This is a genomic window from Shewanella eurypsychrophilus (genome assembly GCF_007004545.3).
In the GTDB taxonomy this organism is placed as follows: domain Bacteria; phylum Pseudomonadota; class Gammaproteobacteria; order Enterobacterales; family Shewanellaceae; genus Shewanella; species Shewanella eurypsychrophilus.
On record NZ_CP045503.2, the window covers coordinates 3975805 to 4206490 of the forward strand.

The following is a 230686-nucleotide window of genomic DNA, read 5'->3' on the forward strand; positions in this document are numbered from 1 at the left end:
TTAGTGTTTAATGCAAGAACTAATGTTCATTTTGTTGATCTGCACAACATTTATTATATAAATATCTCTGTAGTTTACTGGGCTTATCAGTTGTACCCGACGCTAAGAATAAATTCCTTATAAGGATATACAATGGCAAACAACTTATCATTCAAAGTAAAAATACTCTCTACGCTATTACTTATATTAATTGCTACTGTTTCAACCTCATTTTTCAGTATTAACTACTATCTCAGTCGTTATATTTTAGAAAATGAACAAAAAAACATTATTGCTCAGACTCGTTTAGTCAAAACCCAAATAACAGATGAGTTAAACAGTAAACTACAATTAGCAGAGACCCTAAACCTAAAGGGTGCCTCTCTGAGTGAAATCACTAAAACTGCTGGGTTCTCATCTATAATCAGCATAGTCAATGGCTTAGTCACCAGTGATAAAGGGCCAATTAATGACTCAACACAAGCAGGAAAACTCATAGAGCAACTTACTCAAGTCACAACGACGAGCGTAAGTGATATCTTTTACCAGAATAAAACACCACTTTTAAGCCTGGTGATTCCAAGTGGAAATGGCAACGGAAGTATATTCTACGTTGAGCTAACAAAAATCCAAAACAGCCTGTCTCAAGCCAGTCTTGATGGACAGTATATTCAACTTATCGATTCTCAGAACCAGATTTTATATTCTAATAAAACCGATGGGGAATTAACGCCCTATGTCGATAAATTAAATATTGGCAATAAGACCTGGATCCTCACCTCCTATCTCGATAATGATCGCATAGCCGATAACACTAGTAGCCTAAGTCTGGATATCACTTTAGCCTTACTGATTGTTTCCATTATTACCGTGTCCGTTAGCTGCTTTATTATTAACGGCACATTCAAACATCTCAGCTCACTGCGTAATATTATTGTTGGCCTCTCCAGAGGCGATGCTGACTTGACGCTCCGACTCGACGTATACAGTCAGGACGATCTAGGCAAGATTGCCGGAGGGATCAATAGTTTCATCGAGAACTTACAAAGAATGCTGCTGGATGTGTCTCAGTCCAATCGAGGGATACAACACGAAATTGATGAACTAACAGATAAAACTAACTCCAATAAAGCCCTATTAAACGCTCATACTCTAGAAACTGAGAAAGTCGTCACTGCCATTAATCAGATGAGTGCAACAGCAGAGTCAGTCGCACAGAGCGGCGCAAGGGCAGCAGAATTTACTCAATCGACCAGCGAGGAAGCAGAGCGTTCAAAAATTGTTGTTCAGCAGGCGGCTGATAGTTTATCGGAGCTGGCTCAGCAGGTCGACGACATGGCTCTCTCAATTGGCAATATGAACCAGGACTTTGAAAAAATAGATGCTGTACTACGAGTGATTGGTGAAATTGCCGAGCAAACAAACTTGCTGGCACTCAATGCAGCAATTGAAGCCGCTAGAGCCGGTGAGCAGGGGCGAGGTTTTGCCGTGGTTGCCGATGAAGTTAGGGCATTAGCCGCACGCACTCAACAAAGTACCTCTGAAGTTGACAGAATGCTGAGCAATTTACGCTCAGCAACCACATTGGTGGTCTCCTCTATGGACTCCACCAAGAAGAGTTGTAGCAACACAGTGGACACCACCTCACGAGTAATGGGATCCCTTGAGAATATGACCTCATCCATAACTAAGATCAATGACTTAACCACTGAAATTGCATTTTCAGCAAAAGAGCAGAGTGTCGTAACAGAAGATGTGAATATCAATATGATTGAAATTCACGAGATGATCAGTCAGCTGAGCAATAATGCCGTAGACACAGTCGAAAGCACACAACGTCTCATCCAGGCCAATGTACAGCTAAACGATGTCGTCGGAGGCTTCAAACTCAGCTAGAGACAAAATATGTGATTAATGAAAAGGGCTGATCACTGTCTTGTAGAACAGCCTGTGTAGATGCGACTGACTAGCTGCCATAAAAGGGATTTTTTGGCTGAGATCCCATGGCCGATTTTGTTCAATACAAAATTTGGCATTCCCACCACTGATCCATAGATATATGGGAAATGTCTTTAAAGCGTCTGGAACGCCTAATACCAATCAGTATAAAGATGTGATCGCTCAGCGAGAGTTTAGCGCTTCAGAGGCAAGGTCATAAATTGCTCCTGCATTAATGACATTCAGAACATCCATGTTCTTTGCAACGAGTGAAGAGCATAGTTATTCTACGTACTAGCTCGTTAACACAGCATCAGATGCGCTAAAACTCGCCTTTCAGGAGTGTTTTTGGCCGCCTACTTCTTCGTTGAATAGCTTCACAAGGGAATAACCATTCCATCACCTATTCAGCTTGAATTAGTTTGCCAAAAATAACTCTGAGTAGATCACTTTCTTATACTGATTGGTATAAGACCATAGCGATCAGATGTGCTTGCGGCGGTTCACTGACCCTTCTCAAGCACATGCCTCGCCAGCCAGACGGTCAATAACCATCAAAGTACGACCTTCAAACAGACACCTAAATATCAACAAAGCCCAATAACCCCCAATGAAACCAAACAAAAATGTAATAAGCCTTCATCCCAAGGGGCAATAAACTTGGTGACATCATATTCTCAGGTGATAAAATGTCGGCCAATTAATTTTCTAAACTGGATATCGGTAATGCGCGTTAGCAAGTACCTGCTTTCAACACAAAAAGAGACCCCTGCAGATGCAGAGGTGATCAGTCATCAATTAATGTTACGTGCCGGCATGGTACGTCGAAACGCTTCAGGCCTATATAGCTGGTTGCCGACAGGTCTTCGCGTATTGCGCAAGGTAGAAGCTATCGTTCGTGAAGAGATGAACAAGGCCGGTTCTGTTGAAATCTTGATGCCTATGGTGCAGCCTGCCGATCTTTGGCAAGAGACTGGCCGCTTTGAAAAGTTTGGTCCAGAACTGCTTCGCTTCCAAGATCGTCATAACCGTGATTTCGTGCTTGGCCCGACTCACGAAGAAGTGATCACCGATATTGTTCGTAAAGAAGTTAATTCTTACAAGCAACTACCGCTGAACTTGTTCCAAATCCAAACTAAGTTCCGTGATGAAGTGCGTCCACGTTTCGGCGTGATGCGCTCACGTGAATTCTTGATGAAAGATGCTTACTCTTTCCATCTGGATCAAGAGACCATGGATGAGACTTATGAGTCAATGTTCCAGGCGTATAGCAACATTCTAAACCGCCTAGGTCTAGCGTTCCGCCCAGTGATGGCAGATACGGGTTCTATCGGTGGCAGCATGTCACACGAGTTCCATGTACTGGCTAACAGCGGTGAAGACTTAATTGCTTACTCAACTGAAAGCGATTACGCAGCCAACGTCGAAAAATGTGAAGCGCCACTGCCGACAGAGACTCGTCAAGCTGCAACCAGCGAGATGACTCTTGTCGATACGCCTAACGCTAAGACGATTGCAGAGCTCGTTGAGCAGCATGATATCGCTATCGAAAAGACAGTGAAGACACTGATCGTTAAAGGTGATTCAGAGGAAGCGCCGCTTGTGGCACTCGTGATCCGTGGTGATCATGACCTGAACGAAGTCAAAGCCGAGAAAATCCCTGCAGTATTGACGCCGTTTGAATTTGCCGATGAAGCTGATATTCGTAAAGCTATCGGTGCAGGTCCTGGCTCTATTGGTCCTGTTGGTCTTAACATTCCGGTATATATCGATCACGGCGTAAGCGTCATGAGCGATTTCGGTGCCGGTGCAAACCAAGACAACAAGCACTACTTTGGCATCAACTGGGAGCGTGACCTTCCAGAAGCTGAAGCATTCGATCTACGTAATATTATCGAAGGTGAACCTAGCCCATGTGGCCAAGGTACTATCGCACTGCTTCGCGGTATTGAAGTTGGCCATATCTTCCAGCTTGGCGACAACTACTCTAAAGCGATGAACGCTAACGTCCTCGACAAGAATGGTAAGGCGAAAACCTTATTGATGGGTTGTTATGGCGTGGGTGTGAGCCGCATGGTTGCTGCTGCAATTGAGCAGAACCACGATGACCGCGGTATTATCTGGCCAGAAGCGATTGCCCCATTCAAGGTCGGTATCCTACCGATGAATATGCATAAATCTCATCGTGTTCAAGATAAAGCCGAGCAGCTTTATAAAGACCTGAATGATGCCGGTTTCGAAGTACTGTTTGATGACCGTAAAGAGCGTGCTGGTGTGATGTTCGCCGATATGGAGCTTATTGGTCTGCCTCACGTTGTCGTGATTGGCGATCGCAATATCGATGGTGGTGTATTTGAATACAAGAACCGCCGCACCGGTGAGAAGCAAGAAGTACCATTCGATCAGATCGTTGAATTTTTAAAATCAGCAAAATAACTGATTGAGTTACAACTAAGCGATAACGCTTAAAAGTAACAATATAAGCGCATACACTATTTGTAGTGTGTGCGTTTTTTTATGCCTGACTTTCACCATACTTCAGAGAATTTATTTCAGACTCCCTTGATTTTCTTCTATATATGAGGCTTTAATTAAACAAGCATCTTCAGAGGGGAGAAAAAATTGCCAGAAAAGACAGCATTGGTACTCGGTGGTGGTGGCGCTCGAGCCGCCTATCAAATAGGCGTACTCAAGGCCATTGTGCAGTTCTATCCACGTAATCATGGCATTCCATTTAAAATCATCTGTGGTACCTCAGCGGGGGCGATTAACGGGACCTCTATTGCTACCCATGCATCTTGTTTTCATTTGGGAGTGCGTAAACTCGAATGGGTGTGGCGAAACTTTCATACCGAGAAGGTCTACAAGTCCTCCAGCCGTGGAATTTTAGGGCATTTGGGCAGAATGTTATTAATGAGCCTGCAAGACGACAGGGTTAACTCCAATGCGGGCAGTCTGTTTAATAGTGAGCCGTTAAGAGTGCTGCTTAATCAATTAATTAACTTCGCTAGAATTGACAGAAATATTGACAGCGGCGCGCTTAATGCCCTGAGCATAGATACCTCATGCTACAACACTTCAAGATCGGTGACATTTTTTCAGGGCAGTCATGATATTTCAGACTGGCACAGAGATAGACGCAGCGGACAACGCACCCAGCTCAATACTGAGCACTTACTAGCAAGCTCTGCTATCCCATTAATATTCCCGTCGATTAAGCTCAATCAGGGCTATTACGGCGATGGCTCAGTCCATCAACTTGCGCCCTTAAGTAGTCCGATTCATTTAGGCGCCAAAAAGATCATGGTGATTAATCTGGAAAGCCCTCATAAGCAACAGCCCCAAGAGTTAGAACATCACCCAAAGACCGCAACCATTACTGGCCACCTGCTCGACACTATCTTCTCAGATACGCTCAACAGTGATTTAGAAAGACTAGAGCGGATCAATGGCACCCTTAAACTCATTCCAGAGGAAAAACGAAAATCTTTGCCCTTAACCAATATTGAAACTTTAGTCATTAAGCCCAGTGAAGACCTGAGTCAAATGGCCTCTCACTTTTATCATAATATGCCTTTTGCCGTCAAAGCCATGCTTAGGCCTATTGGCATTAAACAAGACACGGATTCGAGTATTGTCTCCTACCTGCTTTTTGAGCAAGCCTATTGCAGTGCACTGATCGACTTAGGCTATCAAGATGCCATGTGTCAGATTGATGAGATAAGAGCATTTTTCGAGATTTGATGATCCACAGATGTGCCAGTTTACTGTATCGGGCTAACTCTTCTTTCGATGACTCTTGCAACATGGCTTCCCCATATTCGGTACACTTTAGGACCTGGATGAAAACCGTCGCTTGCCATATCTGATGCTGCTGGTTTGAGCGGAATTTCCACCAACTCACATTCATCATGATGCTCGATGAGTCGATTAAGCTTGTGGTTAAAGGCTTTCGCTCTGAGGCCCAGAAACCACCTCAGTGGCTGTGGGAAGGCAGGAAAAAGATGCATCGGTGGAACCGCTGTCATCAATATATGTTGAGTCGAACACTGCTTTTTAAGTAACGTAATTAATCGAGCTTGCTGCTCAATCCAACGATTCTCTCTTAATGGACTCAATAGGTCATTCACCCCAAGAGACACCAACACCACATCGACATCTGCCATGCTCTGGCCTAGCAGAGTATCGATAAGATCTAAGGTGGTGTTGCCTGATTTAGCCACCAATGACCAGCTTACACTGTATGTTTGGGCGAGTTCACGCGATAAGCAACCGCTTAACGCATCATCTTGCGTCATCACCCCGACTCCAGCAGCAGCTGAGTCACCAATCACTAGCACAGTCAATGGCCTACCTTCACCTAATCGGCCACTACGACCGCCTGAAGGTTCAGCTAAAATCGGCGTCACTTTACGCACATGGCGCCCCTGCAACAATAATAAAGGGCCAATAAAAATCAGTATGAAGTAATAAAACATGCTTTATCCCTGCAATAGATAGATTTCAGCCTTCTCAATCCTTCTTGGCTTGCCTAAAATAATCAAGGTATCACCGGATCGGATAATCCAATCGAATTCGGGATTTTCAACTTCAGCACCACAACGTCTCACGGCGCGTAACTCAATTCTCAGCTTTTCCCAAGGAATATCAGCCAATGTTAGGCCAACTGCATTAGCGCCTTTTGGTAAGGCGACCGCATGTAAATGTTCTAAGGTAAAGTCTGTTTCAGCCCCAGAGAAGAAACCGTGCAGATACTTGTAATGGTTACGACGTTCATATTCTAGCCTCTTCAAGATGCGCGTTAATGGCACGCCACATTGATAAAGAACCTGTGATACTAACATCAGGCTGCCTTCCAATGTTTCTGGGATCACCTGGCTTGCCCCGGCCTCTTCTAACTCTTGCATACCGGTATCATCACGAGTACGGACTAATATTTTCGCATCAGGAGCGAGCTGGCGACACAGAGGCAAGACTTCTTCGAGAATACGACTACTGCTAAACGTCAGTACGATTAACTTCGCCTCCCTGATTTTGGCCTGCTTGAGTATGCTGCGTTTACACACATCTCCGAAGTAAACTGGCTCTCCGGCTTTACGTGCTTCAGAAACCCTGGTTGGGTCTAAATCCAACACTAAGAAAGGGACCGCTTCTGTCTTCATAAATCGGGCGATAGTCTGGCCTACTCGACCATAGCCCAATATCAAGACTAAATCGTTTTGATGCTCAATGTTAGGCTCAATCGTTAAGGTTTTCTCAGCCTTAGAGCTGACGCCCTGAAGCCTGCGAGCGATGTCTACACTATGGCGAACTAACCAAGGGGCAATAGCCATAGATAACACGGCCACCATGACCAGCTTAGTACTCAACTCTATGTCCAGTAACTGGTAGTTTACTGCTAATGCCAAGACCACAAAACTAAATTCACCCACCTGGGCTAAGCTCAGAGCTGTCGACACTGAGATCCTGAATGATTCTTTAGCTAATCTTAATAAGGCAAACACTACTAAGGCTTTACCGACGATGACAGCAATGAGAATAAGAAGAATTTGCCACCAAAATTGCAGCACTAATGAGAAGTTAATCAACATACCGATAGAGATAAAAAACAGCCCCATAAGAAGATCTCTAAAAGGCCTGATGTCGGCTTCCAACTGTCGCTTATATTGGCTCTCGCCCAGTAGCATACCCGCCATAAAAGCGCCTAATGCCATCGATAAGCCCAGCCATTGAGTTAACGCGCCCGTTAACAAGGCAACCACTAAGGTTGAGAGCATGAATAACTCATTGGAACGTGAACGAGCGACTTCATCAAAAAGCCGTGGTAAGCCCCATTTACCGAATGCCATTAAGGCCACAAACGCAAGCACGCCTTCGACTAAGGCATAACCAATGCTTTGTATCGACAAGGTTTCACCGCCACTAGCAAGTAGTGGAAGCAAGATTAACAGAGGAACAACCGCCAGATCTTGAAATAGCAATACACTGACAGAAAGCTCACCATGACGGCGCCTCAGCCAGCCTTGTTCATTGAGTAGCTTGAGCACAATAGCGGTAGATGAAAGCGCAATAGCCGAGCCGACAACCAGTGACTCGACAATAGTTAGCGAACATAAGTAAGCAATACAAGACGCCAATAAGGTCGTCACCACCACTTGTGCGCTACCTAAACCAAATACTGTACGTCTCATTGCCCACAACCTTGGCAAAGAAAATTCCAGACCTAAGCTGAACATCAATAAGACAACACCCAGTTCTGCAACTGATTGCATCTGGTGCTGGCTAAACCAGTTAAAGCCCGAAGGACCGCTGATCACCCCAGTCACCAAGTATGCCAATATCGCAGGTAAACCCGCTCGCTTCAATATAGCAATAGAGATAATAGCGATGACAAGCATCGAAAGCACTTGGATAAGAAAGCTGTGTTCCATTCTAAATATCAACTCCGAGTCAAAAAACTGGCATAGGTTTTACATCACTGACACTAGAAAGATTAACTGAATGACAAATAAAGACAAATTTAATTAACAAAAATTTAGGCACACTTATTGCTTGGTACTATATAAGCGCAGAGAGTTAATCTCAGAAACACCGCATTCGATGGAGTACTTGTTATGGATTTTGGCCTGGCTACAGATTTTTATTCTGATGAACCAAGATACCAACCAGATTTACTGGGTTCTGGTACTCAGGAGCTTGATCTTGTGCAGATCATTCAGCAGCTACATGAAAGTTTAGACCCTAGGACAGTCTTTGCCTGTTTTGGCAAAATAATGGGACAACATTTGCCGATTGCAGGGATCAAACTCAGGTATAACAAATACCAGTTTTCGTGGGGAAGAAATCAAGGCTTAGTGATCAAACAAGAGTTAGTATATGAAGAGAAAATAGCGCGACTGGAGTACAGCTTAACGTCTCCACTCATGCCATCACAAGCCAAACAGTTACAACAGCTACAGACATTAGTCATTTTGCCGCTCTTTAATGCGACACAATTTCAAGACATGTCACAACAAGCTATGTATGACTCATTAACCCGCTTAGGTAATCGTCATTACTATATTGAAAGTTTAAAGAAAGCAATTGCGACTTCAAGCCGACATAACAACGCACTGTCAATTGTGATCTTAGATCTCGATAATTTTAAAACACTCAATGATGTATATGGCCATCAGTTTGGTGACAACATTCTGTCTGAGTTTGGCTCAGTACTCACCAAAGCGATAAGAGATACTGATCAGGCATTTCGTGTCGGAGGTGATGAATTTGTCGTTTTAGTAAGAGGCGATTTATCGGCGGCCGAGATCTTATGCCAACGTATACTGAGTACTATGTCGACGTTGCCTTTGTTCAACAAGTACCAAGTTCAAACGAGTTTAGGTATTTCACAATGGAAACATGATGAAGCAGCCACCTCTTTGTATGAGAGAGCGGACAAGGCACTTTATCGTGCTAAAGCGGCGGGACGACGTTGTTTCAGATCGGATAAAAGTTAATTAACGGCCTATTGCCCATATGGCCGATTAATTACTTTTTGTGTTGGCTAAATAGCAATCCTAGCTCATCACTAACACATAAATATCCAGTTTCGACCCAATAACCAAGCGCACAGATCAAACGCTCGTTATAAAAAACTAATGGGACCTTGTCTCGCTCCCAAGTCGGGATCATGTATTCCTGCCAAAGTTTTTTCAACTCCCTCCCCTTGGAACGGCCATTAGGTTGACAACGAATACTGCCTTTAACGCCAAAACGAACGCTAACCTGTTCACCTTTATTAGGTAAACGAAGCCGTTCACCTGCAGTTTTACTCTGTAGCCGCAGACAATACGTTGAGGATATTTCGATGCTAAAGCTAGCGGGACTGAGCAGAGTATTATTCTCGACTGCAAACACCTTGTGCAGGATGTTCTTACGTTTATCGGCTGCAATCGATGACAGAAACACTCGGCCTTGATAACGCCGGATCAATAAGTCTCCAAATCTTAGCTCGACTCTCGCATCGGCTTTGGCTAGTAATAACTGAGATAAGGCCTGGGTTAATTGTGCTTGTGACGGTGGTGCAAACCCCCGCTTTTCTACAAAGCCTCTAAAGAGTAAAGCTTGCCAATTGCTATCTTGCTTAGCTAAAAGCGCCAAATCTAATGAACACACCTCAGAGTCGGTCAAAGGGAGATAATCAGGTAAGCGCTTACTCACCTCAGCATCGATTACGGCTTGCTGTTGTGCACACAAAGACGCACTGCGACTGGCGGTGATCGCGATTGAGCTCCAGCGCGCTTTAAGTCTAGGAATAATGTCTAAACGTAAGAAGTTACGATCGTATCGTGTATCACAATTACTTTCATCTGTGATATGCACTAAGCCAAGTCTTGAGGCTTTCGATTCAATCTGCTCACGGCTAATCGATAATAATGGCCTGAGGAGCTGTTTATCTTGTTCGAAAAGTTGAATGCCACCCATGGCCGATAAACCTTTAGGGCCAAGCCCTCGCTTTAATGCTAGCAGCACAGTTTCTAATTGATCATCCAAATGATGTGCCGTCAACAAAACATCACCGGCCTCCATTTGAGACTGTATTGCAGCATAACGTGCGTGCCTTGCTTCGGCTTCAATGCTCTTACGCGGGCCAGTATTCACCTTTACATGCTTAATACACAAGGGTAATTGGTACTTTGATGCCTGTATTGTGCAATGCTCGACCCACTGATCGGCACTGTCGCTTAAGCCATGGTGAACATGCAGTAACAGGTATCGAAATTGAGTATGCTCTTTAGCGAATTGTGCCAAACCCTGAGCTAAGACTTCTGAATCAACGCCGCCACTGTAAGCGAGGACTAACTTTGCCCCAGGTTCTACGTCAGCTTGGAGCACAAGGTCGCTAAGCAGTGAGCTGGTACTGAAATCAGCCACAGCCGACTGAGTCGAGACACTGAGTTTACTCACCATATTAAAATAAGATCCTAACCTTGCCAGCGCCGGTCAATGTTTCAAGCGCAAGCATCAACTCATCAGTGGGGTTGACTCTCCAGTTATCACCCAGTTTAAACTGAGCCTTGGCCTTAGGTTGAGCATAATTAACAATAATAGGCACTGCGCCTTTATTCCACGGCTCAACCACTTGTTTGAAGCTATCTAACCAAGTTTCATCGACCAAGTCACTGTCGATATCCACCTCAACGGCACTGGCGAAGTGATTACGAGCCTCGCCCATATCGATAATGCTTCTGGCAGTCATGCGGTTGCCACCGGAGAAATCATCGAAACTGACTTCGCCTTCGATAATCAAGATACGATCTTTCTCTAGCAGGTGGTTAAATTTTTCGAACGCCTCGGTGAATAGCATCACCTCCAAGCGCGCACTCTTATCGTCCAGGGTCACCAGCCCCATTTTAGATCCACGTTTAGTCATCATGACACGTGTCGCGATGACCAGTCCTGCCGCTTTCATGGTCTTGCCACGTTCTGTCGGGTGGACATCTTTTAGGCGCCCCGAAGTATAATGCTTCAGCTCTTTTAGATACTGATTTATCGGGTGACCTGTCAGATAAAGGCCTAATGTTTCACGCTCACCTTCGAGCCAAATTTTATCTGGCCAAGGTGTACATTGAACAAATTGCTGTTTGGTATCAGCTTGATCGTCATTTAATAGGCCGAACATGTCATGCTGGCCAATAGCCTCAGCCTTGGCATTTTGATCCGCCGCACGCACCGCTTCCGGTAATGTCGCCATCATAGATGCACGATGGGGCCCTAAGCTGTCCAATGCCCCAGCATAAATCAGCTTTTCCATGATGCGTTTATTCAATTTTTTCAAGTCGACACGCGCACAAAAATCAAACAAATCTTTAAAGGGGCCATCTTTTCGTGCTTGCAGAATTGAATCTACAGGTCCGTCACCGACACCTTTAATGGCGCCGATACCGTAAACAATTTGGCCTTCTTCATCGACATTAAATTTAAGTAAGCCTTTATTCACATCCGGCGGAAGCAGAGGCTGTTGCATGCGTTCACATTCATCAACGAGGATAACGATTTTATCGGTATTATCCATATCGGCAGACATTACTGCCGCCATAAACTCTGCCGGAAAATGCGTTTTTAACCACAGAGTCTGATATGACACGAGTGCGTAAGCGGCTGAATGCGATTTGTTAAAACCGTAGCCCGCAAATTTTTCCACCAGATCGAATATTTTCATCGACAGTTCGCCGTCGATACCGTTATTGATCGAACCTTCTTTGAACGTGCCGCGCTGTTTTGCCATCTCCTCGGGCTTTTTCTTACCCATAGCACGGCGCAGCATATCTGCCCCACCAAGAGAGTAACCCGCTAGAACCTGAGCAATCTGCATCACCTGCTCTTGATAGAGGATAATGCCGTAGGTGGGTTCTAATACCCACTGTAAAGAGTCATGTTGATATTCAGCGTCGGGATAAGACACAGCCTCTCGGCCATGCTTTCGTTCGATAAAGTTATCTACCATGCCGGACTGAAGTGGACCCGGACGGAACAGGGCCACCAGTGCAATCATATCTTCAAAACTATCTGGCTGAAGGCGTTTAATCAAATCCTTCATACCGCGTGATTCGAGCTGAAACACGGCAGTCGTTTCATAACGTTGAAGCAGTCTAAAACTCTTAGCGTCATCTAAAGGAATCGATTCAATACGTATCGGATCTTTACCCAGCTTCTTCTGCTTGGGGTTGATCATCTGCAGTGCCCAATCGATGATGGTTAGGGTTCTCAAGCCCAAGAAATCGAACTTGACTAGGCCCGCTGTCTCAACATCATTTTTATCGAACTGGGTTACCGGGTTTTTCCCTTCGGAGTCACAGTAAATAGGAGCAAAATCGGTAATTGTGGTCGGCGATATCACCACGCCACCCGCATGCTTACCCGCGTTACGAGTAACACCTTCCAAAATCCGACACATGTCGATGAGATCTTTTACCTCCTCATTGCCATCGTAAGACTCCTGCAGTGCTGGTTCAACCTCGAACGCTTTCGCCAGTGTCATCCCCGGCTCGGCGGGCACCATCTTAGAAATACGGTCGACGAAGCCGTAAGGGTGACCTAATACTCGGCCTACATCTCGAATAACTGCTTTCGCCGCCATAGTACCAAAGGTGATGATCTGCGAAACCGCATCGCGGCCATAAAGCTCGGCAACATGATCAATCACTTCATCACGCCTATCCATACAGAAATCAATATCGAAATCCGGCATAGAGACACGTTCTGGATTCAGGAATCGCTCGAACAGTAATTCGTATTCGAGTGGATCGAGATCGGTGATCTTTAGTGCATAAGCGACTAAAGAGCCAGCACCGGAACCACGGCCAGGCCCGATAGGGATGTCTTGATCTTTACCCCATTGAATAAACTCCATCACGATAAGAAAGTAACCAGGGAATCCCATCTGGTTAATCACTTTCAGTTCGATATCGAGACGATTGTCATACTCAGGACGTTTTTCAGCTCTCACAGCAGGATCGGGAAACAGAAACTCCAAGCGATCTTCGAGCCCCTTCTCAGAGACATCGACTAAGAAGTCTTCAATAGATTGTTCGCCTGTCGGAAAATCTGGTAAGAAGTACTCACCAAGCCTGACGGTGACATTACAGCGTTTGGCGATCTCGACGGTATTTTCGATAGCTTCTGGAATATCTTCAAATAACTCACGCATCTCATCGCTGCTTTTGAAGTATTGCTGGTTGCTATACTTTTTCGGTCTGCGAGGATCGGCTAAAGTAAAACCATCTGAAATCGCGACTCGGATCTCGTGGGCATCAAAAAATTCAGGACTATTAAAAACAACCTGATTGGTTGCAACAACAGGTAAGCCTTTTTGCTCAGCGAGCTCAACGGCTAAGTGTAGATAGGTTTCTTCATCTGGGCGGTTTGTACGCAGCAGTTCTAGATAATAGCGATCAGGGAAATGAGTTTGATAAAACTCAACTAATGAATCGACTTGGGGCTGATTGCCTTTCAACAATGCCCGTCCTATATCCCCGTGTCTACCACCTGAGAGTAGCATTAACCCTTTGTTATACTTAGCGAGCCATTCATGGTCTATAACTGCTCTATCGTTGATATGACCTCTAAGATAAGCGTCACTGATCAGAAGCGTTAAGTTCAAATAACCATCGTTATCCATGGCCAAAACGGTCACGGAACACAAATCTTTATCGAATCCTGGTACTTTTACCCAAAAGTCGGCGCCAATAATCGGTTTGACCCCGGCACCATGGCACGCGCCATAAAACTTCACCAGGCCACATAAGTTAGTCTGATCCGTTAATGCAACAGCCGGCATACCAAGCTCTGACACCTTAGATAATATCGGCTTAATTTTTGCCAAACCGTCAGACATGGAATAATCACTATGAACGCGCAGATGCACAAAACTTGGATCGGACATATTTTCGGATACTTAATGTAATAAAAAGGAAAATGAACGCTGATAAAAGATTAACAGAGTCAAACACGCCAAGCCAGAACATAGAATGAGAGGGACTGACGCGTTCTAGGATAATAACAACTAGGTCATGAGTCCTGAGCTAATCGTTCCTTTACAGGTCTGAAGCTCTTTCTATGCTCAGGCAAGACACCATAAACTTTCAGTGCTTCAAAATGCGCTTTAGTCGGGTAACCTTTGTGTTTAGCAAAGCCATATTGAGGATGTTCCATATCGAGCAGATCCATCTCTCGATCGCGGATGACCTTGGCAATAATAGATGCAGCGCTTATTGCCGCTATCAAACCATCGCCTTTAATAATGGCGTGGCTAGCAGCAATAATGTCATTGGCCTTACCATGATGGAATTTTGGGGTTCGATTCCCATCGACTAAAACACTGCTCGGCTTGAGCTCTAATCCGGCAACCGCTCGCTGCATGGCAAGCATAGTGGCATGAAGAATATTTAATTCATCGATCTCATCAGGTGTTGCGTGCCCAATACTGACTGCTAACGCTTTTTCATATATCTCAGTGAATAGCGCTTCACGTTTTTTTTCTGATAATTTCTTGGAGTCATTCAGACCTAAGATGGGATTATTAGGATCGAGGATCACTGCGGCGGTTACCACATTGCCAACTAAAGGACCACGGCCGACTTCGTCGACACCTGCATATAAGTCTACCGTTAAAGCTTCTATCTGCTCAGCTGTAATGCCTTTAAAGATAGCCATAATAAATACCTACGAAATAAATGAAAGATGTCTAAATTAACTTAAGCACGGCATCAGCTGCACGCACACTGGCATTACATTTCAGCTGCTTATGTAGGCATGTAAACTGCTCTTTAACCGGAGTGAAATCTTTATCCATCTGACACGCAATTGCAGCAGCAATTTTATCTTCGGTACAATCATCTTGTATAAACTCGGGGACTAATTCCTGATTTGATAGCAAATTTGGTAGCGAGTAATACGCTATCTTCATCATGCACTTGGCTATTTTATAAGTAATAGGGCTGACTCGATATGCAACCACCATAGGCCGCTTAACTAACATGGCTTCTAATGTTGCCGTACCTGAAGCGAGTAAGATGTAATCCGATGCAGCCATCACTTCCCGAGATTGACCTTCAATTAACGTGATATCCAGCGCTGGCGCATGCTCTTTAAGCGTCATTTCAAACTGTTCACGGCGCTTAGCATTAACTAGCGGGGTAACAAATTTAATATCTGGGTACTTTTGTTTAATTAAACATGCTGCTTTTACAAAAGGCTCCGCTAGCAGCTTTAACTCCCCAGCTCTCGAGCCAGGAAGGATTGCTAGGTACTCAGCCTCAGGCTCTAAGCCTAAGACACGCCTAGCTGCTAACTTGTCGCTCTCTAGAGGAATATCATCAGCCAACGTATGGCCGACAAAAGTACAAGGCACTTGATGCTTATCATAAAACGCTTTTTCAAAAGGCAATAAAGATAAAACCATATCAGTGGCTTTTGCGATTTTGAAAATACGTTTTGGTCGCCACGCCCAAACTGATGGACTGACGTAATGGACAGTTTTGATGCCGCGTTTTTTGAGTTTTAACTCTAAGCCAATATTAAAATCCGGAGCATCGATACCGATGAAGCAGTCAGGTTGAATCGCGCATATTTCATTGATTAGAATTTTACGCACTTTTAATAGGCGTGGCAGCCTTGAAAGCACTTCAACGATCCCCATTACAGCCAGCTCTTCGTATGAGAAGAGCGATTCAAAACCTAAGGACTCCATGCGGGGGCCACCGATACCAATAAAGCGGGCATCTGGATAATGGGCTTGTAATGCCTGAATGAGACCTGCACCTAAAATATCGCCAGAGATCTCCCCGGCAACCATTGCAAATATCTTTTGTTTTGTATCACTCATAGATAGCGAGTCTTTGTCTTAATAGGGGAGAAAAACAGAGCCTGTATGAAAACAGGCTCTAGTAGGAATAAATCTAACGGATAATGCCACGATTCGATTGCGAAACAAAATCAGCCATTAGCTTCACCTGTTCATCATCAGTTTCTTCCGATAACGCAGCAATCGCTTCATCGGCTGTCAGACCTTTACGATAAATAGTCTTATAGGCTCTACGAACAGCAAGCTGGCTTTCTTTAGAGAAACCACGACGCTTCATACCTTCGCTGTTAAGGCCACGCGGAATAGCAGGTTGACCTGAAGCCATTACAAATGGCGGAACATCCTGCAGGATCAATGAATATCCAGCAGTGAAAGCATGAGCACCAATATGAACAAATTGGTGAACACCCGTGAGGCCACCTAATATCGCAAAATCACCGACATGGACATGACCAGCAATTGAGGCACTGTTGGACATAATCACGTTATTGCCAATGACACAATCGTGAGCAATATGCACATAGGCCATAAACAGGTTATTAGATCCGATAACCGTTTCGCCCTTATCTTGTGTCGTACCACGATGGATTGTGACCGACTCACGGATGACATTATTATCACCCATGATCAAACGCGTAGGTTCACCCGCATACTTTTTATCTTGGCAATCTTCACCGACTGAGGCGAATTGAAAGATCTTATTACCTTTGCCAATGACACTCGGTCCTTTGACAACGACATGAGAACTTAACCAACAATCGTCACCGATCTCGACACCTGGACCCACATAGCTCCAAGGACCGATGGTGACATTGTTACCAATCTTGGCATCAGGGTGTACAAACGCTAATTTATCTATCACTTTTTAATCTCTCTACGAGCACACATGATTTGCGCCGAGCATACTAGCTCACCATCAACTCGGACTTCACCGGTGAACACCCCTATCCCGCGGCGCTCTTTAACTAACTTAACTACAAAGTGTAGTTGATCACCAGGCTCGACCACACGCTTAAAACGCGCTTTATCTATGCCAGCGAAGTAATAGAGAGACTCCTCTGTTGCAGCTTCCATAGATTTATAAGCCAACAGCCCAGTTGCTTGGGCCATAGCTTCTAGAATTAACACACCAGGCATCACAGGTTGAACCGGGAAATGTCCCTGAAAAAAAGGTTCATTGATAGTGACGTTTTTGATCGCATGTAACGTTTCACCCGGCGTATAATCTAAAACCCGGTCAATCAATAAAAAAGGGTATCTATGGGGCAAAGAGTTCATGATCTCTTTGATATCCATAGTATTCAGTTCATTTGACACTAATTTGTCCTTAGGCTGCCATAAGGCAGTTACTTATCTGTATTATTCAATTTTTCAAGCTTTTTAACACGCTGAAATAATTCATCAAGGTGTCTGAATCTTGCTGTATTTCTACGCCATTGCTTGTTATTCATTGCTATGGTTGTAGAAGTATAGACCCCAGGTTCTCGTATAATACTGGTCACGTTTGTGGCACCAGAGATATGAGTTCCATCAACGATACTTAAGTGACCAGCAACAGCGCTATGTCCGCCGATAATACAGTGCTTACCTATCTTAGTACTGCCTGCAATGGCCGAGTTCGCCGCTATTGCAGTATTCTCACCAATAATATCATTGTGAGCAATTTGAACCTGGTTATCGAGAATGACCCCATCGTGGATCTCTGTGTGCTCAATCGCACCACGATCGACAGTTGTGCTCGCGCCAATTTCTACCCGGTCTCCGATACGTACGCCACCGGTTTGAGGAATTTTAATCCACTTGCCACGCTCGTTTGCATAACCAAAACCATCTGAACCTAACACCGCACTCGAATGGATAATACAATCCTGACCAAGATGAACATTATGGTAAACAGTGACATTTGCCCAAAGGCGTGTGCCTGATCCGATAATACAGTCTTGTCCCACAACGCTTCCGGCACCAATTTGAACCTGTTCACCTAAAATGACATTTTCACCGATGACCGCATTGGGTCCAATGGCCACGCCTTCACCTAACTTTGCAGTAGGATGAATGACCGCTGTAGAATCTATACCTAATGCCGCTTTGGGTGTAGTGTCAAATAATTGAGAGGTACGAGCGAAACCAACGTATGGGTCATTTAAAATGAGTGCATTACCCTTGTACTCTGCTGCGTCTTTCGCCGAGATCAACACCGCACTCGCTTGGGTTGAATCCAATTGAGCGCGGTATTTTGAATTGGCTAAGAACGAGAGCTGGCCGTCTCCTGCATTTTCTAAGGTTGCGACACTAGCAATAACTAGTGTCTCATCACCTTGGATTTCAGCATTTAACTGTTGCGCCAACTCTTTTAAGGTGTAGCTTTTCATCAATGATTAGCCTTTATCATTAACCTTTACTAAGTGCATCGACAACTTTGCTGCTGATATCTGCTGTTGGCTTAACATAGATAACAGCACCACGTTGAAGTACCATGTCATAGCTTTCTTTTTCAGCAATAGTGTTAATCGCCTGCTGAACTTTAACTAATAATTTGTTCTGCTCTTCACCTTGACGGCGACGCATATCTTCGTCTAACGCTTTACCTTTAAGTTGTAGCTCAGACTTCATCGATTCCATCTTGCGAACCATATCCGTTTTCTGAGAGGCGCTCATCAGTGCACCGTCACGCTGTTGAGTCTCTAGCATAGTGCGTAGTTCTTCTTGCATTTTCTGCACGCTAGCCACACGGTCACCAAATTCAGTCTTAAGCGTCTTGCTTACTTGCTCACGTTGTGGCAACTGCTCGAAAACGGCTTGCATATCAACAACTGCTATCTTCTCTGCCTGTGCCACAATCGGTGCACTAAGAAGAACCAAAACCATCATCGCGCGATTAAACATCTTTTTCACAATATACTCCTTTGTTCAGCAAAACTTGCCGATTATTCTGTTATTAAACGGTGTTAATTTAGAAAGTTTTACCAATATTAAACGAGAAGATCTCAGTTTCATCATCCTCGTACTCCTTAACAGGCCAAGCTAAACTAAACACCATAGGTCCCATCGGTGATAGCCATTGCACACTCATGCCTGCAGAGGCACGAATTCGACTTGGATCTGCGTAATCTTCTAGCTTATCAAACTCATGTGCTGGAAGGTATCGATATGAATCATAATCAAATTCGGTATCCCACACGTTACCGGCATCAAAGAAGAAGCTGGTACGTACCGAGTTGGTGTATGCTTCGTCCAAGAATGGTGTCGGTACAATCATCTCAATACTTGCAGTCGCTATCGCGTTACCACCAATTGAGCGACCGTCATTGACCTGGATCTTATTCGGATCCCCTGGCAGCGTACAGCCATCACCCGATGGATCTGGTGAACATGGCTCACTACCACGATATAGATAGAATGAACGAGGTCCAACAGAGTTCGACTTAAAGCCACGCAATGAGCTACTACCGCCTGAGTAATAGTTCTCCCAGAAAGGTAAGATTTGGTCGTTATCATTAAACTGACCATAACCATTACCATAACCTACCCTTGCCTTAGCCAACATGACCCAATTATGACTTCTGGTAAGAGGCTGGTAAAAGCTTGTAGTAAAATCGGCTTTAAAATACTGCAGATCTGAGCCTGGAATCGTCATCTTAGTACTTAAACGCTGCGATGAACCATCCGATGGGAAAGTACCTCGGTTTAATGTACTACGAGACCAGCCTAGATTAGCTTCAAAGTTATGGAAGGCCAGATCGGCATTCGGATCGTCGGCATCACGATAGATATTATAGAATCTAAGCGCCTGCTCATAGGCTGATATCTCAGAGATCGAGTTGTAACGATAACCTATGCCACCGTTGATACGGTTATACTCGTTGATTGGGAAACCTGAGTTTATTGCGATACCGTATGAACTGTTTTTATAAGCTTCTAAGTTAGCTTCTTGAGCATCAAACTCATTCCAGTAGATACTTCCACCTAAACTCACGCCATCTTTGGTGAAATAAGGATCAGTGAAGGATAGATTCACGTTCTTAGAATATTTGTTGGTATTAAGGTTAATACCCGCTTGGTTACCAGTGCCTAAGAAGTTACTCTGCTGAACACCAAACTGCAGACTCATACCCGATTCAGTACCGTAACCGACACCGGCATTAAAGGAACCTGAAGGTTGCTCCTTTACCGTAAAGGCAACATCGACTAAATCATCGGTACCCGGTACCTGGACGGTTTCGGTATCTACGGTCTCAAAATAGCCAAGACGGTTAAGGTTACCCTTTGAAAGCTCAACTTGCGCTGAGTTTAACCAAGCCCCTTCCATCTGACGTAATTGACGACGCATGACCTCATCTTTAGTGACTTGGTTACCAGAGAAGTTGATACTACGTACATAGACACGTTTGCCCGGCTTGATATTAACGTTAAGACTCACTTCTTTGGTCTCATCATCAATTTCAGGGTACGTTTTCACTTCAGGATAAGCGTAACCAAATCGGCCCAGATATTTGCCATACATCTCTTCAGCAAAAGTCACATCTGCGCCGTTATACATATCGCCCACTTTAATAGGGAGAATAGCTTTCATCACTTTCTCACGTCCCATAAGGTCACCAGTTAGGTTAACTTCTTTAACCTTGTACTGTTCGCCTTCGTCGACATTGATAGTGATATACAGGCCTTTACGATCCGGCGTCATAGCGACTTGAGTCGAAGTCACATCGAAACGAATATAACCACGGTTATGATAAAAGGTCTTTACCGTCTCAAGATCCGCTTGTAATTTTTGCTTCTGATAGCGACGTTCACCAAACAGATCCCACCAAGCAACATAATCTTTGAGTTCTAGCATGCCGATTAACTCAGCATCTGTGAAGACTTCGTTGCCTACAACATTTATCTGCTTAATCTCAGCGGCTAGACCTTCAGTAAACGTAAATTGCAATTCCACTCGATTACGAGGCAAATCAACAACTTGAGCTTCTACTTTGGCGCCATATTTACCCACACCATAGTAAAAGTCCTGCAAACTTTTTTCGATACCGGATAGCATGGTTCTGTCTAACGACTCACCCACTTTAACCCCGGAACCATCTAAGCTCTCTTGCAGCTGCTCATCTTTGATGTCTTTGTTACCGTCGAAAGTAACAGAACTGATAGTAGGACGCTCTTTGACGGTAACGACTAACACGTCACCATCGCGACTCACTTCGATATGCTCAAAGTTCGTCGAGGCATACAAGCTTTTAATGGCTTGTTGAAGCTTAAGTTCATCGACAGTATCACCAACCTTGACAGGAATTGTCAGTAAGGCTGCACCAAGAGCTACACGCTGTAGTCCTTGAACTTGAATATCTGTGACTTCAAAAGGCTGGAATGTTTCTGCCCAACCGTTCCCTGATAAAGACGCACCGACTAATACCATCGAGGCAAAAAGTTTATTAAATCTCATAGAGCACTTCTAATTATGTGTGTGTCCTTGCTCAGAGTCGGGAGAAATCGTTGAAAAGCGCTACACTCATCAACATCAGCAGCATGGCTGCCCCAAATCTGAATCCAATTTCCTGTACCTTCTCCGGTACAGGCCTTCCTGTGATCACTTCTATGAAGTAATACATCAGGTGTCCTCCATCAAGCACTGGTAAAGGCAATAAATTAATAATGCCTAAGTTAACACTGATTAACGCAAGAAAACCTAAAAAGTAAACCAAACCATAATTGGCACTGCTACCCGCACCTTGTGCAATGGATATTGGTCCACTTAAATTCTTAACAGACAAGTCACCTGTGATTAACTTGCCAATCATCTTAAAGCTGACAGAGATAAGTTGCCATGTTTTATCGACTGCAACGCCAAAAGAATCTAAAACGCCATATTCTAGCTGAAGTTTCATACTCTCAGGCCAATCAGCCTGGGTGGGTGCAACACCAATCACACCTTCAATTTGTCCCTGAGCACCTTTACGCTCACTAGGCGTCACTTTTAGCTGTAACTGTTCGCCAGCACGCCTAATAGTGATAACAACGGCTTTATTCGCCGATGCTTTTATCTTGGCAACAAAATCATCCCACGCCACATATGGCTCACCATCAACGGCGACTAAGGTATCTCCAACTTGCATTCCAGCTGCCGCAGCTGCGCCTTCTGGACTGACTAATCCTAAAACAGGAGTAATTGCAGGTCTATAAATATCTAAACCTAGAGATGAAATAGGCGATTCTTTATCTGGGTCAAATACCCAGTTTCTCGTATCTAAACTGTACTTTGTTCCCAGCGAGCTATCTAATGGCTGTCCGCTATGTTCCAAAGGGCTTAAGGTGATAGCAATTTTAGGCTCACCGATCTGACTCACCAACGCATAAGTCACCTCTTCCCAATTCTTGACAGGTGTACCTTCGACAGACGTTATTAACATAGGTTCATTAATTTGAATCTGCGCCGCAGGAGAGTCGAGACGAGTCGCATCGATGACAGGCTTAATTGATGGCACACCGATGAGGTACATGACGTAGAGTGCAACGATAGCAAACAAGAAGTTGGCCAATGGTCCAGCAGCAACAATGGCTATTCTCTGCCACACGCTCTTACGATTAAATGCTTGGTCTTTGAGCTCATCGGGGACATCATCGACACGCTCATCGAGCATTTTGACGTACCCACCAAGCGGGATCATCGCTAAAACGTACTCAGTTCCATCTTTACCCACTTTTCGCCAAATAGCCTTGCCAAAACCGATAGAGAAACGCTCAACTTTCACACCACAACGTCTAGCCACCCAAAAGTGACCATATTCATGTGCAGCAATTAAAATGCCTAAGGCGATTACAAAGGAACCTAAGTTCCATAGAAAGTCGATCATTCCAATCCTTTTAGTTGTTAAATTTTTGTGACCAAGTCTAAAGCATAGCGACGTGTTTGGGTATCTAGCGCTATGATGTCATCTATCGTTTCTAATGAAGACATAGAGACTTGGCTTAAACACTGTTCATTGATTTTGGCTATATCAGTAAACTTTAACTTGTTTTCTAAAAATGCTGCAACTGATATTTCATTAGCAGCATTGAGTATCGTCGTTGCTTCTTGACCTTGTTTACAGGCTTCTATCGCTAAAGATAGGCATGGGAAACGTTTATAATCAGGTTGCAGAAAGCTTAGTTTTCCGACTGTAAAAAAGTCCAAAGGTTCAACACCGGATGTAATTCTCTTTGGATAAGACATGCAATGAGCAATCGGTGTACGCATGTCAGGATTTCCTAACTGAGCTAAAACTGAACCGTCTCGGTACTGAACCATGGAGTGGACAACGCTCTGAGGGTGAATAACAACCTTTAGTTGTTCCGGTTTAGTATTAAATAACCAGCGAGCTTCGATGTACTCAAGCCCTTTGTTCATCATGCTTGCTGAGTCTACAGATATCTTACGTCCCATCGACCAGTTCGGATGCTTACAAGCTTGCTCTGGCGTCATGGCACTTAAAGACTCAAGAGGGGAAGTCAGAAAAGGTCCACCTGATCCCGTTAGCAGGATATGTGATATCCCTGCAGCATCAAGATCACAGACACCAATACTTTGTTGGATAGGCTCAGGCATGGCCTGAAATATTGCATTATGCTCACTATCGACGGGTAATACTTGTGCACCGGACTCTCTCATTGCATCGATAAACAAGCGACCGGACATCACCAGAGACTCTTTATTAGCAAGTAAGACTCGCTTTCCAGCCTTGACAGCGGCTAGCGTAGGCAACAAGCCTGCTGCGCCAACAATGGCTGCCATTACGGTATCAACACAGGATTTCGTCACTAGGTCATATAATTCGTCTTCGCCGGTGGTCACCTCAAGCTGCAAGTGTGCAGGTAAACGAGACTTTAGCTCGCTTGCTGCAACGCCATCGACCATATGTGCGATTTTAGGCTTGTGCTCAAGACACAGAGCTAGCATCTTATCGACATTGGTATTTGCCACTAAAGCATAAACTGAATAAGCTTCAGGGTTGCTAGTAATAACACTTAATGTGCTCGCACCAATCGATCCGGTTGCGCCAAGTATGACCATCTGTTGCATCAAATTACATCCAAAATGCGATATAGATAAGTGTAAATACAGGTAAAGCAGCTGTTAGGCTGTCTATTCTATCGAGTATGCCACCGTGTCCCGGCAAGATAGTACCTGAATCTTTAATTTCGGCCACTCGTTTGAACATACTCTCGGATAGATCTCCAACAGCAGAGACGATGGCGACAAAGAGTGTCACACAGATAACTAAACCTAGCTCTTGTTCAGGTGAAAAAGTCATCACACCAAAGACAATAATCATGCTTGTGAGCAAGCCGCCGACTAATCCTTCAATCGTTTTAGCTGGGCTCACATTCGGCATTAACTTAGTTCGCCCAAGGGCTTTACCAGCAAAGTAAGCACCACTATCTGTCGCCCATACCACCAGCATAACCAAAAAGACCAATGTGCCGCCATAGTAAGGTTCGACACTGGAACTCAAGCCTTTCAGCGCTATCAAAGCAGCAAAGCACGGAATAAGAGTGAGTTGGCCAAACATAGACTTGAACATATGACTATTTTGCCAAAGAGTAGCGCTTTTCGGAAATGAAATAACTAATAGAAATGAAATTGCCCACCACAGCGCACCAATTAAGATGATAGACAGAATGACGGGGTGAAGATGGCCTTTAAACCAAAGCTCATCACTCGGCACAAATAGATTCAGTGCGATGAGCAAAACACCTATGGTGATAGTGAAGCTCCACTGCGTCATTTGACAACGCTTATCGATTATTTGTCCCCACTCCTTGGCTGCGATCAGGAATACCGGAACAAGTGCCCAGGCAAAATATCCTGTAGGAAGCAAAAACACAGCTCCCAAAACCAAGGGGATTAACCAAATTGCTGTTATTATTCGTTGTTTTAGCAAAAAAATATCCCTCTAAATTTATTACTCAGACTGCATTGATTCTATCTGGCAGCCTGTCAGACCAAATCGTCTCTGACGAGACGCGAACGTGGCCACTGCATGCTTGAACGCATGCTCATCAAAATCAGGCCATAATGTATCGGTAAAAACAAGCTCAGCATAAGCAGCTTGCCATAAAACGAAGTTACTAATTCTGTAATCTCCGCCTGTACGTATCATTAAATCAACTTCGGCTTGATTTTGCATGCTTAAATGCGCACTTAATGCCTTTTCAGTGAACTGACTGCTGGTCATTTCACCAGTTTCAACTTTTTTGGCTAATGCTTGTGCTGCTTGCATGATGTCCCAACGACCACCATAGTTCGCTGCAACATTTAAAATCATCCCGGTATTGTCTGCTGTTTTGGTTTGAGCGGCAGCGATCTGTTTCTGTAAACGAGCCGAGAATCGACTGATATCGCCAATAATGTTGAGCTTAACGCCGTTTTTATGTAGTAACTTGATTTCACGTTGCAGCACAGTGAAAAACAGTTCCATCAGCAAGGTGACCTCTTTATCAGGTCTGCGCCAGTTTTCACTCGAAAAAGCGAACAAAGTAAGCGACTCTATCCCCATCTCTCTGGCAGTGCTCACTGCACGTCGAACCGTTTTAACTCCCGCCTTATGCCCCATGACTCGAGGTTTCCCTTGAGCCTGTGCCCAACGCCCATTGCCATCCATAATAATAGCTACGTGCTTTGGTGTAGACTGTTTAACAAGCTCAGCGATCTCTTCAGAGGAGAATTCAGAGCTAGACTGGGAATCGATCGACATCTAATACAACCCTTAAAATAACAAACGCCGTGTAGTATACCGCTACACGGCGTCTGAACTCTAGTTTCTTCGCTCTAGATTAGACTTCCATCAACTCTGCTTCTTTTGCAGACAAGATCTCGTCAATATGCTTAATTTGAGCATCGGTAATTTTTTGAATTTCATCTTCAGTGCGGTGTACATCATCGGTTGTACACTCTTTGTCTTTCTCTAAATCTTTAACATCTGAATTTGCATCACGACGTACGTTACGTACCGCAATACGGCCATTCTCAGCTTCAGCACGTACAACCTTGATAAGGTCTTTACGACGTTGCTCTGTCAGAGCTGGAAGTGGAATGCGAATAACGGCACCTGCAGACATAGGGTTCAAACCTAGATCTGAACTCATAATTGCTTTTTCAATCGCTTGAATCATAGAGCTATCAAAAACAGAAATTGCCAATGTACGAGCATCTTCGATTGTCACGTTACCCACTTGCTTAAGGGGTGTCATTGAACCGTAGTAAGAAACCTTAATTGAGTCTAAAAGACTTGGATGTGCGCGGCCTGTACGAACTTTAGCCATTTGTGTTTTAGTGGCTTCTACACATTTAGCCATACGTGTTTGAGCATCTGATTTAATTTCGTTTATCACGTTAAATATCCTTTAAATGAGTCACTAAATTCTTATTCATAGGTACATCCAGTCAAAGTTATAGTTTGACTAGAAGCTACAACATCGTTATTGGACTGATTGCGCAGATTTAATCATAGTGCCTTCTTTCTCACCCATAATGACTCTACGAAGGGCGCCGGGCTTATTCATGTTAAATACTAATATTGGCATATTGTGATCTCTGGCCATGGTAAATGCAGCAAGATCCATCACTTTTAATTCTTTTTCAAGAATTTCATCGTAACCCATTTCATCATATTTTACTGCATCAGGGTTCTTAACTGGGTCATCAGAATAAACACCGTCAACTTTAGTCCCTTTAATAACGACTTCAGCTTCAATCTCAATTCCACGTAAGCACGCAGCAGAGTCAGTCGTACAGAAAGGATTACCTGTTCCTGCAGCAAAAATAACAACACGTCCCGACTTTAGCAAGCTAATCGCTTCAGCCCAATTGTAGTCATCACACACACCTTTAAGTGGGATAGCTGACATCAATCTTGCATTCACATATGCGCGGTGCAAAGCATCACGCATGGCTAAGCCATTCATCACTGTTGCAAGCATTCCCATATGATCGCCAACAACGCGGTTCATGCCAGCTTGTGCTAGACCTTCTCCACGAAATAAGTTACCACCACCAATAACTACACCTACCTGAAGACCAAGCTCAACCAGTTCTTTTATCTCCTGAGCCATACGATCTAATACTTTAGGATCGATACCAAAGCCTTCATCGCCCATTAGGGCTTCACCGCTAAGCTTAAGAAGAATACGTCGAAATGCAGGTTTAGGATTCGTGCTCATTTTTTATAGTCCTGATTTTTTGCCGATAGGTAAAATAATACAATAAGACCGCAGCAAGTGCCGCGGTCTTAGGAGTGCTTACAAAAGGAGATTAAGCCTTAGTAGCAGCGATTTGTGCAGCTACTTCAGCAGCAAAATCTTCTTCTTTCTTCGCGATACCTTCGCCAACTTCTAAACGAACGAAATTTGAAACTGTAGCGTTTTTCTCTTTAAGAATTGCACCAACAGTTTTCTTAGGTTCCATGATATAAGCTTGACCAGTAAGAGAGATCTCACCAGTGAACTTCTTCATACGACCGAAAACCATTTTCTCAGCAATCTCTGCAGGCTTGCCTTCGTTCATCGCGATTTCGATCTGAAGTGCTTTCTCTTTTTCAACAAGATCAGCAGGAACATCTTCAGGGTTAACGAACTCTGGCTTAGAAGCAGCAACGTGCATTGCAATGTGCTTTAGTGTTTCTTCGTCAGCTTCACCGGCAACAACAACACCGATTCGCTCACCGTGACGGTAAGAAGAAAGATTTGCACCATCGATGTACTCAACGCGACGAACGTTGATGTTTTCACCGATTTTAGTGACTAAAGCAACACGAGTCTCTTCGAACTGAGCTTTCAGATCTTCGATAGTCACTTTTGAAGCTGAAGCAACTTCTAGTACTGAGTTAGCAAATGCTAGGAAGTTAGCGTCTTTTGCTACGAAGTCAGTTTGACAGTTAACTTCTAATAGAGCAGCGAAACCTTCGCCATTCTTAATAAGAATTGTGCCTTCAGCAGCGATGTTACCTGCTTTCTTAGCAGCCTTTGCAGCACCACTCTTACGCATGCTATCAATCGCAAGCTCGATGTCACCATCAGTTTCAGTCAATGCTTTCTTACAATCCATCATGCCAGCGCCAGTGCGGTCACGAAGTTCTTTAACTTGGGCAGCAGTAATTGCCATTGTTAAATCCTCTACAGATAAGTCTAAAATTCAATTGATATAAAACAGGGGCAGTTACCACCTAAGGTGAAAAGCGCCCCTGTTTTCCTATCATGTCGCTTAGTTAATTTTGGAGATGCCTTAGCATCAAGCCAAATTACTCAGCTTCTACGAAACCGTCTTGCTCAGCTTGTACTGCAAGATCTTGACCACGGCCAGCTTTAGCGGCAGCAGCAACAGACTCAGTGTACAAACGGATAGAACGCATAGCATCATCATTACCTGGAATGATGTAGTTGATACCGTCTGGTGAAGAGTTAGTATCAACAACAGCTACAACTGGAATGCCTAAGTTGTTAGCTTCTTTAACAGCGATATGCTCATGGTCAGCACCGATAACGAAGATAACGTCAGGTAGGCCGCCCATGTTCTTGATACCACCAAGAGACTTTTCTAGCTTTTCAAGCTCACGAGTACGCATAAGCGCTTCTTTCTTAGTAAGCTTGTCGAAAGTACCGTCAATTGACTGGCTTTCAAGGTCTTTAAGACGCTTGATTGATTGACGAACTGTTTTCCAGTTAGTCAACATGCCGCCTAACCAGCGGTGATCAACATAGTACTGGTCACAAGAAATAGCAGATTCCTTGATAGCTTCGCTTGCAGCACGCTTAGTACCAACAAAAAGAACTTTACCTTTCTTTGATGCAACGTTGCTGATGAAAGCAAGTGCTTCATTGAACATAGGCACAGTATGCTCTAGGTTGATGATGTGAACACCATTACGAGCGCCGAAGATGAAAGGCTTCATCTTTGGGTTCCAGTAACGAGTCTGGTGACCGAAGTGAACACCGGCTTTAAGCATGTCGCGCATTGAAACTGTAGTCATTTTATTACCTTAATAATTAGGGGTTAGACCTCCACGTATCCCATATCTCCGACCTAAACAGGCACCCCGGAGAATGTGACGACACGTGTGTGATTTAGTATTTTAAAAATTGCCATGTATAATGGCCGTCATCTAAACTCGGAATCCATTTTATTTTACAAAACGCTCTATCATCTCGATAATAAAGTGTACCTTCGTAAAATCTAAGGACTCCATAGAGTCAAACATAACGGCGCGCTTTATACCATATTGCAGCCTAGAACACAAATTTTGCAGTGATTTACTGTTGTAAGATTTATGTTGAATTCCTCATAAAATGAGACACGAGAGATAGCCTAAATGAGTATAGTGATAAAGACAGCTGAAGAGATTGAAAAGATGCGCGCCGCAGGCAAGCTAGCAGCTGAAGTGTTAGCAATGGTAGCTCCACACGTTAAATCAGGGGTTACGACTAATCAACTGAATGATATCTGCGCTAAGTTTACCGAAGAGCAAGGCGCTACCTCAGCTCCTCTCGATTATCACGGTTTTCCTAAGTCCATTTGTACATCAATTAATGAAGTCATCTGCCACGGGATCCCAAGTGACCGTGCACTAAAGGACGGCGACGTTATCAATATCGATATTACCGTGATTAAAGATGGATTCCATGGTGATACCTCAAAAATGTTTCTTGTCGGCGATGTTAGCGCCAAAGATATGCGCCTTTGCCGTATCGCTCAAGAAAGCTTATATGCCAGCATCCGCAAAGTGCGACCAGGCATGAAACTCGGCGAGATTGGCACTATTGTTGAAAAATTTATCAAGACCAAGAAAACCGGCCTTGAAAAGTACAGCATTGTTAAAGATTACTGTGGCCACGGTATCGGCGCTGGTTTTCATGAAGAGCCTCAAGTCATGCATTACAAAAACAGTGACAAAACCGTCTTGCGTCCAGGTATGTGCTTTACCATCGAGCCAATGATCAATGCGGGCCGACACACCTGTATTTTAGATCAACAAGATAACTGGACAGTCACGACTTCAGATGGTAAAAAATCGGCACAGTGGGAGCATACTTTACTTGTCACTCAAACTGGCGTTGAAGTACTTACTCTTCGTGCTGAAGAAGACTTCCCAAGAAAGATCAATCACTAAACGAGTCGTATTCATCTAATTCCCTTGTTTAGTCACTGAGTTCTGCGGGATAAGACATAAACCAATTTACACCAGTAAATTGGTTTAATTTTGTTAAAGGAACACCATGCCCACAGAATCTGCCCAACTCGCTAAAGCTTCACTGCTCGCTCAAAATCACGATCTACTAGCACGATTTCGTCAAGAAAGTTCAATTAAACATCTGGTTTCCCAACGCTGTCAATTTGTAGATAAACTCCTTATTCAGCAATGGAAAAATCATAATTTGGACAATTTTTCTATCGCGTTAATTGCGGTAGGTGGCTACGGCAGAGGCGAGTTGCACCCACAATCCGATGTCGACCTATTATTTCTAAGTGGTTCGGAGCTGTGCCAATCTGCTGAGAAAGCATTAAGTGAATATATTGCTTTTCTTTGGGATGCGGGGTTAGAAGTCGGACACAGTGTTCGTAGTATTGATGAAACCATCAGTCAGGGCAAAAATGATGTCACCATTGCGACAAATTTGCTTGAGTCACGTTTATTATGCGGTCCGAGTGAGCTCTACCAATCTCTGTACCATTCAATAAGAAAAGATGACTTTTGGCCACCAAACAAATTTTATCTTGCTAAACGAGACGAGCAGCTTGCTCGCCACGCAAAAGCCAACGCCTTTGATCTCGAGCCCAATATCAAGACCTGCCCAGGTGGTTTAAGGGACATACACACTGTCGCTTGGGTCGCTATGCGCTATTTTGATGCTTCAAAGGCTGAAGATCTTGTTCAGCATGGCTTTCTTGAACCCGATGAACTCGAGGAGCTATTAGAGTGTCAGTCATTCCTTTGGGAGTTGAGGTTTGTTTTACATCTAATTTCGGGCCGAGATGAAAACCGCTTACTCTTCGACGTTCAACGTCAAGTCGCCGATATTATGGGATATGAAGATTCGACTCAACTGGGCGTTGAGCAGATGATGAAGCGTTATTATCGTACTGTCAGACGCGTAATGGAGCTCAATCAAATGCTGTTACAGCATTTTAAGCGAGCAACCTTGGGTCACACTAAGGCCTTAGCCATTGCTCCTATCAGTTCAGATTACCAACTACGCGGTACATATATTGAATGCTTAGCGGCAAACATGTTCGATAAGCCGGTAGAGATCATGAATCTCTTCTTTCTCGTCGCTAAAAATTCCAATATTAAAGGTATTTATGCGCCCACGTTAAGGAGTTTACGAAAAGCAAGGCGTTCACTCACTCAACCATTGATGGCAGAAGAAAACTGCCGAATTGTATTCCAGCAAATACTCCGTCACCCAAGAGGGATCGCCGCCCTCTCACTAATGCATAGGCATGGTGTATTATCGGCTTATTTACCCGCATGGAGAGATATTGAAGGACAGATGCAGTTCGATCTTTTTCATGCTTATACTGTCGATGAGCATACCCATAGGTTACTGCTCAATATTGAACGTTTCTCACAACCAGAGCAAAAAGATGAATTTCCACTTGGCTCTGTGCTGATCAATCAACTGCCTAAAAAAGGGCTATTAGTGTTAGCAGCCATCTTCCATGATATCGCTAAAGGGCGAGGTGGCGATCATAGTAAATTAGGTGCCATTGACGCACTTGAATTTTGTAAAAGTCATGGGCTCAATAATCATGATGGCCGGCTCGTCAGTTGGCTAGTAGAGAACCATTTGGTCATGTCTGTCACAGCACAGCGGCGTGACATATCAGATCCCGATGTCGTCGCAGAATTTGCAGATAAGGTTCGTGATGCCGTTCACCTTAGTTATCTCTATTGCCTGACGGTTGCAGATATATGTGCCACCAATGAAAAAACATGGAACAGCTGGAAAGGCTCCCTACTTCGCGACCTTTATTTCTCAACCCAGCGTGTACTCGCTAGAGGAAAAGAAAAACCTATCGATATCCGTGCTCGGGTTCGTGAGCACCAAGCTAAAGCTAAAAAAGAACTCCTGCGCCGAGGAGTAAAAGAAAAAAACTTAGATGCTTTGTGGCAAAGATTCAAAGCCGATTATTTTTTAAAACATCAGCCTAATCAAATTGCCTGGCACTCAGAGGCCATTCTCAAACATAAGCAAAATGAACCATTAGTCCTTATTTCTAAGCATACTATTCGGGGGGGAACTGAGTTATTTGTTTACGGCCCGGATAAACCCAAGTTATTCGCCACTGTTATGGCCGTACTCGACAATAAAAATATTAACGTTCATGATGCAAGTGTGATGACTTCAAAAGATAATTATGCGCTAGATTCTTTTGTTATATTAGAGCAAGATGGTAGTCCTGTTTCTCAAATAGCCAGAATTCAGGGACTTAAAAAAGCGTTAACTAAGTCCTTGAGCAAAGACACCCCTAAGCTACCAAAATTTAGAAAGATACCTCGTCAGATGAAGCCTTTCAAAGTGGCTACTCACGTGAGCTTTATTCCATCACGTCGACATGGCACGAGTCTGATGGAGCTCATCACTTTAGATAGCCCAGGTTTATTGGCAAAAATCGGTGACACACTTTATCGATGTAATATTAAACTTAAGGCGGCCAAAATCACGACAATAGGTGAGAGAGCTGAGGACTTCTTTATGTTGCAAAATGCCGATGGGGAACAGTTAACCGATGAGCAGCAACGTATGCTAAGTGAAAACCTCATTCAAGCACTTAAACAAGCAATGTAATTTCAGCCTCACATCAGAGAGAACTGTTAAGATAGCAATTGGCATTATGCGACAGGTAGTCATATTCCTGTTCAATCTCAGTTATGCCATCTTAACAGTAAATATTTATTCAAGTTTATCGTATAATTACACCCTTATTGAGATGGGTAGAACAAACAACAGTCAAATATAATTGGGAGAAGTAAATGGAGGCTTTACGCCAACGCATAGAGGCGGCTTTTGAAGCTCGCGCAGAGATCAGCCCTAGCACAGTAGATGCAAGTGTTCGTGCAGATGTTGAAAGAGTGATAGGCATGCTCGATAAAGGCGAAGCGAGAGTTGCAGAGAAGATTGATGGTCAATGGCATGTCCATCAGTGGCTGAAGAAAGCTGTACTACTTTCATTTCGTATTTTCGACAATGGTGTTATCGATGGTGGTGAAACCAAATATTTCGATAAAGTCCCCATGAAATTTGCCGATTATGACGAAGCGCGCTTCAAAGAAGAAGCGATCAGAGTTGTTCCACCTGCAACGGTTCGTAAGGGTTCCTTCATTGGCAAGAACACTGTACTCATGCCTTCGTACGTAAACCTTGGTGCTTATGTTGATGAAGGAACTATGGTCGACACATGGGCAACCGTAGGTTCTTGTGCTCAAATTGGTAAAAACGTTCACTTGTCAGGTGGTGTAGGTATTGGTGGTGTATTAGAACCATTACAAGCAGGCCCAACGATTATCGAAGATAACTGTTTTATTGGCGCACGCTCAGAAGTCGTAGAAGGTGTCATCGTCGAAGAAGGCAGCGTGATCTCTATGGGCGTTTACCTAGGGCAAAGCACGCGTATTTATGACCGTGAAACCGGTGAAATCCATTATGGCCGCGTTCCAGCAGGTTCAGTGGTGGTATCAGGGACTCTACCGTCTAAATGTGGCACCTATAACCTATACGCTGCAATCATAGTAAAAAAAGTTGATGCAAAGACACGCGGTAAAGTCGGTATCAATGAATTGCTAAGAATCGTCGATTAAACCGTCAATTCGATAAGGTTAAAACAAGATGAAGCTCTCACCAATTGTGGGAGCTTTTTTATGCCAACACCTCTTAAAAACACAAATTGTTACTCAGAGAAACACTCTGATCCCACCACTACATCTTGATACATTTAACTACGAAAACCACCCTGCAAACCTAGCAGAAACAGTCTTAAATCTAATCAACCCTGAATAAAAAGATGCTAGGAGCAGCCCATGAAAAAATTTCTAATCATCGCAGCCATTGCACTCAGTCCCATGGCTTTCTCTGTCTCAGCAGCGATGTCGGTTCATATGGAAAACACGCTAGTCGCCGTGTGTAAAGCCGGAGCCAGCAACAGCCTGTATAAGTTCAGAGATACGATGAAAAGCTACCGTATCAATAAACAAAGAGTCTTCCCTCGTTTAGTCTGTAATGGCGAAAGTTTTCATCAATTTGCACTAAGCCATAACGCAGATAAGACAGCAAAACGTATTGCTCCCTATATGAGAGGTACTGTGACCATTAAAGATATCGCAATGACCTACGGCTCAGATCAAATATTGGCCGTTAACTATTAAACATAGCTACTATATCCTTTCTGTCAAAAAGAGCCTTTAATAGGCTCTTTTTTAATTTATACGATAAAAGCAAAATGTAACTAATACCAATTCCATTAAACATATCATCAATTCAGAGCTTTCTCAGGGCTTTAAATTCAAGGCGCATTGTTGACGAAATGGTTATTCCCTTTTGAGGCAATGCAACACAGAAGTAGAAGCCCTGAGAAGCTCACGAAGTGCGGGTTTAAAAACACTTTAAGCTGCGAAAGTGGCTTTCGATATAGAATAACTATTAGCTTCAATCCCCTTATCTTGCCTACAGCGTTTTTAACTCCCGCTGAATGGTCACTTATTTAATGGAAATGGTATAATACCTATACTCACAAAACCCTATATCAAACCGCTCCTAATCATTTGTCATTATAGTGAATTGATATTTTCAATCACTATTTAATCCATATTTTTATAACTATAAAGAATAGCTAATAACAGAATAAGCAGATGAGGAATAATTTGTTACTTCAGGAAACCTCCTGAAGTCACTTATAAATTTAGATACACTTAGCTACAAATATCATACAGATTTCCGTCGGTTTTCCCGCTTTAATGTAGTCATGTCAATAATCATCATATTTTAAAACAGCTAATCAACCCCGTAACGCTAGGAGCGACACATGAAAAAAGTAATGACACTGACGGCATTGATATTAACCTCGTTCACATTCAATGCTTCTGCAGCAATGGAACCAAAACTAGAAAAGAAGCTTATTGAGATATGCAAAACAGGTATGAGTGATAATGTGTATAAGTTCAATAAAACGGTAAGAGATTATAAAATCAATAAGCATAGAATATTTCCAAATTTAGTCTGTAATGGAAAAAGTTTTCACAACTTTGCTATTCATCATGGCTCATACCGTGTTGCAAAACGTATTGAGCCATTTATCCAAGGCAAAACTTCTATTACAGATTTAGCAATGACCAGCTCAACGTCTCAAGACTTGTCTGTCCATTTTTAATTATTTAATACATTTTTTAGAGGTGAATAAAAAGGCGCATCAGCGCCTTTTTATAATTTCATTTTTGACGGATTGATAAAGCTATATTTAAAAAATTACAGTCTTATTACCGTATACAATAACGTCTTCGTTTAACACCAACTGTAATGCCTTGCTTAGTACACTCTTTTCAACATCTCGACCATTTTTTGCTAAATCTTCAGCACTGTAACTATGGTCAACATGAATGACGTCTTGCTTAATGATGGGTCCTTCATCTAAACAGTTGTTCACAAAATGTGCCGTTGCGCCAATAATTTTAACCCCTCTTTCCCAAGCCTGTCGATAGGGAGAAGCGCCTATGAATGCTGGCAGGAATGAGTGATGGATATTAATAATGCGGTTTGGGTAATAAGCCACAAACTCAGGGGTCAAAATTCGCATAAATTTAGCAAGTACAAGGTAATCAGGAGCATAAGTCTCAATAACCTCATTCATTTTTTGTTCATGTTCAAGACGCGTGAGATCTTGATGAGAGATGAAATGAAATGGGATATCGAACTTGTCAGCAAGTGGTTTAAGATTATCGTAATTACCTACAATTGCAGCGATCTCAACATCTAGACCACCATAGTAGGCTTTCATCAATATATCGCCGAGACAATGCGCCTCTTTAGTGACCATGATGACCACTTTTTTTGTCCCTAAACTGACAAGTTTTACGTGACTCGTTTTAGGTAATACCTCATTTAAATCCGTTATTATACTAGCATCATTAAACTCTCCCTCAAGTTCAGTCCGCATAAAGAAGCGTCCTTGTTGATTATCAACAAACTCACTATTTTTAATAATATTCAGCTGATGATTAAAACAAACGCCCGTGATCTTACTAATAAGTCCCTGTGCATCCGCACAATCCGTTATCAACACTTTTCTTTCCATTGCTCACCCCTTAATTCATAAAACTAAAATCTAAAATCTGTCGCTGCATATCAGGAGCGAGTGTCGATATAACGTTGGAGTAATCGGCGCAAACTTTCAGCTTTAGTGCCATAAACAACCTGCACTCCATTACCGACAATCACTACGCCTTTGGCACCGAGTTGTTCTAATCTAACTTTATCGACTAAAGTAGGTTTCTTTACGCTAACCCTTAACCGCGTTAAACATGCATTCAAATCCGCAATATTATCTGCGCCACCTAAAGCATTTATAATCGTTCTAAGGCTTGCTTTAACTTGCTCCTCCCCTTCTATTCTGCCAGGCGTCTTCAGATTAAAGAGTAAAATAGAACCCCGAAAAACTAAATAATAAATAAGAGCAGTGATTGGCCCTAGGATAAGAAACCATTCCGTATTGCTTGATTGATTAAATAATAAAGAAAAATCGACCAATCCATGTGAAAAAACGACACTGTGATGAATATCTAACGAAATACATATTGCATAAGCAAGTCCAGTCATGATCGCATGCAAGAGAAATAACAGTGGTGCCACAAACATAAAAGCAAACTCAATGGGTTCAGTCACGCCCGTTAACCAACTTGCTGAAGCAGCTGATATCATAATACCGGCGACCCGGTTTCTTTGATTTTTGTCCGCACAGCGCCAAATCGCAATCGCAGCAGCTGGGAGTCCCCACATTTTTATTAAATATCCCCCCGCTAAATTACCGGCTAACGGATCACCAGCAAGGTACCTGGCAACTTCACCTCGAATCACCTCACCATCTTTCACAAACTGGCCCATTTCCAAATAAAATGGTGCATTCCATATATGATGTAAACCTAAGGGGATTAATAATCTCTCTACCATTCCATACAGTGCAAATGCTGCAGCTGGTTTCTGATATACCACCCAGTTTGAGAAGTTTTCTATTTGCAAAGATAAAGTTGGCCATATATGAATGAGCAAATAGGAAAGTGTAATGCACAAGGGGATCATCAGTAATGGCGCACTTCTGCGTCCTTCAAAAAATGAAAATACGGCAGGAAGCCGAACATTCTCGCTTTGTTTAACAGCAAGACAAGTCACACTTCCAACTAACATACCACCAGCGATGCCAGTATCTATCGTATTGAGTCCCCACAACATTCGCGTCGAGAGCCCATAAACATCGGCTAAGGCAGCCATACTTGAAAGGTAAACACCAAAACCAAAAACAGCCGTAAATGCCGCGATCCCTTGGTCTTTACAAAAACCAATAGAGACAGCAACGGCAAATAACATTGGCATCATAGAAAAAATTAAATTTCCGACGGCCAGCATCACTAGAGAAATAGTTTCGGGAATAAAAGGTAACGGGTTAGATGCAAGGCCTATCATCACCCCCGCTGCGGGTAAAATAGCAATAGGAATGAGTAAGGCTTGACTTAATCTTTGTGCAAATTTAAACCAATGCTTGCTTATATATTTTAAGCAACGATTTCCATGTCGTTCAATGCGTTCCAACTTAACATCCATTTTTTCGCTTCAACCTCAGGTTCCATTGTTTCACAAGCATCAATTTTTAACAGCTCACCCACTCGTGTGGCACCAAGCTCGGTTAATAACTCATCAAATTGAACCCCTGCACCACAAAAAGTCTCATAACTAGAATCGCCAAGTGCAATGACACCATATTTTAATTGCGGCAAGTAAGGCGCTGTAGACTTCATGGTTTCAAACCAAGGCTGTATATCTTCTGGTACATCGCCTTGGCCTGTGGTGGAGCAAATGACTAGCAATAACTCACCTTGTGGAGGTACAAAGCCATCAAGTTGATCATGCATCAAAAGTGATACTTCTCTCCCTTGATCCTTAAGCAAAGAGCTCAAGGTTTCAGCGACGAATTGAGCATTTCCATAGACAGTTCCAAATACCAGATTCACTTTTTTCATGTTTCAGATCGCCCTGTGACTAATTTAGTTTTATACTTCAAACATACTTTATTGATCGCCTCATGCCAACTTATTCGACTGAAACGTCAAGGGCCTAAAAATGCGACACTCCAGTAGACAGAAACATTTAAAGCATGTCCACCGTTCGGCTCATATCAGACGTATGCGTTATTTTAGAACCGTACAAAGCGTAAAAGGTTACGCTTCTGGTCAGGAACTCGCTTCAGACACGAGTTCACCAATGACTAAAGCGACTCCTCAATCTTTGGATAAAGTCGCAGAGCTAAGCTGATTCATTAGTGATTAAGAGTGACTCTTGAGCAGCTAACGCTTCATCTCCCCAGCCAAACTGTTCAAATAAAGTAAGCCATTGCTCTTCTAGTTCGGTCTCGATATGCATTCGCACCCCCGTGCGAGGATGTTCAAAAGAGATTTTTTTTGCAATTAACCACAAGCGATTAACCGCAAAGTGCTCCCTAAAAAATTTATTTTGCTTGCCATCACCATGGGTTGTATCACCCACTATAGGATGCCTTAGATGAGCCATATGTCGTCTAAGCTGATGCTTCCTGCCAGTATGAGGGCTTAACCTGACAAGCGCATAACGACTTGTCGCATATCTTCCCGAAGAGAATGGGATCTCTGTGTTGAGTAACGGCTGATAGTGGGTGACTGCATCCTGAGCTGCTTTGTTGGGATCAACATCTTTATCACCTAAGTCATCCAACTCCTGCTTAAGGGCGTAATCTAATGTATCAGCCTCATGCATATTGCCTCTAACGATTGCTAAATACTGTTTTTCAACTGTTTTGGCAGCAAACTGCTCACATAAGACATTGGCCATTTCGCTACTTTTAGCAAATAACAACACCCCTGATGTTGGCCTGTCTAAGCGGTGAACTGGAAAAACATGACAACCGACTTTATCTCGGGTCAATTGCATCGCAAAAAAACGCTCGCGACGTGCTAGATAAGAACGATGAACAAGAAGGCCAGCGGGCTTATGAATGACGACAATATCATCATCTTCAAATAAGATATCAATCTCAGGGGCAATCTCTTCTTCGCATTCCTCAGCAACAAGCAAATTGTCATGCTGTGAAAGACCAGTCTCTGTTTCAGAGTTAATCTCTTTACCTTGTTCTGTTAGGTTTACTTGTTTATCTTGGTTCACTGAGAAATTTATCCAAATCATCGAGAATAATAATTAATGTATGCCGTTCAACTAGTGCATTCCACACATGATGAGCCATTGGGGCAACCGAAATATTACTTGGTAAAGCTTGCTTATTAGCAATCAAGATCTTCATTTTAGGAATGAAAATAAACTGTAACCAGTTTTCGAACGACATAGACTCGCAACAGAAAGGTGTCGTATCAAGCATTGCTTCTTTTGAAGGGCAATCTTTAGACCATAGCGAGTGACGTGTTAACTCATCCTCTAAATTTTGCAGCTTGCGACTCGTCTCTTTATACAACACAATTCCGTCCAACGTTAACTCTGATATAGCCTTAAATAACAAATTATGATGAAAAGCATTAAGGCATCATATTTAGCACACAATAATACCATCTCCCCCCACTTCTCCCTATAATAGTCACCATTACATTACGGATCTCAGTGTTATGGCAGCGAAATGACAGAAATAACCACCCTCAGCCAGTTTTTAGCAACAGCAAATACCCAGTTCCAAGTTTATGACATGGGCAGAAGAGTACAAAACATCGATGTCATGGCGTTTCATCAATTCGAGAATTTAGCAGCGCCTTACCCTTATCCCATCCAAGGTCATGCTCAATTTGCAGTCGTCTTTTGGGATAAGAGCCAACAGCACTATATTTGGTTTCTCAAATTGCCTTTGGATGAACGCGGCTTATTATCACCGGCACCCAGAACTCAATTCATAAAAATGATTATTGAAGCCCTAGGTCGAGATCCGACAAAGGAGCTAACGGAAGAAGAGCAACAGAGGCTCGCAAATCATCCCTTTGCCTTTAAACCAACCTCAGAAAAACTGGCATTATTTAATGCATTAGTCAGAAAGCAACTCGATAGGAGTGCATCACCCCAATATGAATTTGCTTATCAGTATATTTCAGGACAAATAGATGCCGACAAATGGCAACAAGTTGGCTTACAGGGCATAGCAGATATTTGCGTTAGAGCAAACGAGCTTGATCACTCAAAACAGCTAATCAATAATTTTGAATCCAGCTCATTGGAAGTCCAGATAGCTGTATGTCAGTGTTTAGAGCACCTAACGATTGAACCAAAGCTAGCTGATAAGGTATTTGAACATCTATTAAAAGTCGACAGTTCACATAAGCTCTTCTTTTTGCGTGCCTTAGCATCAAACAAAGTGCTATCTCAACAAGCTATATCGCACTTAAAAGAGCATCAGCTTTTAGATGCTGAAGCATTAATCACAATCGCAGCCAGAAACTGGATAGCATTGACAGATGATCTTACTCGCACTGTTTTCCTAGAAGCTTTATCCTTACAGGAACAACACTTTTTTAATCAAATTTTTGCTGATATTGTGGCGATACCGGTTTTAAGAGCTCAAATACTCGCTGAACTTCGTAACCCTAATCGAAGCCCACAACTGGCAACCGCTATTGGTGGTTTATTCAAGGTAATAAAATCATGATGACAGACTTTATATTTTTTGTAGCCCTCATTGTCATTGCCGCGTTTTTTTGGCAATTACGACAAATGGCAGAAATTAGCCGTATCTTTTCACAGAAAGAATGTCAGAAGCAAAAAGTACAATTACTTGCTATTGCTATGGAATCAGCAAGACCAAGTATAGGCGGTAACAGTGGACTCACCTGGAAAGCCAAGTACATTCTTGAATTTAGCACGGATGGCATAAATCAATATAAAGCAGAACTCTGGATGCATGGCAAAAAAATTCAAAAAATTAAATGGCCTATTTTCCCGGAGCCAGAATGGATGGACGCCCCTGAATCACGAGGTTCCGTCGGGGGAAGTTGCGGCTCTCGAGGCAGTTGTAATACAGGTAAATGTAAATAGCTGTAAATAGACAAAACCTATAGATAAGAAAAAGCGCGGCTTCTAGAAGCCGCGCTTTTTGTCTCTTTTTGTTAAGCAATCCTGCTATTTATTGTGCTCCCTGCACCATCCATGCGTTTAATGTGCTCCTTGCATCATCCATGTAACGTCCTGTCAGTTCCTTGTATCAACCTAAATAAAATAAGTCGTTACTTTCCTTAACTCTCAGCAAATCCATTTACCGAGCTAACTCATCCATAAGTGTGTCCATAAGTTCATCCTTGTGTATCCTTTCAGTTCCCTTTACTCGATAATCCATTAACCGAGCTGACTCATTCCATGAGCGTGTCCCTGAGTACATCCTTGTGTATCCTTTCAGTTCCCTTTACTCGATAATCCATTAACCGAGCTAACTCATTCCATGAGCGTGTCCCTGATTTCATCCTTGTGTATCCTTTCAGTTCCCTTTACTCGATAATCCATTAACCGAGCTAACTCATTCCATGAGCGGGTCCTATATCATCCCTGTAGTATCCATTCTGTACAATCCTTGTATACAGTCTTCCAGACTATAAACTTTCCATCCTGGATAATCTTGCTTCCATTACTAATAAGTCACCCTCAATCCTAGAGAGTCTCATCCTTGATTGAATCCATTCAGTGCTGTTCCTTCAGTCACTATCGATCTTCCTGATCTCGGTATCCATTCCCTTCATGCATTTCCTTGTACGAGTTAAATTCTAGAGGAAAAGAAAGATATTTTTGTCTAAATACTAAACATTAACATTGGTGGTAAATATTCGTCACAAACAAGGAGTCAGTAAGACGTTGTATTTTATTATAAAAACCAATCAAGTGAGGTTATACCATCACTAAATAATCCCCATATCTTACAACGATGTGAGAGATCTCTTACACGCTCACAAGCAATAACAGATATAGACAGCTATCCGTAGTTAGTTTGGTTTCAAAACTAAACCTGACAAATCCTTCCTAGCCCGTTATATATGCCCGTAGGAAAGCCGAAACCAATAAATTAAGTGATCATACATTCAGTGGAATGGGTATTATTGCCTGAAAAACCGAGCCACTCTTTGGGCTAACATGACCCAATCAGCAAAAAAGCTGTAGATGGGATATTGAAAAGTAGCGGGTCGATTATTTTCAAAGAAAAAATGACCAACCCAAGCGAAGCCATAACCAACAATGGGCATTAAAATTAACAAGGGATAGTACTCAAAATAAATACTCAAAATCAGAAGAGTTAGTACAAAAATACTGCCAACATAATGTAAGTTACGGCAGGTTGTATTGCTATGTTGGCTTAAGTAGAAAGGATAAAACTCCTTAAAACTTTGATAACGCTCTGACTCTAAATCACTCATATTACTTCCTACACTTTAATGGCTTATTCACTGTCTCTGCCCCGGTAAAATAATAGTTCACCTTGAACTTTACCGATAAACAGGTTCTCTATAACGGCAAAACCATGTTGACTAAAAAGTTGAGCATGTTGATGTTCACTGGCAAAAACACCCACTCCATCCAGTTCTGGTTGCTCATCACACCAGCTCATAACTGCTTGGACTAGTTGTCCACCTAATCCTTTATTCTGTTCCACTGGCGATATTGCAATAAACTGTAATATGCCACAATGAGAGCTAGGCAGATGCTCTAACAAACATGTTTCCTTTTTGATTAAAGCTTGTGTGGATTGCCAACCAGTACTGATCAACATTTTTAAGCGCCAGTGCCAATAACGAGATTCGCCTAGAGGAAGTTGCTGAGTCACAATGCAAGCAACGCCAACCATACGTTGCTCTTCAAATAAACCGATTAAGGTTTGCTCTTGCTGCCATAGCTCGTTTAACTCTTCTCTTATTGCCCCCCTAAGCTTTTGTTCATACATTGCAAGATTGCCAAAATGCAATGATTCAATAAAAAATGGATCGTCGTGATAGGCGTTATAGAGAATGGAAGCGGCAACGCGAAGATCTTCTGCTGTTAGGTACACTGCTCGGTAATCTTCTAGAGTTTGATTATCTATTATCATTGTCGTCCCTTGATCCAGATCAATTGACAACCAATGTAGCAAGCTCTATAAAGCGTGTAAATATTAATCACCATTCATACTTTATGCATCAAATTCATAAAGATTGATCCATACTAGTAAATAGATTCGACGGTTACTCATCACAGCGACAGGAAATCAATATAATGGATACGACTCCTCAAGATCTTAGCCACTTATTCGAACAATTAGGATTAGATAATAGCGATGAAAATATTGAAAGGTTTATCACCAGCCACACGATTCCAGCAAATATATTGCTATGTCAGGCAGAGTTCTGGAATGAGTCGCAAAAAAGTTTTTTAAAAGAATCAATTGAAGAGGACGCCCAGTGGTCAGAACTGATTGACCATTTAGACGCCCAACTTAGATAGTGTTTAGCAAAAATTAAATATTTTTGTAAGCCATGCTTCCCCAGCCGACAAGTGCGTTATTACTGATGACCACTGGAGTACATTCATCTTTGGTGGTCTTACCATCGCCATTTGTACGCTGCGTTCGATAAAAAAGTACATGAACTTGTTTATCTTTCTCCATATAGGCCTCGTTAAAATCTGCAGTACCCATTAAGATTGCCACTTGATCTCTGCTCATGCCTAGGCTTAATTTTGATAAATTTGCACGGTTAACATTTTGCTTTGCTTCCCAGCCATCTTGACCATTCCAATCAGATTCTCCATCTCCAATATTGAGTACGCAACCAGATAAGCTTAAACTTGCGAGACTAATAAATGCTAAACCCATTAATTTTGTTTTCACTATGACTTCCTGTTTCTTTATTATGTTAAGCAACAAAGAAAGCAAAGAACAGGCCAACTACACATATAACAATTAGAACAAACACTTAACAATATTCACGTGTAAGCTAGTGAGCATATTTACTAAATAGATGAGATAATTAACCAACTATGAGTCCATTAGAACAAGTCTTGGCAGCGGCTAAACATTTAACAGAGTCAGGCAAAACACCCAGCCTTGCTTTGCTCAAAACAAAACTTGGCACCAGTATTTCTATGCCAATATTGATTCAAGGCTTACAACAGTTTAAATCTATGCCGAAATGCGATATCAAAGATATTCCTGAGCTTAAATTGACTGCTACGCTAACCAGTGACACGCCTTCAGAAATTCAACAACTAAAACAAGATATGCGCCAACTAAAGGCTGAGTACCAAGCCCTGCTGTCTCGTATGGATGAAATAGAAAAGAGTCATCCGGGAGCAAAGAAATAATGCATGTCGTCGAATTAAGATTCGAATGTTTTGACAACACCACAATTACCGCAGCAGAAAAAACCATTAATGGTTTACTCGAAGCATATAGAGCCAATGGGCAAATACTCGGACGTGAATTTGCAGTGGCTTTCAACGATGGCGAGTTCAAAGTTAGATTACTGATGCCAGAAAAGAGTAGCCTAGCGAAACGTTTTAATAGTCCATGGGTTCAACGTGCACTGTGTGAACTTACAGAGGCAAAGTTACTCGCCCCCAGAGAAAAATACATTGGCCAAGACATCAACTCTGAAGTCAGTAGTTCTGAAACGCCAAGCTGGCAGCTGGTCTATACCAGCTATGTGCACATGTGCTCACCAGTAAGAAATGGTGATACTTTACAGCCTATCCCTCTCTACCAACTTCCAGCAACATTTAATGGCGATCATAAACGTATTATTCGCTGGCAAACTGAATGGCAGGCATGCGACGAACTGCAGATGGCTGCGGCAACAAAAGCTGAATTTGCAGCATTAGAGGAACTAACCTCTCCTTCAAGTGATCTGTTTCGACGAGGCTGGGATATCAGAGGTCGTATTGAATACTTAACAAAAATTCCAACTTACTATTACCTCTACCGAGTAGGTGGGGATAATTTAGCATCTGAAAAGTCCCGAGCTTGCCCACGCTGTGGAAATAAAGAATGGCTCCTTGAAGAGCCATTGCTTGATATGTTCCATTTCCGTTGCGACAACTGCAGAATAGTGTCAAACATCTCATGGGATCATCTTTAGAATGAAGGTGCGAGTTCCTAGGACCTCGCGCATAATATCTTTTACTTGCCGCGCAGGTTGCGCCACATTAGCTTAATTCGATTCAACATTCCCGGATGGTCCAACTCAGGCATAGATTCTTCGATATGAAGTTCTGGAGGTGCCACTCGCGGGATCAGCTGGCTGATAAAATCATCTAAGCTGTCAGATAGCTTCTCTGATGGCTCTTCGCCTGGGATCTCAATCCAAACACTGCCATCACTGTTATCGACCGTGAGCATCTTATCGCCATCTCCTAAGACACCAATAAACCAAGTCGGTGATTGCTTCAGCTTTTTCTTCATCATCAGATGACCGATAATATTTTGCTGCAGATAATCAAAGTCAGTGAGGTTCCACGCCTGAAGTAACTCTCCTTCGCCCCAATGACTCTCAAACAACAGAGGCGCCGAAAAATTTGCGCCATAAAAGCCATGAATATCTGCTTGAAGTTCAAGCTCAAGCGCCGACTCAACGTTTTCAAAAGATCCTAAATCTTGACGTTTAACTGGCTTCCAATAAACGATAAGGTCATCATTATCTTCCGACTCAAGTTCTGCTGTAAAGTCGCCTTCGATACAGTCAGAGTTTTCACCTTTTGGGTAGTATCGAGGCGATTCCCCTAACTTATCTAAGTAAGCTTGGTGATAGGTATTCAAAAAATTATCTAATGCAGGCAGAGAAGACACTTAGCAGAGATCCAAAATTTAAGTATAATGTGTGTCTATTTTGACACGGAATATCTATCGATGACACAAGTTCATGATCCCTATACAGGTGCAGAGGCACTCGATGGCTTAACGCTTGGCAAAGCGACAGGCTATCAAGCCGAATATGATGCGTCTTTGCTACAAGGGGTTCCACGTAAACTCAATCGTGATGCCATTGAATTAACTGATGCCTTACCTTTTCACGGGACAGATATCTGGACTGGCTATGAGCTATCTTGGCTCAATGCTAAAGGCAAGCCTGTCGTAGCTATTGCAGAGTTTTATTTGAGTTTCGACAGTAAGAACTTGATTGAATCAAAGTCATTTAAGCTTTATTTGAACACGTTCAATCAAACAAAATTCGAGAATATAGAGCTGGTTCAGACGACGTTAGCAAAAGATCTCTCATCATGTGCTGAAGGTGAAGTTATAGTTAAGGTCCTGGAGCCTAAGCATTTTACCTCTCAACGTATCGTCGAGCTGCCTGGTACCTGTATTGATGATTTAGATATCGAAGTGGATGATTACAACTTTAATCCACAGTATCTAGAAAACAGTACGGATGAAAAAGCGACTGTGGCCGAAACACTTAACTCCAACTTGTTAAAGTCCAATTGTTTAATCACCTCTCAGCCTGATTGGGGCAGTGTGATGATCCGTTATCAAGGGCCTAAAATCGATAGAGAAAAGCTACTCAGGTATCTCATCTCATTCCGCCAGCATAATGAGTTTCATGAGCAGTGTATCGAGCGTATCTTTGTCGACCTGAAACGTTTCTGTCATTGTGCAAAACTCACGGTATATGCCCGCTACACACGACGTGGTGGCTTAGATATTAACCCTTACCGGAGTGATTTCGAAAACCCACCCGAGAGTCACCGCTTAGCCAGACAGTAAGCACTCGTTAACTGTCTGCTCCAGAGTGAGTGAACAATAGAAAAGAGGAAAGGATAATTGCCTAACCTCTTTTTTGTTGTCCGTTATTCACCAAACACCTTAATTCTAGATAAAAAAAACTCCCATCAACAACTTGCCAATGAGAGAAGAGAGAGCGATGCAGCTCTTTGACTGCTCTATATTTCTTGATTAACTAGCCCGCTCTTTAGGCTTAAAATCCCTGCTTTATATTGTTTACTCGAAGTTAAAAGCGCTAGGAATGGGACTATTGCCTACTTTTACTTACCACTTAAAACTTACCGCTTATAGCTAAAACCTCGTAGCTCGGCAACACTACCACCTGAACGAAAGGCCAAACTCATAGAAGTTTTCTCTATCGGCAAAATAGGTATAGGTAAAATAGGGAGAGAATTTCCAAATCTGTGTCGTCAATGTAATATCGTGATAGTTAAAATTACCCTTACTACAATTGATATCTAAAAAGCACTGTTCATCTATACCTAGCTCTGGCACTGTCACCCAGCTATTGCCACCGCGCGTATCATAAACATGGTTATAGCTATAACTGACATTCAGACGCTCATGCGCACTCCAGGATACACCCAGCATAATATCTAGGGTATCTGAGGGAGTAAAACCTAACTCCCCTTGGTAATCATCACCCAGATCAAATCCAAATCTGAATTCATCGGTATACCAGTTATAGTTAGTATCGGCCATCAGGATGACCGTCTCAGTCACTGGGATCCCGGCAAAAATACCGGCACTGTAGCCAATAGAATTAGCTTTAGCCGTCACTTCGGTAAACATAAATGCGTTATAAAAGCTTTTACCAACGCCCGCTTCCCAAAATTTATTATTGTCATACTCACCAAATACACGCCACGTTTCGCCGATATCGAAGCTGGCATTCAAGGTATAAATGGCTTCACCGTCATGCATCTTTACATCGAGTCCAACAGACTTATAAAAAGACTCACTTTCTCTACCATCAGAGTCCTTTTGTTCAGTCCCCTGCTCTATCACTATGCCCTTAGGTGGGAAGATCAGTTCAATATCGTTGGCGATGGAGCTGGCATGGGCTGTAGCTGTATAGCCAGAGAACATCCCTATTACACATATTACAGAAGGAATAATTTGAGTTAGTCGCATGCAGGCTTGCTCTCATAAAATATAAAAAGCGTCCGCCTCAAAGTAAGACGGACAAAGTCATTTAACGGTTGTAACGCCAGAACTTGCCACTCGTTAGCGCTTAGGAAGCTGACTTTTCAACTTCGCTGCATTTACCCTTGATTTGATAGTGTCTCGCTGTGCTTGTGAAAGACTAGTTTTAGGTGTTTTACCTGTATTACCCCAGCCAGCATCAATCTCTGATCTCTCCCAATCTATACGAAGTTGGCCAAGATCATCTTGGTAGATGACATAGGTGTTATCCCAAGACATAGCACCATCACGTACCGTATAGGTGCCATCACCATTGGGTTCTATGATTGCTATAGTTTTACCATCTTCTTTACGGTAGATTTTGGCTTGACCGTGCTCCTCATCGATGACGAGCATAAAAGGATTCACATCAGGCTTTGGCTTACTGTCGTTTGTCCAGCCTCCATCGTCATCAAACTCTGGCGAGTTATCGGCAGGCTTATCACCAACATCAGGGCGATCTTTACCCGCTCCCCAGTCTGGAGTATCACCGAAATCAGGTAAACCGTAACCAGGATCGGTTTCAGGTAGATCGTTATCTGGACCCGTTTCGATCGGGTTATGTGGCGTGGCAGGGATCTCAATCGGTAATTCCAGACCTGGATTGCCGAAATCTGGATCTGTGTTGTCCTTAACTGAAGAGGTTGATGAACACCCTGAGATAAAAATAGCAGCGACAATACCTGTTAAAAGTGACGTTTTAGATAAATTCATACATATGCTCTCTATAGATAAGGCGATTCGGCAAAATGGCTGAATCAATGACGAGCACTATAGCGAGTTTACAGATAGGAATAATTAAGGCTAACCATGGTTAACACATTCATAATGTGAATGTGTTCGCGTAAAAATAGCTGATATTGACCAAAATGCATTTACGGAACAATGTAATTGCATAGATAACGCACACAAACCTAGTATAGATTCATGCCAAGAATCGTCTCTCTCAACCAGATATGGGCCGGGTTGCGATTGTGCTTTTTCTTCCACACCACCTCAATATCTAACGCCTTTGTTTTGAAAGGGATCGGCACTAATTGAAGATTAAACATCTGTGCAAAACCATTGGCATAGTTTTTTGGCGCGATCCCAATAGCATCACTTGTTGACACCGCGGCAAGCAGACTCAACATAGATGATTTGCTACTGTGCACTTTACGGCTAGGTAACACCTCTTCACTAATTAAGTCTACAGCGGTGAGGTTAAAACGTCTGAGGTTAACTAATACATGCCGCTCAGCAAAAAATTGCTCTCTGGTTATCTGTTGTTGAATTCTAGGGTGATCACAACTGACAACACAGGTGGCAGGTTCACTCATCAGCAGCATTCTTTCGAAGCGGTTATCCTTGGGTAAACCAATATCAATGGCTATATCTGCTTGCTCTAGATTTAGCATCTCAAAGATCTCACCATCAAAATCGGGGGGCTCACGAAATACCACCTCAATAGGGAGATCTTGGATTATTGTATCTAGCTTGTTTTGTAGTAGATGAGCGACGACATCATTGGTAAGAATGACAAACTGACGCTCAGAAGTCATAGGGTCAAAGCCCTCTAAGCCATTAATTGTCTGCTCGATATTAGTGAATGAGTCGTTGAGCTGCTCATAGAGGTAGTTTGCCATGGCTGTGGGCTTGATATTACGGCCAGCACGAACGAATAGCTCCTCTCCGATCACACTTTTAAAGCGGCTGATGGCATTACTTACCGAGGGCTGAGTCAAATCAAGTTCCTCTGCGGCTAAGGTGTATGAACCTGTACGACAAACAGTTAAAAACACTCTTAACAGGTTTACATCGAACTGTTTATTCTGCGCCATTAATCCTCTTCACCTTTTATTGCAACGCTGATTAAAAACCAAACAGGTAGCTGCTTAATAGAGACAAATATACCATTGTAATTTCAATCAGATAGGTTACGCCCTAGATTCAACCAAGTCTAATAATGTCTCTCTTAACCACATATTGGCCGGGTTTCGGCTGAGTTTACTACTCCACACCATATGATATTGAATAGGGTTTACATCTAAAGGGAGTGTCAGCACTTGCAGGCCGAACAATTCAGCGTACTCTTTTGCATAAGAGTAAGATGCTAGAGTGATTGCATCGCTCTTCGAAGCGGTTGCTAACATAGCAAGTAGCGACGCTTGTTCTGAGTATACCTCTCTTGTAGGTAGAACCTCATCAGTCAGAAAGTCCACCACACTCAAGTTTCCCCGCTTCAGATTAAGGATGATATGTTTTTCGGCAAAGTATTGCTCACGGCTAATCGAGTCTGAGATCCTTGGATGACCTTTTCTTACGACACAGACCAACTTATCAGTCATCACCTCTTGGCTAGAAAATGAAGTCAGATCAGGCTTATTCATATCTATAGCTAAATCTATGTTTTCAAGTTGCAGCTCGTGCTGTAGCTGTTGCTCCTGAACAGGCGTCTCTCGAAATATCAGCTTAATATCCGTTGATCTAAGCCGCTGCTCTGCCGCTCGATGCAATAAACCAATCATGGTTTCATTGGCATAAACATGAAATGTCCGCTGACTAGATTGTGGATCAAATTTATTCAACCCAAGGAGCGTCTGTTCAATGCTAGAAAGTGGCTCGTCAAACTGCTGGTAAAGGCTAAGCGCCGCTGCAGTAGGTTTAACACCTCGTCCGACACGAATGAACAACTCTTCACCAACCGTGCGTTTAAGGCGGGCAATCGCATTGCTTACCGATGACTGAGTCAGATCCAGTTCCTCAGCCGCTCGACTGAAAGAAGCTGTTCGGCATACGGTCGTAAAGACACGCAAAAGATTAAGATCAAACTGTTTCTGCTGCGCCATATCAATCCCATTATGAGTGAATAAACCAAACCCTAATATTTACCATATAAATATTAACTTTAAGGTTAGCCTTAATTATTTATCAATTCAAGCCCGATAGACTAAGCCCATTAATTAGAAACACGCCAGTTGCATGTATAGATAGGCGACTGACACCAGCTTACCTTGATAGGGGAATACCTATGAAAACATCAATACTCACAGCATCAATCGTTACTGCATTGGCATTAAATGCTGTCTCATTTAATACCAGCGCTGCGCAGCATGATCATGACCACGTTCATGGCGATCTTAATGTCAATGGCAAGACTGCAACACAAACTACACTGGATCTGAATAAGGCCTTCTCGGCGACGCTCGATTGGGACAACCGACAAGCCTTCGACAACAATAAGCGAGGCCTTATTGCACCGCTAGATAAAGCCTCTGCTGCAATTATGTTTGACGACTATGCCTTTATTGACCAAGAGAGTGTATCAGCAACAGTAAATCCCTCTTTATATCGTCAGGCACAGGTTAATATGACAGCCGCTGGACTTTACGAAGTCCGTGACGGCATCTATCAGGTTCGCGGTACGGATCTGTCTAACATCACCTTTATTCGCTCTGACAATGGCTGGATTGTCTACGACGTACTCTTGACTAAAGAAGCCGCTAAAGCCTCTACAGAGTTCTTCTTCAAGCACGTGCCAGCAGGAAAAGGCCTACCTATTGTTGCCATGATCTATTCACACTCACATGCCGATCACTTCGGTGGTTCCCGTGCTATCCAGGATATGTTTCCAGATGTGATCGTCTATGGAGCAAACGGCATCACTAAAGAGACCATCGACGAAAATGTACTGGCAGGTAATGCCATGTCTCGCCGTACAGCCTACCAATATGGCGCAACACTTGGCGCCCATGAGCATGGCATCGTAGATGCGGGGCTTGGTAAAGCATTATCGAAGGGAGAGATCACCTATGTGCTTCCGGATCACGAACTTAATCAAAAAGGCAAATTTGAAACCGTTAAAATTGATGGCTTAGAGATGGTGTTTATCGATACAGCAGGCACTGAGGCACCTGCCGGTATGGCCACTTATATTCCGAGTATGAAATCACTCTGGACCGGCGAGATGATGTATCACGGTATGCATAATGTTTACACCTTGCGCGGCGCAAAAGTGCGTGACTCACTTAAATGGTCAAAAGATATCAACGAGATGATTAATGCCTGGGGCGGTGAAGTTACCACACTATTTGGTTCTCATTCATCACCTATATGGGGCAATGAGCCGATCAATGACTTCATGAAGCTTCAGCGAGATAACTATGGCTTCGTACATAACCAGTCACTACGCTTAGCTAACCAAGGCGTCGTCATGCAAGATATCGGTGATGAGATAGTAAAAGTACTCCCAAACTCTATTCAACAAGCTTGGCACACCAATGGCTATCATGGTTCATACAGTCACAATGCCCGTGCGGTGTACAACATGTATTTGGGTTACTTCGATATGAATCCAGCCAACCTCAATCCACTACCTACGCATCCGGAAGCCACCAAGTTCGTCGAGTATATGGGCGGCGCTGATGCAGTAGTCAATAAAGCGCAAGCCGACTATAAACAGGGAGAATATCGCTTTGTTGCAACAGCCCTAAATAAAGTCGTCATGGCTGAGCCTGATAATAAAGCAGCCCGCACACTGCTCGCAGATACCTATGAGCAACTAGGCTATCAGTCTGAAACTATGGGATGGCGCAATACTTACCTAACAGGAGCACAAGAGCTCAGGGTCGGCACAATGCCAGGTACACCTAAAACGGCTTCTGCCGATGTACTGGCTGAGATGTCGATCACTAACTTACTGGATTATATGGCAGTAAAAATAGATTCAAGCATCGCTCAGCACACACCATTTACGATGAACGTTCTGATACCGGACCTTAATGAAATACATTTTGTAGAGATGTCCAACGGTAACCTTAACAACGGACTAGTGACTAAAGCTAAAACAGCTGATGCAACCTTGACTATCAATAAGGCTGATGTCACTCAAATACTGCTCGGTAAGGCCACTCTTGCTGAACTGGCTAAGGCGGGGAAAGCGACGATTACTGGCAATGCTAACGTCCTAGAGGAGTTAAAAGCAGCCTCGGTTGAGTTCGATACTAGCTTTGAGATAGTTCCGCGCCCATCGAAAGGCAACGAAGTCGATGCACACTTTTATAAAAAGCACTAACCTTTTAAACTCACTTAGTGTCACACTCTATTAGCGGGAGGGGGAGCTTGTTGCCCCCTGCTTATTTTTACTCCATCTTAATCATTTCAAATTCAATGTTACAAAGCACAATTAAAACACCAATCAAAATACATAGGTACCCACAAAGAGGTACGCCTATATAGGTATAACGCGTTGATCTCAATCACATTTATCAACACCAAAAATTAATCATTCCGTAACCTTGTTTTAGATCAATAAACAGAGTCCTTATCACCTCTATAACACACGTAGAGCAATGATGAAACATAAGGACTACACAATGAAAGTTCGTGCACTTACCCTAGCAATTTTAACTTCTCTTTCGGCCTCTGCTGTTGCTGCTGACAGCGTTGACCCATTAAAAAAAGCCTTTATCGATGATTCAAAGGTAAATCTTCAATTCCGCTTACGCTACGAAGATGCTGATGTCGATACAGTTGATAACCAAAACCAAACAACGTTAAGAACCCGACTTACCTATCAAACCGGTGATATATATAATCTTTTCGCGTTAACTGAAATTGATGATGTCCGTTCGACTGACAATGAAGCGCTTATCGCTGATTACGAATACACTCAGATTAACCAAGCGTTTATCGGCTACAGAGGCCCTGCCGAGACGTTAGTAAAATACGGTCGTCAACGTATCTTACTCGACAACCAAAGATTTGTCGGTGGTGTCGGTTTCCGCCAGAATGAACAAACTTACGATGCTTTCTCGGTGAAAAATACCGCGATTGAAAACCTCACCGCCTACTACTCTTATGTGAATAATGTTAACCGTATCTTCCCTGAAGGTTCTGGTAAAGAAGAGCATAAAAACGAAACTAGCTTGCTCAATATCAATTATAAAGCAGGCGAAATAACCAACATGACTGGTTACGCTTACTTAATCGACAATATCAATGTTGCCGCTTTCTCAACTGACACCTATGGTGTTCGTGCTGCGGGTAAATTAAAGCTTGATGCAATCAAGCTTAGCTATGAAGCAGAGTATGCCCAGCAGTCAGAAGGTGGAGATAACCCAACAAGCTATACCGCTAACTACTATAAGCTTGGCGCAGGAGTTGGCTTCGGAGCATTCGGCGCTAAAGTGGGCTATGAAGTCCTTGGTTCTGATGATGGTAAAGCGGGTTTCATTACACCATTAGCAACATTGCACGCCTTTAACGGCTGGACCGATAAATTCCTATTTGGCGGTAAAGGTAACTGGGAAAATGGTCTTGTAGATACTCATGTGGTGCTTACAGCTAAACTTGCAGGGCTTAAGTTACTGGCTAAATATCATAAGTTTGATTCAGATTTTGGTGATATCGACATGGGTCAAGAGTGGGGCGTTGCAGCTACTTACCCATTTGCTAAACACTATAGCGTTGGTGTGAAGTATGCTAGCTTCAGTGGCGCCGATGCGGGTTATGGCTTCTCGAACGATACCGATAAGCTATGGCTAACATTGCAAGCAAAGTATTAACGCTAAGTACTTACGCAAAGCACTAACGCAAAGTACTAACGCTAAAATGAGCAATAAAGCGCATTGATAATGTCAGGCTTAGGGTCTGGCTTATCTCTCGCTCCCTTTGAGCAGACATGACGAAAATTGTTCGTCACTCTGCTCTTTTTTCTATGTGCTAAATCGATTCAATCGCTTTTAACAGAGCTGCAAGCTCCATCTTCTGAGCATGAACACCCAAGGTTAAATTTGTATCCACACTGACAGCAAACCGATAATCTTCATTTAACTTGCCAAGTAACACCGACCAGTCATCGGCTGATTTAACCAAATCCCCTTGATGAAGGTTTAACTGAATATTTTCATTAACTCGCAAATCATCAATACACGTCTCTTGTTCGAATAAGGCCAGTTTTGTCGTTTTAATCTCTGACAAATCGAAGCTGAATGATTTAAGAGATAATGCTAAACCAAGCCCCTTAGCCTTGATATAGGATTCTTTCAATGCCCATAAATCAAAAAAACGCTCTCTTTGTTGATCATTTGGCAGTGCTAGCAGAGCTTCAGATTCCTCATGGGTAAAATAATGATTCAAGATAGGATAAATGTTAGTGCTTTGCCTATAGCGCTCGATATCGACACCTAATTCGCATATCGATTGGCCTTCAGTTATCTGCATCACAGCGACAATAAGCCAATCACCGCTATGGCTGATATTAAAGATAAGCCCGCTGCTCGCATGTTGCTCACTAATCAGCTTAGGTTTCCCTTTTTTACCATATTCAAAACACCAATCTTGTGGTGATAGAAACTCACCTTTTAAGCTAGTCTCCTTAGCAAGCAGAGATAAAATCCCTCTTAAAAAGCCCCTAACCATCAAACCTTGCTCTCTGGCTGCCAGCTGAAGATAACGAGCTACTTTAGTCCGTTCATCTTCAGGGAGCCAACCTCTAATGACATCGGCTTGCGAAGGTGTCATTAATTCATGTTTGAGTGGACAGAAAAAAAGACTGAGTTTGCCCTTGCCTGACTCCTGAGGGGAAATAACTTGACTCAAACTGACTCCGAATTAGTGAAATAGGCTACTGAGATCTTATCAAAGCCAACGCGATAGAGATAGCTAATCAAAAGCTGCGTCCAGATTTCATCTTCTGTGATATCAATATCAATCCTTTACTCTCAACAGGCAATAAATGCCATTTACGTTACTTAGTTATTAATATAAGTTATTGTCTGTATTAGCATTAAAATTTCATTTAGGATCATAATGACAAGTTATAATGAGTACAAGGTAGTTCATATCGTCGAAGGCGGCTGCGGCACAATTTTATTAGGTTCTAGCGGCCTGCCACTGAAAAAAATGGAAGCAACACTCAATGAGCAAGCTGCCGATGGCTGGCAAGTGGTGTTTCAAGTGATCGAGCGCAAACGTTTTTGGCTATTTTGGAATCGAGAAGCTGTGATTGTCACACTGGGTCGTAACGGCTAATGAGTTTGTCGAAGCACGCCATCGCTTTGATTAATCGCTATCAGCGCAAGGGCGGCTCTAAGCATTACTTCAATCTAGAATGTAATTTTACGCCGACCTGCTCAGAATACACTAAACAAGCCATCGAACATTATGGCTTACTGAGTGGCTGTAAATTCGGCTTCAAACGAATAATGCGCTGCTCTGAGCCCGATTGTGTCAGTATCAGTCATGATCCCTTACATAAGGAGAAATGATGTTCACGTCTAAAGAGGCATTGGCTGAGCAAGAAGAGGCGATACGCCTAAAGGTGCGTCAGCTAAGCGACGAGCAGAAAAAGCATTTCCATAGGTTAACGCTTAAAAGCATTAAAGACCCAGACACCTATGCCGTTCTCAATTGGTGTTTTATTGCTGGCTTTCACCACTTTTACCTTGGGAAATTTATTCGTGGCGCTGTGAACTTGAGTCTATTGATTTTAGGGCTGATTTTATTGTTCAGTATCGAGCCTCCATGGGTTGGTCTTGGCATCTATGGCTTGGTATTTTTGTTAGAGCTACCTCAATTGCTCAATGCACAAAATATCATCCATCAATACAATAATCAGCTGATGCAAGCATGTTTAGTTGAGGTGCTCGGTGCTTCAAATGACAAGCCTTTAGCCTAGCTAATAGCCTCTTTTGAGAGTGACATATGCCTAGCTATGGCAAAGTTTGAATGATACGAAATTAAGAAACTAAAAAGCCTCGATAAATCGAGGCTTTTTTATGCAATATCAACACAGACTTTTGATTCTTGTAACAGGCTCTATGAGCATGAACCGCAGCACACTCCCGGCTCACCATGCTTTGGCTTCTTATCAGCCTCTACTTTTACACCCGTATCATTAGTGTCTTGCTTCAAACTTTGAATGGACTCAAGCTCAGTTTGAGCGCTGTTTTCTGCCGTATCTTTCTTTTTAAAAAAACTAACACCTGATATAGCCATAGTGATCCTCATAAATAGCAAGTTTAAACATTCATTTTTTTAGCATGTTATTAATTCCGACTAATTTAGTCAAGTATATAGTGTTAGTTTATAGAGATAGGATTTAAGTATTTGAGAGTGATGAGTAAAAAATAGTAACTAAATCTTAGCCTTAGAAAGAAAAGAGTTAAAAACTCCATTTTAGCTGCATAAACCCAAGTGTCGATGCGCTCTGTGAAAACAAGCTGCCACTGCGACCATCGAATCGCTGCAATACCATCAGCATGCTCCACTCATTAGCCAATGAATAACTCATACTAGCGCCATAAAAATAGGAGCCATCATCATAAAAGCTCGAGCTAAAAGTGAGTCGACTCAATGGTGAAACATCAAAGCCAAGCTCAAGATAGCTGGTCCAGTTGGTAAAGCTTAAGGTTCTAGCGGTCAAAGGTAAATTGAGGTATAGCAGAGCACTATCTGAGTCAGTGGGCTCTGAGATATGCAGCACAGAGCCTCTGATCATCCAATTTCTCGCGCCGGTAAAACTATAATCCATCTCTATTGTGGCGACACTGCTTGCTTCTAGTCTCTGTGCTCTAGGAGATAAACTCGCTCCATTAGCTAAAGGGTTTATGGCAGTTGGTATGTTAGCGCTAGAGTCATATGGCACAGGATCTTCCGCTGGCCAATAATTATATTGAGGATCAAAATAGCTCACTTCACCTCTAAAGCCCGCGCCGGCAATATCGCCAGCAAAACCTGCACCAATAACATGGTCAAAGCCTGACTTGCCGATTAAGAACTGCATGTCCCAACTAGCATAATTAGTTAAATACCGCGCCGCATAGCTGGTTAACTTGTTATCTTGGTTAGGGTTATAGACAAAGTCCACTGAGCTGGCAAAGCCAAGTTTACGGCTAATAAGCACAGCATCAGCGCCAGAACGCTCCTCGTAATCAAAATCATATATCGAATAAGCATTGAAAATATCATTAGGATTCCACAGCGTACTCATCGCCCAATTAATACGAAAACGCCCGACTCTTGCCTGCCAGTCTCCACCTGCAAACTCACTGGGCTTCCAATTGATGTAGGCGCGATCAAACTGGGTATTACCTACCCAACCATTACTGTCTAACCAGGTCGTCGACATATCCCAGTAACCAGGATCTAAACCGATAAGGTCACCATAACCAGGGATTTTTGCACTATCTCCATAAAACACTCTATTTCGCATCGATGCATTCAATCTAAGCTCACTATCGAAGCGATACTCGAAGTTAAATCGCTGATGTAAGAGATGATCAACACTATCTGGGGATGAGTCAGGATAGGAGAGCGTGCCCATATATTTCACATAACCATCAAGATCCCAGCTTTTAGCTGGCTCGAGTCCAGGAATCGGTGCCGCGAAAGCTAGGCTTTGAAACAGAGCTAACGTTGAGAGAAAAAGTAACCCAGTGAATCTCACTGCACCTTGTCCTCGGTTAACTGGCCATCTTCAAAAACAATCACCCGACGGGCGCGCTTAATCACTCGTGGGTCGTGAGTTGAGAAGATAAATGTCGTGCCCTCATTTTCATTAAGCTGCTGCATGATATCCAGTAGCTCTGAAGTGCTCGCCGCATCTAAGTTTGCCGTGGGCTCATCGGCCATCACAAATTGCGGCCTTGGGGCTAAAGCACGGGCCACTGCGACCCGCTGCTGTTGTCCTCCCGAAAGCTTCGATGGCACTTTGTGTAAGTGATCCCCAAGCCCCACTCGCTTTAGAAGGTCTGTCGCTCTAGCTCGGCACTCATCCTCAGAATGTCCCTGTAGTTGCATCACAAACTCGACATTCTCAAGGGCTGTTAGCACTGGCAGCAGACTGTAATCCTGAAAGATAAAACCCACATGATCACGACGAAAACCAATCAAGTCTTTATCACTTAACTGACAGAGATCATTTCCATCGATGATGACCCTGCCAGATGTTGGCTCATCGATGCCGCCTATCATATTGAGCAAGGTGGTTTTACCTGAACCTGAAGGGCCCATCACAGCAACAAACTCCCCTTGCTCAATATTGAGATCTAAAGCCTTAACCGCATGCACAGGAAAGTCGGTATCTTGATTATAAATTTTACACAGTTGAGTTGTTTGAATACTCATAGTTACCCTTCTTATCTTTAACGACTGACAAACGCAGGTACTGACAAACACAGATTTAGCCCCTTCATCACTTGCCAAGTGTCTTTAATGCTTTTCAGCCATGGCACCGACCGGGCTAAGTTTTAAGATCTGTCTTGCCGGATAAAGCGCTGCCAACAAGCTGACAATAATGACAGTGGCAAAGGTAGAACAATACTCCAGCACAGAGACTTGAGGATAAAGAGTGGTATCTACGCCTAATGCCCCCACGCCTTCAGCCATGGCACCAAGTTCAATACCGGTAATTTGCAAAATATTAACTAAAATAGATGCACTGAAGACACCTAAAAGCCCCCCAGTAACACCGAGTAGCCCCGTCTCTAATATGATCAGTGTAAATACCTTATGCTTTTGCATGCCGACAGCCATCAAGACGCCAAACTCGCGGGTCCGCTCAAATACCGACATCAACATGATATTGATAATCCCAAAGCCCATTGCCAGCATAAAGATGGCCAACACAATCGCGTTACTCACGCCAATCTGAGAGATGATAGTTGCCAGCATAGGTTGGATCTGCTGCCAATCTCTGATGCGATTAGCCTGGTTACTACTTTCAGCATCAAGCCGCTGCTTCACCTTCAGCGCCGCCTCATTTGAGAATCGGTTTTCCGTTTGATGTAGCACGACTGCGATCTCATGAACACCATCAAGCCCCGCCAGCTTCATTAAGTCGCCGCGTCTAACATAGAGATTGCCATCATCAAATCCCGTTGAAGGCGTTTTGAAAATACCTGCCACCCTAAAAGCCGCGCCAGTGACATCTTTATCCACATTGCTAAAGGTTAAAACGACCTTTGATCCTAAACGCAATTTCAATCTGTCAGCTGTTTTCTGAGACACCAGCACAGGGTGTCTACCCTCAACTGGCAACCAACTCCCCGCAACCAGTTTACTGGCAAGTGGGGTAACTTTAGCTTCGTCATCGATATCGACACCATTGATACGGATCCCACGGCTAGAGCGCGCCGAAGCGACCATGCCATCGACCAAAAATCGTGAAGACCAGGCTTTGACTTCTGGCATACTCGCTAACGCTTCAGTGATTTTTTCTGGGGAATGGATAAGAAGTTTAAGCTCTGGATTATCAACATATTGACGATTATGAACTTGAAGATCGCTGGTTTTCCAAGCAATAGCATTGTCAATCATATTGCCGTACATTCCTGTCATAAATCCCATCATGGTCACCACGCCAATGAGGCCAAACACCATGGCACTGAGCATAATGGATGTACGTAGTTTATTTCGCCATAAATTACGCCAAGCCAATTTAATCAACATAGCTAGCCCTCCGCTCAAGCAAAGCTGATGTACCTAGTTGCTTATTATAAACAGGTCGCCAAAGATTGCGCCACGCTAGCTTAATGAGCATGATCACCTCCCTTTAGCGCAGTCACCAAATCTAAATGGTAAACCCGCCATAGTGGATAGATTAAGCACAACAACATCAGAACGAGTACAATCAGTATCTGGTCAATAAACAGCCATGGCGCTAGCATCATAGGAATAATCGGCTCCCAGCCCATATCTAGCATCAATTGTGCAGTTTCCCCGGTTAGCTGTATCGGGTGAAGGTTAAACCAGACAAGTATAGGCGTGGCCACAAGTAGGCCAAATACAATACCCAAAAGAGAGATAAAACTCGATTCAAGCATGACTAAGGCAAGCAGTTTTGGCCTTAACAGCCCTGTGGCTAACATAACGCCAAACTCTCGCTGCCGCTCTAAGGTCATCATCAAAATAGTGGCAAACAGACCAAAGCCTACGACACCATAAAGCAGATACATCATAAATATGCCGCCCGCTTTATCCATGGCGATCTGCTGCGCCATCTCTGGAGATAACGCCTTCCAGTCACGTACATTCACTTGACCTTTAAAACCCAGCGACTGGGCTTGCTCAGTGTAAGCCTGCTGTAACTGATTAACCGTCTGTTCAATTTGTGAAAGTTCTCGGGTATGCAGCACCCAAGCCGTCACCTGTTTATCTGTGCTAAAGAGAGTTTGTGCCAATGGTAGTGGCATATAGACAAGCTGATTATCGAGCCCAGAGATTGGAAAATGTAGGATACCTTTAATGGTGTAAAGCCCTGCTGCAGTCTGCCCCCGGTATCCTTGGCCATAAAGCACGATCTCATCGCCAACATCCAGTTCAAAATACTCAGCCAGACCTTGACCTATTAGCACCTGTTTATCATCTTGCTTAAGAAACTCGCCTGCCACCAGCTTACTGGCAATGCCTGAGTAATCATCTTCTAGTTCAGGCATAACACCCAGCACCATAACGCCTTTTGACTTATCAGCCGCTGCGGCCAGTGAGAAAGACTCTATGCGAGGCAGTACTCGCTCTACATCAGGCAGCTGTTTCGCGATATCGATAAAAGCATCACTCTGAGGCAGAAGATCATCAATACTCTGAGTCTCGGCAAACTCTGGATGTTGCAACTGAATAAGGCCAGTAGAAAAACGGGCGTTATTTTCAATATTATTGGCATAGCTCCCCTCTTGGGTACTACGCATAACTAAAGAAAGAATGAGTGCTAATGAGAGTGCACAGGCAGTTAATAAAGTGCGCCGCTTCTGTCGCCACAAATTTCGCCAAGCAAGTTTTATTAACATAAATGTCCTTGATGAGGAACGAGTTCCTAGAACCTAGGTTCTAGGACCGCTTAAGCTTAATCCCTTAACGCTTTCATCTGACTCTGTGAGAAGAAATCATCGCCAATATCAAAATCAAACTGAGCTTCATGGGTGAGCATCTCGGTTTTATTGCCTGGCTTATCAGCTGGAGTCATGGTCATCCGCGTCGCGATTAACCGTCCTCCCATTTGCTTAACGTCGAAGGTTTCCATGGTATTGACCAAATCGTCGAACTCATCAAAAAACTCAACTTTACGCTGTAGATAACTCTCTTTTGAGATCCATAACCTCACCTTACTCCACACCACAGGTGCATCGGGTTTCGCTATGGCGTCGATAACATAGCTGTCATCGCCATCGATAACCTGCGCTTCGACAAGTTGATGGTCATAATCGACGACGATGGAGGATTGGTTGATAAGATCGTCATTGGTAAAATCTGAGCCCATCCAGGATTGACTCAGCATAGATGGGGCAATTTTAACCACCCGTTCGATACTTGGGATCCAGTTCCACATCTCTTTTTGACGTTTCAGCGATGCACTGCCTTTATCTTTTGCCGGAGCTGTCACCAGTACCAGTGACAAGTCTTGCCCCTTGGTCCAGCTTTTCATGCTCATGGAGCGGGTCCAATCCGGGCGAATGATATTCATGGTCGAAACCGTATAACTCGCATCCCCGCGCATCTGTTTATCAGATAGAGAAACTATCTCAGTGGCGCTTTGGCCAAAAGTGTGAAATGAAACAAAACCGGTTAGCAACACAATAAATGATAATAAACGCATAGTTAATCCTGTCACCTTAAGCCCAACATTGGGCTATAGCCATTTCATTTTACATTGATTTCACTATATCGAATTACAAAGAGTAAGGGGAAAAAATCAACATTATTTACCTAAGATTTTTTTCAGTTAAAGACAGGAATTGAAGACACAATTAACTACTGGATTAACGACTAGATTAACGAGTGGCGGCGGTGTCGATAGCTGCACTAAAAGTGGGTCGTTGAAACACAGTAAATAACACGTTAACGCAAAAGTACCACAATGAAGTTACGACCTCATTGTGGTAATACTCAACATGTTATGCTCGCTTCTCATCGATTTTGGTATGCACCTTTATTAAGCTTTTTTGAATATGCTCAGGGGTTATATCATAGCGAACAAACACCATCGAAAATTGACCATCTCCACCAGTCATCGATTTAAGCCGATTAGAATAGTCATCAACTGCAGCAAGGGGCGCTTCGACACTGACCTCTATCTTTTGCTCATTAATTGCATTCGTGCCACATACCATGCCTCGGCGTGCACTGATATCTCCTGTGATATCGCCAACATGCTCAGTGGCAACACAGATTTTCATCTCGACAATAGGCTCCAATATAACCGGGGTCGCCAGATTAACCGCATCGATAAAGGCTTTCTTTCCGGCCATCACAAAAGCGATCTCTTTTGAATCGACACTGTGATGCTTACCATCTAACAGGCTAACCTTAATATCTTGCATGGGAAACCCTGCTAGCAGACCATGCAGCATGGCCTCTTTCACTCCCTTCTCAACCGCAGATATATACTGCCCAGGGACTGAACCACCGACCACCTGACTGACAAACTCAAAACCTGCACCTCTTTGTAGCGGCTCGATTCGAATTTCGACCTCACCAAACTGGCCCGAACCACCGGATTGCTTCTTATGGCGATAGCGACTCTGGGCTGATGTCGTCACTGTTTCTCGATAAGCGACTGCGGGTTTATCGGTATCCATATCCACATGAAATAGATCATGAGCTTTCTCGATGGCGATCTGCAGATGAAGCTCCCCTTGCCCACGTAGGACCGTCTGCCCCTCACCATCCTTGCTGCCTAAACTCGCGTTACCTAGACTCAAGCTAGGATCCTCAGCCACCAATTTGTTGAGCACCTCAGCGATTTTATGTTCATCTCCACGGCGCTTAGGAGACACTGCCAAGCTAAAAATAGGCTGAGGCAAGCTAAGCTCAGGAAGGTGAAAGTGATCTTCATCATGACTATCATGAAGCACTGCGCCTACCTCAAGCTCATCAATTTTTGCGAGTGCGATAATATCTCCCGGCACAGCGCGAGGCACACCGACATGCTTATCCCCTTGCAGCTTGAATAGATGAGTGACTTTAAAAGGTTTACGCCCTTCACCTATAAATAGCTTCATGCCGATAGTCATCGTGCCTTGGTGAAGCCTCATCACCCCCATGCGACCAAAGAATGGATCGATAGAGACACTAAAGACATGAGCTAAGACATGAGCTAAGACATGATCATTCGCTTTTTGGGTCACATCCACAGGGATCAATTTACCAGCAACCGCATTAACGAATTGAGCTGGATTTGCCTCCAATGGGTTGGGTAGTAGCTTAGTGATAAGTTCCAATAACGCGTCGATGCCGACGTCAGTTTCAGAGCTAGTGAAGCAAACTGGCACTAGGTGCCCCATACGCAGTGCGCGCTCTAGAGGCTCATGCAGCTGCTGAGGGCTCAAGGCTTCACCTTGCTCCAAATACAGATCCATTAACGCCTCATCTTCCTCTAAAACAGTATCGACAAGCTCATCACGCGCCGAACTTATTGAGTGGAATAAAAGCTCAGTAGCACAGGTATCTTCACAGTGTAAATAACAATCGACCACATCATCTAATGATGCAGTGGGCAGGTTAACCGGCAGACAACGGGAGCCAAATCGAGTTTGAATATCATCGAGTAACTTAGGCAAGGTCGCTTGATTTCCATCGATATGATTAATGGCAATCAAGACGACTTTCCCTTGGGTTCTAGCCGCCTTAAACGCCCTTTGAGTGATGGTTTCTATGCCACTTGCGGCATTGATCACTAAGAGTACAGACTCAACCCCAGGCAAAGGTAATAGTGCACGGCCAAACAGATCGGGTAATCCAGGCGTATCGATAAGGTTGATGTGGTGCTGATTGAAATCGAGATTGAGAAAGGAAGGGTCTAGGCTATGGCGGTGGGCTTGTTCTTGGACAGTGAAATCAGCATGATTTGTGCCCTTATCCACCCTGCCCTTTTGGGTTATCGCCTCCGCTCGGTAGAGCAAGGCTTCAATCAATGTAGACTTACCCGCTCTCGTATGTCCGAGCACCGCAATATTTCGGATCTGCTCGGTAATAAACTCCGCCATAACAAACTCCTTTCAAAGGTTTACTTAATTAACGATCTCAATTAACACGCTTAATCCTTTTCTCTCTAACAACTATCGCAACCTAGCCGTCAAAGATAGCCAACTCGAATAGCCATCATAAAGTTAATAAAAGGTGAAATACGTAAACTTAAAAAGGCGATAGTGTTTGACTGTTAATTGTAAGTATAGACCCGAGTTAATGCTGGTTATTTGACCTAAGTCATGTTTTATTTTCTGAAACATAATTTGTACAAAATTTGTGAGGCTCCACAAATAAAAGATACACGCGTACTCTCAAACTGGTCTGAAGTGAACATATTCAGTCCCAGGTGATTGTATTGCTATCCAAGCTCAGGTAATGTGCTCAACCATTGGCCAAACAATACTGGTTAAATCACGATAGAACGGGAACTTCTGCAGAGTATCTCAGTCATAAAGTCGTATTTAGTCCCAGTACATTATTAACGGAAGCCCGCTAATTTAATGGTAGAACAAACTCGCAAAAAGCTTATTTCAGATAATTTAAATCAGGGTAAGCGTACGCAAACCGCAACAGAAGCTCGGCACAGCAATGCCACCACGACACCAGAGATGCGTCGATTCATACAAGAATCTGACTTTTCTGTGGGTCAGCTTGCCAAGGTGCTGAATATCAGCGAAGCGACTGTGCGCAAGTGGCGTAGTCGTGACTCTGTCGTGAATACACCAAATACTCCCCACCACCTCAATACGACACTGACTCCCCTGCAGGAGTATGTAGTGGTAGGGCTAAGATATCAGCTTAAGACCCCGCTAGATAAACTCCTTAAAGTGACACAAAAATTTATCAATCCTAATGTGTCACGTTCAGGCCTAGCACGATGTCTTAAACGTTATGGCGTATCCAAGGTTGGCGATATTCAAAGCCCTCAAGTTCCTGAACGCTATTTTAATCAATTGCCAATTGTTCAGGGCAGCAATATAGAAACCTATACGCTGCACCCAGATACATTGGCCAAAATCATTGCAGAAGATAGTGACAGTGATGTGCTGCAGGTGGTTTCTTTGACTATTCCACCACAGCTTACTGACGAAAAACCAAGTTCAATACTGCTCGGCATAGACCGAAACAGTGACTGGCTTTATTTAGATATATATCAAGATGGCAATACCCAAGCCACCAACCGATACATCGCTTATGTGTTAAAGCATGGGCCGTTTCATCTGCGTAAGTTGCTTGTTCGCAACTACCACACCTTTTTACAGCGATTTCCTGGTGCCAAGCTTAGTCATGGGCATGTCACAGAAAACGTTGAAACTAACAACAAGACGCCTAATCAGGCACCCAGTGGAGACTCATAATGAGCCAAACCTCTAAGCCGTCAAAAGCTTCTAAAGCTTCTTCGAAAGCCAAAGTAGCTGACGCGACTCAGCAGCAAGATTCGAAAGCAGATATACGTTTAAATAAACGTCTCAAAGATATGCCTATCGCGATTGTAGGTATGGCAAGTATCTTTGCTAACTCACGTTACTTGAACAAGTTCTGGGATCTTATCAGCGAAAAAATTGATGCGATCACCGAACTGCCATCGACCCACTGGAAGCCTGAAGAGTATTTCGATGCTAACAAGAGCACGCCAGATAAGAGCTATTGTAAGCGTGGTGGATTCTTGCCAGATGTTGATTTCAACCCAATGGAGTTTGGCTTGCCGCCAAATATCCTAGAGTTAACTGATACATCGCAGCTATTGTCTTTGATCGTTGCTAAAGAGGTCTTGGCCGATGCAAACCTTGCAGAAGGTTATGACAGAGATAAAATTGGTATCACACTCGGTGTCGGTGGTGGTCAGAAAATTAGCCACAGCTTAACCGCTCGTCTTCAATACCCTGTGCTAAAGAAAGTGTTCGCTAACAGCGGTATCAGCGACGAAGATAGCGCCATGCTGATCAAGAAGTTTCAAGATCAGTACGTTCACTGGGAAGAGAACTCGTTCCCAGGTTCACTGGGTAACGTTATCTCAGGTCGTATCGCCAACCGTTTCGATTTAGGCGGCATGAACTGTGTGGTTGATGCGGCATGTGCTGGCTCTCTTGCTGCCATGCGTATGGCACTGAGTGAACTGGTCGAAGGTCGCTCAGAGATGATGATCACAGGTGGTGTGTGTACCGATAACTCACCTTCTATGTACATGAGCTTCTCTAAGACACCAGCGTTCACCACCAACGAAACCATTCAGCCGTTTGATATCGACTCGAAGGGTATGATGATCGGTGAAGGTATCGGCATGATCGCGCTTAAGCGCCTCGAAGATGCAGAACGTGACGGCGATAGAATCTATTCAGTGATTAAAGGTGTAGGTTCATCATCAGATGGTAAGTTCAAGTCTATCTACGCACCACGCCCAGAAGGTCAGGCTAAAGCCCTAAGACGTGCTTATGATGACGCAGGTTTTGAGCCACATACATTGGGTCTTATCGAAGCTCACGGTACTGGTACCGCTGCAGGTGATGCAGCAGAATTTGCCGGTCTTTGTTCAGTATTTTCCGATGGCAACGACACTAAGCAACACATTGCCTTAGGTTCGGTGAAATCTCAAATTGGTCACACTAAGTCTACAGCAGGTACAGCTGGACTGATTAAGGCATCACTGGCACTACACCATAAGGTGTTGCCAGCAACGATTAACATCAGTCAGCCTAGCCCTAAACTTGAGATTGAAAACTCACCTTTTTACCTCAATACCGAGACTCGTCCTTGGTTGCCACGTGCCGATGGTACACCGCGCCGCGCCGGTATCAGCTCATTTGGTTTTGGTGGCACTAACTTCCACTTCGTACTGGAAGAGTATAGTAAAGAACATAGCCGCATCGATGCTGAGAAAGCTAAATACCGTCAGCGCCAAGTAGCCCAAAGCTTCCTAGTGAGTGCCGCATCGAAAGATGCACTTATCACTGAGCTAAACAGCTTAGCTGCAGCGACAACAAGTGAACAGTTCATGCTTGCCACTGCTGCGACTGATTATGCACTACGTGAGCTTGATGCTAACGCGCCTCGCCTGGGCTTAGTGGCTAACACAAGTGAAGAACTAGCAACACAGATCAAGCAAGCTATCGCTAAGCTGACCAGCAGTGATGATAGCGATTGGCAACTACCTGGTGGCACTAGCTACCGCGCATCGAGTGTTGAAGGTAAAGTTGCAGCATTATTTGCTGGTCAAGGTTCACAGTACCTCAACATGGGCCGCGATCTAGCCTGTTACTACCCAGAAATACGTCAGCAATTTGTCGCTGCTGATAAAGTCTTTGCCGCCAATAATAAGACACCTCTTTCACAGACACTTTATCCAAAGCCAGTCTTCAACAGAGACGATGTTAAAGCTCAAGAAGCGGTACTGACTAACACTGCTAATGCACAAAGTGCTATCGGTGCCATCTCTATGGGTCAGTACGAGTTATTCACCGCTGCTGGTTTCAATGCCGATATGGTTGCGGGACACAGCTTTGGTGAGCTAACAGCTCTTTGCGCATCTGGCGCTATCTCAACGGAAGACTACTACAAATTAGCATTTGCCCGTGGCGATGCCATGGCCACTAAAGCCCCAGCTAAAGACGGCGTAGAAGCTGACACTGGTGCTATGTTTGCTATCATTACAAAATCTGCAGCAGACCTAGATACACTTGAAGCGACTATCGCAAAATTCGATGACGTAAAAGTGGCTAACTACAATGCACCGACTCAGTCTGTCATTGCAGGTCCTACTGTTTCTACCGGTGAAGCGGCCAAAGCACTTAGTGAGCTTGGATATAAGGCGATAAACCTGCCTGTATCTGGCGCATTCCACACTGAGCTCGTTGGTCACGCCCAAGCACCATTTGCTAAAGCCATTGATGCTGCCAAGTTCACTAAGCCAAAGTGTGCGCTGTATTCAAACGCGACGGGTGAGCTTTATGACAATACCGCCGCAAAGATTAAGGCCTCGTTCAAGAAACATATGCTTCAATCAGTACGCTTTACTGCGGAGCTTGAAGCCATGTATAACGCCGGCGCTCGCGTATTTGTTGAGTTCGGTCCAAAGAACATTCTGCAGAAGCTGGTACAGGGCACTCTTGCTGATAAGGCGCTTAATGACAAGAATGCCATTAGCACTATCTCTATCAACCCAAGCCCTAAAGGTGATAGCGATCTACAACTTAAGCAAGCTGCAGTGCAGTTAGCCGTTGCGGGTATCAAACTGGGTAATATCGATCCATACCAAGCAGAGATTGCAGCACCAGAGAAAAAGTCTCCAATGAGCATCTCTCTTAATGCAGTCAACCATATTAGCAAAGCAACACGCGCCAAGATGGCTAAGTCATTAGAAACTGGCACAGTCACTAGCTCAACAATCATCGAAGAAAAGCTTGTTGAAATTGAGAAAGTGGTTGAGAAAATTGTTGAAGTTGAAAAAATTGTTGAAAAAGTGGTTGAAGTTGAAAAGATTGTTGAAGTTGCATCTCTGCAGCCAGGCAACCCACAAGCAACTTATATCTCAGCCAATGCCGAACCAGTTCAAGAGAATCTAGTAGTGTCTAAAAATTCCAAGCCATCAGTAATCGTTAATAGCAGCGATGCACTAACGAACTTCTTTGCAGCCCAGCAGCAAGCTGCAGAGCTTCATCAACAGTTCCTGGAGATCCCGCAGCAATACGGTGAGACCTTCACAACCTTGATGACAGAGCAAACTAAACTCGCTGGCGCAGGCATTGCGCTCCCTGAGAGCCTACAACGCTCTATGGAGCAGTTCCACCAGCTTCAGGCACAAACAGTGCAAAGCCACACTCAATTCCTTGAGATGCAAGCGGGTAGCAACACTGCAGCACTAGGTATGCTTAACGGCACGTCGACTGTTATCTCTACCCAGAACATCACTCCTGTCGCTCAACCAGCCATTATCCAAGCAGCACCAAGCGCTGCGGCGGCTCCTAGAGTTAGTGCACCAGTTCAAGCCGCTCCTGCGAAAGTGGCAACTCCAGCGCCAGTGGCCGCACCTGTAGCTCAAGTAGCTCCAGCCGTAACACCTGTGCAAGCAGCCCCAGTGTATCAAGCAGCAAAAGTAGAAAGCAGAGTTGAGCCTGTCGCGACCTCTAATACAAGCGCCGCTGACTCTTTACCTTTAAAAGCCGCTGAAGGCTCACTCTCTGCAGAGAAGGTTCAAGCTACCATGCTTGAAGTGGTTGCCGAGAAGACCGGTTACCCAACTGAGATGCTAGAGCTTGAGATGGATATGGAAGCCGATTTAGGCATCGATTCTATCAAGCGAGTTGAAATTCTAGGTACAGTTCAAGATGAGCTTCCAGGTCTGCCAGAGCTAAGCCCAGAAGATCTAGCCGAGTGTAGAACACTGGGTGAAATCGTGGCTTATATGAATAGCAAGTTGCCTTCAAGCGACGCTGAAGGCTCTGCTTCTATTTCAAGTGCCGCCGCGGCGCCTGCTGGTCTTAGCGCACAAAAAGTCCAAGCGACTATGATGTCAGTCGTCGCCGAGAAGACTGGCTACCCAACTGAGATGCTAGAGCTTGAGATGGATATGGAGGCGGACCTTGGTATCGACTCTATTAAGCGAGTTGAAATTCTAGGTACAGTTCAAGATGAGCTTCCAGGCCTGCCTGAACTAAGCCCAGAAGATCTAGCCGAGTGTCGTACACTGGGTGAAATCGTTGCTTATATGAATTCTAAGCTGACTAACACAAGTGCAGCTGAAGGCTCACTCTCTGCTGAGACAGCCTTGAGCGCACAAACAGCCTTGAGCTCGACTCTTTCTGCAGAGAAAGTCCAAGCAACCATGATGTCAGTCGTCGCCGAGAAGACCGGTTACCCAACTGAGATGCTAGAGCTTGAGATGGATATGGAAGCAGACCTTGGTATCGACTCTATCAAGCGCGTTGAAATTCTAGGTACTGTGCAAGATGAGCTTCCTGGCTTACCTGAGCTTAACCCTGAAGATCTCGCTGAGTGTCGTACGCTTGGTGAAATCGTTGCTTATATGAATTCTAAGCTGCCAGCTGAGGGAAGTGCTAATACAGCTACTTCAGTAGCACCAGCAACAGGTGGATTATCAGCAGCTGAAGTGCAGTCAACCATGATGTCAGTCGTTGCCGACAAGACGGGCTACCCAACTGAGATGCTAGAACTTAGCATGGACATGGAAGCTGACCTTGGTATCGACTCTATCAAGCGTGTTGAAATTCTAGGAACTGTTCAAGATGAGCTACCAGGCTTGCCAGAGCTAAACCCTGAAGATCTAGCCGAGTGTCGTACGCTTGGTGAGATTGTTAGCTACATGAATTCGAAACTACCTGCGACGAATAGCGCTGCGGCGGCTCCTAATGTTAGTGCCGCTGAAGGCTCCCTCTCTGCTGAGACAGCCTTGAGCGCGCAAGAAGTTCAAGCGACTATGATGTCAGTGGTTGCCGACAAGACTGGCTACCCCACTGAGATGCTAGAACTTAGCATGGACATGGAAGCCGACCTTGGTATCGATTCTATCAAGCGCGTTGAAATTCTAGGGACTGTTCAAGACGAGCTTCCAGGCTTGCCTGAGCTAAACCCTGAAGATCTCGCTGAGTGTCGTACACTGGGCGAAATCGTTAGCTATATGAATTCGAAACTACCATCTGTTGGTTCTCAAGCAACAGCAACAAGCGCTACTGACTCTTTACCTTCACAAGCCGCTGAGGGCTCACTCTCTGCGGAGAAGGTTCAAGGCACTATGATGTCAGTGGTTGCCGATAAGACGGGCTACCCTACTGAGATGCTAGAACTTAGCATGGATATGGAAGCTGACCTGGGTATCGACTCTATCAAGCGAGTAGAAATTCTAGGAACAGTTCAAGATGAGCTTCCCGGCCTTCCTGAGCTAAACCCAGAAGATCTTGCTGAGTGTCGTACACTGGGCGAAATCGTTTCGTACATGAACTCTAAGTTGACTAATACAAGTGCCGCCGCAGGCGCTACAGTAACTTCAACGATTGCAGCAGCTACCGATGCAGTTAAGTCAGTCGCAGACACAATTACCTCATCTCTAGAACTTCCTCCTCACAGCGAGGTAGCGCTAAAAAAGCTTAATGCGGCGGACACGATTAAAAACTGTTTCGCCGCAGACGCAACCGTAGTGATCACCGATGATGGTCATAACGCAGGCGTATTAGCTGAGAAACTAACAAAGCAAGGTCTTAAAGTAGCCGTTGTTCGTCTACCTAAAGGCGCAGCTCAATCACCGCTAAGCAGTGATGTTGCCAGCTTCCAAGCTGACAGTCTTGATGAATCAGGTATCAGCGCAGTTATTGCTCAAATCGAGCAGCAACTAGGTCAAATTGGTGGGTTTATTCACCTACAGCCTGAAGCAGATAGCAACAACACTAAAGACGCTGTAAATCTAAGTGATGACAGCTTCACTCACGTTAGCCAAGCCTTCCTTTGGGCTAAGCTGCTACAACCAAAGCTGACAGCATCAAGTGATATGCGTCGCAGCTTTATCACGGTTAGCCGTATCGATGGTGGCTTTGGTTACTTAGACATTAAGCAACTTGAAAATGCTGAGCTAAACCAAGCAGCACTTGCAGGTTTAACTAAGACACTAAGTCATGAGTGGCCAACAGTCTTCTGCCGTGCACTAGACATTGCTACTGACCTAGATGCAACCCATCTTGCAGATGCGATTACCAATGAGCTGTTCGATAGTGTGACCAACCTGCCAGAAGTGGGTATCTCACTCGATGCTAAGGGTAACGTTGCACGTACCACCCTAATTGCTGGTGATGCGAGCAGTAAGCATGCAGGTTCATCGCTTAACAGTGCAGATAAAATACTGGTGACCGGGGGAGCAAAAGGTGTGACCTTCGAATGTGCCCTTGCATTAGCTAAGCGTACACAATCTCACTTTATCCTTGCAGGCCGTAGCGAGTTACTGGCTATACCAGCATGGGCAACAGCTAAACAAATTAGCGAGTTAAAACCCGCAGCGATTGCGCATATTATCTCTACGGGTAATAAGCCAACCCCTAAGCAGGTTGAAGCCTTAGTTTGGACTGTGAAAAGCTCAATCGAGATAAACACAGCCCTTGAAGCGTTTACCCAAGTTGGCGCGAGTGCTGAATATGTCAGCATGGATGTGACCGATACCGCCGCTATCACAGCAGCATTAAAAGGTCGCTCAAATGAAATCACCGGGCTTATTCACGGTGCTGGCGTGCTTGCCGACAAACATATTCAAGATAAGACAATAGAAGAGTTAGGTCGCGTCTACGGTACTAAGGTCAATGGTCTTAAAGCCCTGCTTGCAGCACTTGATTCAAGCAAGATAAAACTTCTGGCGATGTTCTCATCTGCTGCTGGTTTCTACGGCAATACAGGTCAGAGCGATTACGCCATGTCGAACGACATCCTTAACAAGACCGCGCTGCAGTTCACTGCCCGCAACCCACAAGCTAAAGTAATGAGCTTTAACTGGGGTCCTTGGGATGGCGGCATGGTTACCGATGCACTTAAGAAGATGTTTACCGACCGCGGTGTGTACGTTATCCCACTAAAAGCAGGGGCTGAGCTTTTTGCCACTCAACTGCTAAGTGAGACCGGCGCTCAGCTGCTTATCGGTACCTCTATGCAAGGTGGTAACAAGGAAGCTTCTGTAAAAAAGCTTAATGCGGGTGAGGTGCTGAACGCATCGCGCCCGCTAGCACCTGTTTCTTTAACAAGAGCCTTAAACCCTAATGCTATGGTCTTTATCCAAGACCACCGCATTAGCGGTAACCCAGTGCTTCCCACTGTCTGTGCAATTCAGTGGATGCGTGAGGCGGCGAGCGAGATGCTTGGCACTCGAGTTAACGTGCTCGACTATAAGCTACTTAAAGGGATCATCTTTGACAGCAGTGATGTTCAAGAGATGACCCTTGAGTTAACGCCTATAGAAAGCGAGCCTTCTGCGGCTCTTAGAATGAATGCTTTAATCAGCAGTCAGGGGCGTCCACAGTATAAGGCTACTCTTGTGAGCGCTAACGCTAATGAAGCAGCAGTGCTATCAAGCAAATCGTTCACCGATCTTGGTGGTGCCGTCACAACTGCTGCTGAACTCTATAGCAATGGAACCCTATTCCACGGGCCACGTTTGCAGGGCATAAAGCAGGTGTTTAAGTTTGATGACGCAGGCCTATTAGCCAGTTGCCAATTACCACAGGTGAGTGACAGCGATTGCGGCCAGTTTGTTGCAACGCAGCATATTGGTGGTAGCCAGCCATTTGCAGAAGATCTGCTGCTTCAAGCGATGCTTGTATGGGCGAGACTTAAATACGGTGCAGCTAGCTTACCTTCTACTATCGGTGAGTTTATCTCAAACAAGCCGCTGGCATTTGGTGACAAGGCAATGCTAGCGCTAGAGGTCGTGAAGACCAGTGGTCGTTCACTTGAGGCTAATGTCGCGCTTTACCATGAAAATGGTGAGCTTAGCGCGATGATGAAAGGGGCGAAAGTCACTATCAGCAAGAACCTCAACAGCGCTTTCTTAAATGAAACAGCCCTGAGCAAAGGAGAGCAAGCTTAATGGTCAAGCCGACACCTCCTGTTAATTCAGTAGCGAGCGTCAGTGATCAAGTTATCAAGAGTGAGATGCCTCTGCGCATCGCACTCTTGGTGCTTCCAGCATCACTAGATTTAAGCTTATGTACTGGGTCTCTGGATAGCCCAGCTCTTGATTCACCTGAGACGACTAAGCAGCTATCAGTACTGATGCCGGAACTGCATAACTCGAAATTGCTAGAAACCACTGAACTTGTCTCTATCAAGGTTGATGATTTTGAGGCTAACTTAACAGCCACTATCGAGTCGATAGAGCTAGGTAAGATAGTGCAGATCTCAACACCATCAAGCTCACTTTTGATGATGCATGCGCTAAAAGCGGCGCAAAATAGGATTCACCCCCACGCGCAACTTGCTGCAATGCAGATACAAACGCAGTCTGATTCAGCTGCCCTTGCTGACAGCACTATTACCGACAAGAGTATGGCTAAAGCATTAAGCCAAGCAAAGCGTAAACCTGACAGCGTCAGTAAGCGCTTTGATCTGCATGAGCTTAACAGCACAGAGCAGTTTGATGCCGTCTGTGAACAGATCAAAGATCTTGCCTCTCGTACACACCATAGAGATGCAACATCGATTAATCCTAAGCAAGCAGCTAGTCACTACTGGTTTACCGAACACCATCAAGCACGTGTTGTGGCAATCAACCTGACCAACTCTTTACAAAGCAGTTCATCAAAGAGCTGTTCGGCTAGTTGCATCAGCTTCGTCGTCTCCCAAGGCACAGGCTTTATCGCACCAAAATCGATTATCGATACTAAGCGATTAGAGTTTGTTATTTGTGCTGACACCCAAGCTGAACTGCTCAGCGAGCTTGCTAGAACGAAATCTACACTCACTACAAAGCCCGGTTCACTGCTAACACAGATGCGCGATAACCTCGTCTCATATGAGAAGAGTCACAGCAATAAAGCTAACATCAGCAGGTACGCCATTACCCTGCAGGCAAGTTCAGCTGAAGCCATGCTTCAAGAGATCACAGCCATGGCAGAAACGCTGCCAAAGGTAATGAGTGAAAATGGCCAACACGCTTCACAATACAAGACGCCAGCAGGCAGCTACTTTACTGCAGAGCCTTTAGGCTCATCTGCTCAAAATGGTCTTGCCTTTGTCTACCCAGGTGTCGGAACTGTCTATAGCGATATGTTTAGTCAGCTACACAGATACTTTCCATCACTCTATTCACAGCTCGAACGTGAAGGTGATCTAAAGTCGATGTTTCAAGCCGATGCTATCTATCACTTAGACCCTAAAGTGACTCCAGCGATGCAGCTTGGGGATCTTGCTATTGCAGGTGTGGGTAGTAGCTATCTACTGACTCAGTTGTTGGTGAAACAGTTTAAAATCACGCCAAACTTTGCCTTAGGTTACTCTATGGGCGAAGCATCGATGTGGGCAAGTCTTGGTGTGTGGAACGCTCCCCACGCTTTGATTGAGAAGACTAAAACCGATCCACTTTTTACCAGTGCTATTTCCGGTAAGCTCACAGCTGTACGCAAAGCGTGGCAGTTAACCAATAGTGATGCCGATATCGTCTGGAATAGCTTTGTTGTTCGCTCACCAGCCGCGCCGATTAAAGCGCTACTCCCTGAGTTTCCCCACGCTTACCTTGCCATTGTTCAGGGTGATACCTGCGTAATTGCAGGCTGTGAGACTCAGTGCCGAGCACTATTAGCACAGATGAAAAAGCGCGGTATTGCAGCGAATCGAGTCACGGCCATGCATACGACTCCAGCGATGGAGGAGCACGGCAATGTAGAGCAGTTTTACAATCAGCCGCTGCAAGAGTCACTGCCTACTGATATTAAGTTTATCAGTGCAGCTTCAGGCGACAGCACAGTATCCAATGGTCGGGGCGGACTCGACAGTCAAGTTGTTGCCCGCTCAATCGCCGATACCTTCTGCAACACCTTAGACTTCACAGCACTTGTTCACAGTGCTCAGAAGCAAGGCGTTAAGCTATTTGTCGAGCTAGGCGCAGACAGACAAAACTGCACACTCATCGACAAAATAGCTAAACAAGATCGCCAATGTGGCGGCGAGTCGACTGACTTTCCTTGCTGCACTGTGCCCGTCAATGCAAAGGGCGGTGATGATATCACTAGCCTGCTTAAAGCATTAGGCCAACTTATTAGTCATCGAGTTCCACTCACTGTTCAGCCACTTATTGATGGATTAAATCGTGAAATAGCGCTAGCACAACTGCACTCTTCACTAAGCAGCGACCACTCGATGAACAACACACAGCCGTTGAAACAAACATTACAAGGGGAAGTTTAATGTCTTCTTCAGACAAGCATACTCACTCCAACAGCCTGACTAAGCAAAGCAAGATTGCTATAGTCGGTATTGCAACGCTCTACCCTGATGCCAAGACGCCAGGGGAGTTTTGGCAAAACCTGCTCGACAAGCGAGATTCTCGTAGCACCCTAACCAATGAAAAATTAGGGGCTAACACCCAAGATTATCAAGGTGTTCAGGGCCAATCTGACCGTTTTTATTGTGATAAAGGCGGCTACATTGAAAACTTCAGTTTCGATGCAACAGGTTACCAACTACCAAGTGAAAGCTTGACCGGATTGGATACCAGCTTCCTTTGGGCGCTAGATACCAGCCGTAAAGCCCTGATTGATGCGGGTATCACCCTAGAGAGCGCCTCACTTGCTCGTACGGGTATCATCATGGGCGCCCTCTCGTTCCCAACCACTCGTTCGAACGACCTGTTTCTCCCTATCTATCACAGCGCCGTTGAAAAGGCCCTGCAGGATAAGTTAGGCACGAGTGCTTTTAAGCTCAATCCAACCAATGCTCAGACAGATAGAGCCCGTAGCGAAACCGCTCTCGATAACGCCAATGGCGCTATCGCTCACAACGCCTCAAAAATCGTTGCCGATGCTTTAGGTTTAGGCGGCGCACAGCTGAGTCTTGATGCGGCATGTGCAAGCTCAGTTTACTCGCTAAAACTTGCCTGTGATTACTTAAGCGCAGGCAAAGCCGATGTGATGTTGGCGGGCGCCGTGTCTGGTGCAGACCCTTTCTTTATCAACATGGGTTTTTCCATCTTCCATGCCTACCCGGATCATGGGTTCTCTGTTCCCTTCGACGGTGACAGTAAAGGCTTGTTTGCCGGTGAAGGCGCTGGCGTATTAGTGCTTAAGCGATTAGATGATGCCGAGCGTGACGGTGATAAAATTTATGCTGTCGTCAGTGGTGTGGGTCTATCAAACGACGGTAAAGGCCAGTTTGTTCTGAGCCCTAACCCAAAAGGTCAGGTCAAAGCCTTTGAACGTGCTTATGCCGCCAGTGATATCGAGCCTAAAGATGTCGAAGTGATTGAGTGCCACGCAACGGGTACGCCACTAGGTGATAAGATTGAGCTAACTTCAATGGAAACCTTCTTTGAAGATAAATTAGCTGGCAGTAAAGCGCCCTTGATAGGCTCTGCTAAGTCTAACTTAGGCCATCTGCTGACTGCTGCGGGAATGCCTGGGATCATGAAGATGATCTTCGCCATGAAAGAGCAGGCACTGCCGCCAAGCATCAATATTAGCGATGCTATCTCTTCACCAAACAAACTATTCGGTACTGCAACGCTACCTAACCAGGTACAACCTTGGCCAGCCAAAGAGGGCAATGCCCTGCGTCATGCTGGCGTATCGGTATTTGGCTTCGGTGGCTGTAATGCGCACTTGTTGCTAGAGTCGTACTCAGTTCAAACAGCAAGCACTAGCCATCAGTCGGTTATTGCACCAAAGCCGCAGGCGATGAAGATAAGCGGTCTTGCCTCTCACTTTGGTCCTCTTAGCAGCATAAACCAGCTCAATGATGCCGTTGCATCAAACAGCAATGGCTTTATCTCGCTACCTAAGAAACGCTGGAAAGGGTTAGAGAAACACCAAGAGTTGCTCGCTGAATTTGGCCTTAGCGCTGCACCAAAAGGTGCCTATGTCGACAGTTTCGATCTGGACTTCCTGCGCTTTAAACTGCCACCCAATGAAGATGATCGCCTGATCTCACAGCAGCTAATGCTGATGAAGGTCACCGATGAAGCGATTCGTGATGCCAAGTTAAAGCCTGGGCAAAAAGTTGCAGTACTGGTTGCCATGGAAACCGAGCTTGAACTTCATCAATTTCGTGGCCGTGTTAACCTGCACACTCAACTACAAGAGAGCCTTTCAGCCATCGGTGTTACCTTAAGCGATGATGAATACCAAGCCCTTGAAGCTATCACTATGGATAGTGTTCTCGATGCGGCTAAGCTCAACCAGTACACTAGCTTTATCGGCAACATCATGGCCTCTCGCATCGCATCCTTATGGGACTTCGATGGACCAGCATTTACTATCTCTGCCGCGGAGCAGTCGGTAAGTCGCTGTATTGATGTCGCGCAAAATATGATGACCAGTGAAGCACTCGATGCCGTGGTTATCGCAGCAGTCGATCTGTCGGGTAGTTTTGAGCAGGTGATACTGAAAAACAGTATCGAGCCTGTATCTATCGATGCCAGCGCCGCTCAAAATAATCACGGCTGGAATGTCGGTGAAGGTGCCGGGGCTGTAGTACTGGTTCCAAGTGATGCCACAAGCTCTGACGGACAGAGCTCTTACGGAGAGATAAGCGCACTTGCGTTTGGACAGGCGACAGAATCTAACCTGGTTGTTGACAGCTTGCTGACTCAAGCAGGCGTCGATATCAACACCATTAAGGTCGTTGAAACCACCGTCGCGCCAGGTAGCTTAGCTTCGGTTTCAGTGACACATCTGTTCCCAAATGCTATTAGTACCAGCGCTGATAGCCGGGTCGGTCACAGCTTTGCCGCTGCAGGGATGGCCAGTCTACTTCATGGCCTGCTTAGCCTCTCTATCCAGAATAAGTCAGGCGCTGCAATCGTTGCCAACACCAGTGAGAATCAAATATCTCAGTTGTTAATCAGCCAGACCGCAATTGAAAACAGCGCCCTTAGCACTCGCTTAAGCAGTGAGCTCAAGTCTGATGCTAAGCACCAACTGTTAAAACAAGTCACCCTTGGTGGTCGTGATATCTACCAACATATCGTCGATACACCACTTGCAGGTCTAGCTGCTATTCAGGGCAAACTTGCGGCAGGCAGCGCTTCAACAGTTGTGAAGCAGCACAAGCCTATCGTCTCGCGCACAGCACCTGTATTGGCAGCTCCTGTATTGGCAGCTCCTGTATTAGCAGCACCAGCAACGACAGCCCCCAAATTAACAGCACCTGTAAGCCCTACTCCAGTTTTAGGTACCCTTATGACAAATAAAGTAATTACAACGCCTAGCAAAACAATTGACGTTTCAGCGGGTGACATGGCAGCGTTTGCGCAAAACCAACAACTGACTCAAGAAGCTCATCAGGCATTTTTAAAGAGCCGTTCAGCAGGCATGAAAGTGGCCGATGCCCTGCTTAAGCAGCAGTTAGCGCAAGTCACTGGTACTGCTGCACCACAAGTTCTACAGAGTGTAACTTCAATCCCAGCACCTGTTTCATATGCAAATACACTTGCTACGGAAGCGCCTGCAGCTGCTAACTCTTTTCCCAAAGGGAAGGAACTAGCACCTAATCACGCTAACGTAGCGCCATATATTGCGCCGACTCCAGAACTTAAACCCTGTATCTGGAACTATGCAGACTTAGTTGAGTACGCAGAAGGTGATATCGCTAAGGTGTTTGGCTCAGATTACGCCATCATCGACGGCTATTCACGTCGCGTACGTCTGCCAACCACAGATTACTTGCTAGTATCCCGAGTCACTAAACTCGATGCCACCATGAATCAGTATAAGCCCTGCTCCATGACCACTGAGTATGATATCCCGGTTGATGCCCCCTATTTAGTAGATGGTCAGATCCCTTGGGCCGTTGCGGTTGAGTCTGGCCAGTGTGACTTGATGCTTATTAGTTACCTAGGTATCGATTTTGAGAACAAGGGCGAGCGTGTCTATCGCCTGCTTGATTGTACCCTCACCTTCCTTGGCGACTTGCCTCGTGGCGGCGATACCTTGCGCTACGATATTAAAATCAACAACTACGCCCGTAATGGCGAAACCTTACTGTTTTTCTTCTCTTACGAGTGTTTCGTTGGCGATACCATGGTCCTGAAAATGGATGGTGGTTGTGCAGGTTTCTTTACCGACGAAGAGCTTGCAGACGGTAAAGGCGTTATCCGCAGCGAAGATGAGTTGAAAGCGCGCGCACTAGCGGTTAAAAAGACCTTCAATCCGCTGATTGATTGTCCTAAAAATAGCTTCAGTTATGGCGATATCCATAAACTACTGACTGCCGATATCGAAGGCTGTTTCGGCCCAACTCACGCAGGCCCAACACAAGCATCACTGTGTTTCGCATCAGAGAAGTTCTTGATGATCGAGCAGGTCAGCAAGGTTGAACGTAACGGCGGTATTTGGGGACTTGGCTTAATCGAAGGTCATAAGCAGCTTGAAGCAGATCACTGGTACTTCCCGTGTCACTTCCAGGGTGATGAGGTCATGGCAGGCTCATTGATGGCTGAAGGTTGTGGTCAGTTATTGCAGTTCTACATGCTGCATCTGGGCATGCACACGCAAGTAACCAATGGTCGTTTCCAGCCACTTGAAAACGCTTCACAGCAGGTGCGTTGTCGTGGACAAGTACTGCCGCAATCAGGCGTATTGACTTACCGCATGGAAGTGACTGAAATTGGCTTCAGCCCACGCCCATATGCGAAAGCGAATATCGATATCTTGCTGAACGGTAAGCCTGTAGTGGACTTCCAAAACCTAGGTGTGATGATCAAGGAAGAAGATGAGTGTGTTCGTTATCCGACTCTGACAACTAACGCTATTACATCGACAGCGCCCGCGGCTTCTCTTAATAAAAGGCAGCCAGCATCGAAAAATGCGCCATTGATGGCTCAAATTCCCGATCTGACTAAGGCGCCAAACAAGGGCGTTATTCCAATTTCGCACGTTGAAGCGCCAATCACACCAGACTACCCGAACCGTGTACCTGATACAGTACCTTTTACCCCGTATCACATGTTTGAGTTTGCTACAGGTAATATAGAAAACTGCTTCGGCCCAGAGTTCTCTATCTATCGCGGCATGATCCCACCACGTACTCCGTGTGGCGATCTACAGGTAACAACGCGAGTGATTGAAGTCAACGGTAAGCGCGGCGAGTTTAAAAAGCCTTCATCGTGTATCGCTGAATATGAAGTACCACAGGATGCATGGTATTTCGATAAGAACAACCATGAAGCCGTAATGCCTTACTCCATCTTGATGGAAATATCGCTGCAGCCAAATGGCTTTATCTCAGGTTATATGGGTACCACCCTTGGTTTCCCTGGTCTTGAGCTGTTTTTCCGTAACTTAGACGGCGCTGGTGAATTGCTGCGTGAAGTAGACTTGCGCGGCAAGACGATACGCAATGACTCACGTCTACTATCGACCGTTATGGCTGGCACCAACATCATCCAGAGCTTTAGCTTCGAGCTAAGCACAGATGGCGAGCCATTCTATCGCGGTACAGCGGTATTTGGTTACTTCAAGGGTGATGCACTAAAAGATCAACTTGGTCTTGATAACGGTAAAGTGACTCAGCCTTGGCATGTGGCGAAAGGTATTGCTGCCGATACGACGGTAAACCTACTCGACAAGAGCAGTCGTCACTTTAATGCCCCAGCAAGTCAGCCACACTACCGCTTAGCCGGTGGCCAGCTGAACTTTATCGACAAGGTAGAGATCGTCGATAACGGCGGCACCGAAGGTCTAGGTTACCTCTATGCAGAGCGCACCATCGACCCAAGTGATTGGTTCTTCCAGTTCCACTTCCATCAAGATCCGGTTATGCCAGGTTCTCTGGGTGTTGAAGCGATTATCGAAACCATGCAGACTTACGCCATCAGTAAAGATCTTGGCGCTGGATTTAAAAATCCAAAGTTTGGTCAAATTCTGTCGAACATCAAATGGAAGTATCGTGGTCAGATCAACCCACTGAACAAGCAGATGTCTATGGATGTCAGCATCACCTCAGTTAAAGATGTCGATGGTAAGAAGGTCATCACAGGTAACGCGAGCCTAAGTAAAGATGGCCTACGTATCTACGAAGTGTTTGATATTGCAATCTGTATCGAAGAAGCCTAAAAGCTACGCTTTTTTGCTTGAGTTAATGACTAAAGGAGAGCGCTTTAGTCATTAACGGATTTCAAGAATTTTATGTTTAAAAAAACTAAACAGACAAAGAATAATTAAGGGTCAACAATGAATCCTACGACAACAAATGAAAACTTATCGCCATGGCCTTGGGCTGTGAATAACAGCGACATCAGTTTTGATGTAGCGACCATGGAGCATCAACTGAAAGACTTCAGCCGTGGCTGTTATGTCGTCAACCACAGCGAGAAAGGTGTGGGTATTGCCCATGAAGCGCAAGTGGTTACCAACTCAGATACAAGCTCAGTAGTGCAAAATGTACAGCCTGTTAGCGCGTTTGCTCCAGCACTTGGTACTGAAAGCTTAGGTGACAGTAACTTTCGCCGCGTACACGGCGTAAAATACGCTTACTACGCTGGTGCCATGGCGAACGGTATTTCATCTGAAGAGCTGGTTATCGCCCTAGGCAGAGCTGGCATCTTATGTTCATTCGGTGCAGCGGGTCTTATTCCAAGCCGCGTAGAAGCCGCCATTAACCGTATCCAAGCCGCCTTACCGAACGGCCCGTATATGTTTAACCTTATCCATAGCCCAAGTGAGCCAGCATTAGAGCGTGGCAGCGTTGAGCTATTTATTAAGCATAAGGTGCGTACAGTCGAAGCGTCAGCATTCCTTGGCCTAACACCTCAAATAGTTTACTACCGCGCAGCAGGCCTTAGCCGTGATAGCCATGGCAATATCGTTATTGCTAACAAGGTTATCGCTAAAGTCAGCCGCACCGAAGTGGCTGAAAAGTTCATGATGCCAGCCCCTGTTAAGATGCTACAAAAGCTGGTCGATGAAGGTTCAATCACTCCTGAGCAGATGGAACTGGCACAACTGGTTCCTATGAGTGATGACATAACTGCTGAAGCGGACTCTGGCGGGCACACAGATAACCGTCCATTAGTGACGCTTCTGCCGACTATCCTCGCGCTTAAAGAGGAGATCCAAACCAAGTTTAACTACCCAACGCCGATCCGTGTCGGTTGTGGCGGCGGTGTGGGCACACCTGATGCTGCGCTAGCTACCTTCAACATGGGCGCTGCCTATATCGTTACAGGCTCAGTCAACCAAGCCTGCGTCGAAGCCGGAGCCAGTGAACACACTCGTAAGCTACTGGCAAACACTGAAATGGCCGATGTGACCATGGCACCTGCAGCCGATATGTTCGAGATGGGCGTCAAGCTGCAAGTCGTCAAGCGTGGTACGCTTTTCCCTATGCGCGCCAACAAGCTTTATGAGCTATACACTCGTTACGACTCTATCGAAGCGATTCCAACTGCTGAGCGTGAGAAACTTGAGAAGCAAGTATTCCGTTCATCTCTTGATGAGATCTGGGCCGGTACTGTGGCACACTTTAATGAGCGCGATCCTAAGCAGATCGAGCGCGCGGAAGGTAATCCTAAGCGTAAGATGGCACTGATCTTCCGCTGGTACCTAGGGCTATCAAGTCGCTGGTCAAACTCAGGTGAAGTCGGCCGTGAAATGGATTATCAAATCTGGGCAGGCCCAGCACTAGGCGCATTCAATCAGTGGGCAAAAGGCAGTTATCTCGATAACTACCAAGACCGTAACGCTGTCGATGTCGCTAAACATCTGATGTATGGCGCAGCTTATCTTAACCGCGTTAATAGCCTCACCTCACAAGGTGTGAAGTTGCCAACGCAGTTGTTGCGCTGGAAGCCAACACAGCGAATGGCTTAAAAGCAGTTTCGAGTTGCGAGAAAAGCATCAGCCTTGAGCGGCTCTTGAAGAAAGTCAGCCCTGAGCGGTTCTTATAAATAGACAGCCTTGAGCGGATTTTAGAAAGAGTAGCGGTAAGTTTTAAGTACAAGCTAAAAGAAAAAGCCACCGAGGACATCTTATTTAAACTAAGAGGTTCTGGTGGCTTTTTGTTTTAACCAGACAAATTATTTATATCCCCCCTGAAGTCACTAGTTTTTCATATTGATATACACCTTTAATATTGACGTTAAAGTATTGACCCTGAGAAGTTGCTAGCTCAAACTCTTCAATCACACTTTGAGGGAGACCTTCATAACGATACCCGCCACCATAGATAAAATTTACATCAAGGATTTCACTTTTTGGGGAGGATCCATAACTTGAAAATACTGAAGATGATGAATAAGACTGATTGTAGACAGGAACAGGTACCATGGCTTTGGCTATTCTCAATATTTCATTGGCGATAAATGAAGCCTGCTGTGGGGATTGAAGATATGAGTCAACTAAACCATGACCTGACCAATCATTATTATTGAATTCTGCTTCAAAGTTAGAATCGATAGAACCGATAATATTTCTAACCGCTCCCATTAATAAATCATTGTCGTTTGTTATATGAGCAGTAAAACTATTGTAGCGATTACCGAATTCACCTCCAACAGAACTTGATGGGTTGGCAATACCTACTTGTCCCAACATAGGAAACTTATTGATATCCCATCCCCCCGGAAAAGTAAATTTATTATAAATATCTTCCACTACAGCATTACCATAAAAGTTTCCCTGTGAATGTGAAACCAGAATTGTTCTGCTGCACTCCGCCATTACATGACTTAAACCTGTGTATGCACTGGCATAATCCTGCTCTTGATTAATATCTGGTAATACTTGAACTAGTGCCTCAGCCAATGATTGCAGAACGATCTCATGGTATTCGGCTCCTATGACCACAATATTTCCAGATAGGAACTGACTAAGCACATCAAAGTATTCACTTAAAACCTCACCTGTAGCAGGTTTATCTTTAAGCTTTTGCTTTGCCACTTCTAACACCTGAAGTATCGCAACTTCATCATTATTGTAAGATCCCCTAACCCCACCTGCAGACGGAAATTCGGAACTAAGAAATCGGTCTTGAAACTTTGCTAACTCCCTCTTATTATCTAAATATCCCGCATAGGGAGTAAACATACCATTTATGTAATAACAAACGAAGTTGGTCTACATAATCCGCACACTCTTTGGGTGCAGAATTTACCGAAAAAGAAAATATGAATATTATGAAAACTTTGAATAATTTCATCCCTTCTCTCCTTCTACACTTGTTACTTGCTGACACGGCATTTCAGATACTTTAGGCTCATATTCATCACCTAATAATTCATAAAGCATATTATGAGCTCTATAGTAAGCCTCAAAGCGCTCTGTTGTGTTTATGTACTTATGTTGGTAACCGAAGAAATTATTTTGAGAATGAATTTTTTGTCTAACACAAACTCGCATTGCAACGAGATAATCCGTAAGTAAAGCAGCACTTTCAAAGGAAACTTCGCTTATATCCACCGAAGCCAAATTCAACAATAGTTGGTAAATTTTACCCGCCTTGAAGCCAAGCATCCGTAACACAGGATCCGTGTGCTTCATAACTACAAATATTTCATAGTCATCTCTCACACCATCAAAGTTAGAGTCAACTCCATCGATCGTATTTGATGTATTGTCTTGATAGAGTATGGGAAGCTCATATCCGATAGCAGGATGAGTAAATTCCTCCCACTGATACTGACCGAAATGACTTTCAGGTTTCGAAAAACCCAACCGCTTTATAAAATAGAACTTCTGTTCAATAACGACTGAATCACCAAGAAGATAGAGTTTACCGGGCTGCCATTTCTTAATACCTGTCAAAGTAATCTGAGACCATATCCATCGAGAATCTGATGGTTCAACATTGGAATTCGGTAGAACTGAAACCCAAATTCGATTACTGTGAGTAACTATCTCACTTCTCTTATATCTCCTGTCACGCTCAAATTTATCATAATCTTGATAATCAAGAGCCAAAGTATGCGAAGAAAAAGCTAGCAGAAGAAAAAATAATATCCTTATCATTTTATAAATTCCTTTTAGTAAAAATAACCATTTAGTTCAAAGAGCTTGAGCCTATTACAAAGGGCAATACCCTAATCAACACCAACAGGACAGCTCTGTTAATACCAAAAAAACGCTAGTGAGCTTATTCGTTCGACCTCCTATATGAAAAGGTGATTATGAATATTTAATAGTCAGGCTTTATTCTTAAATTTTCTGTTCTGCAAAAAATGGGATTGGACCAAGAGTATTTAACTGAGAAAGGGCCTGTTTCAAGGTTTTCCATGATAGGAGACTCATCCGTGAGTAATTACAAGAGCCTAGTATTAAAAATCTAATAACGCGAGCTTAGTATTTACTCTTAAATTCGGGGGCTTCAAGCCACTGGTCAATAAATCAGGCCAGCCATGATTAATGATTTATATGGCCACCTACAATAAATCAATTACATAACGCAGAAATAAATCAGGCCACCCATAATAAATCAAGAAATAAATCAGGCCACCCATAATAAATCAATAACATAACCTTGCTATAGTGAACTTTCTACTCCACAGACATCAAACTCAATGCACCCCCATGCAACACGGATTTCTGGCCGTGGTGATCAATGAACAGGGGCTTTTCAGTGTAAATAACAAATTTTGGGCAGGGCTTATTAACTCAAGCCATTGAAGAGGGAAACGGTGAATTGTAAGTTAACTAATGGATGATTATACCTATGGCCATCAGCCGCCTTCTAAATACTTGCAGCACTTAGCAAAATGACGACGCCGTTTCTGTAGGTGTTCGCAGTAGTTTGTCAGCTCCTGGGTTGTACCAACGGGACCATGAAATAATTTGCCAAACTCAGAAGTCAGCTTTATCCAGTTGTCGGCTGATATATTCAATCGAGTTAATATCTTAGATGAATTTGCTGAGATACTTCCTCGCCCCTTTGTGTCAGGATAGTCGTCACGAATCATTCGACCTGTTTCATCAACCAACTGTAGATAATCTTGTAGTACAAAGCTTATCCCTTTAGGTTGATTAAGCTTCTCATTACCAATGAAAGGAAGTAATGAGCTAGGTTGCTCGCCATTTAATGCCGCCTTTATACGGGCTTGAATGCTGGTATAGTCTGACTTCTCTGGCGACTCAGCCATCTTTGCTCGAACTGGGTTTAGATCTACATAGGCCATACAGGCCAATATCGCAGCTTCATCTAGTTGATGCCGCGCGCGAAAACTTTCATTGATGGGTGAGAAAACTGAGAAAACTTTCTTTTTCGGGATGTGATAATACTTTTTAAATGTTGAAACAAATGTAAGAACCCTAACTAAATACGCTAAGGCTCTTATTTATCACCTAAGCAATCATTCCCCCAGTCGCTTTACCAACTTCGATTAAAATGTCTTTTGTGAAAAACATAGGTACATCCATCCCTTTGTTCGCTTCTACATTCGTGTAAACGTAGTCCCCCATAGCATCAAAATTAAGGGTAACCTTGCCCTTACCGGACTCATCTACTATCGCAAAAAACTTAGCTGGAGGCGTCCCTTCTTGTCCTGTTAGAGTCATCGCGAAAGTTCTAGCCTCACCTATTTCTAAATCGAACTCTACTGGAATATCTTTCCCTAAAGCAACAGTCACCCAAGTGAAGTCCGTGTTGTGCTTAACTGCTCCAGTGACTTTGGTTATCTTTACTTCAATATCACCGTGTTTTTTTGCTACCGTTGGATTAATAGTAAGCACTGTCATTAACTGACCCTCACAAATTGTTTGGCAGAGCCTTCAACATAAGGCTTTAAACTACCCGCTGCTACACCTACAAAAGAGATTATATTTGCACTGCTAGACGGCTGAGTAGCGAGAATCGAACTAATACCATCAGTACACATATACTTCATCGCATAATTACCTCCGGTATAAACTAGCTCCCACTTAGAAAAATCCTTAGACCACATCCAGTTTTTTCTTATCGTCGGGCTATACATGGTTATTATGAAATACCCATTAACATACTCAATGTCATATAGTGGTGTTCCCGCGCCCACAGGGATATTAATCAAGATCCAAGTCGCGCCATCATCGTCACTTTTGGCTATAGCCTCAGAGGACACGGCATAAAGCGAACCATTTAGTGGTTTAATGTTTGTGACATAATCAGCTAATCCAGTGACGACCTCGGCCCAAGTATCCCCATTATCTGTACTACGAATAATTTTGCCGTACCTAGCGCCTACAAGAAAAACACCCTGAGAATTTTCTGCGGATGGTTGGGAAAACACGGCTGAAGAAAAAGTTGCAACACCAGCAGGCACACTTTTAATACTCCAGGAAATAGTATCTATAGAAGTAGCTAATTGGGAAGAAGCCCCAGCTACGTATACCCCGTTACCATATGCTAGCGCCTCTACATTAGTCGCCCCAGCACTGAAACCGGTCACCTTCCTAGCCACCCATGTATCTAAATCTGAGCTCGTTATCACCTTACCTTCAGATGCACCAACAACCCACAAGCCGCCACCCTCAATCACGCGATAAGCATACTCGTTTGCTGATGTTGACGGGAAAATACCTCTGGTCTCAATCTTCCTATCAAGACCCGCCTCCATTGTGGTTACATTCTGAAACTGGCTAGTCCTCGGGATGCATATAAACTTATTTAGTGTTTTTGAAAACATAGCCGCAAAACAGGAGTAGCTGCCGCCTAGATAGTTCGTGGGGGTGGGCTCAAACACAGGATTAATAAAAATGTTTAAGTCAAACTTACTTGGGTCTGTTTCTACAGAGCCAGCCTCTAAGTACCTAGCACCATTTATAACGGCGTCACTTTTTACTGAAGGGCTTAACATGACAGACTCTCCAATCTCAATCGCGCGATCTCCATTAGTTTGACTAAATAATTTATCAGCCATTACAGCACCTCCAGTTCAGTTGTCGATAGGGCTCGCAGCGATATCTGCTCACCAGGTACCAAGATGGGGTTATCACCTGGTGCATAGTTTTCGTTCTTGTCATAGATTGTGAAATTCGGATTTGCTACTCGCACGTTGCTATTGGACTTGAGACTATTTTTAACCAAGAAAGGTTTCCCTAATGCGATAGTGTTGGGGAGTGATGACTGCACTAGGACATCTGTGGCGATGACAAACACGCGATCGCCTGCCACTAAGATATGGTCGGCGATCACATCTCGGGTATAGGCTCCCTCGAACTTCCAGCTTGCTGATACGCCACTGCTAACCAGCGCCTTATTCTTATGACCAGACTGTGTGGGTAGCACCTCCATCCAGGAGACATTCACACCATCGGTGAACAGCGCCTTGCCCGCAAAGGTGTCCTGAGGCGGAAATATCTCCCCCCAGGCAGTCACAGTACCGTCGGTAATTAAGGCTCTACCGTTTTTCCCCGCTTGCGAAGGTAAACCGGACTCACTAATTGCCTGGGCCGATAACATATGCTGCTCGGCGGTATCTCGGTAGGTTTTCGATAATTCAGAATAATCCTCAGAAAGAATGGCTGCGGCCAGCTGGTTATTAAACTCGGTCCGGTTGAGGTTCAGCCCCTCGACTAAGGCATTTATCTTGTTTTTAAATACTTCACCGACATCGCTGTTTTCCAGTTTGATATCCAGTGATGGGAGTGGCTCAGCCATTAGCATTCCTCAATAGTTAACGCACTCTGCGTTCGGTTAAATCCGGCATGGGTTAGAGGTGGAGTATCGGTAAATTTGCCAGCAAAGGCAGACTCCAGCTCCTGTTGATCGCCTTGCTCGGGATAAAGGGAGACAAAGAAGTCTTTCTCGGTGCCGACATAGTTAAGGGCATTAAATAGATGGGGGCGCTCAGATGAGTTGATATGGTTTAGTGCCACATCGACACGGCGGTATTTCTTGCTCATCTTTGAGTAGATACTGCCGCCATCTGTGCGCACCTGTTTTGAGCTGCTCAATAGCTGAGATTTCTGCCCCCAGGCAAAATTGACTCGCGGCTCGAAGGTGCGGCCCATGTAGGCTCGCGTCAACTCTATTTCTCCGGCGGTATTATCCGGGTCATTTATAGTGAGCCTAAAGCTGAGACCAAATACCTCATCAAACCACAACTGAGAGAAGCGCAGCGACCAATGGTCGAACGGCGAGCTCACGATGGGCTTTATGCGCCAGTCCCAGTCGTTATACACGGTTTGCGGCACGGCATTGAGCAAACCAGAGTCATAGACCCGTTTGCCTGTTTGGTTTCGGTCATCAAATATCTCTAATCTGATTTTGGCGGTATTACTGAGGTTGTGGCGATGGATAATAAAACCAGACATCAACTTAGCCAGGGTAAAGTTACCTGCGATCACAACAGCCGTGATATCAGTCGATACAAAGCGCAGCTCATTACCATATTGCTGAGTATTGGCCAGCACCATGGCACCGGCTTCAGTCCCCGTAGCCAGTGACAGCTCGGCGGTGTCATAGACATTTTCAATCAGTAGCCTGATGTTCTTCATTGCCAAAACTCCAATGTCACTGCGTCATTTAGCATATCGTGATCCTTTCTGGTAATAATGGCTGCAGCGCCGTTTAGTCCTAGCGTGGTTAATGCCACCTCGTCGCCCAGCTCGACACCAAACCCAGCCGCCAGCTGCTTAGTCTCATAGAGCACCCGTGGCTTATTACTGATAGCCAACCGCCGCGTGGCCTCTGCCTCGGCGTCCACTTTATTGACCAGTAAGGTGCTGGCGTTAACACTGGCGGCATTGTTATAGGCGGTATCGATAACGCTATCATTTACACTGGTAGTGGACTCATCTTGCTGCAGGCGCTCGGCCATGGCCGCATCTGTGGTATAGACATTTCCGGCGACATTCTTAAGCGGTGTGAAGTTCCTGGCATAACCTAAGGTGACAGATTTAGCCGGTGGCAAGGTGAAAGCTATCTCACGGGTGTTTTCCTCATTATGATCATCGGTGAGTTTGCCGACCGTTGTACCTGTTAACCCGACAAACGACTTCACATGCAATACACCGAAGGCATCGAAGCGCCAGAACGCGCCGATAGAAGTGGTTATCTCATCGAGCAGCTCTGACTGGTTCTTCTCATCGCTGATATAGAGCCCCAGCAAAGCGTTAGAGACACCGGCATCGATGATGGCCGTGGGGAACAGATGAGTAATGATCTCACCTGCTGTCTGTAACCAGCTCGCCGTCTTGGTGCCATCTACATCGAGCGTGACTTCACCAATCGGCATCACACTGAAGGTGATCGTGCTGTTGGCAAGGTCTACCGAGTAATCATTAGTTGATAAAACATCGCCGTTAAATTTGGCGGCGGTCACGGCTTGGCTGGGCTCAGTGTTAAATTGATAGGTATGGGTAAATGCGTCGATTAACAGCGGTTTAAGGTTAAAGGCTCGTCCGAAGCAGCGCGGCAGTAACACACCATCGTCGGTTTTTTCACTCAACACGGGGCTGTTTAGATCTTCACTAAAATCCCTGAACGTCACTCGGATAGTATTGCTGCTCGCCTCAACGCTCTGACTTACCACAGTAGCCAGCTGATAAAACTCGGCCTTGGTCCAGGACTCTTCACCGATATAGAGGCGTATTTGATGCCCGGCCACGGCGCGGGTCAGTAGTACTTCTGTTTCCGGCAGGGCCATCAGTTCTACATCACCCAGGTTCACCTGAGATTGACCAAACAGCACGGCATCAATCGATTGCGCAAACTGCAAGCCACCCACGACAAAATCACGATATGGGGTATAGGCTGGCGTGTCTGTGCCGGCACTCCTGAAATTGCCTCGGGCAAAGCAAGCCGTTTTGATAACACCAGCCTCTTTATAATCAATCTCGACCAAGACACAGCGAAACACACTGGTGAGTGATAACCAATCGTTGATCATTGCACTCTCCTTTTCTCAGTGAAGCCATTACGATCATCACGTATATTGCGGTTTAGTTTGTTCAACTCACGGCTTACCAGCTCTAATGCCTCAACGTTACGCTTATCACTGGCTTCAATGGCTGTAGCGATGTCGGCATTTCCTTGTGATTTAGTGCTTGATGTAGGCTCAGGCATCGGCGGCTTAGGATCGTCAATCACGATCTGTTTATGCCAGGGGTATTCACCCATTACTGGTGGTGCTATCGGCACTTCAATCACCACCGGTTGTGGTGCGGGGATCTCAATAGAGGCAATCGCACTCACTATACCCGACTGCACCTGATATAAGACTTGGATCTGCTCATCCAGCTTATCGGTGATGTTAACGGTCTCAAGCCCTAATGCCTCTCTAATGGCCTGGCTCTCATCAGTAAACGTTTGCTGCAGTAATTCGGTGGCGGTTTCTAGTTCGTTTGAAGCCACATCCTTTAACTTCTCAGACAGCACACCTAACGCCTCAAGCTCCGCAATTGTCGCTAAAGTGAGCTCTTCTTCACGCTCCATCGCTAAATAAGTATCGGGGTGTGGCGCTGGGGCACCAGGCTCGGCGCGTGTCATGCCTGATACCTGCTTATAGGCATCATAGACACTATCAAACACGCCATCATAGCTGGCAGGATTATACTGCTGTGCCAGTTTCAGATAGCTTTGACCTGCCGATTCCAGCTGACCAATAGCATCAACATCACCGGCTTTAGCCTGGGCGAGTAATTGAGTGTATTGAGTTTTAGCTTCTGCTAGCTGCTCTTGTGCAGTCAGCGGTGACAAGTCACCAATCAGCATCTTATCTGCAGCATCACCCAAGCGCTTAACCGCATCATTGAGTGACTTAATGGCAGACAGTTGCTCCTGGTAATGTTGCTGTGCGGCACTGTTGGCTTCATCGGCTGCACCAGCTAACGATTGAATGTTTGCCAGTTCTGCATTGTATTTATCGAGTATGGCCTGCTTGAGGCTGTCCGCTGTAGACAGCTGCTCCTCTGCTGTTCCTTGCCCAAGCTGACTGCTCAGACTGTCAACTTGACCGCTGTACCAGGCAACATTATCAAAACCTGGCAGTGTCTGTTTCAGCGATAACACGCTATTAGCAATATCACCGGTCAGCGCATCGATGGAACTGCTCAGCTGCTCAAAGCCATTGTTTAACCCATCAACCGCACGCTCAAACTCGCTGGATAGTGCAGACAGTTGTCGCTCAGCATCTGCTGTGGCAGCATCGATATACTGCGCTGCAATATCCTGACGTTTCTTACCATACAGAGCTTCCAGCATCGCCATATCTGCGCCGTTTTCCTCTGCAGTTGCTTTTGTATCGGCGTACCACTTTTCCAGCTCCCAGATATCCAAGTCCTGCCCGGACAATTCCATCTTAGTTAACTGATCGCTAATCGACTGATTAAAGTTGTCGCGCACCGTTTGTTGTTGAGCCAATAGGTCCGCTTCGGCTAACAGATACTTTTCTAAGATCTCAGTTCGCTTCAGACCATAGAGTTCCTCAAGCGCGCTGATATCGATACCCAGCTCTTCTGCCTGAGCCAAACTATCGGCATACCACTTGTCCAGGTTCCACAGCTCGAGTTCTTGATCTTCCATACCCGTGGTATCGAGCTGGCTTTGAATCGAGTTATTAAAACTGTCGATCGCCGCTTGTTGCTGTTCGAGTTGGTCGATGTATTCGGCTAGTCCTGGCACCAGGCGCATCAGCGCAGCATAGGCTTCCTGACCCGACTCAGTGGTTAAATCCAACGACTCGACTAGGCTACGCATCTGCTCGGCGTTTTCAGGCAGTTGATAACCCAGCTGTTCAAACTGTGATGTTAACTGGCTCTGCAGATAATCGAACTGCTCGGCCTCAGTGAAGAACTCACTAAAGTAAGTAGATGTTGCCTCTTTGAAGGTTTCAATACCGCCCATCAAACCGATTATCGACTGACTAATTGCTATCTGTGTTTCACTGCTGACATCACCGAAACGGCTCAGGCCCAAGCCACTCTGCTCAAGGGCTGCATTGAAAACAGCTTGCTCCTGTGCGACACGGATCAAGGTGTCATATAACCCTTCACCCACACGCTGATACTCGCTCATACTTGGCGCAACCCACTTGGCTATCATGTCGCCTTGCTGACTAAATACTGCCTCTAGCTCCTTTTGGATCTCCTCACCAGACAGATCTTTAAACGACAGATTAGGCAGATCTATCTCGAAAGACTCCAGCGTGTGCGCCAAATCAATACCCAGCACGTCGACAGCCGACATCACACTGCCGCCAATACTCTCAAAAATCCGGGCTACCTCGGTTGCCACTTCAGCATCAACATCTTCATATTTAGTTGAATAGCTAGTAGATGAACTCAGCCCCCACCAGGAAGACTCCTTGGTTTTAATATCGTTATAGATAGACAGGTCGGCCATACCTGACTCGAACATCTGCCCCAGATTTTGAGTGCCAAACGATAAACCAGAATCTAGCAAAGAGACCTTAGTCTTACTGAAACTGCCAATAATGGAGTCAATTAAGCCACCGAGCGGATCGCCTAAAAAGCCGCCTAGGCTTTCACCTAAGTCTTCAAAGAAACCACCCGTGGAGAAGTTGGACATCTCACCCAAGAAACCGTCATAGTTATCACCATCAAACGCGCCGTATTGCATCACTAAGTTGGCCGCTAAATGGGTAATATTGCTATTTAGGTCGCGCAACTCACGATTCATCTGCTGCAGCTCGGCGTATTGATCCAGCTCTAAGTCTTCGATACGTTCATAAGCATTATTAATCGACTCAGACTTATCATCGCTACCTAATACCGTGCCAGTACCTTGACCAGACTGTCGGTCAGCACTGGACTCTGGCGCGGTGCCTGAGCTGCCGGAAAACACCCCGAGCCCTGCCATAATGGCTATCATGGCCGCGCCACTGGCAAAGCCTATAGGCCAAGGCGCAGAGAAGGCAGAAGTGACTGCAGCCATTGCGTTGGCACTGGCTTTTTGCATCGCCAAACCCACTTCGATAATGGTAAACACCTGCTCCATCTGGTGCAGGGCTTCACGGCCTTTTGATTGCTCATCGAACATCTGTGAAGCGGCACCCGTGATAGCCGCAAAGCCGCCCACGGTAGAGGATAAACGCTGGTCGTTGACATCAGTTTCTAACTTGTCGAGACGTTTTAGCTCTTTTTGACGCTCACCCAAATCGTCTATTTTCATGATCTGTTTTCGCTGCTCACCCATCTCAGCTTCAAGTTTGATGTAACTGGCTTGGGAGTTTGACAACGCATCGATATTGGCTGCCATCGAGCCGAACGCCTGAGTGACCACACTGCCGGTATTGTTCCAACTGCTACCCAGCTTTTCGACATCCTTAATCATCGCCTTCATGCTGGTGTCGTCATAAATAAACTCATCGATAGGCGATGAATCTGATGAGCGACTATCGCTAGCCGCATCTTCGCGGGCTTTCTTTTCCTCTTCCCGGCGCTGCTTAGCCGCTTCGCGCATGCTATCTGAAGCGGCGATGGTTACATCTCGTTCCTGGATAACTTTGGCAATACGCGCATCTATCTCGGCAATAGCTTGCTGATTATCGGTTGCCGCTAACGTTCTGACCTGAGCCAGAATAGCCAGTTTATTTTTATGCTCAGCGTTAGACTCGGCTATCTTGGCTTTCACTTCCCCCTCGGCGGTGGCCATATTGCGCAGGGACGCAGCGGCATTGTTTATCATTGCCGCTTCAGCATCCATATAAGGCAGATTTGAGACCGTATCGGCCATGCTGGTCAGCGACTCGGCCATCGTCGATAAAATGCCATCCATCATGGAGGCAAAGCTCAGCTCCACCCATAACCAGGCAGCACCGGCACCGTGGGCCATGTTTTCCCAACCCTCATCGAGAAAGCTGATAAATAACATGGCCCCAAGTTTGAGATTCTCCCAGCCTTTCTCGGCCTCACCAATGACGATATGCCAGATAGTGCGCCAGTGGGCAGGGAAATCTTTGATTATGTCGACCAAGCCTTCCATGCCTGACCACCAAAAATCAACCAGCTTGCCGAGCGAACCAATCGACTCAGAGGCAAAACTGTCGACCGACTCACGACCAATATCGAAATCACCTAGCAGCAGATTAAAAGTGGAATTAAACTGCTCGGCCCAGATAGTGAGTTCATCGAGCGGCTCACCGCTGATCACTAACTCACGAATGCTACCAACTAACAAACTGGCAGTATCGAGTGCGCCGCTCATGGCCGCCGTTAATCCTCTGTCACCGACAGCATCGGTTAACTGCAATACTTCCATCTTAAAGTTGGAGTACCTAGCGCCCAGGCGCTGCATCTGATCTGCCATTGCACCGGCAAACTGGTTTTCACCTAAAGCCAGTAGATATTCCTGAATTGATTTAGCGTCTTTCTTAATTTCAGTGGTATTGCCCTGAAAGGTCATGCGCACCATATCGCCCTGGCTGCTTGCCTTAATACCAAACTCTTTTAAGCGCTCAAACTCTCCCACAGACGCATCGGCCACGGCCTCAATCATCTGCATCAAGTCTTTGTTCATCGCTGAGGCGGTATTGCCATAAGACTTCATGGCGCGCTCACTGGGGTCAAGCCCAAGATGAGTCAGTTTGGCGAATGCCTCGACAGATTGGTTCAAGTCATAGGGAGTTTGTTTAGCAAAACCGATAAGGCGCTCAAGCTCGACATTTGCGCCTTCCCAGGAACCGGTGATGGTTTTTAACTGGGCTTCCATGCCCTGCATAGTATCAATAGCGCCGCCCGCTGCGGCAGCGAAAGCAGCTATCGTCGCGGCGGCAACGGATGCCACTGCAAACCCACCAAAGCTTTTGGCAAACGATCGAACCGAAGTTTTGCTTTTCGCAGAGGCTGTACCGACATCTTTAGTCTGCTTCTCAAAGCGGCCCATCTTATTACGTGAACGCGATGAGCTGTCGCCGGTATCATCAATTGATTTAGTAAGCTTATCGAGCTCCTTTTTAGAGACGCGAACGCTGCCAACCAAGCCTTTATTGTCGGCATCTAACACTAATGACAGGGTTAATGGTTGGCTCACGTTTTACTCCAGGTAAAGTTAACAGTTGATTAAGGCTTAGTTTTTTGAAGGCTCTCATGCTCACGAATGGCTTTGAGCACCACTCGCTCGACCAGCACCAGTTCGTCAAATACCTCATCCTTTGTGCCATCATCTAAGCTGCGAAACTCAGCGCTGCGGCTCATGGCCAGCTCAAGGCTCTGCCAATTAAGCCCCGTTCTCACACCAGCCATCCCCGCAAAGTGCCACTGAGTTTGGCAGGAGAAAAACAAATTCATGGTGAGATGGTTCTCTGGCCAAATCACTACATCCTCATCATCAGGCAATTGATTGGCTAGCTGCGCCAACACCTCAGGTGGTGCATTCCATTGATTGGCTTGCTCATTTAAACGGTCTTGCTCTGCATCAATATCAGCGGCGTAGAGCTGACGCACCCACTCTTTAGCCGCCTCGATTAGTTTCCCTTCTTACCACCTGGTATGGCTAAGTAGCTCTTCAGTAATGCAGTGCGTATCCAAGGAATATCGATGAGCTGTGCTTTAAGCTCAGTGGAAAACTCCTCATCTTCACTGCTATCCACCTCGGCGCGGATGCCTTTGGCATCAAGCCATACCCGAGTAAGAGCTGCCTCCACACTTTCATCTTGCAGCTCTTTAAACTCATTAGTGCCCATCATTTGAAATTGGGCTTTGAAGGTCATTTCATCGAAAGATTTATCACTGCCATCTTTGGGCATCTGGACCTTGATGGTGCGCCATACCTTGATATCTGCTGCCGCTTTTGCGAGTACTAATGCCACTTTCTGTCTCTCTTTTGGTTAGGGGAACGCTGAAATTAATGAGTGTTTAAATACCCGTTAACGATGCTGCCAGTTCAAATCTAAATTTGCGGCGGTTGGGGTAATGTCTGCATCGACCTGCAGCCAACTCTTGCCATCGCTAAAGCTGCGGGTGACGTTTTTCACCGACAATGCCGGAATATTCAAATCGAAGATGGAGCCTGTATTAGTCACATCGGTACCCAGTTGGTAAGCGAGTACGCCAGGCGTGCCATTCTGCTTCAAGTCATAGAAACTGATCACACTGATATCGGGCTCGCGAAACTTAAGGCTGACTGAGCCTGCGCGGCTACCGGCAAACTCAATCTCCTCCATGTTGGTCACATCGAGATGATTAACAGCCATACCAGGAGTAACCGTCAGCTCACTCATCTGCAGTGGCTGGCCGAAGAAATTAAACACCGCAATGGTGCGACTGGTGGCAGCGGTTGGCATGGTAAAGGCACTAAAATCGGCAGCAGGCAATGCGCCAACGGCTGATGGCGCTACATACAAGCCCTTTAGAGTGAAGCTCAACTTAGGAATGCCACCGGTACCGAGTGTCATGGTGAAACTGCCACGGGCACCAAGCATCTTATGCAACGCGCCATCACAGTAGTAATAAATAGTGCCGTCTTTATAACCGCTATCAATCAAGGCATAGTCGACACTTGTATCAGCTGTGATGGTCTCTGACACACCACAAAGGTGATACAGAGGTGAATAAGCCGGCGCTGTCACCTTATCGCCAGAGCCTGCTAATTCGACATCGAAGCTCAACTCAACATACGCCGTCACCTGTATTTCACCCGGTGCGCCCATAAAACCTTTGACCACATCGCGGCTGATACGATTACCTTCAAGCGGTTTATGGCTGATGTTCGACACCACCATGGCGTTCGTGGCCGTAGCCGCCGGACTATCGTCATCACCGTATTGTCCGGTGCTGCGCAGCTTGACGAAAATCAGCTGTTTCTCTTCGTTATAACTCATGATTTAGTTGCTCCCTTGGCGTTATCTGAAGCGCCTTTCTTCAAAGACATATGCTCAGATTCAGACTTTAAATTATTACCGTCGGCGTCTCGATAAAACCGCCCACCAGTGCCAGGCACAGCTGCGGGCAAGCGCTTTTTTGCTTTAGGTTCAGATGTTGATTTAGTCATTGTTGGCCTCCTAATTCCTGCATTTATGTTCACTGCAGCGCTTGCGCGTGAGTGGTAAGGGTAAATTTATCGAGCCACCAGATCCCGGCATCGGTCATGGCCACAATGTCACCAGGCCCTAACGCGATAGGTGTATATCCGCTTGCTGGTGACCAACCAAACAGACTGTTCCTAAGTGAGTTCCGTAGTGATTCCAGCAGTGCGTTGCCTTTCTTACCTGTAGGGTCATTGACGCTCTGCAGCCCAATCACCACACCAAAGGTGATATCAAGAGATTGCAGCGCAGGGCCACAGGTACGCTCGTTGCGTCCGGGGCGCTCAGATATAGGCACCACATAAGCCACAGGGGTACGTTTCAATGACTTTTTGAGCACCGCCGATAATGCCAGGGCAGATTGAACGTCCACAAACAGCGGCTTACCGTCTAATTTAGCCTGCTCGATACGCTGCTCAATCAGAGTTAACATCCGGAGCCCTCAGCGTTTACATTCATAAGAAGCCCTTCGAATGGCGGCGATTAAACACAGCGCCGTCACTCTCAATGATGGGCAAGTCATTACTGACAGGGCTTTCACCTTGAGTGGTAATGCCTAAGGTGATTTTTCCTGCTGCCACTTTTTCCAGAAACCGCACCGCATCATCAAACCGCTTGCTGACCTGCTCACTGGCTCCGTTGTCATACAGACCATAGCGGGCGATATCGCAGCAGAGGCGTTCGAGCATTGCAGGCGGTTTTGCTAACGGCAGGGTGTAACGTCCGGCCAGATAACCATTAATCAGCGCAGTAGCATCATTCAGCGCCACATCGAGCACGCTAGCCACAATGGAACCCGCTGCGCCATCACGGTCGGTGAGCGAGATAAGCTCATCTTCACCGAAACGTGAAATCATCTGTGCGCTCGTGGCGTAAACGCTTCCTGTAGACGAAGAGCCCGGCATTACTCAGCATCCTGGTCAGCGGCTTGCTCAGATTTAAAACTTGCCCAAAGTGCATTACGCTCGCTGGCAGAAACGGGCTCATCCATCAATTTACTCAGCACATCGCACTGAGGTTTACCGTCACCCGTGAAGTGGTCTTTGTTGCCTGGCTCAAGCTCAATAATCGCTTCAGCGAAACTCAACGCTTTAATGGCCTGTTTGTGGGGATCGCTTTCAGGGCCAACGGTTACACCCAGGCCATCACCGACCAAGGCCCCTTCATCCAGCAGTGTTTTACTCGCTTGCGAGTCCACACTTTTAAACGTGCTAGCATCGAGTGAGGTAGGTACCAGTGGCGCGTCTGCTTCCACAAATTGGAGCTTAAGCCTTGAATCGTCGCCAAGCTGCGCAAGCTGGGACTCACTAAAGTCATCGGCTTTGAACTTGTTTTCGCCTTTACAGAAACCAACACCGGCACGGCGGTAGCCGTGATGTGCAAGACAGGTGATGACAACAAGGCGCAACTTGTTAGTGCCAGTAGTATTTGAATTCGGCATTTCATGCGTTCTCCAGTTAAAGATGGTTCGAGGCGCAATGCCCTAATGACTAGAGCATCGCAATTGAAACCAGATCAATGAATCAGTCGCGAGTTATCTATGCGAGCCAAGGCACCACAAGAATGTCGACGGCGTTATACAAGGTATTGCTACCGCCACCTTCTAACTCACGGGCTTTAATCAACGCTTCAGCAGCAGACTCATGGTTTGGGCCAACGACCAGCAGTTTAGGCATCACGTTCAATGGGCGACCTTCATCAGACTTGAGGCTCTTCATCGCAGTACGCGCAGCTTTAAAGTTGGCTTCATTCAAAGTTGCTTTAGAACCGAACGCTAGCTGCCACAAACCAAAACCAGCATTAGCGCGGGCATCAACGCCATAGCGATATTCATCACGCATAAACACGCTTTCATCGTCATCCTTGGTCATCGCTTTAATGGCATAATCACGGCGACGCTGGAAGATGATCGGTTTGATGGGACGGTTAACATCAAGCAGGAACCAGGCATCACCGCCACCGGCTTGCATATTGCTGACTGACTTAATACCGTTATCTTCATTTCCCACAGGGTGGTCAGTATCGAAGAAGTTCTGGCCGTCATAACACAGGCTGTGAAAACCTGCAGCAAGCAAGGTATACACCAGCTCATCAGGGTGAGTCGAAGCCGCGTAGCCCATCTCTTCAAACAGTGGCGTAAATACCCCATAGGTATCGTCATCGATGTCATCGCGAGGAATGGCCACACTCGATTCAAACTTTTTGTTTTTCACGCTGTAGTCATGCAACGCCAAGCTTTTAAGCTGACGGTCGCCTAACCACTCTCGCATACGCGGAAACTGGCCCAGCCAAGCATAAGTGGTGGTACTCGTCGTCGACGGCACTAAGGTGGCAACTTTATTCCAGGTTGGGTTTGTATCTTTTAATCCCTTATTAAAGGCGGTTTTAATCGCTGTAAACAAGGATGACAAATTGGCTTTATTGATGATCATGGTTTTCGCTCCTAACGAATAAGTGGGCTAATGGCTTACGGGCAAAAAATGTGATTAAGCAATATCGACCCAGACACCGATGGCATCGACATCAACGATATTTCCGAGAACGCTCCGGGTACCTGAGCCATCTGTTTTAGCCACGGTTTCATCATCAACCACATAAGCGGCGTTACCGATATCAGCGCGAGTGATAGAGGCATCATTGATAAAACGATGACAGCCATTGACGCTGGGTACAGACTCTGCACCTGCAATACCGCCGCTGTTATCAACCTGTGCCTGGGCAACACCACGGGCTTTTAATCCTGTGGCCGTTTGTCCAGGAACGGCGTTACCGGCAGCGTCGAGCATCACAATGGCACCGGCATAAATCTGTACCGCAGCAGCCATAGGGTCATGGCGGTCACGATTGGCCCGTGTTGGGGTTGGACGGTCTTTAGTTAAAGCCATGACAGCTCTCCTTTAATCTTGAGTCGTAGAAAGTGAGGCCTTGAACTCATCAACTGTGAGGCCCATGTTTTTACATACCGCTAACTGCTCGGTGCTTAGTTGCTCACCATTTTCACCCGGTTTTTTCTTACCCTGGGTCTGTGTGTTTTTTAGTGCCGCAATGGCCGGACGAGCTTCGAGCATGGCTTTAAGTGCAGCGACGCCTTGCTGCTTACCAAAGCTGGTGAGATAGTCGGTTTCAGCTTCAAGCACCTTATCGGCGTTATCTTTAAGTAGCTGCTCCACCGAATCTTTATCACTGCCAGCCTTCAGTGCGGCCATTGCCGTCACCTGCGCGTCATAGGTGGCTTTAGGCACATACTTGCTCAAGTCCACTTCACCGCTTGCGTTTTTAAGTGCCGCAACCGAGGCTTGAGCGGTATTAAGTTCAGTCTCCAACGTGCCTGACTTATCAGCCTTAGTTTTAAGCGCTGCGATGGCAGTTTTGGCTGTGTCAGTGGCGGTTTTCAGCGCAGCGGTATCACTTAAATCACCAGGCTCATCGATGCCAAGTAAACCAAGTAGCAGTTTGAGTGCTTCAGTCATGGGTTTATTTCCTTTTGTTGATTGAGATGTTGTTAATGAGTGAGCAGGGTTGGTGGAATTGGAATGAGCACAGGCTTTAAGCGCCGCAATAGCCTTCATGCCATCAAGGGCAGGATCATTGGTTAAAGCAACGTGCAGCAGCGCCAACGGGCGACCCGATTGGGCGTCATAACTAAAAACGGCAGAGGTGTAGCGATATTCTTTATTAGCAATGAATTGGTTAGCAGCTGTAGTCCAGTCGACATTTAATGCAAACAGGCCTTCACCAGGCACATATTCCAGCTCACTAAACCAACCTGCAGCAGGTGCAGGCTTACCGTTCATGTCACTGTTGAGGGTTTGGTGTTCATAATCAAAGTGGAAATCATTGCTGCGGGTCGCGGCGTTCGCCTGGAGATTGCTAAAGGCCAATGCATCCATTAGCCACTTGCCACCAGGTACTTCGAAGGGGCGACCATCGGTGGCGGCAAACTTGCCATCGGGCAGCAGCTGCACACGAGAGGTGTTGTTGATGTCTAATTGAGCGCTATCAAAGGTCAGTACAGCTACAGGCTCACCGTCGTGAGACTGGATGCCTTGAAGGTTGCTCAGTGCTGCAATGGCAACTGTTTGAATATGAGTGTTAGTGCGATTTGATTTCATGACCCCACAATGATCGTTGTGGGGAGGAAGCTGTATTAACCTGGGTTAGTAAAGTTACTTAGGTTTTATTTCTAGTGACTCTAATACGTCATCAGTATTCCAACCCAAAAGACGCTTATGCACGTTCTGATATAAAAATGCATGTTTCATTGCATTACTCCTAATTATCTGACCTCTACTTCTTCGAGTAATAAGCGGCCACCTAGCCAATGCGATGCCATATTTTGATTGGATATATTCGGCTACGTCTTCCAGTACTTCTTGTAATATATCCGCAACCCATTTATCAATCGCGATAGTTGTGTAATTACCATACTCGTTTTTTATGCGGTAATTGGTTCTGCCTTCTGGGTGTTCAAACAATTTGGGGCTATGCATGATGTAATTCCTTCCTTTGATTGGTTTACATCATTTTAAGTTCAAGTATTCATTATTCGCTATCGAAAATGAAAAATTAAAAACACTACTACCTAACATCGATTCTCAGTACCTACGTATGATGTGCTTTGAGTTACTACTTATTTTAGTACTACTCTTTAGGTGTTGTTTGGGTAACCGTCGGGGCGGGAACATTGGCTTCACTTGGTATCCCTTCAGGCTTCACTACTAGTTGAAAATCTAGAAAGTGACCTTCATCATCCAAGATCAATATGATCCACCCAGCATGCTGCATACTTACTAGCATGGCCTCATTGAGCCGACAAAGTTTATTAGCTTCTTCTCGAAGTTTTTTGCTCGCTTTTCTGTAATAACACCATGCGACAAGCAATGAAAACATGCACCCTATAAAGACTTCTGTTATACCAACTAAAGTTAATTGTCCTATACCAGCTTCCATACAAATTCCTTACATTAAATATATTGTGATATAGAATGTATAGAAGCTCAGTTAACCTATTTCAAAGATATCCAAAAAATTTATTTGATGAATTTGATAGATGACTTACAGCCCTGCTAGACGGGTGACATCCTGTATATCTTTGTTTACCTCGCTGATTTTATCTTCATTGTCCCTAAGTTTTATTATATTTCCCTTTTCAAAAAATGAAATTGTACATTCATGACCCCACTTACAGTCTGCATACATTTCAACTAACCTTGCTTTAAGTTTACCTTGAATCGGGCGGCTCAGCCCTTCATTAAAATTCTTTACATGCTCATAAATAGTATTTATTTCCCTTCTTTCTTCTCGGGTTAAAAATGGAGCGACTTCAGCGTATAAAGCATCATATATTTTTGAACTTATACTTTTAGGCATATAGTAAGCTCTAGGGCCATCATCAAGCTCCACTATCGCTTGCTTTAACCGTGTAAGAGAGTGTTGGAAGTCGTCTATTAAATCTTCGAGTTCAGCTCTTATCGCAGCTTCCTTATGCTTAATAACCCAAATATACTTGAGCCAATCAACCATTTGCCCCAAAACGAACCCAGTGAACAACGTTATCATTGCGATTTCAAATTTATTCATGAATCATCATTTCCGCATATTTAAATTATGTATACCAGATTTTTTCATATTGCTTCCTCTACTCAAAGCTATTACCTCTTTATAAACCTTTTATAAACGCCGCATTGGAATTTGAAGAACCCACACACCACATAATGTCATTTAACTCATATCATCGCTTAAAATGCGTTTAAGGGCACGCCGTGACACGTACCGACATGCAGAGCAGAACTATGATGCAGGCGATCATATTACGCTTGGATAGAAACTCTTTTGGGAGCTGATAGATATATATCTATATCAGAGTTTAAATTACTGTTGGCAAATAGATGCGTAATCAGAGCTGGTCCAATTGGTATTGAGATAGGTTCATATTCTTGCATCAATTCAGAGTCTTCGCCTTCACGAAATTCATCATCTAAATCATCAATAATTTTCACATGGACAGTGTAAAACTCAAGATCTTCATCCGGCCACACCCATAAGTACAAGTAGGAAGAATTGATTTGGGTATGATTCAATAACTCTTTAAAATTTCCTTTTGCACTCAACTTTTGAGCTTGCCTCCAAATGACTTTGATTTCTTCTGTTTGACTCTGACTCATAACTAACATTCCTTGTTATTTGTTACTGTGTTTAAAAATACATAGTGATAAGCAGTTTAACCTAGTTTAAATCTCATTGTATTGATTGAAAGTATAGAAGTATTTAAATATTCACAGTGCTTCAAAGTGCTTTAGCCAGATGATGCTGCAGTATGTCGATGATCTCCACTCGCTCGAATGGCGCGATACCTAAAAAGGGTCTGGCGGGGATCTCTTGATTGGGCATCATGCTAAAGGGACTGGTGACACCACCGAACTGATGCATGGCGGCGTATTCCATATTGCTACCAAATTCGAGACTATCCTTGGTGAGCTTGTAATGCAGCGTATCGGCCAGCGTTCCTGACTCGGTTAAGATACGGTCGGTTCGTTCGCCTTGTTTAATCTTCTGCTTAAGGGTGGTGCTACTGAGTTCTTCCCAGGGCGTACCATCGGGCGCTTGTTGATCTATAAAGCGTTGCTGGGTCGACTCAGTTAAGCATTCGCCTATATCACCTAAGGCCGGAGTGAGATCACCACTTCGTTTAAGCAGGTCATTGAGCGCCTTGGCTATGCTGCGTTGGCCTTTAACATCGACCGTGATGAAGGTGCCAGCCATTACTCTTCATTCTCCAAGGATGTCTCTGAACCCATCCACAATGCTAACTGCTCACTGCTGGCTGCTGCAATTAACGCCTCAAAGCTCATCTCAATAAATTGCTTCTCTTTTCCGGTGGCTTTGGCGGCGAGTGCTTCAAGTTGCTGCCAGGCATCATTGGCCAAAGGTTCTTGCCCGTATATTGCCTGGGCTTGTGCAAGTAGTTCAAATGCCATTATTTTCCCCATCCATTTTTAGGTAATAGCTCATCAAACCAGTGTACTACATCTGGCCACACTTGCTGCAGTTCCGTGCGCGCTAATACATAGGCGGTAAAGTGTTCCGCAAACCACTCTTTCTCACTGCTTGCGGGATTGCCATAATGTGTCAGAAACTGCTGAGTCGGTGGGCTGGGAAGACCTAATTTGTAATGCACCTGATGGCCCATCTCGTGTATCCATGTGACAAGTCGACTTGCATCATCAGTAAAGTCACCCGTAGCCTCCGAGAACGCCCACCATAGCTGTTTGTTATTGATGGGATATGGCCCAGCCTCTATCGCACCTTGCTTAATAATATTGACAATGCCTGAACGCACCTTGTCGATATCCACGCGGCTCAGTTTATGCTGGGTTGTGACTTGAACCACCACATGGTCAAAATCAATACTGGTAAACCCTTCAGGCTTAGGATTCTTTCTGAGGGTATACCTTCCCAATGCTTCTCGTGCATTAAACCCCAAATAGTGACCCACTTCTGCACTGATGGCTGCACTTCGTTTGCCACCGGCCATTTCAGCCGATTTAATAAACAGCGTCTTACGGTTGGTGCTCTGAACAAAGTTTACCAGTTGCTGCAGCTGCGGCGCGGATGGGGTCTCCATCAACTGAGTGAGTACCTGGTTAAGTCCATCAATATTGACACCTTTGACCGTACTAAAAGCGCTGGGGATATGACGCTGTGGCGCTTGATAAACGGGTGCCTTTTGCTTAGCGAGCGCTTGCTGTTTAGCCAGGTTAGTCGAGCGCTTGGGTATGTAGTCAAAGCCTGGGTCTATGCCCTTAGGCACTTGATGTATTTCCCCTGTTTTGTTGTCTGTCCAGTCGCGTAGGCCGTCGTTCGGTGCGGCTGTGGTTGTTAAACCTTTACGCTCGAACTCTGATTGACTCACGCCATAGATGCGGCATTTACAGCCCCAGCCATTTTGCGCAAAGTGGGTTTGCCACCAGGGATCGGACTTAGGCAGTAAGATGCCGTGCCACTTGAGATGCAGCTCGCGGGGATAGCGGCTATCGCCATGGGCATAGCGCCAATACTCAAACTGCTGCAGCTGCTCATAACGGCCAGCGTTATAGCTTTGGCGCATGTTGGTATCGAAGATCACCTTAGCGCGCCAGCTAGCCTTACCTGTATGCTCCCAGCCATATTTGGCGACGATATTATTAAACTCTTTTTTAAACCAGGTCAGCGACTTGCCATCTGCAATGGCGGCATCGACCGCACGCCTAAAGTCATTAAGCAGGTCATCTTTCATTGCACCAGCAACACTAAAGCCAGAGTTATGGCCATGACGCCATAAATCGCTCCAGGACTCGGTTGGCACATTAAGCTTGTTGCGAAAGAAGGTTATCTGCTCATCGAAAGGCAAAGAGCCGTAGCGGGCACTTGAAGGCATTAGTTACCCTCGCTTACATCAAATTGCCCCGCTAAATCGGCGGTGACCAATGCCAATTGCAACACTTCACTGGCCTCATCGATGCTGAGATCTAACTCGCTCAAGCTCACCTGCAGCGCTTCTAGCGATTCGGCGTTCTCTACTAATAAACGCACCTCATCGGTAAAGCCTGCCAATATGGGGGACATGCCGGCCTGTAGGCTTGCAGACATTAAATCAACATCATCGACTTCTTGCTTCTCTTTCTCGCTCTGGGATTTAAGCACTGCTATTCGTTTAATGGCCATCTGCTTAAGCTTGGTTTGTGGTTTATCAAACGCTAACTCTGTACTCTCATTTTTAGCTTGTTTAGTTAGCATCACTTCATCTTTCTGTGCCACAGGGATCTGCAATTTGTTCTGTGCCCAGGCTTGAGGAATAGCAAAGCCAATATCCACCAACTTAGGCAGAGACTCGGCATATCCCTTGAGGTCTTCGGCCTCTGTCACGTTAAACACTAAGCGTGGGCTACGATTAGGTGTTCGATAGCTTTTGCCGTTGAGCATGTACATCGGCAGCACTAAGTCACGACTTAACGTATTGCCTATCTGCTTAAGGTCGCTGTCCCTTAGTTCCTGACGCACTTCGTTATGTACATTGCCCAATGCATTGGTTGATGACTTACCATCGGCCTGACTGGTTAAGGTACCGCCCAATACCGCTTTGGAGATGGTTTTCTCCATCAGGGCTATCATGTATTCAAACGGGTCTTTATTGCCTTTGGCCGCTTCTTTAAAATCAATCTCCATCCCTTTGGGAATGATACCCCCAGCATTGTGGCCGATGCTCATCACAGCTCGCAGCAAGGTGGCTTTTTCAGTTTTATCCGCGCCAGTTGGATATTTACCCAGGCGCAGCGGCAAGCCATAGATCTCTAAGAATTCAGCGAGATCGCGCACGCCGTAGTTTTTGAACAGGAACGGCCAAGCCAGTACTCGGGCCAAACCATTGCGCCCCAGGTAACCCGACTTAGTCTTATGCACATGGCTTATCCAACCAAAGGACTGTAAGGCTGCACCCTCAACGGTGTTATCACGCAGGCGGAGTTCGTTACGATCAACAATGTTGTTATCACTTCCACTGGCACTCGCATTCGTTTGCGCAGTCATAAACCAGCTAGGATCTTTAAAATTAAACGCTTCAGGCAGCCAAAGCTTGCCTTGCTGCTGCCAAACAATTTCACTATTTGAAAAACCTTTTAAGATGGCGTCACTCATATCGAAAATGAGATCGTCTAATATCTGCATATCCTCAAGCTGCTCGGCTAGCATTTCAGCATCTTCAATCTCATCTGCAGACGCATTACGTGGCGGCACTATTTGCCATTCAACATCAAGAAGACTACGGCGACGCTTTTGTAGCTCAGAGAAAATATGACCGTCTTTCTCTTCCATATCTTCTGCTAGCTCGCATTGAGCAATCAGATCACCTTGCTCAGCCTGGCTGAGTATTCGGGCCAGCTTAGCCGGTGTTAAGCCTCGACTCGGATGCTGAGCATAATGACTGTGAAGATGTCCCAATTTAGCAGTATCAGTTTGCGGCTTCTTGAGCTCCTTCACGCTGAACCGGGTGCCATTCCTATCTGTTTCAACCGTCTTGTCTCTCAGAGCTGTTTCGTCATTCTTTGTTATAGCCATGATTAATAGGTTCCTCGATCAAAGCTGTGGTAACCACTCTCTTCATAAGAGTCGTCATCAAAATCGTCATTTTCACTATCAGCGCTGCCTTTGCCTGGAATAGCAGTAAACTCGATAATACCGCCTTCCATCCAGCTGGCGCGAATGGCCATGGCTAGGGCCACCGCGAAGTCCCCATGACGCTGCTGGCCAGTGGTGGCGCTCTTGTCTGAGCCTTTATCAATTTTTGGGGTGCCGTTGGTGACCTTGATTTTGGCCATATCATCAACAATATCTTGGTGACGTGGAATACTGAGATTGAGGTCTTCAAACTCGGCCTTAAGCTTGGGCATCCACTCGCGATACCAGGCCTCACTTAACATCACTTGCTCGACCATCTCGGTGCCATAACGGAACATCGCGGCCTCCGCCAGGTAACCACCGTTACCCGTGGCATCGAAAGACATGCCCTGCAGGCGAGGTAAGTTGTCGCAAATGTAGAACAAGATCTCTCGCTGTGCGTCATAGGTCAGCTTGGCCAGTTCCACCACGAACGGGGTGCGTTTACTCAAGTCGGGCGCTATCTCTAAGGGCACAAACAACGACAAATCACCTTTGCGCGCAAAATCCTCACCGAAGGCGTGGTTCCATAATGGGTTGAGTTTTTCTAGGTGCGGCTTAATCTGTTCACACCACTCTTTAACCTGAATGTTTCGGTGAGCCTCTGACCAGGTCTCAAAGTCTTTAGGGGCTTCAAGAGTAATAATCGGGATGGAGTTGTCTTTAACCATCGCCTCTTCGATCAATACCCGCTTGATGTAGGTACCGCCACCCTGTTTGGGTACGCAGCTGTACTCCTCTAATGCATCCTCTTCACTGGCTGTTGCCTTGAGTAGCCCAGCTTTCCAGGCGTCTTCTAACGCTTGGTTCCACTCAATTTTACGAATTTGGCAGATACGCTTATACAAGCCTTCACGACAGGCATCATCGAGGGTGATGCGATGCACGCTGTAATCTTTCTTACCGGCGCGGCTGTCGTTAATCAGCTCGTTAAACTGGTTATCGGTGCCGTTATGAGTACTGATAAGGCGCACCTTATCGCCCCACATAGTGAGTGCTAGCGCTGCTTTGAGCACTTCACCTAAGCGGTCGTGGAACGCGGCTTCATCGATGGTGACGTTACCCTGCATACCACGTAGGTTGCTTGGGTTAGATGACAGCGCCTGAATTTTATAACCAGATTCGAAATAGATAGCGAAGGTGAGAATGTCTTTGTCGCCATCTTCATCGCGGAAGATTTCCTCTTGGATCTCACCTGCAGCCTTATTGAACGCCTTGGCCCACATAGCTGCGGCATCGATAAACTCCCGCGCCATCTCCTTGTTAGAGCCCACATAGTAATGATTACTACCGCCAGCACTGCGCGCTGCAGCTGCCGTCAGTACTCCGTCAGCGGCTTCGGCCCAGGTTAAACCGGTACGGCGAGACTTTTCGGCTATTTTGAGTTGTGACTCGTCCGCAATCCAGCGCTTCTGGTATGGCAGTAACACCTCGGCGGGATCAAACTGGGCCATCTCGGCTTGGATCTGTTGCTGCTCTCTGTTATGCGCCGCTTCAGCTATTGCCTTGGCCAGTGTAGTTTTACCGTTATCAACATGGCCAATGGTGCCGACGTTGACGGTGTTGGTCTTAGTCATCACGCTATCCCCAAAATTTCACGCTTAATCGAGCTAACGGCATCAGCGGTGAGTCCGGCCTGGCTCGCCACTTTAACTGCAGCGTTCGCCGCTTCTTCGGCAAAGACCTTGCGGATCTCTTTCTCACGTTTGTGACTGGCCATGGCGGCTGATTCGAGACGCTGAACTGCGAGCATGGCATCTTTGATCATGCCCACATCGGCAGTTTCGCCATCTTCATTAAGCAAGGCTTTGAACAACTGACTGCGGGCCATCTCAAGAATGAGCTTGGTGACTTCACCTGTGGGCTTGTCTCCGAGCTCAGCGGTCCAAACTTGCGTTATCTCGCGCATTTCACGCAAACTCTTACCCACGGATTCCATTTTTGTGGCGTAACTATTCAAGCCTGAACGGGAGAGTTTCTGCTCTTCGGGCAAACCTGCAGCCTCTATCAGTGCATTGATTTCGCCTAGTAGCTCCATCTGAGTGATAGAGCCGTCACGCAGACCTGTGTCTAAGGTCTTACGAATGTCATCTGGCAGCAGGTCCACTTTAGAACGGCGGCCACGGGTTGGAGTCTCTGAATTAAAAGAGGTCATTTTTCCTCCCGATCTGCTTCAAAAGAATATTTCAAATCACCCCAAGCCTCTTCCACAGCCTTTTTAAAAGCCCGCTCAGCTTGAGCCACTTCGGGCATCTTCTTAAAATAGATTTTACTAAAATCGCCATCCTTAAAAGGCTTGCCCTCGGCTTCACATCTTGGCTTGAGCACTTTGGCTTCTAAATCAGCCGTAGCCAATGCAAGCGCTAAATGACGTAATAACTTCTTTTGAGAGGCATTAAGTGGCTTAACCTTCATACTATTCTCCCGCCCTAGGCCGCTTGATGCCTGGCACAAATGTGAGGCCATCAACCACATCTTGCCCACGGGATTTAAGCTCGGCGAGTAAATAGTTACCCTGAATTTTGACTGAGATTAAACCTTGCTCCTCAAGCCAATAGAGCTGAGTTTTAACCGTGTCGCTGCCCATCTCAACACCGAAGCTGGCGCAGGTGTCACGTACCATCGAATGGTTAGCACCAAAGCCCACCATGGCCGCTAGCGCCGTCAATATTGAGCGGCGCTGGTGTTCATTTTTAATATCAGTTAATGCCATTAGTTTTTCTCTCTCAGTTCATTTTCGGTGAGCATCTCAGTCATCCGTTGCAGCGATTTAAGCTGAGGCGATACCGCCTTTAATTGGGCATTGACCTCGACTAGGTTCTTATCAAGACGATGAAATTCATCTTTACTTGGCAGATGCTCTATATCGCTCTCTAGCTGGTCGACCCGTTTTTCTAGCTTGTTGATGTTGTCTTGCTTGGCGTAGGTCTTAGCCAGAAACCAGTTGGCACATAAGAAAGCCAATGAAATGAATGCGTAAATCTGCACCCAATAGGTTTTAAACCACTCAATCACATTCACGTTCAGATCCTTATTCGTGCTGTTGCTGACATGGCACACAGCGAACAGCTTGAGGGTTTGCAACTAGCCTTGCTGTGCTCATAGCGCAATGACAACCCAAGCAGTACCTAACACCACCTTGCTCATAAGCTTGTTCGCTTTGATGACTCTTGCGCTGTTGTGTGGCCAGCGCATCATCACGGTATCGCTGCTCTAGCTCACTGGCGCGGTCAAACTGGTCGCTCATGATCTATTCCTATCATCTATGGCCCCTTATTGAATGGGCCCTGGTTAAACATGTATTACTGGTAACTCAGCCTCTAATTTTCTGGATGATGCTCTAGCAACGCATCGACTAAACCCGCTGAGGCACAGTAATCAATGCCGATACTTAAGCCGTTGTCTTTCATTTTGGCTTTGATTTGGGCACGAGCCTCTGAGCTAGTGGTGCCACAATAAACCCGTGAGATATCGCCGAACTCATAACTCGCACAAGCACTAAAACAGATAGCTAACATGAGTGAAATAAAGGTTTTCATCTGTATCTCCTATTTTTTGTTGGTGGTTTTTCTTTAGGGAACGTCCAGCGAGGTGCGCCTATTTTGAGTGCTCCGTACATGGCTAGGGCTTTAACTTTACTGACACCATCAGCCCGAATCGCGTCATAAAACATACGATGTACCTGCTTGTGAGGGCGTGATTGAGTGACGCAATAAACATCGTGGATCACACTACTGCGGCGATAACGACCATTGAATGGTGAGCCAATGAGGTACCACAGTGGACGGGGAATTGAAGCCCCATCGATGATAGACCCAGCAGGGGCAGTCCATTTGATCCCGTCTTTATCAACAAAGGAAAAGGGCTCTTCTAGCAACATTTTTCGTGGCTCTTTGGCAAGCCAATGAGTGACTACTCGGCCAATAAAGTGTGGCTTTGTGAGTTTTTGACTCATAAGTGCCTCCTTAGCATGTGATGGATCTCGTTGATGGATTGCCTAGCAATGCTTGGGGCTGGATGCACAGTTCTGCCAGCTCTTAACTTGAGTCGTTCAGCCTGTATATCGACCATGCTCACGCTGCACCAGCCTCGGCGAAACTGACTCTGCCAAGTGGCATCGTGACTGTAGAGTGGGCATGGCAAAGCGCTGGCACAGTCATCCGCACGCTTAGTTTCAGCTGTTAAACGCTGAACGCGTCCCGCTTGATAACGTGCTAACTGATGGCGGTTCATGCAGCCGCTCGTCTTGCAGAGTTCGGCTGCCATCCCTGCCAGCCGTAGCGGTTGGCAGCTTGGTAGACAGCTAATTGCAGCTTGGTGAGGCGATGCATCCAGCCTAAAAGGAATATGGCCTGGCTGTGATCATTCATCACGATGCGGGCATACTTACGCCCACGGCGAGCGAGGTACAGGGTCAATAGGTCATTGTTTTTATGAGCATGAGTATGACGGTCGATGGCCGCCAACGTAATAGGGCCGAGTATGCCGTCAGGCTTAGCCTTAATCGCACGTTGCAGCATTTCAATCGCCATGCGTGGCCCGTGGTTTACTGCAGCGTCGAATACCGCAATGGCCAATACATTGGGCAGTTCATCACAGCGACACACGCGCCAGTAATCGCGGTGGTAAATACGTTTAGCTTTTTCGAGGGTTAAAGTATTGAAATCAATATTGGGATATGAACGGCGGCTAATGCCGTAAAGGGTTTCACCGCCTCGGTCGGCAGCTACATTGGAATGACCTCCCTCAGCCGAAATTATCCAGCTAAAAGCAACTGGGTAGATTTGACCAAAGTGTTTATTAAGTGTAGATATTTTGTGTATTTTCATGCTGCCAGAGTGGCAGTATGAGTGGAGAAGGTTAATTAACCTCGGTTAGTAAATAATTTACTAACTCAGGTTAATTAAAACTTTGCTACAAAGATGCTTACTTTGCCGCGCCAGGCTTAGGAATTGATGAGGACCAATTAAACAAGTTCGCTGTATTTTCTTTAAACCAATTGATTTTATGCAGTTGGTCATCATCACAACCTAGCTTACGGGAAGCATCATTATGACAAATTTCCAGCAATAGCTTTTTAATTGGGGGCTCATTCATTTCAATCGCGGCAAGACGAAGTTTGATAGAAATATCCCCTGCATCATCCAGCTCATCCCCAAATTCGAGTAAGGTTTGATTTACCGCTAAGTAATCACGTCTGAGGCTATCATGCAGGTTAGCTTTACCGCGAGTATCAATGATCAGATCGATACTCTGTAGTACAGCCACAAATGCAGCACATAACATTCCTATCTGCGCTTGTTGTGTAAAAAAAGCCACTGCAGATGTAGAAAATATTAATGATAATGCACCCGTAACGCGATGCCAGCTCTCAAAAAACTGCTGACGACGCATATGGTAGTGCACCCCCAAGCCAATTTGATATTGGCAATTGAAGATTTTCTCAGAGCTAGACATAGGCAGCCTCTATTTTTTATCAACTGGCTTATCGCTACCACCTGCAGGCTTAGGTGGTTCGAAATGAGATGTGATCTCGTGTTTAAAAGATTCAACATTCTCATACATACTTTCATCTACATTATATTGTTCATTACTGCTCGTAGAGTCGTTGCTATTCGTGTTTGTGTTGTTGGTATTATCTAAAGGTTTATCTTTGCTCATTATAGTGTCCCTATAAAAACTATCAAACTTACGATTAATACAGACAAAACGGCTCGCCTATATTGGTTTATAAAATCAAATTGAGTTCAACTCTTAAGCATTCTTATTTTTAACTTCCAACCGAAAATGTTACTAGTTCCTCAAAAACCTTCATAGAAGCTATGTCCCCACCTCCTGAGATTGTACCTATCGTACACTCCGTGAGCGGAAGATCAGACAGCTCCCTTGTTAATATTGCAGTTATTTCAGAAGCGACTTCGACTTGAGGCACCTGCAAAATCAACCTGACTTTATCCATTCCACTCTTTTTAGCGAAATGATGCGCTTTAACAATCGACTTACTAACAAGACCAATTACCCCATCAGGGCTTTGAACCTCTACAAGATTGATTGCTACGGATATTTCATCTAAACGAGTAATATAGTCGACACCTATAGTTTCAATAGATGATTTTACCTCTCCATCATATTGCGTTTTTAGCCAATTAAGGACTAATAACCTTGTAATGCTTTTGGAGAAAAAGCTCATCACTGCAGGAAAAGAAATTTTACTCGCCAGAGTCGAAACATCTCTAACTTCTTCTATCGTCTCTTCTGAAACTCCAGCATTTAACTGTTCATTTGCTTGCTTCAAGAACCCCTCGGAGCTATACATATGAAATCGCTTCACGCCAGACTTTTGGCTAATTTCCCCCTTTAACTCTGGTCTTGGTGATATCGTCTTCTCACCATTTTGTTTGACCTTCAACCACCAATCTTCTTTATTGTCATCAGTGATAAAAATCAGATCTGACAGTTGGCTCTCTTTTGCATATTCAACTACTTGTGCCCAAACGATATAGTCACTGTACTTTCTCTGGTAGCTTAGATCGGCATAAGAAAATATTGGCTCACCCGATTGATCTTTCTTATCATCCATATAACCAGGAGGCACTTTGTTCTTAAACCTTGTTTCAGCCTCCTTCTCAAGTGACTTTATGGCCTCTTGGCTTGATGGCCTTGGGCCAACCTTACCGTCCAATAACGTATCAAGCCGAATTCGGATCTGATCATCCCCTACGACACTAAAATGCTCTTTTTCTAACGTATCGAGCTCTTTCAGAAACTTTTCGCCTGCGGCATTGATATCACTAATGAAAGCATCGGGGGTTATCGTTGAGTGTCGTTTACTGAGCTGCAATTTATTTAGCTCCCCCTGCATCGTGGAGGTACAGCTGTTAACGACCTTTTTAACCTCAGAAAACTTCGAATGTTGACTAGCGATGACCTTCAGTCGGTTTCGCTGATATTCAAGAGCCACATGGTATGGCACCCAAACCCTGTCTTTAAAGCGTTCAATGACATCTATTAACTGCTTAGTTGTGCTTTCCTGGTATCGATAAAGGTTAAGCAACACATTGGCGTCGAAAACAAAGTGGGCGTTCTCCCACAGGTGTTTTACTTCTTGCTCTTGAAGACCATAAAAGCCATTAAATTCATTCTTCATTATTAGATACTTAGTCTTTATCTGATTTACTGGATGACATCACCACGGGGACAGAGAACTTAATCCGTGAGGTGCTAGCTGCTTTGTTAGTTGATTCGCCACCGCCACTCAGTCCTAACGACATAACAGCAACTTTTAAACCGGCTTGCTTCTTATCAGAAGCATCAACCACCACGGCAATATCGAAATCGACTTTATGTACAACACGCGTCCCATCTATATTGCGATAGGTTGCACCTTCATCTTTAGTACGACCAAATATCTGTGGATCTTTGTTGTCGATTTTAAAGTTATGGGGACTAATGATCGCATTGGTATCCTTAAGCGCTTCACCTGCATCCATAACTCCCTTTGTGATATCAACCAGGGAAGATTTAATAAATTCACGTAATTCCACTTAAATTCCTCTTAAAATCTATCAGGTTATTAAAAATACCTAAACCAGCCTAATGCACTGACAATGGCAGCAAAGGTAAATACACCAACGAGTGCATACTGCTTAGCTTCCTTTAGCGATTGATTCGTCTTAGCTTGAGTATCCTTATATGCCTCAACTTTCAGTTGATGTTCCTTCTCCAACTTGTGGACATGGGTCGTTAAGACTTTGACGCTTCTATCAGCTATTTCCAGCTTCTGATTTACCTCAACCAGCTCTTTGTCACGTTGCTGCAGGTCTTCATTGGCTATTACAACAGCCTCTGTCTCAGCAATATCGATGGAGCGCAGATGTGACTTCAGATCTTGCTTAGCCTTTATTTCTTCAGCCTGGCTTAGATCTAGTTGCAAGGTAAGCAGCTCACACTTTTTCTTGTTAAGAAAATAGAGTGCCTTATGGAAGTTGTTCTGGCTGATTGACTTATATCTAGGCGGGACAATATTCTTTGGTACATCACAAAAGTCACTGACACCTGACCACAGTTTAGGCTTAGTCATATCAGTATTGAGTGGCTTAGCGAGCACCATAATCTGCTCTAGGCACTCGTGAAGTTCAGAGCATTGAGGGCCGGTAAGACACTCATCAGTTTCTCTTTGTCCTGGTGCTATTGAAGGCTTTGGGTTGAATGCGGTAGCAGGAGATTGTTTGGGGCCATAGTACGGATGATTAGATTGAGTTGGATAAGAAGGTTCTGGATGATAAGGCGGTACGTAGCTCACATGATTATTGACTACAATACTGGGGTTTTGCTCAACGTGATGACTATCCTCACTTTTCACAAACACCTTGTTAATAGAAGGATTTTCTGACTTCTGAGATAACATGCTGTCTCTAGATGCGAGAACTGCATCTAGGATATCATCACCTGACTCACTTAACATTCCATTCAATTTATTGTCCATTCCTTTGGCCATTAATTCATCCACACAACTGTCTACATCTTTATCATCCATACAGCTACTACCTTGTGTATTCTTATGCTGCGAAAAGTGAAATTACCTTAGCTCCTAACTCAACAGGATCGACCTCTTTGTTTTCCTCTTTAGCCTGTTTGAAAATTTGATAAATCTCCATAGCCACAGGATAGAACATCTCAGGATGGGCTAACTTTCTCCCAGAACGATGAACATATTTTGCAACCAAGTCGATCGCTTTCTCTTGCAGATGAAAATCAAAATCCGCTGTGAAGCTGCGCTTTCCTGTGATCACAAATTGAGTATCGCAGCCAATCATTTGTGCTAGAGCAAGGTACTCAACGTCAGGCTTTCTTTTTCCCGTTTCATAATTCGATTGAGTTAACTTTGTCACTCCACACTTTCCAGCAAAATCTGGTTGATTTAACCCGAGCTTTTGACGTTCAGATTTTAAACGTTGAAAAAAAGTATCCATATGCATACAAAAACCATTGACAGTATACGTTCGTATACCTATAGTTATCCCATCTTATTAACTGGTTTACGAATTGCACCCCGTAAACAACATTTATGTATCAGAGGATTAAATCATGAAAGCCAATGAAATTAAAGCCGCTTTGCAAGAGCGTGGTCTCACTTACTCAATGATTGCCGATGCCACCGGGGTTAAAATTGCCCACATCAGTGCAATTATCAATCGTCACAACAAATCCATGAAGGTGGCCAATATTGTCGCCAAGGCAATAGAGCTGCCCGTAGAGCAGGTATTTCCAGAGCATTTCACCGTACTCAATCAGCGTAAAAAAGCGCAAGAGATCCGTCAGGTCGCGGTAAATGATCTGCGTCAACGTTTGGCGTCTTAATCAGGTAAGGGGCGAATAACAGCCTACGCCAGTGACCCGTTTGGGTCTGATCACTTTTTAGGGAAATGTTTGTATGACTAATGTTCTCGAGACTAGCAGAGCTTGCGAGACCAGTGCGCTTAATACATATCTGGCTCCAGACCAGCAGTTGAAACAGGGTAACGTCTTGTGCCCAGACTCCCCACTGCACTACCTGCTGCCGTTGTGCCGGCCGCAGCTGCGCCAACTGCTCAAACATGGCTCGCACCACTCCGATATCACCAGGCTCCAGAACTCGACGAAGCGATCTGTTAAACAGATAAATTTCAGCCAAGGCCTCCTCACTAATAGCTTGGCCCAGCCAATGATTAAACGTTTGATAACCCATATTCGTGTCAGTAGCCATGAGTTCCAATCTCCCTATTTGATTGATTTCCGTGAGTGCTTAAATGTTGGCGGCTTGTGGCTTATCTGTACAGATGCAGAGCAACACTTTGTTTGGAAACACACTAAAAGGAGGGGGTTCTAATGAATAGTCGAAATTGGAAACGTGAAGTACCCAACTCACTCAATCATGCGCTACGTCTGTGTAAAGAACACAGCCTAGAAAAGAAGAACCTGTCGGTAGAACGTATAGCCGATCGCATGGCCACTTCCGTAGACACCCTCTATAAGTGGTTGGGAAGCGGCAAGATGCCGGTAAACCAGCTGATCAACTATGAAGAGCTAACTGCTGGTAATAGCCGCACTGGCCGCCCCTTTGTGACGGAGTATCTAGCTCACTCTCAAGGCTATCTATTGATCAAGATGCCCACAGGCCGTCAGGCTGAACATACCGATGTATTAGAGCTCAACATATTCATGCAGCAGTTTATCGCCGAGCTTCTAAGCCTGCAGGCAGGTGAAGGTGATGCTGAACAAGCGATAACGACTGTGAAGACACTGATTCAAGACTTAGCGTTTCAGCATAAGAATATCGAGCAGCACCAATCACCACAGCTGGATCTAGGGGAGTAACGGCGATGAGCGCAACAGTAAAGAATGACAGCCAATATATCTCAGGGCAGGTGCAGCGCACGTTAAAAGTGATGTCGGTAATGGCTGGGCGTGAAGTACAGGGGATTAGCCCCAGCGAACTGGCCAAGCTAGCCCAAACCTCACCGGCGAATATCACTCGCATCCTAGCTAACTTAAAACAAGCCCAATTTGCTGAACGCCTGCCAAGTGACAGTAGCCGCTGGCGCTTAGCCCCCAAACTAGTGCAGATAGCTAACTCGGTTTCACTGAACTTAAATCAGGCGCAACTGCAGTTACAACAAGACCAACAAAACTACAGCCTACTAGCCATTTAGCGCTAAGGAACTCCCATGACAAAACAAGACACAAAAGTCACAGATCTATCTGCAGAGCAGGAAAAGGCAGTTGTTGAGACCAAGGAAGTGCTCGCCTCGAAGCAGGATGTACTCATCAAAATTGGTCAGGCTCAAGCTTTCAGCTATACAGCAAAGTTACTGACCGTCAGTGAATTGAAGGTACTAAAAGAGATCAAAGAATCCAGGGCCTACAAGGGATTGACCTATACCAATGATAAAGGTGAGTTACTGACGGTCAGTGGTTGGGGTGAGTGTTGCCAATATATTTTAGGTGGCAGTCAACAGCACATTGATGAAAGGTTGAATAACTTGACGATGTTTGGTGAGGAGTTTTTCGAAGCTTCACAGAATATGGGCCTAGGTTACCGTGATCTTCGTAAGTTACGCCAACTCCCCGAGGAAGAGCAAGCTTTGGTTATTGACTGTGAAGCCATAGATACAGGCGACAAGGAGGCCGTTAAGGAGCTGATTGAAGATCTCACCGATAAGCATGCCAAAGAGAAGGTACAACTAAAAGAGCAACTGGACGAAAGCCAGAAGCTGGCCACTGTACGCAACAACCTGCTGCAAGACGCTAACAGCCGCCTGAATAATACCACCGAAGAGTTGATGCAACTTAAAGTTGACAAAAATGCAGCCCCTGAGCCTGACCAATGGGCTAAGCAGGTGTATGACATTAATCAGCTAAGTACGCGTATCGCAGCAAAGGCCATTGAACTAACTGAGCAGTTAGATGATGTGTCTGAAACGATTATGTCGGCAGAGGTCGATGAGCAACACAGCCAACGTGCATTAGAACACATGGCTGCAGTGCAGGTGCATTGTGTTGACCAGTTGTTTTTGGCAATTAATACACTGTCGATAGAAACCCGTCAACGTTTCGAATTTTTTGTCAGTCAAAGCCGCCCCATGTACAGCGAAGAAGAGATTTTAGCGATAGAAACTGAAATCGAAGCACGAGGTTAGTCATGACAATTAATACCCCTCTAAACCTAAACCTACAAGAAAGCTATAGGCAACTAGCTCAGCAGTTAGATGCTGCCCCACATGGCGAACGAGGGGCATTGCGCCAAGCCTTTGAAAAAATGCATGGTGTGTCATCACAAACAGTCTATAGGCAACTCAAGCAAGTTGGCTGGGAAACCACACGTAAAACACGTTCTGATGCAGGCAGCACCTCTATTGATGAACAAACTCTGCAAGAGATAGAAGCGGTAACGCGCTTAAGTCAGCGTGCCAATGGTAAGCACACCATGCCGACAACTGTTGCTGTATCAATGTTAGCGGGCAGTGGCCGCGAGATTAATTTGTCAAATTCACGCCTTAATCAACTCCGCCGCCAGCGTAAAAGTACCGCTAAACATCAAAAGCAAGCTAGCCCGCATCAGCAGTTACGTTCACTTTTCGCTAACCATGTGCATCAGGTCGATCCATCCTATTGCCTGCTTTACTACGCTCCCTGCGGTGGACAGAAGGTACAGAAGTTTGTCGATGAGTCAGATATGTATGCCAACAAGCCAGAGAATATGGAGAAGGTAAGTAACCTTAAGTGCTGGCGCTATGTGCTGACCGACCATTATAGCGGCAGCATTATGGTCCGCTATTACCAAAGCAAAGGTGAGACCAGTGCCAACTTGTGGGACTTTTTATTGTACTGCTGGCAGAGCCTGGACTCACGCCCATTCCGTGGTGTGCCTGACATTATGGTATGGGATAAGGGCTCAGCTAATACCAGTGGTGCAATTAAAAATGCGCTGGATGCGTTGAAGATTGAGCATATTGCCCACATGGCAAAGAACCCGCGCGCCAAGGGCCAAGTAGAAAGCAGCAACAACATTGTTGAGTGCCATTTTGAAAGCCGATTAAAGTTTGAGCCTGTGAACAGTGTTGAAGAACTCAATCAGGCTGCTGAAGCTTGGTACAACGCTTGGAACGCTAACCTACTACCCCGACAAGATAGCCGTTTGCGTCGCCGCGGCATGACGCAACCCATTGCGCGTTATGAATTATGGCAAACCATATTACGTACACCTGAAAAGTTACGTGAACTCCCCCCCATTGAAATGTGCCGTTATTTATTAAAAGCAGAGCCTAAACCTAAAAAGGTACAAGGCAATTTAGATATCAGCTTTAAGCATCCTGCTGCCCCACGAAGCCAGCAGTATTCACTTAAAGGGCTGGCACATGTGGTGATAGGCGAAAAAGTGGCGGTAGCACCGCTGTATTACGGTGATTGCCAAATTATGGTGACGATAAGTGACTGCTTGGGTGAAGAGTACAAACACGTTTTAGAGCCCAAAGAGTTTGATCAAGCAGGCTTTGCGATTGATGCGCCCGTGTGGGGAGAAGAGATTATTGGTATGGCTGACACTGAGGTCGAAACCCGCAACAAGGCCTCAGACAGAACTGCATTCCCTGATATGGATCTTGAGCAGATTAAGAAGGCCAAGGCCAAACAAGTCACCCCGTTTGAGGGCAAGTTAAACGCCCATAGCCACCTGAAAGAGATAGAGCAGCCCACCTTTATGCGCCGTGAGGGCAGCAATATTGAACTGACCGAACAGTACCAACCTGCACAGCGCAAGCCGCTAAGTCGTATCGCACTTAAGCGATTGGTGTTGGCTGCACTTGGGCGCCCACTCAGCATTGATGAAAGCCAAGAACTTGAGCAGTACCAGGATGTGTTCGATGAAGACATTCCACAAATTATGGCGAGTTTACTGCAGCCTGTGTCGCCGCTAAAGCTAGTGAAATGAGTGCATTAAATAAGGATATGACGATGACTAATTTAACGATTGACCAGATTTTAAAGCGTAATGATATGCCTCGTATGGCGCTACTGCGTCAACTTAATAATGAAGGCTATTCAATTGGTAAATGTTCTATGCGCAATCTTGCCGAAAAAAACCAGTGCCCACGCCGAGCACCCGTTGCAGCTGTAAGAAAAGCGCTGGGGCATCTACTCGGGAACAATATTAAACAGGAGGAGTTAGACACTATTTTTAAACATCAACCTAATGGGGGAAATAACAAGGTGGATATATCACAGCCTGTGTATGGCGTGATTGAGCTGCTTCAAACAAACGACCTGAGCCAAATGCAGGCGATTAACGCGCTAAAACAAGATGGAATAAACATATCACCCACTGCCATGAGCCAGATTTTGCGCCATGGCATTTGGCCTAAAACGGTCGAACGCGCTGATATTGAAACCTCTTTAACTGCCTGGATAGCTCAGTTTGTGACTAAAAGACAACTCAATAACATGTGGAAAGTACGCGGAGTGACAGTTAATGCCACTCCTAAGAAGCCTTTAACCACAGTGCCAGATGTTGCGGTTAAGCCGCGCATCACTTTTGAACAACCGGAGCCTGAAATGTTAAATCAGACGACTTTGCGTCACTTTAAGTTATCTCGTCATCCATTTGAAAATGAGATCCGATCTGAGTCTGATCTATTTATGAGTGAACAGCAGGTGATGTTACGTGAGGCCATGGTGCAAGCCACGCTTGGCGGCAGCATCATGGCGATGATTGGTGAGTGTGGCTCAGGTAAAACTGAGACGCGTAAAGGCTATATGGAATACATAAGACGCCATCACCCTGAGGTGCAAGTGATTGAACCTATGGTGATCAACAAGAAGCGCTTAACGGCTGAAATGATCTTTGATGCCTTAGCTGAGGAGTTGATGCTCACCACGCTACCTGGAAGCCTTGAACGCCGAGCTCGCAAGGTGGAGAGCGCACTGAAGCGCAGCGTGAAAGCGGGTAACCGTCATGTGTTGATTATTGAGGAGGCCCACGACCTGACCAATGATGTTGTGAAGTACTTGAAGCGTATTTGGGAGCTGAGTGATGGCTTTAATCGCTTAATCAGTATTGTGTTAATCGGTCAGCCTGAGCTTGCACAAAAGCTAGCCCCTTCAAACTATGAAGTACGTGAATTTTCTCGTCGCTGCAATGTGATGCAAGTGCCGCCACTGGGCCGTTCATTGACTGAGTACATTGCCCATAAGTTTAAACGCTGCAATGTGAACTACCTAAATGTAATAGAGCCACAGGCCATTGATGCACTGCAGCTGCGACTACAAGCCAAGGTGAGTTACGGCATGGCGGCCAAGGCAAGCGAGCATCAGGACATGAGCTACCCGCTGATAGTGAACAACTGGTTGGTATGCGCCATGAACCTAGCTGCGAGCTTAGGAGAAACCGTTATAAGCGCTGATGTGATACAGGAGCTGAAATGAATAAGGCCAATAAGCATGTGATGACGAATTTAGCTAACGCCATGCTATGTGCAGCGGTTTTAGACAAACACGGGATCACCATGAACCATGTGAACCTGGAGGGAAGCAAGCCCTGCATCGAGGTAACAAATAACAAGAAGCTTGATCAGTTAACGCCTGTATCTGTAGCGATATCTAACCAGGACGGTAGCCGCTTTGAGCGCTTATCTGCCGAAGTTGAAGGCACTAATGTGCAGTGGCTTCAACCTCTTTATAACTAAAAGATAACTAGAACTAAACGGAGTAAATGATGAATGAAGCAGTAGCGGTACCAGCAGGTTTTAAGCGTGATGCCAAAGGCAACCTAGTTGCCATGAGTAATATCAAAGCCATTGACCTGATACGTGATGAGTTGGTGGGTAAGTTGTCTGGCTTAGCCGCTAAGCAACAGGTGCAGATGCGTGACTTTAAGGCGTCAATCATTGATGAGCTAAGTGCATTTGTGGACCTGTCAGCCGAAGAGTACCAGATTAAACTTGGCGGCAAAAAAGGCAATATCACTCTGATGAATTTTGACAGCACCTTGAAGGTTCAGATTGCGGTGAGTGAGCAGCTGCAATTTGATGAGCGTCTGCAGGTGGCTAAGCAGTTAGTCGATGAGTGCATACATGCCTGGTCTGATGGTGCAAACGACCGCATCCGAACTTTAGTAGAACACGCCTTTCAGGTCGATAAAGAGGGCCAAGTGTCGACAGCCAGAATTTTAGGTTTACGTAAACTCGATATGGAAGATGAACGCTGGGATCGCGCCATGAAAGCCATTGCCGATTCGATTCAGGTGACCGACAGTAAATCTTATATCCGCTTCTATCAACGCCGCAACACAGACGATGCATGGCAAGCGGTATCACTCGATATAGCAGCACTTTAGGGGGAAGAGATGAAAAAGCAATTTAAGCCAAAGTCCTGGTACATCAAGATGATCCATATTGGTAAGAGGCAGTTAAAAATTGATGAGCAGTCCTACCGCGCTAATCTATTACTGCTGACGGGTAAGCGATCTTGCCTGGATATGGAGATTTTAGATCTCGTTAAGGTGTTGGAGTTTCTCAAGTCTAAAGGCTTTAAATTTAAGGCTGGTAAAGCAACTAAATCTGCCAAGAGAGCCGCTCCGACTCAGCTTGATAAGTTGCGTTATATCTGGATAACCATGAACAAGCAGGACTTTTTAAAAGATGGTTCTGATAACGCCCTAAACAACTGGAGTATGGGGCAAACCAAACGCCTAAACGATGGCACTGCCATCGCTAAGTTGGAATGGCTACAGCCCAACATGCTAAATGCACTGATTGAGCAACTGAAGAACTGGCATATCCGCATGCTAAACGAGGCTATCGATCATCAATATCCAGCTGTGGCTCTATTAAGCCAGGAGGGACAACTTTCACCGGAGAACTATCAAGCCTTCGTTGAACTCGATGAAAAGCTTAGGGCTAAAAGAACTCAAGAGTCACTAAGTGGTGTTTACAACGCTTTAAGCCTGATTTTATCAAACGACAATTCAGCACCAAAGCAAGCTGGTGATTAATGAGTGGTGTAATGGCCCTACTTATATATGTAGGGCCAGAGCAGAGGATCAATTGATGATGCATGAAATTGAATTAAGCGCAGCTGCAGTGCTTGCAGCCAAAAAGCTATTTAACCACCTAACAGTAGATGATCTTAGCGCTGCTGGATTTACCGAGGAAGATGAAGCAGCCTTCGGTGAGTTATATCGAGGTGTTCAAGGATACATTGAAGAATTAGAAATGACCGAAGGGAGTGAAGCGTAATGAGTCAGAGTGAACGTTCAGCAGCTTTTCTCGTAGATATGCTAATCCATACCGAAACCATGCTGACAGAGTTTGGAATTGAGAAAGATAAAGCTGCAGAAATGGCTCAGAATATTGTTGACCAGCTCCGCCAGACATACGGTGGTGAGCAGTTCTATTTCCCACGAGGTGACAGCTTAGATGTGACACTTTCCCATCACAAGATTTATGCCAAATTCAGAGGCCACAATCATGTTCAGTTATCGAAAGAGTTTGATGTTTCGGTGACTCATATATATCGAGTGGTGAAGGCTATTCAAAGTGCAGAAGCGGCGCGACGTCAACCAGGTTTGTTTTAGCTAATTCAGGCAGCAAACCTATTTTCACTATTTGAAACTCCTTTTAATATACCATCCGACTTAATCTTGATTGATCCGGGCTGATCCAGTAGTTTTCCCACACTTCCCCTATAGTTTTCTCTCTCAGTAACATCTAGTAATGCTTGGGACTTAAACCGCCCCTCCCAGAAGCGACCTGTACACTTATCCTCTTTATTGGCCTTACGTGCAATGGGTTCATTTAAGCACCGCATAAACCAGCTGATATCACATAAACGGCTTCGGTACTGGGCAATTGAACGCCTTAGGAGTGACAAGTTCAGCTCTTCAACCAACTCACCTTTTGCAAACCTTTGCGTTAGCTCTGTCCCTTTAAATAGTTGATGCCACTGCTCAATAACCTCCCTATCAGACCAGCTATTGGCTAACTCAATATCAATTCTCAGCACTAAATGAAGATGGTTACTCATCACAACATATGATGCTATATCAATTGCAAAAATCTCACCCAACTTAAGCAACTGAGATTCGACCCAGTATTTTCTATGCTCATAAGATTTACCAGTATTTGGATCCACTCCTGTTAGCCAGGTTTTACGCACACATCTCGAAGTTGTGTGGTACCAAAGCGTATCCTCCACGCTAATTTGGGTTCTTCTTGGGCGGGGCATAAAAACCTCCTACTTCATACAATATTTAAAGCTTAGTAGGAGGATGGAAAGTACACAATTTACTATGGGTGGCCATATTTATTACCCTCACCTCACAAGGTGTTAAGTTGCCCACGCAGTTGTTGCGCTGGAAGCCAACGCAGAGAATGGCTTAAAAGCAGTTTCGAGTTGCGAGGAAAAGCGTCAGACTTGTGCGACTCTTGAAAAAAGTCAGCCCTGAGCGGTTCTTATAAATAGACAGCCTTGAGCGGATTATAGAAAGAGTAGCTGTAAGTTTTAAGTACAAGCTAAAAGAGAAAAGCCACCGAGCTCATCTTATTTAAACTAAGAGGTTCTGGTGGTTTTTTGTTTTCTGTCAGGCAGTGTCAGGTTACTAATAAAGATATGGCTGCCCTTCCTTTTTAAATAGACTTAAAAAAGTGACTTTTGGCAAACATTAAATTCAAAAAGGAGTGGTCAAAGCCACTCCTTTTTTGTCATCAACTGCGACTAGGCTTCAACAGCTTTATTCACAGTTATTATTTTACTTTTAGCAGGTATTTTAAATCTGACCTTAAGCTTGCGCTTAATCTGCAGCGGTTTGCTTCGCTTCTTTTTTAATAGCACATGACAAAGCTCAATAATCAAACCAAATGCCATCGCAAAGTAAACATAACCCTTGTTCACGTGCACACCAAAACCTTCCACTATCAATAGTCCTCCTAATAAAACAAGGAACAGCAGCGCCAAGGTTTTAAAGCCAGGATAAGCTAGAATCAAATTATTGATCTTACCTGCAATCAACACCATAACAACTGCAGATGAGAGGATAGCTGCAACCATGATAGGCACTTCATTGGTAAGCCCCACCGCAGTGATCACCGAGTCCATCGAAAACACGGCATCGACAGCAACAATCTGCAATAGAATGACCGCTAAACCTGTTTTAGCATAGTTAGATTGATTCACCTCAGCATGGCTAACCAGCCAAGACCAAAGCTCCTTTAAGCTTTTAAGTAGCAAGAATAGACCACCTAAAATCAGAATTAACTCGCTACCGGTAAAGGCCATATCCGCGACAGAAAATAACGGTTTAGTCAGTGTCATGATCCACGAAATTGAGAATACCAGACCAATACGTGAAATAACGGCTAGTGAGATGCCTAAATTACGCGCCATCTCACGCTTCTCTTTGGGCAAGCGCTCACAAAGTACTGAGATAAAGACTAAGTTATCGACACCTAAGACAATTTCCAATGCAAATAATGTGGCAAGCACAACCCAAGTTTCGGGCAGTAAGAAGAGTTCTAACATGATGATTTAAGCTCCATTGTCTGGTAGCTCATTAACATTGTCAGTCGACTTCGTGGGTCATCCATTTTAAGTTTAAAACCTCTAAGTAATTGATACATTGCGATTAGAGCACCAATATTTAGAGCTGACAACAGAATATAATCACTCAGTTATGCGTATTACAGCCATTTATATTGAAAACCTATAGAAATTGATAAACCCACAACGAAATAGATAATAGTTACATATAGATAAGCAATCATTAATTTAAGATAACAGGCAGATTAATTAATATTTAGGGTGAGTTTTAGTATATTTATGGGCAATTAAAAACTGAAAAGTCATCCCATTCAACTCAAGCTTTCATGAGTGAGAAGTTGGGTGAATAGGTAGAAGTTAAGTGAATTGATTAAACGATAAGAATAGCTACGGGTAATAGCTCCCGTAGCTTTTGGATAGCCTTTTAATTAGCAGCTCTAGCTAAACTTGGGTGCATTGAGCATGTTAGGAGCGATAATAAAGCCCTGCTAGCTGCGCATCCACCTCAATTTTTCCCGCAAAAAAGACAGGGCAAAAAGACAGGGCCACGTTCAACCTAGAAGTGCACCACCTAGACTTTTTTACTCTCTATTTTAATGACCTAAATTGGTATGGTGTTATTTGAATATTGTTAGTGCGCTAATGTAGCGTTAAATGAAGCGTTAACCTTGATATGTTTTGTATCATGTTTTGAGCAGATACTGCTTTGCGGATATAGAAATAATGCTTAATATCACAGCTGTATGTCCCTATGTGATAAAGGGATTAATGAGAGGATCCTTTGATGAGTTCTATTAGTGGCGTCGACAATGGTGCAAATATTAGTACAAGGGCTAATATCAACTCGAAAATAGCAGGTGATTCGGCAGCTCAACAAGCCACTGTCAGTCATACGCCAGAGCCTGTTGCTAATGCAACTTCTACGGGCACCACGGTGGTATTATCAACTGCTGCGCACGATAAATTAGCCGCTGAGCAAGGCGCAGCTAAAGTTGCTGACAGTTCAGAAGGTGAAACCGCAAAAGTAGCTAATGCTGAGTCAGATGATGGGGATCTTGAGTCCTTTGCGTTTGGCGCTTTAGGCCTAGATCATCCTGATCACATTGATGAAAATAGCGATTCATCTTATTCAGCAGGCCAATATGTTAAAGCTGTCGCGACGATTGGCGGCATGATAGCAATGTTTATTTAGACTTGTTTTAGGTTTAGAAAAGAGACAAAAGATGGGACTGCTATATCTTTTGTGTTATTAACTTAGTGCTATTAACTTCGCAGGGCTCCCTCAAACTCCAATCTCTTTATCCAAATCAAAAGCGATTCACCACGAAGGACACTGAAGCCACTCAGAAAGGCAATAGTAAGAAAGAATTATTGAACCTTGAGTTAGAGCTTTACCTCCGCGCTCACCGTGTAAGCGAAGCACTCCTTGGTAAGAACGCGCTTTTTCTTCATTAGACATCAAAAAGAAATAATCAGGTGATCCCCTAATATAGGGCGTTATGGTAGGCTGTAAACTTAAAGGCATTGTCAACATCTAGTGAATTAGGCATAGAACAACAATGGTTACGAATCGCACAAAAAATTTGATCTTTATGAACAATGACCGAGAAACAATCGCACGTCTGCGCGAGCGTATTCCAACCTTTGAATGTACGCCAGGCTGTCATGATTGTTGTGGACCAGTAACCACCTCTTCAACTGAAATGTCGCGTCTACCAGTGAAGACGGATGCCGAACATGAAGCCGCATTAAATGAATTTAATTGCGTACACTTGGGGCCTAAGGGTTGCAAGGTGTACGAGCAACGTCCGTTGATCTGCCGAGTGTTTGGCACCACACCGCGTATGCCCTGCCCAAATGGTTGTCGACCACAAGAGATGATTGACACAGAAACTGAGCGTGAGATCCATCATTTCATCGCAAATACACGACAAGTGTTGGTGTAAGTTATCAACTGAACTGGCAGGAAAATGAGACCCATAGGCTGAAATCACAAGATAGAGCTGGAGTCGATTCTACCCGCTTATAGAGAGGAAAATGATGAAATGAATACTTCATCATTTTCCTAATGCTACAGACCTAGCTTGCATGCCTAAGCTACATACCTAGCCTACATACCTAAGTTATAGGCCTAAGTTATAGGCCTAAGTTATAGGCCTAAGTTATAGGCCTAAGTTATAGGCCTAGCTTGTCGGCGACATAGTCGGCGTCTTTATCCCCTCGTCCAGATAGGTTAACTAAGATCTGTTTATCTTTTGGCAATTTAGCCGCTTCGCGCATGGCCCAAGCCACTGCATGAGCACTTTCCAGAGCTGGGATAATCCCCTCGACCCGCGACAGCGTCATAAAAGCATTTAAACACTCCTCATCGGTAACTGAATCATATTCAGCACGCTCAATGTCTTTAAGGTAGCAGTGTTGTGGGCCCACTCCCGGATAATCTAATCCTGAGGCGATGGAGTGAACAGGTAGTGGCTCACCCGCTTCATCTTGTAACAGATAGCATTTAAAACCATGAATGGCGCCCGGCGTGCCTAACGTAAGCGTGGCTGAATGCTCTGTGGTATCTAGCCCTTTTCCCGCGGGTTCAACACCGACGATCTTCACCTCACTATCATCGAGAAATGCAGTGAACAGGCCGATAGCGTTCGAACCGCCTCCGACGCAAGCAGTGATGATATCGGGGAGTTTATTAAATTTTTGTAGGAACTGCTCTCTGGCCTCACGGCCGATAATGCTCTGAAAATCACGCACCATCTTAGGGAAAGGATGAGGACCTACCACTGAACCAATGGCATAGAAATAATCTTTCGGATCCTTCATGTATTCGACAAAGGCGCTGTCGACAGCATCTTTTAAGGTAGCTGTACCTTGGGTAACGGCGATTAGCTTACAGCCTAAAATTTTCATTTTAGTGACATTCGGGTGCTCTTTTTCTATATCGACCTGACCCATATGGATTTCACACGGGATCCCCACTAATGCGCAGGCAGTGGCAAGTGCGACACCATGTTGACCCGCCCCCGTTTCGGCAATCACCTTTTTCTTGTTCATGAATTTAGCGAGTAATGCTTCACCGAGGCAGTGATTAATCTTATGAGCACCTGTGTGATTAAGATCTTCACGCTTGAGATAGATCTGTGCACCGCCGAGTTGGTCGCTAAGGCGCTTGGCATGATAGATAGGGCTTGGACGACCCACATAGTCCTGGAACAGCTGCATGAGCTCATCCTGGAAGCCTTGAGTCTGTCGGATCTCTTCGTAGGCTTGATTAATCGCATCCATCGCAACCTTTAACTCAGGCGGAATAATCTGGCCACCATACTCACCAAAGAAACCTTGATTGTCAGGCATGGGTGCGAATTCTAACTTGCTCATAAGACCTCTCTATACTTTGAATTTCTTCTAGTTTGACATTAATTGGGTTCGTTTTTGATACACCCGATCAATATATAACAGAGTCGAGAATTGGCCAATAGCAATAAGTATAACTATGAAGTAGAAGCTTTTTTACAGTGAGAACAAGCAGGTCTTGCACAAATACTTTGCGCTAAATCAAGCCGCATAACTTGGTGTTTTATCCGTCCTATGTCTTTCAAGCATTCCACCATATGAAAGCTCGAAATGTGGACAGTCCAAAAAAACAACGATAGGTTGAAATTTAAGCTGACAGTTGTGACAGCTTTGGCCTAAGTGTTTGCTTAATAAAGAGAGGAGTATTTGCTTTAAAAGCATTGCACTACAACAAGACAGGAGTCGAGGTAGATATGAGTACATCACAGAAGAACAGTGACTTATTATACGGACTGCATGACCGTCCCGCACCACTTAAAGCCTTATTTGCCGCTTTTCAGCATATATTGGCCAGTTTTGTCGGCATTACCACCCCAGCATTAATCATTGGCGGTGTCTTGGGCTTAGGCAGTGAGTTGCCTTATCTTATTTCCATGGCCCTATTTGTTTCTGGAGTTGGAACCTTTATTCAAGCAAAACGCCTAGGCCCTGTCGGCTCAGGATTATTATGCGTACAGGGAACCAGTTTTGCCTTTTTGAGTGCGGTTTTAGCTGCAGGCTTTATTGTTAAAAATAGAGGGGGGAGCTCTGAAGATATTCTAGCTATGATTTTTGGGGTTTGTTTCTTTGCCTCATTTGTAGAAATATTTTTAAGCCGCATCATCCATAAACTTCAGCATGTCATTACCCCTGTCGTTACTGGCATCGTCATCACCACCATAGGTTTATCCTTGATTAAAGTTGGCATGACCGATATTGCAGGGGGATTTGGCAACGAAGAGATAGGTGCAGCAAAATATCTTATTGTCGGTGGAGTCACGCTAGCCAGCATTATTGCGATTAATCGCTTACGCAATCCGGTTTTACGCCTATCGGGGATCATGATCGGTATGTTAGTCGGCTATATCACCGCTTACTTTATGGGCATGGTGAATTTTCACATACCCGATGTTGCCATCATTTCAGTGCCTATGCCGTTTAAGTATGGATTCAATTTCGATTTAGCAGCGTTTATTCCAGTAGCTATTATTTCAGTGGTCACCGCCATTGAAACAACGGGTGATTTAACGGCAAACTCTATGGTTTCTAAGGAGCCTACTCAGGGGCCACTTTATCTTAAACGTATCAAGGGTGGAGTTTTGGGTGATGGAGTAAACTCTTGTTTAGCAGCTACATTTGGCAGTTTCCCTATGTCAACGTTCAGTCAAAACAATGGTGTGATCCAGCTCACCGGCGTTGCCAGTCGTTATGTGGCTTTTTATATCGGTGGCTTGTTCATTTTATTAGGTCTATTTCCCATTATTGGGGCGGTTTTACAAACACTGCCTAAACCCGTTCTAGGCGGAGCGACCTTGGTAATGTTTGGTACCGTTGCATCGGCAGGCATTCGAATCTTAGCGAGTGCAGAGCTTGATCGTCGTGATCTGCTTATTATGGCAGTCTCTTTTGGTTTAGGGCTTGGTGTTGTCGCTGTGCCTGAAGTAACAAACTCTTTCTCGCCTCTATTTAAAAGCATTTTCGGTTCATCTGTCACTGTCGCAGGCCTATCGGCAATTTTAATGAGTTTGATCATTCCTCAAAATATGGCCACTGAGGCAGAGGAGCAAGTATCAGAGTTCACGGTAGAAGATGAACAAACACATATAGCCTAGCCATTAGCTTTATACCGATTCGTTTTTTGCTTTTGACTAAAGTAGATCTAAGTGGTTAAGATATAAGCCCTAACTAGTATATTCTTACAATAAAGTAGTCATTTTTTGGAGGCAAGCCCCAGGTCTTAAAGGCCTTGAGTCTTGCTGTGATCATACTCAACTAATAATGTACCTTTCCGGTTTGTGCATTATTGGCTCCTACATCCGGGTTCTAAAAGTTCATCTCTCTCTTTTATGTACCTGGAAATTAGGAGTAAATATGCAAAATAATGCTCATAGAATATGGATTAAAAATCCCCTCGACTGTCTAGACCCAGCTTATGCGGGTGGCATTGTTATTCAAGACGATATTATCGTGGAGCTAATACCCGCAGGTGGCGAGCCAACCGAGCAGGCTCATGAGGTCATAGATGCTAGTGAGCATGTCCTTATACCTGGCCTAATCAACAGTCACCACCACTTTTATCAAACCTTAACTCGCGCTTTTCCGGCGGCATTAAACAAAGAGTTATTTCCATGGTTGCAGAGCTTATATCCCGTATGGGCTAAACTCACCCCCCAAATGATCGCAACCTCAACACAAATTGCCTTAAGTGAACTCCTTCTCTCTGGGTGTACCACCGCAAGTGATCACCACTACCTTTTTCCAAATGGGCTAGAAAATGCCATCGATATTCAAATAGAACAAGCGCGTAAACTTGGTATAAGAGTTCACTTAACGCGCGGCTCTATGAGCTTAGGGGAAGATCAGGGCGGATTACCACCACGGACAACCATTCAAACCGATCAACAGATATTAGATGACAGCCAAAGACTCATTAACACTTATCATCAATATGAAGCAGGGGCTATGATCAGAATTGCATTGGCGCCTTGCTCACCTTTTTCAGTGAGTGAAGACTTGATGCGTGCGACAGGTGAGCTAGCCGCAGATCTTGATGTCAGACTACACACACACCTTGCAGAGACAATTGATGAAACCGAGTTTTGTATAAAGATGTTCGGCGTACGCCCAGTTGATTACCTTGAGCGCGTAGGCTGGTTAAATAACCGCACCTGGCTTGCCCATGGTATTCACTTTAATGAACAAGAAATTTCTCGTTTAGGGCAAGCTGGCGTCGGTGTTTGCCATTGTCCCTCATCCAATATGCTGCTGGCCTCGGGCCAATGTCCAACACTCGCACTGCAGGCCGCAGGTAGCCCTGTCGGTCTCGGGGTCGATGGCTCGGCATCGAATGACGGTTCAAATATGATTGGCGAAGTTCGTCAAGCGTTGTTACTGCAACGCTTACGCTATGGTGCCAGTGAGATCACCCATCAAAAAGCCTTTGATTGGGCGACTAAAGGCTCAGCAGCTTGTCTAGGGCGGGATGATATTGGTGAAATCGCAGTAGGCAAGCAGGCTGATATCGCTTTATTCAAACTGGATGAAATTCGTTTTGCCGGCTCAGGTTCCCCAGTTGCAGCCATATTGCTTTGTGGTGCAACAAGAGCAGATAAAGTCATGGTGGCTGGTCGTTGGCGGGTGTTAGATGGTGAGATAGTAGATTTAGATCTGGATCAACTGATGGCACAGCAAGTCCAGTTAGCGACCCAACTTGCCAACTCACACTATGGCTAACAGTATCAGTTGCGAGGAAAGCAGTGAAAGCAGTGAAAGCTGTAAGTTAAAGATGTGAAAAGTAGAAAAAGAACAAACCATCGAGCACTTCTAACCTAGTTCTAAGAAGTGCCGATGGATTTTTGTTGTCATAGTGTCATGTGATCAACTACAGCACTGCTCCACTCTTGTTAGCACGCCCTCTTACACGATCGATTGTTTGATTGATGAAGACAAAAAATACCGGCACAAACAGCACAGCTAACACGGTACCGCTAAACATCCCACCTAGCACGCCAGTACCGAGTGAGTTTTGTACCTCAGAGCTTGGTCCGCTTGCCAGATAAAGTGGAATGATGCCGCAACTAAAGGCTAGTGAGGTCATTAAGATAGGTCTTAAGCGTAGCCTAGTTGCCGTTAACACCGAGTCAATTAATGAGCTACCCTCTTTTCGAGCTTGCTTAGCAAATTCAACAATTAAAATCGCATTTTTCGCCGACAAACCTATGATGGTCACTAGCCCCACTTTAAAGAACACATCGTTGGCCATACCGTTAAGCATGACAAAAGCCACAGCACCAATAACGCCTAATGGCACGACTAAGATCACGGCCAACGGAATTGTCCAGCTTTCATATAATGCAGACAACACGAGGAAGATAACTAACATAGAGAAGAGTAACAGCATCACAGTTTGCGATTCAGCCTCACGCTCCTGCAGTGATAGTCCAGTCCACTCAATGGTTGCCGCACTCGGTAATGCGTCCACTATTCGCTCTAGCTCCTGCATCGCCTCCCCCGATGAGACACCCACAGCAGGTGATGCCGATACAGCTACAGCTGATACGCCATTAAAGCGGGTCAACTGTTGCGGCGTAGTGCCCCATACGGGCGTCACAAATTGAGAAAGGTAGACAGTGCCTCCCTGCTCGTTTCGAATCGATAACTTGAGTATATCCTCTAGCTGCATCCTTGATTGAGCTTGAACCTGAACGATAACCTGTTGCAAGCGCCCGTTATTAGGGAAGTCATTGACATAGTTTGACCCCATAGCGGTAGAAATTGTTTCGCTGATAGCATTGAACGGCACACCGAGTGCGCGCGCCTTAGCCCGATCGATGTTTAGTTGTATGCCGCTGGTTTCAGGTAAGGTTTCAAAGTAGATAAAAGCAAATTTACCACTGGCATACGCTTGATTAAGAAACTCAGCTTGAGTATCTAAAAAACGCTCATAGCCTAAATTGCTACGGTCCTGCAGTTGTAAGGAGAGGTTTGAAGAGTTACCTAAGCCATCAATCGCTGCTGGCAATACATTAAAAACCTGCCCCTCAGTTAAATCGCTTAAGTGCTCATTAAGTGCCTGCATCTCTTGTTGAGTGGAAACGCCATTACGTTGATCCCAACCTTTTAAGGTGGTAACCCCAAATGCAGAGCTTGGGCCTGTCCCACTAAAGCTAAAGCCTAAAACACTCATGCTGGCTTCGACAGCCTCTCTACCGAGCGCAAACTCCTCAATTTTAGTGACCACATCCATTGTACGTTCAACGGTTGCATCGCTAGGCAGTTGTACCGATGTCATAAAGAAGCCCTGATCTTCCTCGGGCAAAAAAGTACTCGGGATCTGAGTAAAACCATAGATACACACAGCAACAAAGCCCAAATAAAGCAGCATCATCCGCCCTGTTCTTTGTATTAAGTAAGCCGTAATTGCTGCCACTTTGGCGGTAAACCAAGCAAAGCTACGGTTGAACCAACCAAAGAAGCCGACTTTATTGTGATCGCTTTCAGTTAGCGGTTTTAGCAAGGTTGCACATAGGGCTGGGGTTAAGGTTAATGCCAGAAAAGCCGAAAACAGGATAGAAACAGCCATCGACAAGGAGAACTGTTGAAAAATAGTCCCGACAGAACCCGCCGCAAAAGAGATAGGTATAAATACCGCCGACAGTACGGCAGTAATGCCAATTACGGCGCTATAGATCCCTGACATAGCCTGCTCAGTCGCCGCTTTTGGTGGCAGCCCTGTTTCAGCCATCACCCGCTCAACGTTTTCGACCACAACAATGGCATCATCGACTATGATGCCAATAGCTAACACCATACCGAACATGGTGAATACATTGATAGAGAAACCCATAACTAACATCACGGCAAATGTGCCAAGTAGCGCTATGGGCGCAACGATAGCTGGAATTAAGGTATAACGGATCTTTTGTAGAAATAGATACATCACCAGAAACACCAGTAGCATTGCTTCAAGTAGGGTGATCACCACTTTTTGGATCGATATCTTAGCAAAAATAGCCGCATCAGATGTGATGGTATATTCCATGTTTGCTGGCATAGCTTGTTGTAACTCAGCCATGCGAGACCTTATCTCGTCAGACGTAGCGATAGCATTGGCACCAGGCGACAACTGAATGGCTGCCGACGTTGATGCTTGGCCGTTTTCACGATTACTGAAAAGATAATTTTGCGCGCCTAACTCAACCTTAGCGACATCCTCTAACAATACTGTTCCGCCATGGATATTGGCGCGTAATACAATTTGGCGAAACTCTTCTGGTGTTTCTAACTGTCCCTGTGCGGTCAGTGGAAATACTGTCATCTGACCATCTGTGGTCGGAGAGGCACCGAGTTTACCGGGAGATATCTGAATATTTTGCTGTGAAATAGCAAGCGTTACATCTTCCATCGTCAGGTTGTAGCCTGTTAGTGCAATGGGATCGACCCAGATCCTCATGGCAAACTCAGCACCATACATCTGTATGCGGCCAACCCCAGGTACTCGCTTTATCTCCTCAACGACATTCCGTAACATGTAGTCGCTCAGCTCTAGCTCTGAGTATTGGCCGTTCGGTGAGATTAAGCCTAAATACATCAAGTTGTTAGAGGAGGTCGTTTCCACTGTGATCCCAGCTTGACGCACTGCCAAGGGCAATCTGGGCTCGATGGTTTTGATCTTATTTTGGATCTCAACCTGAGCCATTTCAGGGTCGGTGCCATTTTCAAATGTCACAGTAATTGACGCGCTGCCACTGGCATCGGACGATGATTTAAAGTAAAGCAAGCCTTTGATACCAGTGATCTCTCTCTCAATCAAAGAGACGACACTGTCGTTAATGGTCTTCGGGCTGGCACCTGGGTATGACAGGTACAAGCCTATGCTTGGTGGGGCAACGCTAGGAAAACGCTCTACAGGTAGCTTAGGTATAGCGATAATCCCAGCAATAGAGATCAAGATGGCGATAACCCAAGCAAAAATTGGCCTAGATATAAAGAAATGTGACACGATAAAGGTCCTCTAAAAACAGGTAAAAATTGCTATTTGAGCCAAGTTGATAGGGATAGCTGAGCTCCCTGCTGAAGGTTTTCCTGACCAGAAACAATCACGGTATCCTTGTTACTCAGCCCCTGGGACACTAGGTACTCCCCGCTTTGAATACCCTCAATGACGAGTTCTCGACGCTCATAATTGCCATCGACCACCACAAAAAGGTAGGGATCACCACTGCTTGTTCGCAGCACCGCTTGCTCAGGAATACGAACCGCCTGCAGTTTCCTACGTGGGATCTGTGTACGAACATACATCCCAGGTAGTAAAAGCTGATTAGGGTTATCAGCGATAATACGTACTATAAGATCACCAGTATTTTCATCGACACTGATGCCTGAGAATAAAATACTCCCTTTTATATCCTCGGCTCTGTTTTCAGAAAACTGCACGGTAACAGCTAGCCCTTGTTTGTTGTTACTGCCTTTGCCATCCAGAAACTTGCGAATTTGACTAAGCTTGGAAGCAGGTTGACGCACATCGATATAGACCTTATCTATTTGCTGGATCACTGCCATTGGTTTGGCATCATTACTGATCACTAGCGCTCCCTCAGTCACCAGAGCCTCACCAATAATGCCACTGATCGGCGCGCTCACTCGCGCATATTTGAGCTGCAACTTACTGTGTTCGAGTTGAGCACGATTTTGCTCTACTGTCGCAGCGGCTATCTGTTGATTAAAGCTTGCATCCTCAAAGGCTTGCTTACTCACAGCTTCAGTGCGGTCGAGGGTAGCAAGTCTATTTAACTGAGTTTGCAGCAAGGCGAGGTTCGCTAAAGATTGGCTTAATGCCGCCTGCTTGATATCGATATCGATTTCGAAAGCATCTTGATCGATTTGAAACAGAGGATCGCCATGTGTGAGGGTATCGCCTTGACGAAACAATCTCTGAATGATGATACCTGTCACCTGAGGCCGAATTTCAGCACTACGCAGTGGCCGAACACGTCCCTGAAGTTCGTCATACAGAGTCACTTCGCTAAATTGCGCGTCAATCGTAGCGACATTAGCAGTATTGGCAAATGTTCCATCACCAAAGTCCTGCTCATTACTGACACTTTCACCACAGGCTGTAACGAAAAAGGTAAGACTTATGAAAAAGCATAAGAACTTCATTTTATTAAACAGATACGCCATCTCTAACAATCTCCTAAATCCTAGCTAGATGATCCTTCTCACAGGCTCACCAGCATGAGTCATTTTCAATCAAGGAGATGGAGATTAGAGTATGCAGGGTAAACAGAGGGTAAAATCTCCGCTATATTGTCAGAGATTAGCACCTAGCAGGCTTTACCCAAGATTTACCCTTAGCCAGTTAAACTGTAATATTTACTGCTTAGACAAGTCAGGCTAATTGGCCAATCTACTCATCGGCCAAATTTTCACAGAGGTATAGAGATGATCCGTGTTTTGCTAATCGAAGATGAGCGTGATCTGGCAGAGACCTTACTGCAATTAATGGAGCTGGCAAAGATGTTGCCAGATCATGCCAGTAACGGTATAGCCGGACTTTCCTTAGCACAAACAAATAGCTACGATGTGTTAGTCATAGATGTAGGCTTACCTAAACTCGACGGTTTTTCAGTATGTAGGCAACTTAGGGCTAAAGGACTAGATATGCCTGTGCTTTTTCTCACGGCTCGTGGCAGCGTCGATGACAAACTAGAAGGTTTCGCTTCTGGTGGCGATGACTATCTCGCTAAACCCTTCGATAACCGAGAACTGATTGCTCGAATAAATGCGCTGGCCGGCCGGCGTAGCAGTCACGCGAAACGTCTACGTGTCGATGACTTAATCATGGATTGTGAGCAGCAAGCGGTGTCATGCAAGGAGCAAGTATTAGCGTTAACCCCTGCTTGTTATACTTTGCTTGAGACTCTGATGCGAGCCAGCCCTGAAGTTGTCAGTAGAAATTCGCTCGAAAATGCCCTTTGGGGCGATGAGCCCCCGAGCAGTAATGTGCTCAAGGCGCACCTTTGCTATCTACGCCGAGTCTTGACTCAAGCCGAGCAAGCACATCTATTGCACACCATATCGGGTAAAGGCTGGGCGCTGCGATCTGGAAGCGGCTCATGAAACTGCGTAACAGCTTATCAGCCCTATTGCTTGGAGGAAGTTGCCTTATTTTGATGGTACTCGTGCTCAGTTATACCCTCTGGGCAAGAGAAAACTACTTCCGTGCCCTGGATACCTCGTTCAGTATCAACATACTCAAGGCGCAAGAGTTAATCAACGAGCGAGGATTTGATGCTGTCGAGCCGAGTTTAGAGATCATTGATGCGCGTTTATTCCATCAATACGACCTCCTGCCCAAGAGTGTACAACTGCAGTATCCTCAATCTTCACTGAAAGTGGGAAGGCACCACTATGCACCTGGGATAACTGATGAAGATGAAATCAATCAGCGTAACTATTTTGTCTACACCTCCCGTTACAACCATGAAGGAGTCTACTACCTAGTTCAGGAATATGAGGAGTCAGATGAACCCAGCTACTGGGATCTTGCTGATTCGCAGCTACAGGAGATCTGGATAGTATCTTTAATCGTCACCCTGTTTTTAGCTCTGTTGATTTTTGGCATCTTTCATTACCTGACTAAACCGCTATATCGACTCAACGCCTGGTCCAAACAACTGAGTAGTGATGATTTAGACAAGCCAGTTCCCTCTTTTGACTATCGAGAGCTGGATTTATTGGCGGAGCAGTTTCTCAATAGCTTACGTGAAGTGGATGCAACCACTCAGCGTGAGACTCAATTTTTGCAGTATGCCAGTCATGAGCTAAGAACGCCTATTGCTGTAGTTAAAAGCAATGCTGAACTGCTCGAGCAACTTTGGCAAGATGCTCCAAAAAGTAGTTTGCCAGCGCTGCATCGCCTGACTCGGGCCGGTAAAACCATGCATCACCTCACCGAAACCTTACTATGGCTGACGCGCAAAGAGGTATCTGAGCCTATATCGACACACTTTCGCTTAGATCTACTGATACATGAGCTTATTGAAGAACATAGCTATCTTCTAAAAGGTAAGGTGGTAGTTCTGAATCTCGAGCTAGCTGAAGTCGCCACCTTTCAGTCAGAAACATTAGTCCGCATTTTGATCGCTAACCTCATTCGCAATGCTATGCAGCATATTGACGAGGGGAGTATCTCGGTAACACTCATCAAACAGCAACTGACTATCGAAAACAGAGACCTTGTTGATGGTGGTATGAATCAACAGCAAGAAGTTTTAGATAGTTTTGGCCTTGGTTTAAAGCTTGTAAGCCAAATTAGCCAGCAACAATCATGGCAGTTTGAGGTGGAGTCTGAACCTAATCGCTATATTGCGATGATTAACTTCCTACCCAGTAAAATTGATAGCTATAACTGATCAATCTGCTAGTCGAGCTGTATCAAGCCCAGCATCATCAAAGCTTCTAAAGGTAACTCCCCCCTCAGATAGCTTGATCTCCATATTGCAGCTTGCTGGAGATTGGTCTATTTTTTCACAGCGATTAAGCTCAAGCTTATAGGCTTTCTTTTTGATGGCATCGGCGAGTTCTGCGCAGCTCAAAGGGTTTTCATCACTCTCTTTGAAACAGAGTTTTTGTTTATACTCCTCACCTTTGTTACCAGCGACTAAATATTCCCAATCGTCACCCCAAGAGTTAATCGTCAGCGTATGTTCAATACCGTGCACATCTACTTTTATTTGTGGAGCAAGCTTAACGCCATAATCTAAGTGATTAACGGCATAAACTCTTAGATAACAAGCAGTGACAGCTTGTTCCTGTGTCTTGTCATCACTCATCCCTTTATGAGTAGGTGAAGATTCGACAATGACTTCTGTCACTGTATCAACTTGAAAGGTTACATCTTTCTGACAGCCTACTACAAAAATCATCATTAACAGTAGCGTAACAACCTCTAAGCTGATCATAACAAAGTGACTCTATTGTAATTATTTGTATCGGAGAATAACAGAAAACCTAGATAAGACTTCAACTATTACATTTACTTACAATGTGTCGCAGCTCGCTTTCTATGCTGCGTATTTACTATTTTTCAGTGGATATATTCGTGAATACAAATATAAGAAGCTAATGCTTCGAAGTTAACACTAAACCTAAGATGATCAGCCCTCTACATTATTACTTAAAAATAATTTACTACTTAATAAGTAGTAAAAACCATATTTTATGGAGCCTGCTTGGCCTAAGCCAAGGCAATAAATCAGCTCCTTGGCATTTTCATCAGATAGGACTAATTAACTACCTCTATCGTTATCTTATGTAGAATGTCACCAGGAAGCAGAGGTGTTGACTTTTGCTGCACATATTCATCAAACCCTGCACGATAATAATCTGATAAAGGGTGCCCAGACTGGCCACCTGGGATCGCCATGATAGCCTGTGACTCTAACCCAGGCTGCACGATAAAACGTTGCGATGCACCAAATGCACTTTTTTGTACCGCAGGCATAAAGCTGTCACCAAATCCCGGCGCTTCAGGCATATCCAAGAATGCACTCAGTAGCGGGACTTGTTTACTAAAAGGATGCTGAATTTTGAGTGCGTTCACCTTACCCCAGGCTAAGTCTGACAACTGGTTTGTATCACTGTGTTTAACTAGCAGGGCGTGAGTAGAATCCACGTAGGCCTGAATAACAAATGCATCCCAGCTGTTAAATTGTTCAGGTAACCAAGATTGGGGCTTATCTTCAATTAACTGCCACATCGCAGGTTCAAGGTAGCGCTTAACCGGAGATAAGGAAATCTCTAAAGATTTCAGACCTGTCTCGATAGGCGCAAAACTCATATCGATCAACCTCTGCCTAAAACTGCGCACTAAGGTATAGCCTACTGAATCCGCACAAGCGCACGCCTGCCAATCCCTAATGTGTTGAATATCTTTGGAGAAGCGTATTGGCTCCTTTGCGAGTAAAGTGATCAAATAGTTCTGCCAAGGCGATAAAAACTTGGCCTCATTGTCTAATTGCAGTTGATAGAAATCTTGCTCGGTAAATTGTTCAGACTCAAATAGCCGATCGCGAATTTGCTGACTTCTTGCACCTAAGGCATAACCACCATCCCCGAAACGATCTGACTCTGTAGCTGATATGACTCGAGAATTGGCCGACCAGAGCCGGCCGTGCTCTGGGTTAACAACCTGAGGCAGTAGAGGTTCATCTATGTGCCAGCGTTCTCCTTGATATTCATCTGGCACTTGAGCAATATTGGCTGGATTGGTTCTTGATGGGATTGCGCCAGCTGGTTTCCAGGCTGCATTACCGCTACTATCGACCAACATCATATTCTGCACCGGGATCCCGAAGCTTGTGGCTAGCTTTAAGCCTTCATCCACATTCGACACTGTTTCTAGGCCTATCAACTCCATATCGACGGCATAATCTTGATGAGCAACCCAAGAAAGCGCGTAATTTTGACCATTCACTTGCTTCACGGGGCCATATTTGGATAACTGGATCTGATATTCGACACTCGATTTAGAACCTGGCAGCTTCATCACTTCACGTGCAATTGATAACGGCTCATCGTCATCAATTGCGACCCAATCGGCAGTATCGATATAGGCGTTAGTGAAGCCCCATGCAACCTTGTTATTGGTGCCCACAACAATGGCTGGTGCGCCCGGCAGTGAAACACCGGTAACTTGTATAGGCTCACCAGTTTCCGAAGGGTAATTCAATTGCGCGCGATACCAGATGATAGGAACCGCAAATGAGAGATGCATATCATCCGATAACATAGCGCTACCACTTTTAGTCAAAGCACCTGTTACCGCCCAGTTATTGCTGCCTATATCTAAGGGTTCATCAATCGGGCTTACGAATGCGCTCGCAAGAAGTTGTGTCGCTAGAGCGGGTACTGCAACATCATCAAGAGGCAGCAAGCTTGAATCCAGCGCGGCTTGGTAGGGGCTGTTCTGAGTCACAAAAGCGAGCATATTTTTGCCATACAGCTTTTCAATTTGAGTTAACGCCATATCTCTCTTGACGGTATTACCTTGTAAATCAAGATACATACTATAAATAACCAGTAGACTATCAGCGGGTTGCCAAGCTTGTGGACGCGTACCTGTTAACAGGTATTCAAAAGAACGAATACTCTGCTCTGCCACTGCGGCATTAACGCCATTAGCATAAGCCTGTAATAGCAGTTTTTGTTTTGGCTCCATCTTAACGACCGTATTCTCGGCTCGTTTTCTTAACTGATGAAAACGGCGAGACTTATCTAGATTAAGGGCCTTCTCACCAAATATTTCAGCAAGCTCGCCAGCAGCGTTTCGCCTAATCAGATCCATCTGAAAAAATCGGTCCTGACCATGAACAAACCCCATAGCATAAGCGACATCTCGGCGATTACTTCCCTTGATAACTGCAGTGCCTAACCTGTCTCTCTCTATGGTGACAGACTCAAACAGCTGAGCACTATTAAGCTGCCCCGATAATTTAGGCAGACTCAAATATAGTCCGATATAAACAGTAAAGCTGAGGATGAAAGCTAAAGAAAGAGTTGAAACCAGGAGGATTTTTATTATTCTAGTCATCAAATATCGCCACGATATCCATTATCATGGCAATGACTATAACCTAAGTTACTGAGATGTTAACTAAATAATTTAAAGAAGAACAATTGACCAGAGTCGCATTTGAATCGACCCAATCAAACTAAAAAATGTTTGCAGCTCATCACTACATACACTGTGCAACGGCTCCCTTCTTAGTTGCTGCCATCACACAGCCTCGCTCGCTATCAGATGCAGCCTTACAATCAGACATCATGCTGGCACTATCTGGCGCCATACTGCCTAAAACCTTTCTAGCATGCTTTACGACATCGCCACACTTTTCGACAGGGATGGGATCATAGTTACTACAAGCACTGAGTAATAAAAAGATGATCACAGTAAAAAACAGCGTGGTGCGATTGATTTTGTCAATGGTTGAAAACTTAGGCATCGTTCTTCCTTAATCGCTAAATTTATTATGGCTAACGTGATTTTCTATCAATACAACTTGAAACAGATACTAGAAACTCTGGTCAGAAAAGGCACTTAGAAATAGTAGAAGATAAATTTGGATTTTGCACATTTTGTATTAATGATTTACTGCATTAGAATAGCTACTTCAAGTAATTACATAATCAATGGCAACGCTCTAGATATGGCAAAACCGAATAAGAAAGGTCCGACTCGGACTGTCGATATCTTCTGTGCTAAGTGCAAGACCCAGCTATTTAAATATCGTAAAGGGGGGAAAGGTGCCTTAGTGAAATGTTTTAAAGAGCGTATTGTCGACGATCACACTCAAACCCCCTGCCTCTGCCCGAACTGTGGACAGCTCTTCGCCAGAGATACCTTAGTAAGAGGCACACCAGCGTTAAAGATGATTGGTGGTAAGGTCACTTTTAAATGACCCCTTCCGTTATAGGAAACACCTGAGACCTATCATCTTATACGCTGCTGTTTATTTTCAACTTTAGTGTGCAGGCCTAATGTCACCTCGCAGCTGAGTATCGATGGAGTCTCTGATTGATGTGACCAGAAAGCTCAGAGATATAAGCGATATAGAGCCTGCTATTTTCTTTGCCCCAAAAGCTAAGACGACCTAGTCTCAACATACTTACTAAGCAAATATCCCAGCTGTAGGGCATACTGCACCGAACTGATGTATGCCGGTTAATAAAATCTGCGTTTGATCACAAAACTCTCAACAAGTTTACATTTCAGCATACATATCCCATATTTGCCCCTCCCAAGCAAAATCCTGCATAACATACTGTTATTAAACAAAATATAAAATATAAAAATCAACAAGTAAGCGGTGAGTAACAATTTAAAGCGCAATAGTTAAAACCTTTACCTCAACGATAAGCTTGCTATTCAACTAGAAAACACTCCTCACAATACCCATAAGTAATTATAAGTAATTGAAAAACACTAGTTTTATAAGTAAACACAATTTTATAAGTGCAAAGTTTTTTTTACATGTGTCAAAGCGTGAACGGGTGTTTACAACCTTGACTAAATGTAACAAACCTGTAAATTGCCAGTTAAGTTAGAGTGAGGCTTTAACTTGATAAATATAAAACTCAATTCAACTAGAAAATTGAGTACAAACATAACTAAGGGAATGAATATGATGCCAGTAAGCAGTTTATCAAAAGCTGTAAGGGTTGCTTTACTTGCGACTACTAGTACAGCGCTACTAGCAAGTACAAGCCTATATGCAGCAGAAGAAGAGCAAGTCATTGAACGTATTGAAGTGACTGGTTCTAAAATTAAACGTATCGGTTCTCTATCAGCTACTCCAGTAACGGTCATCACCGGTGCAGAGATGATGAATATGGGTATTACTAACGTCGCTGATATCTTGAACAAACTTCCATCATCTACAGTGGGGATTTCACCAGAAACCTCAAACAACACTATTTTTGCAAACGGTTTGAACCAGACCAGTTTACGTGGTCTTGGTAGTGACCGTACTCTAGTTTTAGTCAATGGTCGTCGCTTTGTCGCTGGCTCTAATGGTAGTTCAGCTGTTGATTTAAATACCATCCCAACAGCTATGGTTTCAAGAATTGAAGTTATTACAGGCGGTGCTTCTGCTGTTTATGGTTCAGACGCAATAGCTGGTGTGATTAACATCATCACACGTACGGACGTTGAAGGGGTTGAACTTGATGTTTCTTATACTCAACCAGAGCAAAGTGGCGGTGAAGAGAGTCAGTTCTCTCTTACAACCGGTGGCAGCTTTCTCGATGATAAACTATCTACAGTCTTTAACTTTACCTACGCAGAGCAAGCTGAGTTACGTAATACAGACAGAGATTTTTTAAATAACCCAGTTAATAGTATTTATAATCCTGAATGGGACTCTTCTCTTGAAGACGGTACACCAGCACGTATTCCATATATTGGCCGCAAACCTCTATCTTGGATCAGTGAACCAGGTACTTTCTTCGCAAATGACGGCGGCCAATACACTTTCGACAGTAATGGTGCCATGAAGGTATTTGATTATGGTGAAGGGTTGATCGAAGGACCAGGTAATAACGGAAACTATTGCGGCCCAGGCTGTGAAGGCTATGACCCTGTCGATTACGGTTTTGTAAGAACGCCACTCGAACGTATGGTGTTTACTCTAAACACAGATTATGAAATCGCTGAAGATCATACGCTATTTACTGAAATTACATATGTTGACTATCAGTCTAATGGTGAAAGTACACCAGTATTCCATACGCGTAACTATATTGAAGCCGATAACGCATTCTTGCCTGAAGAGACACGTCAGCTAATGTCTAACACAGGAATGGACTACTTTAACCTATATCGTATCGATACTGAGTTTGGCAATCGTACCTATAACCAAGATCGCGAAACACTGAGATTCCTAGTCGGTCTTGAAGGCGCGATTACCGATGAGTGGGAATATTCATTCCATGCTCAGCGTGGCGAGCTAAACGAAACAAGTGTATGGGGCGGTGAGATTTGGGCCGATCGCTATGACCAAGCTAAAGATGCAGTCTTTGCTGATGATGGCAGTATCGTTTGTCGTGATGCAGATGCTCAAGCAGCTGGTTGTGTACCACTTAACTTACTAGGTAAGAATCAAGCAAGCCAAGAAGCGATTGATTGGGTCAGCACTAGTGCTGGTCAAACAGCTAAAACAACCCAAACTACAGCAGGTTTAGTTGTCAACGGTGCTCTGTTTGATGTACCTGCAGGCTATATAAGCGCTGCATTTAGTGCTGATTATCGCAAAGAAGAGTCCGAAACTAAGCCTGATCAAGCGCTGGTTGACGGTACCATCTTTGGTAATAACGCAATGCCAATGAAAGGTGAGTATGACGTGATGGAATTTGCAGCGGAATTTAGCATTCCCCTGCTTTCAGATATGTTCCTTGCTCATGATCTAGGTCTTGATCTTGCTTATCGTTGGATGGATTACAGCACTGCAGGCTCCGATGATGCTTGGAAAGTCGGTCTAAACTGGTCTCCAATTGAAGACTTGAGATTCCGTGCAACTAAGTCTAAGTCAGTTCGTGCTCCTAATATTGGTGAGCTATTTGATCCAGGCGGACAAACGTTTGAAAGCTTCAAAGATGTCTGTGATGCTATAAATGTCGAGTTAGGCCCTGATGGAAACCGTAAGCAAAACTGTCAAGCAGCGGGTCTTCCACAAGGCTGGAATCCAACTGATGGCTGGTATCAGAGTAACACGCCAGGTGTTAACGCAGGTAACCCAGATCTGAAACCTGAAACATCAAATGATTATACGATTGGTCTGGTATACACACCTGACTACCTTGATGGATTTTCATTAACGGTTGATTATTGGGCTTTTGAGATCTCAGATGCAATTAACAACATCGACGTAGACGTAGCAGTACGTTACTGTTATGACTCAGTATCTCTAGATAATGTCTACTGTGATCTCTTCACTCGAGACGCATCGACTGGTGATATTGTAGACTTCCTACAAGCACCTGTTAACTCTGCATCATTTGATGTGAAAGGTGTGGATATAGAAACTCAGTACCTTATTCCTACTGATAGTTTCGGTGATTTTAACATTCACCTAATTGCCACTTACCTTGAGCAGTGGGAAACAAACCCAACTGGTTTTGCGGAAGATCTACAGGTTGATGTGGGTGAGTACACAGATCCACGCTGGAAGGCAATGTTTAGCCTAGGCTGGAAATATGATGCACTTAGCTTAGAGGCAAGATCGAACTACCGTCACTCTACAGTTGCTGACAATGAGTGGAAGCCAGAGAACAACAACTATAACGACATTCCGTCACACACTGTTTGGGACTTTACAGGTTCGTATGACTTCACTCAAACACTATCGGTTCGTTTTGGTGTGAAGAATGCGTTTGATATTGCACCACCACGTAACCCATATGTCTACGATGGTGCTGGTTATTATGACACTCAAGGACGTGCTTTCTTCCTAGGTGCAAATTACAAACTTTAATTAGTATTAACTGAAAGTAAAGGGGCTCAGATATCTGAGCCCCTTTTAGTATCTACCCCACCATCTACGATTTGTAGGCCATTATTTCGCAGTTAATTTTTTAACCAGAAAATCCAAGAATGCTCTGATATGGGGTTTAGGATATTGAGCGGCTTTATAAATAGCAAAAATTTCACCACTGCCCTCTTCCCAATGATTGGCTGTCCAATCCGGTAAAATGTTAACTAACTCTTTGTTCTCTAAATAAGGTGTTACCATCCATTCAGATAACAAGAGTACCCCACAATCTTTAAGCGCCGCAGTGAGTAAGGGAGAGCCACCTTTTGAAATGAAGTTACCTTTAACTGACACTTTCTGCTTATTTTTCCCTTGACTGAAGTACCAATGATTTCTCTGCCGCTCTTGGCTGATCAGTAAGCAATTATGTTCATGCAGATCGCCGGGCTGTTCGATAGGGCAATGCTGATCTAAATAGTCTGGCGACGCGGTCAATAATGTCCTATTTTCCATTAATTTCCGCGCCTTTAAACCACTATCTTGTGGCACACCAATACGAATGGCGAGATCGACATTATCGCTATGCAGATCCACCAGCTTATTATCGAGATCAAGCTCAACTTGAACATCCGGGTACATCTGCAGAAACTCAGGAATAATCGGCGCTAGACATAAGTTTCCAAAACTCTCGAACACAGATATTCTTAACATTCCCTGAGGCGTATCTCTCGAGCCTCGCATCTCTACCAATAAACTATCGGCTTGATCCACCAATTGACCCGACTGAGTGTAAAAGTAACTCCCCTCTTCAGTCAGAATAAGTTGCCGAGTACTTCTTTTAAATAGTGTCGTTTTAAGCTGAGCCTCTAGACTATCGATGTTACGAGCAATGGAGGATGGCGCCATATGCAGAACATGGGCAGCCTGAGAAAAACTGCCAGAATCGACAACCTGATGAAATACTTTAATCAGTTCTAACATCTTTGTATTCCTCAGTAGTACTCAAATCATCTTTGCGCTTTACGCAAAGCTATTTCAGTTTATACGTGTATTCAGTTAATAATTAGAATTATGCACAATTATGTCATCGCAATAAAGCAGCTTTAAACTTCAATAAAGGACATAAGATGACACAACGTATTGATATCGCCCAAACACAACCCGCCGCATTAACCGCCATGATGTCGGTTGAAAACTACCTGGCAGAAACCAGTCTATCTAGCGCACTAAAGGAGCTAATCAAGATCCGCGCATCTATGATCAATCAGTGCGCCTACTGCATTCAAATGCACACTGAAGTCGCCTTAAAGGCAGGAATATCCCAAAATAAACTGTTTGCGATCTCCGCCTGGAAAGAATCTCCATTGTTTGATGATATTGAGCGTGCAGTGCTCGCCCTCACCGATGAACTCACTCTTGTTTCACAAGCAGGGCTAAGCGATGAGACTTATCAGCAATGTCTTTCGTTACTCGGTGAAGAGCAAGTTTCACAGGCCATTATGCAGGTCATCATGATCAATACCTGGAACCGATTCGCCGTTGGAACAAAGATGACGCATCAATAAGCAGACTAATACTTATTTGGCATTAAACAGATCCATGGCACTTCGGCTCATAACCCTGACGCCAGTGCTGATAGTCAAAGGATAATCAGGGGAAAACTTGCTCGAGTGCAGTGATGGTAAGCTTTCTCCTGAAGCCATACTCGCTTCATACAGTTCCGGCTCTACGGCCCCAAGCCAGAATATGGTGATGGGGCGCTTCTGTGCCGTGAGGCCATAGAGACCAAAGTCTTCACCGGCCATCACAGGCTCCGCTTTCAGCACATTGGCTTTACCTATCTCGGCCTCAATGCTCGCTTGAACGCTCATTGCTAATTCAGGATCATTGTAGGTAGAGGGGATAGTCTCATCCTCATGAACATAGACCACTGGCATTAAGGATTCTGGCACACCCGCACTTATGGCTATGCCTTTTGTCATACGTTTGATAGCGGCTATCTGTTGCTCACGTACTTGAGGATTATAGGAGCGCAAGGTGAGCTGTAACTTGACTTCATTAGAAATAATGTTGTGTTTAGAGCCACCATGGATAGAGCCCACCGTAATGACATTGGGCTCCAGCGGAGAGATTTCACGGCTCGGTATCGTCTGCAACGCCATCACAGTTCTGGCGGCTAATACCACTGGGTCGATAGTCATGTGAGGATAGGCGCCATGGCCTCCCTTGCCTTTAACGGTAATATCCACCGAATCAACATTCGCTAAGGCATAACCCGGTGCAATGGCGACCTTGCCCGCAGGAACACTTGCACTGACATGCAAACCGAGTACATGATCGGGAGTCGGAAACTCAGTAAATAAGCCCTGTGCTAACATGGCTTTGGCGCCGCCACCGACTTCTTCAGCGGGTTGCGCCACCATCATCAAGGTGCCTTGCCAATCGCTTTTATGTTTAAGCAGTTGCTCAGCAGTGCCGATTAAACTGGTCATATGGATATCATGGCCACAGCCATGCATGATGCCAACCGTCTTATTATCGGCATCTGTTGTGGTGACAGTCGATGCATAGGGCTTTCCTGTTTGCTCTATGATTGGCAAGCCATCGATATCTGCACGGATCATCACTGTCGGGCCATCGCCATTTTTGAATATGCCTACGACACCATAGCCACCGTAATTATCCGTCACTTCAAAACCCAGTGCCGAAAGCTCCTTCGCCATTCTTTGCCCGGTCGCCTTCTCTTGATAGGAAAGCTCAGGATGTTGATGCAAGTGTAAGTAAAGCCTTTCTAAATCCGGCAGGGCTTTATTAACTGATTGAACGAACTTTGCATCTGATTGGCTTGCATGAACCTCTATCCCGGCTAGCGGGCTTGATATCATAAGAACGAGGGCAAGTGACTGGCATAATTTTGTGGGTTTCATCGGCTTCCTCTTTTTATTCGCGGCCAAGTTAACAATCAAGACAGATAAACTAGCATAGAAAAATCAATAATCTAATAGAATTGAAGTGGGTAGCTTTTAAATTTAAACGGATAGATTTTGAATTGAAGTGGAAGAATTAAAACAATCTTTATATCACTAAAAAAAGCGCAGCCCCAAGGCTGCGCTTTCAAAAGCTCAATGGTCAAAATGACGAGCTCGTCGCTAATAGCTAATAGCTCGTAACTAAGCGTAGAGCTTACAACTGATAGTTAAAGGTCAGCTTGGCATTACGCTCTTCACCAGGCATACCGCCTAGGAACATCGCCTTATTGTAATACACCTCATTGAACAGGTTGTTGACGTTCAACTGTAGCTTCCAGTTATCCGCTTGATAGCTGATGGCCGAATCAAATACCGTATAACTCGGCACATGACCATCAGGAATACCGAATGAACTTGAGTTAGTACTGCGATCATCGACGTATTTTGCACCTAAGCTGATATCAATCGGGCTAGAGAGTGAGAACATGTCGGCGCCATAGGTGACCCAAGCACTGGCTGTCACATAAGGCACGCCCTTTTGACGAGTATCATAGCTGCTGCGATTAGGATCTTTCTTATCACGCGCATCCTGATAGACACCGTTGACGTTAATCATCCACTGCTCATTGAGATGAGCATTCATATCTAACTCGACACCTGTGGTCTCTTCCTTACCATCATAGAAGTTTTTCGGCACATTAGACCCTGAAACACCGTCTTCATAGTCAGGATTTGAGTATTGCAGGTTAGTACGTGAACTCTTAAAGAACACTAAAGAGGTCAGCATCTGATCGTCAAATGCCTTGATACGCATGCCTAAGTCATCACTGATAGATTCAGAGTCCAGTCTGTCTGAACCATCACCTTCAACGCCGCCTAACATGCTGTAAGCTGTACGGCCTTTAGAATGATTGACGAAGAATGACAGGTCATCGGTTGGCATATACGTCACACCTAAGTTATAGGTGATGCCATCATCACTGGTATCCGCTTCAGGCGTAGGTTCAGCAGCACTGGCGCGATACCTTTCATCGACACCGAAATGCTCATAACTTTGTTTAATCTCGTTAAACGCCACGCCGATACGTGTGGTAAAGCCGTAACCGAAATAGCCAACATGTTGCAGGCCAACGCCCCAGGCACTCACCTTCTTGTTGTAGTTACTGGTCATCAGAGGGTCGTGATCTTCAAATGAACCTTCAGCCCAATTTGGATTACGAATGTCATAGATGTAAGGCAACTGTCCCTGATAGATGACATCACCTGCCTTGTTCTTTATGACCTTATCGGCATCATAAATTGAGTACTGTTTGAAGCGAATATCACGATCTTCGAAATTGGCATTCACTAACAGCTCATTGTCGATACCACCAAGTTCGAAGTCATATCTCAAGTCAGCAAAATACTGCCAAGAGGTTTCATCGGCTGAGACCTGACGATACTCCTGACGACGAGCCGCAAACGGGTAAAGTACGCCATCTTCAAGTAGTGGTGCACGTGGGTCTGCATTGATGGTGCCCTTGCGGTCCCAATATACATAATTGTATGCGCCGGTTTGACGGGCAAAACCTGAGGTGTAATCACGATATTGCAGTTGCTGGTTCAGAAATAGGTTTTCATTGAGGAAGATATTATGAGTCAGCTTGAATCTCAGCTCTTCACCTTCATTATCCTTAGCCATAGGCGAGATAATGCCGTTATGACCGAAAGCGTAAGGGGTTAAACCATCGCTAGTAGCTAATGAGTCCGCTAACTGCTGGCGCTGCTCATCAGTAAGCTGAATACCTTTACCTTCTGGATCGTTAGTTAAGTCTTCCCAACCCGCTTGCCCAGCCGTTTTTCCATCAACAGATTCGGCGTTATAGATGCGGATTGGATGGCCGATAGAGTCAACAGCAATGGCATCCTTGATATAGGAAGCCGATAACATCAGATCCTGACCGTCGTCGAACACATATTTGAGTGAGGTATAGACTTCATCACGATCGGTACCGATATCACGGTAACCATCACTGCGAGCCGTTTTAGCAACGACGCGATAGGCTAGCTTATCACTCAATCCACCTGTGCTATCGATACTCAGCGCATAGGAATCCCATTGACCTAACTCGACACCGATATCATGACGGCTTTCAAATTCAGGTTTCTTCTCAATAAGGTTAATCACGCCGCCAGCGCTGCCCATGCCATACAAACCTGTCGCTGGGCCTTTGAGTACTTCTACCGATTCGACATTAGTCAGTGAGCGCGTTGGATTGAAGATGTTACCGAGTCCTGCACCACCATACATACCGTCATAGGTATAGTTAGCTCCCAGTCCACGGATCACTAAGTTATCACCGATACCATAGTTGTTACCCGCTTGGGTCACACCACTGATATTGCGAACCAAATCTTGCAGGTTATTCACGCCCTGAGCATTGATCAGCTCTTCATCAACGATGACGACAGCCGCGGGTGTTTCCATTAACGACATATCTGACTTTGTCGCTAGACCTGAATTCATGACCACTTGGTTTTGTCTTCCATAGACAGTGATACGCTCTACATCCTTGTTTTTCAGCTCTTCTGCTTGCACTTTTTCTGGTGCTTGAGTCTGCTCATTCGCAGCAAGAACCCCTGGAAAAAACGCTGATGCGCAAGCGACAGCAAGTAGTGAAAAACGAAATTGTTGCATCGATATTATCCCCCTTTAGTATTATGGGCGGAATGATAATGATTATCGATAGCATTGCAACATTTGTTTCACCATCAGATACAAAGATGTGATCTTTGTATCTGAATTGGTGGGGTTTTCTGTTGTTTTTTACAAAGTAAATATCGTGAACGGCTAAATTATCGGTACTGAATATCGAGTTCTAGGCTAAATCCAGCGACGTTTAATGCCTAAGCCAGCTAATATCAGCATACTCAGGAATGACAAAGCCCCACCACCATGGCCTTCACTACTAGAATCTCCCCCTGTATACACAGTGTCTCTATCGCTGCTCTCTAACGGTAAAGCATACAAATTGTCGGTATCATCTGAACTAATCGTGGCAACAATATCGTCGAAGCCCACCTCGTAAAGATCGACAAGTACATCATAATGGTCTGTGTAGTAGCCATTATGCAGAGTCGTCAGTACCTCAAAATCATCATCAGTTGAATCCCCGATAATGGTAAAAATATCAGTGCTGTAATAGTGAACCCATGGACCACCATCTCGACTCAGATAAAGCTCTGCGTAGACATCAGCGACCTCGACGGCATCGGGGCCATAGACATCGGCATCGAACGTCACGCTAAATGTTTGATAAAAGCCGTCACCATCCTCATCGACGAACAAGCGGCTAGTCGCTTCATAAATCGAGAACTCATGGTAAATGGGATTAGAAAAGGCCTTAGGCACCGTCGACTGGGCATCATCAATCGTTGATTTTGACTGGCTTTTATTGACTGCATACTTGGGAGAGATGTTGCCACTTTGGTGTTCGGCAATGACCTGTTCACGAGTTTTAGGGTTTAAGTTCGGTAAAATTAGCGGTGTCAGTTGCTTCAATTGGTTTACTCGAGCGTTCAGCTCATCCTCTTCCACCGATTTAGCTTGGTTTCCAACTGAATATGTCTGCGAGTTGAGCTTCTCTATTTTGCCAATAGTATCATCATCACTTGCATAAGCATTTGGGGTCATTGAGATAGGCGCTGCAACAATCATAGAAAGCAAAAAGATTCTTTTAAGACCTCGGATACCAGTTGCATTTTCTCTTGTCGAACTTTCAAATCGCAGACCTAGATGACTTTTCTCGCAAGCTTGGTTGTTATTCATATTCACATTCATCATTAAAACCTCATAACCTCTGTCGTTGAGGCCATTAAAGACGAGTTAACGTGAACATAAGCTGAACGTTTAACCTAGCTACACAGGCGCTGGTTAAGTTAACCTCGATTCTGATTCTAATAGATAGCCCTCTGTCATCTTGCGTTCATCTTTGCTGGGTTATATCTATAAGGGACCCTTATACCGATTGGTATTAGCCCTTGAACTGACAAGTTCATCTTGCAGCTCTAGTAAACAAGTCTTTAAAAACTTGTGTCTTAAGAATGGGATATTTAAACTGGTAGCAGAACTAGCACTCAATCATCGGACATACTCAATGAAATTGGCTTCAAGTACGGCATTAGTATTAATCACATCGACATGTTTACTGTTTCCATTACAGGGTTCTGCGTCGAGTGTCTCTAATCTGTCTGTCGTTTCAGCCTTAAGCTCAATGGGCGCCGCCGCTCAGTCCAAAAAGCCCGCTAAGCGATTAAAAGTCACTAGCTCTCAACAGGCAGCCCAATTAGTAAAACGTCAATATCCAGGCAAGGTCCTTAAGGTACAGTCGAGCCGAGTCAATGGTAACCCAGGTTATCGAGTCAAATTACTGTCCAGTTCTGGGGCCGTTTTTTATGTCTCGGTCGATGCCAAAACCGGCAGCGTACGTAGGAACTAACTTCAGCTTAAATAATACGAACTTATTGGGATGACCGAATGCGAAAACTGTTAGTTGAAAATAAATTAGAGCGGCAGAGAAACCAGAAGCTGCATCTACTCTTGAACGCAAACTTCACCTTAGGTATTTCAAGTGATGGAAAAGACAGTTTGCTCTATAAAGGGATAACACAATGAGGATACTACTCGTTGAAGATGATTTAGAGTTACAGGCAAACCTTAAACAGCATTTGATTGATGCCAACTTTACTATTGATGTCGCCAGTGATGGAGAGGATGGTCTATTTCAGGGAAGTGAATACTCTTATGATGCGGGGATCATAGATGTGGGCTTACCTAAGCTTAATGGTATCGAATTGATCACTAAGCTCAGAGAGCAAGAGGTAGACTTTCCCATCTTGATCTTAACCGCCCGTGACAGCTGGCAAGATAAGGTCGAGGGCTTAGATGCTGGCGCCGACGACTACCTAACAAAACCTTTCCATCCTGAAGAGCTAATCGCCAGGCTCAATGCCTTGATCCGTCGCTCAGCGGGTAAGTCGAGCCCATTAGTCTACAATGGACCTTTTAGCATCAATACCAGTACGTTAGAAGTAAAAAAATCTGGTCAGCTAATGAACTTAAGCAGTTCAGAATATAAACTTTTCGAGTTTTTTATGCTTCACCCCGGTGAGGTTAAATCTAAAACCGTACTGATTGAGCATATCTACGATCAAGACTTCGACTTAGACTCAAATGTCATTGAAGTATTCATCCGCCGTCTGCGTAAGAAGTTAGATCCTGGTAATGACCTAGGCTTGATAGAAACACTCAGAGGACAAGGTTACCGTTTGACGCCATTGGTCAAATCAGAACCAGATGAAGATGGATCGGATGCTAAGTAAACTATCAAGTCTGACAAACTCGCTCAAGGCACGTCTTATTATCAGCGCGCTGTTGCTGATATTAGTCTTGTTGCCCTTAATAGGCTTTACTCTGAACGATGCCTTCAAACAGCAAGTCTCTGCATCAGCAAAAAATGAACTGAAAGCCTATCTCTATTCTATTTTAGCGGTAACAGAGATAGATAATGGTCAACTTTTAATGCCTGAGGCGTTGGCAGATAATCAGTTTAACGTGATCCAGTCAGGCCTGTTTGCACTCATTTCAACGCCAAGCCCCGATAAGAAAACAACCAGTGTCACTTGGCAATCTAACTCGTTTCTGGGGCTGGATCTCCCGGACAATTTACCCCAACCAGAAATCGGTCAAAGCCAGTTTGAGGAGATTGTGATTGATGGCCAGCCACATATCATCTACAGCTACAGCGCCAGCTTCGAGCGAAAAATATTATCCAATGATGGACTGAGTACTGAGAACATCGCCTTTCCGATCACGGTGCACATCATTAAAGATCAGCTCGACTACCAAGCGCAAATAGATTTATTCAGTCAACACCTTTGGAGCTGGTTACTGATCTTGATGGTTTTCCTTGTTTTGGTTCAACTGGCATGGCTACTGTGGACCCTCAAACCTTTGGCACAATTTAAGCGTGAGCTTAACGACATTGAGCAAGGCAAAGCTACCGAGATTAAGGCTAACTACCCTAATGAACTTCAGGCCGTTGCAAAGCAGCTTAATACCTTACTCAATACCGAACAAAGTCAACGAAAACGCTATCGAAATGCGCTATCAGATCTTGCCCACAGCTTAAAAACACCACTGGCGGTAATTCAAAGCCAGAAAGATCTCAGTAAGAGTTCATTCGAGCAAACTAACATCATTAGCCGCATAATTAGCCATCAGCTTAAGCGAGCACAAACCGCAGCCGGCGCCTCTTGGCATTTAGGGACCGCAGTCAATAAGGTTGCCGATAAGTTAGTTAGGACCTTACCTAAGATTTACCGAGAGCCTCAGATAGCGATCAGCGCAAATGTCGATAACGAGTGTATTTTCAAGGGAGATGAAGCCGATCTGACCGAGATATTAGGCAACCTGCTCGACAATGCCTGTAAGGCGGCCAAGCAAGATGTGCAGTTAACGGTGACGACTGAAAACAACAAGCTCTGCATTATCATTGAAGATGATGGCTCGGGCATTTCACCAGAGAAACAGAGTGAAATTTTTGAGCGTGGCATTCGCGCCGACTCATATCAACAGGGGCATGGTATTGGCTTAGCTATTGTCCGCGATCTCGTCGATAGCTATCAGGGTCAACTTTCAGTATCGAGCTCAGAGAGACTCGGAGGCGCAAAGTTCAAGCTTGAATTTAACACCTAACGCTTAAGCGCACTTTTACCTTTCAGCTTACGTTCATCTTCACCGCTTTATAATCGGTTAACAATCATAAAACTGGTGTTTGGAGACGATATGAACATATTCACTCGGCAAAATAGAATGGGGCAGCGGCTGACCTTGCTGACCCTGTTCACTGTCCTAGCCCTCAGCCTGCTTGCACCATTTTCTCAAGCGCTGGCAGAAACCAATGACCAAGAAGCCAGCTTTAGTGAAGCTGAGCTAGCACAGATGCTCGCGCCTATCGCCCTATACCCAGATAGCCTGCTGACTCATATTCTTATCGCATCAACCTACCCATTGGAACTTGTGCAGGCAAAACGGTTACAGGGGAAGAATAATTTACTGCCAACCGAGCAGTTAATGGAAAAAGCCAAAGATGAAGAGTGGGATCCCAGTGTCACCGCCCTACTTGCTTTCCCCACAGTGCTTGAAAAACTCAGTGAAGACCTAGAATGGACACAAGATTTAGGCGATGCTTTTCTTCAAGATGAAGAGAGAATGCTCACCGCCATTCAAACCTTGAGGCATCAAGCCGATGAGGCCAATAGCTTAGCCGAAATGGAAAATATGCAGGTCAGTCGCGTTGATAATCAGATCATCATAGAGCCGGCGCAAAAAGAAGTTGTTTATGTTCCCTATTACGACCCAAGAGTCGTTTATGGTCACTGGGCTTGGTATAACTATCCACCAGTATATTGGGCGCCGTATCCATATTATGTACGCCCGCCTTATGGACACTTCTACTGGCACCGCGGCGTTCATATCTCATTTAATTATTACTTCAGCGCCTTCCATTGGCACAAACGTCATGTGGTCGTCGTGCATCATAAAAATGCCCGTCATTACCGTCACCATGGCCGCATAGTCACCAGCCATGGCGCACAGAGATGGCACCACAAGCCTGTTCACCGTCGTGGCGTCGCCTACCGTAGTCCCGTCGTGAAGCACAGATATAACAGCCATCGCCCAAGTACTATGCACACTAATCAGGTTCGCAAGGCACAGTACAATACGATTACACGCACGAATACTGGTACTAAGACTCATAGCAAGGCTCATAACAATACTCATAACAAGATGAAGGCTAAACGTAATGGTTCGCCTAGCCAGAGTAAACAAACGAGCAATTTAAGCCATTACAACAAGCAAGTGGTCAAACAGCGTGAGCAAAAGTTTGCTAATCAGATGCATCACAACAGAAATATGCAGTCCAATACCCGTACGGTGAATAAGCACGAGAGCAGTAAGTACAAGGCGAGTAATAACCAGCATAGGGCTCAAACTAAGCCTGTTAAACAGCCACAAACATACTATAAACCATCATCAAATAGGCAGACACAGACCAAGGCGGCGCATAAGCAGTATCAAAAATCGCCGTCTCAAGTACAACAAACGCGAGCTAAGCCAACTCAGCAGCCAAGCCACTCCTCAAATATGAGAAGCTCAAATCAGTCTCGTACAAAGAGTTCAAACCAGAGTCACAGTAACAGTCGCTCTCACACGAAACAGAGAGACTAGAACTAATATCGGTGAAATAGAAACAGCGAGACTAAAACAAATATCGCTGTTTCTAATTATTAAACCCACTTACCTCATCTTCGGTCAGGTAGCGCCACTGACCCACTTCAATATCTAATTTAAGTTTACCGACCTGCTGTCGATGTAGACCCACCACTCGATTACCCACAGTAAAAAACATACGCTTTACCTGATGATAGCGCCCCTCACTAATGGTCAGTAACACCTCTTTAGACGTTACAACCTCTAACTTGGCAGGCAAGGTCAATTTAGCTTCCCCCTGCAACTGTAGCCCCTTGGCGAAGCGCGCTTTCAGCTCCACAGCCTCAGCCGCTGTGATGGCATCGCGTAAGCTGACTCGATAGACCTTTTCACAGTGATATTTAGGGTTGATGATATTGAAAGACCAGCGGCCGTCATCAGTAATAAGCACTAAACCTGTAGTATCAGCATCTAACCGTCCAGCAATGTGCAGATCGCAAGCTCGCTCTATATCGACACAGTTCATGACAGACGGGTAATCGCCATCGACATTTGAGCAGAGGGTATCTATAGGTTTATTTAGCATGATGTAACGCGAAGGCCGGGCGATAAGCCGCTGACTATCGAGCAAGATAGTATTATTTTCATGAACTTGAGTCTCTGGCGTGGTAATGGTCTCGCCATTAACGGTCACCTCACCTTGCTCTATCTGAGCGATCGCTTGCTTGCGAGAATAATCAGTACTTTTACAGAGAAATTTATCGAGACGCATATTTTATAGAAGAGTAGAAGTGACAGTGCGACATTATCTCTTTCTCTCAACCAGGGTCAACTCCAGTCAAAGGTATAAATAGAGAATGAGTGAATAGGGCCTAAATCAACATTTACTGCGGAATATACTTTTAGGGGGTGGAAAACTCACAATATTCAGGTACAAGTAATCAAGGTTAAGCTAATATTGAATAGCTCATTCATTTAGCTTTATTCGTTATTTATACTAATCGGTATAAATATTAGCCAGTTAAACATTTCATCAATCACCATGGATGGGCAATGATAAAACTTATCTTCTTTATGCTATTGCTAACACAGGCCTGCTTTGTCTCTGCTGAAAATAGGATATTACAAGCAGATATCAGACATAGACCTCCTCAGATGGTCATTGAGCATAACGTTTCTTCTGGTCCCTTGAAGGATCTGCTCGATGAAGCCGCTGAAAATATTGGCTATAAAATAAAATGGCGCATAGCCCCTTTTGCCAGAAGCTTAAAAGACTTGCAAAATGGCAGGATAGACATAGTGCCAAGAGTTATCAAAACCGAACAAAGACAAACCTTTATTGACTACCTAGGCCCTATAGGTCTTCAGCAAAAAGATATTCTTTTTTTAGTCAGAAAGGGTCATGAAGATAAGCTTCAACACTACGATGACCTGTATAAATATGAGATAGGCGTCAAACGAGACACTGCCTATTTTAAGCAGTTCAACAATGACCTTAAACTCAACAAGATCTTGCTATTAGACGATAAAAACATGTCGAGCATGTTTGCAGTAAACAGGTTTGATATCATGATCGTGCTTGATAAAAATTCAATTGAACAAGCATTTAAAAAAATCGGTTTTACTGACTATGCTTACGCTGACTATAAGCACAAACAAAATGTTGGCATCTTCTATGGGTTCTCTAAGTTATCGCCAGATAGAAAAATAGCTGCAGCACTAGAACAATCACTGTTAGAACTGTCACTCTCAGGTCGCATCAAACAAATTTATCTCGATCACAAACTTTCAGCGCCAGCTCAGAGGTACTGAAGCCACAACACCCATGCCCGCCCTTTATTACTCCATTAACTATGAGTAAAACTGGGCTTGGTGTTATTATCTTATCTAAATTATCGACACTCTTTTCTGTAAGATGAACGACCAGCCAATAAAGCCCACAACAATCCGGATGATAAAATGATTTTACCTATAGTAATGGCTGGTGGTAGTGGTACTCGCTTATGGCCCCTATCTCGGCAACGCTTTCCTAAGCAATTCCTGACACTAGATGGCCAGCATTCCATGTTACAAACCACGCTGCAACGGTTATCCGGTTTGGCACATCAAGCGCCTTTAGTGATCTGTAATGAAGAGCATAGGTTCTCGGTTGCAGAGCAACTCAGAGCTAATAAACTTGCCCACAGTGGGATTATTTTAGAACCCGTAGGTCGTAATACCGCACCAGCGATAGCACTAGCAGCCTTGCAGGCTTTAAAGAGTGAGCAAGACCCAATCTTGCTGGTACTTGCCGCAGATCATGTGATTAGAGATGAGGCCGCTTTCTGCCAAACCTTAGCCTCAGCAAAAATACTCGCCGAAGCAGATAAGCTGGTTACCTTCGGGATTGTACCGACGAAACCAGAAACAGGTTACGGTTACATCAAACGCGGTAAGGCGTTAGTAGCAGCAAATCTTAACGGATCAGAACCTGAAGCTGGTAGATTTTTTATCGATAGATTTGTCGAGAAACCTGATCTCGAGACTGCCAAGCAATACATAGAGAGCGGTGAGTATTATTGGAATAGCGGCATTTTCATGTTTAAGGCCAGCGTATATTTAGCCGAATTGAAAGCCCACAGACCCGACATTTATAGGGATTGCGAGAGAGCAATAGCCAACACACAATCTGATCTAGACTTCATTCGTATCGATAAAGATGCATTCCTAGATTGTGCTGCAGACTCTATCGATTATGCCGTGATGGAACCCTTGTGTAATAACAAATCAACATCAAACAAAGCGATAGTGGTGCCTATGGCGTGTGGCTGGAGTGATGTAGGCAGCTGGTCTTCTCTGTGGGAGGTATCGAGTAAAGACCCACAAGGGAATGCGATTCGCGGTGATGTAATAGCCAATAACACACGTAATAGCTTTATCTACGCTCAAGATAAGCTGGTCACCACCATAGGACTTGAAGATATGATAGTGGTGGAAACAAAAGATGCCGTGTTAGTGGCTAAGCAGTCGGATGTTCAGCAAGTGAAAGCCATTGTTGAGCAACTTGAACATGAGCAGCGACCAGAACTCACGCAACATAAGCAAGTTTACCGCCCTTGGGGGAAATACGATGCTATCGATGATGGCGAGCGATTCTTAGTTAAGCGCATCTCGGTCAACCCAGGTGAGAAGCTCTCATTGCAGATGCATCATCACAGAGCCGAACATTGGATAGTCGTTTCCGGTACCGCCAAGGTCACCAAGGGGGACGAAGAGCTGCTGCTCAGCGAGAACCAATCAACTTATATCCCTTTAGGCATGATCCATGCTCTTGAAAACCCGGGTAAGCTACCTCTAGAGCTGATAGAGGTACAATCTGGCAGTTATTTAGGCGAAGATGATATCGTACGATTTCAGGACAAGTATGGGCGAAGCTAACAGTGGCATTAACACATCATTGGTTTTGCAAACCGATATAGAGCCAGACAACCTTGAAGGCAACAAGACCATGAGTTCACTGAGCTGTTTTAAAGCCTATGATATTCGCGGCAAGCTCGGCGATGAGCTAAATGATGAGATAGCCTATCGGATTGGCCGCGCTTTTTCTGAGATCATCAACGTAGATACTGTGGTACTTGGCGGCGATTGCCGTTTAAGCTCAGAAGACTTAAAGCAAGCACTCGCTCAAGGCCTGATGGACGGCGGCGTCAACGTCCTCGACCTTGGCATGACCGGCACAGAAGAGATCTACTTTGCCACCTCACATCTTAAGCTCAATGGCGGCATAGAAGTCACCGCCAGTCATAACCCTATTAACTATAATGGCATGAAGATGGTGACCACAGGCTCACAGCCTGTTTCAGGTGATAACGGCCTTTTAGCCATCAAACAACTGGCCGAGTCTCAATCCTTTCAGCCCAAAGCAGCCACTAAAGGACACTATCAAAAAATCAGCGTTATGAGCGAGTATATCCAACATATGCTGAGCTATATTGACTGTGATCGCCTGGCTAAACAAGTTGGCCAAAAGCCGATAAGATTAGTCGTCAATGCTGGCAATGGCGCTGCCGGTTCAGTGCTTGATGAAATAGAATCAGAGTTACGCAACCGACAAGTCCCCATTGAGTTCATCAAGCTTCATCATCAAGCCGACGGCACCTTCCCTAATGGCATTCCTAATCCACTGTTAATTGAAAATCGTCAGGCAACCTCAGATGCCGTGATCAAGCACAAAGCTGATATGGGTATCGCATGGGACGGGGACTTTGACCGCTGTTTCCTATTTGATGAAAAGGGTCAGTATATTGAGGGCTATTACATTGTCGGTCTGTTAGCACAAGCGTTTCTGCGTAAGGAGAAAGGCGCTACAGTCATCCACGACTCCAGACTTATCTGGAACACTCAAGAGATCTGCAATCAAACTGGTGGATACGCTGTTCAATCGAAAGCGGGCCATGCTTACATCAAGCAACTAATGCGTCAGCATGATGCAGTGTATGGCGGTGAGATGAGTGCTCATCACTATTTCCGTGATTTTCACTATTGTGATTCTGGTATGATCCCCTGGCTATTAGTCATCGAGCTCTTATCTAACCAAGGCATCACACTTTCACAAGCCGTTGAACAACGCATCAGCGCCTACCCAGCATCGGGAGAGATAAACTTCACCATTACAGATCCCCAAGCAGCGATTGCCAAAGTGCGTCGACACTATGAAAACCATATCTTAAATAGAGAGCTAGAAGGTAGAGAGCTAGAAATAGTGGGTATAGATGAAAGCGATGGACTCAGTATGAGTCTCACTGAAACAAAAGCCGCTCACGAAAAGGCCCAGTGGCGATTTAATTTAAGGTGTTCTAAAACAGAACCCCTTATCAGACTCAATGTTGAATCCAAAGGTGACATAGGATTAATGAAACAGAAAACAGCTGAGATAATGTATTTGCTGACAAATCAAACAGATCCTACAAACTTGATACATATGTGATGAATTTCACACCTCAAACAATAACCCACTAACAAATCACATCTTTACATTGCAAACCTTGATAGTGAGACTGATTAGCATTACCATCCGCAAAAAAATAATCTTACATTCATAATAACAACTCATAATTGCGCGGAAGAAATGATAAGGCTATCGTCGGTTCTTCATCTCAGGCTTAAGGAAAAGCAGCACGCATTGAGCCATTTAGGTTTAGCATATGAAAACCCAAGTTACATTAATCAGCATTGTCATTGCCGCTACTCTTCACTCAAGTGCATTTGCCGCGACTCAAGCCAACCAAGATATCGAAGTCATAACGGTTGTTGGCCAACAGCAACACTACAAAACCGATCAAGCCCACGCAGCGATGCGTTCTGATGTCTCCCTTTTAGATACGCCACAATCTGTCACCGTAATTCCTAGTGAGATCATGGATGACCAGATGGTGCTAACCTTAGGCGATGCGCTAAAAAATGACGCCAGTGTCTCCATTGGTCGAGTCACTACCGACAGAGAAAGGTTTAGTCTACGAGGTTTTAGCTTAGATGAGAGCACTAACCTGCTTAAAGATGGCCACCAGCATTTCTCTAAGTACCGTTTACCTATGGCACTTATGGAGAGTATCGAAGTTCTCAAAGGCCCATCAAGTCTACTTTACGGTCAGTCAACACCTGGCGGCTTAGTTAACTTGGTTACCAAGAAGCCAACTTATGATTCATTTTTAGAGATAGGTGTTAAAGGCGATGACAATGGTTCGCTTCGAGGCATGCTTGATGCGGGTGGCAGCTTAAATGAAGCACAAACCATACGTTACCGTGCCATCGTCGAGAAACAAGACAACAAAAACTGGCGTGAATACCAAGATGGAAGCGCACAAGAGAGTGACTTCTTCGTTGGCAGCCTGATGACGGATTTCGATATCGGCGATGATCTCACCCTGTCACTACACTATGATACGTCAGATGAAGTGGCGGGTCAGGACAGTGGCTCACTTGTCGATGATCAGGGCAATGTCATTGGCGGCGATGAAACTATCTGGGATATGCCCTGGACTAAGGTTGATGCCCAAAGCGAGAACTATGGTGCCGACATCAGTTACCAATTAACCGACGATTGGAATATCGATGCTGGCTATAACAAACAGCATAACGAACGTGAACGCTGGGAGAGCAAACCACAAACTGGCAGCTATGACCCTGACACCGGCAGCTACAAGAACAAGCCTTATAATAAACTTGAAGATTGGCAGCAGCAGTCATTCTATTTTGACCTAGTCGGCACCCTCGAAGTTGGCGGTATGCAACACGATCTGCTTGTTGGTGGTAACTATCTCAAGCACGAGTACAGCTCACTGAAAATCAAAGGTAAGATGGATTCTGGCAATATAGATAATGCCATCATAGTGCCTCAGCCAGACCTAGATTACGCCGACGGAAAATCAGAAACAGAGAATTACAAATACTATGGTGTATTCGCCCAAGACCTGATCACCTTCAACGACCAGTGGCAGCTACTCCTTGGTGTTCGTTACGACAAGCAGGAAAAAACCGATGCAGATAGCCAGTCGGTACTGCCTAAGTTAGGGATCATCTATCACCCTACAGATTATGCCTCTATCTACGCCAACTACAGCGAAAGCTTCGAGCCACAAGGCCGTGTGTTGGACGATGAAGATGGCAACTACGGCACCGAACTCGACCCCATCAAGGGCGAGATGTATGAGCTCGGTACTAAGTGGGAACTACTCTCGGGCAAACTGCGCCTCAACGCAGCACTCTTTGATATCAAGCGCAGTAACATCATAGTCAATCAAGGGTCATCCGATGACCCTATCACCACCCAAGGCGGCGTGCAGCGTCACAAGGGTTTCGAGTTAGGGGCTATAGGCCAGATCAACAGTGACTTATCATTGATAACTTCACTTATGTATCTGGATGCCGAATATGAAAGCCATGATGAATTTCAGGGTAATCGCCCCGAAGATGTCCCTGAGTGGACAGCCTCTATCTGGGCCAAGTACTCAATCACAGATCGCGCTGCTTTTAACCTAGGCGCCTTCTACGAAGGAGCCCGTTTCGGCGATGGTGATAACAGCTTCGAGAAATCCGCCTACACCCGTATCGACACAGGTATCAGCTACATACTGCCAGTGGCCGGAAATGACCTGCAGCTAAGACTGAAAGTTGAGAATCTATTCGATACCGACTACTTAGGTGGCGGCGAAAACGGCGAGGTGAATGTCGGCAAGCCAAGAACGCTAAAGTTTGGGGTTAGCTACAAAATCTAAACTGATAGCCCATCATCAAATCGCTTCATAGTAAGCAATAAAATGGCCTGTTATTACAGGCCATTTTATTAATTAAAAATTCCCATTTTATTATTTATCACTTCCTCTGCCGATCATTCAAAATAATAAATAACTCACATTCGACAACCTAGAAAAGTGTAAAGATTCACTTTTTACATACAATGCGGACTTTTGTCCTAATCCCTCTCTTTCAGTCAGATTTACTATCGAGTGCATTAAGAACATTTGGTTGAGTGACTCATTTAACCAGATAGATGATTCGAACTGCCACAGACCAACTTTTAAAAGTTGTAATAAGAGAGAGAAGTATGACTGCACATATCAGCGGTAACAAAGGCGACTTTGCCGAAACCATCATCATGCCAGGCGACCCGCTTCGGGCGAAATATATCGCCGAGACCTTCCTCGACGATGCGGTAGAAGTGACCAATATTCGTAATATGCTAGGTTACACCGGGTTCTACAAAGGCCAACGTATCTCAGTCATGGGTCATGGCATGGGTATTCCCTCTATGGTGTTGTACGCCCACGAGCTAATTAATGACTTCGGCGTCAAGCGCATTATTCGTGTCGGCAGCCTTGGCGCGACTCAGAAAGATGTGAAACTGCATGATGTAATTTTGGCACAAGCCGCAGGCACTGACTCACCGACTAATGCTAAGCGTAGCAGTGGCTATCAGATGGCGACTTCAGCCACGTTCGACCTGTTGCATAAAGCCTACATGTCAGCCGTCGATAAAAACATCAGCGTCAAGGTTGGTAATATTTTCAGTGGCGATATGTACTACGATCCCGATGAAGATATGATCCCGGCGCTAGAGCGTTTCGGCGTACTCGGTGTCGATATGGAAGTCGCTGGCCTTTATGGTTTAGCCCACCAACAAGGTATAGAATCTTTAGCCATTTTGACAGTTTCAGATCACTGTTTAACAGGCGAAGAAACGACGGCTGAAGAGCGTCAACTGTCATTTAATCAGATGATTGAATTGGCCCTTGAAACGGCTTGTTGCTAGCACTAGATATAAAACCGTACACTCTTTTTAGCTAACGCTCGCAGTACAATCGATATCATTCATGGCAGTTTTGAAACAGAGCTAGCCAATAAAAAAACAAACGGTGAATCGACTGCGAGCCTTTAAAACGACAACTAGGTATAGATGATGAAAAATAAAATATCCTTAACCATTTTAAGCTTCCTCGCCAACTTTATCATGGCAGGTTTTGCCACTCAGTTTGGCATGTTGATTGAACCTATCGCTGAAAAATTTGCCGCCAACGTCAACGAAGTGGCCTCGATCTTCTCTTTATTAAACGGTGGCGCACTAGCCGGCACCATCGCCGCTTTCTTCTTGATTGAGAAGATAGGCGTTAAGCGCATGACACTGATCAGTTACTTGAGTATTGCGGTAAGTGCAGCAGCGCTTCACTTTACCTCATCACTCAGTGTCGTGATGATCGCCATGACGATTATCGGTCTCTGTGGCGGTGTTGGCTTATGTATTGCGGGTACCATTGTGGTGTCTGTATGGAAAGACAAGATCCAGAGCACCATGTTGGTCGTTCAAGACGCCACTTTTAATGTCGCTGGTGTGGTTTTCCCACTCATCACAACTTACGCCCTAAGCCATGCGCTTTCATGGAGCTATAGCTACTTGGCGGTAGGGTTAGTCGCACTTGGTACAGCCATGATGGCCTTAATGACCAACTTTGAACTATGTGAAAAGTCAGCAAATAGTGATGACTCAAGTGCAGAACAATCAGAATGGAACTTCTCAATCATCAGCGCGGGTATTGGTCTGTTTTTAGGCATGCTAGCCCTGTATACCTTCCTGACTTGGGCGCCGATGTTCGTTAAAGAGAAATTTGATATTCCGTTTGAAGAAGCCGGCAATATCATCACTCAATACTGGTCTGCAGCATTAGTCGGTGCACTTTTATCGACGCTTATCGTCTCTAGAGTAAAAATCCAGCACTTCTTGATGGGCATGATGGCACTGGCGTTGATCATCACCAGCTTAATTGTCACCACAGATAAGCTCGAATGGATGGGTTACCTAACTTATGGCTACGGCTTCGCTTGTGCGGCACTTTATAATGCCTTTATCGCTTACGGTGTGTCATTTGTGAAGCAGGCCAGCAGTAAAAATGTGTCATATATCTTAATCAGTGGTAGTGCGGGTGCCATGTTCAGCCCTGCGATTAGCTCAATGTTTGAGTCTATTATCGGCTTGCAAACGGTGATGTATGCCATACCAGTGATATACGCCCTTATTTTAGTCATGCTAGTGGTTTCTCGTCGCCAAACAGCTCAAAACAGTTTAGCTACAGCTTAATTTAGGCAGAAAAAAAACGTATAATGCGGCTAACTTTAATTTTGATAATGACAGAGATAAGCAACTGCCATGCGTAAACCAAGAACGATTAGAGTTAAAACCAGAATACGGAAAATTAAGATGAGACGTGCGAAAAGACTCAGTTTGTTGATGATGAACGCCAATCAACAAGATGAGAAACAGCGTAGTCTCAACCTGCAAAAAAGGTAGTTTAAATAATACCAAGCAGAATGACATGAGGCTCTGGTAGTTTGACTACCGGGGCTTTATTTTTGCTTTGTAATACCAATCGGTATAAGTCCAAGAGAAAAGAAGCACCTACTCAATATAAGCTTTCAAGCCTTCAAGGTCGCTAATCACTATCCCCTCTTCCTTATCCTTGTGGATCAACCCCAGCTCCTCCAGCTTCTTGACCGCACGACGATAAACACGATCCGTAGTAGCAAAACGCTCAGCTTCTAGATAGCACTTAGTGAAACCATCGACAGGCAGATCATTAAGGTATTGATGGTAGAGGTCGTAGGCTATGTTATAGGCGATAGGGTACAGCATTCTGCGGGTTAAAATATCCACAGTGTCTTGATAATCTACGGCAATAGCACTGGCAAAAAACAGCGCGAACATAGGCTTTTTAGTCAACGCATGTTGCAACTTATCACCACAAATAACCTCGATTTCAACGGCATCTTCGGCAATGATATCTAGCTGGCATCGATAATCACTGAAAAACTCCATCTCACCGAAAAGTTGCGAGTCACACATCATGGTGCCTAACTGAAAGCACCGGCCATTTCGGGCCGTATACCCCATCGAAACCCTGCCCTGCTTGACCAAGATGAGTGACTCGACCTTCTGCCCCTGCTGCATCAATTTATGATGCTCTGGTACTACCTTAGTTTCACTGATGCACTCGAGCATTATTTGCTCAATTTCATCATGTTCCTGCTCCCAAAGTGATTGGAAGCGGCCCTTAGATAGGGGTTTTAGTTGCATAACAGATACACTTTAACGTCGATTAACTAGATTATATGCTGATTACCAGTGACTCTTACAGTTTTCTCACCATTAATGAAGCGCAAACTCATTAGCCGCAAAGAAAAAGTGGCGGCTAATTTATTTTAATTCACTTATGAAAGTTAAACAAAACAACCATGAAAGCCGAGTGGTAACACCCTAGCCATCTTTGCTTCGCCAATCGGGCCCTTAGCAATATTGGCTGAGTCAAACAATGACAAGCCCGTCTATTTGCTTTCAAAGTCTAACCAGGTCATGAGTAGATACCCTTCTTTCACCTCTTTACCAGCAATATAAAGCGGCTCCTCGATGATCTTGTTATCACCGAAAAAATAAGATTGTGAGCCTGTATCAGTAACACAATGCAAGGTATCACTAAGCCCTGAGTCACTGAATTTAGAAGCCCCAACACCGAATATCGGCTGTATTGACCCTGACATACGCGGATCAAATTGTAAAAACTCCATCTCAATACCACTGTGCTCTAATTTAGCGACCTTCGATGGGGCCTTGCTCTTTGTGCTAGCTTGCTGAGCTAATACCTTAATACTTTCAAGCTCTACATCAATAGTCACTAACTCGGCATGCGTGTCAGTATGACGAGCCTTGCCACTCAGTAATTGAGTCATGCCATTAAGTAGAATATCGGCATTGGCATAGAGGCTTATTTGAACCTCAAGTCGATTATCTCTTTCGAGGGCTTGGCCAAAATGAAAGGCGAATCCTGCGGGAAGATCCACCCACTGCTGTAACGTAAAATCACTCTTATCTATGATCAATAGTTTTGAACCTATCTCTGGCCGCCATTTAAAGGCATCGATATAGGTTTGTCCCTCTTCATAGACACAAGAGGAAACGTAGAAAATGAGTTTATTCTGGCTCTGAGCAAATGCATGCATATAACTGGCTTGTGGCAAATTAATCACTTCTATGCGCGAGAGTTCATCACCTTTTGATACTTGATACATCAAGAGTGAGTTGTCACCACCTACAAACCAGCTACCGAAATTCCACATCCCCCCCTCACCATCAGTCAAAGGGTGAGCCGAAAAAGGTAGCTGCTTAAACTTGTCGCCGAAACTCTTCACCCCTAAGGTATCTAAACTTGTGGGATCGATTCTATAAGGGGACCCCGCTTCCCATAATGCCAACAGCTCACCGCGCCAGGGGATCACACTGGTATTGGCCACATTCATGTCATCGTTATTTCGAATAGGTAACACATCTGGCACTAAGGTGCCTGCACTTCGATATCTGAACCTGCCCGCCTTCTCCTCAACCATAAATTTCTTGGTCTGGATAAACTTACCTTTATGACTCACACCGCCTTCTGATATTTCAAACTGCTGCACCATGCCATCACCGTCAAACCAGTGCTGATACCGCATATCACCTCGCTGCATCTTAGAGGGGCCATTACGATAAAGAAAACCACTTAAATCACTGGGCCAATGTCCACTTGTTTCCATCTGTAGTGGAGCAAAGTCGCTTATGGCACCATCAAACGCCATCGCCCAGTTATTTTTAGCGAGATGGTTTTCATTGCCTAAAGAAAGCACTGAGTCTGCTGCGGCGCCCCAGACTGAGGCAGTCACAGAGCTTGTCATTAGGGCTAGCGAGGAACCGATAAACTCTCTTCAGCTTAACATGGCAAGGTGATCCTATCTAATGTGGATCGTGAGCTGCGCATCACCATCGACACCAAATTTTGCATCTTGATAACTTGCCGGACCGAAGCTACCGCCATTGTTACTAAAGCCATACCCTTCACTTGGCACCCCAAGAAAATTGGTATCTAAGCTGCCATTATCATTTTCATCGTGCATCACCTTAATTGCATATTCCCCAGGGACTAGATCTGTAAACACCAGAGTATGTGATTCAGATGTCGCCGCTTTTTTGATTGATACAACAGCCTCTTCGTTTGCAGCATAACTCTCCTCCCCCATATATACTGCGACTAATAAGCTACCTTGCTGCACTTGTATATTATCTAATGTCACAGTCAGCGTATCCGCATTAACCTGAGGCATAAACAGTAGAGAGGCGATGGCTAGAAGATTGCGACCCGTTAACTTACTTTGAATGTTGAGGTTTTTCATTAGACTTTCCTTGTGTCATGATTGAGCGAGTTAATATGCATCCAGTTTACAAAATGCGAAATCTATTAACAGGTGCCAAAAGTAACGATTTATGTTTTATTGCTGATGATTTTTAGTGCTTAGACTTCTCAATTAGACATTAACCGATAGATAACTAACGGATAGACCAAGGTAAAACAAAGGAAAATGCTCACGTGCAAGGACGAATATTTACCAAAGAGAGTTTAATGCTCACACTCGCAGGCGCTGGAACCTGGGCCTTAGTGACTTGGTTGGCGTTAAGTCAAACATTGAGCCCCATAGCGCGCGTGATAACGGGCTCTGGGTATGTCAGCTTCTTAATCCTATTTCTATTAATCTCGACACACTTTCTCTATAAATACAGCCAGAGAACATCCAGATTAGTCGTCTATTCACAGGCCATACTCACCCTCATTCTTATTCGTTATGACGCCAATATGATCACCCCTATCTTATTGGTGATCTGGGCATCACAACTTCCGGGGCTTGTTAGCAAGCGACTGGCCATATTCAGTCTTCTATCAGTCAACCTCATTTTTTATCTCATTCATAACCTTAATCACGAGAGCACCAGCGCCGGATTTACCGTTCTCATCTATATGGGATTTCAGTTCTTTGCCTATAGCAGCAGCCAGGCGAGATTGAGCGAAGCCGATGCTCGCATGCAGCAAGAGATACTCAACCAGCAGCTGATAGCGACTCGTTCATTGTTGAGCCAGTCAAGCCAACATCAAGAGAGAGTAAGAATATCTCGAGATCTACACGATATTTTGGGCCACCAGCTCACAGCACTTTCACTGCAGTTAGAGGTACTTAGCCACAAGGTATCCGAAGAAACAAAGAGTGAGGTTGAGCAGAGTAAGCAGCTTGCTAAAGAGTTACTTTCCAGCATCAGAGCCGTCGTGAAGAAACAACGTGATATTGTCGGCTTAGATCTCAGCCCCGCCATCAAGGCGCTAATGAACCGTCTCCCTGGGATCACACTCAACATCAGCAACCTACCGCCTTTAACCTCAACTGAGTTAGCTCAAGACTTGGTACTCATTCTTCAGGAAGGGATCAGTAACGCGGTTCGTCACGGACAAGCCAACACCTTGTGGCTAGACATGAGCCAAGAGCAGAATAAAATTAACATCATCCTTAAAGACAATGGCAACATGAGCAATACAACGGCATTACCAGGCTCTGGACTCAAAGGGATGAATGAGCGTCTCGCTCCATTTAACGGTCACGTTGAACTGAAAGTTAGCGGTACCAATAACGGTGTAACAATGGCAGGTGCTGAACTACATATTAGTTGCGAACAACCGAAAGAACCTTAGCTTCATCATATGGATATATAAAACTGACAATGTCAGATATAACAACACAAGGAAAAAACAGCAGATGCTTAAACCGATCACCTTAGCGTTAGTCGATGACCAACAACTCGTCAGACAAGGAATTGCCAGTCTGCTGGCCATCTCAGATCGGGTAAAAGTACTCTGGCAGGCAGAAAATGGTCAGCAAGCCCTAAATAAGCTAGAAACACAAAGTGTCGATCTGGTACTCAGTGACATTAGAATGCCTGAACTAGATGGGATCGGCATGCTTAAGCAGATAAGGCGTACAGGGAATAACACTCCAGTGATCATGCTGACCACCTTCGATGATAATGAGCTCTTGATGGCCAGCATCACCCATGGCGCCAATGGTTTTTTACTTAAAGATGTCTCATTAGACAAGCTGATTTCGGCCATTACCAAGGTCGCCAATGGGGGATACTTGATAGAGCCTGATGTTCTGCAGCAAGTGACGAGTAATCATCAACAACTTAATATAGACAGCCTGTCGAGCATCGCAGTAACCAGCCGAGAATCGGAAATACTCACCCTGATGGCCGGTGGCTTCTCCAACAAAGAGATCGCGGACTCTATCTTTCTGGCACAAGGTACGGTTAAGAACCATGTGTCGAACATCTTACTCAAACTTGAGAGCCGAGATCGCACTCAAGCCGTGTTGAAAGCACTGCAATTAGGGCTCATTTAGTTAGTAATCCAATAGCCCAGTCAATCAGTGCTGCTTATAAGCTTTAGTTAAATGCTAAGTATGTATAAGTCATAACCTGTGCTAACTTAATTCAACGTGCATGTACTCTCTTTCACAGAGCCATCGCCCTCTCACAAGGATCCGTTATGCCAGAGGAAAGAAAAAAAATTCTCGTGTTATTCGCCCACCCTTCTCAAGAGCGTTCCGAAGTCAACAAGCTACTATTTAAAGCCAGTCAAACACACCATGATGTCACCGCTATCGATCTTTATCGTGAGTACCCGACTTTTCACATCAATATCGATAGAGAGCAACAACGCCTCGTGGATCATGATGTGATTATATTTCTGTTTCCTCTGCACTGGTATTCGACTCCCGCCATATTAAAACAATGGCAAGATCTTGTTCTCGAGTATGGCTTTGCCTATGGCACAGATGGCACGGCGTTAAAGGGCAAAACCTTCTTTTGTGCTACCACGGCAGGGGGCAACGAAAAAGCCTATCAACATGAGGGCTATAATCATTTCTCGATTCGAGAGCTGTTATATCCCATAGAGCAAACCGCCAACTTAACCGGTATGCACTACCTCGCTCCCTTCGTGCTGTTTAGCAGTCGAAATGCCAGCGAAGAGGGAAGAGTTACCGGCCACATTGATGCATTTAATGCCCTGCTCACCTCATTAGCCACAAGCACGCTGGACTTGTCTCACGCCGCCTCCTTGCCACTGCTTAATCGAGCGCTTATGCAAGAAACACCTGAAACATATCAAACACGCTAACCCAAGGACGAGGTGATTTTTTATGACAGCTTATTTTATTCAAGCCTTTATCTACCTGTGCGCCGCCGTGATTGCCGTGCCTTTAGCTAAACGTTTAGGGCTTGGTTCGGTGCTAGGTTATCTCATTGCCGGTGTGGTGATAGGTCCCATCGTCGGCCTAGTAGGTAGTGAAACCAATACCCTGCAGCACTTCGCCGAATTCGGTGTGGTGATGATGCTCTTCTTAGTGGGCTTAGAACTCGAGCCCCGCATGCTATGGGATATGCGCAATAAGCTCATCGGCTTAGGTGGATTACAGATCGGCATTACTACGGCGGTTATCACAGCAGCTGGTCTCTATTTTGGTCTGGTTTGGAGTGTGGCCTTTACCGTGGGACTCATCTTTGCCCTGTCATCGACCGCGATTGTACTGCAAACTTTTAGTGAAAAAGACCTCAACAAAACGGAAGGAGGCAAGAATGCCTTCTCTGTGCTCTTGTTCCAAGATATCGCCGTGATCCCTATGTTGGCACTTATCCCACTGCTCGCTCTGCCAGAATTGGTGGAAAAAGCACAAAGTGTCGTTGGACAAGCTGCAGAACATCATGAGGAGCTATCACTGGTCGCCGGGCTTCCCGGTTGGGCCTACGGCATCACAGTGTTGCTCGCCATTGCAGCAGTTGTCGTTGGTGGCCATTACCTGAGCCGCCCACTGTTTCGCTACGTCGCTAGCTCTGGGCTTCGTGAAATATTTACCGCAACGGCGCTTATGTTAGTCATAGGTATTGCAGCCTTAATGAGTCTAGTGGGACTTTCTCCTGCTTTGGGAACCTTTTTGGCGGGTGTCGTGCTGGCCAACAGCGAATTCCGCCACGAGCTTGAGTCCAATATCGAACCTTTTAAAGGACTATTATTAGGTCTGTTTTTCATTACTGTCGGTGCTGGTATCGATTTTGGTGTGCTTGCCAGCAACATTGATCCAGTGCTGGGGCTCACTGCTGGTGTCATGCTAGTCAAAGCTCTGGTCTTATTAGCCTTGGCCTTTATCTTTAAGATAAGAAACAGTGACCGTTGGCTGTTTGCCCTCAGTCTGGCTCAGGCCGGTGAATTTGGCTTTGTGCTCCTTAGCTACACAGTACAAAACCATGTCATTCCAACAGATCTTGCCCAGATGCTCTCCTTAGTCGTCGCCCTATCTATGTTCTTGACTCCTGGTTTATTCATCTTCTTCGACAAAGTTATCCTACCCAGATACGAAAAGAGTGAAAACAAACCCGAGGCCGATGAGATCACTGAAAGAGGCACAGTGATCATCGCAGGTGTTGGTCGCTTCGGCCAGATGGTCAACCGCTTTCTTGTCGCCAATAAGATCAAGACTGTGGTGCTGGATCAATCTGTCGATCAGGTGGCTAACCTAAGAAAAATCAATGTCAAAAGCTTCTATGGGGATGCCACCCAGCCAGACCTGCTACACACCGCAGGTATCGAAGATGCAACTATGTTAGTCATAGCCATAGACAACAATGAGCGCGCCGTGGAGCTGACCCAGTACATCAAGCACACCTATCCTAAGGTAATGATCTACGCCCGAGCCTTCGATAGAGGACATCACTTCGAACTCAAACATGCAGGTGCGGATTTCATCGTCAGCGAAACCTATCATTCGGCATTGGAGCTAGGCAAAGAGGCACTAATCGCTCTAGGAGTACATCCCTTCAAGGCTGAGCAGAAAAAAGCCACTCTGCGTGAGCTCGAGCTTTGTTACAAGGACTCACTCTATGAGATGTGGAAGAAGAACAGTGAAGACAGTAAATACAGCACCCATTTCAGAGAGCTGTTTATTGAGTTAGAAACTGCCATTTCAAAAGCGATGAAGAGTGAACACCTGGATGAACAAGCCAGAGTGGAGCGCGGCTGGACACCGCCCCCTAAAGATTATGAAAAACGGATGAATGAGAGCGAGGAATGAGTTCCTAGCTCTTAGTCTCTAGGGCTTAGGCCCTAGAGACTTAAACCTTATTTTATCCCTCACTTTCAATTACCCTCTCAATCCCGCCTCTCAACTTAGCAGCAAGCCCTACCGGTACCTCTTTCTTTATACATGATCCTGATAACAACGTGATTGAGTTCATTGAATACAAGGGCTCGATGAGATAAAAAACAGCCATTGTTCTAGCCAAGTCAGCATTGTCATCTCATTGACAATGCTGATCCATTTTATTCTGCAGTAACATGCAAGCAAGATCACATCAGTTACAAAAACTCACACTAATCCAGACATTTGTCCTGATATTTCAGCCTCCCTCTCAGTAGCATCATTGTTAACTAAATGTTCAGCCAAATACACATATCCATAAAAACAATTCAATTTATTGAAGAATAAAATTACAGGGGTTAACAGTGAACAACAAACTAATAAAAAGTCTTATATCAGCAGCAGTCTTAGTTGCTTTATCTGGATGTAGTGATAGTGATAAAGCACCCGTTGAGGAAACTTGTGGTGATGATAACTGCATAAAGTTTACCATACTGCATACCAATGATAATCACGGACGCTTCTGGGAAAGCAAGTACGGCGAATACGGAATGGCTGCTCGCAAAACGTTAATTCAGCAGATCCGTGATCAGGTCGCTAGTGAAGGAGGCCATACTTTACTTCTCTCAGGAGGTGATATTAATACCGGTGTGCCTGAGTCAGATCTACAAAATGCAGAGCCAGATTTTAAAGGCATGAACCTGCTTGAGTATGATGCCATGGCCGTTGGTAACCATGAGTTCGATAATGCATTGGACGTTATGGATAAGCAAAGAGACTGGTCTAACTTCCCATGGCTAGCAGCTAACATTTATAAGACTGAGCTAGATGAACAAAATAATCCATCATTAGCACGCTACTTTGATGCTTATAAGATATTCAACTTAGGCTCCCTTAAAGTCGCTGTCATTGGTCTCATCACAGAAGATACTGCCACTATTGGTAACCCTCAAATTGTCGGTGAGCTTACGTTCACCGATCCTAAGGAGGAGATGCTGAAGGTCATCACTGAGCTTGAAGCAAATGAGAAACCAGATATCATCCTGGCCACCACCCATATGGGTCACTACGAGAATGGTAATCCGGGAAGTAATGCACCGGGAGATATTGCACTAGCCAAAGCACTGGAACAAGGTCAACTACAGGCTATATTTGGCGGACACTCACAAAACCCAGTCTGTATGGAGCCAGGCACCGATAACTACGCGGACTTTAAACCGGGTGATGAATGTTTACCGGATCAGCAAAATGGCACCTATATAATGCAAGCCCATGAATGGGGTAAATATGTAGGTCAAGCCAACTTCGAATATTTTGGCGGTGAGCTACACTTAGCCAGCTATAAGTTAATTCCCGTGAACTTAAAGGTCAAAGATGAAAATGGTGACCGCATCTTAGTGGGTAATGAGATAAAACAAGATCCGATTGTTAAAGAGTTTTTGCGCCCCTTTAAAGAGCAAGGTCAAGAGGAGCTTGATATCACCATCGCCTCTACCGACGCAGCCTTCGAGCGCGGACAGAGCGATATGCAGATTGACTTAGGTCATTTGCTCGCCAAAGCCAACATGGTCACCGATGGCGCAAACTATGATATCGGTGTGATGAACTCAGGAGGGATCCGTGCGGGTATAGAGGCTGGGGAGATCACCTATCGTGACGTACTCACGGTGCAGCCTTTTGGTAATGACATCACAGTCAGTGATATGACAGGAGCAGAACTAACAGAATATTTAGGCGTAGTCGCCTCTATTCAGGTTGGATCTGGTGGCTATGCTCAGCTCGCTGGCGTTAAGATGACGGTCGACTGTATGAATAGCTCTGTTGAGATCAGTGATATTGCAGGTAAAGGCTTTAGCTCTGATGCCACTTACACAATAACAGTACCAAGTTATAGTGCATCGGGAGGCGATAGCTACCCAGTATTGACCCCTCGCAATACCGGCGTTTCTGATGCTAAATCACTCAGAGATTTCCTTGAAGCAAAAGGACATATCAATTCAGGCGAGTTTACACCTAATGCTAGCGATATCCTCTACACCAACTCAGAAATAACAACGGGTTGTAAACTGTCTCAATAGTTCTTAGCTATCACTTGAGTTTTATTTAAAAACACAAAAGCCAAAATGCAAAAAAGCCATCTATATGATGGCTTTTTTTAACTTCAGTCCTTAGAGTGAGCGTTATACCAGCTTCATCTCTTGAACCAGCTCGTGAGCGATTTCTGGCGTCGTACTTACTGGCTTCTCATGCTTATCTGCTTTTAGCTGACCCTTACGGTGTTTTAGCGCTGCCTCGAGCTTCTTCTTAGTAATCGCAATAGCCGGATACATGACATCGTTTGTCCCCGATGCAGAGATTCGACTACCTTCATAATTAGTGCGCAACTCAACCTGATATTCACCATGCTCTTTAGAGATGGTGACATCTAACGAGATTAATGTCGGGAAATGAGTGGCTATCTTGGAAAACTTTTCGTTCAAATGTTCTTTGATTGAATCTGTAACATCTACGTGGTGACCAGAAAGATTTATTTTCATAGGTTTTCCTTTTAAGAATTACTTCAATAATAGAACTGGGGGCGTTAGTAAAAAACTCAAGGGACAATATAACTTTTTTTCGAATTTACATTGTCTACTAACGTTCAACTGAGGACTTTATCACTCATTAGGCCGCTCTAGCTCTATATACATTCTAACAATTGCCATAACAATTACCATTCCAGCTTAAGAATCAAATGTGATGAAAGTACCTCTTGGCGGCTATTTTAGCCTACCTTCTGCGCGTGTAGATCACGCCGGAGGCTCATCACTTACGATTCCAAACTAGCTGTCTTAATATTTACTCCTGATGCTCAGAAAAAGCAAGTCTCGGCTATATTCAATGCTTAAAATAAAGACAAAACTAAGGTAAACGTCATAAAAGTAAACAATACGCTGATTTTTTATCACTCAAAAGACTGATAACGAGTCAGCTGAGACTAAGCATAAACCATACTTACTCAGAATGATGATTAATTTTTATTCACTATTGAATCCATATTAGACCAATAAAATGAGAGCGGCTTCTCACAATGTAAACTTACATGTAAATGAGAATGAAAACAGTTACCAAAGCTTAAAGTCTAAGGTAAAATCCTTACTACCAAGTTGATGTACTTTATATCAACAGGTTAAACGGATTGCCAAACAGTGCATCACTTCAAGTTAAAAACATGACGTTATTACAAAAAATAATTCTATATCGCCCTATACCTGGGCCAATGCTCTCTAGAGTTTTGGCGGCAATACTTGGTGGCTACCTAGTTGCTGCTAGTGCATGTGGGTTTATTGCTATATTACTGCCGCTTCCGACTGTGGATGCAACTTTAGTTGCAACCATGCTCTCCTTTGCTGTTTATGCCTCCAGTGCAATTCGTACTTTCAGTCTGCAATCCCCAGTGCGAGCCTGGCTGGAATCTTTAGTGCTAAGTGCGAGTTTATACTCGGCCACTGTGATGATGACTTAAAGCTTTTCTAGGTAATAAAATGAAAGATACTTTTTTTCGCTCCATGACATGGCTCCATACTTGGGTAGGCCTGCTTGTCTGCTGGTTACTACTGATTGTTTTCTTTGCTGGCAGTATCAGCTATTTCCGTCATGAGATATCGCTGTGGACCAAGCCTGAATTACACTCAGGTACCTTGCAGCATTATCAAGCCGGAGAACTGAGTAATCAGTTACTGTCAGGGCAAAAGTTCTTAAGCGACAACACTGAAGATGCGAAAGACTGGCGAATATATTTACCCACTGAACGCAAACCTTATCTTAGTTATGGCTGGCAAACTCAACCTGAAGCCGGACAGCGTCGTGGTGAGTTTCATGAATTGATCGTTAAACCCGATAGTGAGAAGATGATTAGTGAAGTTCGTGAGTCTAAAGGCGGCAACTTTTTCTATCGATTGCACTTCGATCTTCATTATATGCCTGCCAAAATTGCTCGTTGGATAATAGGCTTTTGTAGCATGTTTATGCTTGTTGCCCTGATAAGCGGGATCGTGATCCATAAACGCATATTTAAAGATTTTTTCAGTTTCAGGCGCAACAAGGGCAGTCGCTCTTGGTTAGATGCTCATAATGTCAGCTCAGTGATGGCACTTCCCTATCATTTGATGATCACATATACAGGTCTTATCACCCTAATGTTTATGTATATGCCTTGGGGGGTGTTCACAAACTACGACGGTGATAATCGCGCTTTTCGCGCCGAGTTAAACCCATCGAGAGTACAAACAAAGCCCAGTGGACAAGATGCTGAATTAATATCGGCAGCCAGTTTATTACCTCAGGTGAGAAGTTACTGGGGAGAAGCGCCGATCAAGCAAGTTATCATTTCTTCACCCTATGACCAGAATAGTCAGATCAGCTTTTATCGTAACAATGAACAGCTAGTCACCGACAAACGCACTCAAATCATATTCAGCGGTGTTACAGGTGAGCTAATAACCATGACACCTATAGAAGAGTCTGCGACCCATGCAACCTACGATACCTTAATGTCTCTGCATACGGCGAGATTTGCAGGCTCAACCCTACGCGGTTTTTTCTTTATTTGTGGTTTACTGGGCTGCGCTATGATTGCTACGGGAGCGCTACTTTGGGCAGTTAAAATTCGCCAGAAACAACTGAAAAATATCAGTAAAGGAGAAGCCGCGAGTATTGGCCTACGATTAATTGAAGGCCTCAACCTTACCTTTATTGCAGGGCTTCCCTTAGCAACATCGGTATTTTTCTATGCCAACCGAATGATCCCGTTAGGTATACAAGACAGAGCACAATGGGAAGTAGATAGCTTCTTTATCACACTCGCTTTCGTTGGCTTGCTCGCATGCTTTAATCGTACCTTGGCTAGTTGGCGATGGGTGTTAGGCCTAGGAGGATTAAGCTTTATCACCATTCCATTACTCAACGCAATAACGTCGCCTAGTGATCTCATTGGCAATATCATCAACAAACAGTGGATCTTAGTGGGTTTCGACCTTCTAGCATTTGTCATTGGTTTGGGCCTACTTTTCGCTGTCAAAAAAATCAACACTGCGGTTAAAAATAAATCGGTTGTCAAAGGAAAGAAAACGACGCTGCGATTAAAAAAACAAAGTTTAGCCAGAGCGGGAGCTTAATGATGATATCTAACTTGATGGTATTAGCCATACTGTGTATTAGCTATATTGCCTTTAGCTGTTTAGCTTTGGCCATGTTCTCTAACTTCAGGGACACATTTAAAAAGGCGCCAACGTCGACTCAAAGCAGATGTTTATATTGGTCTGGTTGGGCAATGCTTACGCTAAGTTATTATTTGAGTATCGCTAAACAGGGCGTAGTTTATGGCAGTATATTCTTTACAGGCGTGCTTGCTGCCACTGGACTTTTAGTGATCCTCACTCTTAGTTACCGGTTAAAATTTTTGCCCGTATTAATGGCTACAGGCCTAGTGGCCTCAGCCAGTTACCTGTTGACCTAATACCAGTACCAGTACAAATACTAGTACTAACACTAGTTTTAGTACTGTTCAGTATCATATAGACTCTGATGTATCAAATTGTGAGATTGGTTTATTCTTGTGATCTAGTTCAGTTAATGTTCAGTTTAGAAGCAGTATAATCAAATGCTAATTTTAAATATATGAGATTGATATGCAAATTAACTCGAATGCTCAACAAGTCAATGGGACTCATACTAGCCAAAAGCCAGCTCCAACCCAGGCAACATCTGCATATCAAGCTGAAGTTGTTGCGGCAAAGCCATTACCTAACATCACAGACTCAGTCACTCTATCTGCCGAAGCTATAACCCTTTCCAAACAACCAGCAGTAACCTCTAAAGAAGCTGAAGTCTTGCCTTCGCCTACACTTCCTAATAACGGCGAAAAGGCCGAGAATTATGTCGAATATCGTAAAGCGAAAGCGCAGTATCAAATCTATTCAGATATGGCAGGCATGGCGACAGGAAACAGTAATAGCATTTCCCCCGTCACCGCTTATTACGTCTCGAATAACGATGAAGCAAGAGAAGCTTTAGTTAGCTCTAAAGCTCAGCAACAACAGGTTTCAACTATGCAAACTTATGTAGAAACCACTCAAAGTATCTATGAACAAGCCTAATCATCACTGCCCAGTGACAACTTAGCGCCGACTAGGCTTGCCACCAGTCTTGCTATATTCGCTGCCATATAAAACAGTTTTATCCCCACACTAGCTATCGTGACTCTGAGACATCTTAGCGCCGACTAGGCTAGCCACTAGTCTTGCTATATTAGCTGCTGCATTAACTACTACATGAAACAAGTTTTACCCCCACACTAGCTATCGTGACTCTGGGACATCTTAGCACCGACGAGGCTAGCCACTAGGATAGCCATGTAAAACTGACCTGCGATCGCCTCCATATAGGCCAGAGCACGAGGCACTGGCAGTGCTGGTGATATTTCGCCATAGCCCACTGTCGTTAAGGTGATAAAGCTGTAATAGATCACGCTGGTGAAATTATCGGTCCAAGGCTTCACTTCTAGTCCATTGAAAGCCTGTCCAAACAACTCAATATTGATCAAGTAAATCATCGCCCAAATGAGTCCCATCAATAGAAATATACAGATGGAACCAATAATCTGATTACTGGTGATCTTACCGCTAAACAGTACTTGTTTGGCTGCAGTCCAAGTCGACATTAATAGGAAGCCTAAGATGGCGAGTAAGGTGATAAGGTCTAAGTTGAGGGTCTCCATCATAGAACCTAACGTTGATAAGGCGACAATAGCTAACAAAATGCCTAAACCATTTCTAAACATCAACTTATCTTTGCCGACTCCAATGACAGCAATAGACAAACAAATAATAGTCGTGGCGACTATCATTATTTGACCACCATGAAGTAACTGCTCAGCAATCGCCGAACCTAGCAGTAAAAATATCAGTGACAAAAGAAGATAACCGAAGTTATCTTCTTGGGTAATTTTGTGTCCCATTGCGCTTACTCTGTTTCAGTATTAACAGAGACGTCTTTCTCATCAACTGAGTCAGTCTCACTATCTATCCAGGCTATAAACAACTTATAGCCAAGTCCCATCACCACAGCACCGACAAACAAACCGACAATGCCTGACATCATCATGCCACCAATAGCACCAAGTAAAATAACCAGCATAGGAATATCGACACCACGCCCCATCAACATAGGTTTGAGGAACGCGTCACTTGCACTGACTAAAATGGCCCAAACCATAAACATGATAGCAACCGATGAACTTTCTACGGAAAACACATAAGCAATGATAGGAGCCAGTACTAAGATAGGTGGAAGCTGTACAATAGCCAAAACTAACACAGCTAACATCCAAATCCCTGTTGCTGGAACGCCCACGAGCCCCATACCGACACCAGCCAAAATTGACTGAATGAATGCCACACCTATCACTCCCTGAACAACACTACGTACCGTTGCCACAGACAGAGTTGAAAATTCGGCGCCATAGGAACCTGCAAGTCTACTGGCTACTTTATGGCATACCTCACTGGCGCCTCGAGTATTGGTAATAAATACCCCACCTATGATAATTGAAATAACAAACTGTAAAACCGTCATGCCGAAACCACCTAAGGCTGCTGCGCCTTTAGCTGCAAAGGCTTTAATCTCTTCATTGTGAGTTTTGAGCACGTTATCTAGGTTTGATGACGACTTATCCCAGAGACTATATAATTTATCACCGATCAAGGGTAAGTCGGCGACTGACTCCTTGGGTGGCGGGATAACAAAAGTGCCTTCCTGAATTTCACCAATAAAATCTTGAGTACCGCTGACCAGAGCGCCAGAAAACATAAATGCAGGGATCAAGAGTAAGGCCAGCGAAAGTATGGTCACTAATGCACTCGAACGGCCAAGACTCAAACCACTTTTCTCTGATAACTTGCAGACCAAGGGATATAAGGTTATCGCGATTATTCCCCCCCATACAATGGGCATGATAAAAGGTTTAATAATCTCAAAACACCAGATCACCACCATAAAAATAGCGGCTATTTTTATGGCTGCCTCTACGGCATGTTTAGTAAACCAATCGGAAGTGTCACTTTTAGAAGCACTCATGGAATTTCCTTATTGAGCCAGAGTTGGCCACATCAAAAGTTAAACAATTGTAAAGAAGTTATAGCTAGTTTTAATGATAATCAACTATATAGATGAAAATAAATGATTAAATTTATACTTGCTGGTAGGAATGGTTCTGAGCCAATGTGAACCTATAGGCCACATTGGCTCAGCGTACTAAGAAAAATGTTACTCACCTTTCTCGATAAAGTCATCGGTAAAATCTGTTTTCCAATACTTATAACCTTGGACTGTCGCCTGTGCAGCCGCTCCCATTAAGTTGACCTGATAGCTTTTCACCCCAGAGACATCTACAGACTGGTTAGCAGACGCTTGATCGCCACTGCCCTCATATTCTGCACTTGCTTCAGCCTGTGCCTGTCCCTCATACCCAGATTCTTTAAAACGAACCAGTGCATCTCTATCCATGAATGCTTGTACGAAAGCCACTTGTTTCCAGCCTATACCCGCACCGACTCCACCCGTTGCAAAACGATAATAAGAGATCGCCCCTTTTTCATTGAGTACACACACACCGCCACCTGTTGAGAGTGCAAACAGATAACTGTTACTGCCAGTACAAGTCACGTAAGCGATTGAGCTTGAGACTGCAGATTTGGCACCTTTATGCTCAGAGTAAATCTCAATCAATGCTGCATCAGTCTCCTGCCGTGCATTGGCTTTCTTAGCCTCTGGAGTATTACCAGTTGCACAGCCTGTTAATACCAGCGAAGTGACGATAACAGTAACTTTAACGAGACGAGAAAAATTAAAATTCATAATGAACCCTTATAACGGATAAAAATAACAGTGCGAATATACCGCATCCTACACATAAATAGACTTTTAGAATGTGAGCGCATAGCTAACGACTATACACAGGCTAGTAGAGCTGATGGTTACAGCATTAAGGCTCAGTACTCACTTATTATCTTTCTAACACTTCCAACAGAAAAGATAGCTCAATTATAAAATGATGCCCACAGACATAGTTACCATTTCATGCCAACGATTTTCTATACGCCCGCGGTGATTGCCCCGTCATGCGTTTAAATGCTCTTGAAAAGTGTGAAACATCTGAGTAACCAAGGGTTGAAGATATTCGGGTGACAGGTATTCCCTTGTCTGACATTAAGCTGATGGCTTGGCCATAAATAATCTCAGCTACGACCTCTGAATAGCTAGCCTTTTCGTCTGCGAGCCTGCGCTGTAAGGTTCTCACACTCATATTTAATATTAACGCTGCTTGTGTGATAGGGATTTTTCCCATACTGATATAGGGACTAATAGCGTCTTTAAATGAATGGAGGAAATTGACTGGTGCTGTGGGAGTTGTGGTTTTTGTTTCATCTCGATCCCAAGATGACTTCAAGTTAACTTTCTGCTCAATCTCTTCATCGCTAAAACTGATGGCACAGATTGAACGCTCAGTATAAAACCCAGTAGACTTAAGCATCAAAGCCTCTTTAAGGGCTTGTCTATTATCGTATTTCATCACCACATCTTTTGGTGACCAATCACTTCTCGTTAGCCCCCTAACTAACTCCACCATAAAGATAAGCGCAAATTGTTCTGCAAGATGATGACTATGTTCCATAGTCTGTTTTCTGTCACGAATGAACCAAGTCTTCCCAACAAGAGAGCGCAACTGGATATGAGTGTGAGTAGATTCATGGTGCATATAACTTATGAAAGCCTTGATCGCTTCTTTCAAAGTACAAGCTTGTTTTATATGGCTTATATATCGCGGGATAAAGACATTTCTACAGGCATACCAGATCAACTCACCAAATTTTTTCTGTCCAGACTTTTCATATAGAAGCTCAAGCAGATTGATCACCGGCGCTTCTGGTACATAAGTATGTTTACCCTCTAGAATATTGTCAGGTAATCCGACCATTGAAATAAGCGGATAGATATTTTTATCTATCCGCTTTAATAAATTCACTAGAGTAATTGTATATTCTGATTTAAATAAAGGGACTAGATTAGCGCTGCGTTGCTGAACAGAATGAGCCGATAACATCTTAGTTCCCACACAAAATAATACTGACAATAAAGAAAATAATCATGATATAGGCGCTCATCATTCGCGCAGCCTATATCATTAGTTGATGATTAAAACTCATAAGATAGTGTTAGCATTGGGCCATGAAAGCCGTAATGAATACTGGTAGTGGTATAATCGCCATCGATATCGGCGGTTACTTTGTAATATTTATAAGATAAGTCTGCCGCGAATTTACCTTCAAAGTTATATTCAATGCCACCACTGAGATCGATCAGCTCACCCTTTATATTGTCTATTTTGATGTAAAAATACTGAGCATGACCTGTGATGCTCCAGCTATCTGCAAATTGATAGTGCGCCAGCAAACCAAGATCCGGCAACGGCGCTGTCACATCGGTAAACACCACACTATCTGGATCGATATCTATGATGCCACAAGTTTCATCGAGACAAGCCCCTATCTCACCTTCAAAGCCAAGTTCCAGCCACATAACGTGCAAGCCAGCGGTAAAAATAAGATCCCATCGATCGTCAGTGTAAAAGTCATAACCATAACCTATGCGGGCAATATCGACATTGAATGTGGTCGTTATCTCAGCGCCTAGCTGAATAGAGTAGGTTTCATCAATATCAGGATCCGGGTGCTCAAACTCATAGGGAACGGTGATATTTTTATTGGTTGCGTCACGGTGGAGTCGCTTCCAGTCAAAGTAGATCCCATGCTGGTCATTGAACCAATAGGCAATTTCAATAAAAGGCAGAAACTCGCTTTCAACTAACTCTAAATCAGTTTCGAAATCAAGTTCGAACTCTTTATCTGTCAGCGGACTTGTGACATCCATGCCTGAGTCAGATGTCGAGTAAAAACCTCCGACTGAGATCTTTAAACGACTTTCATCAGCAATAGCTATTGGCGACAAAACAAGGGCCATAGTAACTAACAGAGCAACCCAAGCCTGACTAAACTGAGTAATGAAGTGCATATCTTTACCTCTCAATCTTCCTTAAAAATGCCCAATTTCTGCTTTCCAGAAAAAAGGAAGCAAAAACCATGTAGATACCGACCATCATCAGCTGTAAAATTCGCATATAGAAATTTTCAGCCACTCCCTTGTCCGCCGAAGATGCCGTCGATCCCACCACCACAATCAAGGCCGAGAAAATTCCGGCATACAAGGGGGCTTTTGTCGGATCTTCATAAATCTTTTTCGCAAAGAGTATCGCCGCTAAGCTGGCTAAAATGACATAAAAAGACAGATCAGGAACAAACACTAATAAATTATAGAAAACAATTGCCAGTAAGCCACCAATACTATTGGTTATTAATAAAAATAAGCTCACTTTCACGCTTTTCTCCCCCGCTGCTTGCAAGGAGAGAATAGCAATAAAAATCATGGTCAGAAGCGCACCGGATATCTCAAGCAGATAGAAGAAACAGATAACAGGAAAGGCTAAGAGTAATGCCCTGAATGACTCATAGGCTCTATCTTCAGAAGATTGAGCTGGCATAGGATGTTGCTCTCTCTTCTGGGAAAGATCTGGATACAGGGCGTGCATTAAGGCGAAGATGGCCACTGAGACCACACCTGAAAAACTCAAACCAACCCCGACCATAAGGGCGGCACCTGGTTGTTGCAGCCCCAGATAAGGCAGCAACAAAACAGCGATAATGAGGACAGTGGCAAAGAAATTCCATTTAGGATCGCTAAACAGGTAGTAGGCCCACATCATCACCATAGCAATTAAGGGGAGCAGGACAAAGGGATACTGAGTTGGTCCGAAACTCACCACCCAAGCGATTAAAATGGTACAGATCATAGCGAGTAGTAACTCATAGACCGTCTGTTTCGTTGGCTCCTGCCTGTCGACGAAAAACTTGGCCACAAATACAGGCACAATAAATGCCAGCGGCCATGCAAAGGCCGCCGAGATTGCAATAGACAAGGCTATTCCTAAGGTAAAACGTAGCACCTTGCGGGTATAGATTTGCTCTGGGGTTGCGATAGCTTGACTACCTGACATAAGAGAACCAGCTAACTAAACGGATCCAAGCCTTGCCAAACAAGTTAAACAATCCGCCGTCGGATGTATAGACCAACACATCGGCTTGCCCACCGACACGCCTTAGGCCTTTGGTTTCTTCACCTGTGATAATGATAGTGACGGGAAAGCGCTGAGATTGGCGCAGCCAACCACTCTGCCCCGAGACTTGAGCAAGCTTCCCATTTTGCTCGCTCTGTCCCCAGTCGATGCCATAATCTATATTGCCAACTTTACCTTTAAATACCTTGCCTGGGGCATAGTCCAAGGCAAACTCAACTTCATCACCTTGTTTCATATTACCTAAGCTGTTTTCTCTAAAGTAGGCTTCAATCCATACATCTTCAGAAGAGATAAAGGTCATCAAGGGCTGGCCTGCACTGGCAAACACGCCTTCTTTTAGACGAAAATTCGATGCACCACCATCGGTTGGTGCGCGTATTTCAGTTCTTTGCAAATTCAATTCAGCCTGTTGCAGCGCCAATAATGCAGACTTAACGTTAGTGTTGTTTTCACCTTCAGCACCCAGACGTTCTTCGGCTTTAGCAAGATCGGCTTTGGCAGCGGCGACCCCTGTCTCAGCACTGGTTAACTCAGCACGGGCATTATCGGCATCAGCCTGCGACATCACCGCCTTTTCGACCATGGCGAAGATTCTTTTTGACTGCACCTGAGCATTCTTATAATTCGCAAGTGCATTGGTCACTTTCGCCTGAGCCGCTGCAACATTTGCAGTCTGTGCCCCCATATTCTGCCCAGCTTGCTTCAGTTTTTGCTGTGCAGTTTCCAGTGCAATCTGATAATCAAGCGGATCAATTTTGGCAAGCAGGTCCCCCTGTTTCACTAAGGTATTTGGCGTGACCAGAATATCAATAATCTCGCCAGAGACTTGAGGGCTAATAGGAACGACAAAGGCTCTGACACGGCCAAGATCTGTCGAAGGAATGAAGCGGTCGGCAATTAAGTGAAAGATAAACATCACCGTCGCCACACTCAAAATGATGTTGGTCGCCTTACGGATCTTGTTCGTCTTAGCTCGACTGTCATCGACACTGGGATCTGTTGAAGCCTGTGTGGGCTCTACCCGTTCTTGTGTCGTTTCTTTGTCTTCACGTTTCTCACTCATTTATCCTACCTACCCATTAATCTGAACACATGTAAACAACTGGCCAAAAAACTTGGATTTAAACTTGTTTTTAATACTAAAAACCAAGAATAACCCTAACAAGATTTTAACCTTAAAGACACAAGATTAATTTTAATGACCTATCTAACCCGCTCTATAGCAGTCACTAATACTAAGCGGGATTAACAGAATATGATTATTGATATCGGTAGCGATTAGTTACCAGTTGATGCCAACCTAGCAAAGGAATATGAGAAATTCATCGCCAAGGTTATCCATAGCAAAGCATTACTTTGAATTGTAACAAGGGAAAAGAAAAGCGGAAGCTATCAGCCTGGGAACTGCTTGACCGATAGCTTCCTAAAAATTCCGGCCTTGGTGAGAGAACCGAAACAGACATAGGGTGTGCCTGACACAAATAAAACTCTTGGATAAGCATTAATATGCATTACCCATATATCTTTAACTAATTAATCTTATTTTATAAATCCTTATTCGCTTTCACTCACTCTTATTGCCTGTTTATGTCATCAGCCATAGATTTAGCCGGTATTGGTAACGCCTTAAGCGGATGTATGGGTTGTTTAACCAGCTCATCTTTAAGGTAAGAAATGGCCTTCTCAAGTTGAGCGTCATGCCCGGTAAATGTGGCATAGGGTAAATTATCCACCTCGATATCCGGGCTCACTCCACGCCCTTCAAGCACCCAACGACCGTCCATCGCATATTGAGGATACTCGGCGACGCGCGCCATGCCCTTGTCTGTCAGAGAATTACGCCCCGACAACCAGACACCGGCTCCCGCAGTCTGCTTACCGATAAGTGGTGCTATGCCGAGGGCCTTGATACCGGCGGAGAATGTCTCACCGTCTGAATAGGTCAGCTCATCGGTCAGCACGACTAAATGGCCACGGAACGTTTGCTGCATATTCGCATTTGGGGTGCCCCGTGTTGGCTGCCAGAAAGCCCAAGTACGACGCAATAATTTTTCGATGATCCAGCTATCAATATTACCGCCACGATTACGACGCACATCTATGATTAAACCTTCTTTCTCATAGTTGGCGTAAAACTCACGAGCGAAGCTGGCAATATCACCACTGCCCATGGCATACAGATGTAAGTAACCAATCTTTCCTTCACTACTGTCACCCACCTTAGTGCCATTATGGTTGACCCAGTCCAAATACCTGAGCTTGGCATCACTGCGGACAGTTACTGGCTTCACTATGGTTTTATGTTGTTTGTTGCCTCGTTTGAGCTGAAGCAACACCTGCTTCTTCGCCTGATTTCTCAAGAAACGAGTCACATCGGCGACATTGGTTACTTTCTTGCCGTTTATGGCAATGATGATGTCTCCTACCTCAGCATCGACACTCACCTTAGCCAATGGCGCCGCCTGAGTAGGCAATTCGGGATCATTTTGATAGATGTGAGCAATCTTAACGCCGGCTTGGGTCTGCTCGAGACGCGCACCTAAACTGGCAGCCTTAGCCATCTGCATATCTTTGTCGAGATCGCCACCGCGAACTTGAGAGTGGAGGGAATCGAGCTCTCCCATCATCTGCTTAAATAGATCGTTGAGTTCATGCCTGTCGGTGAGCCTGTCTACCAGAGGTTGATATTTAGCCTTAGTCGCCTGCCAGTCCAGACCACGCATCTTCTTATCGTAGAAAGAATCTCTGTGCATCAACCAGGCATCTTCAAACATCTGTTGCCACTCAAGCTTGGGCTCAATGGCGAGCTGCCATTGCTGTATCTGCACCTTGGCATTGGTCAGTTCTTTAGGCAATTTATCACCGGCATCGACAATCAGCATATCTTTGCCGCCATGATTAGACTTGCGAATAAACAGCTTCTCACCGTCTGCCGATAGGCTGTAACTGGCGACATCTTTAGCGAATGTCTCTACTTTAGGGCTTAGAGGATCGAACTTCACCAGCTTAAGGCTCGGCTTACTGCCACGAGCGGCAGCGCGGTCGAGGAAATAGAGCCCCTCTTGGTTCGCCGTCAATGCGGAATAGTTACCGGAAGCCACTGGTACCTGCCATAACCTCTGGTTTAGCCCATCCCAATCGACGCTGACCTTATCTGATTGTTTCTTGTCTTTCTCATCGGCTTCGCTCTTAAGCAATTCATTGGGTTTTTGAAAGGCAAACCTGGCATCTTTGTCTAATGCCAGGGCAAATATTTGGGTGCGCTTATCAAACATAGGCCCTAAGTTTCGATCGCCCCAGGGTGAGGTAGGCGTCGAATTAAACTGCCTGTTGGAGAGGAAGTAGAGCCAGTTACCATCTGTGCTAAATACCGGGGAGTATGATTCATACTTATCAGTGGTCAATGTCTCTGCGCGCTGCTTACCCAGAGAATAGAGCACGATTTGCGGTCTGGGCTTACCAATTTCTGACTTAGTAACGGCGATAAACTGACTGTCACCCGACCAGACGATATCGGCATAGGGGCCAAGCCCTTCTCCCTGAGTAATAATCTTCTTGTGCCTATTCTTCTTAAGGTCCAGTAGCCACAAGTTACCTTCATAATCATCACTGGCAATGTATCTTCCATCCGGTGACACACTGAGCGACATGCGTAGGGTCTGACCATTATCGGTTAACTGTTTAGCGCCATTGCCACCATCGGCAGGAAAGCGCCAGATCTCTTGCTCACCGGAAGCGTCACTGATCCCATAGACCCATTTTTCATCGGGACTCATCACAGCATTGCGAATGCGGCTGTTGCCAGGGAGTGCTATTTCAACCAGACGAGAACCATCTGTGGCCGCGACGGCCACATGACTTCTTGCAGTTATCACCACTTTGCTTGCAGAAGGTGAAAGACGAGTCGATGTCGCGTACTTCATCGGATCGTTAACCCAATGCTCACGGCGCTGTGGAAAATCTGACACTAAATTAATATCTAAAATCCGGGTGCTATTGGCAGCAATATCATAAAGCTTGATATCGGCGCCTTGCTGGAACACGATGCGACCATTGTCGATGCGTGCACCGCGCACCTGCCAATCGGTAAACTGAGTATGTTGCTTAACCTCTTTTCCATCGGGTGTCATAGACCAAATGTTGTCATTGCCATCACTGTCGCTAATGAAGTAAAGCCGGTCGTCCCAGAGCATAGGTTGACGCACTGAACCGATATGGCCAGATGTTAAGCGCTCGGCTTCAGTCTTTGAGCCCAATTTGAAGCGCCACAGCTCACCTTTGGCGCCGCCGCGATAAACCTTAGCGTTGTCACCGGTAGTCTGTAGGCCAAAGCGCGTGAAATACAGATACTCGCCTTGCGAGTCAATCGTCCCTTCGATGGCATCGGCCAAAGGTAAGTCTTGAGTCTCTAAGGTGTCAGGATTAACGCTTCTAAGCACCCAATAGTTGGCAGGACCAAATGCATTATCAGTGGCATACAAAACCTGGCCATCGGCTGTCCAGCCCTGCACTCGCACTCGGCTATTTTCGAAACTGACTCGCTTGGCCTGACCACCTTTAATTGGGATAACATACACTTCGCTGCTACCTTCGTAGTTAGCCACATAGGCTACCCACTCACCATTCTTCGATATTGTTGCCCCTAACTCTTCCGCCGGCAAACTGGTCAATCTCTGAGCCTGACTCTGATCGAGTCTCTTGGTCCAGAGATCACCTTCAGCCGTGAACACTAAGGTATTGTCACTCAGTGCCGGTGCACGAAAATAACCAGGTTTAGTAGAATCGGATGCTACAACAGATAAGGAACTTAAGCTGCCAAGTGCTAATAAAGTACAGGCAACAGAAAGGCGAAGTTTCATAAGCGACTCGTTATTTATTATTAATATAATTTTTCAAGGACAACAAGGTAGCAAACTTTTCTTAAAGCAACAGTAAAAATTAACACGTAAATCATTAGCAAATGTGTACAAATCTGTGACCTAACTATACTCAGTAGACGTCTTGGTTAAAAGGTGAGCTATTTGATGGGGGATCAGGAAGATAGTAAAGCTAGAGCAAGTCAACAACCCCACGAGATAGAAGAGGTTAGCCTAGGTGTGCCGACTAAAATTAGGCAAGACCCCGTGATTATAAAGTTACTCAAGAATCTACCTAAAGGCCTAGCTAACACCTACACAGATGAGCAACTTCAAGGCATGCGCATTGCAGTGGGAGATGGCACTTGGGGCAAGCACTTTATTGATAACCGGGGTACCTTTGCTTTCCCGTTTGTCCCTTGGCGTTTCTATTACGTCTTCTTACTCGGTAAGAACCGCAGAGCCTATACTCGACGTGAGAAACATGCCTCCATGCTAATGTTTGTTGGCCTAATGTTTGGATTCATTATTATTAGCATTTTATTTGGCTTGCTCACTCTTTACATACTTAAATCGGCGTTAGGCATCGATCTGCTCGAAGGAACGTCGTTAGGCATTTGGGACTGGTTTAAGGATATTTTTTAACTCTTAATTGTCGGAACAACAAAATAAAAAGCAGCTAACGGCTAACTGCTTTTTCGTTGTTATCATTACTTTGATGCTAAATCGGCTACAAAACGACGCGATTAATGTTCAGTTATTGCTAACTGCAGCTCGCGCCAACGCTGATGCTGAGGGTGATTAAGTTCTTCAAGCTGTGGATATTGTTTGGCGATTTCATTGACTAAAATTTCAGCCTCTTGCCATTCTTGACTATCAATTAACTGCTCAAGATGATTCAAAACCTGCTTAGCGCTTACAACGGCTTCACGCTGCGGCACCGACTTAGTGGTAGGTGCATGAGCCCCTAATCTAGCACTATCATTTGCCTGATGCATTTCGCCAGCTTGCTTCATTTTAGTTTCGGCTTGGCCTTCTAAATTAGCATCGGATACAGACATCACTCTGGGCGTCATTTGAACCTGTTGTGGTGCTTTATTCACATCCAAACTCCGCTCTTGCAAGCTAATAGAGTCAATGTTTTGTGTCGATTCAATATTCGAATCAACTGGTTCACTCATCTGCATCATCATGGGCATGGCATCATCGGATAAGATCTCTTGAGGACTCTGAGGATTGAGTAAGACCACAGTGACAACAAGCATCACCGAGGCTGCTGATGACAATGCCCACCGATTCTTTCGCCAGAAGCTATTCTCAACCCGAATGACATTATCACTGTTTTTATCACCAGTAGAAGAGGCTGATTGCTGATCGATATCAGTGATAGACTGAGTTTTTTCTGCACTCGCTTCTTTTGCCATTTTGATAATGGCATCATCGAGTTCCGTACTGGGAACTTCTTGTTCTTGCAGTTTGTACCAAGCCTGTAAGTCACTATCAAACTCATCATTAAGCTTGCTTAAAGAGCTGTTTTTATCATCTTTCATCTTGCACCTCCTGCCACTTGTTCATCACACAGGATTTGAGCCCCTGATTGGCATAGCGAATGCGACTCTTAGTGGCTTCGAGCGTTACACCAACAATTTCAGCGATGGCTCCTGCGGTGAACCCCCCTTCCATATTCAATAGCAGGGCTTCTTTCTGAACCGTCGGCAATAGAGAGATACAATGCTTAAGTAGACTCGCTTTAACATTGACCTCCATCACTCTGTCAGGAGACAACTCATCACTGGGCAGAAAACACTCTGAGTCCTGCTCCTCAGTGAACGTTTCACTAAATAGATCCACAGGTTTCACGGCTCTGACATGATCGATAAGCAAGTTATGGGCGATGCGATAGAGCCAGGTGGTAAACTTGGCGCTAGACTCATAATTCGAGGCAGCTTTGATCACTCGGCCCCACGTTTCCTGATACAGATCTTCTGCCAGTTGCAGATCCCCAATTTGCCTAATAAAATATCGATACAAGCCCCCTTTATGCTTTTTATAAAGAGATTCAAATGCTGAGCTGTTCCCTTGGGCATAGCTCAACATTAATTGCTGATCGTCTTCTGCTTCAGTATTTTGTTGCCCTAACGCTTCTGTCACGCATCTCTCCTGTTGAGTCCACTCTCCCTTAAACTGAACGTATATCGAGGGAGAGGTTATAGATAGGCTATCTATGGAAAGTTTGCACGCCCTGAACACCTTTGTCTATCTCAAGCTGATATTGTGCCGACTTTATATGGGGCGCGATGTACTTAGGCTGAGCTTCGACTATAGGTTTAGGCATAGGTTTTATGGGATGAATGACACTCGACATGTTCTCTCCCTCAACCACAGCCTCTTGGTCAGCCAATAAACTCGCTGTCTTAGCTAGCTGCACAAACTCATGACGGTAACCAAACGCATCTTGGCCCATTGAAGACTGAGCCAGGTCGATCACCTTGGCATAGCTCAGGTCATGGGTATAGAGACTCTGATTAATCAATTGCCCGAGCCCAGCAACCGCGGCGGAGAACCGATAATCATCACTCGCCAGCGCTAAGGTCTTAACCCCTGAGTCTCTGCGAATTGCATATGAGATCAGACGGCTAGTATCCTTTCCAATTGGTTTATATCTCAACTTGAGGAAGGCTATCTCATCCCGACTATATTTCTCCACGCCTGTGGCATCATCATAACCATACCTGAGCTTGTCATTGGCCTGATTGGGGCTATCGACATAACTTATCTCATAGAGCGCGGTGACTCTGTGACCCGCTCCTATCTCGCCGGCATCGACCTTGTCATTATTAAAGTCTTCACGATTAAGGGCACGGTTCTCATAACCTATCAAGCGATACTCTGAGACAATTGCCGGATTAAACTCCACTTGAATCTTCACATCTTTGGCTATGGTCAGCAGGGTCGAACTCAACTCATCCACCAGCACCTTACGCGCCTCATTCAGGGTATCTATGTAGGCGTAATGACCGTTACCTTTATCGGCAAGTTGCTCCATCAGGTGATCATTATAATTTCCCTGACCAAAACCTAAGGTCGTTAATGCTATGCCCTTATCACGTTTTGCTGCTATCAGATCCATCAAGGCCTGATGATCTGTGGTGCCAACATTAAAATCTCCGTCGGTAGCCAAGATGACCCGATTAACCCCACCTTGGATAAAATGTTTCTGCGCCAGTCGATAGGCCTGCTGGATCCCGGCGCCTCCATTAGTCGAGCCACCCGCCTTTAGGCTATTCAATGCCTGGTTAATTGCCTGAGTGTCATTGCCTTTTACCCCATCGAGCACCACGCCCGACGCCCCGGCATAGACAACAATGGAGACATTATCTTGCTCACTCAATTGCTGAGATAACATCTTCAACGATGTCTTTAGTAGCGGTAGTTTATCTTGCGAGTTCATGGAGCCGGAGACATCGAGCAAGAAGACTAAATTGCTCGCCCCTAGCTGGGACTTATCGACCTCATATCCCTTGAGGCCAATCCTGAGCAACATCTTATGCTCATTGTAGGGAGACGGTGCCAGCTCGGTATTGACACTGAATGGCTGCTCGACTGCCGCGGGAGTGGCATATTGATAATTAAAATAATTGATCATCTCCTCGACTCGAACCGTGCCCTTATCTGGCAGGCGTCCCTGATTTATCCAGCGTCTCAAAGTGGAATAACTACCAGTATCGGTATCGATCGAGAAGGTAGATACCGGGATCTCCCCCGCCACCATGATGCCATTAGCAGTCTGTCGCTCAAAATTATCTCTATTAGTCGCTTCTCTAAACGCTGGCACACCGGGAGCACTCATCTGCCCCATAATATGAGTACGGCTTAGGGATTTCATCTTTATCATACGCTCGCTGGCCTGCTTGCCTGCGACATAAACATCGGCTGACTTTTCCTCAGATAACTCAGTTTGTGATACTAAGGGATGATCCAACCTATCGTTTTGAGCTTGTACCTTGTTAGCAGCGGAGACTTGATGATCTTGGACTGGATTTTTTACCTGCTCAATTTGCTGATTTTGACTTGGATTTGAATGTAGATTTTGCTCAGAATTTGCTGGTTTTTCTTCTGCTTGCTCACCACTACATGCCGACAATGCCATAAATAATGACATTGAGATAAGTGATAATTGATAGCCTTTATTCACTCTAGCCGTAGAATGAATCCTTTCGATAGAATGGTTATTTAACTGACCCATGAACTTCCCCTTTCACCTGTTGTTTCTCTTATTAACGAGAACGATAGCTAAAAGGGTTATTTTTCACTCAATAAAAATACCAACCGGTATAAAGATAAAATTTGAGCAAAGTTTAGGCCATCACTCTTGTGGTGAGGTAAACAGAGATTCTAAGGTGGGTTGTAAGATTTCTGCCTCGACCTGACCGAAATGTTCCAGGTGCAAATTGATAAACTTCTCACTAAAGCCAGACACAGCATAACTTGAGTTAATCGCATTGATAATGGCCTGTCCTTCAGCGGTTTTTGAGCAGGCAATATAACCTAACATCAAGTCAGAGATATTCTCGATAGGTAAGGCACTGACTTCGCCACCCCGACCTTCGTCTTGCAAATAATCCTCTACCGAAAGTGTGTACTCTAATATTCCATCGACTCTGCCAACGAGTAACATATCCACCAATTTATCAGACGAGTCTACGCCACCTCGAGTGAATATCTGGGTCGAATATTTTTTGATCTCCTCATTGAGCTCCCCTCCATAACTTCTTGACTTCACCACTCCTAACCTAAGTTTAGGGTTCGCCTCAAGTTGCTGAAATGAGAATGGCGATGAAAATAGGCTCACTTTATTGGTGAGAGTGATCAATCTAACGGGAGGAAATACTGACAGAGGATACTGACTATATTGCGCGATTTCCAACCTATCGGCAGTGATAACCTTATTCATAACACAGGCGTTATTTAGCCTAACCAATTCAGCCCAAGAACGGCTCATACTCATCTGTTGATAGTCGATAATAAGTTTGGTCTCACTTTGTGCGAGGATCATATTCCACGCTGTGATGATAATATTATCTTCACCATCAGTTGTGCCGCTGTAGCTTTCATTCTCGCCTAATAGGATCACCTCAAGCGACTTATCTTCTGCGGTTGCAAATGGAATAATAACGCCAAGAATGAAAACTAAGACAATCCTCAATACTCTCATTGGCTGTCCTCCAACATAGAAAAGTCTATTTCACTGCCCCCCTTCCTTATGGTTAGTTGCTCCTTACTCAGCTAAGTATGGCTCATAAACAAAAGCGCCACCGAACCCAAAGGCTAAGTGGCGTTTTATATCAATAAACAGGTTTTGTTTATGTGTTTGCTAGCATAGCTTGCAATTTAGCATCTTTAGCTTCAACTGCTGCAGCGGATTTAGCGCGCTCTTCTTTAACTGCAATAGCTAATGCGTCATCACCAACCGCTAACATTTGCGCGGCTAAGTAACCCGCATTTTTAGCACCAGCACTACCAATTGCTACTGTAGCAACAGGAACGCCACCAGGCATCATCACAGTAGAAAGCAAAGCATCATGGCCTTGAAGTGGACCACAGTCCACAGGTACACCAATCACTGGACGCGTCGTGATACCAGCGACTGCACCCGCTAAGTGAGCAGCAAGACCTGCAGCACAGATGAAGACCTTACAACCGCGCGATTCTGCATCATGCACATAGGCATGAGTCGCAGCAGGCGTTCGGTGCGCAGAAGTCACCTTAGCTTCAAATCGAATATCGAACGTCTTAAGCACATCTAGGGTAGCTTGCATAGTTGGTAAGTCAGAATCAGATCCCATCAACACTGCAACAAATGGTTTGCTCATTTTTAATCCTTATGTAGGGTATAGCTTAGAATTATTTATAATTTGTGGCGCATTCTATTAAAAACACAGCCTTGAGTAAACGGCTCCCCCAAGCCAGGGCCCAATTATCGCCTAGCTAGATTCACACTGCAAATAACTAATGCTTACAGACTAATAACAAAAACACCTTTTCCCATAGCAAACGATGCTTGTCGGATAACAAGTTTCAAATATCTTCTTTGATTGGGTTCATTGGGCTGGTTTGGTGTTTGGTTAGCTTGCTAAGAACCATAGCGTCATTGGTGTTTATTGCTTTCAGCAGGTGCTGAAGTTTGCTTGTCGGATCACAAGTTTCAAATCTCTTTTTTGATTGCTTCATTTGGCTTAACGGGTATTTGCAAGTGTAATAAATATTATAACTTCATGTTTATCTATCACCTGCCGTGGGTGCTGTACAGGATGTACGAATGTCGTGATCACATGGATGTGAATGAACCACCTTAAGTGTAATCACTTCTGTGACACACTGTGAATATATCCCTATACGCTCTGCGACATCATCCCTGATGTCGAAGGTCACAGCCGCGTTCACACCTGAGTATTTATGTCTTCGATTGGAGTTTTATTAACTGTGACTCACTTTTGTGCAAAGTGAGTTAGGACTAAAGCTATCAAAATAATTATTTAGATTAGAGCAAGTGCACCAATTTGATTACGGGAACGCCCAAATAATGGGCAAATGACAGTTGATTAAAATAAGCGACACAGGAGCAAAAACCAACTGTTATTTGTCTTGCTTGTTAGGTGAAAAACTCCATTAGTTCATTTACGATCCCTGATGGGTCTTTAAAAGCTGCATAGCGCCCCCACCTATTTTCATTAGGTGATTTATGTACAAAAACAACACCTTTTGATTTTAACTCGTTAATTTTTTCATCCAAATTACTTACAGTAAGCACCAATGATGAGTTTGAATTATATCCGTGCTCATAATTTGTCGCCTCCATTGTTCCTTGAAACATGAGCACATTATGTGAGCCGATTTTAAGCTTTAAACTGTCTTCATATTCTTCAACAAGGTTTAGACCTAGTACATCAATGTAAAAATCCCTCGAAACAAGAAGATCATGGACGACTAATAAAGTTGATGGATTCTCCATAGATGCTTAATTTCCTTTTCACCTAACGCCCTCTAATAAGTGAACCGTGTGCTGGCGGGCGATGTGCTCAGCAAATGGCATGACAGCCTTGGTGAATCTTAATGCAGAGGCTTGTTATGTTTTATAGCTGACCAATGACTATCGGAGCAATGAAAGCAAGCGCAGCCATTAAGTAACCAGCAATTAACAGCAATTAACAGCAACCTAGCCTTATTAGCTTTCTGTGTAAGCTCAACATTATGCAATGTTTTGTACTCTGATTTTAAAAGAAACATTACAAACTTCGATGAGTTCCCAATTGAGTTATTTTTTATAACCCCCAGATTTCCCAGCTCATTCCATTTTTGAGGATGATCTGTTTTCAATAGAGCCAAGATACATTTGGCTTCGCAAATATACCATAGTGATATAGGGAACAATGACAGACATAAAGCAGCCCAAACCGTAGTCATATGTTACTTATCTCCAGAAACATAACGCCCTAATAATGGGCTAAAAATTATTTGCTAAAATGTTGAGGAACGAAAACAGCAAACTGTTTTTAGTCATTATTTATTAGCTTGTTGAACGAAGCCGCTGTGCGGCAGAAGAGATAACAAGCCTGTTTGCTCTTCCATCCTAAATACTTTCTAGAGGCGATCCATTTTGATCGCTATCCTAGGAGTACTCTCATGAACACATCTGAACAGCAACGCTTTGATTCTCTTTATGAACAACATCTTACCAACTTAACACTGCAAGGCAAGCGACCCGCCACCATCGATGCATATAGCCGAGCGGTACGGCGTATTGCCGCCTTCTTTGACCGCTGCCCTGATAACCTCACTACCGATGATTTGAAGCGCTACTTCGCTCAGCTGATTGAGTCACACTCATGGAGCACCGTTAAGCTCGACCGTAACGGTTTGCAGTTTTTCTATCGATATGTGCTTAACCAAAACTGGGAGTGGCTCAGCATTGTTAAGCCTCCACAGGTCAACCGACTGCCCGATATCCTAACCCCAACTGAAGTTGCCATCGTTATAAGTCTCACACATAAGTTGCGATATCAGGTCTGTTTTCTGACCATATACAGTATGGGTTTGCGCCTCGGTGAGGCCATTTCATTGCAAGTAGGTGATGTGGATTCACAGATGATGCAGGTACATATTCGTAATGCTAAAGGCGGTAAGGACAGGTTAATCCCTCTACCACAACGCACCTTATTAGCTTTGAGATATTACTGGCAAACTCACCGTCATCCACGCCTAATGTTTCCTGGTAAAGACGGTAAACCGGATTCGATGATAGATAAAGGGGGTATTCAGAAGGCGCTTAAGCGAGTGATTGCACAGTGCAACATTCATAAATCTATCAGCCCACACAACTTACGCCACAGCTATGCCACGCACCTGCTGGAACAAGGGCTGGATTTACGCTCCGTTCAGAGTTTACTTGGCCACAACAGCCTTAATACCGCGCGCTTAATCGTGCCATCCATATTAAATTCTATTTAGTATCACATCGCTAATATGCAACCAATAATGACTTGGCATCTAGTCGCTACTCGATACAGGTATCACCTACAGTCGCTAAAAGGACAAAAACAATTCAATTGAAGTGAAATTTAGAGAACAATTTTGAAATTTACCGAATAACAAGCAGGTAAAAGTGCCCGCTTAAAGGCTAATTTTAAGTAAGATAAATTACTTACCGCCAGTACCTAACTTTTAGTTAAGTACTGGCAGGACTGGCTGTAATGTCGCCTTCGCTTATCTAAGTGCTCACAATAGGATGTAAGCTCTTGCAGAGTGCCTACAGGTCCTTTAAATAACTTGCCAAACTCTTTGGTGATTTTAAGCCAGTTATCGGCAGGAATATTTAATCTAGATAGAAGTTTTTGGCTTTCAAAACTGATGGCACCACGCTTATCACCTCTTATAATACGGCCAGTATCATCAACTAGTTGTAGGTAATCTTTAGTGCTGAACATCAGCCCTTTTGGCACATCCTTTCTCTCATTACCCACAAAGGGCAGCAAAACTTGTGGTTGTTCACCATTCATTACAGCTTTAATACGCCGTTGAATGCTGGTGAAATCTGAGCTCTCTGGTGTTTGAGCCATCTTGGCGCGAATGGGGTTGAGGTCAACATAAGCCATACAAGCAAGGACTGCCACTTCATCGAGTAACGCTTGGCTTTTAAATCTTCCCTCCCAAAAGCGACCTGTACAGTTATCTTCTTTATTCGCCATACGAGCAATGGGCTCATTTAGCGCCCTCATAAACCAACTGATATCACTGAGTCGACTTCGATACTGTGCAACAGCATATTTGAGCCTGGTAACTTCATAGCTTTCAATAACATCGCCACTTGCAAATTTCTGGGTAATATCCTTGCCTTTAAATAACTGATGCCAACGCTCAACGACCTCCCTATCTGACCAGCCATTCGCTTGATAGATATCTATCTGAAGTACAAGATGCAGATGGTTAGACATTACAGCATAAGCCGCTATATCAATGGCAAAAATATCACCGAGCTTAAGAAGTTGAGATTCAACCCAACCCCGTCTGTGGTCATAATTTTTACCGGTGAATTTATCGTCGCCAAAGAGATAGGCTCGACGAGTTACACGACTGCAGCAATGGTACATAGGCGTATCTTCGATACTAACTTGCGTTCTTCTTGGGCGTGGCATAGCAGCCTCCCCTCACTAAACAACTCTCTTTTTAGCTTAGTTGCGAACACCTAGAACAGCAAAAATATTGTGGGTGGCACTGTTAATATTCTACATTAAATCTATACCCATTAGCTTCAAATGAACAATCAACATCAGCAGGCGGATTTATTTTTGGCTCATATTTGAATGTTTCGGGATAAGCAACGGCGATACTTGCCGCGACTGAAGCTTCACACGCGGCTTGAATATATTTTTGTTCATCAAATGTATTGCCTGAGAGCTGTAAATCAGATGATAACTTTCTAACTTGTGTGGGTGTTGCATGACGAGAAATAATGTCAAAAACAATTTTAGCATAAGTTCTATAATCGCTTTGACTATCAGAAGTAACATTCAAGTATTTGTTTTCTAAGTTATGGCAAAAGTCCAAGATGCCTCCTTGCATGTAACGTCTTAGTATTTGTGCGTTGCGCTGTTTGCATGGCACAAACCGCTTGTTGGACTTGGCCGATGCCTAGTCCAAGTTAATTGGTATGCTTTATGCTATAGGGATTTGCTTTTTTTGATGCTGGTTCTGGGCTGTAGAGCTGTTTTGAACAAATAATATTGCGTGGTTTCTACATATTTCATTGAAATTCCTTTGTCATCGTTGTGTTCCTTCACATCTTTTTAAGTCTAGCGGATCCAATGTGAGTTATACACTCATTTTAAGCCTCATTTGGCTCCGCGCAGCGGCTTAGTTCAACGCCTTACTAAGCGGCGCGAAATTGTTGGCTAAAATGTACGAGGAACGAGTGCTAGCCAACTGTTTAGCGTCCGTTTGAGTAACTTGTTATACGATTTTTAACGCTTCATCTTGAATCGTAAGATCACAACCCCCCTCTGTTGGAAGTATGTTCTGTTTGTTTGGCCAAAACATAACCATTGCTCTGAATGATTTTTGGTAATATTTAGAAGCTAAACCGAGGTACTCGCTATGAAACTCTTCCTGAACGGGTTTGAATAACACATCCATATCACCACCTATTACGTCATTTAAGCGCTCGTTAGGGTTGAATGTCTTTCCATTTTTTAGTTCGTCAGCTATGTCTGATAAAATATGGTGAGCAGTATCTTTTTTTAATCCAAAAACTATAATTTCTGGGTGGTTATAAGACTCTTCAAATCCAACAGAATAAGAAAAATCAGACGCATTGCCCTCAGGATCAAAAATATATAAAAAATGCCATCCAAATTTTTCTATATTAGTGCGGATATTATCCATACCATCTCCGTAATCGTATAACGTCTTAGTATTTGTGCGTTGCGCTGTTTGCATGGCACAAACCGCTTGTTGGACTTGGCCGATGCCTCGCCAACTCCATTTATTCGGTATGCTTTATGCTATAGGATTTTGCTTTTCTGTGGTAGTCGTTTTTTTAAGCTTCGAAGAGATAATCATTTGATATAGCTTGAAGTTTACTCGCTTCATCCGCACCTTTTGATATCTGTGATGGCGGCTATTGTCAGTTTATTGCACCATTTATATCATTATAGTCACATGTATTCCCCTCACTAAATTTCATAGTAAGGTCTTACTTAGCTTGAACCTTTATCTAGCTCGTTACAGTTAACCTGTCAGTCGTAGTGGTACCTTAGTATTTCGTACTTGCACCAACAGCTGGGGCTCGATGATGCCAATGAACTGTAAGTAACCTTGCTGACATCTAGGGCACAACCACAAGCAACCTGGTTCCACTGTAGGCTTCTCAGGGAGTGGCTGTACCGATGGGAGCTGTTCTTTGATTTGCTCCAGCTTTTTCCGCTTGCAAGCATTAGCTAAAAATCCGAAGTGACGAACTCGCATCACACCTTTAGGCAGCACATGTAATAGGTAGCGACGGATAAACTCTTCACCATCAAGTTGCATCACTTTACGCTGATTATTATCTGCATAATCGGTGTAGCTAAATCTGACACTTTCTTCTGTCACCGCTTTAATTCTGGATTCATGTAACATGCCTTTACGGGTATAGCGCCCTAGATACTTCACTACTGTAGTAGCACGGCTCAAACATGCCTTGCTGTATACGCACCAAGGCTTACTCATTAGTGTTTCATTCTCAGGAACATCAAGCTCGCGTGTCCTAAGTGCTTGCAGCATCTTGCCTCTATACACGGTGGCAAGCGCTTTAACTGGAAACAAGTAGTCAGATTTCACGCCATGCCAGTCGGCTTCCGTCGTTAATACACCGCCAGGAATTAAGCAATGCAAATGGATATGCTGACTCAGATTTTGCCCCCAAGTGTGCAATACCGCTGTTCCTCCTAGCTGACCTTGCAGGTGTTTACGTGACATTCCAAACTGGCTTAGTGTCTGCCATACTGACTCAAACAGCGCGCTATACAACTCTTTAGCTTTATCAACAAAGGGGTCGGAGCGAATAAGGTCAAACCTTCTTGTAAATCCACAAGTGTAGATACGGCTGCGAGCTTCGATTTCAGGGATGAAATCGCAGAGCGTATAGGGACATATTTACAGCGTCTCGCAGAAGCATCTGCACATCCCCCGCTGGGAAGCGTTAGGTTGCCATGAAAGTACGACTTTCAATCACCACCCAGCATGAACTAAGCCAGAAGCTAAATCAGAAAATGTAATCAGTCTTCATTCGAAGGCTAGCAAACTTTGGGGCAGAAGTGAGTTACGAAGCCTAGCAATAAACCTAAACTGAAGAGATAGGCTGCTAGTGAAAACCTCAGTGTCGATGCGGCTGCGAGCTTCGATTTCAGGGCCAAAAATGTTCCATACATTTTTCGGCATTTCCCACATCCGTGTGGGTCAGATGAAATCGCAGAGCCCACATGGCCAATTTTGTTCCATACAAAATTTGGCATTCCCACCGTCCATGGCGGTCAGATGTACTTGCGGCGTCTCGCAGAAGTAGCTGCACATTAGCGAGCCGCAGGCTATAAGTGACTATGAAGAATCGACCTTCAATCACCTACAAAATACCAATATAACCTCGACCCAACAACAAAAAATGTAATCAGCCTTCATTCGAAGGCTAGGAAGTTACCCTGCCCGGCTGATATTTATTGCTAAGCAAAAAATAGACGCCATAACCAAGACGAGTCGAGATCTTCTTTACAAGTGCGATATTGCGCCGCATAACGCTTAGACCGTGAGTCGACCTTTGCAGCCACTTTGATCAACCAAGCTTTCTGGTTGTAGGTTTTTCGCTTATACCCGCCCCAACCTTCGTGGTAATTCAAATATTGATTTCTGGCATCCCACTTTGAAACTCCATTGATCTTATGGGTTTTATAGATAAACCAGCCCATAAAATCCATGGCATCATCGAAATTGCTTCGGCTTGACCATGAGTTCCCAGTCTCTCTGACATAATCATCCCATGTCATGGTTTTAGCTTGAGCGTAACCATAGGCGTCGCTGGCACGACCAATAGGAATGAAACCTAGAAAGTACTCCATAGGCGGCGCGGCATTGTGCTTAAAGGAGCTTTCTTGGTACATCATGGCTAAAGGAACATGAACTGGCACGCCCCATTTTTCTTGAGTATTTTTTGCTGCGGTATACCAAGAGCGGTTTTCCTGATAAATAGAACATAAATTCTCAGGATTTTTAGGAGGAGCAGTGGCACAACCTGAAAGTAATAATGCCAAAAAAGCAGCGATTAAAGCCGAAAACCGTTTCATAAATGCAAATACCATCTCGTGATGCTGACAAAATATATACCCAAGCCACTTCAACATGTTAAATCCTGCATATCGAGGTTGTTTGCTCTGATAATCTAAGTAGTAAGTCGTAAGACTAATCAAAACGTTAGTGTCACACCCTTAGATAAAAGAAGCAATCACCCAAGCTAAAAAGCAAGACGTATTGATTTAATATCACTGGCTACTTTACTGCAAGCTCACACTCTTGCGGCTCTTCAAGCCAGATCTCTGGCTGCCAAAAACCTGAATCATTACCGCGATAACGCTTATCGGTATTAAATTTAGCGGCAAAGTGGTATCGAATGTTTGTCTCGACATTGATGGTCAATGTTTTAGGCACTCTGGCTGCAAGTTTAACTTTCAAAGAGGGCGAGCTTATCAACTCAGCAAACGTAAAGGTATATTCGCCTGGAGATAGTCGATAGTTTGGTTTTGAAATGACGGGCTTTCCGTCGAGGTGAGTAACAACAGCACGGTAGAGATCTTGTTGTTGATCTGGCTCTAGATAGCCTGAAACCACACCACAGTAAAGCGCTTCATCAGGCTTCGAGGCACAGCCGGATAAGAGTAATAAGCTCAAACTCAATAGAACAATTAATGGTTTCACGTTTAACTCTCATCTAAACGTTAGTGATGTAAAAATTAACACTGAGCAGATAATAACAACTCAGTGTTAATTTAACGCTAATGCGCAGAAAAGACTATGAAGATACAGCCAGTTTAGATGCTTCTATACTTGACGTATCCTCTTTAAAATAGTCTTCAAGAAACGATTCAAAACTCTGTGTCGAATCTTGTTCCATCTGTAGCTGCTTAGCCAGTGACTCCTTAGCCGCCACTTGATATCTCAAAAGCACATCTTCTGGCAATTCGGTCTCATTTAATACCCTGTGATATTTTTTCGCTAAGGCTTTCACCCAGCAGCCATGATCTATTTGACTATCTTGTAACTGCTTTATGATTTGTCCAGAAAGCGTTAAATCAGGATTTTCCACCGCCGCTAGCCACTTTTCTAAAGTTTGAGCGTAGCCATGGTTATCCTTGTCATCTAGCAGCGTCGCTATCGTTCCCATGGTATTGAACATTTGCGTCATCCAATCGGCAAGTGTGATTTCTTCACCATTACAGCTTAATTTAAGCCCAGGTTTACGCCCTTCTAAGATCACTAGATTCAAATTACTGGTAATTTCAGTTTCCTGAGTCTCATCAGAGTCTGGAGAGTCGCTAAGCAAACAGTAAAGTAAAAACAGATCTAAGAATCTCACTTGAGAGGCTTCGATGCCAACCTCACTGAAAGGATTTACATCTAATGCTCTTACTTCGATATATTCCACACCGGCTCTTGCTAACGCTTCTGATGGCTTCTCACCATCCTGAGCCACTCTTTTAGCTCGGATAGGGGAATAAAATTCATTCTCTATTTGCAGAACATTGGCATTTAACTGCCTAAACTCTCCATCGACTTTAACGCCTATCAGCTCAAAGTTAGCCGATGGCATATTTATCGCCTTTTGCATGCCTTCGAGGTATAGCTCTAACGAATTGTAGCTAATGCTTAATCTATCTTGTTCTTTGTTGGTATAACCAAGATCACTCATTCTTAACGATGTTGCATAGGGTAAATACAAGGTGCCCTTACCCATCTCTTCGAATTGAATATCTGTTTGCTGATCTTTAATAAAAGAGCGGCAAAGCGCGGGAGAAGCGCCAAATAAATACGGTAAAACCCAAACCATTCGCCGGTAATTACGGATCAATCCAAGGTATGACTCAGAGATAAAGTCAGTCTTTGACACGGCTTGATCGCTGAGCTGGTATAGCCTGTCCAAAAGTGAGTCAGATACAGAGAAATTAAAATGCACCCCAGAGATAATTTGCATTTGCGCACCATATCGATAGGTCAAGCCTTTACGATAAAGACGCTTCATCTTCCCTGTATTTGAACTGCCATAATCGGCAATAGGTATGTCACTCACATCGCCAACATAACAGGGCATACTCACTGGCCACAAACCTTGCTGAGGTAAATTTTGTACCGTGAACGCATGGGTATAGGTTAAATCTTCCAGCAAACGATCAATGTCAGTGAAAACAGGTGTGATGAACTCAAGTAAAGACTCACTGTAATCCGTTGTGATCCTAGAATGCGTCAACGCAGAACCTAGCATTTTAGGATGTGCATCCGTTGCCAGATTACCTGAATCATCAATTCTTAATGCTTCGCGTTCAATACCACGTTGCATTCCCTTGAGTGCTTGACGTCCCTCAGAGTCAGAGAGTCTGTCGATCAGTTTATTGAAAGAGTTCAATATTTTATTCTCAAATTTTGTCATCATGTAGGCTTGTCAGTAATAGACCTGCGTCAATTGAAATGTATTTCATTCATACATTTCAAAACGCATTTCCCCTCTGCCAAGCCAGCTTCCTGGCCATAAAATAACGATACCCTAATCTGATAGAATATCGCTATGTGCTCTATGTAGATATATGGCCTAATTCAAATATTACAACTCTAAAGTTTCCACCGGGTAGCCGAGTGCTTTAATATCCGCCTCAATTGAAGCTTTATCACCCACAATCAGCACCACCATTTTATGGAGATCGAGTTGTTTCCTCGCTAATTTATTTAACTCATCCTTCGAGATAGAATTTGTTATCTTAGTCTGTTGCTCTGTGAAATCATCATCCAATTGATACCTTTGTATACGGCGCATAAAGCCTGCTTTTTGGTATGGCGTCTCATAGTCGAGAGCCTTGCCTTGAGAGACAGAAGCGCGCATAAATGCAAGCTCTTCATCAGTCATACCAGATTGGCGATATGCTTTGATCTCTTTGACAAACTCCACTAATGCCTCGGATGTAACATCACTACGTACACTGGCTTGAGCTTGATAAACACCTAACTCTATGCCACCAGCAAAAAAACTTCGAGCACCATAGGTGTAGCCTTTATCTTCACGTAAGTTCAAGTTAATGCGGCTATTAAATGCCCCACCTAGAGGATAATTCATCAGATACGACTTAAAATATTCTCCGGTCGCATCATAGGGCAATGCTCGCTTACCTATTTTAATCACAGATTGTGCGGCGCCCGGCTTATCTAAGATGTAGATTTTACCGCCTTTAAGCTTAGGCAGTTTCGCCAAAGCTGGCAGAGAAATGGCTTCTCCGGACCATTGGCTCAACCCATCTAATTTGCCAATAATTTCAGATTCACTCAGATCACTCACGACGATGATTTGTGCATTCCCGGCACGATATTGCAGTTTATAGAAGGCTTTTACATCATCGAGTGTGATAGATGAAATGGTTTCTAACGTACCGCTACTGCTCACGCCTAGCGGACTTTCACTACCATAAAGTAAGCCATCAAAAGCCGTACTCGCCAAGAAATTAGGATCCGACATCATATGTTGCAAACTTTGAAGCTGTTGCTGTTTTAAGCGATCAAAATCTTTAGCCTTAAAAGCAGGCTCAAATAATCGCTCCTTAACAATCGCTAATGTTTCATCAAGCCGTGATGTCAGCGTCGACACTTTCACATAGCTTTGATACGCACTCGAACCAAACCTCACGCTACTACCCAACATTTCTAAAGCTTGTGCAAGCTCTTCCGAGCTACGCTTTAAACTTGACTCATTGAGCATAGAAGCGGTTAAGCCAGCGAGTCCGGCTTTGTTAACGGGTACAAGTCTATGACCGCCATTAAGGTAAACCACCAGCTCAACCGTTGGAGTTTCTTCACTCTCGGTGCCCATCACTTCGATGTTATTGGCAAGTTTTCCTTTCCATAATGTGGGGGAGGTAAGTACTGGTGCAGGCCCAGCTTTAGGCATAACGGTACGGTCGAAAGATGAAGCAATTTGCTGATGCGCTTCAATCCCATCTACCGCAACTTTCGAAACCGTTAGCGCTGGCGGCGTAAACGTATCCTCATGGGCAATAAGCTGATCTTGCCCTTCTGGGACAACACTCATCACCACCATTGGCTTGTTCTTAATGTATTGCTCAAATACACGCATGACATCGGCTTTGGTGACGTTAGCATAACGCTTAAGATCCGAGGAGATCATATCTGGATTGCCAGAAAAGGTTTCATTAAAGGCTAACGTCGACACTTTACCCGAAACGCTTTGAAGCCCGAAAATAGTGCTGGCTTCAAACTGTACTTTTACCTTTTCCAAATCAGCATCGGTCACCCCACGCTGTTCAAATTCAGCAATAGATTCTTGAATACGTTTCTCTATATCCGCTAAATTACCGCCTTTGGCAGGATTTGCTAGTGCGTACATAGAGAACTGACAAGCCAACTCCTGACAAGGATGACTCACACCTGCTTGCACCGCATAACCATCTTTAACCAGATTCTTATACAAAATAGAGGTTTTACCGCCACCTAATATATTGGAAAGTAAATCCAAAGCCGCCTCGTCACTATGACGGGCATAGACCGTTGGAAATGCAATCCGTAACAAGGGCAGATGAACTTTATCTTCCATCGATATATAACGTGTCTTATCCAGAGTCACTAAGGACTTTTTATCAGCCTCTACTTTCGGGCCAGCGGGGATCTCGCCAAAATATTGATTAACCCAAGCTAATGCCTGAAACTCATCAAAATCACCACCTATGGTGAGTGTCGCGTTATTTGGGCCATACCAACGCTGAAAAAAGTGTTTCACATCATCTAAATTCGCTCGTTCGAGATCTTCAGGCCAACCAATAACGGGCCAAGAATACTGGTGCCCTTGAGGGTAAAAAGCCTGATTAAACTGCTCACCCATTCGCCCATAAGGCTGGTTATCGATTCGTTGTGCGCGTTCGTTCTTTACTGTTTCACGCTGTACTTCAAATTTCTTTTCAGTCAATGCTGGCAAGAAAAAGCCCATACGATCCGACTCTAGCCAAAGCATTTTTTCTAATTGATTACTCGGCACAGTTTCAAAATAATTCGTTCTGTCTGTATTGGTCGTGCCATTAAGGGTGCCACCCGCTTCTGTTACCGTTTTAAAATGCTGTTCATCGCCTACGTGTTGAGACCCTTGAAACATCATATGCTCAAATAAGTGAGCAAAACCTGAGCGGCCTTCAAACTCTCTGGCAGAACCAACATGGTAAGTCACGTCAACATGAACTAAAGGATCAGAGCTATCTTGATGCAGAATGACAGTCAGTCCATTGGGGAGTTGATATTTTTTATAGGGGATGCCAACTTCAGACTCTGCAACCTTAACGGTTTCAAGTAACATCACTCCGGCAGGTAAGTTAGAGGCAGTTTCTTGATTGGCACATCCTGCCAAAGCTGAAGAAATTGCTATCGCTAATATCCATTTTTTCAATGTTCTCTCCTTAACATTTATCTGTTCACTCGTTCTCAGTCACTCAATTCAGTAACTCGTTTAAATATTCTTGATCAAACTTTTATAACCAGTGCAAAGCCATCGCTGCAACGAGTATATAACGTATGCTTTTACCTATTAATATCATCAGACTCGTTCTCAGTAACGGAAGTTTCATCCACCCGGCTAATAAACACAACAGATCACCAATAATCGGTGTCCAGGCCAATAGCAGAGACCAATAGCCGTATTTTTGAACCAGTGCCAATGAATGTTTATATTTTCCTTTAGCCATCTCCTCTGGACTACGAGCAAAACGACCCAGAGTGCCTAAATAATAGCTGGTTATTGAACCTAAGGTATTTCCCAAACTAGCCACTATAACCAGAGCTAACCAAGCTGATTTATCATCATTAATGAATGCCACGAGTAAAACTTCTGATCCACCCGGTAACAAGGTTGCAGCAAGAAATGCTGCGCTAAACATCAACCATAACTCTGTCATAAACGCTTACCTAATGAAAAAACGTAATTTATTGTTAAAAACCAAAAGAAAATAGGCCATGTTACTCAATAGTTAATATTTAAAGTTATTAAAACAAACTTCATTATCACAATAAGTTATAACGAAAACGGTTTGTTTTGCAAGTCACTCTATCTATACAATGAAAACATCGGATAATAGTCTTATCTACTTTTAGTGCTGAACTGTCTTACGTTACCGTTCAACGCTTTTTTGAATATTAATAATAAAAAATTACTTGGAAACAGAAAACATGTGGCAAACCATTAAACAGATCCCCTTCTGGCAGAAAGTCCTCGCGGGCTTCTTTTTAGGGGCAATGATAGGCGTGATATTTGGCGAATCCGCCACAGTACTGAAGCCATTGGGCGATCTTTTTATCGGCGCAATTAAGATGCTAGTAGCACCTTTGGTATTTTGTGCCATCGTTGTCAGTATCACAGCCCTTGGATCGCAAGTCAGTTTAAAGCGTTTAAGCTTTAAAACCTTGGGCATGTTTATGTTTACCGGAACACTCGCATCCATCATAGGTCTGACAGTCGGTTCGCTCATTGATATGGGCGGCAGCATGGATCTGGTCGCCACCGAAGTCAGAGAACGTCACGTACCAGGCTTTGCACAAGTATTACTCGACATGATCCCTGTCAATCCTTTTGCGTCACTCGCAGAAGGTAAGGTATTGCAAATTATCGTCTTTGCCGCTCTTATTGGTATCGCTATAAATAAAGTAGGCGAAAAAGCTGAGCCACTCAAACGTACTTTTGAGGCAGGTGCTGAAGTGATGTTCCAGTTAACCCGTATGGTATTGCAACTGACGCCAATCGGTGTATTTGGTTTAATGGCTTGGGTTGTAGGTCAATACGGTCTATCTACCTTGCTTCCTTTAGGTAAGTTTATCGGTGCCATCTATCTTGCAGCCTTAATACACATTATTTTCGTCTACGGTGGTCTAATTAAGTTTGCAGCTAAATTAAGCCCTATTCAATTTTTCCGTAAAGCCATGCCAGCTCAAATTGTCGCGTTCACAACAGCTTCAAGCTTTGGCACCTTGCCAGCAAGTACACGATGCACTGAGTCTATGGGTGTCTCTAAGCGTTATGGCTCTTTTGTGTTGCCTCTAGGCGCAACGATGAATATGGATGGTTGTGGCGGTATCTACCCGGCTATCGCAGCCATTTTTATCGCCCAAATATATGGTATTCCATTAGACATGACTGACTATATGCTGATTGCGGTAACTGCCACAGTAGCCTCTGTCGGTACAGCAGGCGTACCTGGTAGTGCCATGGTGATGTTATCTGTGACATTAGGCGTTGTGGGCCTGCCTTTGGAAGGAATAGCCTTTATCGCTGCTATAGACCGTATTATCGATATGATCAGAACCAGTACAAACGTCACCGGCGATATGATGACTGCAGTAGTTATTGGAAAATCTGAAGGCCAATTTGATGAAGAACAGTTTTATGCCGATGAAGACAAGCCGCTAAAACAAGCGACAAGCTAGTCAACACGAATTGAATCAAGTTGTAAAACAAGCCGTTAATACGGCTTGTTTCGTTCTAATCACCTGTTCAAGCTCACTCACTTAGTATTATACTTAACCACAATATTCCGGCTCCTAGACAACAGGCACACAATGGCGAAACTCTTCCTACTCCCTATCATTCTCTGTCTCGTGTGGACCCTTTTTTTACACTTTAATGGTGTCCCACTTAAACAAGGGAAAAAAGGCTTTATCTATATCTTAGCCATTAGCGCCACCGTAATACTCTCATTAGGTTTTCTGCTCTGGATCACCGCCGAACAAAATATCAGAGGTTAGCCTTTTCACCGAACACGTTTTTCCTTACCTTTCCCCAATAAAGCAGTCACAAATACGGCTAAATTGAGAATAGATGGCAATACTTGGCCATCTATAGTATAAGCACACACGATTTTTATTTACTCCATCTTGAACCGATAACACTGGAACCAAACATGTCAGATAAGTTTTTCTTTCAAGGGCGTCAAACCCCAAAGCCTAAGCATGAAAGCTACGGCTTTAACACTAAACGTGTAGCCAAATTTGGTACCAGTGATAATCCATTATCCCTGTGCGTAGGTTCAATTGAACGCGAAGCTGAAATGAATGTTCTCCTTGAAGAACATCAGCTTTGTGCAAATATTGAAGTGAATCCAGATAAAGCAGAGAATATTGCAGACTTTGAAGCCGTGATCAGCAAACCTGTTACAACAAAATTTGAAAAAACACCAAACAGAAATGAAGCTTGTATTTGCGGTAGTGGTAAAAAATATAAGAAATGTTGCGGCTAATTAATGATTCACCATTAATTGAGCTAGGAATAACGGCCATTAATATCACAAGTAATCATGGCCGAACAAGCTAAAAATGTAACCGACTCACATCCTAACTACTGGCTAAACTTTCGGAAATACTCGTTAAGTGAAGCTCTAGCTCATTTTCTGTTGTTGGCAGAGACTCCAGCTCAAAGGATAAAGGACTACTGCCGTTAAGCATGAACACCGATTTCTCGCCGTGATCATAATGAAACCACTTTCCATTGATACATAAGTCTGTATAGCAATTCGGTAACAACTCCATAGGTACACCTCTTTTTGGTTTACGACATCTTGGTGTCGTCTGGCATCATTGTTAACAACTAAATTGTTGTCACCGTGATTTTGATCACCTTTATAAAACCTTATATGACATAGAGGCGTCTTGATCTACGTCAAGCTCGAATGGAATAACATCTGAGAATCGTGATGTTTGAAAAATATAACACTAATATGTCTTTCGCTAGTCTTGTTTGTCAGAACAAACTATCATTTTGATACTAAAAAAAAGTCAAAAACAATGATGAAATTAATCTGACAATCTATTTACTATCCTTTCAATCAATTGTTCAAAATCAAATGGCTTAAGCATCACCTCATCCATACCTGACAATTTACATGTCTGGGCTATCTCTGTAGAAATACTGGCCGTAACCGCAATAATCGGCACTCGGTTACCATTGAATTCTATTTTACGTATCGCTTTTGTCGCTTCAAAGCCATCCATCACGGGCATAAGACAATCCATCAATATCAAATCAATATGGTGCAACTTAAACAGCTCTACAGCTTGTTGACCATTTTCTGCAAGATGTAGCTCAGGGGCCATATCTTCTAAGGGCATTCTGATTATTTCTCGGTTCAATGCAATATCATCAACGATCATAATACTTTTCCCCTTGATAATAGACGCGTAATGGCTCCCTTTATTATCAAGAGACTCTTGCTCATCCCCAATCGTCTCATGGCTTATTGGCAAAGATAAGTTAATAGTAAACTGGCTGCCCACATTTAGACGGCTTGTGACCTTTATCTCCCCTCCCATTTTTTCTACTAATTGCTGACAAATAGATAAACCAAGACCTGTACCGCCGTACTCTCTGGTAGTCGAAAATGAATGTTGAATAAAGGGATCGAATATATGCTCTAGTCTCTCTTCACAAATCCCTATACCTGTATCCGTCACGCATACAAGGAATTCACAAACATCATCTTGAACCGAGGTAAGCTCCAGAGTGAGTTTGATTTGTCCTTTATGGGTAAACTTGAGAGCATTGTTGACTAGATTGATTATTATCTGCTTAAACCTGACATCGTCGATAAGTACTAAGGGGAGATCTGGAGATAATTGAATATGTAACTTAACGTCACCAGTTGGAGCACATTGATCACCACACATTTGCGACACTTGACGAATGATAGCGCCCAAATCTGTTGTTACAGGATGTAAAACCAAGTCCGTAGATTCAATTTTTGAGAAATCCAGAACCTGATTAATCACAGCTAAGAGTTGCTGACCTGAACCTTTGACTGTTTCTAAATAGTGATTCTGAGAGCTGGTTAAACTTGTTTTGCTCAGTTGCTGAACCATACCTAAGATACCATTAAGCGGGGTTCTTAATTCGTGGCTCATAGCTGCAAGAAATTGATCTTTCGAATTATTTGCAGCCTCTGCCTTTAACTTCTCTTGCAGTAAAAGTTGATTGTTTTTCTCCAATAAACTTGCATGATTCTTAACTATTGATCTTAAATTTTTATCAGAATTATTCACCGAAGCTTGGATAAACAAAAGCTCTTGATGATCACTTAAGGATATCGTTTTGCAAATAAACTCGATCGTATCTTCACGGGAGTGAGTGAGGTGCTGCTGACAAAAACGATATTTTCGTCCCTTCTCGATCGAACGCTTGATACGAAATAAGTCATCAGCTTCTATATGATCACTTAAATTGTTATTTCCTCCCTTCAATCCCAACCACGCAATTAAATGCGAATTGGCTTCCAAGACCTCTAACGTGTCAATAGAGCATACGCCGATCCCATGGTCCATCAAATTAAGCAGTTCAGATGTTAGTGGTCGCATACGCTCATCCTAAGCTCAGTGCCAGTACTATGTTTGAGTTACAATCTGATCTTGTAAGCTTCCAACCAGCTGAATAATTGATACAACATCATCACTGTCCACTCCTACCTCTTCAAGAGATTCCTCAAGCAGCTCAGCGACCTCCTGAAAATGAGGAATCGTAATATCGAGGTTAATATGGGCTTGTCGGAGATCGCGTCCTTCATAGGCATCGGGCCCACCAAGCGCTTTAGCGATGAAATTGGTCTGATGTGCCATCAGGCTGTCCATATTGATGTCCCTGAAATAGTGTTCTAGCTCTTCACTATCTAACACTTTTTGGTAAAAGTTACTCACAACTTGGGTAAAAGTATCAAATCCCCCATATTTTTCAAACAGAGACTCGGCCATAGATAAATCCTTTTAATTGAAAGAGTTTTAAAGTCATGATGTATTGAGAATAGAAGATATATAATCGAAGTCAAACTGAAAGGTTGAACGGTAAGCGTTAAACTATGTATCTCATCAAGAAATAAAAAAGCCCACTTGTAGTGGGCTCAGCCTATCTTAAATATCAGCTTAACCTAGGACAGCAATTAACACCCCTGCGGCAACGGCAGACCCCAGAACACCAGCAACATTAGGCCCCATTGCATGCATGAGCAGGTAGTTATGCTGGTTAGACTCAAGACCAACTTTATTCACCACTCTTGCCGCCATAGGGACAGCAGAGACTCCAGCTGCACCGATAAGCGGGTTTATCTTACCACCCGATAGTCTACTCATTACTTTTGCCATCAGCACACCTGTTGCCGTACCAATCGCAAAAGCGACTGCACCTAGCACCAAAATACCTAAGGTCTCAAGCTGAAGGAACTCGTTGGCAGAAAGCTTTGAACCAACAGCAAGTCCCAGGAAGATGGTCACTATATTAATCAACTCATTTTGAGCAGTATTTGATAACCTGTCTACGACACCTGATTCCCGCATCAAATTCCCCAAGCAGAACATGCCTACGAGCGGTGTGGCAGCTGGTAAGAATAGAATCGTTAGTCCTAGTACCATTAAAGGAAAGATTATTTTCTCTTTCTTACTCACTTCACGAAGCTGCTCCATCTTAATCTGACGTTCAGATTCCGTGGTCAGCAACCTCATTATGGGAGGCTGAATAATGGGTACTAACGCCATATAAGAATATGCTGCGACTGCGATTGCACCGAGTAATTCAGGCGCTAGCTTAGATGCTAAGAATATCGCCGTCGGACCGTCAGCACCACCAATAATGGCAATTGCTCCCGCATCTTGCATGCTAAACTCAAAACCAGGTACCCAATTTAATGCGATTGCACCAATCAAGGTAGCAAAAATACCAAATTGAGCCGCTGCGCCTAATAACAGCATCTTAGGGTTTGCAATTAAGGCACCAAAATCAGTTAGTGCGCCAACTCCCATAAAAATCAATAAAGGGAATACACCGGTTTCAATTCCTACATGGTAGGCAAGATACAGCAGCCCACCTTCTTCGGTAAAACCACCATTGGGTATATTCGCCAATATGGCTCCAAAACCAATGGGCAATAGCAACAAGGGCTCAAAGCCTCGCACTATCGCAAGGTAAAGTAACAGAGCACCTACCGCCATCATCAGAAGCTGGCCGCCAGTAAAGTTTGCAATGCCTGACTCTGCCCAAAATGAGATTAATCCTTCCATTATGACTCCTATGCTATGCCAAGCAGTTGATTTCCAACAGCGACAGAGTCACCTTCTTTAACCCAAACCTTACTGATAACACCATCAGTCTCGGCGCGTACCTCTGTTTCCATCTTCATTGCTTCGAGGATAATGACCACATCACCTTCACGTACGGTATCGCCCGTTGCGACATTCACCTTAAAAATATTACCGGATAATGGCGCGTTCATCTCTAACTTAACTGCGTGACTCAACGGCTGTGCCGGTACAGATTGAGGAGCAGTAAAGGGAACCACATTTTCAGAAGACACAATTTGATTAATGTCTCCACCAGGAGAGACCTCAACAACATAACTCTGCCCCTGAACATTCACCGTATAAGTTTCCGCTCCGCGCTCATCTGTTTTAGCATTTGCCTGACGATTTGGTTTAGTTGCGGCTTCAGGTTTAGGTTCAAATGCATCTGGGTTATTACGATTTTTAATGAATTTGAGCCCAATTTGTGGGAATAGTGCATAGGTGAGTACATCATCGATCAACTCATTGGCGAGATCGAGTCCATCTTCAGCAGCTTTATTTTTCAACTCTTGGGTCAAACGCTCAAGTTCAGGCTTTAATAGATCGGCAGGACGGCATGTAATCGCCTCTGCGCCACCTAACACTTTTGCCTGAAGCTCAGCATTCACTGGTGCAGGGGTTGCACCATACTCGCCTTTGAGTACACCTTCAGTCTCTTTAGTCAGCGATTTATAGCGCTCACCAGTAAGGATGTTAATCACAGACTGGCTACCCACAATTTGAGAGGTGGGTGTCACTAAAGGTAAGAAACCGAGATCTTCGCGAACCCGAGGGATCTCTTCAAGAACTAGATCCAACTTATCAGCTGCCCCCTGCTCTTTAAGCTGACTCTCCATGTTGGTCAACATTCCCCCCGGAACTTGTGCTCTTAAAATTCTCGCGTCGATGCCTTTAAGCTCCCCCTCAAACTGGGCATACTTTTTACGTACGACTCTAAAATAGGCTGCAATCTCTTCCAATAAAGCCATATCGTAGCCCGTCGCTCTATCTGTACCTTCTAACATAGCAACGACAGTCTCAGTCGCACTGTGGCCATAAGTTTGGCTTAAAGGCGAGATAGCGGTGTCTAAGACATCAATGCCGGCTTCGATAGCCTTAAGATAAGTCGCCGTACTTAAGCCTGTTGTAGCGTGGCACTGCATAGAGACAATCAGGTCAGTTTGGGATTTGATTTGACTTATCATGTCAAACGCATCATAAGGCTTAAGTAAGCCTGCCATATCTTTAATACATAACGAATGACAACCGAGGTCTTCCAGTTTTTTTGCCATATCAACCCAGGTATCGAGTGTATGCACTGGGCTAGTCGTATAACAAATCGTACCTTGGGCATGGGCGCCAACGTCGACAACAGCTTTGATTGAGGTCTCTAAGTTACGAACATCATTCATCGCATCAAAGACTCTAAATACGTCTACGCCATTCGTGTGAGCTCTTTCTACAAACTTGTAGACAAGGTCATCAGCATAATGACGGTAGCCGAGCAAGTTTTGCCCACGAAGTAGCATCTGCTGCGGCGTATTAGGCATCGCCTTTTTAAGTTCCCTCAGACGTTCCCATGGATCTTCACCCAAATAGCGAATACATGCATCGAATGTTGCTCCGCCCCACGACTCAAGCGACCAAAAGCCTACTTTGTCTAAGAGTGGTGCTATCGGTAGCATATCCTCTAACCTAAGTCGTGTAGCGAGAATAGATTGGTGTGCATCTCTTAACACGACATCTGTTAATGCAAGTGGCTGACTCATAAAAACTCCCTACTAGTATTATTATGCTTTAACGCGATATTGATGAATGGCCGAGGTGATCACCGCAACGATTTTAGGATCTATTCCATGCTGCTGGAAATTCTCTTGAATACTGTTAGGTAATTTTTGCTGCTGTGGCTGAGGAGCAAACCTCATAGCCACCAATTTAATACAAAGGATCAGTATCGTTAAGAATACAAAAACCAGACCCATGCCTAAAAACATAATGCCAACGGCTTGTATCAGTTGCTCAGAAATCGAGTTCATATCATCCTCAGTGTCAGCGTTACTTGGTTTAATAGACTATTTCGCAAAACCTTAAGCTCATAATGAATATATAAAGGCTAAATTCATATTTTTATTCATTTAAGGCATTATTTACATCTTAAATCAGGCTTTTTTAAGCCATCAACGGTATCAATCAATACTTTTCAATAGAAAACAATAACCAATTTATAACAAAAATGCGAGCGAGGTGTAAATTGGTCATACCAAGAATAGCAAAATCAAAAGACACTCAATGAGAATTTAATAATTTAAAGGCTAGATTACTGAGATTTTATCAACAGATAAGGATTGGCGCATAGTTAACGAATAAACGTTGCTAAGAATAGCTGGATAGAGAATTCACTGAATCGAACACAATAATGTTTTTTTGCAAACTTATGCACTTAATCAATATCTAAACTATTCAATAGTAGTTTATTAGCCATTAGAGAGACACGCAATGACAGGCTGTAGCAGATAAAAAGTAGAAGAGAGGGAAGAGATTTGATGTCTAGCTAGATCAGGCTGGGCAAACAAACACAAAAAAGCCCGCTGATATAATCAGCGGGCTTATTTGTAATGGCGGAGAAGGAGGGATTCGAACCCTCGATGGGATTTAAAGCCCATACTCCCTTAGCAGGGGAGCGCCTTCGGCCACTCGGCCACCTCTCCGAAAATCATACAAACGAAAATGGTGCGGATGGGAGGAGTCGAACCTCCGACCGCCTGGTTCGTAGCCAGGTACTCTATCCAGCTGAGCTACATCCGCAAATTTCGTCTTACTTAACTTTTCAATCAACATCATTGAAAATCAATATTTCCAGTCAATGATCAACTCGAAATTTAAATATGGTGCGGATGGGAGGAGTCGAACCTCCGACCGCCTGGTTCGTAGCCAGGTACTCTATCCAGCTGAGCTACATCCGCACAAATAAACTTTACTATTTTTACATTTACATTATATGGTGCGAATAGGAATAGTCGAACCTACAAACACTTGGTTTGTAGCTAAGCACTCAATCCAGCTGAGCTACATCCGCACAAATAAACGTTACTATTTTTACATTTTATTGAATGGTGCGGATGGGAGGAGTCGAACCTCCGACCGCCTGGTTCGTAGCCAGGTACTCTATCCAGCTGAGCTACATCCGCAACGCGTTTCAATATTTTCCGTCATCATACAAAATGGTGCGGATGGGAGGAGTCGAACCTCCGACCGCCTGGTTCGTAGCCAGGTACTCTATCCAGCTGAGCTACATCCGCATATCTTGTATTCTGCTATCTGGCCAGAGATAACAACATTGTCAATGGACTATAATCCACTAACAATGATTTGGACAAAAAAGCCCGAAGACACTGTCAACGGGCTTATTTGTAATGGCGGAGAAGGAGGGATTCGAACCCTCGATGGGATTTAAAGCCCATACTCCCTTAGCAGGGGAGCGCCTTCGGCCACTCGGCCACCTCTCCGAAAATCACAAAAACGAAAATGGTGCGGATGGGAGGAGTCGAACCTCCGACCGCCTGGTTCGTAGCCAGGTACTCTATCCAGCTGAGCTACATCCGCAAATTTCGTCTTACTTGATTATTCAATCAAACATCATTGAAAATCAATATTCCCAGTCAAAACATCAACTCGAAATTTAAATATGGTGCGGATGGGAGGAGTCGAACCTCCGACCGCCTGGTTCGTAGCCAGGTACTCTATCCAGCTGAGCTACATCCGCACAAATAAACGTTACTATTTTTACATTTGCATTATATGGTGCGAATAGGAATAGTCGAACCTACAAACACTTGGTTCGTGGCCAGGTACTCTATCCAGCTGAACTACATCCGCACAAATAAACTTTACTATTTTTACATTATATTGAATGGTGCGGATGGGAGGAGTCGAACCTCCGACCGCCTGGTTCGTAGCCAGGTACTCTATCCAGCTGAGCTACATCCGCAACGCGTTTCAATACTTTCCGTCATCTTACAAAATGGTGCGGATGGGAGGAGTCGAACCTCCGACCGCCTGGTTCGTAGCCAGGTACTCTATCCAGCTGAGCTACATCCGCATCGTATTTGCAAGTAAGAAATGGCGGAGAAGGAGGGATTCGAACCCTCGATGGGATTTAAAGCCCATACTCCCTTAGCAGGGGAGCGCCTTCGGCCACTCGGCCACCTCTCCGTTTCTTGGCGCACATATTACTGTTTGATGAAAATAAGTCAAACCATTTCTTAGAAAGGTTTTGCTGTTTGCCCTGTTTTTAAACAGATCACTCACATATCAGCCAAACTGTATATAGAACGGCTTTTTTATCCACGATAAAAAGTGTGACTTGAAACTGTAAGCGAACTTATTGGGAAAATGCCTATAGCCAGAAAACAAAAAAGCCAGTTTAAAACTGACTCTTCTATTTCAACGTATTCTTAAGGTGAAAACAATTAGAAATTGCCACCTTCAGACGCATTACCTGATTTTTCAGATTGAATGCGCTGGTAAATTTCTTCACGATGCACAGAAATTTCTTTAGGCGCATTAACACCAATACGTACTTGATTCCCCTTGACGCCTAAAACAGTGACAGTTACTTCATCACCAATCATCAGTGTTTCTCCAACACGACGAGTCAATATCAGCATTCGTTTGCTCCTTTAGTTCCAAATTTAGCTTTATTCGATATTATTCCGTTATATGCCTATTATAAGGTTAGCTTAGTACAAATTAAAAGTACCCTAGTGGAAAACCACCATTTAAATACACCTTATTTAGGTCGAAAGCGTGACCTAGCCCCCGTACTGCACTCTGCGACGGTTGATCATAGAGCACTTTTGAATCTAATATCAGACCATCAATAAACCTAGCATTAATTCCTGCTTACACCAAGGCTGAAAGCACTTTTCGACCACAAAGCATTAAGAAAGGAACATTTTGCCAACAAGTTTCACTAGCCTACTAAGATGTCATCACAAGCTCCTAAAAGCCTTCACCTAGCAAAATCACAAATGTGATAGCAACCCGTCTAATTGATCAATCTAGTCTCTAGCTATGTGTCAGGTATAAAAAAAGGCGCTATATTGATATAGCACCTTTAAAGTCGTGTTCTTAATTATGATTTAGCGATGAGAAGCACTGAGAAAAGCAGTCTTAATCATTATCCTAAGCGCTCTTGTAACCAAGGGAGGACTTCAGATAGTGCCCCATCTAGATTCTCAGGCTGATTGCCGCCAGCTTGCGCCATATCAGGTCGTCCGCCACCTTTACCGCCAACTTTAGAGGCGATACTTGCAACCAGTTCGCCCGCTTTAACTTTAGCGGTCAAATCTTTGGTCACACCAACAATTAAATTCACTTTAGCATCGCCAGCAATACCTAAAACCACAATACCTGAACCCAGCTTCTGCTTTAGTTCATCCAGTAAGCCTCTCAATGCACCAGGTTCAACGCCATCAAGCTTCTTGATCAAAACCTTGATACCATTGACATCTTGCGCGTCACCAGCAAGGTCGGCGCTGGTCGCAGCAGCAAGCTTATCTTTTAGCTGTGAAAGCTCTTTCTCGAGCTGCTTAGTACGGTCTAGCTGAGCTTTCAACTTAGTCACGACAGAGTTGCTGTCAGCCTTAAGCAATTTTGCAGCTTTATCGAGCTCAGTTTTTTGCGCAGCAATAAATTCCATCGCAGCAGCGCCTGTGACAGCTTCAATACGACGAACGCCCGCTGCAATACCACCTTCAGAGGTGAGCTTAAATAAGCCAATATCACCTGTACGACCGACGTGTGTACCACCACATAGCTCGATAGAGAAATCCCCCATAGTGACCACACGTACTTCATCTGAGTACTTCTCACCAAAGAGTGCCATTGCCCCCTGCTCTTTTGCTGCATCGATACTCATCACCTGAGCACTCAATTCATGGTTGCGTCGAATTTGGGTGTTAACAAGATCTTCAACGGCTTTCAATTCTTCAGGCTTAACAGCTTCAAAGTGAGAGAAATCGAAACGCAAACGCTCTGGGTCAACCAATGAGCCTTTCTGAGTCACATGCGTACCAAGCAGTTGACGCAATGCAGCATGAAGTAAATGAGTCACCGAGTGGTTAAGTTCAGTACGATGACGTAGCTGCTTATTGACTGAAGCAACAACATCTTGACCTAGCTTCAGGCTACCGCCTTTTAAAGCACCTAGATGACCAACAGCCTGGCCGTATTTCTGTGTGTCTTTAACAACAAACTCAATACCATCAACACTCAATATACCGCTATCACCACATTGACCGCCAGACTCACCGTAGAAAGGTGTGGTATCTAAGATAATAACGGCATCTTCACCCGCTGTAATTTCTGTGACAGGTTCACCCGCTTTATAGATAGCGGTGATCTTGCCATTGGCAACTAAATCAGTGTAGCCAGAGAACGTAGATTCTTCATCGATCTTAAGTGACTCATTGTAATCGGTATCGAACTGACCAGCAGCTTGAGCACGACGTCTCTGCTCTGCCATTGCAGCTTCGAATCCGGCTTCATCTACTGTGATATTGCGCTCTCGACAAACATCAGCCGTTAGATCCACAGGGAAACCATATGTGTCGTATAACTTAAAGGCTGTCTCACCATCGAGAATTTCACCTTTGAGGGTATTTAGAGCAGCGTCTAACATTCCAAGACCACGCTCTAGAGTGCGGGCAAACTGCTCTTCTTCAGCTTTCAGAGACTTTTCTACAATGGCTTGCGTCTCAACCAGACCTTTTGCTGCATCCCCCATCACTTCTATCAGCGTTGGAACCAACTTATAGAAGAAAGAGTCTGTTGCACCTAACTTGTTACCATGACGCACTGCTCGTCGAATAATACGACGAAGCACATAGCCGCGACCTTCATTGGATGGCATAACGCCATCAGCAATTAAAAATGCACATGAACGAATATGATCAGAAATAACGCGTAATGATTTATTTTCTAAATCGGTAACACCCAATATTTCAGCAGTCTTTTTAATCAGTGCCTGGAAGATATCAATTTCATAATTTGAATGCACGCCTTGCATAATAGCTGCAATTCGTTCAATCCCCATACCCGTATCAACTGATGGCTTAGGCAGTGGCAGCATGTCACCATTTGCTTGGCGATTGTATTGCATGAAAACGATGTTCCAGATCTCGATAAATCTGTCACCATCCTCTTCGGGGGTACCAGGACGACCGCCCCAGATATGATCGCCATGATCATAGAAGATTTCAGAACAAGGCCCACAAGGACCGGTATCACCCATTTGCCAGAAGTTATCTGAAGCGTATGGCGCTCCTTTATTGTCACCGATGCGAATTAAATTTTCAGCTGGAACGCCGATCTCTTTTGTCCAGATGTCATAGGCTTCATCATCAGTTTCATAGATGGTCACGCACAGGCGCTCTTTGGGAATTTTTAATTCTTGAGTCAAAAAGTTCCATGCAAAACCGATCGCTTCGCGTTTAAAATAATCGCCGAAACTAAAGTTACCTAACATCTCAAAAAAGGTGTGATGACGCGCGGTATAACCCACGTTATCTAAGTCGTTATGTTTGCCACCGGCTCTTACACATCTCTGTGAAGACGTTGCACGCGTATAACTACGCTTATCTTCACCAAGGAATACATCTTTGAACTGATTCATACCCGCGTTCGTAAATAATAAGGTCGGATCATTGACAGGTACCAGTGAACTGCTGTCCACAACCTGATGTTCATTTTTGCCGAAATATTCCAAGAAAGCAGTTCTTAGCGCTGCAGTGGTTTGATACATGAAATCACCCTGAGTTGAGATTGCGTAAATTATGAGCGTAGTGTTCGACGACGAATTGATGCTAATGACAGTCGTTTTATTAGTGACACTTACACTATTTTAAGCCGTATTATAAGCAGTCTACAGGATAACAACCAGAGTTTTAGGAGAGGATTATAGGAAAGGAGATATATCGTTTAACAAAACGGTTTGTTCTCTGGAGTATTGTGTCTTAGTGACTCATCATTAGGATCATGCTCCAGTACCTAAGTCATGTGATCCTGCGCAAAGTTCGTCGAACTATTTTAAAACCCGTTTTTTGCTTTTAAAGCAAGAATAGTCGCGGCGCGCAAGGTACGCTGCCGCGAAATAGTATGCCAGATGGCTCACGGGCTTGTTCATTAAACGTCAGATATTAACTGACTGAATTAAAAAACTTCACCAGTCTCGAGATCCACATTCTCATCGCCTGTAGCTGACTCTGCCGCATCTGGAGAGGCGAGTAACATACCACGAAGTGCAGTTTCAATTTCTGTCGCAATTTCAGGATGTTCAATTAGATACTTACCCGCATTTGCACGTCCCTGACCTATTTTATTGCCTTTGTAGCTGTACCAAGCACCGGCTTTCTCGACTAATTTATGTATCACACCAAGGTCGACTAATTCACCGGTACGGTTGATGCCTTTCCCATAAAGAATTTGGAATTCAGCCTGCTTAAACGGTGCGGCAATCTTGTTTTTAACCACTTTTACACGGGTCTCGTTACCGATAACTTCGTCACGATCTTTGATTGCACCGATACGGCGAATATCGAGACGTACAGAAGCGTAAAACTTAAGTGCATTACCACCGGTTGTGGTTTCAGGGTTACCGAACATGACACCAATTTTCATACGAATTTGGTTAATGAAGATAAGCATTGTATTGGTTTGTTTCAGGTTACCGGCAAGCTTACGCATTGCTTGGCTCATCATACGAGCCGCTAGCCCCATATGTGAATCACCGATCTCGCCTTCAATCTCAGCTTTTGGCGTTAGGGCCGCAACCGAATCGACGACGATGACATCAACGGCACCAGAACGGGTCAAGGCATCACAAATTTCCAACGCTTGCTCACCAGTATCGGGTTGAGAACAAAGTAGGTTATCGATGTCGACACCTAATTTTTTAGCATAAATTGGGTCTAAGGCATGCTCTGCATCGATAAAGGCACACACTCTACCTTCACGTTGAGCCGCTGCAATCACTTCTAGAGTCAGTGTCGTTTTACCAGAAGATTCAGGTCCGTAAATCTCTACGATACGTCCTAAAGGAAGTCCACCGGCAC

Annotated in this window: 201 protein-coding genes, 11 tRNA genes and 3 pseudogenes (1 of these 215 cut by a window edge); 72 read left to right on the top strand and 143 right to left on the bottom strand. The window is 44.5% G+C overall.

The genetic code is table 11. The annotated features are described in order from the left end of the window. Positions 1–132 precede the first annotated feature (132 nt). The 3 genes from FM038_RS16910 (at position 133) to FM038_RS16920 (ending at position 5661) form a co-directional block, all read left to right on the top strand. Positions 133–1875 carry a methyl-accepting chemotaxis protein gene (locus tag FM038_RS16910; protein ID WP_142874500.1) on the top strand — a complete coding sequence of 581 codons (1743 nt, stop codon included), beginning with the start codon at positions 133–135 and terminating at the stop codon, positions 1873–1875. Between the two features lie 768 nt (positions 1876–2643). Continuing rightward, positions 2644–4353 (top strand): proline--tRNA ligase, encoded by a 1710-nt coding sequence (locus FM038_RS16915; protein ID WP_142874501.1) that lies wholly within the window; start codon positions 2644–2646, stop codon positions 4351–4353. A 186-nt stretch (positions 4354–4539) separates the two neighbouring features. After that, positions 4540–5661, top strand: a complete 1122-nt coding sequence (locus FM038_RS16920) for a patatin-like phospholipase family protein (protein ID WP_142874502.1) — start codon at positions 4540–4542, stop codon at positions 5659–5661. 20 nt (positions 5662–5681) lie between these two features. Here the strand turns inward: FM038_RS16920 and FM038_RS16925 are convergent, their stop codons facing one another. Together FM038_RS16925 and FM038_RS16930 are read right to left on the bottom strand one after the other, a co-directional pair. Beyond that, the gene (locus FM038_RS16925) at positions 5682–6395 is read right to left on the bottom strand and encodes an SGNH/GDSL hydrolase family protein (RefSeq protein ID WP_142874503.1); all 714 of its coding nucleotides are present in this window, start codon (positions 6393–6395) and stop codon (positions 5682–5684) included. Between the two features lie 3 nt (positions 6396–6398). Continuing rightward, a complete protein-coding gene (locus FM038_RS16930; protein ID WP_142874504.1) occupies positions 6399–8348 on the bottom strand; it encodes a monovalent cation:proton antiporter family protein in 1950 nt (649 codons plus the stop codon). Between the two features lie 183 nt (positions 8349–8531). Between FM038_RS16930 and dgcS the strand changes: the two genes are divergently transcribed. Further along, entirely contained in the window at positions 8532–9413 is an 882-nt protein-coding gene (gene dgcS / locus FM038_RS16935) for a diguanylate cyclase DgcS (protein WP_142874505.1), read from the top strand. 31 nt (positions 9414–9444) lie between these two features. Here the strand turns inward: dgcS and tilS are convergent, their stop codons facing one another. The 17 genes from tilS to rpsB all read right to left on the bottom strand — a co-directional run bounded on the left by tilS (position 9445) and on the right by rpsB (position 29256). Next, complete coding sequence (gene tilS / locus FM038_RS16940) at positions 9445–10866, bottom strand: tRNA lysidine(34) synthetase TilS (protein ID WP_142874506.1); 1422 nt, start codon at positions 10864–10866, stop codon at positions 9445–9447. A 1-nt stretch (position 10867) separates the two neighbouring features. Further along, the gene (dnaE, locus tag FM038_RS16945) at positions 10868–14341 is read right to left on the bottom strand and encodes a DNA polymerase III subunit alpha (RefSeq protein WP_142874507.1); all 3474 of its coding nucleotides are present in this window, start codon (positions 14339–14341) and stop codon (positions 10868–10870) included. A gap of 125 nt (positions 14342–14466) precedes the next feature. Beyond that, a complete protein-coding gene (gene rnhB / locus FM038_RS16950; protein WP_142874508.1) occupies positions 14467–15111 on the bottom strand; it encodes a ribonuclease HII in 645 nt (214 codons plus the stop codon). A gap of 31 nt (positions 15112–15142) precedes the next feature. Continuing rightward, a complete protein-coding gene (lpxB, locus tag FM038_RS16955) occupies positions 15143–16282 on the bottom strand; it encodes a lipid-A-disaccharide synthase (RefSeq protein WP_142874509.1) in 1140 nt (379 codons plus the stop codon). 73 nt (positions 16283–16355) lie between these two features. Beyond that, positions 16356–17123, bottom strand: coding sequence for an acyl-ACP--UDP-N-acetylglucosamine O-acyltransferase (gene lpxA / locus FM038_RS16960; protein WP_142874510.1), 768 nt, complete (start codon positions 17121–17123; stop codon positions 16356–16358). Beyond that, entirely contained in the window at positions 17120–17578 is a 459-nt protein-coding gene (gene fabZ, locus FM038_RS16965; RefSeq protein WP_142874511.1) for a 3-hydroxyacyl-ACP dehydratase FabZ, read from the bottom strand. The genes lpxA and fabZ overlap by 4 nt, the downstream gene beginning before the upstream one ends. Before the next feature lie 29 nt (positions 17579–17607). Further along, positions 17608–18633, bottom strand: a complete 1026-nt coding sequence (lpxD, locus tag FM038_RS16970; RefSeq protein ID WP_142874512.1) for a UDP-3-O-(3-hydroxymyristoyl)glucosamine N-acyltransferase — start codon at positions 18631–18633, stop codon at positions 17608–17610. Positions 18634–18652: 19 nt separating this feature from the next. Beyond that, positions 18653–19147: an OmpH/Skp family outer membrane protein gene (locus FM038_RS16975; protein ID WP_142874817.1), complete on the bottom strand. Its 495-nt coding sequence runs from the start codon at positions 19145–19147 to the stop codon at positions 18653–18655. Between the two features lie 67 nt (positions 19148–19214). After that, on the bottom strand, positions 19215–21698 hold the full coding sequence (bamA, locus tag FM038_RS16980) for an outer membrane protein assembly factor BamA (protein WP_142874513.1): 2484 nt from the start codon (positions 21696–21698) through the stop codon (positions 19215–19217). A 31-nt stretch (positions 21699–21729) separates the two neighbouring features. Beyond that, positions 21730–23106, bottom strand: a complete 1377-nt coding sequence (gene rseP / locus FM038_RS16985) for a sigma E protease regulator RseP (protein ID WP_142874514.1) — start codon at positions 23104–23106, stop codon at positions 21730–21732. A 17-nt stretch (positions 23107–23123) separates the two neighbouring features. Next, positions 23124–24311, bottom strand: a complete 1188-nt coding sequence (gene ispC / locus FM038_RS16990; RefSeq protein WP_142874515.1) for a 1-deoxy-D-xylulose-5-phosphate reductoisomerase — start codon at positions 24309–24311, stop codon at positions 23124–23126. Positions 24312–24315: 4 nt separating this feature from the next. Further along, the gene (locus FM038_RS16995; protein ID WP_142874516.1) at positions 24316–25173 is read right to left on the bottom strand and encodes a phosphatidate cytidylyltransferase; all 858 of its coding nucleotides are present in this window, start codon (positions 25171–25173) and stop codon (positions 24316–24318) included. 21 nt (positions 25174–25194) lie between these two features. Further along, positions 25195–25986 carry an isoprenyl transferase gene (locus tag FM038_RS17000; RefSeq protein ID WP_142874517.1) on the bottom strand — a complete coding sequence of 264 codons (792 nt, stop codon included), beginning with the start codon at positions 25984–25986 and terminating at the stop codon, positions 25195–25197. Between the two features lie 79 nt (positions 25987–26065). After that, a complete protein-coding gene (gene frr, locus FM038_RS17005; protein ID WP_142874518.1) occupies positions 26066–26623 on the bottom strand; it encodes a ribosome recycling factor in 558 nt (185 codons plus the stop codon). Between the two features lie 87 nt (positions 26624–26710). Further along, positions 26711–27451 (bottom strand): UMP kinase, encoded by a 741-nt coding sequence (gene pyrH, locus FM038_RS17010; RefSeq protein ID WP_142874519.1) that lies wholly within the window; start codon positions 27449–27451, stop codon positions 26711–26713. A 91-nt stretch (positions 27452–27542) separates the two neighbouring features. Beyond that, entirely contained in the window at positions 27543–28391 is an 849-nt protein-coding gene (gene tsf, locus FM038_RS17015; protein ID WP_142874520.1) for a translation elongation factor Ts, read from the bottom strand. A gap of 136 nt (positions 28392–28527) precedes the next feature. Then, entirely contained in the window at positions 28528–29256 is a 729-nt protein-coding gene (rpsB, locus tag FM038_RS17020; RefSeq protein WP_142874521.1) for a 30S ribosomal protein S2, read from the bottom strand. Between the two features lie 339 nt (positions 29257–29595). Here rpsB and map point away from each other — a divergent pair, with 339 nt between their 5' ends. The 5 genes from map to FM038_RS17045 all read left to right on the top strand — a co-directional run bounded on the left by map (position 29596) and on the right by FM038_RS17045 (position 35648). Next, complete coding sequence (map, locus tag FM038_RS17025) at positions 29596–30393, top strand: type I methionyl aminopeptidase (RefSeq protein ID WP_142874522.1); 798 nt, start codon at positions 29596–29598, stop codon at positions 30391–30393. 106 nt (positions 30394–30499) lie between these two features. After that, positions 30500–33073: a bifunctional uridylyltransferase/uridylyl-removing protein GlnD gene (glnD, locus tag FM038_RS17030; protein ID WP_142874523.1), complete on the top strand. Its 2574-nt coding sequence runs from the start codon at positions 30500–30502 to the stop codon at positions 33071–33073. A 185-nt stretch (positions 33074–33258) separates the two neighbouring features. Further along, positions 33259–34083 (top strand): 2,3,4,5-tetrahydropyridine-2,6-dicarboxylate N-succinyltransferase, encoded by an 825-nt coding sequence (gene dapD / locus FM038_RS17035; protein ID WP_142874524.1) that lies wholly within the window; start codon positions 33259–33261, stop codon positions 34081–34083. A 219-nt stretch (positions 34084–34302) separates the two neighbouring features. Continuing rightward, entirely contained in the window at positions 34303–34647 is a 345-nt protein-coding gene (locus tag FM038_RS17040) for a DUF3718 domain-containing protein (protein ID WP_142874525.1), read from the top strand. A gap of 656 nt (positions 34648–35303) precedes the next feature. Beyond that, positions 35304–35648, top strand: a complete 345-nt coding sequence (locus FM038_RS17045; RefSeq protein WP_142874526.1) for a DUF3718 domain-containing protein — start codon at positions 35304–35306, stop codon at positions 35646–35648. Positions 35649–35735: 87 nt separating this feature from the next. Here the strand turns inward: FM038_RS17045 and purU are convergent, their stop codons facing one another. From purU to FM038_RS17060, 3 genes are read right to left on the bottom strand one after another with little or no spacing between them, the layout of a single operon-like run. Further along, positions 35736–36569 (bottom strand): formyltetrahydrofolate deformylase, encoded by an 834-nt coding sequence (purU, locus tag FM038_RS17050; RefSeq protein WP_142874527.1) that lies wholly within the window; start codon positions 36567–36569, stop codon positions 35736–35738. 50 nt (positions 36570–36619) lie between these two features. Beyond that, positions 36620–38089 (bottom strand): PTS transporter subunit EIIC, encoded by a 1470-nt coding sequence (locus tag FM038_RS17055; RefSeq protein ID WP_142874528.1) that lies wholly within the window; start codon positions 38087–38089, stop codon positions 36620–36622. After that, positions 38041–38505 carry a flavodoxin gene (locus FM038_RS17060; RefSeq protein ID WP_142874529.1) on the bottom strand — a complete coding sequence of 155 codons (465 nt, stop codon included), beginning with the start codon at positions 38503–38505 and terminating at the stop codon, positions 38041–38043. Before FM038_RS17060 ends, FM038_RS17055 begins: the two co-directional genes overlap by 49 nt. 100 nt (positions 38506–38605) lie before the next feature. On the opposite strand from FM038_RS17060, the gene FM038_RS17065 reads away from it, so the two are divergent. After that, positions 38606–38797 carry a hypothetical protein gene (locus FM038_RS17065; RefSeq protein ID WP_142874530.1) on the top strand — a complete coding sequence of 64 codons (192 nt, stop codon included), beginning with the start codon at positions 38606–38608 and terminating at the stop codon, positions 38795–38797. Here the strand turns inward: FM038_RS17065 and truC are convergent. After that, on the bottom strand, positions 38789–39592 hold the full coding sequence (gene truC, locus FM038_RS17070; protein WP_419555650.1) for a tRNA pseudouridine(65) synthase TruC: 804 nt from the start codon (positions 39590–39592) through the stop codon (positions 38789–38791). The genes FM038_RS17065 and truC overlap by 9 nt on opposite strands. Before the next feature lie 73 nt (positions 39593–39665). After that, a complete protein-coding gene (locus tag FM038_RS17075) occupies positions 39666–39986 on the bottom strand; it encodes a YqcC family protein (protein ID WP_142874532.1) in 321 nt (106 codons plus the stop codon). A 156-nt stretch (positions 39987–40142) separates the two neighbouring features. On the opposite strand from FM038_RS17075, the gene FM038_RS17080 reads away from it, so the two are divergent. Both FM038_RS17080 and FM038_RS17085 read left to right on the top strand, forming a co-directional pair. Beyond that, positions 40143–41156 (top strand): DUF3549 family protein, encoded by a 1014-nt coding sequence (locus FM038_RS17080; RefSeq protein ID WP_142874533.1) that lies wholly within the window; start codon positions 40143–40145, stop codon positions 41154–41156. Further along, entirely contained in the window at positions 41153–41542 is a 390-nt protein-coding gene (locus FM038_RS17085; protein ID WP_142874534.1) for a DUF3301 domain-containing protein, read from the top strand. Before FM038_RS17080 ends, FM038_RS17085 begins: the two co-directional genes overlap by 4 nt. Before the next feature lie 1046 nt (positions 41543–42588). Here FM038_RS17085 and FM038_RS17090 read toward each other — a convergent pair. Together FM038_RS17090 and FM038_RS17095 are read right to left on the bottom strand one after the other, a co-directional pair. Next, positions 42589–42906, bottom strand: coding sequence for an Mpo1-like protein (locus FM038_RS17090; protein WP_142874535.1), 318 nt, complete (start codon positions 42904–42906; stop codon positions 42589–42591). 23 nt (positions 42907–42929) lie between these two features. Continuing rightward, positions 42930–43568 (bottom strand): GNAT family N-acetyltransferase, encoded by a 639-nt coding sequence (locus FM038_RS17095; protein WP_185965867.1) that lies wholly within the window; start codon positions 43566–43568, stop codon positions 42930–42932. A 170-nt stretch (positions 43569–43738) separates the two neighbouring features. On the opposite strand from FM038_RS17095, the gene FM038_RS17100 reads away from it, so the two are divergent. Beyond that, positions 43739–43966, top strand: coding sequence for a DUF2789 domain-containing protein (locus FM038_RS17100; protein ID WP_142874537.1), 228 nt, complete (start codon positions 43739–43741; stop codon positions 43964–43966). A 13-nt stretch (positions 43967–43979) separates the two neighbouring features. On the opposite strand, the gene FM038_RS17105 is transcribed toward FM038_RS17100, so the two are convergent. Then, positions 43980–44336 (bottom strand): DUF3192 domain-containing protein, encoded by a 357-nt coding sequence (locus FM038_RS17105; protein WP_142874818.1) that lies wholly within the window; start codon positions 44334–44336, stop codon positions 43980–43982. 164 nt (positions 44337–44500) lie between these two features. Between FM038_RS17105 and FM038_RS17110 the strand changes: the two genes are divergently transcribed. Together FM038_RS17110 and FM038_RS17115 are read left to right on the top strand one after the other, a co-directional pair. Continuing rightward, positions 44501–44824, top strand: coding sequence for a hypothetical protein (locus tag FM038_RS17110; RefSeq protein ID WP_142874538.1), 324 nt, complete (start codon positions 44501–44503; stop codon positions 44822–44824). Beyond that, entirely contained in the window at positions 44824–45597 is a 774-nt protein-coding gene (locus FM038_RS17115) for a Zn-ribbon-containing protein (protein ID WP_142874539.1), read from the top strand. Before FM038_RS17110 ends, FM038_RS17115 begins: the two co-directional genes overlap by 1 nt. 41 nt (positions 45598–45638) lie before the next feature. On the opposite strand, the gene syd is transcribed toward FM038_RS17115, so the two are convergent. Continuing rightward, positions 45639–46304: a SecY-interacting protein gene (gene syd / locus FM038_RS17120; protein WP_142874540.1), complete on the bottom strand. Its 666-nt coding sequence runs from the start codon at positions 46302–46304 to the stop codon at positions 45639–45641. Between the two features lie 60 nt (positions 46305–46364). Between syd and queF the strand changes: the two genes are divergently transcribed. After that, positions 46365–47222 (top strand): NADPH-dependent 7-cyano-7-deazaguanine reductase QueF, encoded by an 858-nt coding sequence (queF, locus tag FM038_RS17125; protein ID WP_142874541.1) that lies wholly within the window; start codon positions 46365–46367, stop codon positions 47220–47222. Between the two features lie 333 nt (positions 47223–47555). Here queF and FM038_RS17130 read toward each other — a convergent pair whose 3' ends face one another. The 4 genes from FM038_RS17130 to FM038_RS17145 all read right to left on the bottom strand — a co-directional run bounded on the left by FM038_RS17130 (position 47556) and on the right by FM038_RS17145 (position 51253). After that, positions 47556–48374 carry a hypothetical protein gene (locus FM038_RS17130; protein WP_223292888.1) on the bottom strand — a complete coding sequence of 273 codons (819 nt, stop codon included), beginning with the start codon at positions 48372–48374 and terminating at the stop codon, positions 47556–47558. A gap of 93 nt (positions 48375–48467) precedes the next feature. Then, entirely contained in the window at positions 48468–49139 is a 672-nt protein-coding gene (locus tag FM038_RS17135) for a hypothetical protein (protein ID WP_142874542.1), read from the bottom strand. Between the two features lie 200 nt (positions 49140–49339). Continuing rightward, positions 49340–50245, bottom strand: coding sequence for a LysR family transcriptional regulator (locus FM038_RS17140; protein ID WP_195873100.1), 906 nt, complete (start codon positions 50243–50245; stop codon positions 49340–49342). 96 nt (positions 50246–50341) lie between these two features. Next, positions 50342–51253 carry a LysR family transcriptional regulator gene (locus tag FM038_RS17145; protein ID WP_142874543.1) on the bottom strand — a complete coding sequence of 304 codons (912 nt, stop codon included), beginning with the start codon at positions 51251–51253 and terminating at the stop codon, positions 50342–50344. Positions 51254–51435: 182 nt separating this feature from the next. Between FM038_RS17145 and FM038_RS17150 the strand changes: the two genes are divergently transcribed. After that, the gene (locus FM038_RS17150; RefSeq protein ID WP_142874544.1) at positions 51436–53478 is read left to right on the top strand and encodes an alkyl/aryl-sulfatase; all 2043 of its coding nucleotides are present in this window, start codon (positions 51436–51438) and stop codon (positions 53476–53478) included. Between the two features lie 301 nt (positions 53479–53779). Beyond that, entirely contained in the window at positions 53780–54970 is a 1191-nt protein-coding gene (locus FM038_RS17155) for an alginate export family protein (protein WP_142874545.1), read from the top strand. A gap of 157 nt (positions 54971–55127) precedes the next feature. On the opposite strand, the gene FM038_RS17160 is transcribed toward FM038_RS17155, so the two are convergent. Further along, complete coding sequence (locus tag FM038_RS17160) at positions 55128–56006, bottom strand: 4'-phosphopantetheinyl transferase family protein (RefSeq protein WP_419555599.1); 879 nt, start codon at positions 56004–56006, stop codon at positions 55128–55130. 210 nt (positions 56007–56216) lie between these two features. Between FM038_RS17160 and FM038_RS17165 the strand changes: the two genes are divergently transcribed. From FM038_RS17165 to FM038_RS17175, 3 genes are read left to right on the top strand one after another with little or no spacing between them, the layout of a single operon-like run. After that, the gene (locus FM038_RS17165; RefSeq protein WP_142874546.1) at positions 56217–56438 is read left to right on the top strand and encodes a DUF4177 domain-containing protein; all 222 of its coding nucleotides are present in this window, start codon (positions 56217–56219) and stop codon (positions 56436–56438) included. After that, positions 56438–56674 carry a membrane protein insertion efficiency factor YidD gene (gene yidD / locus FM038_RS17170; RefSeq protein ID WP_142874547.1) on the top strand — a complete coding sequence of 79 codons (237 nt, stop codon included), beginning with the start codon at positions 56438–56440 and terminating at the stop codon, positions 56672–56674. The genes FM038_RS17165 and yidD overlap by 1 nt, the downstream gene beginning before the upstream one ends. Then, the gene (locus FM038_RS17175; RefSeq protein ID WP_142874548.1) at positions 56674–57084 is read left to right on the top strand and encodes a TM2 domain-containing protein; all 411 of its coding nucleotides are present in this window, start codon (positions 56674–56676) and stop codon (positions 57082–57084) included. Before yidD ends, FM038_RS17175 begins: the two co-directional genes overlap by 1 nt. A 140-nt stretch (positions 57085–57224) precedes the next feature. Here the strand turns inward: FM038_RS17175 and FM038_RS17180 are convergent, their stop codons facing one another. The 7 genes from FM038_RS17180 to fusA form a co-directional block, all read right to left on the bottom strand. Continuing rightward, the gene (locus tag FM038_RS17180) at positions 57225–57404 is read right to left on the bottom strand and encodes a CCGSCS motif protein (protein WP_142874549.1); all 180 of its coding nucleotides are present in this window, start codon (positions 57402–57404) and stop codon (positions 57225–57227) included. A 166-nt stretch (positions 57405–57570) separates the two neighbouring features. Then, positions 57571–58854, bottom strand: coding sequence for a hypothetical protein (locus tag FM038_RS17185; protein ID WP_142874550.1), 1284 nt, complete (start codon positions 58852–58854; stop codon positions 57571–57573). After that, positions 58851–59534 carry an ABC transporter ATP-binding protein gene (locus tag FM038_RS17190; protein WP_142874551.1) on the bottom strand — a complete coding sequence of 228 codons (684 nt, stop codon included), beginning with the start codon at positions 59532–59534 and terminating at the stop codon, positions 58851–58853. The genes FM038_RS17185 and FM038_RS17190 overlap by 4 nt, the downstream gene beginning before the upstream one ends. An 84-nt stretch (positions 59535–59618) precedes the next feature. Further along, a complete protein-coding gene (locus FM038_RS17195) occupies positions 59619–60857 on the bottom strand; it encodes an ABC transporter permease (RefSeq protein WP_195873101.1) in 1239 nt (412 codons plus the stop codon). 80 nt (positions 60858–60937) lie between these two features. Further along, positions 60938–62194, bottom strand: coding sequence for an ABC transporter permease (locus FM038_RS17200; RefSeq protein ID WP_142874552.1), 1257 nt, complete (start codon positions 62192–62194; stop codon positions 60938–60940). A gap of 56 nt (positions 62195–62250) precedes the next feature. Beyond that, positions 62251–63000, bottom strand: a complete 750-nt coding sequence (locus FM038_RS17205) for an outer membrane lipoprotein-sorting protein (protein WP_142874553.1) — start codon at positions 62998–63000, stop codon at positions 62251–62253. A 298-nt stretch (positions 63001–63298) separates the two neighbouring features. Next, positions 63299–65389 carry an elongation factor G gene (gene fusA / locus FM038_RS17210; protein WP_142874554.1) on the bottom strand — a complete coding sequence of 697 codons (2091 nt, stop codon included), beginning with the start codon at positions 65387–65389 and terminating at the stop codon, positions 63299–63301. 483 nt (positions 65390–65872) lie between these two features. Between fusA and FM038_RS17215 the strand changes: the two genes are divergently transcribed. From FM038_RS17215 to pfaD, 5 genes are all read left to right on the top strand, one after another. Next, the gene (locus FM038_RS17215; RefSeq protein ID WP_185965854.1) at positions 65873–66730 is read left to right on the top strand and encodes a helix-turn-helix domain-containing protein; all 858 of its coding nucleotides are present in this window, start codon (positions 65873–65875) and stop codon (positions 66728–66730) included. Beyond that, positions 66730–74943: a type I polyketide synthase gene (locus FM038_RS17220; RefSeq protein WP_142874555.1), complete on the top strand. Its 8214-nt coding sequence runs from the start codon at positions 66730–66732 to the stop codon at positions 74941–74943. The genes FM038_RS17215 and FM038_RS17220 overlap by 1 nt, the downstream gene beginning before the upstream one ends. Continuing rightward, complete coding sequence (locus FM038_RS17225; RefSeq protein ID WP_142874556.1) at positions 74943–77258, top strand: PfaB family protein; 2316 nt, start codon at positions 74943–74945, stop codon at positions 77256–77258. Before FM038_RS17220 ends, FM038_RS17225 begins: the two co-directional genes overlap by 1 nt. Continuing rightward, positions 77258–83119, top strand: coding sequence for a hotdog fold thioesterase (locus FM038_RS17230; protein WP_142874557.1), 5862 nt, complete (start codon positions 77258–77260; stop codon positions 83117–83119). Before FM038_RS17225 ends, FM038_RS17230 begins: the two co-directional genes overlap by 1 nt. Before the next feature lie 117 nt (positions 83120–83236). Beyond that, entirely contained in the window at positions 83237–84874 is a 1638-nt protein-coding gene (gene pfaD, locus FM038_RS17235; protein WP_142874558.1) for an eicosapentaenoate synthase subunit PfaD, read from the top strand. A 210-nt stretch (positions 84875–85084) separates the two neighbouring features. Here pfaD and FM038_RS17240 read toward each other — a convergent pair whose 3' ends face one another. The 43 genes and pseudogenes from FM038_RS17240 to FM038_RS17450 form a co-directional block, all read right to left on the bottom strand. Then, positions 85085–86089 carry a KTSC domain-containing protein gene (locus tag FM038_RS17240; RefSeq protein ID WP_142874559.1) on the bottom strand — a complete coding sequence of 335 codons (1005 nt, stop codon included), beginning with the start codon at positions 86087–86089 and terminating at the stop codon, positions 85085–85087. Between the two features lie 108 nt (positions 86090–86197). After that, positions 86198–87010, bottom strand: coding sequence for a hypothetical protein (locus FM038_RS17245; protein WP_142874560.1), 813 nt, complete (start codon positions 87008–87010; stop codon positions 86198–86200). A gap of 707 nt (positions 87011–87717) precedes the next feature. Continuing rightward, positions 87718–88200 (bottom strand): annotated as a pseudogene (locus FM038_RS17250) (transposase); the annotation flags it as partial. A 136-nt stretch (positions 88201–88336) separates the two neighbouring features. Further along, positions 88337–88729, bottom strand: coding sequence for a hypothetical protein (locus FM038_RS17255; RefSeq protein WP_142874561.1), 393 nt, complete (start codon positions 88727–88729; stop codon positions 88337–88339). Next, positions 88729–89889 carry a WD40/YVTN/BNR-like repeat-containing protein gene (locus FM038_RS17260; protein WP_142874562.1) on the bottom strand — a complete coding sequence of 387 codons (1161 nt, stop codon included), beginning with the start codon at positions 89887–89889 and terminating at the stop codon, positions 88729–88731. Before FM038_RS17260 ends, FM038_RS17255 begins: the two co-directional genes overlap by 1 nt. Continuing rightward, a complete protein-coding gene (locus tag FM038_RS17265) occupies positions 89889–90629 on the bottom strand; it encodes a hypothetical protein (RefSeq protein WP_142874563.1) in 741 nt (246 codons plus the stop codon). The genes FM038_RS17260 and FM038_RS17265 overlap by 1 nt, the downstream gene beginning before the upstream one ends. Beyond that, entirely contained in the window at positions 90629–91468 is an 840-nt protein-coding gene (locus tag FM038_RS17270; RefSeq protein WP_142874564.1) for a hypothetical protein, read from the bottom strand. The genes FM038_RS17265 and FM038_RS17270 overlap by 1 nt, the downstream gene beginning before the upstream one ends. After that, positions 91465–92862, bottom strand: a complete 1398-nt coding sequence (locus FM038_RS17275) for a hypothetical protein (protein ID WP_142874565.1) — start codon at positions 92860–92862, stop codon at positions 91465–91467. The genes FM038_RS17270 and FM038_RS17275 overlap by 4 nt, the downstream gene beginning before the upstream one ends. Beyond that, a complete protein-coding gene (locus FM038_RS17280) occupies positions 92859–97964 on the bottom strand; it encodes a hypothetical protein (protein WP_142874566.1) in 5106 nt (1701 codons plus the stop codon). The genes FM038_RS17275 and FM038_RS17280 overlap by 4 nt, the downstream gene beginning before the upstream one ends. A 29-nt stretch (positions 97965–97993) precedes the next feature. After that, complete coding sequence (locus tag FM038_RS17285; protein ID WP_142874567.1) at positions 97994–98377, bottom strand: DUF1799 domain-containing protein; 384 nt, start codon at positions 98375–98377, stop codon at positions 97994–97996. Between the two features lie 20 nt (positions 98378–98397). Then, on the bottom strand, positions 98398–98742 hold the full coding sequence (locus FM038_RS17290; RefSeq protein WP_142874568.1) for a hypothetical protein: 345 nt from the start codon (positions 98740–98742) through the stop codon (positions 98398–98400). Between the two features lie 57 nt (positions 98743–98799). Next, positions 98800–99753, bottom strand: coding sequence for a phage tail tube protein (locus FM038_RS17295; protein WP_142874569.1), 954 nt, complete (start codon positions 99751–99753; stop codon positions 98800–98802). Then, entirely contained in the window at positions 99750–99923 is a 174-nt protein-coding gene (locus FM038_RS17300) for a hypothetical protein (RefSeq protein ID WP_185965855.1), read from the bottom strand. The genes FM038_RS17295 and FM038_RS17300 overlap by 4 nt, the downstream gene beginning before the upstream one ends. Before the next feature lie 29 nt (positions 99924–99952). Beyond that, positions 99953–100390, bottom strand: a complete 438-nt coding sequence (locus tag FM038_RS17305; protein WP_142874570.1) for a phage tail terminator protein — start codon at positions 100388–100390, stop codon at positions 99953–99955. A 22-nt stretch (positions 100391–100412) separates the two neighbouring features. Then, complete coding sequence (locus tag FM038_RS17310) at positions 100413–100862, bottom strand: gp436 family protein (protein WP_142874571.1); 450 nt, start codon at positions 100860–100862, stop codon at positions 100413–100415. After that, entirely contained in the window at positions 100862–101398 is a 537-nt protein-coding gene (locus FM038_RS17315) for an HI1506-related protein (RefSeq protein WP_142874572.1), read from the bottom strand. Before FM038_RS17315 ends, FM038_RS17310 begins: the two co-directional genes overlap by 1 nt. A gap of 97 nt (positions 101399–101495) precedes the next feature. Then, positions 101496–102389, bottom strand: a complete 894-nt coding sequence (locus tag FM038_RS17320) for a Mu-like prophage major head subunit gpT family protein (protein ID WP_142874573.1) — start codon at positions 102387–102389, stop codon at positions 101496–101498. Between the two features lie 54 nt (positions 102390–102443). After that, positions 102444–102842: a hypothetical protein gene (locus FM038_RS17325; RefSeq protein ID WP_142874574.1), complete on the bottom strand. Its 399-nt coding sequence runs from the start codon at positions 102840–102842 to the stop codon at positions 102444–102446. Positions 102843–102854: 12 nt separating this feature from the next. Then, positions 102855–104069, bottom strand: coding sequence for a phage protease (locus tag FM038_RS17330; protein ID WP_142874575.1), 1215 nt, complete (start codon positions 104067–104069; stop codon positions 102855–102857). 54 nt (positions 104070–104123) lie between these two features. Further along, positions 104124–104447 carry a hypothetical protein gene (locus tag FM038_RS17335; RefSeq protein ID WP_142874576.1) on the bottom strand — a complete coding sequence of 108 codons (324 nt, stop codon included), beginning with the start codon at positions 104445–104447 and terminating at the stop codon, positions 104124–104126. Between the two features lie 151 nt (positions 104448–104598). Further along, a complete protein-coding gene (locus tag FM038_RS17340) occupies positions 104599–104907 on the bottom strand; it encodes a hypothetical protein (protein WP_142874577.1) in 309 nt (102 codons plus the stop codon). A 105-nt stretch (positions 104908–105012) separates the two neighbouring features. Continuing rightward, positions 105013–105537 carry a hypothetical protein gene (locus tag FM038_RS17345; protein WP_142874578.1) on the bottom strand — a complete coding sequence of 175 codons (525 nt, stop codon included), beginning with the start codon at positions 105535–105537 and terminating at the stop codon, positions 105013–105015. Positions 105538–105767: 230 nt separating this feature from the next. Continuing rightward, positions 105768–106121, bottom strand: coding sequence for a hypothetical protein (locus FM038_RS17350; protein WP_142874579.1), 354 nt, complete (start codon positions 106119–106121; stop codon positions 105768–105770). A 121-nt stretch (positions 106122–106242) separates the two neighbouring features. Further along, positions 106243–106719, bottom strand: coding sequence for a phage virion morphogenesis protein (locus FM038_RS17355; RefSeq protein ID WP_142874580.1), 477 nt, complete (start codon positions 106717–106719; stop codon positions 106243–106245). Beyond that, positions 106719–106934, bottom strand: coding sequence for a hypothetical protein (locus FM038_RS17360; RefSeq protein WP_142874581.1), 216 nt, complete (start codon positions 106932–106934; stop codon positions 106719–106721). The genes FM038_RS17355 and FM038_RS17360 overlap by 1 nt, the downstream gene beginning before the upstream one ends. Then, positions 106934–108373, bottom strand: coding sequence for a phage minor head protein (locus FM038_RS17365; protein ID WP_142874582.1), 1440 nt, complete (start codon positions 108371–108373; stop codon positions 106934–106936). Before FM038_RS17365 ends, FM038_RS17360 begins: the two co-directional genes overlap by 1 nt. Continuing rightward, positions 108373–110049, bottom strand: coding sequence for a DUF935 domain-containing protein (locus tag FM038_RS17370; RefSeq protein ID WP_185965856.1), 1677 nt, complete (start codon positions 110047–110049; stop codon positions 108373–108375). The genes FM038_RS17365 and FM038_RS17370 overlap by 1 nt, the downstream gene beginning before the upstream one ends. A gap of 2 nt (positions 110050–110051) precedes the next feature. After that, entirely contained in the window at positions 110052–111725 is a 1674-nt protein-coding gene (locus FM038_RS17375) for a terminase large subunit domain-containing protein (RefSeq protein ID WP_142874583.1), read from the bottom strand. Next, positions 111725–112303 (bottom strand): DUF3486 family protein, encoded by a 579-nt coding sequence (locus FM038_RS17380; protein WP_142874584.1) that lies wholly within the window; start codon positions 112301–112303, stop codon positions 111725–111727. Before FM038_RS17380 ends, FM038_RS17375 begins: the two co-directional genes overlap by 1 nt. After that, positions 112300–112563, bottom strand: a complete 264-nt coding sequence (locus tag FM038_RS17385; RefSeq protein ID WP_142874585.1) for a hypothetical protein — start codon at positions 112561–112563, stop codon at positions 112300–112302. The genes FM038_RS17380 and FM038_RS17385 overlap by 4 nt, the downstream gene beginning before the upstream one ends. 1 nt (position 112564) lies before the next feature. Beyond that, on the bottom strand, positions 112565–112861 hold the full coding sequence (locus tag FM038_RS17390) for a VpaChn25_0724 family phage protein (RefSeq protein WP_142874586.1): 297 nt from the start codon (positions 112859–112861) through the stop codon (positions 112565–112567). Beyond that, positions 112861–113169 (bottom strand): DUF2730 family protein, encoded by a 309-nt coding sequence (locus tag FM038_RS17395; protein WP_185965857.1) that lies wholly within the window; start codon positions 113167–113169, stop codon positions 112861–112863. The genes FM038_RS17390 and FM038_RS17395 overlap by 1 nt, the downstream gene beginning before the upstream one ends. A 10-nt stretch (positions 113170–113179) precedes the next feature. Next, on the bottom strand, positions 113180–113395 hold the full coding sequence (locus FM038_RS17400; RefSeq protein ID WP_142874588.1) for a TraR/DksA C4-type zinc finger protein: 216 nt from the start codon (positions 113393–113395) through the stop codon (positions 113180–113182). Between the two features lie 73 nt (positions 113396–113468). Then, positions 113469–113687 carry a hypothetical protein gene (locus tag FM038_RS17405; protein ID WP_142874589.1) on the bottom strand — a complete coding sequence of 73 codons (219 nt, stop codon included), beginning with the start codon at positions 113685–113687 and terminating at the stop codon, positions 113469–113471. Beyond that, positions 113684–114103 (bottom strand): DUF1353 domain-containing protein, encoded by a 420-nt coding sequence (locus FM038_RS17410; protein ID WP_142874590.1) that lies wholly within the window; start codon positions 114101–114103, stop codon positions 113684–113686. The genes FM038_RS17405 and FM038_RS17410 overlap by 4 nt, the downstream gene beginning before the upstream one ends. Continuing rightward, the gene (locus tag FM038_RS17415) at positions 114100–114381 is read right to left on the bottom strand and encodes a hypothetical protein (RefSeq protein ID WP_142874591.1); all 282 of its coding nucleotides are present in this window, start codon (positions 114379–114381) and stop codon (positions 114100–114102) included. Before FM038_RS17415 ends, FM038_RS17410 begins: the two co-directional genes overlap by 4 nt. Then, positions 114378–114977 (bottom strand): glycoside hydrolase family 108 protein, encoded by a 600-nt coding sequence (locus tag FM038_RS17420; protein ID WP_142874592.1) that lies wholly within the window; start codon positions 114975–114977, stop codon positions 114378–114380. The genes FM038_RS17415 and FM038_RS17420 overlap by 4 nt, the downstream gene beginning before the upstream one ends. Before the next feature lie 97 nt (positions 114978–115074). Continuing rightward, on the bottom strand, positions 115075–115605 hold the full coding sequence (locus tag FM038_RS17425; RefSeq protein WP_142874593.1) for a hypothetical protein: 531 nt from the start codon (positions 115603–115605) through the stop codon (positions 115075–115077). Between the two features lie 9 nt (positions 115606–115614). Then, positions 115615–115809, bottom strand: a complete 195-nt coding sequence (locus tag FM038_RS17430; RefSeq protein WP_142874594.1) for a hypothetical protein — start codon at positions 115807–115809, stop codon at positions 115615–115617. 109 nt (positions 115810–115918) lie between these two features. Further along, positions 115919–117295, bottom strand: a complete 1377-nt coding sequence (locus tag FM038_RS17435) for a PIN-like domain-containing protein (RefSeq protein WP_142874595.1) — start codon at positions 117293–117295, stop codon at positions 115919–115921. Between the two features lie 10 nt (positions 117296–117305). After that, on the bottom strand, positions 117306–117692 hold the full coding sequence (locus FM038_RS17440) for a trypco2 family protein (RefSeq protein ID WP_142874596.1): 387 nt from the start codon (positions 117690–117692) through the stop codon (positions 117306–117308). A gap of 29 nt (positions 117693–117721) precedes the next feature. After that, positions 117722–118684: a hypothetical protein gene (locus FM038_RS17445; RefSeq protein ID WP_142874597.1), complete on the bottom strand. Its 963-nt coding sequence runs from the start codon at positions 118682–118684 to the stop codon at positions 117722–117724. A gap of 22 nt (positions 118685–118706) precedes the next feature. Next, positions 118707–119120 (bottom strand): helix-turn-helix domain-containing protein, encoded by a 414-nt coding sequence (locus FM038_RS17450; protein WP_223292889.1) that lies wholly within the window; start codon positions 119118–119120, stop codon positions 118707–118709. A gap of 115 nt (positions 119121–119235) precedes the next feature. On the opposite strand from FM038_RS17450, the gene FM038_RS17455 reads away from it, so the two are divergent. The 12 genes from FM038_RS17455 to FM038_RS17510 all read left to right on the top strand — a co-directional run bounded on the left by FM038_RS17455 (position 119236) and on the right by FM038_RS17510 (position 127255). Beyond that, positions 119236–119508 carry a helix-turn-helix domain-containing protein gene (locus FM038_RS17455; RefSeq protein WP_142874599.1) on the top strand — a complete coding sequence of 91 codons (273 nt, stop codon included), beginning with the start codon at positions 119236–119238 and terminating at the stop codon, positions 119506–119508. Between the two features lie 73 nt (positions 119509–119581). After that, positions 119582–120016 (top strand): hypothetical protein, encoded by a 435-nt coding sequence (locus tag FM038_RS17460; protein ID WP_142874600.1) that lies wholly within the window; start codon positions 119582–119584, stop codon positions 120014–120016. Beyond that, positions 120016–120504, top strand: a complete 489-nt coding sequence (locus FM038_RS17465) for a hypothetical protein (protein ID WP_142874601.1) — start codon at positions 120016–120018, stop codon at positions 120502–120504. The genes FM038_RS17460 and FM038_RS17465 overlap by 1 nt, the downstream gene beginning before the upstream one ends. Positions 120505–120509: 5 nt before the next feature. Then, positions 120510–120839, top strand: coding sequence for a MarR family transcriptional regulator (locus FM038_RS17470; protein ID WP_142874602.1), 330 nt, complete (start codon positions 120510–120512; stop codon positions 120837–120839). 15 nt (positions 120840–120854) lie between these two features. Further along, positions 120855–121826, top strand: a complete 972-nt coding sequence (locus FM038_RS17475; protein ID WP_142874603.1) for a hypothetical protein — start codon at positions 120855–120857, stop codon at positions 121824–121826. A 2-nt stretch (positions 121827–121828) separates the two neighbouring features. After that, positions 121829–123616: a DDE-type integrase/transposase/recombinase gene (locus FM038_RS17480; RefSeq protein ID WP_142874604.1), complete on the top strand. Its 1788-nt coding sequence runs from the start codon at positions 121829–121831 to the stop codon at positions 123614–123616. 23 nt (positions 123617–123639) lie between these two features. Further along, positions 123640–125106, top strand: a complete 1467-nt coding sequence (locus FM038_RS17485; RefSeq protein WP_185965858.1) for an ExeA family protein — start codon at positions 123640–123642, stop codon at positions 125104–125106. Continuing rightward, positions 125103–125366, top strand: coding sequence for a hypothetical protein (locus tag FM038_RS17490; protein ID WP_142874606.1), 264 nt, complete (start codon positions 125103–125105; stop codon positions 125364–125366). The genes FM038_RS17485 and FM038_RS17490 overlap by 4 nt, the downstream gene beginning before the upstream one ends. A 29-nt stretch (positions 125367–125395) precedes the next feature. Then, positions 125396–126016, top strand: a complete 621-nt coding sequence (locus FM038_RS17495; RefSeq protein ID WP_142874607.1) for a DUF3164 family protein — start codon at positions 125396–125398, stop codon at positions 126014–126016. A gap of 9 nt (positions 126017–126025) precedes the next feature. Then, on the top strand, positions 126026–126673 hold the full coding sequence (locus tag FM038_RS17500) for a gp16 family protein (RefSeq protein ID WP_142874608.1): 648 nt from the start codon (positions 126026–126028) through the stop codon (positions 126671–126673). A gap of 55 nt (positions 126674–126728) precedes the next feature. Then, entirely contained in the window at positions 126729–126917 is a 189-nt protein-coding gene (locus FM038_RS17505; RefSeq protein WP_142874609.1) for a hypothetical protein, read from the top strand. Next, positions 126917–127255, top strand: coding sequence for a Mor transcription activator family protein (locus FM038_RS17510; protein ID WP_142874610.1), 339 nt, complete (start codon positions 126917–126919; stop codon positions 127253–127255). Before FM038_RS17505 ends, FM038_RS17510 begins: the two co-directional genes overlap by 1 nt. A gap of 131 nt (positions 127256–127386) precedes the next feature. Here FM038_RS17510 and FM038_RS17515 read toward each other — a convergent pair. After that, a pseudogene (locus FM038_RS17515) lies at positions 127387–127905 on the bottom strand (transposase); the annotation flags it as partial. Positions 127906–128394: 489 nt separating this feature from the next. Then, a complete protein-coding gene (locus tag FM038_RS17520; RefSeq protein WP_142874611.1) occupies positions 128395–129198 on the bottom strand; it encodes a TerC family protein in 804 nt (267 codons plus the stop codon). 802 nt (positions 129199–130000) lie between these two features. On the opposite strand from FM038_RS17520, the gene FM038_RS17525 reads away from it, so the two are divergent. Together FM038_RS17525 and FM038_RS17530 are read left to right on the top strand one after the other, a co-directional pair. Beyond that, complete coding sequence (locus tag FM038_RS17525; RefSeq protein ID WP_142874612.1) at positions 130001–130408, top strand: hypothetical protein; 408 nt, start codon at positions 130001–130003, stop codon at positions 130406–130408. 400 nt (positions 130409–130808) lie between these two features. Continuing rightward, positions 130809–131162, top strand: coding sequence for a YkgJ family cysteine cluster protein (locus tag FM038_RS17530; protein ID WP_142874823.1), 354 nt, complete (start codon positions 130809–130811; stop codon positions 131160–131162). A gap of 229 nt (positions 131163–131391) precedes the next feature. On the opposite strand, the gene trpB is transcribed toward FM038_RS17530, so the two are convergent. Then, a complete protein-coding gene (gene trpB, locus FM038_RS17535; RefSeq protein WP_142874613.1) occupies positions 131392–132594 on the bottom strand; it encodes a tryptophan synthase subunit beta in 1203 nt (400 codons plus the stop codon). A 389-nt stretch (positions 132595–132983) separates the two neighbouring features. Between trpB and FM038_RS17540 the strand changes: the two genes are divergently transcribed. Both FM038_RS17540 and FM038_RS17545 read left to right on the top strand, forming a co-directional pair. Continuing rightward, a complete protein-coding gene (locus FM038_RS17540) occupies positions 132984–134381 on the top strand; it encodes a uracil-xanthine permease family protein (RefSeq protein WP_199242703.1) in 1398 nt (465 codons plus the stop codon). Positions 134382–134640: 259 nt separating this feature from the next. Continuing rightward, positions 134641–136002, top strand: coding sequence for an 8-oxoguanine deaminase (locus FM038_RS17545; protein ID WP_142874614.1), 1362 nt, complete (start codon positions 134641–134643; stop codon positions 136000–136002). A 148-nt stretch (positions 136003–136150) separates the two neighbouring features. Here FM038_RS17545 and FM038_RS17550 read toward each other — a convergent pair whose 3' ends face one another. Both FM038_RS17550 and FM038_RS17555 read right to left on the bottom strand, forming a co-directional pair. Further along, the gene (locus FM038_RS17550; protein WP_142874615.1) at positions 136151–139270 is read right to left on the bottom strand and encodes a multidrug efflux RND transporter permease subunit; all 3120 of its coding nucleotides are present in this window, start codon (positions 139268–139270) and stop codon (positions 136151–136153) included. Positions 139271–139302: 32 nt separating this feature from the next. After that, entirely contained in the window at positions 139303–140451 is a 1149-nt protein-coding gene (locus FM038_RS17555) for an efflux RND transporter periplasmic adaptor subunit (RefSeq protein WP_142874616.1), read from the bottom strand. Positions 140452–140712: 261 nt separating this feature from the next. Here FM038_RS17555 and FM038_RS17560 point away from each other — a divergent pair, with 261 nt between their 5' ends. Continuing rightward, positions 140713–141390 carry a response regulator transcription factor gene (locus FM038_RS17560; protein WP_142874617.1) on the top strand — a complete coding sequence of 226 codons (678 nt, stop codon included), beginning with the start codon at positions 140713–140715 and terminating at the stop codon, positions 141388–141390. Next, the gene (locus FM038_RS17565) at positions 141387–142685 is read left to right on the top strand and encodes a sensor histidine kinase (protein WP_142874618.1); all 1299 of its coding nucleotides are present in this window, start codon (positions 141387–141389) and stop codon (positions 142683–142685) included. The genes FM038_RS17560 and FM038_RS17565 overlap by 4 nt, the downstream gene beginning before the upstream one ends. Here the strand turns inward: FM038_RS17565 and FM038_RS17570 are convergent, their stop codons facing one another. The 3 genes from FM038_RS17570 to FM038_RS17580 form a co-directional block, all read right to left on the bottom strand. After that, complete coding sequence (locus FM038_RS17570; RefSeq protein WP_195873107.1) at positions 142686–143234, bottom strand: hypothetical protein; 549 nt, start codon at positions 143232–143234, stop codon at positions 142686–142688. 323 nt (positions 143235–143557) lie between these two features. Continuing rightward, the gene (locus tag FM038_RS17575) at positions 143558–145864 is read right to left on the bottom strand and encodes a penicillin acylase family protein (RefSeq protein WP_142874620.1); all 2307 of its coding nucleotides are present in this window, start codon (positions 145862–145864) and stop codon (positions 143558–143560) included. Between the two features lie 145 nt (positions 145865–146009). Continuing rightward, positions 146010–146276 (bottom strand): hypothetical protein, encoded by a 267-nt coding sequence (locus tag FM038_RS17580; protein ID WP_142874621.1) that lies wholly within the window; start codon positions 146274–146276, stop codon positions 146010–146012. Between the two features lie 204 nt (positions 146277–146480). On the opposite strand from FM038_RS17580, the gene FM038_RS17585 reads away from it, so the two are divergent. Together FM038_RS17585 and FM038_RS17590 are read left to right on the top strand one after the other, a co-directional pair. Next, positions 146481–146732 carry a hypothetical protein gene (locus FM038_RS17585; RefSeq protein WP_142874622.1) on the top strand — a complete coding sequence of 84 codons (252 nt, stop codon included), beginning with the start codon at positions 146481–146483 and terminating at the stop codon, positions 146730–146732. Positions 146733–147455: 723 nt separating this feature from the next. Beyond that, positions 147456–150302, top strand: a complete 2847-nt coding sequence (locus FM038_RS17590; protein WP_142874623.1) for a TonB-dependent receptor domain-containing protein — start codon at positions 147456–147458, stop codon at positions 150300–150302. Positions 150303–150383: 81 nt separating this feature from the next. On the opposite strand, the gene FM038_RS17595 is transcribed toward FM038_RS17590, so the two are convergent. After that, positions 150384–151280 (bottom strand): LysR family transcriptional regulator, encoded by an 897-nt coding sequence (locus tag FM038_RS17595; RefSeq protein ID WP_142874624.1) that lies wholly within the window; start codon positions 151278–151280, stop codon positions 150384–150386. Between the two features lie 146 nt (positions 151281–151426). On the opposite strand from FM038_RS17595, the gene FM038_RS17600 reads away from it, so the two are divergent. Next, a complete protein-coding gene (locus FM038_RS17600; RefSeq protein WP_142874625.1) occupies positions 151427–151864 on the top strand; it encodes a carboxymuconolactone decarboxylase family protein in 438 nt (145 codons plus the stop codon). Between the two features lie 12 nt (positions 151865–151876). Here the strand turns inward: FM038_RS17600 and FM038_RS17605 are convergent, their stop codons facing one another. From FM038_RS17605 to FM038_RS17615, 3 genes are all read right to left on the bottom strand, one after another. Beyond that, positions 151877–153226: an amidohydrolase gene (locus FM038_RS17605; protein WP_223292890.1), complete on the bottom strand. Its 1350-nt coding sequence runs from the start codon at positions 153224–153226 to the stop codon at positions 151877–151879. Positions 153227–153482: 256 nt separating this feature from the next. Beyond that, positions 153483–155945, bottom strand: coding sequence for a TonB-dependent receptor (locus FM038_RS17610; protein ID WP_142874626.1), 2463 nt, complete (start codon positions 155943–155945; stop codon positions 153483–153485). 186 nt (positions 155946–156131) lie between these two features. Beyond that, a complete protein-coding gene (locus FM038_RS17615; RefSeq protein WP_223292891.1) occupies positions 156132–157091 on the bottom strand; it encodes a choice-of-anchor H family protein in 960 nt (319 codons plus the stop codon). A gap of 313 nt (positions 157092–157404) precedes the next feature. On the opposite strand from FM038_RS17615, the gene FM038_RS17620 reads away from it, so the two are divergent. The 5 genes from FM038_RS17620 to FM038_RS17640 all read left to right on the top strand — a co-directional run bounded on the left by FM038_RS17620 (position 157405) and on the right by FM038_RS17640 (position 161540). Continuing rightward, positions 157405–157746 carry a PepSY domain-containing protein gene (locus tag FM038_RS17620; protein WP_185965859.1) on the top strand — a complete coding sequence of 114 codons (342 nt, stop codon included), beginning with the start codon at positions 157405–157407 and terminating at the stop codon, positions 157744–157746. 38 nt (positions 157747–157784) lie between these two features. Further along, on the top strand, positions 157785–157922 hold the full coding sequence (locus tag FM038_RS17625) for a hypothetical protein (RefSeq protein WP_185965860.1): 138 nt from the start codon (positions 157785–157787) through the stop codon (positions 157920–157922). After that, positions 157919–158629 (top strand): response regulator transcription factor, encoded by a 711-nt coding sequence (locus tag FM038_RS17630; protein ID WP_142874627.1) that lies wholly within the window; start codon positions 157919–157921, stop codon positions 158627–158629. Before FM038_RS17625 ends, FM038_RS17630 begins: the two co-directional genes overlap by 4 nt. After that, entirely contained in the window at positions 158619–160004 is a 1386-nt protein-coding gene (locus FM038_RS17635) for an ATP-binding protein (RefSeq protein WP_142874628.1), read from the top strand. Before FM038_RS17630 ends, FM038_RS17635 begins: the two co-directional genes overlap by 11 nt. Before the next feature lie 90 nt (positions 160005–160094). Continuing rightward, a complete protein-coding gene (locus FM038_RS17640; RefSeq protein WP_142874629.1) occupies positions 160095–161540 on the top strand; it encodes a DUF3300 domain-containing protein in 1446 nt (481 codons plus the stop codon). A gap of 52 nt (positions 161541–161592) precedes the next feature. Here FM038_RS17640 and FM038_RS17645 read toward each other — a convergent pair whose 3' ends face one another. Further along, positions 161593–162294 (bottom strand): pseudouridine synthase, encoded by a 702-nt coding sequence (locus tag FM038_RS17645; protein WP_142874630.1) that lies wholly within the window; start codon positions 162292–162294, stop codon positions 161593–161595. A gap of 281 nt (positions 162295–162575) precedes the next feature. Here FM038_RS17645 and FM038_RS17650 point away from each other — a divergent pair, with 281 nt between their 5' ends. The 6 genes from FM038_RS17650 (at position 162576) to tsgA (ending at position 171129) form a co-directional block, all read left to right on the top strand. Next, entirely contained in the window at positions 162576–163334 is a 759-nt protein-coding gene (locus FM038_RS17650) for a substrate-binding periplasmic protein (RefSeq protein ID WP_223292892.1), read from the top strand. 147 nt (positions 163335–163481) lie between these two features. Continuing rightward, positions 163482–164939, top strand: coding sequence for a mannose-1-phosphate guanylyltransferase/mannose-6-phosphate isomerase (locus tag FM038_RS17655; RefSeq protein ID WP_142874631.1), 1458 nt, complete (start codon positions 163482–163484; stop codon positions 164937–164939). A 70-nt stretch (positions 164940–165009) separates the two neighbouring features. After that, positions 165010–166488, top strand: a complete 1479-nt coding sequence (locus FM038_RS17660; RefSeq protein ID WP_142874828.1) for a phosphohexomutase domain-containing protein — start codon at positions 165010–165012, stop codon at positions 166486–166488. A gap of 217 nt (positions 166489–166705) precedes the next feature. Further along, positions 166706–168775 carry a TonB-dependent siderophore receptor gene (locus FM038_RS17665; RefSeq protein ID WP_142874632.1) on the top strand — a complete coding sequence of 690 codons (2070 nt, stop codon included), beginning with the start codon at positions 166706–166708 and terminating at the stop codon, positions 168773–168775. 329 nt (positions 168776–169104) lie between these two features. After that, positions 169105–169809: a purine-nucleoside phosphorylase gene (deoD, locus tag FM038_RS17670; protein WP_142874633.1), complete on the top strand. Its 705-nt coding sequence runs from the start codon at positions 169105–169107 to the stop codon at positions 169807–169809. Between the two features lie 147 nt (positions 169810–169956). After that, positions 169957–171129 carry an MFS transporter TsgA gene (tsgA, locus tag FM038_RS17675; protein ID WP_142874634.1) on the top strand — a complete coding sequence of 391 codons (1173 nt, stop codon included), beginning with the start codon at positions 169957–169959 and terminating at the stop codon, positions 171127–171129. A 318-nt stretch (positions 171130–171447) separates the two neighbouring features. Here tsgA and FM038_RS17680 read toward each other — a convergent pair whose 3' ends face one another. The 3 genes from FM038_RS17680 to FM038_RS17690 form a co-directional block, all read right to left on the bottom strand. Beyond that, positions 171448–172122 (bottom strand): Crp/Fnr family transcriptional regulator, encoded by a 675-nt coding sequence (locus tag FM038_RS17680; protein ID WP_142874635.1) that lies wholly within the window; start codon positions 172120–172122, stop codon positions 171448–171450. A gap of 248 nt (positions 172123–172370) precedes the next feature. Beyond that, positions 172371–173738, bottom strand: a complete 1368-nt coding sequence (locus FM038_RS17685; RefSeq protein ID WP_223292893.1) for a carotenoid oxygenase family protein — start codon at positions 173736–173738, stop codon at positions 172371–172373. Between the two features lie 66 nt (positions 173739–173804). Next, positions 173805–174245 (bottom strand): DUF2141 domain-containing protein, encoded by a 441-nt coding sequence (locus FM038_RS17690; RefSeq protein WP_142874636.1) that lies wholly within the window; start codon positions 174243–174245, stop codon positions 173805–173807. A gap of 227 nt (positions 174246–174472) precedes the next feature. On the opposite strand from FM038_RS17690, the gene FM038_RS17695 reads away from it, so the two are divergent. From FM038_RS17695 to ushA, 5 genes are all read left to right on the top strand, one after another. Beyond that, on the top strand, positions 174473–175588 hold the full coding sequence (locus FM038_RS17695) for a sensor histidine kinase (protein ID WP_142874637.1): 1116 nt from the start codon (positions 174473–174475) through the stop codon (positions 175586–175588). A 64-nt stretch (positions 175589–175652) separates the two neighbouring features. Beyond that, on the top strand, positions 175653–176294 hold the full coding sequence (locus FM038_RS17700; protein WP_142874638.1) for a response regulator: 642 nt from the start codon (positions 175653–175655) through the stop codon (positions 176292–176294). A 146-nt stretch (positions 176295–176440) separates the two neighbouring features. Then, a complete protein-coding gene (locus FM038_RS17705; RefSeq protein ID WP_142874639.1) occupies positions 176441–177073 on the top strand; it encodes an NAD(P)H-dependent oxidoreductase in 633 nt (210 codons plus the stop codon). A 22-nt stretch (positions 177074–177095) separates the two neighbouring features. Further along, positions 177096–179021 (top strand): monovalent cation:proton antiporter-2 (CPA2) family protein, encoded by a 1926-nt coding sequence (locus FM038_RS17710; protein ID WP_142874640.1) that lies wholly within the window; start codon positions 177096–177098, stop codon positions 179019–179021. A 431-nt stretch (positions 179022–179452) separates the two neighbouring features. After that, positions 179453–181165, top strand: coding sequence for a bifunctional UDP-sugar hydrolase/5'-nucleotidase UshA (gene ushA, locus FM038_RS17715; protein ID WP_142874641.1), 1713 nt, complete (start codon positions 179453–179455; stop codon positions 181163–181165). 102 nt (positions 181166–181267) lie between these two features. On the opposite strand, the gene hpf is transcribed toward ushA, so the two are convergent. After that, entirely contained in the window at positions 181268–181624 is a 357-nt protein-coding gene (gene hpf, locus FM038_RS17720) for a ribosome hibernation-promoting factor, HPF/YfiA family (RefSeq protein WP_142874642.1), read from the bottom strand. Between the two features lie 674 nt (positions 181625–182298). Here hpf and FM038_RS17725 point away from each other — a divergent pair. The 4 genes from FM038_RS17725 (at position 182299) to FM038_RS17740 (ending at position 185224) form a co-directional block, all read left to right on the top strand. After that, the gene (locus tag FM038_RS17725; RefSeq protein ID WP_142874643.1) at positions 182299–182592 is read left to right on the top strand and encodes a hypothetical protein; all 294 of its coding nucleotides are present in this window, start codon (positions 182299–182301) and stop codon (positions 182590–182592) included. Between the two features lie 19 nt (positions 182593–182611). Continuing rightward, complete coding sequence (locus FM038_RS17730) at positions 182612–184243, top strand: PepSY-associated TM helix domain-containing protein (protein ID WP_142874644.1); 1632 nt, start codon at positions 182612–182614, stop codon at positions 184241–184243. After that, positions 184243–184584 carry a DUF3325 domain-containing protein gene (locus tag FM038_RS17735; protein ID WP_142874645.1) on the top strand — a complete coding sequence of 114 codons (342 nt, stop codon included), beginning with the start codon at positions 184243–184245 and terminating at the stop codon, positions 184582–184584. The genes FM038_RS17730 and FM038_RS17735 overlap by 1 nt, the downstream gene beginning before the upstream one ends. A gap of 172 nt (positions 184585–184756) precedes the next feature. Continuing rightward, positions 184757–185224 carry a hypothetical protein gene (locus FM038_RS17740; RefSeq protein WP_142874646.1) on the top strand — a complete coding sequence of 156 codons (468 nt, stop codon included), beginning with the start codon at positions 184757–184759 and terminating at the stop codon, positions 185222–185224. A 197-nt stretch (positions 185225–185421) separates the two neighbouring features. Here the strand turns inward: FM038_RS17740 and FM038_RS17745 are convergent, their stop codons facing one another. From FM038_RS17745 to FM038_RS17780, 8 genes are all read right to left on the bottom strand, one after another. Beyond that, on the bottom strand, positions 185422–186084 hold the full coding sequence (locus tag FM038_RS17745; RefSeq protein ID WP_142874647.1) for a potassium channel family protein: 663 nt from the start codon (positions 186082–186084) through the stop codon (positions 185422–185424). 5 nt (positions 186085–186089) lie between these two features. Further along, positions 186090–187202, bottom strand: coding sequence for an AI-2E family transporter (locus FM038_RS17750; RefSeq protein ID WP_142874648.1), 1113 nt, complete (start codon positions 187200–187202; stop codon positions 186090–186092). A 189-nt stretch (positions 187203–187391) separates the two neighbouring features. After that, on the bottom strand, positions 187392–187982 hold the full coding sequence (locus FM038_RS17755) for a lipid-binding SYLF domain-containing protein (protein ID WP_142874649.1): 591 nt from the start codon (positions 187980–187982) through the stop codon (positions 187392–187394). 220 nt (positions 187983–188202) lie between these two features. Further along, positions 188203–189228, bottom strand: coding sequence for an AraC family transcriptional regulator (locus FM038_RS17760; protein ID WP_142874650.1), 1026 nt, complete (start codon positions 189226–189228; stop codon positions 188203–188205). Positions 189229–189320: 92 nt separating this feature from the next. Continuing rightward, positions 189321–190196 (bottom strand): outer membrane protein, encoded by an 876-nt coding sequence (locus FM038_RS17765; RefSeq protein WP_142874651.1) that lies wholly within the window; start codon positions 190194–190196, stop codon positions 189321–189323. A gap of 4 nt (positions 190197–190200) precedes the next feature. Beyond that, positions 190201–191235 carry a DUF2955 domain-containing protein gene (locus FM038_RS17770; RefSeq protein ID WP_142874652.1) on the bottom strand — a complete coding sequence of 345 codons (1035 nt, stop codon included), beginning with the start codon at positions 191233–191235 and terminating at the stop codon, positions 190201–190203. Further along, the gene (locus FM038_RS17775; RefSeq protein WP_142874653.1) at positions 191225–192379 is read right to left on the bottom strand and encodes an HlyD family secretion protein; all 1155 of its coding nucleotides are present in this window, start codon (positions 192377–192379) and stop codon (positions 191225–191227) included. The genes FM038_RS17770 and FM038_RS17775 overlap by 11 nt, the downstream gene beginning before the upstream one ends. A gap of 511 nt (positions 192380–192890) precedes the next feature. Beyond that, a complete protein-coding gene (locus tag FM038_RS17780; RefSeq protein ID WP_142874654.1) occupies positions 192891–196175 on the bottom strand; it encodes a S41 family peptidase in 3285 nt (1094 codons plus the stop codon). A 165-nt stretch (positions 196176–196340) separates the two neighbouring features. On the opposite strand from FM038_RS17780, the gene FM038_RS17785 reads away from it, so the two are divergent. Beyond that, positions 196341–196817: a hypothetical protein gene (locus FM038_RS17785; RefSeq protein WP_223292894.1), complete on the top strand. Its 477-nt coding sequence runs from the start codon at positions 196341–196343 to the stop codon at positions 196815–196817. A gap of 101 nt (positions 196818–196918) precedes the next feature. On the opposite strand, the gene FM038_RS17790 is transcribed toward FM038_RS17785, so the two are convergent. The 6 genes from FM038_RS17790 to FM038_RS17815 all read right to left on the bottom strand — a co-directional run bounded on the left by FM038_RS17790 (position 196919) and on the right by FM038_RS17815 (position 203184). Next, a complete protein-coding gene (locus FM038_RS17790) occupies positions 196919–197722 on the bottom strand; it encodes a hypothetical protein (RefSeq protein WP_142874655.1) in 804 nt (267 codons plus the stop codon). After that, positions 197712–198269: a sigma-70 family RNA polymerase sigma factor gene (locus FM038_RS17795; protein ID WP_185965869.1), complete on the bottom strand. Its 558-nt coding sequence runs from the start codon at positions 198267–198269 to the stop codon at positions 197712–197714. Before FM038_RS17795 ends, FM038_RS17790 begins: the two co-directional genes overlap by 11 nt. A gap of 121 nt (positions 198270–198390) precedes the next feature. Next, the gene (locus FM038_RS17800) at positions 198391–200418 is read right to left on the bottom strand and encodes a vWA domain-containing protein (RefSeq protein ID WP_142874657.1); all 2028 of its coding nucleotides are present in this window, start codon (positions 200416–200418) and stop codon (positions 198391–198393) included. A gap of 120 nt (positions 200419–200538) precedes the next feature. Beyond that, positions 200539–201387: a hypothetical protein gene (locus tag FM038_RS17805; RefSeq protein WP_142874658.1), complete on the bottom strand. Its 849-nt coding sequence runs from the start codon at positions 201385–201387 to the stop codon at positions 200539–200541. Between the two features lie 148 nt (positions 201388–201535). Beyond that, the gene (gene purE / locus FM038_RS17810; protein ID WP_142874659.1) at positions 201536–202045 is read right to left on the bottom strand and encodes a 5-(carboxyamino)imidazole ribonucleotide mutase; all 510 of its coding nucleotides are present in this window, start codon (positions 202043–202045) and stop codon (positions 201536–201538) included. A 779-nt stretch (positions 202046–202824) separates the two neighbouring features. After that, positions 202825–203184, bottom strand: a complete 360-nt coding sequence (locus FM038_RS17815) for a VOC family protein (RefSeq protein ID WP_142874660.1) — start codon at positions 203182–203184, stop codon at positions 202825–202827. Positions 203185–203855: 671 nt separating this feature from the next. Here FM038_RS17815 and FM038_RS17820 point away from each other — a divergent pair. Next, positions 203856–204680 carry a tyrosine-type recombinase/integrase gene (locus FM038_RS17820; RefSeq protein ID WP_142874661.1) on the top strand — a complete coding sequence of 275 codons (825 nt, stop codon included), beginning with the start codon at positions 203856–203858 and terminating at the stop codon, positions 204678–204680. A gap of 206 nt (positions 204681–204886) precedes the next feature. On the opposite strand, the gene FM038_RS17825 is transcribed toward FM038_RS17820, so the two are convergent. The 9 genes and pseudogenes from FM038_RS17825 to FM038_RS17865 all read right to left on the bottom strand — a co-directional run bounded on the left by FM038_RS17825 (position 204887) and on the right by FM038_RS17865 (position 215407). Further along, entirely contained in the window at positions 204887–205864 is a 978-nt protein-coding gene (locus tag FM038_RS17825; protein ID WP_142874662.1) for a transposase, read from the bottom strand. 82 nt (positions 205865–205946) lie between these two features. Continuing rightward, positions 205947–206276 carry a hypothetical protein gene (locus FM038_RS17830; RefSeq protein WP_142874663.1) on the bottom strand — a complete coding sequence of 110 codons (330 nt, stop codon included), beginning with the start codon at positions 206274–206276 and terminating at the stop codon, positions 205947–205949. 402 nt (positions 206277–206678) lie between these two features. Continuing rightward, positions 206679–207110, bottom strand: coding sequence for a DUF4262 domain-containing protein (locus FM038_RS17835; RefSeq protein WP_142874830.1), 432 nt, complete (start codon positions 207108–207110; stop codon positions 206679–206681). A gap of 345 nt (positions 207111–207455) precedes the next feature. Further along, positions 207456–208244 (bottom strand): annotated as a pseudogene (locus tag FM038_RS17840) (IS91 family transposase); the annotation flags it as partial. A gap of 680 nt (positions 208245–208924) precedes the next feature. Then, entirely contained in the window at positions 208925–209542 is a 618-nt protein-coding gene (locus FM038_RS17845) for a transglycosylase SLT domain-containing protein (RefSeq protein WP_142874831.1), read from the bottom strand. A 202-nt stretch (positions 209543–209744) separates the two neighbouring features. Then, complete coding sequence (locus FM038_RS17850; RefSeq protein WP_142874664.1) at positions 209745–210170, bottom strand: hypothetical protein; 426 nt, start codon at positions 210168–210170, stop codon at positions 209745–209747. Positions 210171–210264: 94 nt separating this feature from the next. Then, positions 210265–211899 (bottom strand): glutamate--cysteine ligase, encoded by a 1635-nt coding sequence (gene gshA / locus FM038_RS17855; RefSeq protein ID WP_142874665.1) that lies wholly within the window; start codon positions 211897–211899, stop codon positions 210265–210267. Positions 211900–212067: 168 nt separating this feature from the next. Next, positions 212068–214902 carry a M16 family metallopeptidase gene (locus tag FM038_RS17860; protein WP_142874666.1) on the bottom strand — a complete coding sequence of 945 codons (2835 nt, stop codon included), beginning with the start codon at positions 214900–214902 and terminating at the stop codon, positions 212068–212070. Positions 214903–214984: 82 nt separating this feature from the next. Further along, positions 214985–215407 (bottom strand): YqaA family protein, encoded by a 423-nt coding sequence (locus FM038_RS17865; RefSeq protein WP_142874667.1) that lies wholly within the window; start codon positions 215405–215407, stop codon positions 214985–214987. Positions 215408–215678: 271 nt separating this feature from the next. Between FM038_RS17865 and FM038_RS17870 the strand changes: the two genes are divergently transcribed. From FM038_RS17870 to FM038_RS17880, 3 genes are all read left to right on the top strand, one after another. Beyond that, positions 215679–216929, top strand: coding sequence for a dicarboxylate/amino acid:cation symporter (locus FM038_RS17870; protein ID WP_142874668.1), 1251 nt, complete (start codon positions 215679–215681; stop codon positions 216927–216929). A gap of 132 nt (positions 216930–217061) precedes the next feature. After that, positions 217062–217247 (top strand): hypothetical protein, encoded by a 186-nt coding sequence (locus tag FM038_RS17875; RefSeq protein WP_142874669.1) that lies wholly within the window; start codon positions 217062–217064, stop codon positions 217245–217247. Positions 217248–217402: 155 nt separating this feature from the next. Next, entirely contained in the window at positions 217403–217738 is a 336-nt protein-coding gene (locus FM038_RS17880; protein WP_142874670.1) for a PBPRA1643 family SWIM/SEC-C metal-binding motif protein, read from the top strand. A 94-nt stretch (positions 217739–217832) separates the two neighbouring features. Here FM038_RS17880 and FM038_RS17885 read toward each other — a convergent pair whose 3' ends face one another. The 20 genes from FM038_RS17885 to recA all read right to left on the bottom strand — a co-directional run. Further along, on the bottom strand, positions 217833–218027 hold the full coding sequence (locus FM038_RS17885; protein WP_142874671.1) for a hypothetical protein: 195 nt from the start codon (positions 218025–218027) through the stop codon (positions 217833–217835). Positions 218028–218291: 264 nt separating this feature from the next. Beyond that, positions 218292–219845: an ATP-binding protein gene (locus tag FM038_RS17890; RefSeq protein ID WP_142874672.1), complete on the bottom strand. Its 1554-nt coding sequence runs from the start codon at positions 219843–219845 to the stop codon at positions 218292–218294. A 27-nt stretch (positions 219846–219872) separates the two neighbouring features. Continuing rightward, positions 219873–220235 carry a group I truncated hemoglobin gene (locus FM038_RS17895; protein ID WP_142874673.1) on the bottom strand — a complete coding sequence of 121 codons (363 nt, stop codon included), beginning with the start codon at positions 220233–220235 and terminating at the stop codon, positions 219873–219875. A 168-nt stretch (positions 220236–220403) separates the two neighbouring features. Continuing rightward, complete coding sequence (locus tag FM038_RS17900) at positions 220404–221534, bottom strand: sodium ion-translocating decarboxylase subunit beta (protein WP_142874674.1); 1131 nt, start codon at positions 221532–221534, stop codon at positions 220404–220406. An 8-nt stretch (positions 221535–221542) separates the two neighbouring features. Further along, positions 221543–223342: a sodium-extruding oxaloacetate decarboxylase subunit alpha gene (gene oadA / locus FM038_RS17905; protein WP_142874675.1), complete on the bottom strand. Its 1800-nt coding sequence runs from the start codon at positions 223340–223342 to the stop codon at positions 221543–221545. Positions 223343–223363: 21 nt separating this feature from the next. Next, a complete protein-coding gene (locus tag FM038_RS17910; RefSeq protein ID WP_142874676.1) occupies positions 223364–223609 on the bottom strand; it encodes an OadG family protein in 246 nt (81 codons plus the stop codon). A gap of 580 nt (positions 223610–224189) precedes the next feature. Then, positions 224190–224281 (bottom strand) — tRNA-Ser (locus FM038_RS17915). A 20-nt stretch (positions 224282–224301) separates the two neighbouring features. Next, positions 224302–224378, bottom strand: a tRNA-Arg gene (locus tag FM038_RS17920). Positions 224379–224459: 81 nt separating this feature from the next. Beyond that, positions 224460–224536: transfer RNA gene (locus FM038_RS17925), tRNA-Arg, on the bottom strand. 148 nt (positions 224537–224684) lie between these two features. Next, positions 224685–224761, bottom strand: a tRNA-Arg gene (locus FM038_RS17930). 34 nt (positions 224762–224795) lie between these two features. After that, a tRNA-Arg gene (locus tag FM038_RS17935) sits at positions 224796–224872 on the bottom strand. A gap of 115 nt (positions 224873–224987) precedes the next feature. Continuing rightward, positions 224988–225079, bottom strand: a tRNA-Ser gene (locus FM038_RS17940). Between the two features lie 20 nt (positions 225080–225099). Next, a tRNA-Arg gene (locus FM038_RS17945) sits at positions 225100–225176 on the bottom strand. Between the two features lie 83 nt (positions 225177–225259). After that, positions 225260–225336, bottom strand: a tRNA-Arg gene (locus tag FM038_RS17950). Positions 225337–225484: 148 nt separating this feature from the next. Further along, positions 225485–225561, bottom strand: a tRNA-Arg gene (locus tag FM038_RS17955). Positions 225562–225595: 34 nt separating this feature from the next. Continuing rightward, positions 225596–225672: transfer RNA gene (locus tag FM038_RS17960), tRNA-Arg, on the bottom strand. Positions 225673–225693: 21 nt separating this feature from the next. Continuing rightward, positions 225694–225785 (bottom strand) — tRNA-Ser (locus FM038_RS17965). A 257-nt stretch (positions 225786–226042) separates the two neighbouring features. Next, positions 226043–226240, bottom strand: coding sequence for a carbon storage regulator CsrA (gene csrA / locus FM038_RS17970; RefSeq protein ID WP_142874677.1), 198 nt, complete (start codon positions 226238–226240; stop codon positions 226043–226045). A 512-nt stretch (positions 226241–226752) separates the two neighbouring features. Continuing rightward, on the bottom strand, positions 226753–229377 hold the full coding sequence (gene alaS, locus FM038_RS17975; RefSeq protein WP_142874678.1) for an alanine--tRNA ligase: 2625 nt from the start codon (positions 229375–229377) through the stop codon (positions 226753–226755). 407 nt (positions 229378–229784) lie between these two features. After that, positions 229785–230686: the 3' portion of a recombinase RecA gene (gene recA, locus FM038_RS17980; RefSeq protein WP_142874679.1), read on the bottom strand. It continues 157 nt past the right edge of the window; the window shows 902 of its 1059 coding nt (coding positions 158–1059); its start codon lies off the right edge, out of view — the gene reads right to left on this strand; its stop codon occupies positions 229785–229787.

Bases quoted from the DNA above. Each gene is read 5' to 3' on its own strand.
- FM038_RS17130 (WP_223292888.1), bottom strand. From the start codon at position 48,374: ATGCGACTAACTCAAATTATTCCTTCTGTAATATGTGTAATAGGGATG.
- FM038_RS17900 (WP_142874674.1), bottom strand. From the start codon at position 221,534: ATGGAAGGATTAATCTCATTTTGGGCAGAGTCAGGCATTGCAAACTTT.
- FM038_RS17805 (WP_142874658.1), bottom strand. From the start codon at position 201,387: ATGAGAGTATTGAGGATTGTCTTAGTTTTCATTCTTGGCGTTATTATT.
- yidD (WP_142874547.1), top strand. From the start codon at position 56,438: ATGAGTTTGTCGAAGCACGCCATCGCTTTGATTAATCGCTATCAGCGC.
- FM038_RS16975 (WP_142874817.1), bottom strand. From the start codon at position 19,147: ATGTTTAATCGCGCGATGATGGTTTTGGTTCTTCTTAGTGCACCGATT.
- FM038_RS16915 (WP_142874501.1), top strand. From the start codon at position 2,644: ATGCGCGTTAGCAAGTACCTGCTTTCAACACAAAAAGAGACCCCTGCA.
- FM038_RS17710 (WP_142874640.1), top strand. From the start codon at position 177,096: ATGACAGCTTATTTTATTCAAGCCTTTATCTACCTGTGCGCCGCCGTG.
- FM038_RS17040 (WP_142874525.1), top strand. From the start codon at position 34,303: ATGAAAAAATTTCTAATCATCGCAGCCATTGCACTCAGTCCCATGGCT.
- FM038_RS17505 (WP_142874609.1), top strand. From the start codon at position 126,729: ATGATGCATGAAATTGAATTAAGCGCAGCTGCAGTGCTTGCAGCCAAA.
- ispC (WP_142874515.1), bottom strand. From the start codon at position 24,311: ATGCAACAGATGGTCATACTTGGCGCAACCGGATCGATTGGTGCGAGC.
- FM038_RS17200 (WP_142874552.1), bottom strand. From the start codon at position 62,194: ATGTTAATAAAACTTGCTTGGCGAAATTTGTGGCGACAGAAGCGGCGC.
- FM038_RS17190 (WP_142874551.1), bottom strand. From the start codon at position 59,534: ATGAGTATTCAAACAACTCAACTGTGTAAAATTTATAATCAAGATACC.
- FM038_RS17755 (WP_142874649.1), bottom strand. From the start codon at position 187,982: ATGAATTTTAATTTTTCTCGTCTCGTTAAAGTTACTGTTATCGTCACT.
- glnD (WP_142874523.1), top strand. From the start codon at position 30,500: ATGCCCACAGAATCTGCCCAACTCGCTAAAGCTTCACTGCTCGCTCAA.
- fusA (WP_142874554.1), bottom strand. From the start codon at position 65,389: ATGGCGGAGTTTATTACCGAGCAGATCCGAAATATTGCGGTGCTCGGA.
- FM038_RS17155 (WP_142874545.1), top strand. From the start codon at position 53,780: ATGAAAGTTCGTGCACTTACCCTAGCAATTTTAACTTCTCTTTCGGCC.
- FM038_RS17220 (WP_142874555.1), top strand. From the start codon at position 66,730: ATGAGCCAAACCTCTAAGCCGTCAAAAGCTTCTAAAGCTTCTTCGAAA.
- deoD (WP_142874633.1), top strand. From the start codon at position 169,105: ATGACTGCACATATCAGCGGTAACAAAGGCGACTTTGCCGAAACCATC.
- FM038_RS17730 (WP_142874644.1), top strand. From the start codon at position 182,612: ATGAAAGATACTTTTTTTCGCTCCATGACATGGCTCCATACTTGGGTA.
- FM038_RS17750 (WP_142874648.1), bottom strand. From the start codon at position 187,202: ATGAGTGCTTCTAAAAGTGACACTTCCGATTGGTTTACTAAACATGCC.
- FM038_RS17580 (WP_142874621.1), bottom strand. From the start codon at position 146,276: ATGCCTAAGTTTTCAACCATTGACAAAATCAATCGCACCACGCTGTTT.
- FM038_RS17045 (WP_142874526.1), top strand. From the start codon at position 35,304: ATGAAAAAAGTAATGACACTGACGGCATTGATATTAACCTCGTTCACA.
- FM038_RS17630 (WP_142874627.1), top strand. From the start codon at position 157,919: ATGAGGATACTACTCGTTGAAGATGATTTAGAGTTACAGGCAAACCTT.
- FM038_RS17175 (WP_142874548.1), top strand. From the start codon at position 56,674: ATGTTCACGTCTAAAGAGGCATTGGCTGAGCAAGAAGAGGCGATACGC.
- FM038_RS17115 (WP_142874539.1), top strand. From the start codon at position 44,824: ATGCATGTCGTCGAATTAAGATTCGAATGTTTTGACAACACCACAATT.
- FM038_RS17270 (WP_142874564.1), bottom strand. From the start codon at position 91,468: ATGAAGAACATCAGGCTACTGATTGAAAATGTCTATGACACCGCCGAG.
- FM038_RS17650 (WP_223292892.1), top strand. From the start codon at position 162,576: ATGATAAAACTTATCTTCTTTATGCTATTGCTAACACAGGCCTGCTTT.
- FM038_RS17575 (WP_142874620.1), bottom strand. From the start codon at position 145,864: ATGACTAGAATAATAAAAATCCTCCTGGTTTCAACTCTTTCTTTAGCT.
- FM038_RS16930 (WP_142874504.1), bottom strand. From the start codon at position 8,348: ATGGAACACAGCTTTCTTATCCAAGTGCTTTCGATGCTTGTCATCGCT.
- FM038_RS17240 (WP_142874559.1), bottom strand. From the start codon at position 86,089: ATGTTTACTCCCTATGCGGGATATTTAGATAATAAGAGGGAGTTAGCA.
- FM038_RS17295 (WP_142874569.1), bottom strand. From the start codon at position 99,753: ATGAGTTATAACGAAGAGAAACAGCTGATTTTCGTCAAGCTGCGCAGC.
- FM038_RS17330 (WP_142874575.1), bottom strand. From the start codon at position 104,069: ATGAAATCAAATCGCACTAACACTCATATTCAAACAGTTGCCATTGCA.
- FM038_RS17215 (WP_185965854.1), top strand. From the start codon at position 65,873: ATGGTAGAACAAACTCGCAAAAAGCTTATTTCAGATAATTTAAATCAG.
- FM038_RS17835 (WP_142874830.1), bottom strand. From the start codon at position 207,110: ATGGATAATATCCGCACTAATATAGAAAAATTTGGATGGCATTTTTTA.
- FM038_RS17450 (WP_223292889.1), bottom strand. From the start codon at position 119,120: ATGGATACTTTTTTTCAACGTTTAAAATCTGAACGTCAAAAGCTCGGG.
- FM038_RS17875 (WP_142874669.1), top strand. From the start codon at position 217,062: ATGGCGAAACTCTTCCTACTCCCTATCATTCTCTGTCTCGTGTGGACC.
- FM038_RS17775 (WP_142874653.1), bottom strand. From the start codon at position 192,379: ATGAGTGAGAAACGTGAAGACAAAGAAACGACACAAGAACGGGTAGAG.
- rseP (WP_142874514.1), bottom strand. From the start codon at position 23,106: ATGATCGACTTTCTATGGAACTTAGGTTCCTTTGTAATCGCCTTAGGC.
- FM038_RS17420 (WP_142874592.1), bottom strand. From the start codon at position 114,977: ATGAAAATACACAAAATATCTACACTTAATAAACACTTTGGTCAAATC.
- FM038_RS17800 (WP_142874657.1), bottom strand. From the start codon at position 200,418: ATGGGTCAGTTAAATAACCATTCTATCGAAAGGATTCATTCTACGGCT.
- FM038_RS17055 (WP_142874528.1), bottom strand. From the start codon at position 38,089: ATGGATGTTAAGTTGGAACGCATTGAACGACATGGAAATCGTTGCTTA.
- trpB (WP_142874613.1), bottom strand. From the start codon at position 132,594: ATGAGCAAGTTAGAATTCGCACCCATGCCTGACAATCAAGGTTTCTTT.
- FM038_RS17245 (WP_142874560.1), bottom strand. From the start codon at position 87,010: ATGATAAGGATATTATTTTTTCTTCTGCTAGCTTTTTCTTCGCATACT.
- FM038_RS17430 (WP_142874594.1), bottom strand. From the start codon at position 115,809: ATGAGCAAAGATAAACCTTTAGATAATACCAACAACACAAACACGAAT.
- FM038_RS17080 (WP_142874533.1), top strand. From the start codon at position 40,143: ATGACAGAAATAACCACCCTCAGCCAGTTTTTAGCAACAGCAAATACC.
- FM038_RS17410 (WP_142874590.1), bottom strand. From the start codon at position 114,103: ATGAGTCAAAAACTCACAAAGCCACACTTTATTGGCCGAGTAGTCACT.
- FM038_RS17360 (WP_142874581.1), bottom strand. From the start codon at position 106,934: ATGGCATTTGAACTACTTGCACAAGCCCAGGCAATATACGGGCAAGAA.
- FM038_RS16910 (WP_142874500.1), top strand. From the start codon at position 133: ATGGCAAACAACTTATCATTCAAAGTAAAAATACTCTCTACGCTATTA.
- FM038_RS17735 (WP_142874645.1), top strand. From the start codon at position 184,243: ATGATGATATCTAACTTGATGGTATTAGCCATACTGTGTATTAGCTAT.
- FM038_RS17795 (WP_185965869.1), bottom strand. From the start codon at position 198,269: ATGTTGAGCTATGCCCAAGGGAACAGCTCAGCATTTGAATCTCTTTAT.
- FM038_RS17565 (WP_142874618.1), top strand. From the start codon at position 141,387: ATGAAACTGCGTAACAGCTTATCAGCCCTATTGCTTGGAGGAAGTTGC.
- FM038_RS17845 (WP_142874831.1), bottom strand. From the start codon at position 209,542: ATGAAACGGTTTTCGGCTTTAATCGCTGCTTTTTTGGCATTATTACTT.
- FM038_RS17680 (WP_142874635.1), bottom strand. From the start codon at position 172,122: ATGCAACTAAAACCCCTATCTAAGGGCCGCTTCCAATCACTTTGGGAG.
- FM038_RS17365 (WP_142874582.1), bottom strand. From the start codon at position 108,373: ATGCCTTCAAGTGCCCGCTACGGCTCTTTGCCTTTCGATGAGCAGATA.
- FM038_RS17705 (WP_142874639.1), top strand. From the start codon at position 176,441: ATGCCAGAGGAAAGAAAAAAAATTCTCGTGTTATTCGCCCACCCTTCT.
- FM038_RS17785 (WP_223292894.1), top strand. From the start codon at position 196,341: ATGGGGGATCAGGAAGATAGTAAAGCTAGAGCAAGTCAACAACCCCAC.
- pyrH (WP_142874519.1), bottom strand. From the start codon at position 27,451: ATGAGCACGAATCCTAAACCTGCATTTCGACGTATTCTTCTTAAGCTT.
- FM038_RS17370 (WP_185965856.1), bottom strand. From the start codon at position 110,049: ATGGCTATAACAAAGAATGACGAAACAGCTCTGAGAGACAAGACGGTT.
- FM038_RS17660 (WP_142874828.1), top strand. From the start codon at position 165,010: ATGAGTTCACTGAGCTGTTTTAAAGCCTATGATATTCGCGGCAAGCTC.
- FM038_RS17570 (WP_195873107.1), bottom strand. From the start codon at position 143,234: ATGATCAGCTTAGAGGTTGTTACGCTACTGTTAATGATGATTTTTGTA.
- FM038_RS17625 (WP_185965860.1), top strand. From the start codon at position 157,785: ATGCGAAAACTGTTAGTTGAAAATAAATTAGAGCGGCAGAGAAACCAG.
- FM038_RS17145 (WP_142874543.1), bottom strand. From the start codon at position 51,253: ATGGCGCAGCAGAAACAGTTTGATCTTAATCTTTTGCGTGTCTTTACG.
- oadA (WP_142874675.1), bottom strand. From the start codon at position 223,342: ATGAGTCAGCCACTTGCATTAACAGATGTCGTGTTAAGAGATGCACAC.
- FM038_RS17135 (WP_142874542.1), bottom strand. From the start codon at position 49,139: ATGAATTTATCTAAAACGTCACTTTTAACAGGTATTGTCGCTGCTATT.
- FM038_RS17000 (WP_142874517.1), bottom strand. From the start codon at position 25,986: ATGTCGATCGATTCCCAGTCTAGCTCTGAATTCTCCTCTGAAGAGATC.
- FM038_RS17265 (WP_142874563.1), bottom strand. From the start codon at position 90,629: ATGGCTGAGCCACTCCCATCACTGGATATCAAACTGGAAAACAGCGAT.
- FM038_RS17390 (WP_142874586.1), bottom strand. From the start codon at position 112,861: ATGGCATTAACTGATATTAAAAATGAACACCAGCGCCGCTCAATATTG.
- FM038_RS17770 (WP_142874652.1), bottom strand. From the start codon at position 191,235: ATGTCAGGTAGTCAAGCTATCGCAACCCCAGAGCAAATCTATACCCGC.
- alaS (WP_142874678.1), bottom strand. From the start codon at position 229,377: ATGTATCAAACCACTGCAGCGCTAAGAACTGCTTTCTTGGAATATTTC.
- FM038_RS17555 (WP_142874616.1), bottom strand. From the start codon at position 140,451: ATGGCGTATCTGTTTAATAAAATGAAGTTCTTATGCTTTTTCATAAGT.
- FM038_RS17225 (WP_142874556.1), top strand. From the start codon at position 74,943: ATGGTCAAGCCGACACCTCCTGTTAATTCAGTAGCGAGCGTCAGTGAT.
- FM038_RS17355 (WP_142874580.1), bottom strand. From the start codon at position 106,719: ATGGCTGGCACCTTCATCACGGTCGATGTTAAAGGCCAACGCAGCATA.
- FM038_RS17065 (WP_142874530.1), top strand. From the start codon at position 38,606: ATGCGACACTCCAGTAGACAGAAACATTTAAAGCATGTCCACCGTTCG.
- FM038_RS17525 (WP_142874612.1), top strand. From the start codon at position 130,001: ATGAGTTCTATTAGTGGCGTCGACAATGGTGCAAATATTAGTACAAGG.
- FM038_RS17350 (WP_142874579.1), bottom strand. From the start codon at position 106,121: ATGAGTCAGAGTCAAACAGAAGAAATCAAAGTCATTTGGAGGCAAGCT.
- FM038_RS17165 (WP_142874546.1), top strand. From the start codon at position 56,217: ATGACAAGTTATAATGAGTACAAGGTAGTTCATATCGTCGAAGGCGGC.
- FM038_RS17605 (WP_223292890.1), bottom strand. From the start codon at position 153,226: ATGAAACCCACAAAATTATGCCAGTCACTTGCCCTCGTTCTTATGATA.
- csrA (WP_142874677.1), bottom strand. From the start codon at position 226,240: ATGCTGATATTGACTCGTCGTGTTGGAGAAACACTGATGATTGGTGAT.
- purE (WP_142874659.1), bottom strand. From the start codon at position 202,045: ATGAGCAAACCATTTGTTGCAGTGTTGATGGGATCTGATTCTGACTTA.
- FM038_RS17340 (WP_142874577.1), bottom strand. From the start codon at position 104,907: ATGGAAGCTGGTATAGGACAATTAACTTTAGTTGGTATAACAGAAGTC.
- FM038_RS17140 (WP_195873100.1), bottom strand. From the start codon at position 50,245: ATGGCGCAGAATAAACAGTTCGATGTAAACCTGTTAAGAGTGTTTTTA.
- FM038_RS17585 (WP_142874622.1), top strand. From the start codon at position 146,481: ATGGCAAAACCGAATAAGAAAGGTCCGACTCGGACTGTCGATATCTTC.
- FM038_RS17560 (WP_142874617.1), top strand. From the start codon at position 140,713: ATGATCCGTGTTTTGCTAATCGAAGATGAGCGTGATCTGGCAGAGACC.
- FM038_RS17895 (WP_142874673.1), bottom strand. From the start codon at position 220,235: ATGGCCGAGTCTCTGTTTGAAAAATATGGGGGATTTGATACTTTTACC.
- FM038_RS17520 (WP_142874611.1), bottom strand. From the start codon at position 129,198: ATGTTAGAACTCTTCTTACTGCCCGAAACTTGGGTTGTGCTTGCCACA.
- FM038_RS17645 (WP_142874630.1), bottom strand. From the start codon at position 162,294: ATGCGTCTCGATAAATTTCTCTGTAAAAGTACTGATTATTCTCGCAAG.
- FM038_RS17700 (WP_142874638.1), top strand. From the start codon at position 175,653: ATGCTTAAACCGATCACCTTAGCGTTAGTCGATGACCAACAACTCGTC.
- dnaE (WP_142874507.1), bottom strand. From the start codon at position 14,341: ATGTCCGATCCAAGTTTTGTGCATCTGCGCGTTCATAGTGATTATTCC.
- FM038_RS17400 (WP_142874588.1), bottom strand. From the start codon at position 113,395: ATGAGCGACCAGTTTGACCGCGCCAGTGAGCTAGAGCAGCGATACCGT.
- FM038_RS17455 (WP_142874599.1), top strand. From the start codon at position 119,236: ATGAAAGCCAATGAAATTAAAGCCGCTTTGCAAGAGCGTGGTCTCACT.
- FM038_RS17665 (WP_142874632.1), top strand. From the start codon at position 166,706: ATGAAAACCCAAGTTACATTAATCAGCATTGTCATTGCCGCTACTCTT.
- FM038_RS17815 (WP_142874660.1), bottom strand. From the start codon at position 203,184: ATGGAGAATCCATCAACTTTATTAGTCGTCCATGATCTTCTTGTTTCG.
- gshA (WP_142874665.1), bottom strand. From the start codon at position 211,899: ATGATGACAAAATTTGAGAATAAAATATTGAACTCTTTCAATAAACTG.
- FM038_RS17475 (WP_142874603.1), top strand. From the start codon at position 120,855: ATGACAAAACAAGACACAAAAGTCACAGATCTATCTGCAGAGCAGGAA.
- FM038_RS17385 (WP_142874585.1), bottom strand. From the start codon at position 112,563: ATGAAGGTTAAGCCACTTAATGCCTCTCAAAAGAAGTTATTACGTCAT.
- FM038_RS17110 (WP_142874538.1), top strand. From the start codon at position 44,501: ATGAGTCCATTAGAACAAGTCTTGGCAGCGGCTAAACATTTAACAGAG.
- FM038_RS17655 (WP_142874631.1), top strand. From the start codon at position 163,482: ATGATTTTACCTATAGTAATGGCTGGTGGTAGTGGTACTCGCTTATGG.
- FM038_RS17865 (WP_142874667.1), bottom strand. From the start codon at position 215,407: ATGACAGAGTTATGGTTGATGTTTAGCGCAGCATTTCTTGCTGCAACC.
- FM038_RS17060 (WP_142874529.1), bottom strand. From the start codon at position 38,505: ATGAAAAAAGTGAATCTGGTATTTGGAACTGTCTATGGAAATGCTCAA.
- lpxB (WP_142874509.1), bottom strand. From the start codon at position 16,282: ATGAGTGATACAAAACAAAAGATATTTGCAATGGTTGCCGGGGAGATC.
- purU (WP_142874527.1), bottom strand. From the start codon at position 36,569: ATGGAAAGAAAAGTGTTGATAACGGATTGTGCGGATGCACAGGGACTT.
- map (WP_142874522.1), top strand. From the start codon at position 29,596: ATGAGTATAGTGATAAAGACAGCTGAAGAGATTGAAAAGATGCGCGCC.
- FM038_RS17305 (WP_142874570.1), bottom strand. From the start codon at position 100,390: ATGTTAACTCTGATTGAGCAGCGTATCGAGCAGGCTAAATTAGACGGT.
- FM038_RS17510 (WP_142874610.1), top strand. From the start codon at position 126,917: ATGAGTCAGAGTGAACGTTCAGCAGCTTTTCTCGTAGATATGCTAATC.
- rpsB (WP_142874521.1), bottom strand. From the start codon at position 29,256: ATGACTACAGTTTCAATGCGCGACATGCTTAAAGCCGGTGTTCACTTC.
- FM038_RS17600 (WP_142874625.1), top strand. From the start codon at position 151,427: ATGACACAACGTATTGATATCGCCCAAACACAACCCGCCGCATTAACC.
- FM038_RS17590 (WP_142874623.1), top strand. From the start codon at position 147,456: ATGATGCCAGTAAGCAGTTTATCAAAAGCTGTAAGGGTTGCTTTACTT.
- FM038_RS17230 (WP_142874557.1), top strand. From the start codon at position 77,258: ATGTCTTCTTCAGACAAGCATACTCACTCCAACAGCCTGACTAAGCAA.
- FM038_RS17465 (WP_142874601.1), top strand. From the start codon at position 120,016: ATGAATAGTCGAAATTGGAAACGTGAAGTACCCAACTCACTCAATCAT.
- FM038_RS17480 (WP_142874604.1), top strand. From the start codon at position 121,829: ATGACAATTAATACCCCTCTAAACCTAAACCTACAAGAAAGCTATAGG.
- FM038_RS17695 (WP_142874637.1), top strand. From the start codon at position 174,473: ATGCTCACACTCGCAGGCGCTGGAACCTGGGCCTTAGTGACTTGGTTG.
- FM038_RS17880 (WP_142874670.1), top strand. From the start codon at position 217,403: ATGTCAGATAAGTTTTTCTTTCAAGGGCGTCAAACCCCAAAGCCTAAG.
- FM038_RS17205 (WP_142874553.1), bottom strand. From the start codon at position 63,000: ATGCGTTTATTATCATTTATTGTGTTGCTAACCGGTTTTGTTTCATTT.
- FM038_RS17150 (WP_142874544.1), top strand. From the start codon at position 51,436: ATGAAAACATCAATACTCACAGCATCAATCGTTACTGCATTGGCATTA.
- FM038_RS17615 (WP_223292891.1), bottom strand. From the start codon at position 157,091: ATGATGAATGTGAATATGAATAACAACCAAGCTTGCGAGAAAAGTCAT.
- FM038_RS17885 (WP_142874671.1), bottom strand. From the start codon at position 218,027: ATGGAGTTGTTACCGAATTGCTATACAGACTTATGTATCAATGGAAAG.
- tsf (WP_142874520.1), bottom strand. From the start codon at position 28,391: ATGGCAATTACTGCTGCCCAAGTTAAAGAACTTCGTGACCGCACTGGC.
- FM038_RS17090 (WP_142874535.1), bottom strand. From the start codon at position 42,906: ATGAGTGATTTAGAGTCAGAGCGTTATCAAAGTTTTAAGGAGTTTTAT.
- FM038_RS17260 (WP_142874562.1), bottom strand. From the start codon at position 89,889: ATGGCTGATAAATTATTTAGTCAAACTAATGGAGATCGCGCGATTGAG.
- FM038_RS17445 (WP_142874597.1), bottom strand. From the start codon at position 118,684: ATGGATGATAAAGATGTAGACAGTTGTGTGGATGAATTAATGGCCAAA.
- FM038_RS16925 (WP_142874503.1), bottom strand. From the start codon at position 6,395: ATGTTTTATTACTTCATACTGATTTTTATTGGCCCTTTATTATTGTTG.
- FM038_RS17640 (WP_142874629.1), top strand. From the start codon at position 160,095: ATGAACATATTCACTCGGCAAAATAGAATGGGGCAGCGGCTGACCTTG.
- FM038_RS17910 (WP_142874676.1), bottom strand. From the start codon at position 223,609: ATGAACTCGATTTCTGAGCAACTGATACAAGCCGTTGGCATTATGTTT.
- FM038_RS17275 (WP_142874565.1), bottom strand. From the start codon at position 92,862: ATGATCAACGATTGGTTATCACTCACCAGTGTGTTTCGCTGTGTCTTG.
- FM038_RS17635 (WP_142874628.1), top strand. From the start codon at position 158,619: ATGCTAAGTAAACTATCAAGTCTGACAAACTCGCTCAAGGCACGTCTT.
- FM038_RS17495 (WP_142874607.1), top strand. From the start codon at position 125,396: ATGAATGAAGCAGTAGCGGTACCAGCAGGTTTTAAGCGTGATGCCAAA.
- FM038_RS17300 (WP_185965855.1), bottom strand. From the start codon at position 99,923: ATGACTAAATCAACATCTGAACCTAAAGCAAAAAAGCGCTTGCCCGCA.
- FM038_RS17435 (WP_142874595.1), bottom strand. From the start codon at position 117,295: ATGAAGAATGAATTTAATGGCTTTTATGGTCTTCAAGAGCAAGAAGTA.
- FM038_RS17620 (WP_185965859.1), top strand. From the start codon at position 157,405: ATGAAATTGGCTTCAAGTACGGCATTAGTATTAATCACATCGACATGT.
- FM038_RS17320 (WP_142874573.1), bottom strand. From the start codon at position 102,389: ATGATCATCAATAAAGCCAATTTGTCATCCTTGTTTACAGCGATTAAA.
- FM038_RS17105 (WP_142874818.1), bottom strand. From the start codon at position 44,336: ATGGGTTTAGCATTTATTAGTCTCGCAAGTTTAAGCTTATCTGGTTGC.
- FM038_RS17100 (WP_142874537.1), top strand. From the start codon at position 43,739: ATGGATACGACTCCTCAAGATCTTAGCCACTTATTCGAACAATTAGGA.
- FM038_RS17745 (WP_142874647.1), bottom strand. From the start codon at position 186,084: ATGGGACACAAAATTACCCAAGAAGATAACTTCGGTTATCTTCTTTTG.
- FM038_RS17540 (WP_199242703.1), top strand. From the start codon at position 132,984: ATGAGTACATCACAGAAGAACAGTGACTTATTATACGGACTGCATGAC.
- FM038_RS17335 (WP_142874576.1), bottom strand. From the start codon at position 104,447: ATGCATAGCCCCAAATTGTTTGAACACCCAGAAGGCAGAACCAATTAC.
- FM038_RS17415 (WP_142874591.1), bottom strand. From the start codon at position 114,381: ATGAACCGCCATCAGTTAGCACGTTATCAAGCGGGACGCGTTCAGCGT.
- FM038_RS17790 (WP_142874655.1), bottom strand. From the start codon at position 197,722: ATGAAAGATGATAAAAACAGCTCTTTAAGCAAGCTTAATGATGAGTTT.
- FM038_RS17500 (WP_142874608.1), top strand. From the start codon at position 126,026: ATGAAAAAGCAATTTAAGCCAAAGTCCTGGTACATCAAGATGATCCAT.
- FM038_RS17485 (WP_185965858.1), top strand. From the start codon at position 123,640: ATGACTAATTTAACGATTGACCAGATTTTAAAGCGTAATGATATGCCT.
- FM038_RS17820 (WP_142874661.1), top strand. From the start codon at position 203,856: ATGAACACATCTGAACAGCAACGCTTTGATTCTCTTTATGAACAACAT.
- FM038_RS17255 (WP_142874561.1), bottom strand. From the start codon at position 88,729: ATGACAGTGCTTACTATTAATCCAACGGTAGCAAAAAAACACGGTGAT.
- FM038_RS17315 (WP_142874572.1), bottom strand. From the start codon at position 101,398: ATGCCGAATTCAAATACTACTGGCACTAACAAGTTGCGCCTTGTTGTC.
- FM038_RS17870 (WP_142874668.1), top strand. From the start codon at position 215,679: ATGTGGCAAACCATTAAACAGATCCCCTTCTGGCAGAAAGTCCTCGCG.
- tilS (WP_142874506.1), bottom strand. From the start codon at position 10,866: ATGGTGAGTAAACTCAGTGTCTCGACTCAGTCGGCTGTGGCTGATTTC.
- FM038_RS17595 (WP_142874624.1), bottom strand. From the start codon at position 151,280: ATGTTAGAACTGATTAAAGTATTTCATCAGGTTGTCGATTCTGGCAGT.
- bamA (WP_142874513.1), bottom strand. From the start codon at position 21,698: ATGAGATTTAATAAACTTTTTGCCTCGATGGTATTAGTCGGTGCGTCT.
- FM038_RS17740 (WP_142874646.1), top strand. From the start codon at position 184,757: ATGCAAATTAACTCGAATGCTCAACAAGTCAATGGGACTCATACTAGC.
- FM038_RS17490 (WP_142874606.1), top strand. From the start codon at position 125,103: ATGAATAAGGCCAATAAGCATGTGATGACGAATTTAGCTAACGCCATG.
- FM038_RS17690 (WP_142874636.1), bottom strand. From the start codon at position 174,245: ATGAAAAACCTCAACATTCAAAGTAAGTTAACGGGTCGCAATCTTCTA.
- FM038_RS17325 (WP_142874574.1), bottom strand. From the start codon at position 102,842: ATGGCTTTAACTAAAGACCGTCCAACCCCAACACGGGCCAATCGTGAC.
- pfaD (WP_142874558.1), top strand. From the start codon at position 83,237: ATGAATCCTACGACAACAAATGAAAACTTATCGCCATGGCCTTGGGCT.
- hpf (WP_142874642.1), bottom strand. From the start codon at position 181,624: ATGAAAATAAATCTTTCTGGTCACCACGTAGATGTTACAGATTCAATC.
- FM038_RS17780 (WP_142874654.1), bottom strand. From the start codon at position 196,175: ATGAAACTTCGCCTTTCTGTTGCCTGTACTTTATTAGCACTTGGCAGC.
- FM038_RS17345 (WP_142874578.1), bottom strand. From the start codon at position 105,537: ATGAATAAATTTGAAATCGCAATGATAACGTTGTTCACTGGGTTCGTT.
- FM038_RS17890 (WP_142874672.1), bottom strand. From the start codon at position 219,845: ATGCGACCACTAACATCTGAACTGCTTAATTTGATGGACCATGGGATC.
- FM038_RS17825 (WP_142874662.1), bottom strand. From the start codon at position 205,864: ATGCCACGCCCAAGAAGAACGCAAGTTAGTATCGAAGATACGCCTATG.
- tsgA (WP_142874634.1), top strand. From the start codon at position 169,957: ATGAAAAATAAAATATCCTTAACCATTTTAAGCTTCCTCGCCAACTTT.
- FM038_RS17725 (WP_142874643.1), top strand. From the start codon at position 182,299: ATGACGTTATTACAAAAAATAATTCTATATCGCCCTATACCTGGGCCA.
- FM038_RS17760 (WP_142874650.1), bottom strand. From the start codon at position 189,228: ATGTTATCGGCTCATTCTGTTCAGCAACGCAGCGCTAATCTAGTCCCT.
- lpxD (WP_142874512.1), bottom strand. From the start codon at position 18,633: ATGAAAAGCTACACCTTAAAAGAGTTGGCGCAACAGTTAAATGCTGAA.
- FM038_RS17405 (WP_142874589.1), bottom strand. From the start codon at position 113,687: ATGAAAACCTTTATTTCACTCATGTTAGCTATCTGTTTTAGTGCTTGT.
- FM038_RS17425 (WP_142874593.1), bottom strand. From the start codon at position 115,605: ATGTCTAGCTCTGAGAAAATCTTCAATTGCCAATATCAAATTGGCTTG.
- FM038_RS17470 (WP_142874602.1), top strand. From the start codon at position 120,510: ATGAGCGCAACAGTAAAGAATGACAGCCAATATATCTCAGGGCAGGTG.
- FM038_RS17530 (WP_142874823.1), top strand. From the start codon at position 130,809: ATGAACAATGACCGAGAAACAATCGCACGTCTGCGCGAGCGTATTCCA.
- FM038_RS17310 (WP_142874571.1), bottom strand. From the start codon at position 100,862: ATGCCGGGCTCTTCGTCTACAGGAAGCGTTTACGCCACGAGCGCACAG.
- FM038_RS17195 (WP_195873101.1), bottom strand. From the start codon at position 60,857: ATGTTGATTAAATTGGCTTGGCGTAATTTATGGCGAAATAAACTACGT.
- FM038_RS17180 (WP_142874549.1), bottom strand. From the start codon at position 57,404: ATGGCTATATCAGGTGTTAGTTTTTTTAAAAAGAAAGATACGGCAGAA.
- FM038_RS17460 (WP_142874600.1), top strand. From the start codon at position 119,582: ATGACTAATGTTCTCGAGACTAGCAGAGCTTGCGAGACCAGTGCGCTT.
- FM038_RS17765 (WP_142874651.1), bottom strand. From the start codon at position 190,196: ATGCACTTCATTACTCAGTTTAGTCAGGCTTGGGTTGCTCTGTTAGTT.
- FM038_RS17085 (WP_142874534.1), top strand. From the start codon at position 41,153: ATGATGACAGACTTTATATTTTTTGTAGCCCTCATTGTCATTGCCGCG.
- queF (WP_142874541.1), top strand. From the start codon at position 46,365: ATGACACAAGTTCATGATCCCTATACAGGTGCAGAGGCACTCGATGGC.
- FM038_RS17545 (WP_142874614.1), top strand. From the start codon at position 134,641: ATGCAAAATAATGCTCATAGAATATGGATTAAAAATCCCCTCGACTGT.
- dapD (WP_142874524.1), top strand. From the start codon at position 33,259: ATGGAGGCTTTACGCCAACGCATAGAGGCGGCTTTTGAAGCTCGCGCA.
- FM038_RS17380 (WP_142874584.1), bottom strand. From the start codon at position 112,303: ATGACCTCTTTTAATTCAGAGACTCCAACCCGTGGCCGCCGTTCTAAA.
- FM038_RS17375 (WP_142874583.1), bottom strand. From the start codon at position 111,725: ATGACTAAGACCAACACCGTCAACGTCGGCACCATTGGCCATGTTGAT.
- FM038_RS17610 (WP_142874626.1), bottom strand. From the start codon at position 155,945: ATGCAACAATTTCGTTTTTCACTACTTGCTGTCGCTTGCGCATCAGCG.
- dgcS (WP_142874505.1), top strand. From the start codon at position 8,532: ATGGATTTTGGCCTGGCTACAGATTTTTATTCTGATGAACCAAGATAC.
- rnhB (WP_142874508.1), bottom strand. From the start codon at position 15,111: ATGGCTATCTTTAAAGGCATTACAGCTGAGCAGATAGAAGCTTTAACG.